The following is a 226700-nucleotide window of genomic DNA, read 5'->3' on the forward strand; positions in this document are numbered from 1 at the left end:
CGGACTCGACGGCCGACTCCTCGACCGCGGTGGCGTCGCCCGTCGTCGCGGCGACGTCGCCGTCGTCCCCGCCGCCGCCGAGCACGTTGACGGCGATGATCAGGACGATCACCCCGCCGATCCCGGTCAGGATCTTGTGCCGGGCGAACCAGGACTTCGTGGCGACCGGTGCGGGGTTCTGCGGGGCGAACGGCGGCTGCTCGGGGGCGGACTGCTTCTGGGTGGGCCCGGTGGGCTCGGTGGGAACGGTCATGATGACTCCTCGGTCGGTGCGTCGTGCAGGACGATTGCGAACACCACCGATCCTGCTCGGCCGGGGTCCACGGCCGCGTCGCCCGACCGGCTCGGACCGGGTAGCCGGACGGTTGACGTTCGGCGGCCCGGCACCAGCCGGACGGTGGACGACGGAGTCGGTGGGCCTGCGTAGGCTCGCGGCCATGCATCCCGATCACTGGGCGCCGCCCGCCAAGGCCCCCACCGCAGCGCAGGGCGCCGAACGGCGCGCGTTGGGCAAGATCGGGACGGGCTTCGCGGTCGCGAGCGTGTGGTTCTGGTCGATGCTGAACGCGGCGTTGGAGCAGCCGGCCGAGGGCGACGTCGAGATCCTGGCCGCGGTCGTCGGCTTCAGCGCGGCGGCCCTCGTCGCGACGTCGATGCTCTGGCGGCGGCGGTACCCGCTCCTCGTGTGCCTCGGGGCGGCCGCCCTGGGTGTCGTCCTGCCGATCGGCTCGCTGGGAGCGCTGATCGCGTTCAGCTGGGTGGTTCGCCGACACCCGGTGCGGCCGATCCTGGTCGCAGGCGGCGCGACGTTGCTCGCCACGGCGGCGTCGCTCCGGCGCGACGGAGGCCGGACCGGCAGCCAGGTGATCTGGTCGGCGACGTCGTCGGACGGCACCTACTCGTCGATGACGTGGATCGGCTACGTCATCCTCGCACTCGTGGCGATTGCCGTCGCCACCGGCGTGGGGCTCCTGCGCCGGTACGCCGCCAACGCCGCGGAGGCCCGCGGACTCGCCGCCGCCGAGGCCACGCGCGCCGACACCCTCACCACCGAGGCCGCGTTCATGCGCACCGAGCTCAGCCGGCAGGAGGAGCGCGACCTGATCGCCCGCGAGATGCACGACACCGTCGCCCACCACCTGTCGGTCCTGTCCCTGCACGCCTCGGCGCTCGAGGTCGGCAGCGACGACGACGCCGTCGGCGAGGCGGCACGGTCCATGCGGACCTCCGCGCGCACCGCCCTCGACGAGATGCACGGCCTCATCCATTCCCTGCGTGCCGGGGCCGAGCACTACGCGGGCACCCCGGCGGCGCTCGCGGACCTGCCGAGGCTTCTCGACGACGCACGGTCGGCCGGGCTGGACGTCTCCGGCACGGTCTTCGTCCAGGAGGCAGAGCAGGCGCCGGACGCCCTGAACCGCGCCGTCTACCGGGTGGTGCAGGAGTCGTTGACGAACGTGGTCAAGCACGCGCCGGGTGCACGCGCGGACGTCGACGTCCGCGCACGGCCCGGGCAGGGCGTCGACGTGGTCGTCCGCAACGCACTGCCCGCGGACGGGACCTCGGCGACGATGCCGGGCGCGGGCGCCGGACTGGTCGGCATGCAGGAGCGGTGCGAGGCGCTTAGCGGCACGTTCTCGGCAGGTGCCCAGGACGGGCGCTTCGTCGTCACCGCGCACCTGCCGTGGGCGGTCGACCCCGCCTGACCGGGGATGTCGCCGGTCACGGATAGGGTCGGCGGGTGATCAGGGTGATGGTCGTCGACGACGACCCGATGGTGCGCAGGTTGCTCGAGACGATCCTCGGTGCCGACGGCACCGTCGAGGTGGTCGCGACGGCGGCCGACGGCGACGAGGTGGTGCCGGGGATCCAGGCCCACCACCCCGACGTCGTCCTGATGGACCTGCACATGGCACGTGTGGACGGGATCGCGGCGACGCGGGCCGTCACCCGCCTCCCGACGCCGCCCGCGGTGCTCGCGATGACCTCCTTCAGCAGCGAGGCCGCCGTCATCGACGCCATCCAGGCCGGTGCCGCCGGGTTCCTGGCCAAGGACGCCGACCCGGGCGAGATCTCGCGCGCGGTGGCGGCGGTCGCGGCCGGCGACGGCACGCTCTCGCCCCGTGCGGCCAAGGCGGTCGTCGCGCGTGTCGCGGCCGACCCGCGCGCTCCGGAGCGGGACCACGCCCAGCGGCAGATGGCCGCGCTGACGGCCCGGGAGCACGAGCTCGCGTGCGCCGTCGCGCAGGGTCTGTCCAACGCGGAGATCGCCGCCACCGCCTACGTCAGCGAGGCCACCGTCAAGACCCACCTGAACCGGGCGATGACCAAGGTGGGCGCGACGAACCGGGTGCAGCTCGCGCTCGTCGTCGACCGTGCGGGATTCGGCCCCGTGACGGCTTGACCTGGCCTGACCCCGCCGGCCCGGCTCAGTCCGCGCGTCGTGACGGCGGTACGTCCTCCAGGAGGCTGTCGGTGAAGTGCTCGACGAGCGCGTCGACCTCGGGCTCGCCCTCCCACTCGGAGACGAGGTGCTCGATGTGGGTGCGCTCGACGGCGCGGATCCGCTCCGCGGCCTCGTGCCCGGCTGCGGTCGCGTCGACCCGGTCGCCGTCCACGCTGACGAGGCCCTGCGCCTCCAGGCCGAGGGCGACGCTGCGGGCCGTCGCCTCCGAGACCTCGGCGCGTTCGGCCATCGTGGCAATCGAGCGGGTGCCCTTGAGCGAGACGCGCGTGACCATCCAGCACTCCTCCGGGTCGAGGTCGACCTCCCCGGTGATCGCGGAGTAGACGCGCAGCGGGTCACGTGCACCGACGCGCTGCCAGAGGATGAGCCGCAGCTCCTCGGACGAGGTCCGGCTCGACGGCAGCGCGAAGGTGTCGCCCGCGGCCTGGCCGGCGTTCTGTGCCTCGTCGCTGTCCTTGGTCGCAGTGCGCAGGGTGACCTCGGGGAGCATCCACGTCAGCAGGAACGCGACGACGGCCACGGGCACCGCCCAGAGGAAGACGGTGTGCAGCGAGTCGGCGTAGGCCTGCGTGAACCAGGTCTGGACGTCGTCCGGGCACTGGGCCAGCCCGGCGGTGCTGGCCGCCAGCACGTCGGGTGCGCACGGACCCTGGGCGCTGTCCGGCGCCCCGCTCAGCAGGTTGCCCTCGAGCCGGTTCGCGAACACGGACCCGAAGACGGCGACCCCCACGGAGGATCCGATCGTGCGGAAGAACGTCGCGCCCGAGGTGGCCGTGCCGAGGTCGCGGTACTCGACCGAGTTCTGCACCGACAGCACGAGCACCTGCGTCACCATTCCGAGCCCGGCGCCGAGCACGAACATGCTCAGGCCCGCCTGGAGCGTCGAGGTCCCGACGCCCATGAGCGAGAGCAGGTACAGCCCGAGGGCTGTGATCGCGGTGCCGAGGATCGGGAAGACCTTGTAGCGGCCGGTGCGGGAGATGATCTGCCCGGACCCGATCGACGTCAGGAGCATCCCGACCATCATCGGGGTCATCTCGAGTCCGGAGGCCGTCGGGCTCGAGCCCTTGACCTGCTGCAGGTAGAGAGGGAGGAACGTGATCGCGCCGAACATCGCGAACCCGATCACGAAGCCGACGACCGCGGCCGTGGAGAAGGTCTTGTTGCGGAACAGGCGCAGGGGGAGCACGGGCTCCGGCGCGCGCTGCTCCACGAGGACGAAGGCGCCGATGGCGGCGACGCCGAAGATCGCCAGGCCCCAGATCTGTGGCGAGTTCCAGTCCCACGTCGTGCCGCCGAGGCTCGTGACCAGCACGAGGGACGTCGCGATCGCGCCGAGCAGGATGATCCCCGCGTAGTCGATGGACGGCTTGGCCCGCGGCGTGATCTTCGGCAGCACCGCCACGACGGCGATGAGCGCGACGATCCCGATCGGGATGTTGATGTAGAACACCCAGCGCCACGACAGGTTGTCCACGAAGAACCCGCCGAGCAGCGGTCCCGCGACCGACGAGACGCCGAAGACCGCACCGAAGAACCCCTGGTACTTGCCGCGCTCCCGGGGGGAGACGACGTCGCCGATGATCGCCTGGGAGAGCACCATCAGCCCGCCGCCGCCTGCGCCCTGCACGGCACGCCAGGCGATGAGCTGGCCCATCGTCTGCGACGTGCCCGAGAGGATCGAGCCGATCAGGAAGATCACGATGCAGATGATGAACAGCCACTTGCGGCCGTAGAGGTCGCCGAGCTTGCCCCACAGCACCGTCGTGGCCGTCGACGCGAGCATGTACGACGTGACCACCCACGACAGATGCTCGGCCCCGCCGAGGTCCGAGACGATCGTCGGCAGCGCGGTGGAGACCACGGTCTGGTCGAGCGCGGCCAGGAGCATCGCGAGCATCAGCCCGCCGAAGATGAGGTAGATCTGACGCTGAGGCAGCTGAGCCGTCTCGGTGCTCTGGGCTGACATGTCGCTCCGGCGGGTAGTAGGGCCTACGACGGCAGATTGCCACGGAAAGCACTCGTCGGCAGGGGGAACCGGTGGGAGAATCTCGGCCATGACCTCACCGGGAACCGTCCTCGCCGTCTGCCGCGTCGCACAGCTCGTCCCCGACCCGGGCAGCGTCGGCGTGACCGCGATCGACAAGCGTCCGGTCGACGGCCCCGTCAAGGTCCGACCGCTCGGGCTCTACGCCGACGTCCAGGCGGACCGCGACCACCACGGCGGACCGGAGCAGGCGGTCTACGCCTACTCGGCCGAGGACGCCGGCTGGTGGTCCGCCGAGCTCGGCTACGACGTCGTCCCCGGGCTGTTCGGGGAGAACCTGCGCACCCACGGGGTCGAGACGTCCGACGCCGTGATCGGCGAACGCTGGCGGGTGGGCACCGCGCTGCTCGAGGTCACGGACGCCCGCACGCCGTGTGCGACGTTCGCGCGGCGGCTCGGTGAGGAGAAGTGGGTGCGGCGCTTCACCGAGGCGAACCGGACGGGCTGCTACCTGCGGGTGCTGACCCCCGGCGTCGTGCAGGCGGGGGACGACGTCGTCGTCGAGCACCGGCCCGAGCACGGCGTGCGGATCTCGGACTGGTTCCGCGCCAGCTCCGGCGGCGGCGACCCGGAGGTGGCGCGTGCGCTCCTCGACGCCCACGCGCAGGGCGCGGTCCGCCTGACCGACGAGATCGAGGAGAAGGCGCAGAAGGCGCTGGCCCGCGCCGCGGCCCGGGAATGACGCACGTCCGCATGCCGTTGTCGTTGCCGTGACAACTATTGATATCTGGTCAGACATCGCCTGCCCCTGGTGCTACGTCGGCAAGCGCCGCCTCGAGACGGCGCTCGCCGACCACGACGGAGACGTCGAGATCACCTACCACTCGTTCGAGCTCGCCCCCGACACGCCCGTCGACTTCGAGGGCACCGCCGCGGACTTCCTCGCCCACCACAAGGGCATGCCGCTGCCCCAGGTCGAGCAGATGCTCGGGCAGATGACCGAGCTGGCCGCCGCCGAAGGGCTCGACTACCACTTCGACGACGTCCACCAGACCAAGACCCTCGCGGCCCACCAGCTCCTGCACCACGCGCTGTCCAAGGGCGTGCAGCTCGAGATGAAGGAGCGGCTGCTCAGCGCCTACTTCGTCGAGGGCCGCCACGTCGGCAAGGTCGACGAGCTCGTGGCGCTCGCGGCCGACGTCGGGCTGGACGCCGACGAGACCCGCGAGGTTCTCGAGGCCGGGACGTACGCGGACGCCGTGCAGGCAGACATCGCCCAGGCGCGGGCCTACGGGATCCAGGGCGTGCCGTTCTTCGTCTTCGACGGCAAGTACGGCGTCTCGGGGGCACAGTCGCCCGAGGTCTTCCGCGACGTGCTCGCCCAGGTCGCCCCGCCGACGCTGCAGACCGTCCCGGGCACCTCGAACGCCGAGGCCTGCGGACCGGACGGCTGCGCGATCTAGCACCGAGCACGACCGCGCCCCCGCCGACCGAGGTCGACGGGGGCGCCTGTCCGTGCGGGGTGACTAGCTCGGGACGTAGTTGAACTCGTCCGGGTTCGGGCCGATCCGCTCGCCCTTGTCGAGGGCCGTGATGTCCGCCCGGTCGGCGTCGGTGAGCTCGAAGTCGAAGAGAGCGAAGTTCTCCTCGATGCGCTTCGGCGTCGCCGACTTGGGGAACACGACGTCGCCGCGCTCGATGTGCCAGCGCAGGACCACCTGGGCAGGGGTGCGCTCCAGGCGCTCGGCGATGCGCACGACCGTCGGGTCGTCCAGCACCTTGCCCTGGGCGATCGGCGACCAGGCCTCGGTCACGATGTCGTGGCCGGCGTTCGCCTCGCGCACGTCGCTCTGAACGAAGTACGGGTGCACCTCGATCTGGTTGACGGCGGGAACCACCGTGCCCGAGTCGAGCAGCTTGTTGAGGTGGTGCGGCTGGAAGTTCGAGACGCCGATCGCGCGGGCCTTGCCCTGGCGGTACATCTCCTCCATCGCGCGCCACGTCTCGGTGAAGTCTCCGACCTCGGGCAGCGGCCAGTGGATCAGGAAGAGGTTGACGTAGTCGAGACCGAGGTCGGCGAGCGTCTGGTCCATCGCGGCCAGCGCGTCGTCGTAGTCGTGGAAGCCGTTGTTGAGCTTGCTCGTGACGAAGACCTCGCTGCGGTCCAGGCCGGAGTTGCGCACGGCCTCGCCGACGCCCGCCTCGTTGCCGTACATCTCGGCGGTGTCGATGTGGCGGTAGCCCGCCTTGAGCGCCGTGGCGACCGCGTCGGCGGTGTCCTCGGGCGGGATCTGGTACGTGCCGAAGCCGAGCTGGGGGATCTGCACACCGTTGTTGAGCGTGATCATGGGGACAGTCATGCGTCGACCTCCAAAGTCGTTGCGGTACGTCCCAACCTGTCAGGCCGACCGCGCGCTCGCCAGCGGTGACGCTACGGGCGAACGGGGGAATAACGACGTCGCGTGGCGGCGAGGTCAGTGGCGCAGGTGCGTCGGGGGTGCGGCCCGCGGACCGCGGCGCGGACGCTCCCCCCGGCCGGACAGGGCGAGGAGCCGCAGCACGCGGAACCGGTGGGGTCGCGAGGGCTCGAGCAGCTCCAGCATCTGCGCGTCTGCCGGTGCGAGCCCCGTGGTCCGGACCCCGGGTCCGGGGCGCGGGACGTGCTCCCCGGTGAAGGCGTGCACCACCCCGTAGGCGACGTGGAAGTCGCCCACCGGCACCACGTCAGCGTCCCCCCAGGCGCGGCACGCCACCTCCGACGCCGTCCAGCGACCCACGCCCGGCAGCGACGTCAGGCGCTCCTGCGCCTCCGCGGCGGGCAGGCTGCCGAGGCGCTCGAGCGAGGCGGCCCGGGCCATCGCCGAGGTGACGGTCCGGGCGCGTCCGGGGTCCACGCCGGCCTGCTGCCACTCCCAGGTGGGGATCCGTGCCCAGTCGGCGGCGGCCGGGGCGACGCGCATCCCGTCCGGCGCGGGGCCCGGGGCCGGCGTGCCGAAGCGGCGGACCAGCCGTCCCCAGGCGCCGAACGCCTCGATGCTCGTCACACGCTGGTCCAGGATCGCGCCGACGAACGCCTGGGCGACCTCGTCCGTCCGCGGGATCCGCAGGCCGGGGTGCTGATGGTGTGCCTCCCGGACCGGGGCCGGGGGCGTGAACGTCGTCGCGTCGTCGAGCTCGCCGAGCAGCGTGGGGACCCGGTGGATCGCCTCCTCGGCGCCCGGACCCCACGCCCGCACGACGGCGGAGCGCGGGCCGTCCGCGACCAGCGCCGTGGTCACGGGGCCGGACGGGAGCAGGGCGGTGCGCCAGACTGTCCCGTCCAGGCGGCGTTGCACGGGGTCGTACGGTCCGCGGGCGAGCAGACCGAGCGTGTCACCGAGGCTCAGCGGGCGGTCGGAGACGTGCCGGACCTCCGCGTCGGGGCTGTGCGTCGAGCTCACCGGTCTGGTCCGTCCGTCGGAGGTCTGCGCGTGAGCGACTCAGTCGAAGAGCGTGCCGTTCGACCAGGCGGGCTCCGCGGGGCGTTCCGTGGCGGCCTTGGTACCGGTGGTCACGGCGACCTCCTCGCGGGCAGAGCTCGGGCGGCGCGACGTCGCGCCCTCGACGAGCGGGGAGGCCTCGCCGAAGACGGCGTCCAGGTCTCCCCGCCCCGACGCCCAGTCCTGGGCAGCGTGCCCCGCGAGCTGGTCGGCGCGCTCGTTGAACGGGTTGCCGACGTGGCCACGCACCCAACGGAACCGCACCGGGCCCTCGCGCTCGGAGATCGCGCGGTCGATCGACTGCACCAGCTCAAGATTCTTGACGGGGCTCCCGCTCGCCGTCTTCCACCCCTTGCGGCGCCAGCCCTCGAGCCACTCGGAGGCGCACTTGATCGCGTACTGCGAGTCCGACTCGATCATCAACGGCTCGGCGCCCGGATGAGCGCGGACGGCCTCGAGCAGAGCCGTCAGCTCCGCGGTCTGGTTGGTCCCGGAGGCTGCACCACCGGCGTCGAACGTCCCGTCGTGGTTGATCCAGGCCCACCCGACCGCGCCACCTGGATTGCGGAGGCACGATCCGTCCGTACTGACAGTGATCACGGTTGACCTCAAGGTTCGGGCTTCGTGGACCGGAGTCCACCTACCACGGTGCATTGTGCCTGATCGCACCCACAGATCACAGAAACGACGACGACGGCGACCCGGGCGGGCCGCCGTCGTGCGCACAGGACGTGTGGACCCGGGCGGCGTCGGACGCCCGGGCGTTGCTCAGCGGGTGCCGAGCAGGTCGATCACGAAGATCAGGGTCTTGCCGGAGAGGCGGTGGCCGGCGCCCGCGGGGCCGTAGGCCAACGACGGCGGGACGACGAGCTTGCGACGCCCGCCCACCTTCATGCCCGGCACCCCGCGCTGCCAGCCCGGGATCAGACGGGCGAGGGGGAACTCGATGGGCTCGCCGCGGCTCCAGGACGAGTCGAACTCCTCGCCGGACTCGTACTCCGCGCCGAGATAGTGGATCGTGACGGTCGCGCCCGGCTGGGCCTCCTCGCCGTCGCCCACGACGACGTCGACGACCTCCAGGTCGGTGGGTGCGGGGCCCTCGGGGGCGTCGATCTCGGGACGGGTCAGGTCAGCAGTCATGGTGCGATCCAACCCCGCCCGCCGTCCGCGGCGCAAGCGTGACAGGCGAGAGGGTGGTTCTCGCCGTCGAAGGGCGGAGCGCAGGTGGTGGACCCGTCGTGATCGACCACGGGTGCTCGACGTCCGTCGTCCGCAAGGACCCAGACCTGCGCATCGTGCGCGAGGATCGAGTCGTCGCGCTCCTCGGTGAAGGTGACGCCGTCGTCGTCGCCGAAGACGAGGACGGTCAGCGGCATACCTTCGATCTCGCGAACCTGGAAAGGTACCTCACCGTCGATGCCGCACACGTGGTGCGCGGCGCTGCGCGCGAGAGCCACGCACGCCTCCACGGACTCCACGCGCCCGTCGGCCCGTGGCACACCGAGAGCTGCTGAGTACCCGAACTCGTCCTCGAGAACCGTGAAGGAAGAGATGTACGCCCCGTCGCCCTCGACCGCGGGCCACACCGCCGCCGTCTCAGGTAGCAGGCGATCGGCGTAGGCGTCGAGAAGAGACGGGGCGGGCCGATCGCACGGATCGTCGGCCATGCATCCCGCGAGCAGGCCCGCGCCGAGCGCCGCTGCCAGCAATGCGCTCGGGAAAGGTCGTTCGAGTCCACCGCTGCGCGCGTCGCGCACACCCTGGGAACGAACCGAACCGAACATCTCGACGCCTCTCAACGTGCCGGACAGAGCGCGGACGACTGACCTCGGGGTCGTGTTCCGGCCCCTCATGAGATCACAAACCAGACAATCATCCGGCGCTGTCCACCGAGGCCCGCGCGACGCGGCGCAGTACGACATCGGCGGGCGGAACCGTCGCTCGTGCGCACCCGTGGGCCGGTAGGTCGATCCGTCGGGCCCGGCGAACCGAAGAGTGTGGACGACCGAACGCACGTCGGGGCCGAAAGTCAGACACTGGAGGGGTGAGCGACGACCGATCCACCGACCCGCGCCTGTCCGGCAACGGCTCCCGCACGCCCGCCGACGTGAAGCGCTGGCGCCGGTACCTCGCCGACGAGCGCGCCGAGGCGGGGGTGTACACGGACCTCGCGTCCCGGCGCACGGGGGAGGAGCGCGACATCCTGCTGGCGCTCGCGGACGCGGAGGGGCGTCACGCCCAGCACTGGATCGACCTGCTGGGCGACGACGTGGGCCGGCCGCAGCGGGGCGACTGGCGCAGCCGCGGTCTCGCGTGGCTCGCGCGGCGGTTCGGCGGGGTCTTCGTCCTGGCCCTGGCACAGCGGGCGGAGGGGCGGTCGGAGTACGCCGCCGACGTCGACGCGACGGACGCGATGGCGGCGGACGAGCAGATCCACGCCGAGGTGGTCCGCGGGCTCGCAACGCGGGGCCGCAACCGCCTCTCCGGCACGTTCCGCGCCGCCGTCTTCGGGGCCAACGACGGACTCGTCTCCAACCTCGCGCTCGTGCTCGGCATCGGCGCGGCGGGTGCCGGGGCCGCGACGGTCCTGATCTCCGGGCTCACGGGCCTGCTCGCCGGCGCGCTGTCGATGGCGGCGGGGGAGTTCGTCTCCGTGCGCTCCCAGCGCGAGCTGCTCGACGCCTCGACGCCCGATCCCGAGGCGAGCGCCGCCGTCGGACGCCTGGACGTCGACGCCAACGAGCTCGCGCTCGTCTACCGGGCGCGCGGCATGGCGCCCGAGGAGGCCGAGGCCCACGCCGCCGAGATGCTCGCGGCGACCGGTCGGCCGATCGTCCCGGCCGGTACGGATGACGACCACGAGACCCACGGCACCGCCTGGGGCGCTGCCTGGTCGAGCTTCTGCTTCTTCGCCTCCGGCGCGCTGATCCCGGTGGTGCCGTACTTGTTCGGCATGACGGGGATCGCTGCGGTGCTGACCGCGACGGGCCTGGTCAGCGTGGCGCTGATCCTCACCGGCGCGACGACGGGGCTGCTCTCGGGCACCTCGCCCGTGACGCGGGCGCTGCGTCAGCTCGCGATCGGGCTGGGGGCCGCCGCCGTCACGTACGGGCTGGGACTCGTGTTCGGCGTGACGGTCGGCTAGTCCGTCGGTGACGACCCGCTGTCCCGGGGCGCGAGCGCGGCGTCGGCCAGCTCGTGCGGTGCCGCCGCGACGTCGAGGCGGATGCCGTCTTCGTCCGGGTCGAGGGGCTCGAGCGTCTCGAGCTGGGAGGCCAGCATCCCGGCGCCCATGAAGTGCCCGGCGCGCGCGCCGATCCGCTCGGCGAGGAGGTCGGGGGAGCCGTCGAGGTGGACGAACCGCACGCGTCCGCGCGCCTCGCGGAGGGTGTCTCGGTAGGGGCGGCGCAGTGCCGAGCACGTGACGACCGTGGACCGGCCGGCGTCCGCCTGCGCCGTCAGCCAGTCGCGCATCGCGGCGAGCCAGGGTGCCCGGTCGGCGTCGTCCAGCGGTGTCCCGGCCTGCATCTTCGCGACGTTTTCCGCCGGGTGGAAGTCGTCCGCCTCGGCGTACGGCCGGCCGGTCCGCTCCGTGAGGATCTCCGCGACGGTGGTCTTGCCCGAGCCTGCGACGCCCATGAGGACGAGGTGTTCGACGGTCATCCTCCCTGGATAGCACGCGTGCGCGGCCGTACCGGACCGATTGCCGCAGGTTGCCTAGAGTGTCCGCAGGATGGGTCCTGAGATTTCTCGACAGCGGGGTGTAACCACGACGCCGGTGCCGGCAACGCAGGGGGAGCAGGGGTACACCGACCGAGAGGGACAGGCGATGGGCGACCGCGAGGAGCGGTTCAGCGAGGCGTTCCGCGCCCACTACGGCGAGCTGACCCGGTTCGTCGCCCGTCGTGCTCCGTCCCGGATCGTCGACGACGTCGTCGCCGACACCTTCGCGACCGCCTGGCGGCGCTTCGACCCCGAGCCCACGCACGTGCGGCCCTGGCTCTTCGCCATCGCCTACAACGTCATGCGCACCCAGCTGCGCGGGCTCGGACGCTGGGAGTCCCTCCAGATCCGCATGGACGCCGAGCCCCCCCTGCCGCCGTCCGACCTCGCCGACGAGGTCGCGCTCCGTACCGACGTCGTGGAGGCGTTCGGTCGCCTGCGCGCCGCCGACCAGGAGGTGCTCTCCCTGGCCGTCTGGGAAGAGCTCGAGACCGCCGAGGCCGCTCAGGTTCTCGGCTGCTCCTCCAGGGCGTACCTCGTCCGGCTGCACCGGGCGCGACGCCGACTCAGCACGATGCTCGCCGCGACGACGCGGCGGGCCGATGTTCAGGGGGCACGATCATGAACGACTCACCCGTCCTGCAGGCACTCGCTGCCAGCGACCCTGCGCGTGACGTGGTCGCCGACCCGGACGCGCTGCCCGCGCGTGCGCTGCTCGCACGGACCGTCGCCCAGCCCGTCCCCGAGCCCCGCCCGGTCCCACGACGTCGTCCGGCCGCCGTGGCCGCGGCCGGTGCGGCCGCCGTCGCACTCGTGTTCGTCGGCGTCGCCGTGCTCGGCCCGTCGGGCACCGTCGCCTACGCGACCTGGGAGGCGACCCCCTCGGCGGCGACGGCGTCGGCGCTCGCGACGGCCGAGACACAGTGCGCGCCCGCCGCGGCCGAGGGCGGGACGGAGCGGGTCCTCGAGCAGCGTGGCTCCTACGTCCTGGCGGTCTATGCCGACGACGGTCGGATCGCCCAGTGCCTGACCGGCAGCGACGTGCCGACCGCGGGGACCTCCACCACGGGGGCGCTTCCGGCTCCCGCCGGGCCGGACGACGTCGAGGTCTACGACGCCGGGGCGCAGGCCTGGGGCGCCGGTGACGGGGAGGTCGTCTCCGTCGTCGGTGCCGTCGGCGACGCCGTGACCGAGGTCAGCGTCGAGAACGAGGCGGGCCTCGTCGTCGAGGCGACCGTGCAGGACGGGTGGTTCACGGCCTGGTGGCCGGGAACCAGTCCCGCTGACAGCATCACCGTGGTGACCGACAGCACCGTCGTCACCGTTCCCGCAGAGCAGACCACGATGGAGTGACATGCGAAAGACACTGACCGCACTGACCGCAGCCGTAGCGCTCGTGCTGACGCCCACGGTCGCGGGGGCGGCCTCCGGGCCCGCGCCCGCCGACGTGGACGGGAGCTCGCCGTCGCAGGGCGAGCCGATCCCGGGCGTGCCGACCGCGGAGTCCGCCGACGCCGAGTGGCGGGCCTGGGCGCAGGCCGTCACCAACGACGCGCGCCTGCGGGCCGACGACCCGTCACCGGGGTGCACGGTGGTCGAGTCGTCGGTCGAGCTCGTCGTGGACGCCGACGCCAACGCGCAGATCGGGGCGCCGGCCGACCTGGCGATGCCCGTCGTCCGGGCCGTGGAGGACTGCGGCGATGAGGCCGCGGAGGCCGCCGCCAAACCCGCCCGCGGGATCGACGCGGCACCGCAGGCCCGGCTCGCCTCCGGCAACCGCTGTGCGTACGTCTCCGGCGGGAAGATCTGCATCTCCGACTCGGGCAGCACGATCCGGGGCACGTACACGGCGTCGAGCTCGACCCGCGGGTTCGTCCGGCTCTACCAGATCTCACCCTCGGCGAGCGGGTGCCCGACCGGGAGCACCCGGGCGACGTCCTCCGAGCGCTCGCTGAGCGCCGGGCAGACGCTGAGCACGTGGTTCTACCAGACCCAGAACAGCGGCTACAACGCGACCTTCTGGCGCGACGTCACGTGGGGCCACACCAAGGCCGGCTCCGTCTGCGCGCTGCTCTGACGCGACGCCCAGGACCGCCCGGACCTGGGGAGATCTGGTGAGAACCACCATGGCGAGGCTCACAAGTTCTCCCCAGGCGAGCGGAATAGCCCCCCGTTAGTGTTCGACGGAGCAGGGGCCGACAAGGCCCACGCACGAACGAGGAGGCGTACGGTGAGCGATTCACCCGGGGGTGTACAGACCACGCGACTGAACAGGCGCGTCGTCGGGATCAGTATCGGAGCCGCGCTCGGCGGGTTCCTCTTTGGGTTCGACTCGTCCGTGATCAACGGTGCCGTCGACGCCCTCCGCGAAGACTTCGGGATGAGCAACGACACCTTCGCGGGCTTCGTCGTCGCCTCGGCCCTCCTCGGTTGCGCCGTTGGCGCCTGGTTCGCAGGCTCGCTGGCCGACAAGTACGGACGCATCCGCGTCATGGTGCTGGCCGCCATCCTCTTCATCGTCTCCGCGCTCGGCTCGGGCCTGGCCGTCGGTGCCTACGACCTGATGCTCTGGCGCATCATCGGCGGTCTGGCCATCGGTGCCGCGTCCGTGATCGCCCCCGCGTACATCGCCGAGGTCTCGCCGTCGAAGTTCCGCGGGCGTCTCGGCTCGCTGCAGCAGATGGCGATCGTGCTCGGCATCTTCGCGGCGCTCCTCTCCGACCAGCTCCTGCAGGGCGTCGCCGGCGGTGCCGGTGAGCAGTTGTGGCTGGGCCAGGAGGCGTGGCGCTGGATGTTCCTCGTCGAGATCGTGCCCGCCACGATCTACGGACTCGCCGCCCTCCGCCTCCCCGAGTCGCCGCGCTACCTCGTCAACAAGGGACGCGACGAGGAGGCGGCCGACGTGCTACGAACCTTCTCGGGCGAGCAGGACGTCGACCACAAGATCGACGAGATCCGCGAGACCCTGCACATCGAGGACAAGCAGTCGCTCGGCGACCTGCGCGGGTCCGCGTTCGGGCTCAAGCCGATCGTCTGGACCGGCATCCTGCTCTCCGTGTTCCAGCAGTTCGTCGGCATCAACGTGATCTTCTACTACTCGACGACGCTCTGGCAGTCCGTCGGGTTCGACTCAGACCAGGCGTTCCTCACCTCGACGATCACGTCGGTGACCAACATCGTCGTCACGATCGTCGCGATCATGCTCGTCGACCGCGTCGGACGCCGACTCATGCTCCTCGTCGGGTCCACCGGCATGGCGATCTCGCTCGGCCTCATGGCGATCGCGTTCTCCCAGGCCACCGGGACCGGCGACGACGTCGCGTTCAGCGGCAACTGGGACACCGTCGCCGTGGTCGGGGCCAACGCCTTCGTCGTCTTCTTCGGTGCCACCTGGGGCCCCATCGTCTGGGTGCTGCTCGGCGAGATGTTCCCCAACCGGATCCGTGCGACGGCGCTCGCGGTCGCCGCCGCGGCCCAGTGGCTCGCGAACTTCGCCATCACGATGACGTTCCCCGCGATGGCGTCCTTCTCGCTGACGTTCGCCTACGGGTTCTACGCGGCGATGGCGGTCCTCTCGCTGGTCTTCGTGTACTTCCGGGTCCCCGAGACCAAGGGGATGGAGCTCGAGGCGATGCGCGACGACGTCCAGGTCAAGCGTGGCAAGTTCGTCGAGTCCACGATGGGGGACGCCGCCGACTCCTGACCCGGCTCTCCTGACGCACGAACGCCGCCGACTCCCGAGGGGGGGTCGGCGGCGTTCTGCTGTGCCGTGCGGGACGGCTACGGGCGCGGGACGTTGCGCAGGTTCGACCGTGCCATCGACACGGCCTCGCCCATGCCTCCGCCGAGCACCTCCTTGGTCAGCGCGGCGGCGAAGCCGCGGACCTGGCCGGCGCTGATCGTCGGGGGGATCGAGAGCGCCCGCGGGTCCGTGACGACGTCCACGAGCGACGGCCCGGGCGTCGCCAGCGCCTTCGAGAGCGCCGACTTCACGGCCTTGGGGTCCGTGACGCGCTGCGCCGGGATGCCCACGCCGTTCGCGATCGCGGCGTAGTCGATCTCCGGGGAGTCGGTGCCGAACGACGGCAGGCCGTCGACCAGCATCTCCAGACGCACCATGCCCAGCGTGGCGTTGTCGAACAGCACGACGGTGATCGGCAGGTCGTACGCCTTGATGGTGATGAGCTCGCCGAGCAGCATCGACAGTCCGCCGTCGCCGGCCATCGCGATGATGTCGCGCTCGTCGCCGGCAGCCCGTGCCGCGAAGGCCGCGCCGATCGCGTGCGGGACGGCGTTCGCCATCGAGCCGTGCTTGAACGAGCCGATCACTCGCCGCCGGCCGTTGGGCGTAAGGTAGCGCGCCGCCCACACGTTGCACATCCCCGTGTCGACGGTGAAGACGGCGTCGTCGCCAGCGAGCTGGTCGAGCTGGTCCGCGACGAACTCGGGGTGGATCGGCACCGCCTTCTCGACGTTCTTGGTGTACGCCCCCACGACGCCGGTCATCGCCTTGCGGTGCGCCTTCACCTTGCCGTCGAGGAACTTGCGCGAGCGGCTCTCCTGGACCTGCGGGAGCAGGAGCCGGAGGGTCTCCGCCACGTCCCCGACGACCGCGAGGTCGAGCCGGGTGCGGCGCCCGAGGTGGGCGGGGTCGGTGTCCACCTGGGCGGTGCGGACGTCGTCGGGCAAGAACTGGTCGTACGGGAAGTCCGTGCCGAGGAGCAGCAGGAGGTCGGCCCCCTCCATCGCGTCCTGGCAGGCCCCGTACCCGAGCAGGCCCGACATCCCGACGTCGTACGGGTTGTCGTACTGGATCCACTCCTTGCCGCGCAGCGAGTGCCCGACGGGAGCGGCGATCTTCTCCGCGAGCGCCAGCACCTCGTCGCGGGCCCCGCGCACGCCGGCTCCGGCGAAGATCGTGACCTTCTCCGCGGCGTCGATCGCCTCGGCGAGCTCGCGGACGGCGTCCGCGTTGGGGATGACGCGCGGCGGGGACGGGGGGAGTGCGACGTCGGAGACGGCTGCGTCCGCGTCGAGGTCGGCGACGTCGCCGGGAATCGTCAGGACGGAGACGCCGGGACCCGCGAACGCGTGGTGGATCGCGGAGTTGATGACCCGCGGGGCCTGCTTGGCGGACGAGATCATCTCCGAGTACACCGAGCACTCGACGAAGAGCCGGTCCGGGTGCGTCTCCTGGAAGAACTCGGTGCCGATCTGGGCGCTCGGGATGTGCGAGGCGATCGCGAGCACCGGGACGTTGTTGCGGTTCGCGTCGTAGAGGCCGTTGATCAGGTGCAGGTTGCCGGGCCCGCACGAGCCCGCGCAGACGGCGAGCCGGCCCGTGATCTCGGCCTCGGCCGCCGCGGCGAACGCGGCAGCCTCCTCGTGGCGGACGTGCACCCACTCGATGCCCGTGCCGTTGGCGTTGGAGCGGCGCACGGCGTCGACGACCGGGTTGAGGCTGTCGCCGACGATGCCGTAGATGTGCCTCACCCCGGCTTCCACGAGCTGCGCGACCAGCAGGTCGGCGACGGTGCGGTTGCGCTTGTCCTGGGGAGCGCGGCCGATTTTCAAGGGCATGGAACGACCTCCGAGAGAGTGGGGTACCTCCCACTGTGCTCCTCGTCGGGTCTCCACGCAGCCGGATCGGCTGTGACGTTGGAGTCAGGCCGTCCGGATCTGCTCCGTCGACCGGTCCTTGCGCAGGCTCCGCACCGAGATCAGGGTGACGATCACGGAGACCGCGCCACCGGCCATGACGACGTGGAACCCGGCGGCAGCGCCACCGACGTCGACCCGCGCACCCGTGAGCGAGGCCCCGATCGAGACCCCGATGCCGAGCGACGTACCCACCCAGGCCAGACCCTCGGTGAGCTGGGACGGGCGCACGAGGTTCTGCACGAGCGCATTGCCGTTGATCAGCGTCGGCGCGATCGCGAACCCGGCGACGAACATGATCGCGGCGAGCGCCGGCAGGGTGTGGGCGAACGAGAACAGCGACGTCCCGACCGCGAGCAGCACCACCCCGATGACGAACCGACGCCACAGCGGAGAGACCCAGTGCTTCGCGCCGTACGCGAGGCCGGACGTCAGCGAGCCGAGCGCGAAGATCGCCAGCACGATCCCCGCCATCCCGGGGACACCCTGCTCCTCCGCGAACGCGATCGTCGCGACGTCGACGCCCCCGAGCACGGTCCCCATCGCGATGAAGACCAGGACGAGCGGGACCATCCCGGACTGCCGCATGGCCGACGTCGTGCGCACGCCCTCGACGGGTGGCACGGGGGGTGGCTCGGTACTGCGCTGCGACAGGAACCACCAGCCGCCGGCGAACGCGGCGACCAGGGGGACGACGAGACCCGCCGGAGGAGCGACCGTCGTCGCGAGGATCGTCACGACCGCGGGCCCGACGACGAAGACGAACTCGTCGAGCGCGGACTCGAGGGAGTAGGCGGTGTGTAGCGTCTTCGGGTCGGTCAGGACGTAGGACCACCGGGCACGGACGAACGACCCGAACGACCCCGACGCGCCGCCCGCGACGGCGGCGGTCAGGTACAGCAGCGGCTCGGGGCCGCGCATGATCCCGGTGACGATCAGACCACCGAGCCCGAGCGCCGCCAGGAAGATCAGCGGGAGCATCACGCGGCGCTGGCCGTGCCGGTCGACGATCCGCGCGACCTGCGGCGAGACGAGGGCCTGGGCCAGGATCAGCGTCGCGGAGACGCGCCCCGCGAGGGCGTACGAGTCGTACAGCGACTCGACCATGAGGACGGTGCCGATGCCGAGCATCGACATCGGCAGGCGCGCGAGGACCGCGGCCGCGGAGAACTTGGCGGCACCCGGGGTGCGCAGGACGGCCGCGTACGGGTTGGTGCGGCGCGGAGGGAGGGACGGTGCGCCGGGGGTGTCGGGCGCGTCGGGCGGATTCTGGACCACCGTCCCAGTATCGCCGGAGTTCGTGACCCTGCCCTGCGAGCGCCGGCCGTGGTGCCGTGGAAGGAATCCGCGCCCCCGGGCGTTGGCCCGGCATGAGCACACTCGAGTACACCGTCGTCGACGCCCCCGAGTCCGGCCAGTACGAGGCACGCACCCCCGCCGGTGAGGTCGTCGGATACTCCGCTTACCGCCGCGACGGCGACACGATCGTCTTCCCACACACCGTCGTGCCGCCCGAGCACGGCGGCCAGGGGATCGCGTCGGCGCTCGCGAAGACGTCGCTCGACGACGCCCGCGCCGCCGGCCTGACGGTCGTCCCGGCTTGCTCGTTCTACGCCACGTACATCGACCGGCACCCGGAGTACGCCGACCTCGTGCGGTGACCTCGTGCGGTGACCTCGTGCGGTGACGTGGTGCGGTGAGGACTACGGCGTCGCGGTGACGTCCGACGTCGTCCCGTCCACCGTCGTCACGGCCCAGACGGTCTCGTCCCCACGCTCCTCCAGCACGACCGAGTCGACCGGCTCGCCGTCGGCGGACGCGACGATCTCCTCGGCCCGCTCGTCGAGCAGGGGAGCCGTGTCCAGCACTGTGCGGACGCGCCCGTTCACCTCGGCGACCTCGTCGCTGACCTCGACGTCCGCGGCCGTCGCGTCGTCGTCCGGAAGGCCCGTGAGTTGCCAGGTCTGACCCGCATGGCTGGACACGATCACGTCCCACGCGTCGCCGTTGCGCTGCGCGGAGATCGCGGCACCGCGTCCGACGGCGTCGACCGCGTCGACGGAGGCCTCGGCGAGCGTGCCGGCCTCGGAGGTCGTCTCACCGGCCGACGTCGCGCTCGTCCCGGCGTCCGGGCCGTCCGACGTCGAGCACCCGGCGAGAAGCACGCATCCTGCCGCGAGCGCGACGAGCGCACGTCGGCGGGTCGTGACGTGTCCGGCCCGCATGCTCAGCCGCCGAGCGCGGCGGAGACGACGTCCTTCGCCTCGGCCTGCACCTGCTCGAGGTGCTCGGCCGAGCGGAACGACTCGGCGTAGATCTTGTAGACGTTCTCCGTCCCCGACGGGCGTGCCGCGAACCACGAGCTCTCCGTGGTGACCTTGAGGCCGCCGATCGGTGCGTCGTTGCCCGGCGCCGACGTCAGCTTCGCGGTGATCTCCTCGCCTGCGAGCGACGTCGCCGAGACCTGCTCGGGCGAGAGCTTGGCGAGCGTGGCCTTCTCGTCCAGCGTGGCCGGTGCGTCGACGCGGGCGTACCAGGACTCTCCGTGCTCCGCGACGAGCTCCGCGTGGTGCTGGGACGGCGTCCTGCCGGTCGAGGCGAGGATCTCGGAGCCGAGCAGTGCCAGAAGGATGCCGTCCTTGTCAGTGGTCCACACGCGACCGTCCGAGCGCAGGAACGAGGCTCCCGCGGACTCCTCGCCACCGAACCCGACGGACCCGTCGAGCAGCCCGGGGACGAACCACTTGAAGCCGACCGGAACCTCGATGACGCGTCGCCCCAGCGAGGCGCCCACGCGGTCGATGAGCGAGGACGAGACGAGCGTCTTGCCGATCGCGGCGCCGTCGCCCCATCCCGGGCGGGCCCCGCCGTAGAGATAGTGGATCGCGACCGCGAGGAAGTGGTTCGGGTTCATCAGGCCGGCGTCGGGCGTGACGATGCCGTGGCGGTCCGCGTCCGCATCGTTGCCCGTCGCGATGTCGAACGGCGCCCCGCCCCCGTGCATCGGACCTGCCCCGCCTCCGCCGGTCGAGCCTGTCGAGACCATCTTGGAGACGAGCGACGCCATCGCCGACGGCGACGAGCAGTCCATCCGGATCTTGCCGTCCCAGTCGAGCGTCATGAACGACCAGCGCGGGTCGACCTCCGGGTTCACCACGGTCAGGTCGATGTCGTAGCGCTCCGCGATCTCGCCCCAGTACTCGACGGCTGCCCCGCCGAGCGGGTCTGCCCCGATCTGTACCCCGGAGGTGCGGATCACGTCCATGTCGATGACGTTCGACAGGTCGTCGACGTAGGACGTCAGGAAGTCGTGCTTGCGCGTCGTCTCGGCGGCGATCGCCTGCTCGAACGGCATGCGCCGGACCTGTCCGACGCCGCTGCGCAGGATCTCGTTGGCGCGGTCCGCGATCCAGCTGGTCGCCTCCGACCCCGCCGGCCCGCCGTGCGGGGGGTTGTACTTGAAGCCGCCGTCGCGGGGCGGGTTGTGGGACGGGGTGACCACGATCCCGTCGGCGAGCCCGGGGCCGTGGGTGCGCACGCCGTCCGACGTCGCGGCGCCGTTGTGCGTGAGGATCGCCAGCGAGACGGCCGGGGTGGGCGTCCACGAGTCGCGCGCGTCGACGTAGGTCTCCACCCCTGCCGCGCCGAGGACCTCGATGGCCGTCCGCCATGCCGGCTCGGACAGGGCATGCGTGTCGCGGCCGATGTAGAGCGGGCCGTCGGTCCCCTGCGAGCGGCGGTACTCCACGATCGCCTGGGTCGTCGCGATGATGTGCGCCTCGTTGAAGGCGTGGTCCAGGCTCGAACCCCGGTGGCCCGAGGTGCCGAAGACCACGCGCTGTGCAGGATCGTCGAGGTCGGGCACGAGGTCGTAGTAGGCACCGACGACGGCGTCGACGTCGATCAGGTCGGACGGCTGGGCGGGGGTACCGGCGCGGGGATCCATATGACTGATCCTGCCACCGAACGGGGCGACGCGGCAGGTCAGACCGACCGCCGGTTGAGCTTGTCGAAACCGGGGTCTCGACGAGCTCGACCGACGGGGTCTCGACGAGCTCGACCGCCGGTGCTGGTTGAGCTTGTCGAAACCGGGGTCTCGACGAGCTCGACCGACGGGGTCTCGACGAGCTCGACCGCCGGTGCTGGACGGGCTCGACCGCCGGTGCTGGAGTCAGCGTCGCCCGGATAGACTCGGGAGCATGGTCAAGCACTCCGCATCGAACTTCGTCCTCCGCCCCTTCGAGGGCCTGCCCGGCGAGACCGACTGGGTCGCGATGCGTGAGGTCGTGCCCGCCGCGACGGCGACGGCGCGGACGACGTCCGAGCACGGTGCCAAGGACATCCAGGTCTGCACAGTCCTGCCCGACGGCGTGACGGCGATCCACCGCACGGACGGCGTGATCCAGATCGCGCTGCAGACGCTGGCGGGTTCCGGCGACACGTCCCGGGACCTCGCGGCCACGATCCTTGCCGCGGCCGACACGGAGCCGGGGACCGCGCTGCCGAGCAGTGGTCTGCCGGGCGAGGGCCCGCGCCTGCAGGACATCCTCGACCTCTCGGTGCCGTTCGAGGTGACGATGCACGAGGACCTCGGTTTCTGGCTCGACCCCGAGGACGAGGTCACCGCTGAGACCCGCGAGGCGATCGCGGAGTCCGCCGAGGGACTGATCCCGACGGTGAAGCTGGCCTCGGTCGAGTCCGCGTACTGGTGCGAGATGAGCCGCGAGTTCCTGCGCTGGGCGTTCCCGTACGACGAGGAGACCCTGATTGACGCGATCGCCCGCCTGCAGGCGCGTCGCGACTCGGGCCTCGGCTCGGGCAAGTTCATCGGCGCGTTCCGCGCCTCGGGCCTGTCGGTCCCCGTCTGGGAGTTCCCGCGGGGGACGCAGGCGGCTGAGCTCGAGGAGCCTGCGGTCGCGTTCCGGGCGAAGCTGGACGAGGTCCTCGCGATCACGGAGCCGCTGGACGCCAACGAGCGCCGCGCCCGTGCCGGCATCGTCGCCCGACAGGTGACGCTGCGCTGACCCGTCCCGGGCCTTTCTCAGAACCTCCACGGACCATCCGCGTGGCATTCGTCGACGCTCTCTTGGCCTGACTAGGATGATTGGTGTGAACGCGCAAAGTTCGGACGGGCCCGTGCCCGGCAGCCCTGACGCCGCCGGGTACGCGACCTCGAGCGTGCCCGACCCCGTGGCGAAGTCCCCGCGACCGCCCGCGGGCCGGCACCGGCAGCGTGTCGCCGCGATCATCCCGGCGAAGGACGAGTCCCGCCGCATCGCGGAGACCGTCCGTGCAGCGCGCGCCATCCCGCACGTCGACCTCGTCCTCGTGGTCGACGACGGCAGCGACGACAACACGCAGGACGTCGCACGTGAGGCCGGGGCCGTCGTCGTCCGTCACTCCCACAACCGGGGCAAGGCCGCGGCGATGGAGACGGGCGCCGCCGTGGTGGGTATGCGCGACGTGGCCGACCGTGCCGCACGCCTGCTGCTCTTCATCGACGGTGACCTCAGCGGGTCGGCGGTCAACACCGCCCCGCTGATCGCCCCGGTCCTCGAGGGGGTCGCGGACATCGCGATCGCCCTGCTGCCTCCGCAGCCCGGTGCCGGCGGTCGGGGCATCGTCGTCGGCGCGGCTCGCCGTGGCATCCACCGGCTCACGGGGTGGACCCCCACCCAGCCGTTGTCGGGCATGCGCTGCATGACGCGCCAGGCCTTCGAGGCCGCGACACCGCTCGCGCGCGGCTGGGGCGTCGAGACCGGCATGACGATCGACCTGCTCCGCCAGGGCTACGTGGCCGTCGAGGTTCCGTGCGACCTGCGCCACCGCGCGTCGGGCACGGACCTCAAGGGGCAGATGCACCGCGCGGCGCAGTACCGCGACGTGCAGATGGCACTGGCAGCACGCCGGACGCGTGCCGCCGTCGGCGCCGTCACCGGCCGCGGCTGACCTCGCCGGGCTCGTCCGTCTCCGCCTGACCCGCGCGGGCCTCGTCCGCGGTGGCGCGGTTGCGCACCACGCGCAGCCAGTTCACGTAGACGGCCACGAGCAGCGGCACGGCGATCGCGATGCCCGTCGCCGGGATCACGACGCCGGAGTCGTTGACCGCGAACCCGATGCCGAGCGCGACCGTCAGGGAGATGAGGCCCGGCCGGAGCATCGGCGCGTCCTGGCCGAGCTGTGTCAGCGGGGTTCCGTTGGACAGCCACTTGTACGCCCCGCCGTCGGGCTGCGTCGCGGCGAGTCGCAGGGGCTTGCCCAGGACGAGCACCACGAGCAGGATCCCGGCGATCGCGACGAGCGTGAGGGCGTTGCCGAAGAGGATCTGCAGGTTCTGCTCGAGCTTGCGGGCGATGACGTCCCACAGGCCGCCGTCGATCACGGTCTGGACGAAGCGTCCGAGGTGGGTGCGGTCGTCCGGCGGGCGCAGCCAGTCGACGACGGCGAACGAGGACACGACGACGACGGCGGCGACGAGGATCCCGAGCACCCGCCGCCACGTGATCCGGACGCCACCGGCGAAGAGGGTGAGCAGCGCGAACGCCGGGACGAGCGCCGGGGGGCCGCCGAAGTCGGCACCGATGCTGGGGAGACCGTCGAGGACGACGGCGACCAGCCCGATCACGGCGACGCACAGCGCCGCGAGACCCCGGCGTCCGCGCAGCACCAACGGGTTGGCGACCGCGACCGCGAAGAGGATCGTCGACGTCGCGAAGAGTGCGAAGGCGGTGTTGTTGAACCCGTAGAACCGCCCGGCGACCATGGGCTGCACGCCCATCAGGGACGAGATCTGCAGACGTGCGCCGGTCGCGACGTCGAGCGCGATCACCGCGGCCGTGAGGGCGGCGACCGCGCCGAGCGGCCCGAGCAGCCACCGCTGCCAGACGGGCGCGATCACGATGACGGTGATGACGGCGACCCACGCGACGACGAGCCCGGTCAGCGCCCAGCCGGCGCCGGACACCCGCCACCACGGGGTCAGGTTGGCGAGATAGGTGGAGACCGGGAGCGCCGCGACGGCGACCGCGGCGGCCTGCATCGCGCGCAGCACGCCGCTGGGGTGGGCGCGCATCCGGCGGGCGAGGCGACCGACGAACGTGTCGTCGCCCGGCTGTGCGTCGCTGGCGGGTGTCTCGCCGACCCGGGACAGCACCCGGCGGCTGAGCCCGACGGTCACGCCGGCGTACAGGAGCAGGTTCACGACGACGAAGATCGCGTAGAACGGCCCGACGAGGGGCCGGATCGCGACGGCGTGCACACCCTGGTCGACCAGCTTGTCCATCCGCGCGGTGCCCGTGTCCGGGCCGTCGGTGGGGGTGACGGGGGAGCCGACCGCGACGCCGTCGGGCAGCGTCAGGTCGAGGAGCCCGCGCAGAGTCGGGAGCAGGTCCGTGGTCTGGGTGTACCCGACCTGGCGCGTCGACTGCGACGTCAGGAGGCTCTCGCCGTAGGAGCCGTCCGCGGCAGGGCCGGAGGCAGCGAGCACCTGCATGCGGGGGGAGCGGGAGGCGTCGGCGACGGAGGCGACGAGGATCGTGGGGTCGAGCCCGTCGGCGCGGGCATCGGCGGCGGCGTCGAGCGCGGCCCCGATCCGGGCGTCGAGCGCGGTGAGGTCGGCGGCGCGGTCGTCGAGGTCGGGCTCGTCCGGGCCCGCCTGCGGCTCGGGGTCGTCGTCCTCGTCGGCGGGGACGTCGTCCTCGCCCCGGGGGATCAGCGGAAAGCCGGGTTCACGGAACGAGCCCGCGTCGGCCACCACGAGGTCCGACGTCGCGAGCGCCTCTCCCACGGCCTCGCCGAACGCCTCGTCCGCGGGCGGGGCAACGACGTGCTCGCCGACCGGGACGCCGTCGTCGTCCATCAGGGCGACGGCGGCCCCCGGCCCGACGGAGGTCGCGGCCAGGCCCTTCGAGGCGACCGCCTCACCGAGGGTCCCCAGCTGCGGGGCGAAGTTCGAGTCGGCGGCGAGCGTCGAGTAGTCGTCCCACCCCGGCACCGGAGCGCCGTCGGCCGGCTCCTCGAGCGTGCGGCAGGACGAGACGTCGGGGTTCTCGGTGTCGCCCGCACGGTTGCCCGCGGAGATCGCGAGCCACCCCTCGGAGGGGCACGTGAAGCTGATGACGCTCCGGACGACCAGGTTCCCCACGGAGGCGTCCTGCCCGAGCGCCCAGAGGTGGGGCGTCGTCTCGGGCCCCACGTCCTCCCACTGCACACCCGTGGTGCCGAGGAGCAGGACCGGTCCGGGGACGCCGTCGTCCGACGTCGCGGCGTGGGCCGGGAGGGCGACGAGACCCAGGAGCGCCCCGAGGATCGCCAGGACCCCCACGCGCAGGCGGGTTGCTCGGGAGCTCGAAGTCGACGACACGCGCCCAGCCTACGGTTTGCCGCGCTCAGGCGGTGCGCACGACCAGCGAGGACGGCTGGACGCGTGCCTTCAGCTCGACGGCCTTGCCGATCAGGTCACCGTCGACCTGGGCCTGCTGCCCCTCCTCGACGCGCACGGTGACGGTCCGGGCGCGGGCGTGCTCGATCTTGCCGATCTTGGCGGGCAGGTCGTTCGAGACGCCGAACCCCTGCATCACCACCTCGCCGAAGAGCTGGGCCCACCCCGCGATCCCGCCGCGGGTGTCGATGGCGGTGACGTCGAGGATGCCGTCGTCGATCACCGCGTCGGGGATCAGGTTGATGCCGCCGGGAAGTCGGCCGCAGTTGCCGATCATGAGACTGCGAAGCCGGGCCTCGACGGGCTCGTGGTCGTCGATCGTGATCTGCGTCCGCATACGTCGCCCGTGCAGGTGGCGGACTCCGGAGAAGAAGTAGGCCATCCACCCCATCCGGGCCTTGAGCTGGTCGTCGGTGTCCGCGACCATCGCGGCGTCGAAGCCGAGGCCGCCGATCACGAGGAAGATGAACTCGGCGTCCGGGTCCTCCGGCTCCTCGCCCTCGGCCCACTCGGTGACCGTCATCCAGCCGACGTCGATCGTCCGGTCGACACCGGCGATCACGCGGCGCAGCGCGCGGATGTGGTCACCCACCGGGACGTCGAGGTTCCGGGCGAGCAGGTTGCCGGTGCCCGAGGGGACGAGCGCCATCGGCGTGCCCGTGTCGACGAGCGCCTCGGCGACCGCGCGGACCGTGCCGTCGCCGCCGACGGCGACGACCAGCTTGGCGCCCTTCTCGAGGGCCTCGCGGGTCTGGCCGATGCCCGGGTCGTCGGGCGTCGTCTCGATCCACAGCGGGTCGGGGAGCGCGGCCTCGCGACACATGGTCCGGGCGATCTCCTCGAAGTCGGCGACGTCCGGCTTCGACGGATTGGCGACGAAGGCGATCAGCTCGCCCTCCGCACCGGCCGTCGGCGGGAGCGCGGCGACCTCGGACAGCGCGCGTGCGGCGGTGCGTGACGTGTACCAGCTCGCGATCGAGAATCCGAGCGCGACCAGGGCGACGGCGAGCGCGGCGAGGGCGAACCAGTGTTCGGGCAGCATGGGGCCACCGTAGTGCCCGGGGCCGCGAAGTCCGCGGTGCCGCGCTCGCCGTCCAGGTGTGTTCGCTAGGCTGCGGGGGTGATCGACCTGAAGATGCTGCGGAGCGACCCCGAGACCATCCGATCGAGCCAGCGCGATCGCCGAGCCGACCCGTCCCTGGTGGACGCCGCCCTCGAGGCCGACACGCGCCGTCGTGCGGCACTGGCCCAGTTCGAGGAGCTGCGCGCCGAGCAGAAGGGCCTGGGCAAGCAGGTTGCGCGCGCCCAGGGGGACGAGAAGCAGGAGCTCCTCGCCCGCACCAAGCAGCTCGCCGCGGACGTCAAGGGCCGCCAGGCGGAGGCCACCGAGGCCGAGGCCGCGCTCACGACCGTGCTCCGGCAGATCCCGAACGTCGTCGAGGGAGCACCCGCCGGGCTCGAGGAGGACTACGTCGTCCTGCGCCACGAGGGCACGCCGCGCGACTTCGCCGCCGAGGGCGTCGAGGTCCGCGACCACCTCGCGATCGGCGAGGGGCTGGCGGCGATCGACACCGAGCGCGGGGCCAAGGTCTCCGGTGCGCGCTTCTACTTCCTCACGGGCATCGGCGCGCGCCTTGAACTCGCGCTGCTCAACGCCGCGATGGACCAGGCCGTCGCCGCCGGCTTCACCCCCATGATCACCCCGACGCTCGTGCGGCCCGAGGTCATGCAGGGGACCGGGTTCCTCGGGGAGCACTCGGACGAGATCTACCGGCTGGAGAAGGACGACCTCTACCTGGTCGGCACCAGCGAGGTCGCACTGGCCGGGTACCACGCCGACGAGATCATCGACCTCTCCGACGGGCCGCGACGGTACGCCGGGTGGTCGGCCTGCTACCGCCGCGAGGCAGGCTCGGCCGGCAAGGACACGCGAGGCATCATCCGCGTCCACCAGTTCCACAAGGTCGAGATGTACTCCTACGCGCGCATCGAGGACGCCGAGGCCGAGCACCAGCGCCTGCTCGCCTGGGAGGAGGAGATGCTGGCCAAGGTCGAGCTGCCGTACCGCGTGATCGACACGGCGGCCGGCGACCTCGGCACGAGCGCCGCGCGCAAGTTCGACTGCGAGGCGTGGCTGCCGTCGCAGCAGCGCTACCTCGAGCTGACGTCGACCTCCAACACCACCCAGTTCCAGGCCCGCCGCCTGAACGTGCGCGAGCGGGGCGAGAGCGGCGACACGCGTCCGGTCGCGACGCTCAACGGGACCCTGGGCACCACCCGCTGGATCGTCGCGATCCTCGAGAACCACCAGCAGGCCGACGGCTCCGTGCGCGTCCCGGAGGGGCTGCGGCCCTACCTCGGCGGGCTCGAGGTGCTCGAACCGGTCGCACGGTGACGTCCGCCCCGGCGACCCCCGCCCGCCCGATGCTCGTCGCCCTCGACATCGACGGCACACTCCTGACGTACGACGAGCACCTGGCCGACGAGACGCGCGACGCCGTCGCCGCGGTCCGGGACGCCGGGCACCACGTGGTGCTGTCCACCGGGCGGTCGCTGGTGGCGGTGCTCGACGTCGCGGCGGCCCTCGGGCTGACCGGGTACGCCGTCTGCTCGAACGGGTCCGTCACCGTGCGCCTCGACCCGGACCTGCCGGGCGGGTGGGAGCTGGACGACGTCGTCACGTTCGACCCGGGCCCCGCGCTGCGCCTGATCGCGGAGCAGCTGCCCGACGCGCTCTACGCCGTCGAGGAGATCGGCGCGGGCTTCCGGCTGAACAAGCCCTTCCCCGGGCACGAGCTCGGCGGGGACCAGACCGTCGTCCCCTTCGAGGAGCTGTGGTCGCAGGAGGTGACCCGCGTCGTCGTGCGCTCGGTGGACCACACGAGCGAGGAGTTCCACGAGCTGGCGTCGCACCTCGGCCTGGGGGACGTCACGTACGCGATCGGCTGGTCGGCGTGGATGGACCTGGCCCCGCAGGGTGTGTCCAAGGCGAGCGCGTTGGAGCGCCTGCGCCGGATCCTGCACGTGCAGCCGGACCGGACGGTCGCCGTCGGGGACGGGCACAACGACATCGAGATGCTCGACTGGGCCGCGCGCGGCGTTGCGATGGGCCATGCCGACGAGTCGGTCAGGGCTGCGGCCGACGAGGTCACCGGCACGGTCGAGGAGCTCGGGGCCGCACGCGTGCTCCGCAGCCTCGTCTGACGGTCCCGTTCCGCCGTCTCGCCCGACGGTCCCGTTCCGCAGTCCGGCGGACGACGAGCCGCGGCCGGCCCCGTCGATCCGCCGCGATCGGGCAGCCGCGGTCGGTCAGCCGCGGTCGGTCAGCACGAGCGGCCCGTTCTCCGTGATGGCGATCGTGTGCTCGGAGTGCGCCCCGCGGGAGCCGTCCGCCGACCGGAGGGTCCAGCCGTCCGGGTCGGTGTAGATCTCGTCGGTCGTCTCGAGGAACCATGGCTCGATCGCGATGACGAGGCCCGGGCGGAGCGGGAAGCCGCGGCCCTTGCGACCGTTGTTGGGCACGTGCGGGTCGCCGTGCATCGTGCGACCCACACCGTGCCCGCCGAAGTCGGTGTTGATCCGGTAGCCGGCGCCGTGACCGACCTCGGCGATCGCCGCGGAGATGTCGCCGATCTTGCCTCCGGGCTGGGCGGCGGCGATGCCGGCCGCCAGGGCCTCCTCGGACGTCGTGATCAGACGCTCGTCCTTGGCGCCGCGCTCGCCCTTCGCGCCACCGACGACGAACGACAGCGCCGAGTCGGACACCCAGCCCTCCACGCCGACCGCGAAGTCGATGGTCAGAAGGTCGCCGTCCTGCAGCGCGTAGTCGTGGGGGAGCCCGTGCAGCACCGCGTCGTTGACCGACGTGCAGATGACCTTGCCGAACGGGCTCGCGCCGAAGGACGGGTGGTAGTCGATGTAGCAGGACTCGGCGCCGCGCTCCCGGATGCGCTGGTGGGCGAGTGCGTCGATCTCGAGCAGGTTGGTGCCGACGCGCGTCGTCTCCCGGATCTCGGTCAGGACCTGCGCGACGAACGCTCCCGCCGGGCGCATCTCTTCGATCTCACGGGGGGTGCGGAGCTCGATCATCGGGGTCCTTCCGGTGGCGGTACGGGTGCGCGAGCACGTGGTTTCGTGGGCCGCGGGCGTCCAGTGGGCGCGACGCGGTCGCACCACCACCCTAGTCGGAGCACAATCAGGCGTCGTGACGGGCATCGAAGAGGTTGCACAGGCCGCGGGCGTATCGACGGCGACGGTCTCGCGCGCGCTGAGGGGTCTGCCGAACGTCTCGACGGCCACGCGCGAGCGGGTGATGCGGGAGGCCGAGCGGCTCGGGTACGTCGCCTCGCCGTCGGCCTCGTCGCTGGCGAGCGGGCGCACACGGACCGTCGGGCTGCTGACCCCGTGGGTGAACCGCTGGTTCTTCGCCAACGTCATCGACGGCGTCGAGCGCACGCTGCGGTCCCTGGGCTACGACGTCCTGCTCTACACGTTCGACGTCGCGGGCGGGGCCCCGAGGCGCCGCGTCGACCCGGCGGTGCTGCGCCGGCGCGTGGACGGGATCCTCGTGGTCGGGCTTCCCCTCGACGACGACGAGGTCGCCTCGCTCGCGGCGCTCGACCACCCGCTCGTCTTCGTCGGATCGGGGCCCGCGGGGCACGTCACGGTGCGCCTGGACGACGACGAGACGGGGGCGCTCGCCACCCAGCACCTGATCGACCTCGGCCACCGCGTCGTCGGGCACATCACCGGCGTGCCCGACCGTGTCTCCTCCTGGTCCCCGCCCATCGGCCGGGAGGCGGGGTACCGCATGGCGCTCGCGGACGCCGGGCTGGAGGTCGACGACTCGCTCGTGGTCAACGGGGACTTCGACGTCGAGGGCGGTCGTTCGTCCGTGAAGGAGCTGGTGCGGAGGCGGCCCGACGTCACGGCGATCGTCGCGTCGTCGGACGAGATGGCGATGGGCGCCGTGCTCGGTGCCCGCGACCAGGGCTGGGACGTGCCGGGAGACCTGTCGATCGTCGGGATCGACGGGCACGAGCTCGGCGAGCTCGTCGGGCTGACGACCATCGCGCAGGACCCCTACCAGCAGGGCGCGGACGCCTCGCTCCTGCTGCTGGACATGCTCGGGGGACAGCGCGCACCGGAGGTCGTCACGTACCCGACAGAGCTCGTCGCCCGGACGTCGGCAGGGCCGCCCCGTCCCGGTGAAGGTCCTGCGTAACTCAATCGTTAGCGAAGAACACGTCGAAAGCGGTTGCACGTCGCTCGTGCAAACGCTTACATACGTAGTGTGAACGTGTGACGGAGGTTGCACCGAGCATCTGAGGGTTCGCCTGAGATGCCGCCACGACGATGTGGAGGGAACTTCGATGACCAGAACGACGACGGCCCGCGGGAAGCGCGGCCTGACTGTGCTCGCGGCAGGCGGGGCAGGGCTCGCGCTCGTGCTCGCCGGGTGTTCGAGCAGCGACGACAGCAGTGACGACACCGCCGACGTGATGGCCGACGTCGACTGTGCCGACTACGAGGTCTACGGCGACCTCGAGGGCACCACGGTGTCCGTCTACTCGAGCATCGTCGACCTCGAGGCCGAGCAGCAGGAGCAGTCCTACGACCCGTTCGAGGAGTGCACCGGCGCGACCGTCGAGTACGAGGGCTCCAAGGAGTTCGAGGCTCAGCTGCCGGTCCGGATCCAGTCCGGCAGCGCGCCGGACATCGCCTTCGTCCCGCAGCCCGGCTTCCTCCGGACGCTCGTCGCGGACTACCCCGACGCGCTCACGCCCGTCGGTGACCAGGCCTCGCAGAACGTCGACGAGTTCTACTCCGAGTCGTGGCGCGACTACGGCACGGTCGACGGGGAGCTGTACGGCACCCCGCTCGGCGCCAACGTGAAGTCGTTCGTCTGGTATTCGCCCTCGATGTTCGCCGACGCCGGGTACGAGGTGCCCGAGACCTGGGAGGACATGATCGCGCTGTCCGACCAGATCGTCGAGGACACCGCCGACGACCCGGACACCAAGCCCTGGTGCGCGGGCATCGGCTCGGGCGACGCGACCGGCTGGCCGGCCACCGACTGGCTCGAGGACGTCATGCTCCGCACGGCCGGGCCCGACGTCTACGACCAGTGGGTCAGCCACGAGATCCCGTTCAACGACCCGCAGGTCCAGGACGCTCTCGCCCAGGTCGGCACCGTCCTCAAGAACGAGGAGTACGTCAACGGCGGTCTCGGCGACGTGACCTCGATCGCGACGACCGAGTTCACCGAGGCCGGTTACCCGATCATCGACCAGCTCTGCTACATGCACCGCCAGGCGTCGTTCTACCAGGCCAACTGGTCCACGCTCGACCCTGACCTGCAGGTGGCCGAGGACGGCGACATCTGGGCCTTCTACCTCCCGGCGCCGTCCGACGCCGAGAAGAAGCCGCTGCTCGGCGGCGGCGAGTTCGTCGTCTCCTTCGACGACCGCCCCGAGGTCCAGGCCTTCCAGGCGTACCTCGCGAGCCCCGAGTGGTCCAACAACAAGGCCACGGCGACCCCCCAGGGCTGGATCAGCGCCAACAACGGGCTGGACACCAGCCTGCTGCAGTCGCCGATCGACCAGCTCTCGGTCGAGCTGCTCACCGACGAGGAGTACGAGTTCCGCTTCGACGGCTCGGACATGATGCCCGGCCAGGTCGGCGCAGGGTCGTTCTGGACGGAGATGACGGAGTGGATCGCGAGCGACAAGTCCGACGAGGACGTGCTCGACGCGATCGAGGCCTCCTGGCCGTCCTCCTGACCTGATCCGCCTGAACCCGGTCGGGGCCCGGCGTCGTACGACGCCGGGCCCCGACCCGCACAAGGGAGTGCTCCATGGACTGGCTGCTGGAAGCCGACGGGGTCGGACAGAAGCTCGGCGTCATGCTCGTCGCGATCCTGCTGTTCGTCGTCGTGATGGGTCTGATCCTCTTCTTCGTCGACCGCCCCAAGAACACGCCGCGATGGGTGGTCGTCACCGCCTTCACGGGCCCGGCGGTGCTGCTGATCGCCTTCGGTCTGCTGTACCCCGGGATCAAGACCATCCGTGACTCGTTCTACAACCGCACGAGCGACGTCTTCGTCGGCTTTGACAACTACGTCACCGCGTTCACGCAGGACGAGTTCCAGATCGTGCTGCGCAACACCGCGATCTGGGTGATCCTCGTGCCGATCGCCGCGACGCTGCTGGGGCTGATCTACGCCGTCGTCGTGGACCGCTCGCGGTTCGAGAAGTTCGCCAAGACCCTGATCTTCATGCCCATGGCGATCTCGATGGTCGGTGCCTCGATCATCTGGAAGTTCATGTACGAGTACAAGCCAGCCTCGCGTCCGCAGATCGGCCTCCTGAACCAGACGCTCGTGTGGCTCGGCCTCGAGCCGCAGAAGTTCCTGCTCGACGCGCCGATGAACACGTTCTGGCTGATCGTCGTGATGATCTGGATCCAGGCCGGGTTCGCGATGACGATCCTGGCGGCCGCGATCCGCGCCATCCCGGACGACGTCGTGGAGGCGGCCCGGCTGGACGGCGTCAACGGCCTCGAGCTCTTCCGCCACATCACCGTGCCGAGCATCCGCCCCGCGCTCGTCGTCGTCCTCACGACCATCGCGATCGGCACGCTGAAGGTCTTCGACATCGTGCGCACCATGACGGGCGGGCGGTTCGAGACATCGGTGATCGCCAACGAGTTCTACACCCAGGCGCTCCGGCAGGGTGACACCGGCCTCGGCAGTGCGCTCGCCGTGATCCTCTTTGTCCTCGTCGTCCCGATCATCATCTACAACGTGCGTCAGCTGCGGAAGACGGAGGAGATCCGATGAGCCAGGCAGTCCCCACGACGCCCGACATCGACGCCCCCGAGGGGAGTCGCGGCGACGACACCAAGGCCCCCCGTCGCACCCGCTCCGACAAGGCCGCCCGGCGGCTGACCTCCAAGCCGGCGTCGATCATCGCGATCTGTCTCGCCGTCCTCTGGACCATCCCGACCTTCGGCCTGTTCGTCACCTCGTTCCGGCCGCCGACGGAGATCCGGTCCAGCGGCTGGTGGACGTCGTTCTTCAGCACGGACTACACGCTCGACAACTACTCCGACGCCCTGTTCAGCGGTTCGACGTCGTTCGCCAGCTACTTCATCAACTCGATCGTGATCACGCTGCCCGCCGTCGTCATGCCGATCACGATCGCGCTGCTCGCGGCCTACGCGTTCGCGTGGATCGACTTCAAGGGCCGCACCTTCCTGTTCGTCGCGGTCTTCGCGCTCCAGGTGGTGCCCATCCAGGTCACCCTCGTGCCGCTGCTGACGCAGTACGTCGACTGGGGGATCGCCGGGTCGTTCTGGCCCATCTGGCTCTCGCACACGATCTTCGCGCTGCCGCTCGCGATCTTCCTGCTCCACAACTTCATGAAGGACATCCCGCGCGAGCTCGTCGAGGCGGCCCGCGTCGACGGCGCCGGGCACGTCAAGATCTTCTTCGTCGTGCTCATGCCGCTCCTGGTCCCGGCGATCGCGGCGTTCGGCATCTTCCAGTTCCTGTGGGTGTGGAACGACCTGCTCGTGGCACTGACGTTCGGGTCGGCCAAGGACGTGGCACCGATGACGGTTCGGCTCGCCGAGCTCTCCGGTTCTCGAGGCGCCAGCTGGCACCTGCTGCCCGCTGGCGCGTTCATCTCGATGATCGTCCCGGTGGCCGTGTTCCTCGGCCTTCAGCGGTACTTCGTCCGCGGCCTGCTCGCCGGCTCGGTCAAGGGCTGACGCGGTGCGGGGCGGGTCGCCGCCCCGCACCCGAGCCGTCTCGTCCCCGGTGGGTCGAGGGCCTAGGCTCGCCTGATGCAGTTTCGACCCGGACGGGCGCTCGACTCCGTCCCCGCGCCCGCCATCTTCGTCACCTCCGGGCTGACGCAGTACGCCGGCGCGGCCATCGCCGTCGGCCTCTTCGCCGTCCTCGGGGCCCCCGAGGTGGCCTGGCTGCGGATCGTGGTGGCGGCGGTCGTCCTCACTCTGTGGCGGCGACCGTGGCGCCGCGAGTGGACGGCCCGTGACCTCGGGTGGGCGTCGGTGTTCGGCATCGCGCTCGCCGCGATGAACGTCGCGTTCTACATCGGGATCCAGTATCTGCCGCTCGGCACCGGGGTCGCCATCGAGTTCCTCGGACCGGTGGCGGTCGCCGCGATCACGGGCCGTGGGTGGCGCGACCGGGTCGCGATCCTGCTCGCAGGGGCCGGCGTCGTGCTCCTGGCGGGTGTCACGCTGGAGGCGGTACCGCGCGACGACGCGGTCATCGGTCTGACGGCGCTGCTCACCGCCGCGGCCTGCTGGGCGGGGTACATCCTCCTCGGCCGGAAGGTCGCCGTGCGTGGAGAGGGCGTCACGTCCCTCGCCGTCGCGATGACGGCCGGCGCGCTGGTCTTCGCCCCGTTCCTCGCGCCGGGCTCCGCACCCGTGCTCCACGACGCCGGACTGTTCGCCGCCGTCGTCGGCGTCGGGGTGCTGTCCTCGGTGATCCCGTACGCCCTGGACCAGGTGGTGCTCCGGCGCGTCAGCACGGCCACCTTCTCGATCCTGCTGGCGCTGCTCCCGGCGTCCGCGACCGTCGTCGGCGCGATCGGTCTCGGCCAGATCCCGACCTGGCCCGAGCTGCTCGGACTTCTGCTGGTCTCGAGCGCCATCGCCCTGACCGGTCGGCAGGGTCGGGGACGACGAGCCGTGGCCGCCACGCCCGAGCCGCCCGCCTGACGATCGCGGCGCCGGGGCGCTACGGCGTGAGGAGGATCTTCCCGAGCACGCCGCCCGCTGCCAGTCTCTCGTGAGCCTGTCGAGCCTCGGAGAACGGGTAGATCGTGTCGACGACCGGTCGGACCCGCCCGTCCGTGATCAGCGGGAGGACGTGCCTCCTGACCCCGTCGACGATGGTCGCCTTCTCGCCCGCGGGCCGCGATCGCAGGGTCGTTCCCGTGACACTTGCGCGTTTTGTCAGGAGTACGCCCAGATCGAGCTCCGCCCGCCGCCCCTTCTGCATGCCGATGACGACGAGGTGCCCGTTCGTGGCGAGGGCACGGACGTTCTCGGCCAGGTAGGCGGCGCCGACGACGTCGAGCACGACGTCGACGCCTCGGCCGCCCGTCACCTCCAGCACGACGTCGACGAAGCTCTCGGAGCGGTGGTCGACGACGACGTCGGCCCCCAGTGCCCGGACCTGCTCGCAGCGCTCCGGGCCCCCGGCCGTCGAGATCACGAAGGCGTTGAGAGCATGCGCGATCTGCACCGCCATGGACCCGACGCCGCCCGAGCCTCCGTGGATCAGGACCGTCATCCCTGCGGTAAGCCCGGCGACGTCGACGAGGTTGCTCCACGCGGTGCACGCCGCCTCGGGGACGGCCGCCGCGTCGCGGAGTTCCAGACCCCCGGGCACGTGGATCACCTGAGCCGCGGGCGCGTTCACCAGCTCGGCGTATGCGCCACCGTCGACCAGTGCGCAGACGCGGTCACCGACGGCCACGTCCGTGACACCAGATCCCACATCGTGGACGATTCCCGAAAGTTCCAGCCCGAGTAGGTCCGACGCCCCGGGCGGCGGTGGGTAGAGGCCGGCCCGCTGCAGCAAATCGGCAGGATTGACACCGGAAGCGACCGTTCTGATCTGCACCTCACCTGCAGAAGGGGGGTTCTCAACCGTCTCGATGAGCGATAGGTTCTCAGGGCCGCCCGGCGCGGTAGTTGTCACAGCTCGCACGTTTTGACCCTACGCCGACCACGTGCGTGTGTCGTGTCAGCGTTCTGAGCGGATTAGGTGAACGCGCAAATACCACCGATAGTTGGTTCGCACGCCGGAGTATCCACCGGCACGACGGGCCATGGGTCACCCTCAGAGCCCTGGAACGGCCACTGACGAGAGAGGTTCGTATGCTCCGCAGATTGAGCGTCCGCGGGAAGATTCTCGCGGCACTTGCGGTGCCGGTCTTCGTGCTGTTCATCGCCGCGACCATCATCTCGGCACAGTCGCTGTCGAGCGCTCGGGTGGCCGCGCAGACGCACGAGCTGGTGGACGCGCTGACGGTCCAGGACGCTGCCGGCAAGGCGTTCGCCGTCGAGCGGGCCCTGTCGATCTACGACTCCGGCGGCCCAGCTGTGCGTGTTGCGATCGGGCGAACGGTCGACGGGGCCGAGGACGCGGAGCCGGAGCAGGCGATCGAGGCCTTCTACGGCTTGGTCGACGGCGCCCGCGCGTCGACGGACGACGTGCTCGACCGACGTGACACGATCTTCAACGACCTGAACCTCTCCGCGCTCGACGACGAGGTCCAGACCGTCGTCGACCGCACGATCGCCGACCGTGAGCAGCTCGAGGACCTGCGCGAGCGGATCGACGCGGACAGCGCGACCGAGTACACGCGAACCAGCGAGTACTCCGAGCTGATCGACCGCGCCGTCGGCGTGCAGCGCACCGTCGCGCTCACGTCGGAGGACCGCGCCCTCGCGCAGTACCTGCAGGCGTACGCGGACGTCGACGACTGGATGGCGGAGATCACCGTCGAGGAGCCGATCGTCCAGTCGCTCCTCATCAAGTCCGCGAGCGGCGAGACCAACCTGGCCCGCGAGGAGAACCGCGCCGCCCAGGTCGTGAACGGCGGCGACGCCATCCTCGAGACGGCCGAGGCCGCGGTCGACGACCTGCCCGGGGGTGAGGAGCTGCCCGCCACCCGTGGCTCGTACGCCAACGTGCGCCAGTCCGTGGGTGACCGCTCGCTGTCCTCGCTCTCGGACCGTGACAAGAGCCGCTGGCTCTCGTTGTCGCGCAGCCAGCTCGACCAGTCGACGGTGCTGCGTGACGACCTGCGGAGCACGTCGGGCGACCTCGCGACCGACACCCAGACGAGCGCGAACACCGCGGCCGGCATCACGATCGCCGCGACCCTCGTCGCGTTCTTCCTCTCGGTCCTCATCGCGACCCTCATCGCCCGGTACATCACGCGACCGCTGAAGCGCCTGACCCAGGCTGCCGGTGACATCCGTGACCAGCTGCCGACGATGGTCGAGCAGGTGTCGGTGCCCGGCCAGGGGCCGAGCATCGACATCGCCCCGATCGCCGTCGAGTCCGGGGACGAGGTCGGCCAGCTCGCGACGGCGTTCAACGAGGTGAACTCGACGACCATCCAGGTGGCACGGGAGCAGGCCGCACTGCGTGGCTCCATCGCCGAGATGTTCGTCAACGTCGCGCGTCGTGACCAGGTACTCCTCAACCGTCAGCTCGCGTTCCTCGACGACCTCGAGCGCTCCGAGGAAGACCCCAACGCGCTGTCGAACCTGTTCCGTCTCGACCACCTCGCGACGCGAATGCGCCGCAACGCGGAGTCTCTCCTCGTGCTCGCGGGCATCGACTCCGGTCGTCGCGTGCGTCAGCCGATGCCGACCTCGGACGTCATCCGTACGGCGTCGTCCGAGATCGAGCTCTACGACCGGATCCGGCTCAACCTCGACGTCGATCCCGTCATGCTCGGCCACAACGCGCTGAACACGGCGCACCTGCTCGCGGAGCTCCTCGAGAACGCGACGAACTTCTCCGAGCCGCACACCCCGGTCGAGGTCTCGATCGAGCGTGACGCCGGCGCCGTCCGCATCCTGATCCGCGACCACGGTCTCGGCATGACCGAGGAGGAGACGACCGAGGCCTCGCGTCGTGTGCGCTCCAGCTCGGCCTCGGACGCCGTCGGCGCACAGCGCCTCGGGCTCTACGTGGTCGGCCGCCTTGCGGACCGCCTTGGCGCGACCGTCCAGTTCCTCCCGGTCCAGGACGGCAACGGGACGCTCGTCATCGTCGGCCTGCCGCTGCCGCTCTTCGTGGCGGAGCAGAACCTGCCGCTCCCGGAGCCGACCGACCCGTTGTCCGCCTCGACGCAGATCGCCGCCGGGTCGTTCGTGGGTGCGGCGGACACCGGCCAGCAGCCGGTGGCTCCGGCCACCGGGAGCCTGCCCGTCCGTGGCGGTGGACCCTCCACGGGTGCCCTGCCCGTCGGCGAGGCACCCGTCGCCGTTCCCGTGGACCTCGAGGCCCTGACGGACGGCACCACCGGCACCGGTATGCCTCGTCGGCGCGCCGCGATGCCGCAGAACGACTCGCGCCCGACCACGGGATCGATCGTCCTGCCCCCGATGGCGGAGCCGACCCTCCCCGACGAGCTCCCGACGTCGGCGGACGACAACTGGATGCCTCCGTCGGAGGTCCAGTCGGCGGCGGCAGCCCTGCCGAGCCGAACGCGGTCGGAGGAGCCCTCCGTCGCGCTCGACACGAACGCCGCCGACCCGGCTGCGCTGCTGCCCGGCGACGGTTCCGTCGAGGAGATCTCCGTCGACGCCGACTCGCGTTCCGCGATGTTCTCCAGCTTCCGCAGCATGGGTGCTCTCGAGGACCGTGTCGCGAGCGGAGACGACCAGGCGCCGGCATCGCCGGCACCCGCACCCGCGGCTGATCGGACGTGGACCCCGGAGGCGGCGCCGGAGCCTGCGCCGGAGCCGGCTCAGCCCGGACCGTTCGGCGACACCCGCCAGTGGACCCCCGAGCCCGCACCGGTCGAGCCTGAGCCCGAGTCGGCTCCTGCCGAGCCCGCTCCGGCCCCGATCGAGTACCGGCACGAGGAGCCCGAGCCCCAGCCTGCTCCGGCCGAGTCTCGGAGCGAGCCGAAGGACGAGGCGTTCCAGACGCTCCCTGCCTTCGAGGACCTGATGGCGGATCTGCCGACGCGCCGCTCGCTCCGCGAGAGCCAGCGCAAGAAGTCGCGCTTCGGGGGAAAGAAGAACCGCGACGACGAGCGTCCGTCTTCGGGTCCCTCCGCTGCCGCACTGGCGTCGATGCCGCTCGCGACACCGCGCCTCACGGAGCAGTCGACGTCGAGCGACCCGTTCGGCACTCGTTCGTCCGCCACCGCGCAGCAGGCGCAGGAGCCCTCGCAGGTCGCCGCGCCGCAGTCGGCACCGGCACCGGCACCCGCACCGGACCCCGTACCGAGCCAGCCGGCTCCGGCACCCCAGGCCGACGCTGTCTGGACCCCGCCCGAGGTCAGCGACGATGCGGCACCGCTCTCCGCGCCGAGCCGTACGTCGTCCGGAGTTGCGCCGACGCAGCCTGCGGCCGAGTCGCAGCAGCCTTCCCGGGTCGCCGGGATGCCGCAGCGCCCGAGTGCTCGTGCCACGACAGAGAGCTCGGGAGCGGGCAAGCCTGTCGCCGCACAGTCCCACGACTCGGTCGAGGCGCGTTCGGAGTGGCTCGCCTCGGCGGTTCTCTACGAGGAGATGACGTCGCTGCTGCGGTCGGGCGGCGAGGACGACCCGTTCCAGCGTGACGCGGAGGAGCAGTACCAGCCGGCCTCCATGTCGTTCGGTGATGGGCTCGCACCCCGGCGTCGCTCCTCGGCACCGCCGGCGAACGACGGCCCGACCGCAACGATCGATCGCGATCCGGAAGAGATGCGGACCCGACTTTCTGCCTTCCAATCGGGAATCTCACGCGGCCGTCAGGCCGTCACCGACGAGGCACCCTCGACAGGAGCCCCTGTCACCCTGAATGATGAGCCCCACTCATCGGCTCCGGCGCGCTGACGGCGCGCACGGACCGATGGGACCTGACGAGGAGGAAGAGTGAACGCGCTCAGTACCGAGGCCACCAACTTTGGTTGGTTGTTGGACAACTTTGTGCGGACCGTGCCCGGCAGCCGCCACACGCTGGTGGTGTCGGCAGACGGTCTGCTGATGGCGATGTCCGACCAGCTGGACCGCACCAGCGGTGACCAGCTGGCGGCGATCGTCTCCGGCATGTCCAGCCTGACCCGTGGCGCAGCACGCCAGCTCAATGGCGGGAACGTGCGCCAGGCGATTGTCGAGATGGACAATGGCTTCCTTTTCTTGATGAACGTGTCGAACGGTTCGGTTCTCGGCGTCGTGGCGGAGTCCAGCTGCGACATCGGTCTGATCGGCTACGAGATGGCGCTTCTCGTCTCTCGGACCGAGGCGACGCTGACGCCGCAGCTCATCTCCGAGATGCGCGGCAGCCTCCCCGTCGACGGGGCAACGCGTACACCAGTGGCATGAGGTCGGATCGATGACGAACGGATCTTTCGGAGGCGGTATGCACAGCGCTGATACATATGAGGCGTCAACGGTTCGGCCGTACGCGGTCACCGGAGGGCGGGTTCGGTCGGCGACGTCCGACCTGCCGCTCGAGGCACTGGTGGAGGTGCTTCCCGGTGCGGTCAGCAGTCAGGGGCTGCCTCCGGAGAAGCGCGCCATCCTCCAGCACGCCGCGCACACCTACGTGTCCGTGGCCGAGCTGTCCGCGCTGCTCCGACTGCCGCTCGGCGTCACCCGCATCCTCGTGGCGGACCTCCAGGAGGAGCGTTACGTCACCGTCCACACCTCGACCCCCGTCAACGTGCACACCGGTCACGGCAGCGCGAGCTCGGGTATGTCCCTGAGTGTTCTGGAGAGTGTTCTCAATGGCATTTCCGCCCTCTAGCGGTCAGCCTGCTCAGCAGGCTGGAGCAGCACCGGCAGCCCAGGGCTCGGCCGCGCCGGCCCGGACCGCCCCGACGGTCGTCAAGATCGTCGTCGCGGGCGGCTTCGCCGTCGGCAAGACGACCTTCATCGGGTCGATCTCGGACATCGAGCCGCTGAACACCGAGGCTGCGATGACGGAGCACTCCGTCGGCGTCGACGATGCCGGTGGTCAGTCCGAGCGCAAGACGTCGACCACGGTCGCCATGGACTTCGGACGCATCGAGCTGCCGGGCTCGCTGTGGCTCTACCTGTTCGGCACCCCGGGTCAGGACCGCTTCCTGTTCATGTGGGACGACCTGGTCCGCGGCGCGATCGGCGCAGTCGTCCTCGTCGACACCGAGCGGCTCGAGCAGTGCTTCCCCGCGATCGACTACTTCGAGTCCCGCAACATCCCGTTCGTCGTCGGTGTGAACTGCTTCGACGGAGTGGCCAAGCACAAGCTCGACGACGTGCGTGAGGCTCTGCAGATCCCCGCGCACGTGCCGATGCTGTACACGGACGCCCGGTCGCGTGCCGCGACCAAGCAGACGCTGATCGCGCTCGTGCAGCTCGCGATGCGGCAGCTGCGCGCCAACGCACGGGCCTGATCTCGGGGCCTCCGGTTCTCAGGTTCGGATCCTCGCCCCACTCTCGGTAGACTCGACAGTGCAGGGCGTTGGTTCTGGGAGGGCTGACAGAGCGGCCTAATGTGACGGTCTTGAAAACCGTTGTTGTGCAAGCAACCGGGGGTTCGAATCCCTCGCCCTCCGCCGCCGGAACGAGCGGGCACCGCGACTCGGTGCCCGCTCGTTCGGTTTGTGGAGCACGCCGGCAAGCCCCGCAGTACGGCGGAATCGTGCGGTTCGGGACGGCGCTTTGCTCCATGCGCCCCCGGCCAGGTAACCTATCGGCGGACGTACATTCGTGTGTGTCTGAGGAGACGTCGCATAGTCCGGCCTAGTGCGCCACCCTGCTAAGGTGGTAACGGGGCAACCCGTTCGAGGGTTCAAATCCCTCCGTCTCCGCTCAGGAAGGTCTCGGCTGCACAAGTCGGGACCTTTTCTGCTGATCCGACGTCGTCCGGCCGTTGCGGTGAGACGTGGTGCGGATCACGGTGGCCCCAGGGCTCATCGGTTTGGGAACAGGCCGGGGAAGCGCTAGGCTCATCTACGGCTCGCCCGATGGGGGAGTCACGGTACGCGCCCGTAGCTCAACGGATAGAGCATCTGACTACGGATCAGAAGGTTGGGGGTTCGAATCCCTCCGGGCGCACAGCAGAAGGGCCCTGATCGGCAAGACGTCGATCAGGGCCCTTCGTCGTTCCCGGCAACGGTGCGCGGGACCTGGTTAACTGGTGTCCTGACCCGTTGGAGTGTCGGCCCGAGGAGGCATAGATGACTCACCTTTCCTGGGACCCGCACGAGGTCGGGGAGCTCGGCGCCGATCACCCTCTTCTGGTAGCGATTCTTGTGCTCGGGCTGATCGCCCTGCTCGTCGTCTCCGTCGCGGCGGTCGTCGCGATCGTGACGGCACCGCGGCGCTCGCCCGAGCCGGTACGGCACGACGACGAGTAGCGCGGCGGTGGTGAGCGGACCATCTTCATGACGTCAGTCGCCGGCCTTCGGGGTCGCAGGAGCTCGGCCATCGCGGCGACCGCAGGTTGAGCGTGGCCGAAGAACGCCCGGTGACCCTCGCAGAGGTGGTTCAGCCCCGGTTCACCGCCCGCGGCCGTGACGAATCGGTCCCTCGGGCATCCTCGGTTGCACGCCAGCGCACGGGGCACTTGCGACACTGCTCGGGGAGGCTCGTGATCTTGCTGAGGCCGAACTCGACCTGCTCTGGCGGTGCCAGCAGGTCCGGGAAGCTCGTCTCCGTGATGTTGCCGAGGCGGTAGTCGGGCTCGACGTAGTGGTCGCACGCGTAGACGTCGCCGTTGTGCTCGACCGCGACGGCCTGCCGCCACTGCGGGGCGTGCACGCACACGCTGGGCCGGCCGAGGTAGTTCCCGAGGGTTCCGTCGAAGTGCTGGACGAACATCTCGCCCACGTCGTGGCGCACCCACTCGTCGAAGACGGTGCTGAGAAAGCGCCCCCAGCCGGCGGGCGAGACGGTGCGTGACGTGACTCCGTCTCCGTCCTGGGTATAGAGGACGCGGTGCCCGTCGTCGTCACGCCAGCTGCGTTCCGCCGTCGGCCCCATCCCTGCAGGTACCCGCTCGACGATCGGGATGAACTGGAGGAACCGGTGGCGTCGGAGGAACACCGCCCATTCGTCGTCGATCAGGGTCCCGTTGGTCTGGATGACGTGCGCGCCGCGCTGGCCCGGGCGCCGGTACCGCTCGGAGAGCTCGACGACGCGGCGGAAGAAGGGCAGACCACGGAGCATGGGCTCGCCTCCCTGCCAGGCGACGGTGACCTCGCCGTCGGGGTGCGCGGCGAACAGCTTACGGTCGTAGGTGCTCAGCGTCTCGGCGGACATCCGTTGGGGCTTCTCGTCGTACGGCAGCACGTGGAGCGATAGACGCAGTACGAGCAGTCGAGGTTGCAGGCCGCGCCCGCGGGCTTCGCCAGCACCGAGTACGGGATCGTTCGACGCTTGGTCCTTTCGTTGCGTATCATTGACCGTGCTCCTTCGATCCGCCGGGGCAAGGCTCGTTTTCCGTCGTGTCTTCGCCAATTCCCGTTCAACGCTACCGATCGGTCTCTTTTCCCGACGGCGATACCCGACTCAGCTCGGGCACGTCCGGGCCTACGATCGCTCCATGCCACGACGCGGGCCGTACGCCAAGGGGATCGCCAGACGCGAGAGGCTGCTCACGGCGGCGCTCGCCGTGATCGCACGCCAGGGGTACCGTGGCGCCTCGCTCAAGGAGATCGCGGACGAGGTAGGGCTGAGCCAGACGGGGCTGCTCCACCACTTCGACTCCAAGGAGGACCTCTTCGTCGAGGTCCTGCGAGCTCGGGACGACGCCGACCGCACGCGTGCGTTGACGGCGTTCGTCGACGGGGGGATCGAGGGTGCCCTCGACACGTTCGTCGAGGTCATGCGTGCGAATGCCGACGTACCGGGTCTGGTCCACCTCTACACCGCGCTCGCGGTGGAGGCTGCCGACCCGGCGCACGCCGCGCACGAGTACTTCGTCAGCCGGCGCGGACTCTTCCGAGCAGTCCTCGCCGGCGCGGTCCGGCAGATGCAGGCCGATGGTCGCATCGAACCGTCCCTGGACGCCGACACGCTCGCGACGGGGTTGCACGCTCTCGCCGACGGGCTGCAGCTCCACTTCCTCTCCGAGCCGGACCTGGACATGGCGGGGGCGGTCGAGACGATGGTCGCAGCCGTCCTCACCCCGGTCCCGACGCGAACAGATCCGTCAGGCGATGTCGGCATACGGTAGATGGATGACCTCCACGATCCCCGGGCTGCTGTTCCGCGACCGCCACATCTCCGTCCCCGTCGACTGGACCGACCCGACGAGGTTCGGCGAGATCACCGTCTATGCGCGGGAGGTCGTCGATCCGGCACGTGACGGCGATGACCTACCCCTGCTCCTCTTCCTTCAGGGCGGCCCTGGCGGCCAGGGGCCTCGCCCGACGGCAGCCGGCGGCTGGTGGTCGAAGGTCCTTGAGACCCACCGGGTCGTCCTCCTCGACCAGCGGGGGACCGGCCGGTCGTCCCGCATCGACGGCGCGCTCCTCGACTCGTTCCCGACCCCAGCCGCTGCGGCCGAGTACGTCGCGTGCTTCCGGGCCGACGCGATCGTCGAGGATGCGGAGCGGCTGCGCCATGCCCTCTACGGCGGACGGCGGTGGACGACGCTCGGTCAGTCGTACGGCGGCTTCATCACCCTGTCCTACCTCTCGCGGTACCCCGAGGCGCTCGACGCCTGCCTGACGACCGGTGGCATCCCGTCCGTCCGTGCCGACGCAGAGACGGTCTACGCCCGGACCTTCCCCCGCCAGCTCGAGCGGAACCGCGCCTTCGAGCGGGAGTTTCCCGACGACGTCGCGACCCTGGGAACGATCGCCGACCTCCTGGGCGCACAGGAGGTCCTCCTGCCCGACGGCGACGTGCTCACTCCGCACCGGCTGCAGGTGCTCGGACAGTCTCTCGGGATGAGTGACGGGGCCGACGGTCTGCACTGGCTCCTCGAGTCCCCGTTCGCCTCTGACGGTGGACTCGACCCTGCGTTCCTCTCTGCGGTCGGCGCCCGGACCGGGTACGTGAGCAACCCGCTGTACATGCTGCTGCAGGAGGTCATCTACCACCAGGGCGAGCGCGAGCCGGGCTGGGCCGCGCACGACGAGTACCTGCGGACACCGGAGTTCTCGACGTCGGTACGTCCTCTGCGACTGACCGGTGAGACGGTCTACCCGTGGATGTTCGACGAGATCCGGGCCCTGCGCCCGTTCCGTGGAGTGGCAGAGGCCCTGGCCTCGCGGGAGTCCTGGCCCCTCTTGTACGACGTCGATCGGCTCGCGTCGAACGAGGTCCCGCTGGCCGCGGTGCAGTACGACGACGACCCGTACGTCGACCTCGGTCTCGCGCGGGAGACGCTCGATGCGACGGGGAGCTCGAGTCTCTGGGTGACCAACGAGTACCTGCACGACGGGCTCCGTGCGGACGGCGCACGGATCGTCCCACGGCTGTTCGACATGGTTCGCGGACGGTGGGCGCCAGCGGCACGCTGAGCAGATTGTGCTCAGGATGTGGACGGTGTGTGAAAGTGTGACCGCCGTCACACAGCATGTTATGGTCGATGATGCAAAGAAGTTCGCCTGACGGACCAACGCTCGATCTCTCTCAGCCCCGTCGTTTCAACGATCGTGAGGGGGGTCACGTCACTCCTGCGAAGTCGGCGTCCAACGCCCGTCGTGCAGAGCGTCCGGGCGCGGCAACTCCATGACTGTGGCGGCCTCGGGGTTGACTCTTCCCAGGGATGGACTGGCAGTGTCTAGGGCTTTGGGCACGCCGTCGGTGTGCCTCAACCAGCAAATGGAGAGGATTCCATCCCCATGAGCGACCAAACGTGGCAGACAATCGCCATCGTGGTCTATCTGCTCGCGATGCTTGCGATCGGCTACACCGCTTACCGCAACACCTCCGACATGGACGACTACATGCTCGGTGGGCGGCGCCTGAAGCCGGCGCAGGCCGCACTCAGCGCCGGAGCCTCCGACATGTCGGGCTGGCTCCTGCTGGGACTCCCCGGAGCGATCTACGCGTCGGGTCTCATCGAGGCCTGGATCGCCGTCGGCCTGACCGTCGGTGCCTGGCTCAACTGGAAGTTCGTGGCGCCAAGGCTGCGCGCGTACACCGAGGTCACGCGCAACTCGATCACGATCCCGAGCTTCTTCGAGAACCGTCTGCGCGACACCTCGCGCTCGCTCCGCGTCACCGCGGGCATCATCGTGCTCGTCTTCTTCACGTTCTACGTGTCCTCCGGCATGGTGGCCGGCGGGAAGTTCTTCGAGAGCTCGTTCGACTCGAACTACTGGGTCGGCATCGCCGTCGTCATCGGCGTGACCCTCGCCTACACGCTGTTCGGTGGCTTCCTGGGCGCGACGTGGACCGACGTCGCCCAGGGCATCTTGATGGTCGCCGCACTCATCGCCGTGCCGATCGTCGCGATCGTCGAGATCGGTGGCTGGGGCTCGGTCGTCGACGGCATCCGCGAGGCCGACGTGACCAACGGGGGCGACGCCCTCTCCTGGACCAAGGGCGCGACCGTCGCGGGCATCGTCTCGTCGCTGGCCTGGGGCCTCGGCTACTTCGGCCAGCCGCACATCATCGTCCGCTTCATGGCGATGCGTAAGCCGAGCGACGCGACCACCGGCCGCCGTGTCGGTATCGCCTGGATGATCATCTCGGCCACGGGTGCTGTGATGACCGGGCTCGTCGGTATCGCCTACTTCCAGCAGACGAACGCCACCCTCGATGACCCGGAGACGGTCTTCCTCGAGCTGTCGCAGATCCTCTTCCACCCTGTGGTCGCGGGCCTCGTGCTCGCCGCCGTGCTTGCCGCGATCATGTCGACGATCTCGTCGCAGCTCATCGTGTCAGCCTCGGCCCTCGTCGAGGACCTCTACATGATCGTGGGCAAGAAGACGACGGCGAAGAAGGGTGTCGTCCTCGGACGTATCGGTGTCCTCGTCGTGACGGTCGTGGCCGCGCTGCTCGCTCTCGACCCCGACTCCTCCGTGCTCGACCTCGTCGGGTTCGCCTGGGCCGGCTTCGGTGCCGCGTTCGGTCCGCTGATCCTCCTCGCGCTGTACTGGAAGGGCCTGACCCGCTGGGGTGCGCTCGCCGGAATGATCAGCGGTGGCGTGACGGCCTTCATCTGGGGCCACACCGAGCTGTCGAGCACGCTCTACGAGATCGTTCCCGGTTTCGTCATCTGCCTCGTCGTCGCCTGGGTGGTCTCGTTGGTCACCAAGCAGGACGACCCGCAGGTCGATGCGGAGTTCAACGCCGCCCGTGTCTACGCGAAGTCGGACGACATCGAGGCCGCACGCAAGGAGGCAGGCGCTACCGCCTGATCGTCCTCGCAACGCACGAAGGGCCCTGCACACCACGCGTGGTGTGCAGGGCCCTTCGCCGTCCGTGGGAGGCAGCGTCAGCCGTCTGCTGCCTGTCCTCGGGCCGGCGGGTCGGTCTGCAAGGCCGCGGTGCTTCGAACGAAGCAGGAATGCACCGGGACGTGCTCGCGCTGTACAACGGGACTCTTCGAGGCTCGCGCGTGCCGGCCACCGGCTGGGCCCGGCGAGCGGGGAGATCGGCTCCAGAGCTGTCGAGGGTGAGCAGCTGCGGGCGACGGACTCCCCCGAGGAAGGGGTGCGATCACGGGGTGGTGGGGGTCACGTCGGGGGGATTTGGTGGTTCGTTGTTCCGGCTGTAATGTTCTGGATGTCAGCCCGACAGGGAGACACGGACAGGAGCTCTTCGGGGCGGATGGCCGGTCCCGGGTGCTGATACCCCTGGTTTCTGAGTCTGGTTGGGTTGTGCCTTGTGTGCGGCTGGCTGGAAGGGGGGCTGGACGCGCGAGATCGGGTCTGGTAGGTTGGAGAGGTTGCCCCGGGTTCGGGTCGCTGAGGTTCGGCGGGTCGGGACGGTGCGTGCTGGTTGTTTGAGAACTCAACAGTGTGCTTGATAGTCAATGCCAAAGTTTTATCTCCTGGCTGGTGACTGTGGCTGCCCGTTCGGGTGGTTTCGGTTGGTGGTTGGGGGTCTTTGGACAACAGTTTTTGAAAACGTTAGTTTTCGAATCTGATTGCCAGATTAATGAGGCCGCGCATCGTTTGGTGTGTGGTGCTTCGTATGGTTGTTTGCTGGCTGGCTCCTTGTGGGTTGGTTGGTTGACGTTGATCATTTACGGAGAGTTTGATCCTGGCTCAGGACGAACGCTGGCGGCGTGCTTAACACATGCAAGTCGAACGGTGAAGCCCAGCTTGCTGGGTGGATCAGTGGCGAACGGGTGAGTAACACGTGAGGAACCTGCCCCTGACTTCGGGATAAGCCTTGGAAACGGGGTCTAATACCGGATATGACACCTTCTCGCATGGGATGGGTGTGGAAAGATTTATCGGTTGGGGATGGTCTCGCGGCCTATCAGCTTGTTGGTGGGGTAATGGCTCACCAAGGCGACGACGGGTAGCCGGCCTGAGAGGGCGACCGGCCACACTGGGACTGAGACACGGCCCAGACTCCTACGGGAGGCAGCAGTGGGGAATATTGCACAATGGGCGCAAGCCTGATGCAGCGACGCCGCGTGAGGGATGAAGGCCTTCGGGTTGTAAACCTCTTTCAGCAGGGAAGAAGCGCAAGTGACGGTACCTGCAGAAGAAGCGCCGGCTAACTACGTGCCAGCAGCCGCGGTAATACGTAGGGCGCAAGCGTTGTCCGGAATTATTGGGCGTAAAGAGCTCGTAGGCGGTTTGTCGCGTCTGGTGTGAAAACTCAAGGCTCAACCTTGGGCGTGCATCGGGTACGGGCAGACTAGAGTGCGGTAGGGGTGACTGGAATTCCTGGTGTAGCGGTGGAATGCGCAGATATCAGGAGGAACACCGATGGCGAAGGCAGGTCACTGGGCCGCAACTGACGCTGAGGAGCGAAAGCATGGGGAGCGAACAGGATTAGATACCCTGGTAGTCCATGCCGTAAACGTTGGGCACTAGGTGTGGGGCTCATTCCACGAGTTCCGTGCCGCAGCAAACGCATTAAGTGCCCCGCCTGGGGAGTACGGCCGCAAGGCTAAAACTCAAAGGAATTGACGGGGGCCCGCACAAGCGGCGGAGCATGCGGATTAATTCGATGCAACGCGAAGAACCTTACCAAGGCTTGACATATACGAGAATCTGCTGGAGACAGCAGCCTCTTTGGACACTCGTATACAGGTGGTGCATGGTTGTCGTCAGCTCGTGTCGTGAGATGTTGGGTTAAGTCCCGCAACGAGCGCAACCCTCGTCCTATGTTGCCAGCACGTGATGGTGGGGACTCATAGGAGACTGCCGGGGTCAACTCGGAGGAAGGTGGGGATGACGTCAAATCATCATGCCCCTTATGTCTTGGGCTTCACGCATGCTACAATGGCCGGTACAAAGGGCTGCGATACCGCAAGGTGGAGCGAATCCCAAAAAGCCGGTCTCAGTTCGGATTGGGGTCTGCAACTCGACCCCATGAAGTCGGAGTCGCTAGTAATCGCAGATCAGCAACGCTGCGGTGAATACGTTCCCGGGCCTTGTACACACCGCCCGTCAAGTCACGAAAGTCGGTAACACCCGAAGCCGGTGGCCTAACCCTTGTGGAGGGAGCCGTCGAAGGTGGGACTGGCGATTGGGACTAAGTCGTAACAAGGTAGCCGTACCGGAAGGTGCGGCTGGATCACCTCCTTTCTAAGGAGCTTTTCTCCCCCCGGTTGGGGGGCAGAGGCCATGGCTCACACCGTTCGCGTGTGGGGGTGGTTGCTCAAGGGTGGAACATTGACGAAGTCGACTAGTTGTCGTGTTGGTGCGAGTACGCCTGGTTGCCGGCCCCTGTTGGGGTTGGTGGTGGGTTGGAAAGTGTTGGTGCGGTGGGTGGTTGGCGTAGAGCACACTGTTGGGTCCCCAGATCATCAGCTCGTTTGGCGGGTTGGTTGTTTGGATACGGGTCACCACGACAGCACACTTTGGTGTGTCGGTAGGGTGGGATCGTCCGTTGCTTGAGAACTGCATAGTGGACGCGAGCATCTTTGAATTAATCGAAGATCTAACGATCTTTGGTTTCTGCAATTTTGTTGTTTTGTTGAAGTTTTTAAGGGCACAGGGTGAATGCCTTGGCACTAGGAGCCGAAGAAGGACGTTGTAGCCTGCGATAAGCCTCGGGGAGTTGGCAAACGAACCGTGATCCGAGGATGTCCGAATGGGGAAACCCCGCCACAGTCATGTGTGGTGACCCGCACCTGAATATATAGGGTGTGTGGAGGGAACGCCGGGAAGTGAAACATCTCAGTACCGGCAGGAAGAGATATTCCGTGAGTAGTGGCGAGCGAAAGCGGATGAGGCCAAACCGTTCGTGTGTGATAGCTGTCAGGCGTTGCACGTTCGGGGTTGTGGGACCTTTCGGATCTGACTGACATCAGGTCAAGGAGTAAGAAAGTCGCGTGATAGTCGAAGGGCATTGAAAGGCCCGGCACAGAGGGTGCAACCCCCGTAGACGAAATCGCGTGGCCTCCTGAAGGGGATCCCAAGTAGCACGGGGCCCGAGAAATCCCGTGTGAATCCGGCAAGACCACTTGCTAAGCCTAAATACTACCTAGTGACCGATAGCGGACAAGTACCGTGAGGGAAAGGTGAAAAGTACCCCGGGAGGGGAGTGAAATAGTACCTGAAACCGTGTGCCTACAATCCGTCGGAGCCTCCCTAGCAGGGGTGACGGCGTGCCTTTTGAAGAATGAGCCTGCGAGTTAGTGCTCAGTGGCGAGGTTAACCCGTGTGGGGAAGCCGTAGCGAAAGCGAGTCCGAATAGGGCGACCATAGTCGCTGGGTCTAGACCCGAAGCGAAGTGATCTAGCCATGGGCAGGTTGAAGCGCGGGTAAGACCGCGTGGAGGACCGAACCCACCAGGGTTGAAAACCTGGGGGATGACCTGTGGTTAGGGGTGAAAGGCCAATCAAACTTCGTGATAGCTGGTTCTCCCCGAAATGCATTTAGGTGCAGCGTCACGTGTTTCTTACCGGAGGTAGAGCTACTGGATGGCTAATGGGCCTCACCAGGTTACTGACGTCAGCCAAACTCCGAATGCCGGTAAGTGAGAGCGTGGCAGTGAGACTGCGGGGGATAAGCTCCGTAGTCGAGAGGGAAACAGCCCAGACCACCAGCTAAGGCCCCTAAGCGTGTGCTAAGTGGGAAAGGATGTGGAGTTGCACAGACAACCAGGAGGTTGGCTTAGAAGCAGCCACCCTTGAAAGAGTGCGTAATAGCTCACTGGTCAAGTGATTCCGCGCCGACAATGTAGCGGGGCTCAAGTACACCGCCGAAGCTGTGGCATTCACACATTCGCCAGGCCTTCGTGGTCCAGGCGTGTGGATGGGTAGGGGAGCGTCGTGTGGGCAGTGAAGTCGCGGAGGAATCCAGCGGTGGAGCCCACACGAGTGAGAATGCAGGCATGAGTAGCGAAAGACGGGTGAGAAACCCGTCCGCCGAATGATCAAGGGTTCCAGGGCCAGGCTAATCCGCCCTGGGTAAGTCGGGACCTAAGGCGAGGCCGACAGGCGTAGTCGATGGACAAGGAGTTGATATTCTCCTACCGGCGAAGAACCGCCCATACCGAACTGAGTGATGCTAACCGCCCAAACCTCCACACCGACCCTTCGGGGTCATCGTGGCGGGGCGCGCGGGACCCGAGCTCGTACTAGGTAAGCGTATTAACAGGGGTGACGCAGGAAGGTAGTTGCGCGTGGCGATGGTTGTCCACGTCTAAGGTCGTAGGGTGTCCGGTAGGCAAATCCGCCGGGCGTGAGCCTGAGAACTGATGGTGAGCACGTATGTGCGAAAGCGATGATCCTATGCTGCCAAGAAAAGCCTCGACGCGAGGTTCTAGCCGCCCGTACCCCAAACCGACTCAGGTGATCAGGTAGAGAATACTAAGGCGATCGAGAGAATCGTGGTTAAGGAACTCGGCAAAATGCCCCCGTAACTTCGGGAGAAGGGGGGCCTGAAACGTCAACCCACTAGCTGGGCGAAGCGTGGAGGGCCGCAGAGACCAGGGAGAAGCGACTGTTTACTAAAAACACAGGTCCGTGCTAAGTCGCAAGACGATGTATACGGACTGACGCCTGCCCGGTGCTGGAAGGTTAAGAGGACGGGTCAGCACTTCGGTGCGAAGCTCAGAATTTAAGCCCCAGTAAACGGCGGTGGTAACTATAACCATCCTAAGGTAGCGAAATTCCTTGTCGGGTAAGTTCCGACCTGCACGAATGGCGTAACGACTTCTCCGCTGTCTCAACCGCGAACTCGGCGAAATTGCACTACGAGTAAAGATGCTCGTTACGCGCAGCAGGACGGAAAGACCCCGGGACCTTTACTATAGCTTGATATTGGTGTTCGGTGCGGCTTGTGTAGGATAGGTGGGAGACTGTGAAACCCGTGCGCCAGCACGGGCGGAGTCAACGTTGAAATACCACTCTGGTCGCTCTGGATTCCTAACCTCGGTCCGTAATCCGGATCAGGGACAGTGTCTGGTGGGTAGTTTAACTGGGGCGGTTGCCTCCCAAAATGTAACGGAGGCGCTCAAAGGTTCCCTCAGCCTGGTTGGCAATCAGGTGTCGAGTGCAAGTGCACAAGGGAGCTTGACTGTGAGACTGACAAGTCGAGCAGGGACGAAAGTCGGAACTAGTGATCCGGCGGTGGCTTGTGGAAGCGCCGTCGCTCAACGGATAAAAGGTACCCCGGGGATAACAGGCTGATCTTGCCCAAGAGTCCATATCGACGGCATGGTTTGGCACCTCGATGTCGGCTCGTCGCATCCTGGGGCTGGAGTAGGTCCCAAGGGTTGGGCTGTTCGCCCATTAAAGCGGTACGCGAGCTGGGTTTAGAACGTCGTGAGACAGTTCGGTCCCTATCCGCTGCGCGCGCAGGAAACTTGAGAAGGGCTGTCCCTAGTACGAGAGGACCGGGACGGACGAACCTCTGGTATGCCAGTTGTCACGCCAGTGGCACGGCTGGTTAGCTACGTTCGGAAGGGATAACCGCTGAAAGCATCTAAGCGGGAAGCCTGCTTCAAGATGAGGTTTCCACACCCCACGGGGTGGAAGGCACCCAGCCAGAACACTGGGTCGATAGGCCGGACGTGGAAGGCAGGACTAAAGACTGCCGCAGCTGACCGGTACTAATCAGCCAACAACTTCACAACCCAACACTTCAATGCTTGCGTCCACTATGCGGTTCCCGAGACACGGGCACCACCAACCCCCACCCGCACACACGCGGACAACCCGGGGGAAGGAAACCCAACATCTCCATAGAGTTACGGCGGTCACAGCGAAGGGGAAACGCCCGGTCCCATTCCGAACCCGGAAGCTAAGCCCTTCAGCGCCGATGGTACTGCCCTGGGAACGGGGTGGGAGAGTAGGACACCGCCGGACAACCATTCACCAAAGGCCCACCCCAACCGGGGTGGGCCTTTGGCATACCCCGTGATCTTCGTCGTCGCCGGCTGAGATACTGCGTGCATGAGGATCTCAGCACGGGCAGACTACGCAATCCGTGCGGGCGCGGAACTAGCCGCCGCGGACAACGCGCGCGCCGTCACGGCAGCGGAGCTCGCCAGTGCGCAGAGCATCCCGCACAAGTTCCTCGAGGGAATTCTCACCGACCTGCGCCGAGACGGCCTCGTGCTCAGCCAACGCGGTGCGGGCGGCGGCTACAGACTCGCCCGCCCCGCCAGCGAGGTCACGTTGGCCGACGTCATCAGGGCCGTCGACGGACCGCTCGTCTTCGTCCGGGGAGAGCGACCGCCCGACCTCGAGCGATACAGCGGTGCGGCGACCGCGCTTCTTGACGTTTGGGTGGCGCTCCGCGCCACCGTGCGTTCAGTGCTCGAGGCCGTGACGCTCGAGCAGCTCGCCAGCGGTGCCCTGCCTGCCGAGGTGCGTGACCTCGTCGCCGACGCGACGGCGTGGGAGAACCCCTGAGCTCCTGAGTTGCGGCGCGTGCGCTCAAGGCGCACGCGGTGCGCCGATGGGATCGGTGGCCCCGAAGGTCTCTGTTCGTTGTGACAAGGTCTCGTCCGCTGGTCATTCCCTAGCACCCTAGTAGGAAGATGGGTAAGTTTGCTGAGCAAGGAGCTCTCGGTCCCTGCGGTGGCCCCGTCCCCTCGTCGATCACGTCCGAAGGAATCCCATGCGTACCCTCGTTCTTCTTGCCCTGGTCGGTCTCGGCGCCCAGCTCGTCGACGGAAGTCTCGGGATGGCGTACGGCGTCACGTCGACGACGCTCCTTCTGGCGGTCGGGACCAACCCGGCAGCGGCGTCGGCGACCGTCCACCTGGCAGAGATCGGCACGACGCTCGCCTCCGGCCTCTCGCACTGGCGGTTCGGCAACGTCGACTGGCGGGTCGTCCTCCGGATCGGGGTCCCTGGGGCGGTCGGTGCCTTCGTCGGGGCGACGTTCCTGTCCTGGTTGGCGACCGACGTCGCGGCTCCCGTCATGGCTCTCGTGCTCCTGACCCTCGGGCTGTACGTCCTGGCGCGGTTCACCTTCACCGGGATCAGTTCCGAGAATCTGGGCAAGCCCCTGCGGAAGCGGTTCCTGGCGCCGCTCGGGCTGGTGGGCGGATTCGTGGACGCGACGGGCGGCGGTGGGTGGGGGCCGGTCGGCACCCCGGCGATCCTCGCGAGCGGTCGGCTCGAACCCCGCAAGGTGATCGGGTCGATCGACACCAGCGAGTTCCTCGTCGCGATCGCGGCCAGTGCAGGGTTCTTGCTCGGGCTCGGCTCCGCGGGGATCAACGGCGCCTGGGCGCTGGCGCTTCTCGCGGGCGGCCTCGTGGCTGCGCCCGTCGCGGCGTGGCTGGTACGGATCCTGCCCCCGCGCGTCCTGGGTTCCGCCGTCGGCGGGCTGATCGTCCTCACGAACGTCCGGACCCTGCTGACCCTCGACGTGGTCGATGCGGAGGGTGCGGTGCGCTGGGGCGTCTACGCCCTGGTGGTCGCGGTGTGGGCCGGCGCGGTCGCGTACTCCGTCCGTGCGCATCTGCGCACCCGTCGCGCGGGGGTACCCCTCGTCGAGGGGGCGGCGGACGCGGAGCAGGGACGGGTCACGGGCGCCGTCGTCTCTGGTCGGCGTGATGCCTGATCTTGGCGGGTCTGCCCCGTTCTTCCCATGATCCTGCGGCTCGTGGAGGCGAAGGTCACACCGGGGTTGCCGTCATAGACCGGGCAGCGGGGCCGTCTCTGTCGTTGAATAGAGCGTAGGGACGCCGTAGTCCACGCACTCGGACGGCAACTCTCAAAGGAACTCGCATGGCAGCAGCATCGGTACACAACAAGAAGCGCGGCTACCTCGGCTGGTGGATCTTCATCGGCGTCGTGTGCCTCGCGCTGATGACGTTCGGGATGATGCTCGGCGCAAAGGCCGGCGACACGACGAACGACGAGATCTTCACGAATCCCCTCTCGATCTTCAGCGAGAGCGCGGGCCAGAGTGGCGAGCCCGTCGAGTAGCTCGTCGCGCCGGGTAGGCCGCGCACCGGCCCCGAAGCCCCGAAGGGCCCTGGACACCGCGGTGTCCAGGGCCCTTCGTCGTGCGTCGTCCGCGTGCGGTTCAGCCCTTCACGGAGCCTGACATCAGACCGCCGACGAAGTACTTGCCGAGGATGATGTAGACGATCAGCGTCGGCAGGGACGCCAGCAGTGCCCCCGCCATCGAGACGCCGTAGTCCTGCAGCAGGGCGCCGTTGGCGAGGTTGTTCAGTGCGAGGGTGACGGGCCCGTTCTGGTTGTTGGAGAAGAACACGGCGAACAGGAAGTCGTTCCACGCGTTGGTGAACTGCCAGATGAGGACGACCACGAAGCTCGGGATCGAGATCGGCAGGATGATCGACCAGTAGGTCCGCAGCATGCCCGCACCGTCGACGCGTCCGGCCTCGACGAGCTCGTGCGGAATGGTCTGGTAGTAGTTGCGGAAGATCAGCGTCGTGATCGGGATCCCGTAGATGACGTGCAGCAGGATCAGGGACGGCACACCGCTGGGGATGCCGGCGTCGAGGAAGATCTGCAGCAGCGGGATCATCACGGCCTGGTAGGGGATGAACATCCCGAACAGGATGAGTGCGAACACGGTGTTCGCCCCGCGGAAGCTCCACCGTGAGAGGACGAACCCGTTCATCGAGCCCAGGAACGCCGCGATGATCGACGCCGGGATGACCATCTGGAAGGTGCGCCACAACGACGGCGACAGGGCCGTCCACGCCTCCTTCCAGTTCTCGAGGGTCCAGATCTGGGGCAGGTTCCAGGCGCGCACCGGCGAGGCGTCGCCCGGGCCCTTGAAGCTCGTCACGAGCAGCACGTAGACGGGGATCAGGACGATGACGATCCCGAAGATGAGCGCGGCGTAGCGGAGCGTACGCCCGACGCCGAACCGTGGGGTCCCCTTGTCGCGTCGGAGCTCGAGGGGTTCGCCTGCCACGTCGGGCGGCGGGACCGGGGTGCTGAGGGTCGCCGACATCACTTCTCCTGACGGTTCGTCTTGATCAGATACGGGACGACGACGATCGCGACGAGCACGAGGAGGATCGTGCCGATGGCGGCGGCGTCCGCGTAGTCGAAGCTCGCCTTGGCGAGATACATGTCGACGGCGGGGACCTTCGTCTGGTAGTTCGCGGGCTTCGAGATCGACATGATGAGGTCGAAGGACTTGAGCGACATGTGGCCGATGATGATCAGGGCGGAGAGCATGATCGGCGTCAGCTGCGGGAAGAGCACGTGGCGGTAGACCTGCCACTCGCTCGCGCCGTCCATCCGGCCCGCCTCGCGCAGCTCGTCGGGGATCCCGCGGAAGCCCGCGAGGAACAGCGCCATGACGTAGCCGGAGAGCTGCCAGATGGCGGGGATGGTGATCGCCAGGATCCCGAAGGTGACGTTGTTCCACCAGTTGTTCTGCAGGAAGTCGAGGCCGATCATCTGGAACAGCCGGTTGAGGCCGCTCGCGTTCTCGCCCTGGTTCGAGTTCAGCAGCCAGCGCCACACCACGCCCGAGGCGATGAAGGAGACCGCCATCGGGAAGAGGTAGATCGAGCGGAAGAAGCCCTCGCCCTTGATGGGCTTGTCGAGCAGCCACGCCCAGACGAACCCGATCGCGAGCGTACCGAGCAGGAAGACGACGGTGTAGAGGAAGAGGTTGATCAACGAGTGTTGGAAGTCCTCGGACCCGAGCAGTCGAGTGTAGTTCTCGAACCAGACGGTGCTGGTCGGTTCCACGCCGGTCGCGGTCGCTGCGGAGTGGTTGTCGGTGATCGACGTGGAGAAGTTCGCCCCGATGAGCCCGTAGACGAACACGGCCATGAGGATGAGGGACGGGGCGAGCAGCAGGATGGGCGGCCCGTACCGCCTGAAGCGATGGTTCATGGGGATGTTCCTCCCGGGATCCGGGGTGCGCGTCGCGGCGCGGTGTGAGGGTGGGCGGCGGACGACGGGGCCCGCCCGGGCAGTGCCGGACGGGCCCCGTCAACCGGGTCAGCCGTTGACGGCCGCGGCGAGCTCGGACTGGTAGCCGGCGAGGTCGCTGGCACCCGTCGTGAACTTGCTCGTCGCGTCGCTGATGTCGTTCAGCGTGGCGACGGGGACGGCGGCACCGTGGGCGAGGGAAGAGACGATCGTGTCCTGGCTGAAGGAGTCGATGGCCGTCTTCTGGTACTCGCTGAAGTCCGAGGTGTCGGACTCGGTGTTGGCCGGGATCGAACCCTTGGCCTTGTTGAACGCGGCCTGGCCGTCGGCCGAGCCGACGGTCTCGAGCCAGTTCTTGGCGCCGTCCGGGTGCGGGGCGCCGACGGGCAGCGTGAAGGAGTCGGCGAGGAAGTCGAAGACGCCGTCCGTCCCGGGGACCGGGAAGTAGGTGTAGTCGGCGGGCGACGACTTGCCGGCCTCGGCGAACGCGGCCTCGGCCCAGTCGCCCATGACGTTGAAGCCGGCCTGGCCGTCGATGACCTGCTGGGTCGCGTCAGGCCAGTCGAGGCCGTCACGGTCGGTGTTGGTGTAGCCCATGAGCTTCTCGAAGTCCTCGAGAGCGCCGGTGACCTCGGCACCCTCCCAGTCGGTCGAGCCGTCCCAGAGGCCGTTGTAGCCCTCGGCACCGAGGTCCGCGAGGAGCACGGTCTCGAGCAGGTTGACCTGCGTCCACGTGGTGGCGACCGACAGGGCGGTCACGCCGGACTCCTCGACGGCGTCGAGCGCCGTGAACCAGTCGTCCATGCTGTCGTAGGTCGCGGCCGGGTCGAGGCCCGCGTCCTCGAGCACCGTCGGGTTGGCCCAGACGACGTTCGCGCGGTGGATGTTGGACGGGATCGAGTAGATCTTGCCGTCCACCGTCAGGCGGTCGACGAGGTCGGCCGGGAAGGCCTCGGTCAGCCCGAACTCGTCGTAGAGGTCGCTGACGTCCTCGATCTGCCCGGCGCTGATGTAGTCCTGGAGCTCGGCACCGGCGTGCGCCTGGAACGTGTCCGGCGGGTCGTTGGTCTGCAGACGCGACTGCAGGAGGTCCTTGGCCGCCGAGCCGGCGCCACCGGCGACGGCGCCGTTGATGAACTCGGTGTCCGGGTGCTGCTCGTTGAAGACGCCGACGAGGGCGTCGAGTCCCGCCTTCTCGGATCCGGCGGCCCACCAGGTGAAGACCTCGACCTCGCCGGCGCTGTCGCCGGAAGACCCGCCGTCTCCGGAGGAGGTGTCGCTGGAGTCGTCGCCGCCGCATGCGGTGAGGCCGAGTGCCAGAACTGCGGCACCTGCTGCCGCTGCAGCAAATCGTGTGTTGACGCGCATCGTGATCCCGTCGCCTTCGTTGCCGTGGGGATCGCACCGTGGTGCGACCGGACGCATCATCACGTCCGTGGTGGCTCGCTCCCCATCAAAGGGCTCCGAATCCTTGGTGTCAAGAAGTGAAGACAAGAATCACCTAACCGTGACCATCGCGTTATAACGTCAACTCAAGGAGTGCTCGCTCTGCCCGATGTATCCTGACTCGGTGCGGACGACGCGGGAGACGCCCGGATCGCAGACTTCACTGCGTGAGGCCAACAGGGCCAGGATCGTCGCTGCCGTGCAACAGCACGGGTCGCTGACCCAGGTCGAGCTCTCGGGGATCACGGGGCTTTCGCCCGCGACGATCTCGAACATCGTCAAGGAGCTCACCGGCACCGGGGTGCTGAGCACGGCGCCGTCGACGCGCTCCGGGCGACGCGCCCAGCTCGTCACCCTGGCACGCAGCCTCGGCCTCGTGGCCGGCGTCGACTTCGGCTCTCGCACCATGCGGGTCGTCCTCGCCGACGCGTCGATGCGCCTGCTCGCGTCCGAGCAGATGCCGCTCGCGCCCGACCACCGTGCCGACATGGGCATGCAGCGCGCCTCGATGCTGATCCAGGAGATGACCGATTCCGTCGAGGCGGGCGTGGGCGAGCTCCTCGCGGTCGGGATCGGCGTCCCCGCGCCCGTCGACACGGCCCGGGGCGTCGTCTCGAGCGCCGGTCTGCTGCGCGGCTGGGACGGTGCCGACGTCGCCGCGAACCTCTCCGCGCAGCTGGGCGTGCCGGTCAGCGTCGACAACGACGCCAACCTCGGAGCGCTCGCGGAGGCACGGTACGGCGCCGCCGTCGGGTACGACCCGGTCGTCTACGTCCGTGCGTCGCACGGGATCGGCGGCGGGATCGTCCTCGGGGGGCGCCTGCTCCACGGCCGGGCCGGGTCCGCGGGCGAGATCGGCCACGTCACCATCGACGAGAACGGGCCGATCTGCCGGTGCGGGAACCGCGGGTGCCTCGAGACGTTCGTCGGGTCGCCGGTCCTGCTCGGCATGCTCGCCGCCAGCCACGGCCACCTGACGCTCGGCGACGTCGTCACCCGCGCCCAGGACGGGGACGCCGGCTGCCGTCGGGTCCTGTCCGACGCCGGGGCCCACCTGGGCGCGGCCGTCGCCAACCTCTGCAACCTCGTCGACCCCGAGGTGGTCGTCGTCGGTGGCCAGCTCGCCGCGGCGGGCGACATCATCCTCGCTCCGCTCCGCTCCGCCGTCGAGCAGCGGACGGTCCCCAGCGCGGAGGGCCCGCCCGTCGTCGTCCCCTCCGAGTTCGGCGAGTGGGCCGAGGCGCGTGGTGCGCTCGCCGTGGCGCTCGACCGGGCGCGGTCCGACGGCGCGCTGGGGGTGAGCGCGTGAGGCGGGCGCTCGCCGGGGTCGCCCTGGCCGCTGTCGCTGCGCTCGGCCTCGGCGCCTGCACCGGGCAGACGGACGCCGAGCAAGAGCGTGCCGGGACGATCGCGCTGCTCCTGCCCGAGGCACAGGCTGCGCGGTACGAGACCAGCGACCGGCCGACGTTCGAGGAGGTCGCGCGTCAACGCTGTCCCGACTGCCAGCTGCTGTACGCGAACGCGGAGCAGGACGCGGCGGCGCAGCAGGAGCAGGCCGAGGCGATGATCGCGCGCGGCACCGACGTGCTCGTCATCGACGCGGTGGACACGACCGCGGCCACGAGCATCGTCGCCGCGGCCGAGCGCAACGACGTCGCGGTCATCGCCTACGACCGCTTCATCGACGACCCCCGCGTCGACTACTACGTCTCGTTCGACTCCCGGATGATCGGCTACGAGCAGGGCAAGGCGATCGTGAGGGCGCTCGCCGACGCCGAGCCGGGGGAGGAGCCGCCCGGCGCACTCCTCGTCCACGGCTCGCCCACCGACCCGAACTCGGCGGCGCTGAAGGCCGGCGTCCATCAGGCGCTCGACGGCGCGGAGGTGACGATCCTGGCCGAGTACGACACCCCGGACTGGAGCCCCACCCGGGCGCAGGAGTGGGTCACTGCCCAGCTCACGCAGTACGCCGGTCGGGTGGACGCCGTCTACGCGGCCAACGACGGAATCGCCGGTGGGTCGATCGCCGCGATGAAGGCCGCGGGCTACGAGCCGATCCCGCCGGTCACCGGTCAGGACGCCGAGCTCTCCGCGGTCCAGCGGATCGTCGACGGCGACCAGCTCATGACCGTGGCGAAGGCCACCGACCAGCAGGCCCGGACCGCCGCCGAGGTCGCCGTCCGGGTGCTGCGCGGCGAGGACCCGGTCGCCTCCACCACGATCGGCGGCGTCCCGAGCTTCCTGCTCGCCCCCACCAGCATCTGGGCGGACGACGTCGAGCGCGTGGTGGTCCAGGGCCGGATCCACGCGGTCGACGAGATCTGCACCGACCCGTATGCCGACGCGTGCGCGCGGCTCGGCCTGACCGACCAAGGAGCATCGTGACCGCAGCGATCACGCTCGACGGAGTCTCCAAGAGCTTCGGCGCAGCCCAGGCCCTCGTCGACGTCGACCTCGAGATCAACACGCACGAGGTCCTCGCGGTCGTCGGGGACAACGGGGCCGGCAAGTCCACACTTGCCGGTCTGCTGTCCGGCGTGCACACCCCCGACCGCGGGCAGGTGCGGATCGACGGCGAGCCCGTGCACCTCACGTCCCCGGCTGCCGCACGGCGCGAAGGGATCGCCGCAGTGTTCCAGGAACTCGCGCTCTGCGACAACCTCGACGTGGTCGAGAACCTCTTCCTCGGGCACGAGGCCGCGGCCGGGATCTTCCTCGACGAGGTGTCGATGGAACGTCAGGCGTGGGAGCTCCTCGACCAGCTCGCCGCGCGCGTCCCCAGCGTCCGCGTCCCGGTCGCGGCGCTCTCCGGCGGCCAGCGCCGCACGATCGCGATCGCGCGGGCGCTCCTCGGCGACCCGCGGGTGATCGTGCTCGACGAACCGACCACCGCCCTGGGCATCCGCCAGACGGCCCAGGTGCTCACCCTGGTGGAACGCCTGCGCGAGCGAGGGCACGCCGTCGTGCTGATCAGCCACTCGATCACCGACGTGCAGGCCGTCGCGGACCGGATCGCCGTGCTGCGGCTGGGCCACCTGATCGGGGAGTTCGACGCCGAGACGACCACCACCGAAGACCTGCTCGGGGCGATCACCGGTGCGGTCGCCCCGCGTGCGGGCGGGAGGGCATCATGACGACGGCACGCACAGCCCCGCGCACGGACGGCGGGCGGATCTCGTCGGCGTGGCAGACGTGGACCGACGGCGACCACCGGCTCGCGCCGATCGCCGGGGCGCTGGTCGTGATCTGGGTGGCGTTCGGCATCGCCAACCCCACGTTCTGGACGCCCGAGAACCTGGTCAACCTCTCGTTGCAGTCCGTCTCGACCGGTGTCATCGCGCTCGGGATCGTCATCGTGCTGCTGGCCGGCCAGATCGACCTCTCGGTGGGGTCCGTGAGCGGTCTCGCGGCCGCGATCGTGGCGGTCGGGGCGGTCGCGGGCGACTGGCCCGTCGCGCTCGGGGTCGTCGTCGCGCTCGTCGCGGGCGCGCTGATCGGGCTCCTCTATGGTGTGCTTGTCGCCCGGTTCGGCCTCCCGGGGTTCGTGATCACGCTCGCCGGTCTGCTCGTCGTCGCAGGTGTCCAGTGGCGGGTGCTCGGCGCCGACGGCTCGGTCAACCTGCCGTTCGACTCGTGGCTCGTGAAGTTCAACCAGGCGTGGTTCGTGCCCGACGGGGTGGCCTGGGTCGGGGCGGCGGTCGTCGTCGCCGGGGTCGCCACGATCGGGATCGTCGAACGACGACGGCGCGTGCTCGCCGAGCTCCCGGCACCCACCGTGCTCGGCGTCCTGATCAGGCCGGCGGTCCTTGCCGTCCTCCTGGCCGTGGTCGTCGGCTATCTGGGCCAGGCGCGAGGCATCGGGTACAGCGTCGTGCTCTTCGTCGTCCTCGTCGCCGTCATCGACGTCCTGCTGCGCCGGACCCGGTGGGGGCGGCACGTGCGCGCGGTCGGGGGCGACCACCGTGCGTCTCTGCTCGCCGGCGTGCCGGTCCGGCGCACTCTCGTCTCCGCGTTCGTCGCCTGCTCGACGTTGGCCGCCCTCGGGGGAGTGCTGGCGGCCGGACGCCTCGCCGCGGCGAACCAGGGCACCGGGGGAGGAGGTCTCTTCCTGACCGCGATCGCGGCCGCCGTCATCGGGGGGACCAGTCTCTTCGGCGGGCGTGGCAGCGCCTGGTCGGCCCTGCTCGGGGTGCTCGTCATCCAGTCGATCGCGAACGGTCTCACCCTGCTCGACCTCGACGCCGCGACCCGGAACATCGTGACCGGGCTCGTCCTCGCCTTCGCCGTCTCGATCGACACGCTCTTGCGACAGCGACAGCGTCAGCTGCGGTCGGTCACCCGTGTGTGACCCGGGTCGCAGTCCGGGGTAGCGTTCTGGATGTGGCAGACCACGCAGGGGTGAGTCCCTCGGCAGACGCACAGCTCGAGCCCGTCAGCGATCCGGGCCGTGCGGCGGTGCGGCGCGCGGCCAGGCTGCGAGCGCTCCTGGACGGGTGTGCCGCCGTCGACGTCGAGCGCATCGGGGTGAGGACGGACGTCGCAGCGCGACTCGCGCACGTCCACTCCCTCGGGCACCTCGTCGGTGCCGAGAACAGCGCGGAGCGCGCCGACGCCGCCCTGGCCAGCCTCCGGACGATGCTCGCCGACCCGGACCACGGCGGCTGGTTCGCCGGTCGGGGCCCAGGCGACGGCGTCGACGGGGCCAAGGACGCCGGGACCCACACTGCCGTCGTCCTCGCGGCCGCCACGGCGGCGCTCGCGGACAGGCCGGGGGCGCGCGTGATGCTCGACGAGGCGCTGGTGGTGCTCGGCCAGCGGTTCTGGGACCCCGAGGCGTCGATGCTGCGCACGGAGTGGGACCGTGCCTGGAACGCACCCGGGCCGTACCGCGGACTCGCCGCCAACATGTACGGGGTGGAGGCGATGCTGGCCGCCTACGAGGCCACCGCCGACCTGCAGTGGCTCGAGAGCTCCGGTGCCGTCGTCGACCGCGTCGTCGGGTGGGCCTCGGCCAACCGCTGGCGGCTGCCCGAGCACTTCACCCCCGACTGGATCCCCGACCGCGACTACAACGTCCACGACCCGCGGGACGCCGAGCGGCCCTACGGCTCGGTCCCCGGGCACGGGTTCGTCTGGGCGCGTCTGCTGCTCTCGCTCGAGGCGGCGCACGGGTCGACCGGGCGACGGACCGACGCCGCGATCTCCCTGTTCGAGCGGGCGCTCGCCGACGCGTGGACGGGCGACGGGTTCGTCGCGACCGTCGACTGGCAGGGCAACGCGCTCGACACCCGCACGCCGGTCGCGGCGCGCTGTGCCGCGATCACCACGGCCTACCAGCTGGCCCGGGTGACCGGGGACGAGCGGTATGCCCGCCGCGCGGAGGACTGGTGGCCCGCCGACCCGGACCCGTGGTGCAGTGGGCCGCAGGACGTTCACGTCGCCGTCCAGGCGCTGCTCGCGCCAGACCTCCCGGTGGGTGCGTCGTTCGGCGGGGCCGTGCGCCAGGGCTTGCGGGCGACGGGACCGACGGCGACGCGCTAGAGCCCGACCACGCGCACCTCGGCGGCCTTCACGACGAACAGCAGCCGCTCGCCGGCCCGCACGTCGAGATCGGCCAGTGCGGCCGGGGTGAGGTCAGCGGCCAGGTGCGTCCCGTCGTCGGACGTGGCGTGGACGCGGACGAGCGCACCGTGCGGCCGGACGCCGGTGACCCTCACGGGAATCGTGTTGCGCGGGCTGCCGCCGGGAGGCGTGCGGTGCACCGCCACCGCCGCGGGGTCGAAGACCGCGACGCCGCCCGCTCCCACCTCTGGTGGCCCGCCGTCGCCGGGGACCCCGCTGATCCGGCCGGTCGGGGTGTCGAGCCCGTCGGCGACGGCGGTTCCGCGCAGAAGGTTGATGCCCGCCAGGCGCGCCGTGAACGTGGTCCGGGGTGCGCCGAGGACGTCGGCGACGGGCCGGTCGTCGACGACGCGGCCGTCCTCCATCACGACGACGCGGTCGGCCAGCAGCAGGAGGTCCAGCGGGTCGTGGGTGACGAGCAGGGTCGAGCAGGCAGTGGCGGCCAGGCGGTCCCGGAGGGCTGTCCGGACCTCGTGCGCGACGGCGGTGTCGAGCGAGGCGAACGGTTCGTCGAGAAGCAGGAGCCGCGGGTCGGCGGCGAGTGCGCGGGCGATCGCGACCCGCTGGGCCTGGCCGCCGGACAGAGCCGTGCTGGGGACCTCCGCGAGGTGATCGGCGTCCAGCAGCCTGAGCTCAGCGTGCGCCCGGCCGTGGGCCACGTCCGGGCGAAGGCCTGCCGCGCGGGGGCCGAACGCGACGTCGTCGAGCGTCCGGCGGGCCACCGCGGTCGGCTGCTGCGGTACCCACCCGACGCGCCGCCGGTGGACCGGGGCGGCCTCGACCGGCCCGTCGTCGACGGCGAGGGTCCCCGGGACGAGGCCCGCGGCAGCCGCGAGCAGAGTCGACTTCCCGGCGCCGTTCGGGCCGACCACGGCGACGACCTCGCCGGCGGCCACCGAGATTGTGGCGTCCACGTCCCGATCCGGGACCCGGGCGGTGACGGTCGCCGCGGCGGGCGCGGGGCGTGCGACGTCGACCGCAGGTCCCGACGGTCCTGGGTCGGCCGGCGCGGTGGTGGTCGGTGCGGCGGTGGTCGGTGCGGCGGTGGTCGGAGGTGGGCCCGACGACGCCGCCGGGTCGGGGGCCCGAGCCGCGCGGGGTCGCTGCGGCGGGCGGTAGACCGCGGTCGTGACGACGAGCGCGACGACGACGAGCAGGAGGGACATCGCGATCGCGCCCTCGGGGTCCGAGGACCGCGTCACGTAGACGTGCAGGGGGAGGGTCTGCGTCACGCCCGGGAGGGAGCCGGCGAACGTGATCGTGGCCCCGAACTCGCCCAGTGCGCGCGCCCAGGCGAGGACCAGCCCGGAGACGAGCCCCGGGGCGACCGCGGGCATCGTCACCCGCGTGAGCACCCGGCTCGGTGCGGCCCCGAGGGTGGCCGCGACGTCCTCGGCGCCCTCGCGACGGCCCCGGAGAGCGCCCTCGAGGGACAGCACCAGGAACGGCAGGGCGACGAACGTCTGCGCGAGCACCACGGCCGCCGTCGTGAAGCCGATCTCGAGGCCGAGCACCGCCAGCGGCTCACCGACGAGCCCGCGTCGGCCGAACGCCTCCAGCAGGGCGACGCCCCCGACGACCGGGGGGAGTGCGAGCGGCAGAAGCACGAGGGCCCTGACCACGCGTTGCCCCGGGAACGACGCGCGTGCCAGGACGAGTGCGTGCGGCACCCCGAGGGCCGCGCAGATCACCGTCGCGAGCACCGACGTCCGCAGGGAGAGCCACAGCGCCTCCACCGCGGACCGGGACGTCAGGAGGGCGGGCAGGTCCGGCCACGGCGTCGCGAGGACAAGTGCGACCACGGGCACGACGACGAGTGCGAGCCCGACGGCGGCGGGCACCAGCACCCACCGTGGCAGGACGGCGCCGCCCCGACCTCGCCAGGTCGTGCCGGCGCCCGCGTCCGCGTCCGCGGTCATGGTGGGCCGAACCCGGCGTCGCGGAGCGCCTGGCGGCCGTGAGAGCTGGTCACCGCGGCGACGAACTCCCCGGCGAGCCCGTGGTCCTGCGCATCCGCGGTCTCGGCGATCGGGTAGCGGTTGACGACGCCCTCGGCCTCGGGCGTGTCGATCACGAGCACGTCGTCGCCCGCAGCCTGAGCGTCGGTCGCGTACACGACACCCGCGTCCGCCTGGCCGGCCGCGACTTTCGCGAGCACGTCCGTCACCGAGCGTTCCTCGGAGACCCGGTGGATCGTGACGCCCGCCCGTTCCTCGAGCTCGCGGGTCGCGGCCCCGCACGGGACCTCGGGCGCGCAGACCACGGCGTCGACGTCGGGATCGGCGAGGTCGGCGAGCGCCCCCACGTCGGCGGGGTTGTCGGACGGCACGACGACCGTCGGGGCGTTGGACGCGAACAGCACCGGGTCGTACGCGACGTCGGCGTCGACGGCGCGCTGCATCGTCGCCTGGTCGGCGGTGGCCAGGACGTCCGCGGGTGCTCCGGCGACGAGCTGGTCGACGAGCGTGTCGGAGCCCGCGTACGAGACCCGGACGTCGACGTCGGGGTGGTCGGCCTCGAACCGTGCGGTGATCTCGTCGAAGGGGGCGGCGAGGGAGGCGGCGGCCAGCACCGTGATCTCTGACGTCCGGGCGACGTCGTCCGGTTGTGTACCCGGGGTCGAGCACGCGCTCAGCACGCCGAGCGCGAGGACCGTGGCGCTCGCCGCGGCCGCTCGTCGGGCCGTGCCGCTCATGCCGCTCATGCCGGGCCTCCGGGCGTCTCGACGACGACGGTCGTCGCCTTGACGACGGCGACGGCGAGGCTTCCCGGCTCCAGGCCGAGCTCGCGCACCGCCTCCGTCGACATCAGGGAGACCACGCGCTGGCCTCGGCACGTCATCTCCACCTGGGACATCACGGTGTCGGACTGCACCCGCGTGACGAGTCCGACGAACCGGTTCCGGGCAGAGCGCGCCACCCCCGACGGGTCGGGCGCCTGGGCCGTCAGCGTCGCCGAGTGCTCGGCGAGGGCCGCTCCGTCGACGACCATGCGACCGACGTCGTCCCGGCGCGAGGGGAGCATCCCCTGGTCGACCCACCGGCGGACGGTGTCGTCGCTGACGCCGAGCAGGTCGGCGGCCTCGCTGATTCGATAGTGCGGCATGAAGGTCACGATAGTGCCGCACCTGCGGATGAGCGTGGTGTTGTGGGACCACGTGGCTCGACGGCACGGCGTGAGCCCGCCCGCTACCGTGGGCGGATGACCACCCCGCGCACCGCCGTCGTCGTCACCGTCTCCGACCGCTGCGCCCGCGGCGAGGCCGAGGACCGCTCCGGGCCCACGCTGGTCGACGGTCTCGAGGCGCTGGGCTTCACGACCACCCTGGTCGTGGTGCCCGACGGCGTCCCCACCGTGCGCTCGGCCGTCGCCGAGGCGATCGGTGCGGGGACCGACGTCGTCCTCACCACCGGGGGCACCGGCGTCGGACCGCGGGACGTCACGCCCGAGGCACTGGCGCCGCTCCTCGCCCAGGAGCTGCCCGGGGTCGCCGACGCCGTCCGTCGGGCGGGGGCCTCCGTCGTCCCCACCGCGGTGCTCTCACGGGGCGTCGCCGGGATCGCGCGGCGCGGCCCCGTGGCTCCGGACGGGACGTGGACGCAGGGTGGCGGGACCGTCGTCGTCGCGCTGCCCGGGTCCGTGGGCGGGGTGCGGGACGGGCTGGCCGTCGTCGGGCCGCTGCTCGGGCACCTCGTCGACCAGCTCGCGGGGGGAGACCACGCGGGTTGAGCCTGCGGGGGTTGAGCGTGTCGAAAACTGGTCTCGACGGGGCTCGACCTGCGGGGGTTGAGCGTGTCGAAACCGGGTCTCGACGGGGCTCGACCTGCTGCGGGGGTTGAGCTTGTCGAAACCTGGTCTCGACGGGGCTCGACCGACGGGGCTCGACCGACGGGGGTTGAGCTTGTCGAAACCTGGTCTCGACGGGGCTCGACCGACGGGGCTCGACCTGCGGGTCAGACGCGGTCCGGGAACAGCTGGTGCGGCCGGTCCTTGCCGCTCCACCCCAGGAGGTTGAACCGCCCCCCGCGGGTCTTCTCCGCCGCGGTCGGCCCGTTCTCCGCACCCGGGCCCGTGCCGCCGGGCCCACCGAGGTCGTCGAGCGAGCACCCGCCCGGCGGCGCGGACCCCGGCTCGGGGGCCGGCGGGATGATGTTGCGGTCCGCGTAGTCGGCGTTCGTGAGGAGCTGGTGCAGCTCGCCGAGGTCGGCGGGGGACAGGTCGACGGCGCGGGCGACCTTCGGGTCGGGGCGCCGGGCCCGCGGTGCCCGTCCGGTCGACCCCTTGGCCCCGGAGCCGGCGGTCAGGGAGCGTACGGCCGCGAGCCGCCGCAGGACCCCCGTCACGACGTCGCGGTCCCCGGCGCTGAACGTCTCGGCCAGGTAGTCGACGGGAAGGTCGAGCTGCTCGAAGGCGGCGACGAGGGTGTCGAAGTCCTCGCCGTCGGCCCCGGTGGACGCGACGACGTCGACGACGGGCGACAGCGGCGGGACGTACCAGATCATCGGCAGTGTCCGGTACTCCGGGTGCAGGGGCAGAGCCACCTGGAAGCGCGAGACCAGCTGGTATATCGGCGAGTACTGCGCCGCCATGATCCAGTCCTCGTCGAACCCCGCCGCTTCCGCAGCGGCGACGACCTCGGGGTCGTGCGGGTCCAGGATGATGTCGCGCTGGGCCTGCAAGAGGTCCTGCGGGTCCTCGACCGACGCCGCCTCCTCGACCCGGTCGCCGTCGTACAGCACGATCCCGGTGTACCGGAGCCTGCCCACGCAGGTCTCCGAGCACAGCGTCGGCTCTCCGACCTCGATCCGCTCGACGCAGAGCGTGCACTTCGCGGCCTTGCCCGTCACCGGGTTGATGTACATCTTCCCGTAGGGGCACGCCGGGACGCAGGAGCGCCAGCCGCGGCACCGGTCCTGGTCGACCAGGACGATCCCGTCCTCGACGCGCTTGCTCAGCGCCCCCGAGGGGCACGCCGCCACACAGGCCGGGTTGATGCAGTGCTCGCAGATGCGTGGAAGGTAGAACGAGAACGTCTGGGCGATCTCCGCGGTGGCGTGCTCCCCGAGGTGGCGGAGCACCGGGTCGGCCGCCCGGTCGGCGGCGGGCGCCGGACGCCACTCGGGCTCAGGGCCACGGGCGCCACCCATCCGCTCCGGCGCGGGTCCGCCCACGCGGGGACGCAGGGCGTCCTCCGCGGGGGCGACGTACTCGTCGATCGTCGGCATCCCCGGCACCGCGAAGAGCCGGAACAGGTGACGGAGGCGGCCTCCGTCGCGCAGCCGCAGCTCGCCGGTGGAGGTGCGCACCCAGCCCGCGACCGAGTCGGGGCCGCCCGGCGCTCGCGGGCCCGACGGGTACGGGCGTCCGGGCCGCGTCTCGACGTCGTTGAACCAGGCGTACTCCAGGCCCTCGGCCGCGGACTGCACCTGCTTGCACGCCACCGAGCACGTGTGGCACCCGATGCACCGGTCGAGGTGCATCACCATCCCCATGTGGGCAAGAACCCTCATGCGAGAACCCTCGTCATGCGTGCGTCGCTCCTTCGGTGGCGATCATGGTCCGACCATAGCGAGCGCGGGCCACCGGGAGGGCGTCCGCCCGGGGTGACCCGCGCCGTCGTGCGTCACGGCCTGCGGGGTGCGCTAGTTCTTGGGCCGCCCGGAGGGGTCCCAGCCAGGACGCGACTCGCGCGACTGCACGGCGGCGTCGCGCGAGCGGTAGACCACGTACGGGCGGAAGACGTACGGCACGGGGGCCGAGAACGCGTGCACGAGCCGCGTGAAGGGCCACAGGATGAAGAGGAGCTCGGCGGCGATGATGTGCAGCTTGAACGCCAGGGGGACACCGGCCATCAGCGCGGGTTCGGGCTGCAGGACGAAGATGCTGCGGAACCACGGCGAGATCGTCTCGCGGTAGTCGTACCCGTGGTCGCCGGCCAGGATCTGCGTCTCCACGGTGGCCCACGAGCCGATGAGGATCGATGCGGCGAGGAAGACGTACATCGTCTTGTCCATGCGGGTGGTCGCGCTGAAGACCGGACCCGTGGTGCGTCGTCGGACGATGAGGATGATGAGGCCGGCGACCACCAGGAGTGCGCCGAACGAACCCATCCACGTCGCGACGAAGTGGTAGGCGGCCTCGGGGATGCCCACGGCCTCCGTCCATGACTTCGGGATCAGCAGGCCCACCAGGTGGCCGAGGATCACGAGGATCAGGCCGAAGTGGAACATCGGTGACCCCCAGCGCAGCAGCCGGTTCTCGTAGAGCTGGCTCGAGCGCGTGGTCCACCCGAACTTGTCGTAGCGGTAGCGCCAGAACAGGCCGATCACGAAGGCCGCGATCGTCACGTAGGGCAGAACGCCCCAGAGCAGGGCGTCCAGGGTGCTGGTCATCGGCGAGCCTCCTCGGCAGAGGCGCCGCCCAGGGCGAACGGCGCGAGGGTCCCGGAGGGACCGGATTCGTGCGGACCCATGGCAGAGAGTCCGACCATCTCCGTCGGCGGGCCGGACGTGACCAGCTCGACGAATCGCTTCTCGGTGGCCCGGTCCAGGGCGGGCAGGGTCAGGCAGACGGCCTCGACGACGCCCGTCCACGGGCTCGTCATGGACGCCAGCGCCGACCGCAGCACCTCGACACCCTCGCGGTGCGACCCGAGCAGACCCGCGGCGATCTGCGCCGCCTCGGGGGAGTCCTCGCCCGCCTTCGCGGAGAGCTCGAGGACGGCGGGCAGGTAGTCGGGGAGCTCGTCGTCGGCGATCTCCCATCCCGCCGCCTTGTAGGCCTCGACGAACCGGACGAGCGCCGTCCCGCGCTTGCGGGTGTCGCCCGTGGCGAAGTACGTCAGGTACATCGAGCACTTGCGCTTGAGGTCGAAGGTCCTGACGTACTCGGCCTCGAGGTCGGCGGGGTCCCGGGTCTCCGTGTAGTCGCAGAACGCCGTGAACCGCGCGGCCACCGGGTCGGGCAGGCCGACGACGGCGCGGCGCACCTCGGCGACGATCTGCGGCGTGCGCAGGCTCGGGTAGCCGAGCAGCAGCGACGCCGCCATGTGGGTGGTGCGACGCTGGGAGGCGGAGGCAGGGACCGGGCTCAGCGGGGCCAGCTGCGGCGTGCGCCGCGTCGGCTTCGGCAGGAACGTAGTCTTCACCGCTCCTCCTTCTGCTGCTCCGGCGAGCCGGGCGGGAAGAGCCCGTCGGTGCTGCCGTTGCCGTCCCAGTTGAGGAGGTTCACGCGCCCGGGGGTCGACGGGCCGGCCGGGTCGTCCGCGTTCTGCCGGTTCTTCAGCGCGCGGAAGTTCTCCACGGCCACCGGTGTCGGTGTCCCGCTCGAGCTGCCGAAGGGTCCTGCGCCGCCCATTCCGGGTCCACCCTCGTAGTCGAGCGAGCAGCTGAGCTCCTCGAGCTCGCGCGCGATCTCCTGGTGAGCGGTGGGGATGACGTAGCGGTCCTCGTACTTGGCGATCGCGAGGAGGCGGTACATCTCCTCGACCTCCCGGCCGGTCATGCCCACGGCGGCGGCAGTCTGCTCGTCCGGCTCGTTGCCGAGGTTGATCTCGCGCATGTACGAGCGCATGGCCGCCAGACGGCGCAGCGTCCGCTCCACGGGGACGGTGTCGCCCGCGGTGAACAGGCCCGCGAGGTACTCCAGCGGGATCCGGAGCTTGGAGATCGCCGCGAAGAGGGTCTTGGGGTCCTCCGCGTCGTTGCCCGACGTGCCGACGATGTCGACGACGGGGGACAGCGGCGGGATGTACCAGACCATCGGCATCGTGCGGTACTCGGGGTGCAGGGGCAGCGCGACCTTGTACTTCTGGATCAGCGACCAGATCGGGGACGCCTGGGCGGCGTCGATCCAGTCCTCCGGGATGCCCTCGGCCCGCGCGGCCTCGACGACGGCAGGGTCGCTCGGGTCGAGAAAGACGCTGCGCTGGGCCTCGAGGAGGTCGTGCTCGTTCTCGACCGACGCCGCCTCGGTGACCTTGTCGGCGTCGTACAGAACCAGGCCGAGGTACCGCAGTCGACCGACGCACGTCTCCGAGCAGACGGTGGGCAGGCCCACCTCGATGCGCGGGTAGCACATCGTGCACTTCTCGGCCTTGCCGGTCTTGTGGTTGAAGTAGACCTTCTTGTACGGGCACCCCGAGACGCACATCCGCCAGCCGCGGCACTGGTCCTGGTCCACGAGGACGATGCCGTCCTCCACGCGCTTGTACATCGCCCCCGAGGGACACGACGCCACGCACGCGGGGTTCAGGCAGTGCTCGCAGATGCGCGGCAGGTAGAACATGAACGTCTGCTCGAGCTCTTCGGTGACGTGCTCGCTCATGTGCTTGAGGACCGGGTCGTCCTGCATGGTCTCCGTCGACCCGCCGAGGTCGTCGTCCCAGTTCGCCGACCACTCGATCGCCATGTCCTCACCGGTGATGAGCGACTTCGGCTTCGCGACGGGCGTGTAGTCCGTCTGCGGGGACGAGAGCAGCATGTCGTACTCGTACGTCCACGGCTCGTAGTAGTCCTTCATGGACGGGAGCTTGGGGTTGGAGAAGATCGTCGCGAGCTTCTTGAACTTTCCACCCGAGCGCAGCTTGAGCTTGCCGCGCTTGGTGCGGACCCACCCACCGCCCCACTTCTCCTGGTCCTGATAGGTGCGGGGGTAGCCGAGCCCGGGGCGCGTCTCGACGTTGTTGAACCAGACGTACTCCGTGCCCGTCCGGTTGGTCCACGCCTGCTTGCACGTGACCGAGCACGTGTGACACCCGATGCACTTGTCGAGGTTCATCACCATCGACATCTGCGCCATGACCTTCACTGGTAACGCACCTCCTGGCTGCGACGGCGGATGGTCGTGACCTCGTCGCGCTGGTTCCCCGTGGGGCCCATGTAGTTGAACGCGAACGACAGCTGCGCGTACCCGCCCGCGAGGTGGCTGGGCTTGAGCAGGATCCTGGTCAGCGAGTTGTGGATACCGCCGCGCAGACCCGAGGTCTCGGCGAGCGGAACGTCGATCGTTCGGTCCGTGGCGTGGTGCATGTAGACCGTGCCCTCGGGCATCCGATGGCTGACGACGGCGCGGGCGACCACGACGCCGTTGCGGTTGTACGCCTCGATCCACTCGTTGTCCCGGACCCCCACCTTCGCGGCGTCCTGCGGCGACATCCAGATGTTGGGGCCGCCACGGGACAGCGAGAGCATGAAGAGGTTGTCCTGGTACTCCGAGTGGATCGACCACTTCGAGTGCGGCGTCAGGTAGCGCACCGAGACCTCGGCGTGCCCGTCGGCCCCGGGGCGACCCGTCGGCGACGTGTCTCCTGGCTCCCGGTCGCCCGTGAACATGCGGTGCATGTCCAGCGGCGGGCGGAACACCGGCATCTGCTCGCCGAGCTCGGTCATCCAGTCGTGGTCGAGGAAGAAGTGCTGGCGCCCCGTGAGGGTGTGCCACGGCTTCAGGCGCTCGACGTTGACCGCGAACGCCGTGTACCGGCGCCCGCCGTGCTCGGAGCCGGACCACTCGGGAGACGTGATCACCGTCGTCGGGCGCGACTGCACGTCCGGGAAGGTCACCCGTTTGCCGGCCTCGTCGCGCGAGAGATCCGCGAGCGCGGTCCCCGTGCGCTTCTCGAGCGTCTCGAACCCCTGCGTCGCGAGCCGGCCGTTCGTGGTGCCGGAGAGCGCCAGGATCATCTCGCAGGCGTGGATGTCCTTGTCGAGACGGGGCCGCCCGGCGGTCGGTCCGTCCTTGACGAGACCGTTCACCTCGCCGAGCCTCTTGACCTCGACATCGGGCCGGAACGTGACGCCCTTCGTCGTCATCCCCGCCTTCTCCGTGAGCGGGCCGAGCGCCTTCATCTGCGCGGCGAGCGCCGGGTAGTCGCGGGTCACCGTGATCAGCTTGGGCATCGTGACGCCCGGGATCAACGGGCGGTCCTTCACTCCCGCCCCCGAGTTCTCGATCGTGCCGTGCGGCACGGCCATCGCGTCGGGCGTGTCGTGCTGCAGCGGCGCTGCGACGACGTCCTCACGGACGCCGAGGTGCTCGACCGCCATCTCGGAGAACCGGTCGGCGATGGCCTGGAACGTCGCGAAGTCCGTCTTCGTCTGCCACGGCGGGTTGATCGCCGGGTTGAACGAGTGGACGAACGGGTGCATGTCCGTCGAGCTCAGGTCGTACTTCTCGTACCACGTGGCGGCAGGGAGGACGACGTCGGAGTAGAGCGTCGTGCTCGTCATCCGGAAGTCGAGCGTCGTCAGCAGGTCGAGCTTGCCCTGCGGGGCCTCCTCGCTCCACTCCATCGACGCCGGGCGTCGTCCGGGGCCGGACTCCTCGGCGAGGATCGCCGAGTCCGCACCCAGCAGGTGCTTGAGGAAGTACTCGTTGCCCTTGCCCGAGGACCCGAGGATGTTCGCGCGCCACACCGTGACGCAGCGGGGAAAGTTCTTGGGGTCGTCCGGTGCCTCGACGGCGAAGCGCAGGCCCCCGGACCTGAGCTCGTCGACGACGTGGTCCGCCGGCTCCTTGCCCGCCGCCCGGGCCTCGTCCACGAGGTCGAGGGGGTTGCGGTCGAAGGTCGGGTAGCTGGGCATCCAGCCGCGCTGGGCCGACTCGACGAGGATGTCGGCGGTGGTGCGGTCCTTGAACATCCCCGTCCCGGTCGTCGCCGACAGGGTGTCGGCCGGTAGCCCGTCGTAGCGCCACTGGTCGGTGGCGATGTACCAGAACGCCGTGCCGATCATGTGCCGGGGCGGACGGACCCAGTCCAGGCCGTTGGCGTACTGGGTGTAGCCCGTGATGGGGCGGACCTTCTCCTGCCCGACGTAGTGGGCCCAGCCGCCGCCGTTGACCCCCTGGCAGCCGGTCATCGTCGTCAGGGCGAGGAAGGCGCGGTAGATGGTGTCGGAGTGGAACCAGTGGTTGGTCCCGGCCCCCATGATGATCATCGAGCGCCCGCCGGAGTCCTCGGCGTTCTGCGCGAACTCGCGACCGATCCGCGCCGCCTGGCCGGCGTCGACGCCGGTGAACTGCTCCTGCCAGGCGGGGGTGCCCGGCGAGTCCGCGTCGTCGTAGCCGGTGGGCCACTCGCCGGGAAGGTCCAGCTCCTCGCGCTCGACGCCGTACTGGGCGAGGAGGAGGTCGTAGACGGTCGTGACGAGGTGGCCCTCGACCTCGCGGACGGGGACGCCGCGGGTGACGGTGCCGGCGCGGCCGGTGTGGGCGCCGGTGTCGTCGTCCACGGTCGGTGAGATGTCGAAGCGCGGCAGGTCGATCGCCACCGTGCGCGGTGCGCCGTCGACGTCGGCCACCGACAGTGCGGGGGTGACGTCGCCGAGGTCGAGGTTCCAGGAGCCTGCGTCGGCGTCGCCGTAGCGGTGACCGAGAGATCCGTTCGGGACGACGAGCGAGCCGTCGGCGTCCAGGAGCGCGGTCTTGAACTGCGCGTTGGGGGTCTCCGCCTGCGACGGCAGATCGGCCGCGGTGAGGAACTTGCCCGCCGTGTACGTGCTCGCCTCGCCCTCGGTACGGGGAAGGAGGCGGACCAGGTACGGCGAGTCCGTGAACCGCTTCATGTAGTCGACGAACCGCTCGGTGCGGCGTCCGACGAGGAACTCCCGCAGGATCACGTGCCCCATGCCGATCGCGAGCGCCCCGTCCGTCCCGGGATGGACGGCGAGCCACTCGTCCGCGAACTTGGTGTTGTCGGCGTAGTCGGGGGAGACGGTGACGACCTTCTGGCCGCGGTAGCGGGCCTCGGTCATGAAGTGCGCGTCCGGGGTCCGTGTCACGGGGATGTTGGAGCCCCACATGATGCAGTAGGTCGAGTTCCACCAGTCGGCCGACTCGGGGACGTCGGTCTGGTCGCCGAACACCTGCGGGGAGGCGATGGGGAGGTCGGCGTACCAGTCGTAGAACGAGAGCATCGTCCCACCGAGCATGGTGATGAACCGCGAGCCCACACCGTGCGAGACCATCGACATCGCGGGGATCGGCGAGAACCCGGCGATGCGGTCGGGGCCGTACTCCTTGACCGAGTGGACGTGGGCGGCGGCGACGATCTCCGCGGCCTCGTCCCACGACGCCCGGACGAGACCGCCCTTGCCGCGAGCCGACTTGTAGCGGCGCGAGACCTCCGGGTCGCCCGTCACCGCGGCCCACGCGAGCACGGGGTCGCCGCCGACCTGCTTCTTGGCAGCGCGATAGGCCTCGAGAAGGACAGCCCGCACGTAGGGGTACCGGACCCGGGTGGGGGAGTAGGTGTACCAGCTGAACGCCGCACCGCGGGGGCATCCGCGGGGCTCGTACTCGGGGGAGTCCGGGCCGACGGACGGGTAGTCCGTCTGCTGGGTCTCCCACGTGATGATCCCGTCCTTGACGTAGACCTTCCAGGAGCAGGACCCGGTGCAGTTCACGCCGTGGGTCGAGCGCACCACCTTGTCGTGCGACCAGCGGTCGCGGTAGAACGCGTCGCCCTCGCGGCCGCCCTGGAGGAAGAGCTGCCGCAGGTCGGACGAGACCTCGCCCTTCCGCAGATGGCTGCCGAGCCGGACGAGGGAGTCCTCGAACCCTCCCGTGCTCTCGGAATCGATCGTCGACTGCGCCATGCTGCCCTCCGAGTTGCGGTGTGACCTGCGTAACTCACTATGTCGTCGATCGGTCGCGACAGCGACCTCTCGGGTCAGATGCTCGGGCTACCCCCCGGCGAACGGCGGGAGGACGTCGACGGTGCTGCCCGGCGAGAGCGGCGTGGCAGGGTCGTGGACCCGGATCCCGTCGGCGAGCACCGAGCATCGGGGCAGGACGTCGGCGAGCGTCGGGTGCGCCGCGACGATCTGCTCGGTGAGCGTCCCGAGCGTTCCCGTGTCGACCGTCTCGGTCTCGGTCCCGGCCGCGTCACGGGCCCCGGCGAAGTAGCGCACGGTGATCATCGAGGCCCTCCGGCGGGCGCGGGGTCGCGGTGCCAGTCGCCCGACTTCCCGCCGCTCTTGGCGAGGAGCCGGATGTCCGTGAGCACGATCGACTTGTCCAGGCCCTTGAGCATGTCGACCGTCGCGAGCCCGGCGACGCTCACCGCGGTGAGGGCTTCCATCTCGACGCCCGTCCGGTCGGCGGTCCGGACGGTCGCCGTGATCTCGACGCCGTCGTCCGTGACGGTGAGGTCGACGGTCGCGCCGTGCACCCCGATGACGTGGGCCAGCGGCAGGAGCTCGGCGGTGCGCTTGGCCCCGGCGATGCCGGCGATCCGCGCGACGGCCAGGACGTCGCCCTTGGGGACGGTCCCGTCGCGCAGGGCGGCGACCACGGGGGGCGGTGCGAGGACTGTGCCGGCGGCCGTCGCGGACCGGACGGTGGGCGTCTTCTCGGTGACGTCGACCATGCGGGCGTGGCCGGCGTTGTCCAGGTGCGTGAATGTCATGGGGTGATCATGCTCGATCGGGCGGTCAGGATGCCCGGCCGCGTGCGGCACGGCGCCTGACCGGGCCGAGCGTGAAGAGCAGCGTCGCCAGCGCGGTGACGGCGAGCAGGATGAAGCCGATGTCGTAGTCGCCCTGGGCGCCGTAGACGGCCCCCATGATCAGCGGCGGGATGAAGCCGCCGAGGCCGCCGGCCGCGCCGACGAGGCCGGTGACACCGCCGACCTTGTCGGGCGGTGCGAGGTCGGAGACCAGGGCGAACGTCGCGCCGGAGGATGCGCCGAGCGCCGCCGCCATGGTGAGGAACGCGATCGTGCCCACCGGAAAAAGGGAGGGCTGGAACGCGATCACGGCGGCGCCGAGGGTCACCAGAGCGAAGCAGACGACGTTGACCGCGACACCACCGAACCGGTCGGAGAGCGTCCCCCCGATCGGGCGCATGATGACGGCGAGGACGACGAACCCGGCCGTGCGGTTGGCGGCGTCGGCCGCCTCGAGCCCGTAGGCGTTCGTCAGGAACGTCGGCAGATAGACGGAGAACGCGACGAACCCGCCGAACCCGATCGCGTAGAGCCACGAGAGCTGCAGCGTCGCGGGGAGCTTGAAGGTGCTCCACGTCCGGGACCAGAATCCGCCCGTGGCGGGCGCGGGGCGGCTGGGCGAGTCGCGCAGCCAGATCCAGGAGACGACCGCGAAGATCGCGAGCACGGTGGCGACCAGGACGAACGGGGCCTCCTCGCCCCACGCGTCGCGGATCGGCACCGTGGTGAACGCCGCGATCGCGGTACCGCCCATGCCGGCGCCGAAGAGCCCGAGCGCCGTCCCGCGCCGTGACGGCGGGAACCAGGCGTTGTTGAACGGAATCCCGATCGCGAACGTCGTGCCGCCGAGTCCCAGGAAGAACCCGCCGACGATCAGGCCCGTCAGGCTGTCGGCGAGGAACCCGAGGTAGAGCACCGGCAGGATCGTCAGCGCGCTGACCAGCGGGAACATGATGCGGGCGCCGAAGCGGTCGGTCAGTGCGCCGACCGGGATCCGCCCGAGCGAGCCGACGATCACCGGGACCGCCACGACCACGGAGGTCTCGACGTCGGACAGGCCCAGTGCCTCCTGGAACGTCCCGCCCAGGGGGCTGAGCAGGGCCCAGGCCCAGAAGTTCAGCGCGAAGCCGACCGTGGAGAGGACCAGCTGGACCGTGGCCCGGCTGCCGTACCCCTCGTCGGGGATCGCCTGCGGGGGTGCCGTCGAACCTGTGGTCATCGTGCTCTCCTCGGCTGGTGCGTGACTTGAACGTAGCGTTCCGGTGGCTCTCCGTCTATTGATCTTGAAAATCTCGTAAAAAAGGGTGTCTACGGCTCGACGTCAGGAACCGCGTGGGGGTTGCCGCCGGTCAGCCGCGCACTCACCTTCGTCGCCTGCCCGGCCGCGAGACGGCGCGCCAGCACGCCGACACCACCGGTGATCGCCGCGAAGGCCATCGCCTCGGGGAGGGAGATGTCGGGATCGTCGGTGTCGGTCGGGGCGTCGTGCCCCGAGGCCTTCTTCCAGATCGTCGAGACCACCTTGGTGGCGATCCACCCGGCCGCGAAGGTCAGGGCCAGGGTCGCGACCTTGGTCGCCATGTCCTGGTCGTCGTTCTTCTTCTGCTTCTTCTTCGACACGTCGTCTCCTCAGCCGCTCCGTTGGACGATTCCCACCGTAGTGCGACCGGGGCGACTCCGCCGGACCACGGACCCACGGGCGTTGCGCGGCGTCGTAGACTGCGGCTGTACGACAGGGGAGCGCCCCAGAGCGCTGAGAGTGCGGCACGCCGCAGACCCTTGAACCTGATCCGGTCAGCACCGGCGGAGGAAGTCGACGTCCGAGGAGGACTCTTGCGCACCACCATCACCACCCGTTCCGTCGCCGCGTCCGGCGCGGTCCTCGCGCTCGCCCTGACGGGCTGCGCGAGCAGCGACACCGGCGACGCCGAGGGCTCGTCGGCCGAGACGGGGAGCAGCACCGTCACCCTGGTCACCCACGACTCGTTCGCCCTCAGCGACGGCCTGCTCGACGAGTTCACCGCGGAGTCGGGGTACGACGTCGAGCTGGTCGCCCCCGGGGACGGCGGCACCCTGGTCAACCAGCTGATCCTCACGAAGGACTCGCCCCTTGGCGACGCCGTCTTCGGGGTCGACAACACCTACGCGAGCCGCGCCGTCGACGAGGGCGTCTTCGACCCGTACCTCTCGTCCGCGCTTCCCGAGTCGGCGGCCGCAGAGGTTCCCGCGGGCGAGAGCCTGACCCCGGTCGACCGGGGGGACGTCTGCATCAACGCCGACCTCGCCTGGTTCGAGGAGAACGACCTCGACGTCCCGACCACGCTCGACGACCTGGCCGACCCCGCGTACCAGGACCTCCTCGTCGTCACGAACCCCGCGACGTCGTCGCCCGGACTCGCGTTCCTGCTCGCGACCGTCGGGGCCAAGGGCGAGCACGGGTGGACCGACTACTGGACGGCGCTCGCGGACAACGGCGTCAAGATCGCCGACGGCTGGGAGGACGCGTACTACGTGGACTTCACGGGTGCCGGCGGAGCCGGTGACCGTCCGCTCGTGCTCTCCTACGCCACCTCGCCGGCGTTCACCGTGACCGAGGACGGCTCGGAGACCACGACCACGGCGCTGCTGGACACCTGCTTCCGCCAGGTCGAGTACGCGGGCGTGCTCGCCGGTGCGGAGAACCCCGACGGCGCCCGGGAGCTCGTGGACTTCCTCGTGAGCCGCACGGTCCAGGAGGACATCCCCGGCCAGATGTACATGTACCCCGTCGACGGCGACGCCGCGCTGCCCGACGAGTGGGCCCGGTTCGCCCCGCTCGCCGACGACCCGTTCGACGTCGACCCGGCCGAGATCTCCGCGCACCGCGGCGACTGGATCGAGACCTGGACCGCCACGGTCCTCGGCTGACCATGCGCCCGGCTCGCGCGCACCGCAGCTGGCCCCCGGTGGCACGCGTCGTGCTCTGGGGGCTGGCGGCGGGCGTGCCGCTCGCCTTCCTCGCGATCTTCTTCGCGTGGCCCGTCCTCGCCCTCGTCGGACGAGGCTTCGTGACCGACGGATCCCTGGACCTGAGCGGGGTCGCCGAGGTGTTCGGCGAGTCGCGCACCTGGCGTCTGCTCGGGATCACGCTGGGCCAGGCGGTGGTCGGGACCGTCGCCTCGCTGGTGCTCGGAGTCCCCGGCGCCTACGTCCTGTACAGATGCCAGTTCCGCGGTCGTACGTTCCTCCGCGGGCTGGTGACGGTGCCCTTCGTCCTGCCCACCGTCGTCGTCGGCGTCGCGTTCCGCGCGCTCCTCGCCCCCGGTGGCCCGCTGGCGTTCCTCGGCATCGACCAGACCTTCACCGCGATCGTGCTCGCGCTCGTCTTCTTCAACTACGCCGTCGTCGTCCGGACGGTTGGCGGCCTCTGGGAACGGCTCGACCCCCGGGCCGAGCAGGCCGCGCGGGCGCTCGGAGCCTCCCCGGCCCGGGCGTTCCGGACGGTCACCCTGCCCGCCCTGACCCCCGCGATCACCTCCGCCGCCTCGCTCGTCTTCCTCTACTGCGCGACGGCGTTCGGCACCGTCCTCGTCCTCGGCCCGCCCGGGTACGGCACCATCGAGACGGAGATCTACGTCCAGACGACGCAGTTCCTCGACCTGCGATCGGCGGCCGTCCTGTCGGTGGTCCAGCTTGTCGTCGTGGCCGGGGCGCTCGTCGCCGCGGACCGCACCCGGGCGCGCCGCGAGAACGCCCTGGGTCTGCTCCCCGAGGCGCACGGCGGGCGGCGGCTGAACCTGCGGGCCGACGCCGTGCCGACCGCCGTGACGGCCGCCGTCGTGATCCTGCTCCTGGCCCTCCCGGTCGCCACCCTGGTCACCCGCTCCCTGCATGCCGCCGACGGCACCTGGACGCTGGACAACTACCGCAACCTCGCGACGACGGGCGGCCCCAACGCGCTGTCCGTCACGGTGTGGGAGGCCGCGGGCAACTCGCTGCGAGCGGCCGCGCTCGCAGCGCTGATCGCGGTCGTCGTCGGCGGTCTGGTGGCCCTCGTGGTCTCGCGCCGACCACGGGCGCGCGTCGGCAGGCGTGCCCTGCGGACCCTCGACTCCGTCTTCATGCTCCCGCTCGGCGTCTCCGCCGTCACCGTCGGCTTCGGATTCCTGATCACGCTCGACCGGCCGCTGGGGCTCGACGTCGACCTGCGCACCTCCGGGCTCCTCGTCCCGATCGCGCAAGCCGTCGTCGCGATCCCGCTGGTGGTCCGTGTGGTGCTGCCCGTGCTGCGGGCCATCGACCCGCGCCTGCGCGAGGCCGCTGCGACGCTCGGCGCCGGACCGGGCCGGGTTCTCGCCACCGTGGACCTGCCCGTCGTGCTCCGACCCCTCGGCCTGGCCGTGGGGTTCGCGTTCGCGACCTCCCTCGGGGAGTTCGGCGCCACGTCGTTCCTCGCCCGCCCCGACACCGCGACCCTCCCGGTCGTGATCTTCCGGCTCATCGGCAAGCCCGGGGCCGAGAACTACGGGATGGCGCTCGCCGCGAGCGTCGTCCTCGCCCTCGTCACCGCGACGGTCATGCTCCTCGCGGAGCGGCTGCGCGGAGAAAGTGCAGGAGAGCTATGAGCCGCGGGCTCGAGGTGCGCGACGCCGTCGTGCGGTACGGGACGACGACGGCGGTCGACGGGGTGAACCTCGACGTCGCCGAGGGCGAGGTGCTCGCCCTGCTCGGTCCGAGCGGCTGCGGCAAGTCCTCGCTGCTGCGCGCGGTCGCCGGTCTCGAGCCGCTGGCGGACGGGTCCGTCGCGTGGCACGGGCGGGACCTGGCGGCCGTGCCGGTGCACCGCCGGGCGTTCGGGCTGCTCTTCCAGGACGGACAGCTGTTCGCGCACGCCGACGTCGCGAGCAACGTCGGGTACGGGCTGCGCGTCGCCGGCGTACGCCGTACGGACCGCGAGGCCCGGGTGGACGAGCTGCTCGGGCTCGTCGGGCTCTCCGGGTACGGGTCCCGGGCGGTCACGGCGCTGTCGGGAGGGGAGAGGCAGCGCGTCGCGCTCGCACGTGCCCTCGCGCCCCGGCCCCGCCTGCTGCTGCTCGACGAGCCGCTCTCCGCGCTCGACCGTGCGCTGCGGGAGCGTCTCGCGGCCGAGCTCCGGGAGATCCTCACCGCCACGGGCACCACCGGGGTCTTCGTCACGCACGACCACGACGAGGCGTTCGCCGTCGCGGACCGCGTCGCCGTGATGGACGCCGGCACGATCCTGCAGGTCGCCCCGCCGGAGGAGCTCTGGGCCGCCCCGGTGTCGTGGCGGGTCGCGGACTTCCTCGGGTACCAGGCGGTCGTCGACGTCGACGACGAGCGGGTCGCCGTCGGCCCGACGGGGCTGGAGACGACGGCGCCCGACGTCGGCCGGTGGGTGGGCGACGTGGTCCGGTCGGTCCGGAGGCGCGGACGCACCGAGGTGACGGTCGACGTGGACCTGGGAGGCGGCGTCGGACGCTACACGGCGGTGCCGGGCGCCGAGTTCACCGACGGCAGCGACATCTCGGTCGGCCTGCGCCTGCGCGCCGACGGGTGCGCGCACCTCCCGGCCCGGTGACCGCGCGCGGCCAGAGCTCGGTCAGCCCCCGCTCGACGCGAGCGGCTTCTCCCACAGCGCGCAGACGCCCGCTCCGCGGAACCCGAGCGCGACGTTGATGTCCAGCATCGGGCCGTTCTCCTCGGCGTTCCACGTGTGGATGCGCGTCATCCCCGGACGGTCGGCCTGCAGCGCGAGCAGGTTCGCCGCCTTCATCAGCATGCCGAGACGGCGCCCCCGGTGCTCGGACAGCACGAGCGTGTCCTCCTGGAACGCGAACTGGTCGGTCGCCGGGCCGACGACGATCGTGAACCCGGCGAGCGTGCCCGACGGGACGTGCTCGGCCACCGCCATGCGGAAGACGTTGCCGCGCGCGTGCTGCTCGTCGATCAGCGACCGGTAGCGCTCCGCGTCCCACGCCTCCTCGGAGACCTCGAGGTCGCCGTGCGGGATGTCGGTGCTCATCCGCTGCTGCAGGTGGGCGACCTGGTCGATCCACTCGTCCGGCACGACGTCGTCCCACACGTGCGTGCGGTACTCGTCACCGGCGTGCTCCGCGGCCTCCGCGTGCAGGCGCCCGAGCAGGCCGGTGTCCACCGGCAGCGTCAGCACCGAGTACCGCTCCACCTGGCGCAGGGTGAACCCGGCGCGGAGCGCGGCACGGACGGTCGGGTCGTCGGCCGGCACGCGGCCGCTGCCGGTCGGTGCCTCGATCGCACCGGGTCCCGGAGGTGGCTCGGGTGCGTGGTCGGTCGCGAGGCCGACCGTCCGGCGCCCGGCCTCCGCCGCGTCGCGCTCCACCGCGGCGAGAAGCGCGTCGTGCACCGCGCCGTCCTTGCGCCCCGGACGGACCGTGAGCGTGGCGTCGAGCAGGTGCGTGTTGTCCGTCAGCGGCATCGCGTAGGACGCGAACCCGACGACGTCGCGCGGTCGCGGAGGGTCGGCGGTGGCCGCGGGGTCGACCGCGACGAGCACGGCGCGCCGGGCGTACCGCTGGTTCCCCTGGATGACCAGGATCTGGTCGGCCGGAAAGACGAGGTCGTCGTGCCCGAACGTCGCGAGCTCGGCCTCGACCTCGACGTCGGCACGCCCCTTGTACGCCCACGCGTCGGGGTGGTCGAGGTGCGGGGGATGCGGGGCGCGGACGACGCGCGGGCCGGAGGTCACCCGTCAATCGTCACCCGGTGGGTCGGCGCCGTCCACACAATTACCGTCCGCGTCACGGCCGACCACGTGGTTCCGTGTACTTCCGTGGGCGGGAAGTGGACACAACCGCGTGGTCGGCAGCGGGCGGGCCGACGACGCGCGGGATCAGCCGCGCAGCGCCTGGTACGTCTCGATCAGGGCCTTGGTCGACGAGTCCTGGGCGGCGAGCGCCTCGGCGTCGCCGGCGACGGCCGGGGCGACCTCGAGCGCGAGCTTCTTGCCCAGCTCGACGCCCCACTGGTCGAACGAGTCGATGCCCCACACGACGCCCTGGACGAACGTGATGTGCTCGTACAGCGCGACGAGCTGACCCAGGACCGCCGGGGTGAGGGCCGGGCCGAGGATCGACGTCGTCGGCCGGTTCCCCGAGAAGACCCGGGCGGGCACGATCGACTCGTCGGTGCCCTCGGCCCGCACCTCGTCCGCCGTCTTGCCGAACGCCAGCGCCTTCGTCTGCGCGAAGAAGTTGGCGAGGAAGAGACCGTGGACGTCCGTGTCCCCGTCCGCGAGCGGGTACGCCGGCTGCGCGAACGCGATGAAGTCGGCGGGGATCAGGCGGGTGCCCTGGTGGATCAGCTGGTAGAACGCGTGCTGCCCGTTGGTGCCGGGCTCGCCCCAGAAGACCTCGCCCGTCTGCGACGTGACGGGTGAGCCGTCCCATCGCACGGACTTGCCGTTGGACTCCATGGTGAGCTGCTGCAGGTATGCCGGGAAGCGGTTGAGCTGCTGCGCGTACGGGAGCACGGCGTGCGTCTCGGCACCGAGGAAGTTCACGTTCCAGATGTTCAGCAGGCCCATGAGCGCGGGGACGTTCTCGCTGATCGGTGCGGTCCGGAAGTGCTCGTCCATCGTGTGGAAGCCGCCGAGGAACTCCTCGAACCCGTCCGGGCCGATCGCGATGGCCAGCGACAGGCCGATGGCGGAGTCGACGGAGTAGCGACCGCCCACCCAGTCCCAGAACCCGAACGCGTTGGCCGGGTCGATCCCGAAGTCCGCGACCTTGTCGAGCGCCGTCGAGACGGCGACGAAGTGCTTGGCGACGGCGTCACGACGGGCGTCGTCGGTGTCGGCCAGCGCCCCGGCCCCGGCCAGCGACGTCCACAGCCACTCGCGGGCCAGGCGCGCGTTGGTCAGGGTCTCGAGCGTGCCGAACGTCTTGGACGCGACGATGAACAGCGTGGTCTCGGGGTCGAGGTCCGCGGTCTTCTGCGCGACGTCGGTCGGGTCGATGTTGGAGACGAACCGCACCTCGAGGCCGTCCTGGACGTAGGGCTCGAGCGCCTCGTACGCCATGACGGGGCCCAGGTCGGAGCCCCCGATGCCGATGTTCACGACCGTCTCGACACGCTTGCCGGTGACGCCGGTCCACTCGCCGGAGCGGACCTTGTCGGCGAAGTCGGCGAGCGCCGCGCGGACCTCGTGCACGTCCTCGTCCACGTCCTGGTCGTCCACGACGAGGTGGGCGTCGCCGTCCTCGGGCAGGGGCCGACGCAGGGCGGTGTGCAGGACGGCGCGGTCCTCGGTGACGTTGATGTGCTCGCCGGTGAACATGGCGTCCAGCCGGCCGGCGAGACCGACCTCGTCCGCGAGACGCGTCAGCAGGGCGACGGTCTCCTCGGTGATCAGGTTCTTCGACAGGTCGACGTAGAGGTCGCCCGCCCGGTGCGTGAAGCGCTCGGCGCGCTGCGGGTCCGCGGCGAACCATCCGCGCAGGTCGCTCGTGAGGTCGGAGTGGTGGGCGGTCAGGTCCGCCCAGGCCGTGGTCGTCGTCGCATCGATGGGTGCCGTGCTCACGCCAGGTGCCTGCCTTCGGTCGCTGTGTCTCGGGGGAGGCGTCGTCGTCGACCGCCACCCACCACCGTATGACGTGCGCGGTGCGCGCGCCGCCGTAGCCGCAGTGCGAGCAGAAGGCAGGGGTGCTCCCGAGACGGCCGGGCTACGGGCGGGGCGGTGCGGTCGACGCGCGCTCGAGGAGCGAGGCATCAGACTGGAGAGGTGCACCGTGCACCCGACCCACGAAGGAGTACTCCGATGACGGACCGGACGGCCTCGGCCGCCGCATCTGACCGTGTCCGGGCGATGGTCGCCCGGATGACGCTCGAGCAGAAGCTCGCCCAGATCGTCGGGTACTGGCTCGACCAGGGTGGTGAGGTCGTGGCCCCGATGCAGGGGGAGATGTCCGGCGTGCCCGAGGACCTCGCCGCCATCACCCGGCACGGCATCGGGCACTTCACCCGCGTGTACGGGACCCGCCCGGTCGACGCGGCCGAGCGCGCCCGGTGGCTCTGGACGGAGCAGCGGAGACTCGTGGCGGAGACCGGGATCCCGGCGCTCGTGCACGAGGAGTGCCTGACCGGGCTGGCCGCGTGGCGTGCCGCCACGTTCCCGACCCCGCTCGCCTGGGGCGCCTCGTTCGACCCCGGGCTGGTCGAGGAGATGGGGTCGGCGATCGGCGGATCCATGCGGGAGCTCGGCATCCACCAGGGGCTCGCCCCGGTGCTGGACGTCGTCCGGGACCCCCGCTGGGGTCGCGTCGACGAGTGCATCGCCGAGGACCCGTACGTCGTGGGCACGCTCGGCACCGCCTACGTCCGCGGACTGCAGGGCGCCGGCGTCCACGCCACCCTCAAGCACTTTGCGGGGTACTCGGCCTCCCGCGCGGGGCGCAACCACGCCCCGGTGTCCGCGGGCCCCCGGGAGATGGCCGACGTGCTGCTGCCGCCGTTCGAGATGGCCGTGCTCGACGGCGGGGTGCGGTCGGTGATGCAGGCGTACGTCGACGTCGACGGCGTCCCAATGGCGTCCAGCGAGGAGTACCTCACCGGCATCTTGCGCGACCGCTGGGGGTTCGACGGGACCGTCGTCGCCGACTACTTCGGGGTCGCCTTCCTCCACGTCATGCACAAGGTCGCCGCCGATCTCGGCGAGGCCGCGGGCCTGGCGCTCGCCGCCGGCGTCGACATCGAGCTCCCCACGGGCGACGCCTACCTCGAGCCGTTGGCGGCGCGCGTCCGGGACGGGCTCGTGGACGAGGCCCTGGTCGACCGTGCCGTGCTCCGGGCCCTGCGTCAGAAGGAGGAGCTCGGCCTGCTCGACGAGACGTTCGACGACGAGCCCCCGGCAGTCGTCGACCTCGACCCGCCGGGCCACCGGGCGATCGCGCGCCGGCTCGCCGAGGAGTCCGTGGTGCTGCTCGCGAACGACGGCGTCCTGCCCCTTGTCGCACCGGGGCGTCCGGCTCCCGCTCGTGTCGCCGTCGTCGGGCCCAACGCGGACCGCGCCGAGGCGCTCATGGGGTGCTACTCGTTCGCCAACCACGTCCTGGCCCACCACCCCGGCACCGAGCTCGGGTTCGAGATCCCGACCGTCGCCGAGGCGTTGCGCTCCGAGCTCCCGGACGCCGAGATCACCGTGTCCGCGGGCTGCGACGTGGACGGGGACGACCGCTCGGGGTTCGCGGCCGCGGTCGAGGACGCCGCCGCGGCCGACGTCGCGGTGCTCGTCCTCGGGGACCAGGCGGGCCTCTTCGGGCGCGGCACCGTCGGCGAGGGCAACGACGCCGAGAGCCTGGAGCTCCCCGGCGTGCAGGCCGACCTCGTCGAGGCCGTCCGCGCGACCGGTACCCCGACCGTCGTCGTGCTCCTGACCGGACGACCGTACGCCGTCGGCCCCGTGCTGGAGGACGGGGCGGTGCTGCAGGCCTTCTTCCCCGGGGAGGAGGGCGGGACGGCGCTCGCGGGCATCATCACCGGGCGGGTCTGCCCGTCGGGCCGCCTGCCGGTCTCCCTCCCGCGCTCTGGCGGCGCCCAGCCGTACTCGTACCTGCACCCGACGCTCGGCGGCCCCAGCGAGGTCACGAGCACGGACTCGACCCCCGCCCGGCCGTTCGGGTTCGGGCTCTCGTACACCAGGTTCGAGCGCACCGGTCTGGTCGCCGACGCCCGGGTGGCGAGCGGTGGGACGTTCGCGGCCTCGGTGCGCGTGACCAACACCGGCGACCGCGCCGGGACCGACGTCGTCCAGCTCTACGCGCACGACGTCGTGGGCTCGATCCCGCGCCCCGTCGCGCTGCTCCTCGGGTACGCGCGTGTCGACCTCGCCGCGGGGGAGTCCGCCGTCGTGCACCTCGAGGTCCCCACGACGAGGTTGGCCTTCACGGATCGCTCGATGGTGCGGGTGGTCGAGCCGGGAGAGGTCGAGCTCTGGGTCGGCCCCGACTGCGCGACCCGGGAGTCCGAGGCCTCGATCGTCGTCGACGGCCCCGCCCACGCGGTCACGGTCGACGACCCGCGGGTCGTGGGAGTCCGGGTGGAGCGCGCCTGAGGCGTGCCAGACTCGGACCATGCGCGTGGACAGCTGGTTGTGGGCCGTGCGGTTGACCAAGAGCCGGTCGATCGCGACGGCGGCGTGCCGGGCCGGTCACGTCCGGATCGACGGGGTGCGGGTCAAGCCCTCGGCCAAGGTCGTGACCGGCAGCCGTGTCTCGTTCCGCGGGGCCGACCACCGGTTCCGGGACGTCGAGGTGGTGCAGCTGCTCGCCAAGCGGGTCGGTGCCTCGGTCGCCGTCGCGGCGTACGTCGACCACTCGCCGCCTCCTCCGCCGCCCGAGGCCGTCGCTCCCGCCGGCGTCCGTGACCGGGGCGCCGGGCGGCCCACCAAGCGCGAGCGCCGGGAGATCGACCGGCTCCGGGGACGCGACTGAGCGCGCGTCGTCGTGCACCCGGTGTCACAGTGGCGGCATGAGCAACCAGTACGGACGGGCCTACCTGTTGCGCCACGGTGAGACCGAGTGGAGCCGCGACGGCCGGCACACGGGCCTGACCGACCTTCCGCTGACCGAGCGGGGTGAGCGGCAGGCACGGGCCGCGGGGCCGATGCTCGCCGACCGCGACATCAGCCACGTCTTCGTCAGCCCCCTGCAGCGTGCACGGCGCACGGCCGAGCTGGCCGGGTTCAGCGACGTGCAGGTCGACGACAACCTCGTCGAGTGGGACTACGGGGTCACCGAGGGGATCTCCACGCTGCAGATCCGCGAGATCGTCGGGTACGACTGGGAGCTGTGGTCCGACGGCGTGCACATCGACCTCCCGAAGAGCGCCCAGGTCGTCGACCCGCCCAGCCCCGGGGAGACCGTCGACGACGTCGCGCGGCGGGCCAGCGCCGTCGTGCGGCGGATCGAGCCGCACCTCCGCGACGGGCAGGACGTGCTGATCGTCGCGCACGGGCACCTGCTCCGGGTCCTGACCGCGATGTGGCTGGAGCTCGCGCCGGTCGACGGGTCGCGGTTCGTGCTCGAGACGGCCACCGTCAGCACGCTCGCGTTCGAGCGCGAGCGCCACGTGATCGCCGGCTGGAACGTGCGGGAGGACTGACCGCGCACGGCTCGCGCACGCGGACGGCCCCGGGGTGCACGGCATCCGTGAGGGCGGACGCCGTGCACCCCGGGGCCGGGTGCGGGTTCAGCGGTTCTCGGTCAGCAGGCCCCGAGGTCCTGCCAGACTCCCCACTGGCTCGGGGCCGGGGTGTCGCCGAGCGTCCACCACTTGGCTCGCCAGAGGTGCCCGTCGTGGCTGACCTGGTTGCCACCGGTGTAGACGGTCGAGCCGGACCAGGCCGCCGCGGAGCAGTCCGGCGGGGTCGTCGTCGGGTCGGTGGTGGGGTCGGTCGTCGGGTCGGTGGTCGGGTCCGTGGTCGGGTCCGGCGTCGGGTCGGTCGGCCCGGTGCCGTTCACGTTGAGGTCGACGCAGTTGTAGAACGCCATCGCGGTGTTCGAGACGTTCCAGCGGGCGAGGACCGTGTGGTTGCCGCTCGGCAGGCCCGTCAGCGTGTGCGAGATGTTGCTCGGCGGCTGCTGGCCGTTCTGGTTGAACGTCTTGAACAGCTTGCCGTCGACGAAGTACTCCCACGTGCTCGTGTTGTGCGCGGCGGTGAGCTTCCACTTGAACGTCACCGACGACCCCGTGGTCGTGCGGGGCCACGGCTTCGAGCTGTCGTCCAGGATGTCGAACCCGCTGCCGCCGGAGCACTGCATCGACCCCTTCGGGGCCTCGACGGACTGGGGCTCGTACTTGATGGCGCCGCAGTCGAACGACGTCGCGCCGTTGGCGCAGTTGTCCTGGCGGCTGGGCGGCGAGGTGATCCAGCCGTGCGCCTCGGCGGACGGCGCGACGAACGCAGGGGCCACGACGGCGCCCGCGAAGGCGAGAGCGAGGACGACGACGGCGGCACGGACGCGGCCTATCGGCGTGGAACGGACTGTTGATCTCAAGGACATGAAGGGCGCTCCTCGGGTCGACGGGATCTCGGACCTCCTCGTCCGAGACGTGGGCGGCGTCGGTGCCGCAACCGTTGTCGACGCTAGGGAGGCCGGGTGCGCCCGGCAATCGTGGAGGTTCCGTACGGGGACACCCGCACGGGCCGCCCCGCAGGGTGCGTACACAGGCCTTTGCGCAGGTGAGCGTGCAGTTCGGGGCGCGGCCCCGTCGAATCGATTCGGGTGGGGCGTAGGGCAATCTGCGGGAACCACGTAGGCGCTCGCGGCCCCCCGAGAGCCGACAGGGGGCAGAGACACGACAGCGGGGTTGCCGACCGTGTCGACAACCCCGCCGCCGGCGCGACGTGAGGGGGAGTTCACGTCATGCCGGGTCTATCGGTGGATCGGCTCAGCAGGCGCCGAGGTCCCGCCACACACCCCAGTCGCTCGCGACCGGGGCCGAGTTGGTGGTCCACCACTTGGCCTGCCAGAAGTGGCCGTCGTGGATCACGACGTCACCGCCGACGTAGACCGCCGAGTCGGACCACGGCTCACCGGAGCACTGGCCCGGGTCGGTCGTGGGATCCGTCGTCGGGTCCGTGGTGGGGTCGGTCGTGGGATCCGTGGTCGGGTCCGTCGTCGGGTCCGTGGTCGGGTCCGTCGTGGGATCCGTGGTCGGGTCCGTCGTGGGATCCGTGGTGGGGTCGGTCGTCGGGTCCGTGCCCGGGTCCGTCCCGTCCGCGGTCACGGTGATGTCGACGCAGTTGTAGAACGCCATCGGCGTGTCGGCGATGTTCCAGCGCGCGAAGATCGTGTGGTCGCCCTCGGGCAGGCCGGTCAGCGTGTGGCTGATGTCCTTCGGCGGCTGCGCGCCACCCTGGCTGCGGGTGTCGAAGAGCTCTCCGTCGACGAAGTACTCCCACGTGCTCGTCGAGTGGTTCGCGGTGAGCTTCCACTGGAACGTCACGTCGCGGCCGGTGACGGTGCTCGGCCACGCGAGCGACTCGTCGTCGAGGATGTCGTATCCGCTGTCCCCGGAGCACTTCATCGAGCCCTTGACGGCCTCGACGGACTGGGGCTCGTACTTGATGCCACCGCAGTCGAACGGCGTCGCGCCGGTCGAGCAGTTGTCCTGGCGGCTCGGTGGCGAGGTGATCCAGCCGTGCGCCTCGGCAGACGGTGCGAGCGCCACCGGGGCGACGATCGCGCCTCCGATCGCAAGCGCCAGCGTCACCACCGCTGTGCGTACGCGCCGTGCGGCGCTACTGGTCATGGTCGTGCTCGTCATCAACACTCCCTGGTCGGGTGAAGTGGCGGCAGGGAGGAGTCCCTCAGGGGCCGACGTCGGCGCCGGCGCTCACCACCCGGGGAACGCTATGGATGGCTGCAGGTGGGCACAATTGTGCGAATTGCGTACGCAGGAGTGCGTAGTCAGGCCCCGGCGGGGCGTTCGGCGCGTGCGCCGGAGCGCTCCGGGAGCGCGGCATTCCGGGCATTCTGCCGTTCGCGCGCCGTGGTCCGGGCGCGGGGGCGGCCGGTTGTCGCGTCGGTGTGGTCCGTGGTGCCGACCGGCCAGATGGCGACGAGTGCGGCTGCAAGTGTCACGACGGCAGCCACGATCACGAGGAATCCGTTCCCGTGCGCCCAGGCGAATCCGGCACCCACGCCACCCAGCAGGGCGGTGACGCCCGCTGCGAGAGTCGTGCGCATCATCGTGGCTCCTGAGGTGCTCGGTGTGGTGGTCGTTCCTGGTTACCTGTTCCATGACACGTCGGATCGGCGCGGGTCGCCACCGCAGCACCCGATCGTCACCGGGTCGTGACCTGATCGATAGAATCGACCACCGGCGGAAGGAGCCACGTGAGCAACCGGCACAAGATCGGCGAGGTCGCCGAGCGGACAGGGCTCTCCCTCCGCACGATCCGCTACTACGAGGAGGTCGGCCTGGTCCGGCCGACAGCCCGGACGGACGGCGGGTTCCGCCTCTTCACGGACGACGACGTCGCCCGGCTCGAGGTGCTGAAGGGCATGAAGCCGCTCGGCTTCTCCCTCGACGAGATGCGCGAGCTCGTCGACGTCCTCGACGGGCACGGGGGCGCGGACGGGCGGTCGAGCGAGGCGACGCTCGCCGAGTTCCACGCCCGGGCGGTCGACCGGTGCGCGTCGCTGCGGCGCAAGCTCGCGAGCGCCGAGGCGCTGACCGAGGACCTCGGTCGACGGTTGGAGGGCGGCAGGGGGTAGAACCCTCCCGCAACGTCAGGGTAGGCTCTGGTCGTCTCCGTCGCGTGCGCCGTCGTCCGTGCGCACCCGGAGGCGTGCGCGTCGACGCGCCCCACCTCTTGCCCTGATCGAGGGATCCCCGTGCGCGGGCGTCCCGCCCGAACGAACGGATCCACATCGTGTCTGCCGCTCCCGTGAGCCCTGCCGTCCCCGAGGCGGACGAGGCGAACTCCGTCCTGGCCGCGCTCAGGTCGCCCCGGCGGCTGCGCACCGAGGTGCTCGCCGGGCTCGTCGTCGCGCTCGCCCTGATCCCCGAGGCGATCAGCTTCTCGATCATCGCGGGCGTCGACCCGCGCATCGGGCTCTTCGCCTCGTTCACCATGGCCGTCTCAATCGCGTTCCTGGGCGGTCGCCCGGCGATGATCTCGGCGGCCACGGGTGCGATCGCCCTCGTCATCGCCCCGGTGATGGCCGAGTACGGGTACGACTACCTGATCGCGACCGTGCTGCTCGGCGGGCTCATCCAGGTGCTCCTGGGCGTGCTCGGCGTCGCCAAGCTGATGCGGTTCATTCCCCGCTCGGTGATGGTCGGCTTCGTCAACGCGCTCGCGATCCTGATCTTCTCCTCCCAGGTCCCGCACCTGCTCGGGGTGCCGTGGCTGGTGTACCCGATGGTCGCCGTCGGCATCGCGATCATGGTCTACCTGCCGCGCGTCACCACCGTGATCCCCGCCCCGCTGATCGCGATCGTGCTGCTCACCGTCGTCACCGTCGTCGGAGCGCTCGCCGTCCCGACCGTCGGCGACGAGGGCGCGCTGCCGGAGTCGCTGCCGGCGCTGTTCTTCCCCGACGTGCCGATGAACCTCGAGACGCTCCAGATCATCCTGCCGTACGCCGTCGGGATGGCCCTCGTGGGCCTGATGGAGTCGCTGATGACGGCGAAGCTCGTCGACGACGTGACCGACACGCACTCGAACAAGACCCGTGAGGCCTGGGGCCAGGGCGCCGCCAACATCATCACCGGCTTCTTCGGCGGCATGGGTGGCTGCGCGATGATCGGGCAGACGATGATCAACACCAAGGTGTCGGGCGCGCGCACCCGGATCTCGACGTTCCTCGCGGGTGTGTTCCTGCTGATCCTCGTCGTCGGGCTGGGCGACGTCGTCGCGATGATCCCGATGGCCGCGCTGGTCGCCGTGATGATCATGGTCTCGGTCGGCACGTTCGACTGGCACTCGATCCGGCCGGGCACACTGCGCCGCATGCCGAAGTCGGAGACGGCGGTCATGGTGACCACGGTCGTCGTCACCGTCGCCACGGACAACCTCGCGATCGGCGTGGTCGTGGGCGTCGTCGTGGCGTCCGTGCTCTTCGCGCAGCGCGTCGCGCACTTCACGACCGTCACCCGCCTGGACGCCTCCGACGACGACGGCCAGCGCGTCTACGCCGTCACCGGCGAGCTGTTCTTCGCCTCGTCGAACGACCTGGTCTACCAGTTCGACTACGTCGGCGACCCCGCAGATGTCGTCATCGACCTGTCGGGCGCGCACGTGTGGGACGCCTCGACCGTCGCCACGCTCGACGCGATCACCCAGAAGTACGCCTCGAAGGGCAAGACCGTCACGATCCGCGGTCTGAACGAGGACTCTGCCGCACGCCACGAGCGGCTCGCGGGGAACCTCGGCGCCGGGCACTGACCGCGGGCGCTGAGGACGGGCACTGACGGCGGGCGCCGCCGTCGCGCCGGTCGCGGCCCGGCCCGTGGCGCTGCTCAGGTCGCGGCGCTGAGCCGCTCGGTCGCCTCGAGGAACGCGATGTCGCGGGCCACGCGCAGGCCGCTGATCAGCGCCCCCTGCAGCACCGACTCCTCGCCGAGCGAGGCCGTCACGAGGTTCGGCCGCATCGGGGTGATCTGCTCCATGCGTGCGGTCAGGGCGGGCAGCAGTGCGTCGAGGTTCTGCCCGACGCCGCCGCCCACGACGATCATCTCGGGGTCCAGGAGCGCGGCGACGCCCGTGACGACGTCGGCGAGCTGGCGTGCCTCGGTCTCGACCGCCGCGACCGCGCGCGGGTCCCCGGCGGCCGCGAGCCGGAACACCTCGGCGGCGGTGACGTCGTCGTCGAGCCCCTCGTCGACGGCGTACCGCACCACCGAGTCGGCGGCCGACCTCCACTCGAGCACGCCACGCCTGCCCTCGGCGGCGTGGTCGTCGATGCGCTCGCCCACGGGCATGAAGGCGATCTCGCCCGCGGCCCCGGTCGCACCCTGATAGGTCTCGCCGTCGACGATGATGCCGAGCCCGATCCCGGTGCCGACGTGGAGGTAGGCCATGTGGCGGGTCCCGACGCCGGCGCCGGTCGCGTGCTCCGCGACGGCCGCCAGGTTCGCGTCGTTCTCGATGGCGAACGACCCGCCGATCCGTGCAGCGAGCGCGCCCGCGAGCCCCGGCCGCTGCCACGCCGGGAGCTGGGCCGCGAACATCAGCGCCTGCTCCTCGGCCTGGAAGACGCCGGGCGCGGCGATCAGCGTGTGGGTGGACGGGCCGGTGATCCCCGCCTGGGCCCGTACCTGCTCGGCGGCCGCGCCGACGGCGTCGACGAGGTCGTCCGGGGCGGCGGTGTTGGGGATGTCGAGGCGCGCGAGCCGGTCACCCGCCAGGTCGGCCACGGCGAGCCGGATCCACCGGCGGCCGATGTCGACGGCGGTCACCGAGCCGGCGGTGGGGTCCGGCTCGTACACGACGGCGGGCCGGCCGGTCGTCGTCTCGGGTCGGCCCGCGGCGCGGACGAGACCGCCGCGCTCGAGGTCGCTGAGTGCGGCGAGCACCGTGGGCTGTGAGAGGCCGGCGCGTCGGGCGAGCTGCGGCCTGCTGAGAGGGCTGGCGTCGTACAGGTGCCCGAGGAGCACCTGGCGGTTGACGGTGCGCATTCCGGCGGGCTCGACGGCGGCGGCGAGCGCTGCGGTGGGTCGGGCGCGCAGGCGGTCCGTCGGGCCGCCTGGGGGAGTCGCGGTCATTGCTTCCTCATTGACAGGTAGGAGACTTTATTAAAGACTCTTCATCATGACAGGTCTCGCGCGCGGCGTGATAGCCATCGACATCGGTGGGACGAAGATCGACGTCGCCCTGGCAGGCCCGGACGGCGCCGTGCACGACCGCCAGCGCCTGCCCACCCGCGCGGGCGACGGTCCCCGCCAGGCTATCGCCCGCATCGGGTCGACGGCGCGGGATCTCGGCGCCGGCGCGAGCCGGTTCGGCCTCACCGTCGCGGGGGCAGCCGCCGTCAGCCCGGGGGTGGTGCACGACGGCGGCCTGCAGCTGGTGCCGACGATGCCCGGCTGGGACGACTACCCCCTCGCGCAGGAGATCGGCGCCGAGCTCGGATTCTCGGACGTCCCCGTCTGGAACGACGTGCACGCCGCCGGCCTCGCCGAGGCACGGAGCGGGGCCCTCGTCGACGCCGACCCGGGGCTCTACGTGAACCTCGGCACCGGCGTCTCCGCCGCGATCGTCGTCGGTGGCACCGTCCTGCGCGGCGCGCACCGTGCCGCGGGCGAGATCGGGTACCTCACGCCGCACGAGTCCGCGCTGACGCCCGTCGGGACGGCACCGCTCGAGGAGATCGTCGGTGGCGGGCTCCTCGGCCCGCGGATCGGGGCGCTGACCGGGCGTGCCCTCACGTCGGCCGACGTGCTCGCGAGCACCGACCCCGTCGTCCAGGGGCTCGTCCACCAGGCCGTCCTCACCCTCGCCCGCGAGATCGCGAACATCGCGGTCACGCTGGACCCCGCCGTGGTCGCGATCGGCGGGGGGATGACCGCCGCGGCCGGCCTGATCCTGCCCGTCGTCGAGGCCGAGGTGCGCCGTCGCGTCCCGTTCCCGCCCGCCGTCGTCCTGGCGTCCTACCGCACCGACGCCGCGTTGCACGGGGCGGTCGCCCTGGCACTCGGTGCCGTCGACCGGATCCCGGCCGCGTCGTAGCGCCGGCACCCCCACCGCTCAAAGGAGAGACCGTGTTCCTCGAGACCGTCCGGCGTCGCAACCCCGGCCTGATCGCCGCCGCCGTCGCCCTGCACCAGGCGGGCAAGATCCCCGCCGGGACGTACGTCTACGACCTGGACGCCGTCGGGCACAACGCCCGGACGCTGGCGGCGGAGGCCGCGCGGCTGGGGCTGACCCCGTACGCGATGCTCAAGCAGGTCGGCCGCAACCCCGACCTCACCCGCACCGTCCGGGCCGCGGGGATCGGCGCCTCGGTCGCGGTCGACACCGCCTGCGCACGGGCCACGACCTCCGCGGGGATGCCGCTCGGGCACGTCGGGCACCTCGTCCAGGTTCCCCGGCACGAGGCGGCGGCCGTCGCGGCGATGCAGCCGGCGCAGTGGACCGTCTTCAGCCACGAGAAGGCGGCCGAGGCCGCACGCGCCGCACGGGAGATCGGCCGCGAGCAGGACCTCCTCGCACGCATCCACGCCGACGGCGACGAGTTCTACGTCGGCCACGAGGGCGGATTCGCCGCCGACGACGTCCTCGCCGTCGCCGACCGCGTCGACGCCCTCGACGGCGCCCGGCTGGCCGGTGTCACCACGTTCCCCGCCCTGCTCTTCGACGCCGAGGCCCGCACCGTCCGGCCCACCCGCAACGCCGCGACCCTGGCCCTGGCCGCCGCGCGACTGCGGGACTCTGGCCGCGACGTCGTCGTCAACGGGCCCGGGACGACGTCGACCCGCACCCTCGCGACACTGGCCGAGCTGGGCGTCACCCACGTCGAGCCCGGGCACGCGCTGACGGGGACCACGCCGTGGCACGCCGTCACCGACGGCGACGACGACCTGCCAGAGATCCCCGCGGCCGTGCACGTCAGCGAGGTCAGCCACCACCACGGCGGGCGCGCGTACTTCTTCGGCGGCGGCCTCTACGTCGACCCCGTGCTCGGGCGCAGCCCCGTCCACGGCCTCGTCGGGTCCGACCCGGACGGACTGACCCGCCTGCCGGCAGAGCTCCCGCCGCGCGAGGCGATCGACTACTACGGTCAGCTCGACCAGGAGCGTGGCAGCGCGGCCGCGGGCGACACCGTGGTGCTCGGCTTCCGCGGGCAGGCGTTCGTCACCCGCGCCTGCACGGCCGGGGTCACAGGGGTCTCGACGGGGGACCCGCAGGTCGCCGGCATCTGGGCGTCCGACGGCAGCGCGGTCGCGTGGCCGGTGTGAGGACCGCCCAGACCGTCCTCGGCCCGGTCCCGACGGCCGAGCTCGGGCGCGTCCTCGTCCACGAGCACCTGCTCGCCCTGACCCCCGGGCCGTGGCTCGCCGGCGCCCGCGGGGACGACGACGCCGCGCACGCCGCCGACCAGGTCGAGCGCGCGGTCGCAGCCCTCGCCGGGGTGCGGGAGGACGGGTTCGGGACGGTCGTCGACCTCAGCCCCTACGGCGTCGTCGGACGCGACGAGGACGGGAAGAACGTCGTATGGCTGCAGGAGATCTCCCGCCGCACCGGGCTGCACGTCGTGACGGGGACAGCGGTGTACCTCGAGGCGTTCAGCCCGCGGTGGGCCGTCGAGGCTAGTCTCGACGACATGACGGCGCGGTTCGTCCGCGATGCCACTGGGGGCGTCGCGGGCACTGGGGTCCGCGCCGGAGTGCTGGGGGAGCAAGCCACCGGTCTCGGCGTCGTCACGCTGCACGAGGAGAAGTGCCTGCGTGCGGCGGCACGCGCGCACGCCGAGACCGGACTTGCCCTGATGACCCACACCACGCACGGGACGATGGCGCTCGAACAGGTGCGGATCCTCCGCTCGGAGGGTGCCGACCTCGACCGTGTCGTCGTCGGGCACATGGACACCCACCCGGAGACCGACTACGTCCGCCGGGTACTCGACACCGGGGTGCGCGTCGCGTTCGACACGGTCGGCAAGCAGCTCTGGGACTTCCGCGTCGAGCCTCTGCCCGCCCGGCTCCCCGACGGCCCGATGGTCAAGGACGCCTATCACCGGGCCGACGCCACCCGGGCCGCACGGATCGCCGCGCTCGTGGCGGACGGCTGGGCCGAGCGGATCGTCCTGGCCCACGACCTCACGGGCGAGGAGGTCTACCTCAACCCGCAGACGCACGGGCGCTGGGGCTACCGCTACCTCGCGGGGCCGTTCTGCGACCTGCTCCGCGCGCACGGCGTGACGGACGAGCAGATCGACCTGATGCTGCGCCGCACACCCCAGGAGATCCTCGGAGTCTGACGTGCTCCGGTGGGCAATCCCCCGCACCGGACGGGTGTTTTGGCACACTAGGGGTGTGAACGACGGCGAAGATACAGCCCATCACACGGACGCCGAGGCGGCAGGGGCCGCACTCGGGACGGTCGACCACGCCGTGCGCGACGCGACCGACGACGACGCAGCCGGCATCGGAGCCGTCTACGAGTACTACGTCCGTGAGTCCACCGCGACGTTCGAGACCGACCCTCCGGACGTCGAGTTCTGGCGCGAACGGATGCACTCCACGCAGTCCGAGGGGTGGCCGTTCGTCGTCGCCGAGGGGCCGGACGGAACCATCCTCGGCTGGGCCTACGTCGGCTGGTGGCGTCCCCGCCCCGCCTACCGGTACACGGTCGAGACGAGCATCTACCTGCTGCCCGGACAGGCGGGCAAGGGCCTCGGGAGCGCGCTCCTGCAGCGCGTCCTCGACGGGTCCCGGGCCGCCGGTGCCCGTGAGGCCGTGGCGATCATCAGCTCCGGGGCCTCGCCCGCCTCGCGCAAGCTCCACGAGAAGCTGGGATTCCACGAGATCGGCCGGCTGACCGACGTCGGGTACAAGCACGGCCAGTGGCTCGACACCGCCATCATGCAGATGCACCTCGGTCCGGGGCCCGAGGAGCCGTAGCCCGCTCAGAGCTGCTGGCGCACACCCGCCTCCCGGGCGATGCCCTCGACCTGCTCCTCCATGTCGTCACGCAGCGGCTTGCGGCCGTCGCCGCGCCGCATCACGGGCAGCTGGGTGCGCGACCCGCCCTCCTCGAGGACGAACCCGAGGGCCGCGTAGAGCGCGAGTGCGGCGAGCGCCAGCCCGAGGGCGCCGGCCGCGACGTCCCACGCGCTCACCGCCGTGACCTGGGCGACGCCGGTCAGCGCGAACCGGACCGCGGAGCCGATCATGATTGCCGCGGCCAGCGGCTTGCCCCGTCCGGCGGAGGCGGGCACGAGCATCGCCACGCCCGCCGTGAGCAGCAGGACGCCCAGCGCCGGGCTCGTGGACCCGGGCGGCGACGTCAGCGTCGTGACCGCGAGCATCGCCCAGACCCCCGACACCATCGCCATGCCGGTGCCGGCGATCGGGTCGCGCGCACCGAAGCCGATGATCGCGGACAACAGCTGGAGCGGAACGGTCAGGACTAGGACGGCGAGCGCCATCGTCGACGCCTCGCCCTCGCCGACGATCCCGAGCTGGAGGGTGCTGAAGCCGACGGTCCCGAGCGCGAGCGCCATGAATCCGAGGGGGAGAGGATTGCCGGTCGGGCGGAGCACGATCCGGGTGAGCTGCAGCTCTTCGCTGCGGGTCCGGTCGGTGTCGGTGGTGTCGTCCATCGCCCCACCGAACACGGTCGCTGGCCTGCCCACAAACGGGCGACGAGCCGGTGGGGGTGCTCCGGGGGGCTCCGGGGCGTTACGTCGGCTCGGAGCGCAGCCTCGGCTCGGTGCGGTTGGCCGGGTTGAGCCCGGCCTTGTCCGCGTAGAACGCGCGGATCGCGTCCATGTCGGCGCGCACGTCGCCGGTGGCACGCAGCGTGACGCCGAGGCCCGTCGTCATGGTCGTGCGGTCGACGTAGCCGAGCGTGATGGGCAGCCCGGAGTCCTGGGCGATCCGGTAGAAGCCGGACTTCCAGTACTCGCCGGCGCTGCGGGTGCCCTCGGGGGTGACCACGAGCGAGAACTTCTCACCCGCACGGAGGCGTTCGAGCACCTCGTCGACCACCCGGCTCGGGTCCCGGCGGTCCACGGGGATGCCGCCGAGCCTCCGCATGATCGGCCCGCGCCAGCCGGTGAACAGGGTGTGCTTGCCGAGCCACCGCATCGGGATCTCCTCCTGCCAGGTGATCGCGAGCATGAGCACGAAGTCCCAGTTGGAGGTGTGGGGTGCGCCGATGAGCAGGCGCGGCTCGGTGACCTTGGGGTCCTGGGGGACGAACGTCCAGCGGCTGAACCGCCAGTAGGCGCTTGCGAGTCTGCGGCGGATCATGTGCTCACGGTACTCGGGGTCGTGGCGCACGGTCGTCGTGCGTGCCGAGCGGCACGTTGGTGTCGTCACGCGACCCGGGTGGCAGCAGCAACGTGCCGCTCGGCGGCCGAGGCCGCGTCAGCCCATCTTGCTGTCCCGCGGGCGCATCGTCACGACGTCGGCCGACCGCCGGTCTCCGGGTCGGTCCATCCCGCTCGTGGTTCCGTACCGCGCGGCGGCGGGGCCGGCGGTCGCGCCGTGCAGGATCACGGAGAGCAGGACCGTCGTCGCGATCGTCCCGACGGCGAACTCGACCTCGGGCCGCTCGGTCAGCTCCTCGAGGGCGAGCAGGGCGAACACCACGGACGCGAGCCCGCGCGGGCCGAACCAGCCGAGGAACGCGACGTCCTGCCAGCTCAGGTGCGTGCCCATCAGGGAGATCGCGACGGGCACCGCGCGGATCAGGGTCAGGCTCAGCAGCGAGTACCCGACCGTCGCGACGGACAGGTGCGTGACCGCGATCGGCACCAGGGCTGCACCGAACAGGAACCAGACCACGAGCGTGAGCAGCTCTCCGCCGAGCTCGCTCAGCTCGGCGAACTGCTCCTGCTCGCACTCCTCCCGGTCGGCCACGATGCCGAAGATCAGACCACCCGCGAACGCGGCCACGAACCCGTTGCCGTCCACAGCGACAGCGGCCGAGAACGCGGCGATCGCGGTGGCGAAGGTGCCGATCCGCAGTGTGCCGACCTCGGCCCACCCGCGCCGCGAGGAGGCGGTCAGCGCCCAGGCGCCGAGCGCACCGATCGCGAGCCCGATCCCGACCCCGAGCCCGAGCTCGAGCAGCGCCTCCGGGATCCCGAGCTCCTGCGCGTCGGCTCCGTCGAGGGACTCGGCAGCCAGCGCGATCGCGAGCGCCACGACCGGGGTCGCGAGCCCGTCGTTGAGCCCGCTCTCGACGTTGAGCGCCGTGCGGAGCTTGGCGGGGACCCGCCGGTCGCTGATCACCTGGGCGCTCAGCGCGGCGTCGGTGGGGGCGAGCGCCGCGGCGACGAAGAACGCGAGTTCCCACGGCAGGTCGGTGAGCATCAGGACGGCGAGCCCGGTGCCGAGCGCGAGGGTCAGCGGCATGCCGATCAGGAGCATGCGCGCGGGCAGCCCTGCCGAGCGGCGCAGGCTCTTGAGGTCGATCCGGACGGCGTCGGAGAAGAGGACGAGCGCCAGGGAGAGCTCGGCGAGGGTGTGCACCGAGCCGGTCTCGACACTGACGGGCAGGATGCCCCACGCGTCGTTGGCGAGCAGGGCGCCCGCGGCCACGAAGATCAGCGGGCCGGTGATGTCCCGCCGGGCGAGCGCCCCGGACAGCGCGGACCATCCGAGGATCAGCAGGGCCAGGGGAGCGAGGAGTGCGACGCTCATCGCTCGACCTCCTCAGCGGATAGGGGAGGCGGCGGGCCGCCGGGTCAACGTCTGGATCCTGACGCTACCCGGCTCCCGCCGGAGCGCTACCTGACCCAGGAAACCGTGACCGGGTACTCCGTGGCCTCGGCGCGCTGGACCTTCTGGTAGTTGATGATCCCGAAGACCACGGAGACGACCCAGACCCCGAACGTGACGAGCGTTCCCAGGAACCCGAGGGGCAGGACCGCGGCGACGACGTAGACGATCAGGGCGAGGAGTTGGAAGTTCAGCGCCTTCTTGCTCTCCTCGGCGACGTAGGCGCTGCGCTCGCGGAAGACGAGCCAGATCACGAGCGGTGCGAGGAACCCGAGGATCCCGCCGAGCAGATGGGAGAGGCCGGCCCACTGCCGCGTGTCGGAGTCGGACAGGGGCTGCGGTGCCGAGGCAGGCGGGGGCGGGGGAGGCGTCTGGGACATGGGTTCTCCTGGTGATCAGGTCGGGCGGATGGGGCCAACCTACCGATCCCGCCTCCCGACCCGGTCCCGGGGCCAACCCGCGGACCTGCGGCTCGGCCGCCGCCCGAGCGCGCGGCCTACGGGGCGACGTCGGCCGCGACGCGGAACCCCATGTTGCCGGTGCTGGAGTCGGGGGTGTTCGAGCTTCGCGAGTCCACGCGATACCGCCAGCAGTAGGAGTCGTGGCACAGGTGCGAGCCGCCGCGGGTGACGCGTGCCTGCCCGTGCTCGGGGCCCGTGGGGGCGTGGCGTGGCGAGCGCGCGTACCAGGTGGGGTCGAACCAGTCGGCGCACCACTCCCACACGTTGCCGGTGACCTCGTAGAGGCCGTTGCCGTTGGGCGGGAACGTGCCGACCGGGCAGGTGCCGCGCCACCCGTCCTCGCCGGTGTCCTCGCGGGGGAAGACTCCTTGGAAGACGTTCATCCGGTGCTCGCCGCCGGGCTCGCGCTCGTCGCCCCACGGGTAGTGGCCGTGCTCGCCGGCGCGTGCCGCGAACTCCCACTCCGCCTCGGTGGGCAGGCGCGTGCCGCTCCAGGCGCAGTACGCCAGCGCGTCGTCGTGGCTGACGTGCACCGCGGGGTGGTCCTCCTGGCCGACGACGTCGTTGCCCGGGCCGTACGGGTGACGCCAGCTCGCGCCGATCACCTCGCGCCACCACGGCACGGCGGCGACGGCGCGCGTCGGCGGGTGGTCCGGCGGCAGGTAGGCCGCGAAGACGAAGGACGAGTTGAACTGCTCGGCCGTCGTGACGTACCCCGTGGCCTCGACGAAGGCGGCGAACTGCTCGACGGTCACCGTGTGGGCCGCGATCGCGAACGACGACACCTCGACCTCGTGGGGCGGCCCCTCGCCGTCCGAGGCGTACCCGCGCGGGTCGTCGGTCCCCATCAGGAACGTGCCTCCCTCGATCGGGACGAGGGTCGGCATCGGGGTGGCCCCCGTCGGCGACCGACGGGCGGCGGGCGGTGCCCCGAGGGTGACGGGCTGCGGTCCGCCCGACGTCGCGTGCTCCCGGTCCGCGGACGGGGCGCAGCAGCTGGGGCGCGCCTCGGTCGAGTGGTCGGTCTCGTCGTGCGGCATGGGTGCTCCTCGTCGTACGGTCCGGGCCACGCCAGTCTAGGGACGGCGTCCGGGTGCGCGACGCGGCAGCACCCGCGACGATGATCCGATGACCGACGCCGAGGCTCCGTCCGACGACGCACCCACGGTCTCGCCGTGGAAGAAGGTGGCCCTCGGAGGCGTCGTGGTCCTCCTCGCCGCTCTGCTCGTCGTCGCGTTCACGCCGCTCTTCGACGACGACCTCTCGGGCGAGCCGGAGGCGATGCTGACCTACGACGAGGCGGTGACGGCGGCGACGGCGCTCGAGGCACGAGACGGGGACGACGTCGCACCCGAGTGTCGCTCGCGGGTGGTCGACCAGGGTGAGCGGACCGCGAAGGCCGTCGTCCTGCTCCACGGGTTCACCAACTGCCCGGCGCAGTTCGAGGTGATCGCCGAGGCGTACGCCGACCAGGGCGTGAGCGTCGTCGTCCCGCGGTTGCCGCACCACGGGCTGAGCGACCGCCTCACCGATGACCTCTCTGAGCTGACGCCGGGGGAGCTCGTCGAGCTGACGGGGGACGCCGTCGACATCGCGGCCGGTCTCGGGGACGAGGTCACCGTCGTGGGGCTCTCCGCCGGTGGCTCCCTTGCCGCGTGGGCCGCGGCCAACCGCGACGACGTCGACGAGGCCGTGCTCATCGCGCCGCTGGTCGCGCCCAAGGTGCTGCCCGTCCCCGTCGTCGAGCCGTTCGCCCGGCTCGCGCGGCTGGGGCCCGACGTGCACCTGTGGTGGGACGGCGACCTGAAGGGCGATCTGGCGACGCCGCCGTACGCCTACCCCCGGTACTCGTTGCGCTCGCTCGGCGCGGTGCTCGCCGTCGGGCGAGCGGCCCACGGGGATATCGGCCGCGACGAACCCCTGGATCGCCTGGTGGTCGTGACGAACGAGAACGACGGCGCGGTGAGCAACGCCGCCGTGGGGATTCTTGCCTCCGCCCTCGTGCAGGTCGCGGACGCGGAGACGATCTACGTGTTCCCCGAGGACCTGGGGCTCGGGCACGACGTCGTCGACCCGGAGGGGGAGGACAAGGACGGCCTGCCCGAGTCGTACGCCGTGCTCGGCGACCTCCTCGACCTGCCGGACCTCGTCGACCGGCTCGACGACCGCGAGGGATAGCAGCGACGTCGTGGCGGCCGGAGCGCGAGCCCCCCCGTGCATGATCAGGACAGTCGATCCGCGTCACGCCGGTACATCGCGGCATGCCCCCGGAGCTCAGGGTTGTCGGTGGCGGCCGGGGTGACGTCGTCGGGCGCGGGTGAGTCCTCGCACCAGCCGCAGATCCGGTAGGCGAGGTACGCGAGGTCCCAGGCGCGGGGGCCGGGCGAGGCCATGTCCACGTCGATGAACCCGACGACGCGCTCGCCGTCGTGGACCAGGTTGTACGGCGCGACGTCGTTGAGGCAGATGACCTCCGCGGGCTCGTGGACGGCAGACCTCCACGTCGCGCCGACCGTCGAGAATCCCGCGGAGACGTCGTGGACCGCACGCAGCATCGCGCCCACCTCGAGGCGGGTCCGCCGTGCCCACACCCAGGCCGCGTGCGGCCCGCTGGCTGTCTCGCCCGGGGTCCAGCTCAGGATCTCTCGCCCGCGGCCGTCGACCCCGAGCGGCGCCGGGACGGTCAGGACACCGTGGGCGCGGACCCACGCGAGCCACGCGTGGACCGTGGGGGTCCAGGGCCCTGCGGACCGGCGCACGGTGTCGCCGGAGCGCACGACCTCGTTGACGTTCCCGCCGCTCAGGGGCTGCTCGTGCTCAGAGTCCGCGTCGAGGTGCATCCGTCGATGCTGCCGTCCGGCGGTCGTCCTGCGCCACCTCATTGCGCCGCGACAGTGCCATGACGATCAGGCCCGCGCACAGCGCCCCCAGGGTGCCGAGCGTGAGGTCGCCGAGCGTGTCCTGGTACGCCACGTCGAGCTCGGTGCCGTGGCGGATGAAGGTGTACCACTCACCGAGCTCCCAGCAGATCGCGAGGATCGCACCGGCACCCGTGATCATCAGCACCTGCGCCCAGTGCGGGCGGATCCGCTGCCCGATCAGCAGGCCGATCCCCGAGAGCAGCAGGAGCCAGTTGAAGAAGTGGTTGGCGTCGTCCCACCAGACGATCGTGTCGTAGAGGTTGAAGCTGTTGCCGGTCACGTCGATCAGGAACGGGAGCATGATCAGCGTGAACGCGCCCCACGGCGGCCGGGCGGAGCTGTCACGACGTCGGACGACGAGCCACCACAGCGCCGGGGCGAGCAGCATCATCACCGGATAGGCGACGAGCCGCGCCCCGAACGCCTTGTCCGCGAACCGCTCGATCCCGGGCCACCACTCGGCGACGGCGAGCTGCCCGACGGTGAGCACGACGACGAGGACGGGCACCCACACGGGGACGGTTCGCCGTTGCATAGACGGATAGTGGCAGCATTCGCGCCCGACGGCGCGTCAGATCTCACGCTCGAGGACGTCCGCCAGGAGGCCGGGGCGGCTCAGCGGCAGGAGGTGCCCGCCCGGCATCTCGACCACGTCGAGGCCGAGGCGCTCGCGGGCGACGCGTCGCTGGAGCTCGGGCGGGAAGAGCCGGTCGTCCCGGCCCTGCACGACGACGGTCCGCGTCCCGGGCCAGCGCGTCGCCGGCCAGGGCTCGGCGAAGGACCGGGCCGAGGGCTCTCTCGGCGCGGCAGCGAGCGCGCGTCGTCGTACCGCGTCGGGGACGTCGTGGAAGAAGCCCTCGACCGGGTCGAACGGCCCCAGTCCCGCAGCCTGTCGTGCGCGCTCGTGCCCGACGGCGTCCCACCACTCACCCGCCGACTCGCCGGGGAGCGGGATCATCGGGTTGAGCAGCACGAGGACCCGCACCGGACAGCGCTCGCACACCAGCGCACCGACGTACGCCCCCATCGACAGCGCGAGGACGACGACGTCGTCGGCGGGGTCGAGAACCTCCACGGCCAGGTCGCACTGGTCGGCCCAGCCGAGGCTCTCGTCCTGCGCCGGGAGGTCGAGGGGGATCGCGCGGTAACCCCGCCGCTCGAGCTCGGGTGCGAGTTCGCTGAAGACGGACGCGTCGCCCCCGGCGCCGGGGATCAGGAGAATCGTCGGGGCCGACCCGTGCTCGACGGGGGTCTGGTTGCGAGGCATCGGTCACGTCCTTCCGGCTCGACCGGCTGGCCGTGTCGAGGGCCGCGGCGCGCGGGTGCGCAGGTCTGCGCCCGTACGAGGCGCTGATCTCTCGATTCTGGCGTGCCTCCGCCGTCGTGCAAGACGGGCCTCTCCGTCGCGCGCCGGTGGATCTGGCAGGGCGGCGGCGCCGGTGTCGGGGACACTAGGAGAGACACTGCTTGACGAGATTGAGGAGTCCTCCGTGCCACAAGGAACTGTCCGCTGGTTCGACGCCGACCGTGGGTTCGGCTTCATCGACCTCGGGACCGAGGCCGACGACCTGTTCGTCCACGCCTCCGAGATCGTCGGCGACGACGGTCCGAAGCAGCTCCGGGAGGGGCAGGCCGTCGAGTTCGAGGTGCGTCAGGGTGACCGTGGTCCGCAGGCGCGCCACGTCGTCGTGACCGGTGAGCGGGCCGCCGACGCGCCGCTCGGCGTGCTCGGCACCGTGTCCTGGTACGAGCCGGCCAAGGGGTACGGCTTCATCACGCCCGACGACGGTCGCGGCGAGATCTTCGCGCACAGTTCCGCCATCGTCGGGGGCGGCGTGATCACCGAGGGGCAGCGCGTGGCGTTCCTGGTGGTCCCGGGTGAGAAGGGGCCGCAGGCGGACCACCTTCTCCCGCTCGGCGCCGAGGCGACGCGCCCGGCCACCGACGGCGCCGACGGCACCGTGACGTGGTTCGACGACACCAAGGGCTTCGGGTTCATCGCGCCCGACGGCGGCGGCGCAGACATCTTCGTGCACGTGAAGGCGCTCGGCGGCGGGCTGACCGAGCTCGACGAGGGTGCGCGCGTGACCTACGACGTCGTCGAGGGCGACAAGGGTCCCAACGCCCGCAATGTGCAGCTCGTCGGTGGCTCCCGTCGCTCGCACGCGGCGCCCGACCGCGGCCGGTCCACCGGTCGGTCCTCCGCCGGAGGTCCCGTGCGCGGCGGCGAGGGCACGGTCTCGCGCTACGACGCGGACCGCGGCTTCGGCTTCATCACCCCCGACAGCGGTGGCGACGACCTGTTCGTGCACGTCTCCGTCGTCCGCGGCGACGAGGTCCTGGAGCAGGGAGACCGGGTCCGGTTCAAGACCCGCCAGAGCGACCGCGGGCCGCAGGCAGACGGTGTCGAGCTGATCTGACCGGGCGTCGTCCGGCACGAATCACGCATGATGCGTTGCGAACCGGGGCCTTCTCCGCTGCCACAGAAGGATCCTGCGGGTAGTCGCGAGAGAGGTCGCGCAGGGGCGGTGTGCTGTGGACCAGGCTGTCGCTGAGGCTCGCCTGACGGGGCGACGTGGGCGGAGATCCGCGCTGCCGTCGTTGCGTCACTCTCGATCTCGACCGGCGACGGTGCTCTCGTCGCTGTTCCCCAACGCGACGAGATTCCTCAGCGTGGCCGGAGCATTCGGCCAGGACGTGCCTGGCTCGCGTCCCGGCGATTGCTTCGGGCACGGCTGTGAGAAACTCCGTGTCCAGTCGACGTGGAATTGAGTCGGCTGGACGTGTCGAGCGGCATCCTCGGAAACCTTGCATCGTGGGCAAGATGCGGTCGCTCCAAGGGCCCAGCCGACGGTGGAATCACTGAAGGCGACACTCGATCGCAAGAGGTGCTGATCACAGGAAACACATTGAAGGGGCGATAGTCGTGGGAACCGTTGGTACACGAACTCTGGTGGTCGGCACTGTGCTCGTTGTTATCGGGGCGTTGTCCGTAATCTATGTTCCTGATATCTACGGCCTGGTGACCAGGCGCAATGCCGGTGGGGTGGTCGAAGTCGGAGACGCCGTGGCGAACTATCGGGGCGCAGAGATTCTCAATATCGTCGTGACAATCGTTCGATCATCGTTCATTGCGATCGGCTCTTCGCTCATCGGGGCCGGGGTGGTTATCAAGGTGTTGAGCCGCTACGTCGATGACAACGCTGCGGAGGATCGTTCGGACAGTTCCGAGCAACGGCCTATCTGAACCTGCACCTCTGCGGTGGTGGTCGACGAGGTCCACTTGCCAGAGCTGCTGGCCGCGGTGCTGCGACGAGGCCGTGGCGTCGCCAGCGCGTCGGGACCCTGCGGCGCCGTGTCGGTATCGAAAAGGATGGGCCAGTGTTGGCCCAGAGATTCGCGTGATTTTCGATCGTGCGAGCCTCGACGCGCCCGGAGAGTTCCTCGACCGGGTGCGTCGTTGACTCACCGCGACTCGCCGCGCAGATCAGCGACCGTGGCGATATGCCGTGACGTTCGGATCTCGTGCGCTCACGCGAGTATGAACTTCCGAAGCGCCGGCGGCACGAGTTGTGGCATGTGATTCCCGGATCTCGATGCCGACCGTGTGCCGACTACCTGCTTGAAGCTCTCAATCCGCTCGACTTCTGTCCCTTCTGACCTGGACTCCGGTGACGACGTCCAGGTGTTTCGGACCTGACCAGGTACCCGGTCTGGATCTATCCGCCGAACCCGACCCCGTCTGCGATATCGCCGTCGAGCACACCCTCGTCGTGTCGGTCTCGAACCATCCTGTTTCCACACGACCGCGACATCTGTGCTCGCAGTGCTCCGCCTGTGACGACGAACCCAAGGGGAAGTCCGTATGGCGGCGGGTGCGCATACCAGGGCTTGTCCGCAGTGGGCTGGCTTCGCGGTCCCGTACCGGGCCGCCGGGCTCCGCATAGCGGTCAGCACAGCTCCCATCTCGTGGCGGAACCGGGCTCGCACGACCCTGTGCACCAGCCAAGGGTGTCACGTCGGCTCGATGATCTGCGGCGCTAGAGAGGCCCGTCGCCTCGACGGGACAGCGCCGCGCTCGATTCGTGGTTGGCCTCCATGTCCGCTGTCCGGCCGTTCGGGTGTCGCAAGGCGGTCTCCTGGGATTCTGAGTGCTATCAAGCTGAATGAGTCGTTCTTTCTGACTAGCCATTGACAGAACCAAGTGGTGTCCGTACGGTTCCTCACATGTCGACGACGACGGGGATCAACGCAGAGGTGCGCCGAGCGAACGAGCAGCGTGTGCTCGCCGCGCTCCGAGTCGAGGGAGCTCTCAGCCGGGCTGCGCTCGCGAGGCGGGTGAGACTGTCCCGGACCACGCTGTCGGAGATCACGGCGGACCTCCTCGGGCGCGGCGCGATCACCAAGGTCGACACGGACGCCGACGTTCGTCGCGGTAGCGGTCGCCCGGCCGAGCGTCTGGCTCTGGACCCGGCCGCCGGTCAGTACCTCGGCGTGGACTTCGGGCATCGACGCGTGCATGTGGCTATCGCCAACGCGTCGCATGAAATTGTCGCCTCCGGTCTCGTCCGCTACGACGACTCGACGCCGTGGGACGATCGGCTAGACCTCGCGTTCGACGCCGTCGAAGCGCTCTCCGTCGAGCACAGCCTGCACCTCAGCGCGCTGCAGGGCGTCGGCATCGGCGTCCCGGGTCCGTACACGGGGACCCGATCGGGCGAGGCAGCTCCAGTTGCCTGGAATCGCAATGCCACGCCGGTGGGCGTCGACAGGGCCTTCGCCGAGCGGTACGACTCCCCGGTGGTGGTCGACAACAACACCCGCCTTGCGGCTCTCGCCGAGGCGATGTCCGGGCCAGACGGCCTCAGCGACCTCACCTATGTCAGGCTGTCCGACGGAGTTGGTGGTGGCTTCGTGGTCGCCGGACGCCTGGTCCGCGGATCACGGGGATTCGCCGGCGAGCTCGGTCACGTGACCTCCGACCCGGGCGGCGTCCTCTGCCGCTGCGGCAAACGGGGGTGTCTCGAGACGGTCGCCTCCGTCCCCGCGATCCTGGCGGCGTGCCGGAGTCGTGGGGCGGACGTCCAGGACCTCGACGACCTCGCCGTCGCGGTCGATCGCGCCGACCCGGTGGTCGACGCCGTCCTGCGCGAGGTCGGTGCCGCGGTCGGCCGCGTGCTCGGGGCGGCCGCCATGACCCTGGACCCCACCGAGGTGGTCATCGGCGGCGAGATCGTGCACGTCGCCCCGGTGATCGTCGAACAAGCCGCCTCGACCCTCCGGTACGAGCTCCACTCGATCCCGACCTCTGACGCGTGCACCGTGCGCGCCGGTCGGCTCCGCGACAGCGACGGCGCCCAGGGCGCCCTCGCCGCGACCTTCCATCAATCCCCACTGCTCGCGGGCTACCCGGAACCCGGGTCGTTCGGCGCGAGCGAGACGCAAAGGAGCGCACAGTGACCACCTCGACCTACAGCGTGGCGCGCAACGGGCCGGAGCCCGGCGGCGACGCCGTCGCCGCCGGGACGGCCGCAGCCGTCCCGGTCAGCACGGACGGGACGTCCGGGGGAACCGACGGACCGCCGTCCCCCCGGCCGACGACGCGTCGGCGCACCATGGACAAGAAGTCCAGGCTCCGTCTGCTCAACGGCTTCTCGATCGTCATGGGTATCGCGACCTGGTGGGTCATGTCGCTGGCGGGGTTCCAGTTCCCGACACCGCCCGAGGTCGTGGCGAAGGCGGGTGAGATGTGGTCGAACGGGATCCTGCAGAAGGACATCCTCGCCAGCCTCGGCCGCGTGCTCACCGGGTTCCTCATCGGCTCGGCGCTCGCGATCCCCGTCGGGTTCCTCATGGGCTGGTACACCGTCGCCCGAGGACTGTTCGAGCCGTGGATCCAGTTCTTCCGCACGATCCCGCCGCTCGCGCTGCTCCCGCTCGTCCTCGTGCTGATGGGGATCGGCGAGCTCCCCAAGGTCTTCGTGATCTTCCTCGCGGCCTTCCTCGCGTGCGTCATCTCGACGTACCAGGGCGTCGTCGGGGTCGACAAGACGCTCATCAACGCGGCACGCGTCCTCGGTGCGAAGGACGGCCGCATCTTCGCCCGCGTCGTGGTCCCGGCATCCACGCCGTTCATCCTCGTGGGCATGCGGGTCGGCCTCGGTTCCGCCTGGGCGACGCTCGTCGCCGCGGAGCTCCTCGCCGCGCAGGCCGGCCTCGGCTACCGGATGCAGCAGGCACAGCTCTACTACGACCTGGCGACGATCTTCGTCGACATCATCGCGATCGGGATCCTCGGTCTCGTGATGGACCGGCTCCTTCTCCTCGCCGAGACCAAGCTCACCGGATGGCAGGAACGACGATGACGACGACGACCCCCGGACAGCGGACCGAGGCCAAGATCTCCGTCCAGGACGTCCGCAAGACCTTCGACCTCAAGAACGAGGAGTTCGTCGCGCTCGAGCGCGTCAACCTCGACATCTCCGACAACGAGTTCGTGACGGTCGTCGGGCCGTCCGGCTGCGGCAAGTCGACCCTGATGAACATCCTCGCGGGCCTCGACGAGACGACCGCCGGGCACGCCCTGGTGGACGGCACGGAGGTGTCGGGACCCGGACCCGAGCGCGGCGTGATCTTCCAGCAGTACGCGCTCTTCCCGTGGCTCACGGTCCGCAAGAACGTGGAGTTCGGCCTGAAGGTCGCCGGATACGCCAAGGCGGAACGCCGAGAGCGTGCCGAGCACTTCATCAAGCTCGTCGGGCTGGAGCAGTTCGCGGACGCGCTCCCGAAGATGCTGTCGGGCGGCATGAAGCAGCGCTGCGCGATCGCCCGCGCCTACGCGGTCGACCCGTCGATCCTGCTCATGGACGAGCCGTTCGGGGCGCTCGACGCGCTGACCCGGGTCCGTCTCCAGGAGCAGCTCCTGGAGACCTGGAGCCGCGAGAAGCGCACCGTCGTGTTCATCACGCACGACGTCGACGAGGCCGTGTTCCTCGCCAACCGTGTCGTGGTCATGGCCGCGCGCCCGGGGCGGATCTACGACGTCATCGACATCGACCTGCCGTACCCCCGCACCGAGGAGGTCCGCCTCAGCCCAGAGTTCGCGGAGCTGCGCAACCGGATCTGGACCTCCGTCTACCACCAGACGCCCGGCACCGCTGCCGACGCGTCGGCCACCGCGCGGGCCTGATCCACCCGCCAGACCGGCCTGTCCGACCTGTTCTGCCCCGTTCACCTGCCTGACCCCCCAAGGAAGAGGACTGTCATGCGCATCACCAAGAAAATCTTCGGCGCCTCGTTGGTCGCCGCGACCCTCGCTCTCAGCGCCGCGGCGTGCTCGTCCGGCGATGACCCCAGCGCGTCAGACGGCGGCAGCTCGGAAGAGACGATTGACGTCAGCTTTGGCTACATCCCGGACTTCAACGGCACGAGCCTGCTGGCCATCGCCGACGATCAGGGTATGTGGGACGAACACAACATCGAGATCAACACCCCGTCATTCACGAACGGTCCGCTCCAGATCCAGGCTCTGGGTACCGGGGACCTCGACTTCGGCTACATCGGCCCGGGCGCGTTCTGGCTACCGGCGTCGGGGCAGGCGAAGATCGTCGCGATGAACACGCTCGGTCAGGCGGACCGCGTCGTCGGCCAGCCGGGCATCGAGTCCATGGACGACCTGCGCGGCAAGAAGGTCGCCGTCCCGGAGGGCACCTCGGGCGACATGATCCTCACCCTCGCCCTCCAGGACGCGGGGATGACGAAGGACGACATCGAGGTCGTGCCGATGGAGCCCGCGGCGATCGTCGCAGCGCTGTCGTCGGGCCAGGTCGACGGTGCCGGCTTCTGGTACCCGGCGCTCGCAACGGTCAAGGAGCAGGTGCCCGACCTTGTGGAGATTGCCTCGAACAAGGACTTCGAGGACTCGGTTTCGTTCCCGACGGCGTTCGTGGCGGGCAACGACCTGGTGGCGAACGACCCGGAAAAGGTCGAGCGAGTGCTCGCGGTGCTGCGCGAGGCGATCGACTACCGCGCGGAAGACATGGAGAGTGCCATCGAGCTCACCGCGGCATTCAACGACCTCGCGGTTGAGGACGTCGCTGGCGATGCGGCGAACGTGCAGGTGCTGGGCCTCGACGAGATCGACACGATGACCGAGGACGGCACTGTCGACGGCTGGCTCACCGGCATGGGCGACTACTTCGTCGGCGCGGGCAAGCTGGACGCCCAGGTCGAGCCGTCCGAGTACTACCTCGGTGACATGTTCCTCGAGGCGGGCAAGTGAGCTCGAACCACCCGGGCGGCGCCACGTCGGGCGGGGGGTCGAACACGTCGGCGCCCCGCCCGGCGCGGAACGTCCTGTTCCTCATGACCGACCAGCACCGGGTCGACACGCTGGGCGCCTACGGGAACGCGCACGCGTCGACCCCGGTGCTCGACGAGCTGGCCCGGACCGGCACCCGGTTCGACCGCTGGTACACGCCGACGGCGATCTGCACGCCGGCGCGCGCCAGCCTCCTGACCGGCCAGGCGCCGTTCCGCCACCGGGTCCTCGCGAACCACGAGCGCAACGTGGGCTACCTGGAGGACCTCGCACCCGGGACGTTCACCTTCGTGGAGGCGCTCCGTGGCGCCGGCTACAACACCGGCCTCGTCGGCAAGTGGCACGCGGGCACCGAGCGGGCCGCTGCGGACTTCGGGTTCGACGGTCCGGACCTGCCCGGGTGGCACAACCCGGTCGACAACGCCGACTACCTTGCGTACCTCGCGGAGAACGACCTTCCGCCCTACGAGATCAGCGACCGGATCCGAGGGACGCTGCCGAACGGCGGGCCGGGGAACCTGCTGGCCGCGCGTCTCCACCAGCCGGTGGAGGCCACGTTCGAGCACTACCTGGCGACGCGGACCATCGAGCTGCTGGAGCGCTACGCGGACGAGTTCCGCAGCGGGGCGCGGCCGTTCTTCCTGGAGCTCAACTTCTTCGGCCCGCACCTGCCGTACATCGTCCCGGACGAGTACTTCGACATGGTGGACCCGGCCGACGTGGAGCTCCCGGCGTCGATCGCCGAGACCTTCGAGGGCAAGCCTCCGGTGCAGGCCAACTACAGCGCGCACTGGACGTTCGACACCATGCCGATCGAGGTGACGCGCAAGCTCATCGCGGTCTACTGGGGGTACGTAGCCCTCATCGACCAGCAGATCGGCCGGGTCATGGACGCTCTCGAGCGGCTTGGCCTCGTCGACGAGACCGCGGTGTTCTTCACGTGCGACCACGGCGAGTTCACGGGGTCGCACCGGCTCCACGACAAGGGCCCCGCGATGTACGAGGACATCTACCGGACGCCGGGGCTCCTGCGGGTGCCCGGTGGTCCCGAGGGCCAGGTGCGGACGGAGTTCGTCAGCCTCCTCGACTGCACCGCGACGATCCTCGACCTCGCCGGGATCGACCCGACACCGGCCGTGGACTCGCGGAGTCTCCTGCCGATGGCCGAGGGGCAGGACGTCCACTGGGACGAGGACATCGTCTGCGAGTTCCACGGGCACCACTTCCCGTACCCGCAGCGGATGCTCCGCGAAGACCGGTACAAGCTGGTCGTGAACCCGGACTCGACCAACGAGCTCTACGACCTCCTCGAGGACCCGGACGAGATGACCAACGTCTACGGCAGGCCCGAGATGGATGACGTCAGGCGCCGGATGATGGGTCGGCTCTACCGGGTCCTGCGCGAGCGAGGCGACAACTTCTACCACTGGATGACCACCATGTACGACGTCGGTGAGGTGGACTACGACCCGACCCAGTCAGGCCTGGACGAAACCACCTACCAGGCGGACCCGGGGGAGAGGGTGGCCCTGTGAGGCGCCCGAACGTCGTCCTGATCCTCACGGACGACCATGCCGCGCACGCGATCGGCGCGTACGGGTCGGTGGTCAACGAGACACCCCGTATCGACGAGGTCGGTGCGGCGGGCCGGCGGCTCGACCGCTGCTACGCGACGAACTCGCTGTGCTCGCCGAGCCGGGCGTCGATCCTCACGGGGACCTACAGCCACGTCAACGGAGTGACCACTTTGTCGACGCCTCTTGACGCGAGCCAGCCCACCTTCGTGTCGCAGCTGCGTAAGGCCGGGTACCGAACGGCCGTCGTCGGGAAGTGGCACATGGGTGACGGCGAGGGGCACGACCCTCAGGGATTTGACTACTGGGACGTGCTCATCGAGCAGGGCGAGTACCACGACCCGACATTCCTGTCCGAGGACGGGCTGCGTACCGAGCCGGGCTACGCGACGGACGTCGTGACCGACCTCGGTCTGCGCTGGGCGGAGTCGCTCGACGGGGACGAGCCGTGGTGCCTGCTGCTGTGGCACAAGGCGCCGCACCGGCCATGGCAGCCGGACGCCGCGCACGCAGACCTCTACACCGACCCGATCCCGGTACCGGAGACGTTCACGGACGACTATGCGACGCGCACGTCGTCGTCACGTCGCGCGGCGATGCGGATCGCCGAGCACCTGAACGCCGAGGACCTGAAGGTCGACCCGCCGCCAGGTCTTGACCACGACGCGCTGGCGTTGTGGAAGTACCAGCGCTACATGGAGGACTACCTGCGCTGCGTCGCCTCGGTGGACGACAACGTAGGCCGTGTCGTCGACTGGTTGCGTGAGCGGGACGACTTCGACGACACGCTGCTCATGTACTCGTCCGACCAGGGTTTCTTCCTGGGCGATCACGGGTGGTTCGACAAGCGCTTCATGTACGAGGAATCGATCCGCATGCCGTTCCTCCTGTCCTATCCGCGCGCCTTGCCGGCCGGGCAGGATCGCGACGAGCAGGCCTATGACGGGATCGTCACCAACGTCGACCTCGCGAAGACGATCCTCGATGCGGCCGGGGTGGAGCCGCACCCGCGCATGCAGGGCCGTAGCTTCTGGGGCGATCTCACGGGGGCGCACGACGGCACGGGGGCGCACGACGGCGGCTCGCGACCTGACGGCTTCTACTACCGGTACTGGGAGCACGACGACGAGTTCCACAAGGCGCCCGCTCACTACGGGTACCGCGACGACCGCTACAAGATCATCTATTTCTACAACGACGGGCTGGGTCTCGCCGGCACCGGGCCGTTCACCTACTCCGGCGAGTGGGAGATGTACGACCTGCTGGACGATCCCGAGGAGCTCCGCAACGTCGCCGAGGATCCTGGGTACGCGGATGTGCGTGCCCGGATGGAGGTCGCGATGTGGAAGGCCCAGGGAGCGGTAGGCGACCAGCCTCACCCTGGCCAGCCTGTCCCGGCGGGAATTGCCGGTGCCCAGGTGGGCCACAGCGGGTCGTGAAGAACGCGAGCCCGACTGGTCCAGACGCGAGCCGCCCGGCGAAGCGAGGAAGGCTTCGATCAACCTCGTGCGGATCGAAGCAGCACCTCCCGCCTGAGGTCCTCACCCTGCTGTACGGAGGAGCGTCCAATCGTCGACGCGAGGGTCGCGACATCCGAGCAGGGTCGCCATGCCGTGACAAACCGCGCGTCAGCGAGCCCGCGGGCGTGTTTGAGTGACGGGCGGCGGCTGCGCGCACGGTTCTTGCGTGTGCGCTCCTAAACACTGCCTGCAGTACTGGCCCGCGCCGTTGTGGCCGCAGCCGCCCGACGCGGTCGCGATGATCATTGTAGGTTCGCGCGATACCTGTCGGGTGCGCGGAGCTGTGACCTGCGGGTTCGCAGTACCGTGTCGTAGCCGGATTCTCACTAAGGTGGCGGATTCCCCCCGCTGACGGGGCGAGAGTGCTGTGCAGGCTCGGATGCAGGGCGGGGCGAGCGACGGCCCGAGGCAACCTCTCGGCGAGGTAACGCTCATCCTGTTGGCGCACCCCGTAGCGTCGGGCGACGACGAGGTCCCCGAGGTGCCGAAGCTCCACCACAACAGGATTGTGGGGACACATCGAGGTGGCCGTTCTGCGACGCCGGGACTTCGACGGGGACACCTCGGTGAGCGCCGGTCGGCTCAGATTGCGTGCAGATCCTCGCCGACCGCCAGCGTATTGTGCCCGGCAGTTTGACCCAGCCATGTCCCGGGCTGGTGCGGCGGGCTACTCCGAGGAATCGCCCATCACTCTTCAAGGTCCCCGGCAGGTTCGGCTGCGTTGAGGTCGTCGACCGCCCGCTGAAGGTACTTGCGCTCTCGCTGGCCAATCATTATGAGCCACGCCAACCGAGCCTGGGCGAGCCGCTGTTCCTTTGCGGCTGCGTGTGGCACCCCGGTGTACTCGCCGAGCGCCTTTGTCGCATGTGCAGCCAAGTACAGGGCGCGGGACGACCCGACGAGCGTCACTGCCATCGGGTTGGCGTCCGTCGCGTCGAGCTCGACCATCTCGTCCAGCAGATTCAGGTACCGGCGGCGGTGACCATGTACTGCCGAGCTCAGCAGTCGGTAGTCTGCGCCGGCGTCCACACCGCCGGCGGCCGCCAATGCGTCGGCTATCCGGCCGGTGTCTGTGGGATCGGCTCCGCGGACCCACCGTTCGTTCCGGCGGGTGGCCAAGTGCAGCCCGGCGTGCTCGGCAAACCCCAGCAGGTGCTCGGTGATCTCCGCGATGTCGTCAGACTCGGTCTCTCGCTCCGCCCACAGACCCATCTCGCGGCGCCGTGCGCGTAGGTCGGTGAGGGTGTGGTTCAGACGGTAGGCCAGCCGGGTCTCGAAGGCTACGTTCGGGTTGGTCAGCAGAATGACCATTGCTGCGGCGTGCAGGACGGTCCGCAGGTGCGGTGGGGCGCCGTACCAGCCGCTAGGCACGCGGGTAAGGTCGGCTAGGACTGTGAGCTCCTTGACAAGCACGTCGTACTGCTGGGCGACCTGGTGCTGTCCGTGGATCACCAGGGCGAGGTCGCTGTCCGCACTACCAGTCAGCAGCAGTTCGGTGAAGCGTTGCGCGTCCTGACCCGCCAAACAACCGTGACCCATCGGGAGCACCTCCCGGACGAGTCGGCGAGGGCCGTCAGAGCCGACGAAGATCGCGCGGTCCCCGACCGCTCGAGCGGCGTCCCGGATCGCCGACAGCGCCTGGTGTAGGTCCTCGTTGGTGTGCTCGCGCTGCCGGTCGAGTCGTGCCGCGCACGCGGGGCACAAGCGATCTGCGTCAGGGGCGCGGCAGATTAGACATCGGGGCATCCGATCATAGTCTCACCGCCGGGTGCGACCCAGCGGGGGCCGACGGCGCGCGCACCCGTGCCGTCGCCAGAGCATCGTCGTGAGGTGGTGCCGAGTCGAAGCAATGTGCGCCCTTGCCCGTACTCTCTCCACATGACGAGTGCTCCCACACGACCTATTCTCATCGTCATTCGAGGAGACTCCGGCTCTGGAAAATCCACCGTCGCCGACGGTGTGCAGTCCCGACTACTACGAGGCCAATGTGCGCTGATATCGCAGGATGTGGTGAGGCGCGAAATTCTTCGCGAGCGCGATTCCCTAGAGGGCTTCACTGCTCCCCTCATCGCACGAATGGCGGAAGCGTGCCTGCAGGCTGGCAAGGTCGTCATTTTAGAGGGGGTCTTGAACAGCACCAGGTACGAAGACACCCTCGAGAGACTAGCAACTACTCCCGGCGTCGCCAGCTATTTCTACGCGTTCGATCTTAGCCGGGAGGAAGTTCTCGCAAGGCATAGCCTTAGAGCGAAATCCGCTCAAATCACCAGAGAAGTCGTAGCCGGATGGTATCGTGGCTGGCAGCCGCTGAGCTTTACGGACGAAGTCAGGATAAGCAAAGACTGGTCAGCCGAGGCTATCATCACGCGGATCGTTTCCGACATCGGAAGTTCGCGGAGTGCCGCTTAGCCAGAGAGGACTTATCTCATGGGAGGTAGGCGAGCGGTTCATGCGCCTCACGGTGGCGTGAAACGTCCGTAGATATCCGAAGCCGACAGTTGTCGTCAATTAGTTGATGCGAAGCCCAACGTGCATCCACGATAGGTGACAATAGTTGCGCCCGAGCCAGGAGGTGCCGCATCTCGCGTTCCGCAATAAACGTATCGCCGAACATGTGCATCGATCGACCCGAAGCATAGATCGCTCCGCGCATACCTAGTTGGGTTGCGGCATCGATGGCCGCTCGAAGCCCTCCGTTTCCGGGACCAACGCCGAAATCGAGCATCGGCAAATGCTGTATCCCAATCGGCGAGCTTACGCGCGAGCAAAGCGAGACCACCGACCGTTCCGGCAATTCCTCAAAGACTGCTCGGTCGAAGCAAAACTCCAATGTGCCAGGTGTGGTCCTAATCGTAACACTTTCAGCCGCTGAGTGTCCAAGTGCATTGAAGATAAGCGCGCGCTGCGTTTCGGCGTCGGTATTTCGTGACTCAGCTAGGACGAACTCCCAGAAACCAAAACCGTGGCGTTCGTGTTCAGCCCGGGCGGATCGTGTAACTGCACGCGCAGCTTCTGATACTGAAGACCCCCGAAACGAGGGGCCGCGCCGGAACGCCTCCAACTCAACTTCGGTTATCTGCCAGGCCTTGAATACGGCTGAAAGCCATACTCCTAGCGGGCCTGGGCGATCCGGACGAACGCTAGGGCTGGGCACAATCTCGCCTTCCAACTATATACGGACCATCGGACCACGTGAAGAGTTTCGACTGGGCGTCCTCCCAAAAACGGGAGGCTGTCTCACGGTATTCCGGATTTACCCGGCGTGCTATGACCAAGGAGCCAGCAACCTCGATGCCCCCGACGTGAAGCGCGGCAGCCGCGCTATTTATTCGAGCGCCAGTCGTATAGACATCGTCGACTATCAGCACGCGTCTACCGCGCGCCTCTCTTATCGGCACGAACCCCGTTGAGCATGGCCGTCGAAATCCTAGCTCGCCGGGCCCCCTCCTTAAGGCTTCCACAATTGGCAATTCGAGCGGGATACTCTCTAAGAGCTCCACAAGTTCGTGCGGCGGCATACGAGCTGTAGATGGTACGACGACGATCCCATCGAAACCGGCGGTAGAGCGGAAAATCTCTGCCCCGTGTTCGAAGAACATCCGCGCTAATATGGCGCGTACTCTAGAACGGCAAGTGTACGGCGTTATGGAGGACTCTGAGCCACGTCCCTTGTAGCCGGTCAGCCAATCCCGAAGTGCTGACGGCTTTCGATAAAGCGTTACCGCAGAGAGTTCGATCGGTGGGCTGCCCAGCGCGTCGCGAACCTCCAGGCAGTTCTCACACTCCGGTTGGTCGGTTTCTTTCCAACTGTGGCAGTACCGGCAAGCCCGGGCATCGTCAACTGTGAAACCGGACAATTCCCCGACTGTCGAGTCCGACTCTTGTCGCGTAGCCCTATCCAGTTGTCGGAGAATCATTGGCGTGCTCTGCTTTCTACGACGGCGACAATATCATCCACGCTACTTACGAAGTTTGCAGTGCCAGACTCTACGAGGTCCCGGGCCCAACTCATCCGCGCCATAACCGGTTCCCAGAGTAGAGCCGCGCGATCGTACGATATTGCGCACTCTAGTTCATGGCGGCTCCCGCTTCGAGCCTCGGCTTCGATAACCAGGCTGGCGGTGCTCAGCCCAGCAATCGTTCTATTGCGACGGAGGAAAGTCGTACTTGTCCCCGGGGACCCCGGTGGGAACTGGGAAACGAGTGCGCCTGATTCAGCAACGTCTCGCGCGAGTGCCAAGTTCTCGGACGGAAGCACCTTGTCTAGGCCGCTCCCGAGCACCGCGGTCGTCCGTCCACCCTGGAGCGCCCCAAGGTGAGCCTGTGTGTCTACTCCTATAGCGAGACCGGACACAATCTCCCAGCCAGCCGTGGCAAGTTCCTGGGCTATCTCGAACGCTGCGGCCTGAGATTGGAAGCTGGCACGGCGACTGCCGACGATGGCGAGGGATCGTGAGTCCTGTCGCGCAAGTGCTCCTTGGCAAAAGAGGAATGGAGGGGCGTCCCAAACCTGCAGCAGCGCCCGAGGGAAGTTGCCACAGTGGGCAGGGAGAAATGACGCCCCCCCGCCCCGAAGGATAGAACCGATACGTTCCCGCCAAAAGCTCTCGCGGCCGCTATCGAGCATGGCGCTGATGTGACGCGCAAGCAGCCCTGTTTCCGGCTTGATCGCCCCTAAAAGTAGCGCGTCGCGGTCAGTCTCACTAAGAAGCATATTGGTTAGATCGGTAGGGTCGGCAGGAAGCACTTCGAGTGCAGCGAGTACCCTTGCGCTGACCTGAGCTTCATCCATACGAGTTACTTTACCGTCGGCCACTGACACGAGCGGGTTCATCTATTGGGTCTCGTACATTGCCTGAGACAGGAGTGCGACTGCGGCGCGCGCCGCGACGTGAGGGTCGTCAGACCCGAGGCGCTCCCAAACCGCTATATCAACCGTCTGGCCCCCGAGTTCCGGGGGATTGTCCCTATTTTCCTGCCAGTATTCCTGCGCCGCTCCACCTGATCCTGCTATGGGTACAACGCCTAGCCCCGCCTCGGCCGCCCATATGATCTCTTCCTTGGTTCGTGTGGCACCTTCAATGACCACCATCGCGCGAGATTCGGCTAGCGTTCCCTTCACCAGGGGTTCACGCGTTAAATCGGAGAACACTGCCGTGCCGACGCGTTCGTCCATCGGAGGGGGCGGCGCTGTTGAGCCTCGAAAGCGCGTGACGATCTGCTCTGGCGAGTATGTGTTCTCGGCCCGACGGATACGAGCGACCTCTCTGGAAACACACCAACCACTTGGGCCTCCTAGAGAGCAGATTTCCCAATCGATCTTGTTGGCGAGAGCGACGCCTAGAGCGCTGCAATACCCGCGGAACTTGGTGTCAGTTGTTTCACCACTCCCTGCTATGAACAGCCTTGTGGGGCGGGTTCTCCGAATCAGTCTTTCCAGAAGCGGTTCAATTTCGGCATGGTCATCGATCTCCAGCACACGAACGCCGCTCAACTCGAGGTCTCTTACTTTCAGGTTATGAAGTCTCCGAGCATCCGAATCCTTGGCTGAGGGGCGGCGAATCACGGTGAGGTGGCGCGTCCCAGCATCGGAGCTGAGGCGACGGGACAGCGAAAGAAGGATTTCGATGTTCGCGTCCGTAAAGCTGAATCCCAGGAATAGAAACGTCTTACTGAGATATGTCGCTCGTAGGAGCGAAGCTGTCCGCGGCCAGTCTCTTTCATAGTTTTCGTAGTCTGATCGAGTGATGACTGGTGGGGATTCCCATTTATGACGCCCATCGTCAGTGCCGATGCTTCCATGCATTTTGACTATGCTTCGGTTCACCGAGCCGAGGACCTGTATTCTGGAGTCGACTTCGACGACTGTCGCGTCGGGAATGCTTTCTTCCAGTAGTGTGTCGTAATTGGTAGTCCAGAATTGATTGACTGGCAACAAGGATAGTGATGAATGTGTCGAGGTTGGTCGGGGTGAGGTGGTTGCTATCTCGGCGAGGATGTGTTGCTCGAGCCGCTCTCGATGGTATGTTCCTTCTGTGATGATGTACTCGGCCTTCAGGGGTAGATCTGACTCGCTTGGGATTTCCGATTCGCGACTTGGGGTTTCGAGCAATTCTTCCCATCCTGGGAGGCCTGCGCCTTGGGAGAGGCCTGCACCCACAAAGATGACGGCGTTACCCTGTTCCACCGCGCGTCCGAAAGCCTCGATCAACGCATATTGGGATGTTGGCATGAATTTGCCTCACTTGTGCCAGTGTAAGGGTGTGCGGACATGCGGTTTATTTGAAGAGTAGCGTACCTGGGAAGGTCTCCATGGTCCTCGTCGGTTCTAGTAGACGACGGGCGTTGGGATTGGTGTGATGTGTGTGAACGAGGTTGCATGGATGTACGGGGTGGTTGCGACGCATCCGGAGATGCGGTACTCGTCGAGGGCGAGGACAGGCAGTCCCTGCATGTTTGGCCCGTCCGTCGTGCTCGCGAAGGATGCTCTCAGTAGCCACCAACAGTGCGAGTCATCATTCACCAGTCGAGCTGCCAGTCGGCAAGCCGAACTCGTCGTCTTGAGGTGTAGACGAGTGGGAGCCGGACTGGGGCTGGTAGTGGACCGGTCGTCCTCTGAACACTGGTGGCGTTCTCGGGCGCAGGAGTGTTTCGGCGGTGTCGAGCAGGTCCGAGACGAGGGCGCGCGGAAGCCGCGGGATGCCGGTTGCCGTGCGCAAAGCTGCGGCAAGTGAGCGGAGACGGGCGTCGTGCGTACGAAGGGGGCTATCGAGGATCCACTGCAGTGTTCTGTCGATCTGCACGGCCGCCGGAGACCGGAACGCTGAGGCCCAGTAGGCAGCCGCCGTGCTGAGGCCCCTTCAAGGTGGGCTCCACGTCAGTGGGCCATCAAGGGGCAGTAGGTGCTGTGGCCATGGCTCCGTGACCAGTGCCGCGTCGAGGAGCGGGGCGCTGCGGGTTGGTTCTCGGAACTGCGACCGTATCCAGGTGGTGCGAGGCTGGCGTCGCCGTTCGTAGAGAGGGCCCACAGCGACCTGGTCAGTCCCGCGAGTGTGAAAGTGGTCCCAGCGGAGGCGCGGAGTCCGGGTATCAGTTGCTTGGCGACGGGGCGGAGGTGCTGGGGTCCCCGGTTGAGTCCCTGATAGTCGATCGGCGGCGGCGTGTCATGCAAGAGATGGAAGAGGTCGTCGAGGCTCTGCAGGTACTCACGCCATCGTCCGAACTGGTGGATTGGGACTGCCCGGGGCAGTCCCGGATGATGGGCGAACCAGATCGTGCGTGATGTCAGCTTGGCAAGACGCGAGCGGTTGCTCCTTGTGTCCCCGCTCCAGCCAGGGCAAGGGCTCATCGAGTGTGGCGCCATGTTCACGACAGACTTAGGCCGCGTCGGCACCTGTCCGCGCAGCCTGCAAGGATGACGACACCTTCGACTTCCGAGAGCGAGATGGCGATCTCCGCGAGCACACGTAAGTCGCTCTTGGCCCATGCGCAGGACGAGTACCCGATTCCGGGGTGTATCCAGACGCTCACGCAGTTGGTGCCCCACCCCGAGTCAGGGGAGAACGGGCCGGTCGTGGTCGGCGAGGAGGCGCACATCCGGGTGCAGCACGTGGGCGGCCCGCGTCACGACCTAGGTGTTCTGGCTCCCATCGCTCCCAGCGGCTCGGGTACTCACGCGCCGCATCCCGAACGGCTTCGGAGAGAGTTCGTCCGTGCGCGGTGGCAAGTGAGCGAACGTGCTAGTCGAGAGCGTGTGGCACGCAGATCGTCCATGTGACCGAGGGCTCTGAGGGTTCGTACATGCGTGATTCCCGCCCTTCTGCCGTGAATCGGAGCAGGTTAGGACGCAAGTAATCTAGGGATTCCTAGCGGGCGGTGCCGCTAGCGAGCGAGGTATCCGGCACGTTGGCTGGCACTGGCGTGAGGGCGTCGAGTTCAACTCCAAGTGAGACTGGATGTCCCGGGAGCGCAGGTGTATACAGGTCGACCTCGTCGTCGACCTGAAGTTCATCGAGCAGGCGAACGAAGCATCGCAGGGCTCCGGTAGTTACTCCGGAGCCAAGAGTTAGTCGAAGTTCGAGGGTTGCTTCGGTTGGGCCTTCAAGCGCCTCAAGAGTCATGCCCTACTAGTAGGGCAGACTTCCGTGTCCCGCAAGTGTGGCATGTGAAGCGTGCCAATGAGTCGAGATTCTGTGGAGCCTGAGGTGCGAGACGCCTGGGAGCATTCCCGAGTCCTTGTGGGCGGGCGGGTCCGCAAGCTCCGACTCGATGCGGGGCTCACACAGGAGGCTTTGGCACTCGAGAGTGGGCTGAGTCGTAACGTCCTGATCGAGTTGGAAAGGGGTCGACGGAGCGTTCTTTTCGAGCGGCTCTACGACCTGGCGCGTGCGCTCGAAGTGCCCATCACGGCACTCGTCGCCACGGAGGAAGGCCCCGACGGCGAATAGTGAGTTGGCCGGACTCAGAGACTGGTGCCCATTCAGTCCGCGTCCCGCCTGAAAGCAGCCTCCACGGCTCGAGGTGCTCCCTCGTTCCCAATCGATGGACTAGGGCAAATCGTGCACGATCCGCGAGTGGGCCCTCAGCGTGGCGGAGTCGGTCTACTGAGGGTGCCCAATGGACAGCCCCAGTGACGGAGCGCAATTTGGCAGTCTGGCGACGAGGTCCGCGAATTCCCGGGGCGCCCACTCGCAGTGCTTCGGCAAGTGACGCTTCCCTGGCAAATACACCCACAGCCTCGTCCTCGACTATCCATCTGGCAAAGGTGTACTCGAGGAGATGGGCATTCTCGCTCAGGGGCCTGATGTGTGGAGCTGGGACGTGGGGCATACCGGTACCAGTTCAAGGCGGTGTCCAGGTCATGGGTTCACCGGCGGTCGCCGATGCGGAATCCTGAATTGGGAGATTGTCGAGGCGCGGGCTATGGATGCTCCCGCGGGTAGCCGTCCATGCGGCATCGCGGTAGGAAGGCGGGGCGAACTCGGTGCTGCCGCCCGTGTACGTAGCCCAGAACTCGACATGGTCGTCGAAGTGAGAAATGCTCGGCCACCCCTTGGCACTCGGACTCTCGCGTGCCATGGACTTCGCGAGAGTGCCGACATGCCATAGCAATGTTCGGCGCCTCTCATAGTCGATGGGCGGTGGCGCCTCGTGGAGTTGGATGAACAACCGATCGATCGCCTGAATGTACGCGGACGTGCGGTCGGCCGCCTCGATCTTCCCCCAGGCGCGGTGGACTCCGCGTCCGGCGGACGCAGGTAGTCCGAGTGACGTAGCAATTGCCCGCCAGCTACGCGTCGTCCCGTAGCGGGCGAGACACATGGAGATGAAGGCCCGACCGTGCGGTGTCTCCAGCCCGAGGGCTGATGCATCGGCGAGTTGCAGGGCGCCGGGCCACGCGGTTTGGGGGATCCAGGAGATTGGTAGAGCCGGGTGCGCGTCGGAGGCTTGGAGGAAGCGGTCATGAGTCTGCCATCCGTCCGGGTACCTCGGCCGGCCTGAACCCATGCGGACTGTCAGTTTGAGGCTGGGTGAGAGTTCATCGTGGATGGTGGCCATCCACATTGCGATGAGTAGTGGGCTTCGAGGGTTCTGGCGGGCCAACTGCTGTGATCCGAGGGTTGCGATCCGGTCGACGTCAGGCAGTACTCCATGAGACTGCGCGACCTCATACGAGGCCTCGAGCGACGAACATCGCACTACGGCGATGGCGGCGTGGAACGCAGCGACTGCCTCCATCGCTTCGGATGGTTGGACCGCGAGCGTAGCCATGCCGCTCCCCGCGCAGATCATCTCGAGGATCGCCTCGAACACGACCTGCGCGCGCACCTGGAGACCCGATGCGAATACCGGAGCTTCGGGTGTGCTAACCGCCCCGCGGGCGAGTTCGAAGATGAACTGCTGGTCTCGTACTTCCATGGGACTAGCAGTTCTCGCCTTAATCTGGTCGAGTCGAATGCCGCAACGGATCCGATACCTACCTTGTAGAACTTTGTCGCCCGTCACGAAGGACGGGCACGTTCGCGGTTCCGCCCGTGTCGTGTTCCAGGAGGTAGTGGAGTAGGGCATGATTCCGCAACGTGGACACTCAGCGAGCAAGTGCACAGAGTGTTTCGTGCAGTACCAGCACATGGGATCCTGCCACTGCTCGTCCCAGTGGCCCGCCTCTAGGCAGTGAGGACACCACCGTGTGCCCGATGAGAATCGTGGCCGTGTCGTCCCGTTGAGGATGGCGTCGTGTGCCTCGCGCGCGCTTCGCAGAGTGGCGAGAGTGCGTCCGGTCTTGGTCAGCGAAGCCGGCTCGAGCCCCAACTTCTGGCCGGCTCGCATTGCGGCATCGTCGTCGAACAACTCGTGGACCTTGAGTCGGCGCTGAGGATCGACATGGATGCCCAGTTCACCGAGCATTGCCCGAGGGTGTAACCCGTATCTGAACGCGGTGCGGTGAAGCCAGGACTCCAGTAGTTCGCCGTCTCGCCGGAGGACGCTGATCGGGAGACGATCGATGTCATAGCCGCCGGGCACCTGGCGAAGCCCCTGTCCCCCGCGGGGGTTGACATTCTCAGGCCGTGGGTTCGCGCTAGAGACGGCGGGCACCGTTCTCCCCGGCGTTGTCGACCCTGACCTTGGCAAGCACGTCATCAGTGATGCGCTCGGTTCCAGACCTGATTGCGAGGTAGCTGGCGCGGTCGAGCATGTTCGTCAACGAGGCGACGCGACCTTGCGTGCGGCGATGAATCTCGTGCGCAAGGGGAACGAGCATCTCACCGTCGCCGTCCGCCAGCTTCAGGTGGGTACCGAACGCTCGCAGGATTGCGATCCAGGCCGTCATTCCAGCGTCGGAGGCAATCGAGAATGGCGCCACCTGGACGCGGGTAGCGCGACGCGCCGTCTGGGCAAGGACTGCTTCCTCGCCGGTGAGGCCTTCATCGAAGAACCGCTTCTGCTCGAGGTCGACGCCAGCGAACACGAACGTGACAGGCAATTCGTTGGCGAGCCACTTGAGATGGTTGGACATCTCTGTGCCGTTGCGATTCCTAAAATCCACGAAATGGATGTCATCGATAATGATCAGTCGGGTCTGACAGCTGCCAACGACGTCGACGAGGTGTACGGCCAGCCGGTCCTTCGTGGCCGTTTTGGCAGCCGGATGGCCATAGAAGTTCAGCAGGCGCTGATTCAGGCCCTTGAGGGTGGTCTGTGCCGCGATCGGTATGAACGCGACAGGCAGAAATTGGTGCCCTTCAGGCGTTTCGGTGCCGTACCTGCGGTGTTGGTCGCGATGAAACGCTCGGCCGTAGCGAGTGGCGATTGTCGTCTTGCCGAGGCCGGGTTCCGCATCGATGACGACTGAACCACGCAACTTATCCCCGTCCCGACGGGCGGAGGCCAGGACCATGTCGATGATGGAGTTCGCATGCGCGAGTTGTGAGGTGCGTACCGTGGGCAGGTTCGCGTTCCACACCATGCGCGCCTCGTTGTAGTCTCTCCGCTCGTCCTTCGACAGTCTCCCCATCTGAGTGCGAGAGAGCGTGGCGAACTCCTCGCGGGGTGCAGAATTGACGAATCGGTCCCAGCCCTGCTTGCGGCTTAGAGTGAAGTGGTCAGTGTCGTAGATGCGCAGCCATTCGGCCCAGTAGTTACTCAATCGTCGATCACCGAGTACCCAAACTCGTCGGGTGGGAACTCTTCGAACACGCTGAGCTCGTCCTCCTCGACCCGCAGTCTCCTTGCTGACCGTTCACCGGCAAGGCTCACAACGCGCGGCAGAGCTGCTACCTTTTCGGACGCGGTCGGCTCGGTAGGCAGGGGTTCTCCGCGCTGTGCGCTCAGACGGATAGCCAGGTTGCGATCGCGCCGGTCGGTCACGGCGTCACGTTCCCACCGCTGTAGAAGGTCGTCGAGCGCCGACTGCGGTTCGACGTGCCGGTCCTCACGGAGAGCGAGACGCTTGACGTATTCCACAGCGTCCTGACTCATCGGTGCCCCAAGTGCGGGTGCGTGTTCCCATCGCAGAGAATGCCAGGCGCCGTCGGCGGGGTCCTTGAAGTGCACCTGCCGCACGTCATGCGCATCGATGTAGAACGGCCACTTGCCTGTGTGCTTGCCGGTGAATTCCGATCGCCGGCCACGATACGCATTCAGCGCCTTGCCGTCGTACCTCAGCCCGCCGATGTCTACTCCGTAGTGCTGGATCGTGCGCCATTGAACGTCGAGAAACTCGTACGCGAGGCCGACGTGGGCGGGCAGCACCATGCCGCCAGTCCGGGCGATCCCGAGGTTGTACGCCTCGATGGGGCTCAGTTCAGCCCGCGGAAGTTCGGGGACGGTCAGTCCTCTGTGCGGGCTCTGGTGGTACACGGTAGTGACCCACTCGCGGATGATCTGCTCGAGTTCGGACACCCACAAAAACGCCTCGCTCTCGACGTCTCTTCCTCGTGAGTACACGTTGGGGCCCTTGTACGCAGGTAGGTGCTGGAGCAGGCCTTCGCGCATCGTGCGGAAGAATCGTTCGATCGTCGGCTTGTCCGTTGGCTTCTTTGGGTTTGCGGGTTGCACCGAGATCCCCAGCCGTGCGCACGCGCTTATGACGTGCGAAGAGATGTACTGCCTACCGCGATCCACAACGATGGATTCTGCGAACACCGCTGGCAGGCCGCCTTGACGAGTCAGAAGTCGGTGATCCGGCACCTCGGTGCCGACTAACACCGCATCAGGCACCCCGTGGTAAGGGAACTTCCCCGTCAGCTCGGCCTCGTCGCCAGGTTGCACACACTGGTAGAGGACGTTCGCCACGTCCACCGCTTTGGTGGAGACCGGGGTCACCGTTAGGCCGACGATGCAACGCGAGTACAGGTCCATCGCCGCAGTCAGTTGAACCTTCACCCAGCGCAGCGTCACCGGTTCCATCGCAAAAACGTCTAGATCGTTTGTGTCCAGCACGACGTATTGCCCCGGCCGATCGGCTCGCAACCTGCCTAGGACGCCTGTCGGACGCTCTGCTGCTGAGCGGCGACCACTTGCACTTCCGAAGGTGTACTGCCCCTTTGATAGCCGATCGAGACGCCGATACGCTGATGCCGGGTGCGGCATTGGCACGACGTCCGGGCCGTAGGTCTCCAGGAGTTCTCGAGCAGTCTGCGCGATTACAGCCGATTTTGTCGGGGTGGATGCGTATGTGTAGTTGTGGAGCACCTTCAAGCACGCTTCATCCCAGCGAGGATCGATCCTCGATGTACGAGTTCCTGTGCGGCGTGAGTCCATGAGTCCAGCCACACCGAACCTGCGGTATGCCGAGACCCGCCTCTCCAGAGAGCGGGTGGATATCCCCAGCTTCTTCGCCGCGCCGCGAATCCGTGGCGCTAGGGGTGCTGGATCGTCGAGGAGCGTGCGGATCGCGGCGGCGAGATTCTCAACATGATCCTGCTGGGCGGACGTAAGCGAGGTGAGTGCAGCGCTGCCCTCCAGAGGTAGATCGGTATGCTCGTTGTCGGTCGCCTCATCGAGTGAGGCTCGCGCAAGGTCTGCAATGGCGACTGACGCCACCTTGTCCCGCGCTCTGAGCTGGACGAAGCCGTCAACGAAGCCCTGCACTCCCCAGTACTCGCCGTGCCACCAAACTCGAGTACCGATCTTCACTTCCACTACCGGTCGGCTAGACACTTGCGGGCTCCAACCATGAGTCGGGGGCAAGCGGGACACGGAGGTCAGCGCTCAGCAATCCGAGCCACAGCGCTCCCAGGATCTCCAAGCGAGGGGACCTGCAGCCCGTGGAGATGAGACGGGACTCAAGGTCAGCGAAGGTGGCTCCGCCGCGGGCCGAGCGGACTGTGCTTCTAGCATCGAGAATCTCCAGCGCCTGCGGACTTCGAGCCGCGGCGATCCAACGAACGTTGCGTAGAACCACGGGGTCTGGCCCGGTCCACACGTCGTACTCCCAGCCACGCGCACTGCACAAATCGGCCATCCAAGCCAGAGAACTGGTCACCTCAGACTTCTTGAGCATCGGCGCAGGTTTCACGTCGACCACGCGCACGGAGCCACTCGAGGTGAGGCACAAGAAGTCGGGGACGCGAGTGCGGAAGCGGTCGCCATCAGGCCCGCGCACGTACATCGGTTGAGCCGCGATGCATGTGATCTCGGGGGCGAAGTCTGCAAGCCAGAGCCACGACTGTTCGAGGAGGCTCTCGTAGACGACGTGGTCGCGCATCGTGGCCGACCAGAAGTACCCGGAGTAGTTCGCCCTGCCCATGTACACAGGGAACTCTCGGACTGGGGAGCCGGCCGCGATCCGTTGGGCATCCACCGCATCGAGGGTTGTGATGACGTCGTCCAGGGTTCGGGTCCGATACCGGACCTCGACGTCGCTGTTGGGCACGAGCAGATCCTCCCGTACCGACACGCAAACGCGAAACTCGCCAACTTGCCGACACCTTAACGCGAAATTCGCCATCTGTAACGCGAAACTACAATCATCAGGCTCTGGATCGCGCGTTCGGCCCGGGAATATGTAGGTCGCGTGCAGAGTTGAGCCAGATAGACTCAAGATTGGACTCCAGCGCTTGCAATGCCGAGCGAGGCAGGCTTACCTTGAGTGCAGCAGACTCAACCAGCCCGTTCGGGGTGTCGCACGGTTCTCCGTGCACGACCGCCCGCGGGCCCTGCACCCGAAGCAAACGGAGGATTGACCATGGCACGTGCAGTAGGAATCGACCTCGGAACCACCAACTCGGTGGTCTCCACCCTCGAGGGTGGCGAGCCCACCGTCATCGCGAACGCCGAAGGCGCCCGCACCACCCCGTCCGTCGTGGCGTTCTCCAAGTCGGGCGAGGTGCTCGTCGGTGAGGTGGCCAAGCGTCAGGCCGTCACCAACGTCGACCGCACCATCTCGTCGGTCAAGCGCCACATGGGCACCGACTGGTCGGTCGAGATCGACGACAAGCAGTACTCGGCGCAGGAGATCTCCGCTCGCATCCTCGGCAAGCTGAAGCGCGACGCCGAGGAGTACCTGGGCGAGGCCGTCACCGACGCCGTCATCACCGTCCCGGCCTACTTCAACGACGCCGAGCGTCAGGCCACCAAGGACGCCGGACAGATCGCAGGCCTCAACGTCACGCGTATCGTCAACGAGCCCACCGCGGCTGCTCTGGCCTACGGCCTTGAGCGCGGCAAGGAGGACGAGCTCATCCTCGTCTTCGACCTCGGTGGCGGAACGTTCGACGTCTCCCTCCTCGAGGTGGGCAAGGACGAGGACGAGTTCTCGACCATCCAGGTCCGCGCGACCTCCGGTGACAACCGCCTCGGTGGTGACGACTGGGACCAGCGCATCGTGGAGCACCTCATCAAGCAGGTGAAGAACAACTCGGGCGTCGACCTGTCCAAGGACAAGATCGCGCTGCAGCGTCTGCGCGAGGCGGCCGAGCAGGCCAAGAAGGAGCTGTCGTCCGCGACCAGCACCAACATCTCGATGCAGTACCTCTCCATGTCGGAGAACGGCCCGATCCACCTGGACGAGAAGCTCACGCGTGCGCAGTTCCAGCAGATGACGCAGGACCTGATCGACCGGACCAAGTCGCCGTTCCACGCCGTCATCCGTGACGCGGGCATCTCGGTCAACGACATCGACCACATCGTGCTCGTCGGTGGTTCGACGCGTATGCCGGCCGTGACCGACGTCGTCAAGGAGCTCACCGGTGGCAAGGAGCCCAACAAGGGCGTCAACCCGGACGAGGTCGTCGCCGTCGGCGCCGCCCTGCAGGCCGGTGTCATCTCCGGTGACCGCAAGGACGTCCTGCTCATCGACGTCACCCCGCTCTCCCTCGGCATCGAGACCAAGGGCGGCGTGATGACCAAGCTCATCGAGCGCAACACGGCGATCCCGACCAAGCGCAGCGAGGTCTTCTCGACCGCCGAGGACAACCAGCCGTCGGTCCTCATCCAGGTCTTCCAGGGTGAGCGCGAGTTCGCCCGCGACAACAAGCCGCTCGGCACGTTCGAGCTCACCGGCATCGCGCCGGCGCCGCGCGGTCTGCCGCAGATCGAGGTCACCTTCGACATCGACGCGAACGGCATCGTGCACGTGTCCGCCAAGGACCGTGGCACCGGCCAGGAGCAGTCGATGACGATCACCGGCGGGTCGGCCCTCCCCAAGGAGGACATCGACCGCATGGTGAAGGAGGCCGAGGAGCACGCCGCCGAGGACAAGGCGCGTCGTGAGGAGGCGGAGACCCGCAACCAGGCCGAGTCGTTCGCGTACTCGACCGAGAAGCTGGTCAACGACAACAAGGAGAAGCTCTCCGACGAGGTCGTGACCGAGGTCGAGGCAGACATCGCCGCCGTGAAGACCGCGCTCGAGGGCGAGGACTTCGAGGCCGTGAAGTCGGCGAACGAGAAGCTCATGACGTCGTCGCAGAAGATCGGCGAGGCGCTCTACGCGCAGGAGCAGGCTGCCGGTGAGCAGACTGCCGCGGGCGACCAGGGCACCGAGACCCCGGAGAACGACGAGGACATCGTCGACGCCGAGGTCGTGGACGACGACACCGAGGGTGACCGCAAGTGACGTCCGCTGACGACACCACCCCCGAGAACGAGCGTCCCGAGGACGAGTCGGCACAGCCCGCGGACGCCGCCGAGCAGGCGGCGTCCGCGGGGGACGCCCCCGAGGGCGACCCCTTGGAGGCACTCGACTTCGAGCCCAGCGAGGAGGCGTCCGAGGACGCCGCCGTGCTGGCCGCGAAGGCTGAGGCCGCGGAGCACCTCGACGCCCTCCAGCGCGAGCGTGCGAGCTTCACGAACTACCGCAATCGTGCGGTGCGTGACAACGCGGCGGCACGGACCCAGGGCGTCCAGGACGTCCTGGCCGGGCTGCTCCCGGTGCTCGACGACATCGAGCGGGCGCGCCAGCACGGCGAGCTCACCGGTCCGTTCGTCGCGATCAGCGACAAGCTGGACGGCGCGCTCGCCAAGTTCGAGATCGAGCGGTTCGGCGCGGTCGGGGACGAGTTCGACCCCAACCTCCACGAGGCACTCATGCACTCGACCGACCCCGAGGCGACGTCCTCGACGGTCAACATCGTGATCGAGCCCGGGTACCGGATCGGGGAGCGTGTGGTCCGCGCGGCCCGCGTGTCCGTCGTCGGGCCCGAGTAGCACCCGCTTCACCGCGCCGAGCATGCGGTCCGCCCCTCGACCCCGGTCCTGAGGGCGGGCCGCCTGCTCGGCCGAGCAGGTGGTGGGCCCGGTCGGGCCCACGGACGAACGTAGAGAGCATGACCGAGGAAAGGAGGCGCCGTGACCGGTCAGGACTGGATCGAGAAAGACTTCTACGCAGCGCTCGGTGTCCCGAAGGACGCCGACGACGCCGCGATCAAGAAGGCCTACCGCAAGCTTGCCCGCACGTATCACCCGGACCACAACCCGGGTGACGACAAGGCGGAGCAGAAGTTCAAGGAGATCGGCGAGGCCTACGCCGTCCTCTCCGACAAGGAGCAGCGCCAGCAGTACGACGGCCTGCGCGCGATGGCCGGTGGCGGTCCTCGCTTCGCAGCAGGCGGCCCGGGCGGCTCCTCGGCCGGGTTCGAGGACATGTTCGGCTCGATGTTCGGCGGCGGGACGCGTCAGCGCTACTCGACGTCGGGTGGCGGCGCGGGTGCCGGTGGGTTCGAGGACATCCTCGGCTCGATGTTCGGCGGCGGCTACGGCGGCGGAGGCCAGGCCGGCTTCCGGCCGAACCCGGCGCAGAAGGGCCGCGACGTCCAGGCGTCGACGACGATCGACTTCCGTCAGGCGGTCGAGGGCACGACGCTCTCGCTGAACGTCAACGGCCGCAAGGTCAACGCGAAGTTCCCCGCCGGGGTCAAGGACGGGCAGAAGATCCGCCTGCGCGGCAAGGGCCAGCCCGGGACGGGCGGCGGTCCCGCCGGAGACCTCGACATCACCGTCTCGGTGACTCCGCACCCGGTCTTCACGATGGAGGGCCGGAACCTGAGGATGACGCTGCCGATCTCCTTCGTCGAGGCGGCGCTCGGCGCCACCGTGCAGGTCCCGACGTTCGACGGCGGCTCCGTCAAGTTGAAGATCCCGCACGGCACCTCGTCCGGCAAGGTGCTGCGCGTCAAGGGCCGTGGGGTCGTGACGCCAAAGGGCACGGGTGACATGCTCGTGACCGTGCAGGTCGCGGTTCCGCAGAAGCTGTCGAAGGACGCCAAGAAGGCGGTCGAGGCGCTCGCGCAGGCGACCGGCGACGAGGATGTCCGTGAAGGCCTGGCCGAGAGGGCCGGCAGCTAGGCACACGGAGGCAGGACAGAGGCGGGCGGAGGCCCGAGGAGGGAGCGACGTCGTGAGGATCGACCCGGACGCACCGTTGCTGGCGATCTCGCAGGCGGCCGAGCTGGCGGGCATGCACGCCCAGACCCTTCGGCAGTACGACCGCCTCGGCCTCGTCTCGCCCCGCCGGACGGTGGGGCGCGGACGCCGGTACTCCTACCGCGACGTCGAGCGTCTGCTTGAGGTGCAGCGGCTGAGCCAGGACGAGGGGATCAACCTCGCCGGCATCAAGCGGATCCTCGAGCTCGAGCGCCGCGTCGAGATCTTGGCCGCGCGGGTCGAGGCCCTGCACGCCCGGGTCGAGACGGGCACCCGCGTCTTCGCGACGGGGTCGAGCGGGGAGACCGTCGCCGTGCCGCGCGGTCGGCGCGGCCGGCGCGAGGTGTCGTCGCGCTCGCTCGTGCTCTGGCGGCCTCCGCAGGAGTAGGGCGCCACCGACGCACGACGGCGAGTCTCCGCTAGCGTCGAAGGTCGTCCAGGAGCGTCTCGGCCTCGGCGAGCGTCGCCGGGAGGGTGATGATGCTGATCCGCGGCGGACGCCGCAGGACGGCACTGAGGTGCAGCCGCTCGGTGGCCGACTCGATCTCGCGGCGCGCCGCCTCGGCGATCGCCGCCGCCTCCGACGCCGGGACGAGGATCGCGTAGACCCCGTCACCGATGGATGCGGCAGGACCGACGGCCGACGCCGCGCGCAGCGCCTCCCCGACCCCCGCCTCGCGGCTGGCGCGCTGCCAGAGCGCGACGTGACCGACGGCGACGTCCACGTGGACGAGGGACGACGTCGTCCCGGCGGCCAGGCCGAGAGCGGCGGCGTGGGCGTACGCCTCTCCGAGACGGACCCGGAGGTACTCCGCGCTGACGAGTCCCGACGCAGGGTCCCGGACGGCGTCGGACGCACCCGGTTCGATGGCACCCTCGGCCCATCCCGTGCCCAGGGCGCGGAGGGTGAGGACGTCCGTCTCGGCGCCGACGGCGCGGTACAGGCACAGCAGGTCGTCGATCGTCTCGCCGATGCTCACTCCCGCGACGCCGCGCGCGGTGCCGAGGCGTTCGGCCGCCGCACTGGTGTCGCGGCCGTCGGCGAGCGCCTCGGCGAGTGCGTCGACGGCAGGGTGGTGCCAGTCCCCGGGGCGCAACCAGACGGTCGAGAGCGACTGCCTGCGCCAGTGCTCCCGCACGCGCTCGGCGTCGCTGATTCGGTGCCCCATCGGGTTCTCCATACTGATGAGACGCACGAGAGTGCCGACTATGACGCGAGAACGCGACGCAATCTGCGCGGTACGCGCGGTTTTCCGCTCCGTCGTGGGGTGGAAGGGTGTTCCTGTCAGTTTCGCGACTGAGTATGGTAGGGGAGCGCCTGCTCCGGCGCGACGAAGACGACAGGTAGGCAGATGACGCAGCTCGACACGACGGCGCCCGCCGACGCAGAGCTGATCGCCAGCACCCGACGTGGCGACCAGGCTGCCTTCGGCGAACTCTATGCCCGCCACAGCGCCGCCGCGCTGGGGGTCGCGCGCCAGTACGTGCCGAACTCCGCCGATGCCGAGGACGTCGTCTCCGAGGCGTTCACCAAGGTGATGCTCGTCCTGCAGAAGGGTGAAGGCCCGGACACGGCGTTCCGGGCCTACCTCTTTACTGTTGTCCGCCGACTCGCCTTCGACGCCAGCAAGGGGCGCGCGCGGACGCGGCCCACGGACGAGATCGAGACGTTCGAGTCCGCGATGGGTCCGCTCGCCTCCACCGAGGAGCCGATGCTCGAGGGGTTCGAGCGGACGACCGTGGCACGCGCGTTCGAGGGGCTGCCCGAGCGGTGGCGGGCCGCACTCTGGTACTCCGAGGTCGAGGCGATGAGCCCGGCGCAGTTCGCCCCGATGCTCGGCCTCAGCGCCAACGGGGCCGCGGCACTGACGTATCGCGCTCGTGAGGGGCTGCGTCAGGCCTACCTCCAGCAGCACCTGAGCGAGCCCCCGGGCGATGCGTGTGCGGCGACGGGGGATCTGCTCGGCGCGTATGCGCGTGGAGGTCTGTCGGCGCGGGAGACCGCCAAGGTCGACGCTCACCTGGAGACGTGCGGCGGCTGTCAGGACCTGGTCGTCGAGCTCGGCGACGTCGCACACGGCATGCGCGGGATCGTCGCACCCCTGGTCCTCGGGCTCGGAGCGCTCGGCCTGGTCGGGGCACCGCTCCCGGTCGGCGGTGCGATCGCAGGAGCCGTCGCGGCTGGTGCTGCCGCCGGTACGGCTGGTGCTGCCGGGTCCACCGGGAGCGGTTCCGCGGGCGGCACGGGCGGTGCCACGGGTGCCGGTGGTGCTGCGGCGGGCGGCGGTGCTGCGGGCGGAGCTGCTACCGGCGCCGGGACCTTCGCGGGTCTCGCGGCGGCGATCAGTGGGGCGCCTCTGGTGGCTGCCGCGATCGGGGTCGGGATCCTCGCGGTCGCGGGTCTCGCCGTCGCGGCAGCCACAGGAAACTTCTTCGGCGGTGGCGACGACACGTTTGTCGCGCAGAGCGACGAGAGCACGGCCGACGCGGACTCCGGCGCCGGTGTCGCGACTGACTCGGACGACCCCGCGACGTCGGACGACGCGACGACCGATCCCGACGACGCGGCGACGGACGCCGCGGACCCCGACCCGACGTCGCCCTCGAACGTCCCCGTGGTCGACGGGGCGGCCGAGCCGCTCGACTCGGACGGTTCGGGCGTCCCGGACCCTGAGGGTCCGTCGGGGTCGTCCGACGCAGCGACTCCTGCGGGCGGCACCGGATCTGGGACGACGCCCGACACCGACGGCGAACCCGACGTCGATCCTGCCCCGGCGCCGGACCCGGACCCGGCGGTCGAGCCCACGACGGACCCGACGACAGAACCCACGACGGACCCGACGACCGATCCCGTCGCACCGGCCAGCCTCGCGGTGTCGTTCACGCCGCCGACCCAGCTCACGGCCCGCACTCCCACCGACATCGTGATCGACACCGTGAACTCCGGGGGCACCGCGGCGAGCGCGGTGATGCTCGAGGTCGGGCTCCCGGACGGGGTCGACCTGCTCGGCGCCACCTCGAGTGCGGGGACCGCTCTCGGCGTCCCGGTCCTCACCGACGCCGACCTGCGCTGCGGCGAGCCCGGCGGGGACGACGGGCGTACCGTCACCTGCCGGATCGGCACGGTGGACGCCCACACGTCGGTGTCGGTGGCACTCCGCATCCAGGCCACGCGCGCCGGGACGTACGAGTTCCGCGCCGCGTACTGGGGCGACGGCCTCGACCGTCGCGACCACCACTTCGACCCGATCTCCGCGGGGTACTGGGGGGCCGAGGTCTCCGGCGCGTTCTCGTCGCCGACCGTGGCGCTGCAGAACCCGGGGACCGTCGGGGTTCCGCTGTCGGTGGAGAGCACGGGCGACCGGCCGGTCGAGTACGTCGCGGTGGACGTCGACGTGCCGGACGGCCTGCGCGTCGTCGGCGGTGACGGCGCCTGGGACTGCGAGTCGGGCACGGAGACCGTCACCTGCACCGCGGGCGGCACCGTCGAACCGGGCGAGAGCCAGCGCGGTGACGTCCTGCTCGCGAGCGTCGCGGGCGGAGCGACGGCGCCCGCCGGGTTCACCCGGATCGCCGGGTCCGTGACCGCCGAGCAGGCCGACGGGTCGCGCAGCGGTGCCGTCGTCACCGATGCGGCCGACGGCGCGTACGTGGAGGTCGAGGAGGCCTGGAGTCGCGTCGACGTCGAGTACGCGACCGCCTGCACCGACGCGGGTGTCAGCCTGGGAGCGACGGTCCGGTCGATACTGTCCGCAGACCTCGCCGCGCATCTGCAGTACGACGTCGAGGGGAGCGACGCCCGGACGAGTCGCCCAGTCACGGTCGAGGGGGGGTCTACGACCGAGCTGACGTTCCAGCCGGACGGCGTGTACGACGGCGGAGCAGTCACCGCCGTGGTCGTGGCCGAGATCGCAGGAAGCTCCGTCGAGCACACGCTCGCCGAGCACTCCGTGTCGGCATGCCCGAGCCCCGAGCCCACGACGGATCCCACGACGGATCCCACGACCGACCCGACGACGGATCCCACGACCGACCCGACGACCGATCCGACGACGGATCCCACGACGGATCCCACGACGGACCCGACGACTGATCCGACCACCGATCCGACGACGGATCCGACCACCGACCCCACGACGGACCCGACGACTGATCCGACGACGGATCCGACCACCGACCCCACCACGGACCCCACGACGGACCCGACCACGGATCCCACGACGGATCCGACGACTGATCCGACCACAGACCCCACCACGGATCCGACCACGGATCCGACCACGGATCCCACCGCCGACGCGGCGCTCGAGGTCCTGGTGGCCGCGCCGTCGGAGATGGCGAACCCCGGGTCGGCAGCCGTCGACCTCAGCCTGGCCAACGTCGGCGAGGTCGCTCTCGACGGTGCAGCCGTGGACGTCACCCTGCCGGCCGGGCTGCGACTCGTCGGAGGTTCGCGCGCCTGGGACTGCACCGCGGACGGAGACGCGGTGACGTGCCAGACCTGGGGTGACCTCGGGCCGGGTGACGCGGTCGAGGGGACGTTCACCGTCGCCTCCGTCGCCGATGCCTCGGGGGCGCCCGTGCTCGGCGCGCGGGTCGTGCAGATCGGCGTCGCGGCATCCGCGCTCGAGGGAACCGTGACGGACGACGACTCGACCGAGCTCTCGATCGCCGAGCCCTGGAGCGGACTTGATCTCGGTGCGGTCGAGGCCCGGTGCACCGACGGAACGGCGTCCCTGATCACGGATCTCGTGTCCACGACGGACGTCGACGGCACGGCCACTCTCGCCTTCACTCCCGCGGATCGCGCCTCGCGCGACGGCGACACCGTCGCGCTCAGCGGCACGGCAGGCGCGGGCTCGGAGGAGGCCGTCCGCCTGACGCTCGACGAAGGGGCCGGGCACCCGGCCGGGGACGTCGCCGTCCGGACCGAGATCGAGGTTGCGGACCAGGTGTTCACCCTGACCTCGCCGGTCGGGTCCGTCGACGCGGCAGACTGCGCCACGGGTGCGCTCGTCGAGGTCGCGGACGTGGCGGCGTCGGAGGATCCCGCGACCGGCCACCTGACGCTCTCGACGGTGGTGACGAACGCCAGCGGGTTCCAGGTCGGCGTCGAGCCGCGCCTGGGCGACGTGGCCCTCGACGGGTTCGTGCTCGAGCCGGGTGAGTCGCGCGACGTCGTCCGTGTGACGGGAAGCTCCGCCGCACCCGGCGCGCTGACGCTCTCGACGTGGTGGGTCGACGCACAGGGCGACACCGGCGAGCTGACGGACGCGGAGTACGCGACCGGCGATCTGGGACTCTCGAACTGGTCGACCACCACGAGCGTGACCGCTCAGTGCGGGCGCGACGGCGTCATCTACGTCGGGGAGCTCCGCAACGACTCGACGCGGACGATGGCGACGCGCATGACCATGCACTACCCGGGTGCCGACTACGTGCAGTCCGCGAACGCCGAGACGCTTCGACCCGGCGAGTCGGGCACGTTCACCATCGAGACGCCGCTGCGCGCGTCGGAGGAACGTTGGGTGTCGTTCCGCCTGAACCGCACTGCCCTCGGAGGCGGCGGGAGCACGGCGTCCGCCGAGGCCCCGGCGATCGAGTGCCGCACGTTCTCCCCGACGGCCGAACTGACGGTCGGCGACCGACCCGCCCCCGAACCGGTCGGTGTCCGCCTCGTCGATGTCTCGGTGACGATCGACAACTCAGCCTCTGTCGGGGAGGCCGGACAGTTCACGATCAGTGGCGGGTCCGCGCGCCCGATGGACGTCACGGTCGCCGCCGGCGAGATCGGGGCCTTCTCGGTCGGAAAGGTCGGAACCGAGGGAACCGTCGTGACCGTCACCGGGACCGACGGGTCGGAGACCTGGGAGTCTGGGGACCTCGTCCTCGAACCGTGGACCCCGCAGTGCGCCGACGCGTGGACGTTCCGCTTTTGGGACGAGTTCGGGTACGAGGAAGGAGACCTGGTGTCTCATCGGGGAGCCAACTACGAACTCCTCACGTCGGGACTGGGCTTCCTCTCCCCGAGTCCCTGGTTGCCCTGGGTGTGGGAGAAGATCGAGACGTGCTCCTGACGGTCGTCGCGGCGTTCGCCAGAGCCGCCGCACGACGCGGGGGAGGAGCGCCGGGCGCGACGGCCGCGCGTCAGCTCGGGTTGGCGATCCGGTAGACCGCGTCGTCGATCCGCACGTCGCCGCCGATGAGCTCCAGGGTCTTGCCCTCGGTCCCGGGGACGTGCAGGATCTCGCCGATGGTCACCGCGACGTCGTCGCGCGTCACGTCACCGCGCTCGACGCTCTCGGCGAGTGTGACCTTCCCCGTCCCGGTCTCGTCGGTGAGTCGACCCGGGCGGAGGATCGTGAGGTCGAGGGTGTCGCGCGCGACGAGGTCGGACTCGGCCGCCGCCTTGGCGCGCAGGTAGGCGACGAAGGTCTCGTCGGCGCCGTCGGGAGTCTTGCCCCCGCGGACCGAGTCGACGCCCATCGAGGAGACGAGCAGGTAGCGCCGGACTCCGGCGATCTCGCAGGCGTCGGCCAGCAGCACGGCACCGGCCCGGTCCACGGTGTCCTTGCGGGCGATCGTGCTGCCCGGCCCGGCACCGGCGGCAAAGACGACGGCGTCGGCGTCCTTCAGCGCGTGGGCGATCTCGGCGGCGTCGTCCTGCTCGAGGTCGAGCATGGCGACGGTGGCGCCGAGGTCGGTGACGTCGAGGATCTGTGAGGCGGAGCGGACGAGGCTGACGACGGCGTCGCCGCGTTCGATCAGTGCTTGTGTGAGGCGGAGGCCGATCTGCCCGTGGCCTCCGGCGATGACGATGCGCATGTGCAGAAACTATCCGCGCAGGCGTGTCCCCGCGCGGTGAGGGATGCCGCCGTGGTGAGCGGCACGTCCGGTCCCTCGAACGACCTGGACGTCGGGCCCGAGCCCGTAGCCGACGCCGCGGACCGTGCGGACGGCGTCGAGGCCGAGCTTGGTGCGGAGTCGGCCGACGTGGACGTCGACCGTCCGGGTGCCGGCGCGGAGCCGCTCGCCGCGCCAGACGGTCGCGAGCAGGTCGTCGCGGCTGGCGACGCGGCCGGGGGCCGCGGACAGGAAGTTGAGCAGGTCGACCTCGCGCTGCGTGAGGGGGTGCTCGACGCCGTCGACGGTCGCGATCCGCTCGTCCACGGAGATGCGGACGAGGGGGATGCCGATCGACGCGAGGCGGTCGAGGAAGTCCTGGTGGCTGATGCGCGGGGTGACAGGGGCAAGCGTGGTCATGATGTCTCCGTTGGGGGTCGCGAGCGCACGGTGGGCTCGGCGGTGCCGACGGCTGGCGTCGGCGGGGTCAGGGCTGGGTCAGGCCTGACAACAGAGACACATACACATCGAGGGCAGCGCGACGGGGCGCGCTGTGCTCCGATGTGTGGTCATGAGGGCAGCATGCCACCACGAGACGGCATCTGCCAAGGGGTGAACGCGAACTCGTCCGAGATTCGAGACTTCTCGCTCGAATGCTTCGGGATGCCCGAAAGGGCGGGCGGGTCAGACGATGCCGTAGAGCCGGTCGCCGGCGTCGCCGAGGCCCGGGACGATGTACGCGTTCTCGTCGAGCTTCTCGTCCACGGCGGCGACGACGAGCTCGACGTCGGCGCGGTCGCCGACGGCGGTGCTCAGCACCTCAATGCCCTCGGGGGCGGCCAGGAGGCAGACGGCGGTGACGTGCCGCGCGCCGCGCTCCAGGAGGTAGTCGATCGCGGCGACGAGGGTCCCGCCCGTGGCGAGCATCGGGTCGACGAGGAAGCAGTGGCGGTCCGTGAGGTCGTCGGGGAGCCGGTTGGCGTACGTGACGGCCTCGAGCGTCTCCTCGTCGCGCTGCATGCCCAGGAACCCGACCTCGGCGGTCGGGAGCAGCCGGGTCAGGCCGTCGAGCATCCCGAGGCCTGCGCGCAGGATCGGGACGACGAGCGGCATCGGCTCGGCGATCCGGACGCCCACGGTCGGGGCGACGGGCGTCTCGATCTCGTGCGGCTCCGTCTTCACGTCCCGGGTCGCCTCGTAGGCGAGGAGCGTCACGAGCTCGTCCACCAGCTGGCGGAAGTTCGGTGACGGGGTGTTGACGTCTCGCAGGACTGTGAGCTTGTGGGCGACGAGGGGGTGGTCGACGACGTGGACGCGCATACCGACGAGCCTACTCGGCCGACGCCCTCGGAGCCGTGTCGGGCACCCGTCAGGGACTCGTTCGGTCGTGCTGTCTCGCGGGAGAGGGCCTGGGGCACCAGAGTCTGAGACTCTGGGGCGGTGAGCGAGAACGAGCCCGACGCGCCGGGCCTCTCCCTGCCCTGGGCCGCCGACACGTTTCCCCCGGTGACGCTCGCCGCGCGCCGCCAGGTCTGGGACGCCCTGATGGGCCTGGCGCTGCACGAGGCGACCCACGCCCTGGCGTCCGACGACGTCCCGGTCGGTGCGCTCGTCGTCGGACCGCAGGGCACGCTGCTGGGGGTGGGGCACAACCGGCGCGAGGAGGGCGGGGACCCGACCGCTCACGCCGAGGTGCTCGCGATCCGCCAGGCGGCCGCCACGCTGGGGAGCTGGCGCCTCGACGGGTGCACGTTGATCGTGACGCTCGAGCCCTGTGCGATGTGCGCGGGTGCGATCACGCTCGCCCGGATCCCCCGGGTGGTGCTCGGGGCCTGGGACCCGAAGGCGGGAGCGACCGGATCCGTGTGGGACCTGGTGCGCGACCGCGCCGTCCTGCACACCGTCGAGGTGATCGGCGGGGTGCGTGAGCAGGAGTGCGGCGACCTCCTGCGCGGGTTCTTCGAGGAACGCCGGTGAGGCGGTACGCACCGCTCCTGGCCGCCGTCGTGTGGGCCGTCTCGGTCCCGCTGGTGTGGTGGTGGGGGCGGTGGCTCCAGGACCAGGACGAGGTGCTGCTGCTCGGCGGAGCACCGCCCTTCGCCGGTCTGCGGATCACCGAGGCCGGGTGGGGAACCCTCGCCGCCGTCGGTGTCGCGGCCCTCGTGCTCTGGCGCGGGCCACGACTGGCGCGGACGCTGCGGTGGGGCGTCCTGCTCGCCGTCGGGTGGGCGACCGCTCTCGCGTGGACGCTGGCGCTGGGCGCCTCCGTGCGGTGGTCGGACCTGACCGAGCCGCTGACGAACGAGAACGACTATCTGCCGGCCGTGCCCGGGGCCTCCGCCGATCCGAGCGGGTTCCTCGCGACCCTGCAGTCCGACCCGATGAGCTACCCCGTGCACGTCCGCGGGCACCCGCCGGGCTTCACCCTGCTGCTCGCCGGGATGGACCGGGTGGGGCTCGGCGGCGCCGGCTGGGCCGCGGCGCTCGTGATCCTCGCCGGGACCTCCGCCGTCGTCGCCGTCGCGCTCACCATCCGGCTGCTCGGCGGTGCCGCGGGGGAGCGGACCGCGCGCGCGGCGATGCCGGCCGTCGTCCTCGCGCCGTCCGCGATCTGGGTCGCGACGTCGGCCGACGCCTTCTACGCGGGCGTCCTCGCCTGGGGCACCGCGCTGCTCGCCGTCGGCACGACGTCGCGCGGACGAGCGCGCTGGGCCGCCGTCGTCGGGGCCGGGCTGCTCCTCGGGTGGGCACCGTTCCTCAGCTACGGCCTGCTGCACATGGGACTCGTCGTGCTGGCCGTCCCGATCGTCACGCGACGGTGGTGGCCCACCGTCGTCGCCGGTCTGCTCGTGGTGGCCACCCTGGTCGCCTGGGGGCTCGCCGGGTTCTGGCTCTGGGACGGCATCGCCGCGACGCACGAGGCGTGGTCGAACGGGAAGGCGTCCGCGCGACCGTACGGGTACTTCCTCGTCGCCGACATCGTCCTGCTCGGCGCGTTGATCGGCCCCGCCGGTGTCGGCGGGACGGCTCGCTGGCGACGGCTCGACCCTGCGACGGCGTGGCTCGCGGCGCTCGCGATCGTCGCGGCGGCCGCCGGCGCGTTCGGCGGGTTCGAGCGCGGTGAGGTCGAGCGCGTCTGGCTGCCGCTCGCGTGCTGGATCGTCCCCGTCGCCGGGGCGCTCGCGCTCGGCACGGGCACCGGCGAGAGGCCGGGCGACGGCCGCACGTGGCGCTGGTGGCTCGGGGCGCAGGCCGCGACGGCGATCGCGATCGAGACGCTGGTGGTGACTCCGTGGTGAGCCGCGGGCGTACGGCCCGCTCGTTCGTCAGGTGACTGTCAGGGCGGCAGCGGAGGTTTGACCGCGCAGCTCCTCCGAGCGCTCCCTACGATCGCGGTATGGCCAAGGTCGAGGACGAGACGCGTCGGAGCCGCTTACCGCGCCTGCCGCGAACGGAGGACTTCGCCTCCGCGATCCACGATCCCCGAGTCGTCGCCCGGGTGGGCGTCCTCCTCGGGTCGGCGTTCCTGCTCGTCTTCCTCACGGGCCTCTACTCCCACGTCCACCAGAACCCCGTGGCGTGGTTTCCGCTCGGCCCTGACCCCGCCTGGCTGTACCGGGTCACGCAGGGGATCCACGTCGGGGCTGGGATCGCGTGTGTCCCGCTGCTGCTGGCCAAGTTGTACGCCGCCTACCCGGCCCTCTTCGAGCAGCCCCCGGTCCGCGGCCCGCTGCACGCGCTCGAGCGGCTCTCGGTCGCGGTGCTCGTCGCGACGGCGACGTTCCAGCTCGTCACGGGTGTGCTCAACACCTTCCAGTGGTACCCGTGGAGCTTCGGGTTCGTCGGGGTCCACTACGCGACGTCGTGGGTGGTGATCGGGTCGCTGCTGATCCACGTGGGCGTCAAGCTCCCGGTGATCGTGCCCGCGCTTCGCGCACGCATCAAGGACGGCGAGATCGTCGACCCGGAGATCGCCGACGAGAGCCCGCTGCCACGCACCCACATCTCCGACGGCGACCTGATGTCGATCCCGGACGGCGACCTCCACCCGGCCGAGGACCGCTCGACCACCGAGGCGACGGCGACGCGGCGCGGGTTCCTCACGGCTGTCGCCGTGACGACGCTCGGCGCCGTCGCCCTGACCGTCGGACAGACCGTCCGCCCCCTCGCGCCGCTCTCCGTCCTCGCCCCCCGCGACCCGCGCGTCGGCAGCCAGGGCGTGCCCGTCAACAAGACCGCCGCCTCCGCGCAGGTGACGAGCGACGTCGTCGGACCGGCGTGGAGGCTCGAGCTCGAGGGGCCCGACGGCGTCGTCCAGCTCTCGCGGGACGACCTCCTGGCGATGGACCAGCACACGGCCGACCTCCCGATCGCGTGCGTCGAGGGGTGGAGCGCCATGGCGACCTGGCAGGGGGTGCGCGTGCGCGACCTCGTCGAGCGGGCCGGCGGCCGGGTCGGGGACGGCGGGCACGACGTCTCCGTCGCGAGCCTGCAGGTCGGCGGCGCGTACAGCCGGTCGGTCCTGCAGGCGTCCTACGTCGCGTCGGACGACACGCTCCTCGCGCTGCGGCTCAACGGCCAGGACCTCAACCTGGACCACGGGTACCCGGCGCGCATCATCGCTCCCAACCGTCCGGGCGTGCTGCAGACCAAGTGGGTCAACCGCCTCGCCGTCGTCGAACCGGTGATCGCATGATCGCGACACGGTGGGCGCTGTGGGCCGCGGGGGCCGCGATGATCGCGTGGGGCCTGTGGACCGCCTGGGTCCGCGTCCCGCCCGACCAGTGGGTCTCCGTGCTGCTGTGGCTCGCCGGCGGGATCGTGGTGCACGACGCCGTCCTGGCGCCGGTGGCGATCCTGCTGGGACTTGTCGTGCTGCCCCGGGTGCCCGAGACGTGGCGGCCCGCCCTGCGTGGTGGCCTCCTGGCGCTGGGCGTCCTCGCTCTGCTGGGCGTCGGTGTCTTCATGGGCGCGGAGGGGCGGCGCAACCCGTCCGTAGTGCCCCAGGACCCGCTCGCCGCGGTACTCGTCGCCCTGGCCGTGGTCGTCGTCGGCGTGGTGATCGGCGGACTCGTGACCACGCGTCGTCGCGCACGGGCGGTCGGCGCGGCCTGACCCGCGGACCTCGGCTCGGCTCAACGCCGGTGCAGCGTCGTCCGCACCGGGCGACGGAGCGCGACGACCGTCCGCCCGTCCAGGTCCCACTCCTCGCTCAGCCGGAGTCCGACGTCGGCCGCGATGCGGAGCAGGGCGCGTGCACCGACGCGGGCCCACGGCATCGGGTGGCTCTCCCGGCCGTCCGGGCCGCGCAGCACCACGGGCGTGGTGTCCCAGACGTCGGGGTCCGGGTCGGTGTCGACCAGGACGAGGCCACCCGGCTCGACGAGCTCGGCGCAGCGCCGCAGGAGCGCCGTCGGGTCGCCCCCGATGCCGACGTTGCCGTCGGCGAGCAGCACCGTCCCCCAGCGGCCCTCGCCGGGCAGAGGACGTTCGACGGCGCGCCGCAGGGCCAGCGCGCCGCGCGACCTCGCCTCGGTCACGGCCCGCGGAGAGACGTCGATGCCGAGGCACGGCACCCCGCGTCGACCGAGTGCTGCCGCCATCCGGCCCGGCCCGCACCCGACGTCGAGCACCGGCCCCTCGCACCGCGCCAGGATCATCTCGTCGACAGCGCTCGTCGGGGCCGCCCACGTCGCCACGTCGAGCAGGCGCGTCTCGGCGGCACCGACCGCGAGGACCGGCACCCCCGAGAGCGCCTGCTCGTACAGGGCCAGCGGATGCACGCGCGCCGAGGCGCGGCGAGCGGTCTCCGCCGTGCCCGCCGGCATCGCGGCATCCGTCGTCGTCATCAGGGAAGCATCTCTCCGGGAGGCGTCGTCAGCGCGCGCTCGCGCAGTCCCGACGGCGAGTCGGCGCCGCTCGCCTCGGCCCACGCTGCCGCGAAGAGCGACCCCGGCGCGGACCGGGCGACGGCGCTCGCGTCGTCCGGGTCGTCGACGTCCCGCAGCGTCGGCAGGATCTGGACGCGCAGCCCGAACTCGCGCATCCGCTCGAGCTGGGCGGCGCCCGTCGTCGGCTCCGACATCGGCACGCCGTGGAAGAGGCTGGTGTAGAAGTCCTTCAGGCCCTTCGGGAGCACGATCGCCCAGAATCCGCCGTCCTCGGCCAGGCCCAGCGCGGCGTCGTGCCGGGCCATGTCGACGTCGAGGTACGGGGCGAGCTGCGGGGTGTCCATCCCGACGAGCAGGATCGGTCCCTCGAACTCGTAGGCCGTCTCGGCGAACGCACCCGCCAGGCGGCGGTCCAGACCCCCCTCGACCTGCGGGATCACGTGGAAGCCCTCGGGGACCCACGGGCCCGCCTCGCCGTCCAGCACCAGGACGCGCGCGACGTCGGGCACCGCGGCCACGGCGTCCAGGGTGTCTTCGAGCGCGGCGCGGGCCAGATCGGCCGCCTGTTCCGGAGTGAACTCGCCGTGCAGACGCGTCTTGACCCGCCCCGGCTCCGGGGCCTTCGCGAGGACGACGATCGTCCGCACGGGCTCGACCGCGCTCATCGGGCCAGCACCTTCGACATGTCCTGCACGGCACGCCACGCTCCCAACGGAGTACCCGTCACCTTCGACCTTCCCTTGCGTTGTACGTATGGAACGTCGACCTCGGTCACGGTCCATCCGGCGTCGGACGCCGACACGACCATTTCTAGCGGATACCCCGAGCGGCGGTCGGTCAGGTCGAGAGCCAGCAGCGCCTCGCGGCGTGCCGCGCGCATCGGACCGAGGTCGTGGAGCACGACGCCGGTGCGGCGGCGGGTGCGTCGCGCCAGCTCGCGGTTGGCGAACCGCAGGTGCCACGGCCACGCCCCACGGGCGGCGTCGCGTCGGCCCAGGACGAGGTCCGCCGTGCCGTCCTCGACCGGACCGACGACCTTCGGAAGATCAGCGGGGTCGAGACTCGCGTCGGCGTCCATGAACGCGACGATGTCGGCAGACGCCGCCTCGAGGCCGGTGTGGGCTGCAGAGCCGAAACCCTTGACGTCGGCCGTCACGACCGTGGCGCCGTGGGCGCGGGCGACGTCCTGCGACCCGTCGGTCGACCCGTTGTCGACGACGATCGCGTGCATCCCCTCCGGCAGTCGCGGCAGCAGCCACGCGAGCCCCTCGGCCTCGTCAAGACAGGGCAGGACGACGTCGGCCCGCACCGCGGGCGGGGCGGGCTGCGCGTGTTGCTCGGGCACGGAGGTCTCGGTCACGATCTCGACGGTAGGCGGCCGCAGGCGTGTTCGCTCGCTGTTCGGGGCTGACGATCGGCTGACGGCCCGAGGTCGGGCTGTGGACAACGCAAAGGTTGACGTCCGGTTCTCCGCTAGCCTGCCTGACGAATCGGACAGTGGGGGCAGAGGGAATCGTGGCGAATCTCGACGTGCACGACGAAGGGCTGGACGGCGCATACCGGCACCTGCGGGCTGCTGCGGAGGCGACGGTGCTCGGGGATGCGACGCCATCCGGTGCTCTCGGCACGCCGAGTGTGGCGGCGGCATTCGAGGATCTGGATGAGTTGTTGCGGGGCGCGGGGACCGAGGTGGCGGAGGTCGTGGCCGGGCTCGCGACCGCGATGTCGGGGATCCAGGCCCGGTTCGCCGAGGAGGACCGCCTGTTGGGACAGGCTGCGGGGTGAGCGTGGCCGGTGGTCTGGACGGTGATCCGGGGGCGGGTGACGTGCTCGGTATCCGTGCGGCGGCGTTGCGGTGGCGCGAGCAGCGTCGGCGGCTGCTGGACCGCCAGGACGATCTCGCACTGGCCGGAGGCCGGCTGGCCACGATGCGCGGGCAGGCGGTGGACGCCGTGGCAGAGGAGACGCTGACGGTCCAGGGGTTGATCGATCCGTTGGTGCAGGCTCTTGCCGACGGTGCCGATCTCGTGGACGTTCATGCCGATGCGTTCGAGGAGTACGCGCGCCGGGCCGGTCTTCTGGTCGAGGCGGAGGCGAGTGCGCGGTCCGAGGCCGTCCATGCCCATGGGCGTGCGGTGGACGAGGCGACGTGGTGCAACCCGCCGGCGGTGCTGCCGGGGGACTGGTGGCAGCGGCCGTGGTCCTACCCGCTCGACCCGCCCGCCTCGTTCTACACCTGGCTCGCGGCGGTCGACACCCTCGAGCAGGTGCACGCCGACTGGGCAGCACTGTGTACGGAGCGCGAGGACTGGGACCACGACGTCGTCTCCCGGTTGGGTGCGGTCGCGGACCCGCCCACGGTCCGGGCTCTCGGTGGCGGGTGGGGCAGCGATCTTGCTCAGGCCGGGCGCCGAGCGGCGGACCTCGCGGTGGCGCTCGAGGCCGGGGAGGCCGCCGCGGCGCTGACCGAGCGGATCGTGTCCGGGACGTTGGGCGTGGAGGAGCGTGCGGCTGCTGTCGCGCAGCTGGAAGTGCTGCTGGCCGGCCAGGGCCAAAACGACGGCTTCGCCGATGCGTTCTTCGCCCGCACCGGCCTGGAGGAGACCGCGAGCCTGTTCGCGGTGATCTCTCCGGTGGGAGTCTCGGCAGCAGGAGCGACCCTGCGCCTTGCCTTCGGGACGTGGGCACAGGGACTGGCCCGGTCTGAGCAGGAGGAACTCGGGCACGCGATGTGGGCGCGTCAGTCGACCTCGCGCGCGCCGGCATCAGAGCTCATCGCACTGATCGGGTCGCCGACCCTTCCTGCCGACGTGCTTCTCGGGGCGGCCCGGGCTCATCACGACTCGGAGTACGCACCCACGGATTCCATTCCGACTGCTGAGGGCGTGCACGCGTTCGCCGTCACGACGCTCGTCGGGCTGACCGAGCATCCCGAGTCTCTTCGGTCCTTCCTCACGCCGGAGAGCGACGCGGAAGCGCAGGAGCGCATCGCCACGTGGTCCACGCTCCCGCATGGCGATCTCGCGTTTGCCACGGCCTACGCCGAAGCCGTCACCACCGCGCAGAGGCCAGCCGAGTACGACGCTGCGACACGCCTCGTCACCCTGGCCACACCGGTCCTCGCCGACACGGGCTTCACGGGCAGCGACGAAGCGGTGGCGCAGCTGACCCGCGCATATCGCCGCGACTTCCTCGTGATCGGCGCCGAAGACAACGTGCGGGACTCGCTCGACGGAAACGAACTCGCGGACCTCGAGATGGTCGACGTGAGTCGGCTCGTCGCGGCGACGTCGAAGACGCCGGAATCGGCGGCGGCCTGGACCGCGCTGAATGCCACGGCGATCGCCGATCACGGCTCCGGGACTGAATCTTGGGACGCGGAGCAGCGTGATGAATCTGCGGCTCAGGTGATGAAGAGCTCCGGAGCTGTCGTTGGAGCGATACAAGGTCGCCTTATCGAAGAAGGCAGGTTTGACGACGAGGTGGCCGCGTATGTAGTGACCGCGGTCGCGGCAGGGATCTCTGTGGCCACACTCCCCGCGGGCGTCGCGTCAGGTGCGATCGCGGCCACGGCTGGCACTGGAATGTCGCTCGGAGTCGGATTTGTCGACAACGAAGGCGAGGCGATTCGAGTGGCGAGAGCAGAGATTGATCAGGCTAGGGATGCCTACGTTCTGGTTGCCGTCAGCGCCTACGAGAGCCGAGACGACGGGCGCGGTGGGGGAAGAGAGCGCCTAGAAGACGCGTTCGACAAGGGTGCAGACGGAGGAGCGAATATATGGCAGACCTACTGAAGGTCCGTCTTCTGGTCGTAGCAGTCGTCGTTTCGCTCCTGATCACCGGGTGCGGCGTGGAGCAGTCGCGTTGGGAGATTCGGTCTGACGATTTGAGTGCAGACCTCGATCCGGTTCCTTTTGAGGACTGGGACGACTATCTGTACCTAGAGCTGACATGTGGCATTGCCGCGGAAGCCTGGGCTTCAGCGAAGATGCGGTGGTCAAGCGAGGCGGAGGTCTCCCAATATCGTGGGCCAGACCTGAGGATTCAGACATTCGTCGTTCCGTATAACGGTGAACTTGGTCAACGCAAGGAGCGGTTTCTCGCCCCTGGAAGCGCCATGGAGTTCCCGCGATCTGCCGCCGAGGACTGCGACCGCGCCGCCGATGAGCCTGGGTACGAGACACCGCTCGGAGTTGTCGCATTTGAGGCGTTCGGAGATCGTTCTGAGGCAGCGATCTCCGCGGATCGGGATCTGTCGACGCTGAGCGAGCCGCTCGGGTGGTCGGAGCATGCTGAGGGGCCGTTCAAGAACCCTGATCTGCTCATCATCGACGGCATGGAGGATCGGTACGCCGAGGGGTACTACGCGATGGTGGGTGACACCTACGTCGGCGTCCATGTGGTCTCGTCGGTCGAGCCTGAGGTCTCGGCCGAGCAGGTGATGGACGTGATGCGGGAGAAGCTCGAGGCCGATCCGCCCGAGGCGCGCTACGCGGGCGGCGAGGTCAGCCGGTAGTCAACCCTGCGGGGTCGGCGCCTGCGCCGCGTAACGTCGCGCGGGCGGCCTCGAGCGCCCGGTCGTACGCCGCGTCGTCGTCGTGCAGCAGGGCCGTGTCGTTCGCGTAGGCGTAGGCGGCCGAGAGCTGGAACGCGAGGAGCTCGGCATCGGCGCCGGCGTCAAGGTCGCCGCGCTCGACGGCGTCCGTCGTCAGCGTCTGGATGTGCTCGGACCAGGAGTCCAGGGCGTCACGGATCGTGTCGCGCAGCGTCCCGGGCCGGGCGTCGTACTCGCTCGCCACGGTGCGGAAGAAGCATCCGCCGCGGAAAACGCGTCGTCGTGAGTGGTCCACCCATGCGCAGTAGGTCGACCAGAGGCGCGGTAGGCCGCGGGGTGCGTCGATGCCGCGCTGGAAGACGTCGACGACGAAGACGTCGCGAGCGCGCGCGACGGTCGCGAGCTGCAGGCTCTCTCGGCTGGCGAAGAGCCCGGCGACGCCGCTCTTGGAGGCTCCGACGGCGTCGGCGAGCCGCCCGAGCGAGAGCGCGTCCAGGCCTTCGACCGACGCGACCTGGACGGCCTCGTCGAGGACGGTTCGGCGTGAACGCTCGCCGCGCAGCCGTCGCCCGTCGGCGGCTGGGGGTCCGCTGCTTGTGGTCACCACCGGATAAGCGTACGGTCGTGCGTATTCTTTTTCCACCAGGCCGAGGTCGGCCCACGTTCACCTGGAGCACCGTGACACTCAGCGAGACGCTCGTCCGGACCGGCCTGCGCGTCGGCGCCCGCGTCGCCCCCGACACGACAGCCCGGGTCATGGCCGAGAAGTTCTTCACCGTCGGGCAGCGCGTCCGGGTCTGGCCGCAGGACGAGCCCGTCATGGCGGCTGCCCGCCGCGAGACCGTCGTGCTGAACGCCCGCCCCGGCGGGACCACCGACGTCGTCACGTACACCTGGGGCGACGGCTCCCGCACGGTGCTCCTCGCGCACGGGTGGCAGTCCCGCACGTCCCGCTTCGGGGCGATCATCACCCGGCTCGTCGACGACGGCGCGACGGTCGTGGGCTTCGACGCGCCCGGCAACGGGGAGACAGACGGGACGACGTCGTCCCTCCTCGATCACCTGGACCTCATCTCGCTTCTCGCGGAGAAGCAAGGGGAGCTCGACGCGATCATCGGGCACTCCTTCGGGGCGCTCGCGGCGAGGATCGCCGTCGAGGAGGGCGTCCCTGCCCGGCGGGTCGTCGCGATCGCCGGTCCCAACACCTTCGACTTCCTCGCCGACACCGCCGCCGTGCGGGCAGGACTCCCGCCCCGGCTCCTGCCGCCGATGATCGACCGCGCGATGCAGCGAGTGCTGCCCGGAACGACCGGGGCGGAGGCAGCCGAGAGGTTCCACGTGCTGCGGCCCACGAGCGTCCCGCTCTTGATCGTCCACGACGACGCAGACCCCGAGGTTCCGCTGGTCGAGGCCGAGGAGCACGCGGCAGCCGCGGGCGAGGGCGCCCACCTGCTCGTGACCCACGGCCACGGGCACAACCGCGTCCTCGTCGCGCAGGAGACGGTGGACGCCGTCGCGAAGTTCTGCGCCGACTCGGCGCCGCAACGCCTAACCTGAGGGCATGCCTGCCAAGATCCTCGTCGTCGACGACGATGACCTCATCGCCGCGTCCGTCGTCGCGCACGTCCGCGCCGCCGGTCACGACGCACGCCAGTCCGCCGACGCCGCCACGGCGGAGCACGAGTGGCGCACGTGGCGACCGGACGTCGTCGTCCTGGACGTCAGGCTTCCGGGCCGGTCGGGCCTCGATCTGCTGCGCCGGCACCGCGAGGACGGCGACGGTACCCCCGTCGTGCTGCTCTCCGGGCTCGGCACCGTGGACGACCGGATCGTCGGGCTCGAGGTCGGGGCCGACGACTACCTGGCGAAGCCGTTCGACGCGCGGGAGCTCGTCCTGCGTGTTGAGGCCCTGCTGCGCCGGGGCGCGGTCGCCGTCGAGCCGACACCCTCACGGATCACCGTGGGGAAGCTCACCGTCGACGCCTCCGACCGCACCGCCGTCGTCGACGGGGACGGCGCTCCACGGCGCGCGGAGCTCGCACCGCGCGAGTTCGCGCTCCTGCAGTTCCTGGCACTGCACCCCGGCCGGTCGTTCAGCCGGCGAGAACTGCTGCGTCGCGTCTGGGGGTGGGACTTCGGCGACGACTCGACCGTGATGGTCCACGTCCGCCGCCTGCGTGCCAAGCTCGAGGCCGACCCGGCCGACCCGCAGATCCTCATCAACGTCCGCGGCGCAGGCTACTGCGTCGCAGCACCCGCACCGAGCGAGGAGCACAGCGCATGACCGACCTTCAGCTCATGGGGGCCATCACCCTGACCTCGGCCGTCCTGATCGGGGCGATCGGTCTGTGCCTCGTGATGTGGGCACGCCGCCAGTCCCTGGTCGCCGCGCTCGTCGTCGCCGCCCTCGTGCCGTTCGGCGCCGTCGTCGCGGCCGTGGCCGTGAACGTCAACGCGATGTTCCTCTCCTCGCACGACGCCGACGTGATCTGGTTCGTCCTCGCCGTCACCTCCGTCCTCGCGGTGGCGCTCGCCGTCATCCTGGGACGCTCCCTCGGCCGCGAGCTGAAGCGCGTCGGCGACGAGGCGCGGCGGCTCGCGGAGGAGGGACCGGACGCGGCCGGGTCGGACGGGGCTGCGTCCGTCGCGCCCGTCACCGCGGAGCTCGCCCACCTCAGTGCCGAGCTCGCCGACACCCGCGAGCGCCTGGCCGTCGCACGCGAGCGCGAGCGTGCTGCCGACGGAGCACGCCGTCAGGTCGTCGCGTTCGTGAGCCACGACCTGCGCAGCCCGCTCGCCGGGATCCAGGCCGCTTCGCAAGGATTGCGCGACGGGGTGTTCGACGACCCGTCGACCGCGCTCGACGGCATCGAGTCGGCCGTGCAGCGCATGGCGCGGATGATCGACGACCTCGCCGAGCTCTCCCGGCCCGGGTCCGACGACGCGCCCGCCAGCGAGCCCGACCACGCCCGGGTGGACCTCGCCGCGGTGGTGCGCGACGTCGTCGCGCACGTCCTGCCCGTCGCCACCGACGCCGGAGTGGTCCTGGACTCGCAGATCGAGGACGGCGTCGTCGTCACCGGTGACGCGGACGACCTGGCACGCCTGCTCGACAACCTCGTCGCCAATGCCGTCCGCTCGAGCGGATCGGGTGGACGGGTGCTCGTCGCCGCGCAGAACGCCGACGGGGGAGTGCGGCTCGTCGTCGAGGACACGTGCGGCGGAATTGCCGAGCACGACCGACGCCGCGTCCTTGAACCCGGCTTCCAGGGCGACGGCGCCGTGGGCGCGAGCGGGCTTGGGCTGGCGATCGTCGACAGTGTCGTCGAGGCCCACGGCGGCAAGGTGGCCGTCGGGTCGACGGGCGAGGGGTGCAGCGTCGAGGTCCGGATTCCGCAGGGCGCGTAGCCGCCGGTCGAGCCCGACGAGACCGCACCGGTCGCGAGGCCCAGGTGAGGGAGCACGCAGCTCTGTGAGCTGCCGTGGGTGTCCCGGCGTGCGATCCGTCGACGTAGCCCGCGCGCGATGTGCGCATCGGAATGCGATCGTATGAAGGTCGAGCGGACGAGTCTGATGCACCCGATCCCGTTGGAGTTCACGAACACCGAGGATGACGAGGCGCGCACCGAAACTCCGGCTGAGCGCATGGCGAAGCTCGAAGCCGAGATCCGGCAGGAGCGCCGTGATCGACAGCGACGGCTTCTTGGCGGTGGCTGGCCCGATCGTGCTCGGTAGGCGGCGCGCTCAGTCGGTGAGCTCGCGCCCCGATGCGTATCGCCAGACCACGTGGTCGAGTGTGCGCGGGCTGACCTCGAGCTTTTCGGCTGCAGCTGAGATCAGATCGACCGCTTCGGTGGTGCTGAGCGAGTCCTCGCGGTCCAGTGCGTCGGCCAGGAATCGGAGCACCATGCGGTCGGGCTTCACCGACGGTTGACCCGCGAGGATGAGCAGGTAGTTGTACGTGACTCCGGAGCGCTGACTGGTCAGCTTCTTCCAGCGCGTGTGCACCCGGTTGTCTTGCGGGCTCTTGCCGACCTCGGCGTCGAGATCCGCAACGGTGTCGATCTCCAGGTCGACCATCAACTGGGCCGCATCACGAATGACATCTGCCTTCAGTGGCGCGCCCGGGCGCGTGTTGGCCGGCTTGACGTTCTGAGCCACCGTTTCGGCCCAGGGGCGCGGTCCGCCCGCCTCCTCGAACGAGCGCAGGAGCGCGCTGGCGCCGTCCTTGCTTCCGCCGGCTTCTCGGTACCTGGCGATCACGTTCGTCACCGAGGTGTAGTGGGAGCCCGTCGAGTAGATCGCGTCGATGATGCACAACGCGAGGCTGTCGGGATATCCCTCCGGGGTGGACCAGATCTCCTGCTCGCCGAGGTTCTTCTTGCAGAAGTCGACCAGGGCGTCGACGTCACGCTGTGCACTCGTCATGCGTTTACTTTTGCATGCTACGAAGGAATCGAGAGGTAGCCGCGCCGACGTGAGGCGGCTCGGACAGTGGCGTTCCGCTGCCGGGCCGGACGATAAGGTGCCCGGCATGGGTTGGTTCACGAAGATTCGACGTAAGTTCTCCGCATCGGCCACGCAGGACGTCGCCCCGGCGCCGGCGGAGGTGGAGTCACCTGTCGTCGCCGACGGTCCCGCCGAGCCGTCGTCCGCGCCGGTCCCTGATGTCGTGCCCGAGTCCGAACCGGCGCCCGATGTCGAGCCTGAGCCCCAGTCCGCGCCCGAACCGGTCGCAGAATCCGTGCCCCAGCCCGTCACGGGCGTCGAGCCGGTCGCGCCCGCCGAGCGCACTGTTCTGGACCTGTCCGGTGTGGACTCCGTGCGGGTGCGCATCGTCGCGACCGACGTGCTTCTGGGCGAAGAGGAGCGGGAGAGCGTCGACCGCACGGAGTACCTCGTGGTGCGCGAGCCTGCAGACGTCGACGCCGTGAGCACGCTCGCCGTGTTCGACGGCGAGCGCAAGATCGGCTACTTGTCGCCCGCGAAGGCCGATCTGCTCGTTCCGCTCCTGGACTCGATGCCCGCCGACGCCTTCCGGATCGCCGGAGACCCGGACGTGGCGAAGCCGGAGCAGTTCTGGGCGTTCATCCCGCGTGTCCCGGCTCTCCGTGCGCACGCGCAGTCGCTTCTCGCGGACTCGGCGGCCCGCTAGCGATCAACCACGGGGCGGAGGCTACGTCCCGTCCGCCACCATCGCCGCCAGCCCGTCGCGCAGGGGGATCTGGGCCGACCATCCCAGCAGCTCCTCGGCACGTTCGCTCGACGCGGTGACGTGCCGGACGTCGCCCGCCCGGTACTGACCGGTGACGACGGGCGCGGGCCCGTCCATCACCTCGGCGAGCACCTGTGCCATCTCCCCGACGGTGGTCACGGTCCCTGACCCGACGTTGAGCGGGGTCACGCCCGGCCCGACGGGGTGCTCGGCCGCGCGCACGACGGCGGCCGCGACGTCGTCGACGTGGACGAAGTCGCGGCGCTGCCCGCCGTCCTCGAACACGCGGGGCGGGCGCACGTGCGCGAGCTCGGACCGGAAGATCGATGCGACGCCCGCGTACGGGGTGTCGCGGGGCATCCCTGGTCCGTAGACGTTGTGGAAGCGGAGCGCGGTGGCGCTCGCGCCGGTCTCGCGGGTCCAGGCGCGCAGCAGGTGCTCGCCGTGCACCTTGGTCGCCGCGTAGACGTTGCGCGGGTCGAGCGGCGCGTCTTCGCCGACCAGTCCGGGGACGAGGACGCTGCCGCACTGCGGGCAGCGCGGGTCGAAGGTGCCGGCGTCGAGGTCGGCGACCTCGCGGGGTGCGGGGGAGACGACGCCGTGCTCGCCCGTCCCGTCGCCGGTGCACTCGTACCGCCCCTCGCCGTACACCACCATCGAGCTCGCGAAGACGAGGTGCCGGGTCCCGGCGCGTGCAGCCGCCTTGAGGATCATGGCGGTGCCGAGGTCGTTGGACGCGACGTAGTCGTCGATGTCGTCGATGTTCACGCCGAGCCCGACCTTTGCCGCGAGGTGCACGACGACGTCGCTCGCCCCGACGGCCGTCGTCACCGCGGCCAGGTCCTGGATGTCGGCGGTGATCAGTTGGACGCCGTCGGGCAGGTCGGGACTCCGGTGGTCGTGGACGTCGACGCGCAGGCTGTCGAGGACGGTCACGTCCTGCCCGGCCCGGACGAATGCCCGGACCGAGGCGGACCCGATGAAGCCGGCGCCGCCGGTGAGGAGAATTCGCATGCCTGCAGCATGGCTGTCCACGCCACCTCCCGCAGGGCCGACCCGCCATTTCGGGACGAACGATCCGCTGACGACTACGCTGCGTGCATGAGCAACGTCGTTGGGTTCGGGATGGTCCTCGTGCTGGTGCTCGGCGCGCTCGCCGTCGTGGTCGCGGCGATCGTGCTGCTGGTGCGCTCCACCCGTATCGGGACCGAGGGGGCTCACCGCAGTGTCGAGGAGCGCCTCGCCGAGCTGGACGCCCTCGTGGAGAGCGGCACCATCAGCGCGCGTGAGCGGGAGAAGGCGCGCGAGCGCATCCTCGACTCCCTCTGACCTCCGCCGCACCGAGTCGCGGAGGCGTCGAACGATCGCCTGACGAGTCGGCGGATCCACGCCGTATCTCGTGCCTGAGCCCTGCTCCGGTGCGAGACTCCCGGCCATGAGCGCATCGCATCCCACCCCGGCCGCAGAGTCCCCGATCGGCATCATCGGCGGCTCCGGCCTCTACTCGCTGCTGGACGACCCGCAGGAGGTGGAGGTCGAGACGCCATTCGGGTTCCCGTCCGAGAACCCCCAGCGCGGGACGTTCGGCGGCAAGGACGTCGTCTTCATCCCCCGTCACGGCGCCGACCACCGCTTCCCGCCGGCACGGATCAACTACCGGGCCAACCTCTGGGCGCTGCGGGCGTTGGGCGTCCGGCGCGTGCTCGCCCCGGCCGCCGTCGGTGGGCTGACGCCGGAGCTCGGGCCGGGCAGCGTCGTCGTCCCGGACCAGCTGATCGATCACACGTGGGGGCGCGCGCACACGGTGTACGACGGCTTGGGCCCGGTCGTGCACGTCGGTTTCGCGGACCCGTACTGCCCCACGGGCCGCGCGACGGCGGTCGCGGCACCGGTGCCGGAGCCGTTGACGATGGTCGACGGCGGCACCATGGTCGTGATCCAGGGGCCGCGGTTCTCGACCCGGGCGGAGTCGCGCCGCAATGCGCGCGAGGGCGGCACGGTCGTCGGGATGACCGGGGCGCCGGAGGCGGGGATCGCCCGGGAGCTGGCGATGTGCTTCACCACGTTGGCACTGGTCACGGACTCGGACGCGGGCGTCGACGCGACGACGGCGGTCTCGCACGCCGGCGTCCTCGAGGCGTTCGCGCAGAACGTCGAGCACCTCGGCACGCTGCTCGCGGACGTCGTCTCCGCGCTGCCGGACACCGACTGCACGTGCCGGCACGCCGTCGACGGGCTGACGCTGCCGTTCGAGCTGCCGTAACGGGCGGCTACAGCTCGTCGGCCAGCGCGGTCAGGGTCTCCGAGACCCCGGCCTGGAGCTTGAGGGTGGCGAGGTCGTCGCCGCGGGTCCACCCGCGGTTGACGATCACCACCGGCTTGTCGTCCTTGACCGCGCGCTTGACGAACCGAAGCCCGCTCATCACCGCGAGCGACGACCCGGCGACGAGTACGGCGTCGGCCTCGTCCACCATCGCGAACGCCCGGTCGACGCGCTCGCGGGGCACGTTCTCGCCGAAGTAGACGATCTCCGGCTTCAGCACCCCGCCGCAGAATTCGCAGGGTGCGGGGACGAAGTGCGACGTCTGCTCGATCACGGCGTCGGCGTCGGGCGCGATCTCGATGTCGGCGACCGCGCCCGAGACGGACTCGACGAACCCGGGGTTGAGGAGGTCGAGCCGCTCGGCGAGGTGCTCGCGGGAGATCACCCGGGAGCACTGCAGGCAGATGACCCGGTCGTAGCGTCCGTGCAGGTCGATCACGTTCCGTGCGCCCGCCTCCTCGTGCAGCAGGTCCACGTTCTGCGTGATGATCCCGGTCAGCAGCCCGCGCTCCTCCAACCGAGCCGCTGCCCGGTGGCCGGCGTTCGGGTGCGTGCGGTTCACGTGCCGCCAGCCGACGTGGTTGCGCGCCCAGTAGTGGCGGCGGAAGTCGGCGTCGTTGACGAACTGCTCGTACGTCATCGGCGTGCGCGGCGGCGAGTCGGGCCCGCGGTAGTCGGGGATCCCGGAGTCGGTGGAGATCCCCGCCCCGGTCAGGAGAGCGAGGCGGCGTCCTCGCAGAAGCCTCACGACGTCGCCGTACGTCGCCGTGCTGTCGTCGATCAGTTCCACACTTCGAGCCTACGCCCGCCGACGACGTCGTACCCCGGCCGGGCCGCGACGTCAGACGGCGCTGTGCCCGGGTTCGTAACACTTACGTTAAGTGTCTAGTGAAATGGCCCACAGTTGGCTAGTGTGCAGGGGACCGAACAAATCTGCCGGGCGGCAGCTCCGGCACGGACGAGAGCAATGAGGCCTTTTCCATGACACGACGTCCAACACGCCGCGGGGCCGCCGTGGCACTCGCGGCCGCCACGGCCCTGGGTGCGAGCGTTCTCACCGCCCCGGCAGCCGGTGCCGCTCCCGCCGACGGCGGAGACCCCGACGGCATCAACGGGTTCCGGTCCGTGGGTTACTTCCAGGCCCACGCACCCAGCAAGGAGGACGGTGGCCGCGACTACCAGGTCGAGGACATCATCACCTCCGGTGCGATCGACGACCTGACGCACCTCAACTACTCCTTCGGGAACGTCACGACCGACCTCGTCTGCGACATCAGCGACGGCGTCGTCCCGGACCACGGTGTGGACCCCGGCGAGGTCGAGGGCGACCCGGAGAACGACTACCTGCGCCTCGTCTCGGCCAAGGACTCGGTCGACGGCGTCGCCGACAGCCCGGACCAGGCGCTCGCCGGGAACTTCAACCAGCTCCGCAAGCTCAAGGAGGAGTACCCGGGGATCAAGATCCTCGTCTCCCTCGGCGGCTGGACCTGGTCGGACAACTTCCCGGCCGCGACGGCGACCCCGGAGGCCCGCGAGAAGCTCGTCGAGTCCTGCCTCGACCTGTACATCGACGGCGACCTCCCGGTCTACGGCGACCAGGGCGGCGAGGGTGTCGCAGCCGGCATCTTCGACGGCATCGACATCGACTGGGAGTGGCCCGCAGCCAACGGCGAGCACGGCCCGGTCTACGGTGACGAGGAGAAGGCGAACTTCCTCGCGATGCTCCAGGAGTTCCGCACCGAGCTCGACGAGCGTGCCGAGGCCAACGACACGGAGTACCTGCTGACCGGGTTCGCACCGGCAGGCTGGGCCCCGCGGACCAACGGCGGCTGGGTCGACCCGATCGCCATCGACTCGTTCGACTACATCAACATCCAGGGCTACGACTACCACGGTGGCTGGGTGGGCAACCGCACCGGGCACCAGGGCAACCTGCACGCCTACGACTGGCCCGTCGACCCCACGCAGCCCGACGGTGAGCAGACCTCCGCCAACTGGGGCCTCGCCGCGGACGGCCTGCTCAACGCCTACAAGGCCGCGGGCTACGACGGCGAGCAGCTCAACCTCGGCATGGCCGTCTACGGCCAGGGCTGGGAGGGCGTGACCGACGGCGAGATCGCCGGCACCGCCGCCACCGCCTCGATCGGCACGCCGACGTACGACGAGCTCAAGAACCTCGGCAAGGCCTACTTCGACCCCGAGGCCGGTGCGTCGTGGCGCTACGACGGGGACCGCTGGTACTCGTACGACGACAAGAAGTCGGTCAACGCGAAGTCCGAGTGGCTCGCCGAGAACGACTTCGGCGGCGCCATGTGGTGGGACATCTCCGGCGACAAGAAGAACGACCTCGTCGGGCAGGCTGCCGACACGTTCCGCACAGCCACCCCCGGGCCGCAGGTCGGCGAGCAGTGCGCCGCCCCGTGGTACGCAGCCGGTGTCTACACCAAGGGCGCCACGGTCTCCCACGACGGCGTCGAGTACGAGGCCAAGTACTGGACGCGCAACCAGGAGCCCGGCTCCTCGAGCGCCTGGACCGAGATCGGCGGCTGCGGCACCGCACCCGCCGTCGAGGTCGAGCAGTGCGGCGACGCCTGGGACTCCGCAGCCACGTACCGCAAGGGCGACGTCGTCACCCGCGCTGGCGTGAACTACACGGCCCAGTGGTGGACCAAGGGTGACCTGCCGGGCGGCTCGGCATGGAGCTCGTGGGACGCAGGCGTTCCCTGCGCCTGACCGCACACCGCACGATCTGAGGTGAGCGAAGGCGGTGCCCCGGACCCGATTTCGGATCCGGGGCACCGACCCGCTATCCTTGTGTCGCTGGTGATTCCAGCGAGGTAGCGTGTCCGAGCGGCCGAAGGTGCAACACTCGAAATGTTGTGTGGTGTCAAAGCCACCGTGGGTTCAAATCCCACCGCTACCGCCGACACGAAGGGCCCCGAACCGGATGGTTCGGGGCCCTTCGTCGTTCGCCGGTCCCCGGTACTCACTGTCGTCCCGAGACGACGAAGGGCGGTCCCGGATCGGTTCCGGGACCGCCCCTTCACGCTCGGAGTGGCTCAGTGCGACGTCAGCTCCTGCATGCCGTGCTGCGGGGCATCCCGCTGAACGGCTGCGATGAGCGCGGCAAGCTCCGGGACCACGCGAGCATTGGCGTCGAGGGCCGTGTCGACCTGGTCGAGCTCGCGAGGGGTGAGCTGGAGGACGCGATCGCGGAGCAGGACCTCGCGGGCATGCTCCATCGCAGCCCCGAGCACGAACGCGGACACGTCCTGCTGCTGGGCGGCAGCGGCCTCGCGGATGGTCTCGAGGGCGTCGGGTGACAGGCGCATGTGTATGCGCTCTGACCGAGCGTTGGCGGTAGGCATGGTGACTCCTCGGGTCCGTGGTGTACGTCTACTGTACGCATGGGGTGCGTACGCCTCAATGTGGTCCTGTTGAAGCGAACGTCGCGCGCAGGTCGTTCGTCGTGAGGAAGAGGCTGAGCTGGTGGTCGAGGAACCGGCGAAAGCCGTGCTTGAGGTAGAAGCAGGCGGCGTCCTCGTGGAGCGCGTGAACGACGATGATCTCAAAGCCGATGTTGTCGGCCGCTGCCAGCAGCCGCTGGAGGGCGTCGACGAGGAGCAGCTTGCCGACGCCACCACCCTGGTAGTCCTTGTCGACAGCGAGCCGTGCAAGGAGCATCGCCGGCGCCGGGTAGCGACGCCTGCGTCCTAGTGCTGACTCGCCGTCGGCCGCTGATAGTTCGAAGGTGCGCATGGAGAAGTAGCCGGCGACGCGCTGCGCCTCCTCGTCGAGCAGCAGAGTGGTTCGGACGTTGTCCTTCTTCTCGCTCTGGCCGGCGTAGCGGGCGAGCCACTCGTTGAGCTCCGGTTCACCGCAGTCGAACGGATGGAGCTTGATGGCTGCCGAGGTGAACGGCCGCGCGATGAGCATCGTCGTTGGTGCCTTTCCGATCGCCAGGACTCGAGCGGTCGCCACCCTACGGTGAGGTGGTGACAGGGATGAGTGGAGGTGGGAGGTGCGGTCGTCGGGTATCGCCGCTTCCGCGCTTTCCACCCACGCGAATCTTCGACCACGCGAGCAGTTACGCGCTCGCCGATGCCTCGGCCCCGATGCTCCGGGACGATGACGAGCTCCTTGACCCAGACGTGGCCGACTCGGTGCTCCCAGCAGACGACGCCGCCTGGCATGTCGTTCCCCATGGCGATGTGGATGCCGCCTGCATCAAAGATGGGCCCAGCCCCGGCGTCTCGTGTGGCGCCGTCTCACACGAACAACTGCTCGATCGTCGAACGACACGACTCGTGGTGTGCTTTGGCGAAGAAGGCGCGGTTCGACTCGGTCGCCGATACCAGGGCAACGTCCGCAGGGTGATCTTGGCCGGGGCCGCACCATCTGCCCTCCGCATTCCGACGGAGTTTCGACCCATCGTGTGCAAGCTCGTCTGACCAGCCCGGTCGTGAAAACACAAGTTAGAGCTGATCTGATGGCCGCCGGAGGGAGCGCGTCGGAAGACGCCGGCGTAGCCCACCGCTACCGCCGACACGAAGGGTCCCGAACCGGATGGTTCGGGGCCCTTCGTCGTTGTGCAGCCGGACTGAGCCCCGGAGTGCGTGTGCCCTCGGCGTGGTAGCTGGTGGCCCGGCGCTAGTTCGACGCCTCCAGCTGCACGTATGCATCGCACGTCGCTGTGTCTTCCGCCGTGATCAGGGTGGAGTCTTTGACCAGGAACTCGCCGTTCGCCGGGATCGCGTTCGGGAAGTCCACCCCGCCGCCCACGATTTCGCCTGCGTCGTTGTGGCAGACGATGGCGATCCGTGGGTCCGTCCAGTCTTTGGAGGTCGTGTTCTGGACAGTGAATCGCAGATCGTCGGCCGTCGCTTCTATGGCTTCGACGACAGGCATGGCCTCTTGGCTACTTCCGTAGTCGCTCACGCTGACGGTCGCGTCGACACGCGAGGCCGTGCTCTCGGCAGGCAACGAGACCTGTGTGCCGATGGGGAACGTGGTTCCTGCCGTTCCGAGTACCTCGACCTGCTCCTCCGAGGCAATCAGCTCGTCGTTCTCGTCGTAGATGTTGAACAGCACCGTGGCGAACTCGCCCGTGAGTCCGTCGTGCTCGATCATCGCCGATACCCATGCGTAGTCACCGTCGACCCCCATGCCGGAGTCGACGACGGAAGCGGTTCCCGCAGCCGCGTCCGACGACGCAGCGTCTGCGGTCTCAGGAACCGTGGTGGAAGTCTGTTCGAGCGTGACGGTGCTCGTCTCGCCGAGGGCACTCACCTCGTAGTTGATCTGACCCTCGGCGTACGAGAACTCTTTGGACTCGTCGCTCGAGGCCAGCAGGGCGGTATCCGTCTGGCCGTGGTCGTTCGCTGACGACCAACTGTACGAACCTGTCGAGGAAGGAGCCTCGAACGACCCGGCCCAGTAGAGCATCGGGTCGCTCGTGTCGTCCGACAGCCAGTTGATGGTGATCGTCGATCCCGAGATCACTGCCTGCTGTTGTGGGCCATCCGCATCGACGGTGTCCCAGACTCCGCTGAGGTCCGGGACCTCCGGCGTCGCTGTCGTGCTCCCACCGTCGGACTCGGCCTTGTCGGCCGAGGCGCTGCATGCACTCAACCCGACCACCAGTGCGAATGCTGTTCCGAGCGCACCGAGGTGCCGCGCCATACCTGCAGTCTTCATCGAACCGTGCTCCCAACTCAAGCCCCGGCTGCCGATCTCCGGCCCCGGACACTTCGTGACTATTTTGTGCAGCCCATCAGATCAGAGCTAGTAGTCCGCGAAGTACCGTTGTGGGCTGATTCGAGGGTGAATTCGGCAGCGGACCGGTGCCTTTGATCACACCGCGAGGCATTTCGCGGAGCCTTGCCCTCTTGACGTGCGACGTGCGGCTCGTCGGGCTGCGCTCAACTGGCGCCCGGAACAGGCAGGTTGACACGGTGTTCGGTGCTGTTGGCTACGATCACCGCATGGAGACCGCCCCCACGACATCTGACGCGGATCGTCCGAGCGTCGCATCGACCGGGCGGCGCTCAAGCCGGACAACTGCTTTCGTCGCACTCGGCACGATGGCGCTGGCGGGTTGCTCCGCGGACGGCCAGGTCAGCCTCGTCAATGACTCTCCCGAGGTGGTGACGGTCGAGCTTGGGTCCGAGCCGAGTACGGAAATCCCGAGCGAAGGAGCAGTGACCCTCCTCGAGTTCGGAGAGTGCGTCGACGGGCCGGTGGTCGTCACGTACGCCTCGGGCTCCGAGGTGGCGGTCGACGGGCCGGTGTGTCCGGGCGAAGAGCTCCGGGTGACCGCGACCGCGGCGACGCTCTCCGAGTAACGGGCTCGCGGTCAGCCGCGCGCGTCCAACTGGAAGAGGTACGCGAACGCCTCGCGCGTGTAGGCGATGCCCTTGCCGGAGGCCCTGATTTGATCGGCGTCGGCGGTGGCCGGCTTCTTCGGCACGAGGTAGGTGTCGAGCTCGTCGGTCGAGAGGGTGTACGTCCCGCCGGTGTGGGCGGTGTCGCTGGCGTGCTGAACGACGCCGGTCAGGGTCAGGCGGGGGTCGAGGGCGGCGATGCTCGCGTCGCCGTGGCTGGCGTTGGAGAGCAGGTATCCGCCCGGAGCGACGTACTGCTGGCAGTGGTCCCAGATCGGCCCCGCGTACAGGGAGATCAGCAGGTCGAACGCGGCGTCCGGCAGCGGGAGCATTGCGGTGTAGTCGCCGGCGACGAACTGCACGTCGGCTCCGGCCCCCGGCTGGGCCCGGCCGTCGAGGTCGGCGGCGACGGCGTCCGGGTCGGCGAAGTACTTCGCGGCCCGGCGGTCCATGTCGAGATACGTGACGGACGGGAGTGCGGTTGACGGCGCGAGGTCCAGGTAGCTGCCGGGGTAGAGCGCCCGCTCGGCTCCGGTCGCGGCGTGGACGGCCGCGAACAGCGACGACCGGTCGCCGATCGACTGCCGGTACCCCGCCCAGGTCGCGGGCTGCTTCATCGGACGGTTCCGTCGTGCCGGTGGGTATCGGTCGTCGTGGGGAGCATGGTGCCCATCATCAGGGCGTTCGCTGGGCCGCGCGATCCGTCGTCGAATCTGCCTCGGTCGGAGTGCCCGGCTCAGCCGGGACCGAGAGGTGGCCGGTGCGGCGCAGCCACCACTCGACCAAAAGGGTGGTGAACGGCGGCACGGCGGCGGCCAGGGCGACGAACGCGCGGCCCCAGCCCCAGCGCAGCTTCACGGCGGCGTAGATCGTGACGAGGCCGTAGACGACGAACGCGGCACCGTGCAGGCGTCCGAACAGCCAGACCCCTGCCTCGGTGGTCTCGGTGACGTACTTGAGGAACATGCCGACGAGAAGTCCGGCCCAGGTGAACGCCTCGACGAAGGCGACGATCGCGTAGACGCGGCCGACGGGCGAGAGCGGGGCGGGCGACGAGTCAGTCATGGGGGTCCTTCCGGGTGGGGCGATGGCGGGCGACAGTATCGCCGATGCACCTGGACACGGTGTCCAGCCAGGCCCGCTACAGACGTCGGCCCCGGTGAATGAGACGGGCCGCCGTCGTCCGGGTGGACGACGGCGGCCCCTGCCGTTCGGTGGCTCAGCGCACCCGGACGGTCAGCTCCTTGCTCTCGGTGTCGCCGAGGTGGTTGCTGAACACGATCTGGTAAGTGTGCTTGCCGGCGGTGCGGCCGGTGAGCGGCACCTCGACGTGCTGGGCGGACGGGGTGCCGTCCGTGAGGTCTCCGGAGGAGACGGGTTCGCCGTCCTCGAGGAGGGTCCACGCGGTGGCGTTGGTGCCCCACCACAGGTCGGCACGGAGGGTGTACTCGCCGTCCTGGTCGTGGTTGTCGTGGCTCAGGCGCGGGGTGGCCGGCGCCGCCTCCGTGACCCGCACGGTGTGGGTGCGGCAGTCGGTGGTGCCGGCGGCGTTCACGAGCTCGCAGCCGTACTCGTACGTCCCGTCGGCGCGGTCGGCGACGTCGAACTCGACGTGCTGGGCGGCGGGGGTCGCGTCCACGAGGTTGCGCGTCGCGACGACGTCCCCGTTCTCGGTCAGCCGCACCTGGGTGGCGTTCTGGCCCCACCACAGGTCGACGGACACCGTGTAGTCGCCGCCACGGACGCCGTCGCGCGCGTTGTCGTCGCTGATTGCGCCACGGGCGGGTGCCTCGACCGCCGCGGGTCCGTCGATCGCGTAGAGCGTGGTCGAGCCGGAGACCTCGTTGCCGACGGCGAGCATCGCCTCCCCGGTCGGGGAGTCCGTCGCGGAGATGAAGGCGAGCCCCTCGGGCCCGAGGTCCCCGGCCGCGCGCACGGCCTCGGCGGGAGTGGCGCCGTCGTCGATCGCGTCCTCCGCCGAGACGGAGAAGTCCCGGTTGTTGAGGTACTGCACGAACGTCGCGTCGGTCGGGTCGGTGATGTCGTACGCCATGATGCCGCCGACACGCTCGAGCCCGACGAACGCGTACGTGCGGTCGCCCACCGTGCCGACGACGACGCTCTCCGGCTCCGGCCCCTTGGCGTCCGAGCGCGACTCGAACGAGGACTCGCCGTGGTCGGAGTTGAAGGTGTCCGGCGCGACGTCGGCCGTGATCTGCTCGAAGTCGTCGCCGGAGTCGAAGACCTGCTCGCCGTCGGCGGTCCAGATCGAGAACGAGCGGGCGCCGAACGCGAACAGCTCCTCGTAGCAGCTGCCGTCCGCGGCGAGGCCCGAGGCGCGCGAGACGTCGAGCCGGCCGAGGTCGTCGTCGGCCGTGCGCCCGGCGGCGGGGGCGTCGTCGCACAGGGGAGCGACCCCGTCCTCGCCGAGGTCCTTGACCCGCACCGGCTCCTCGTAGTCGCCCCACTCCCGGGCGTCGCCCTCGTTGGCGGTCAGCAGGTAGGTCTCGCCGCCCGCCGCGTAGCTCGTGATGCCGTCCGGCATGTAGAGGCCGCGCACGGGCACGGTGCGGATGTCGATCCCGGCATCCTTGTCAGACGGGTCGATGCCCTGGCCCTCGACCGAGAAGTCCTTGGACCCGAGCGACCGGATCTCGGTGACCTCCGCGGCGTCGAGATCCACGACGGCGACGGAGTTGGCCTCCTGCAGGGTCACCCAGGCGGTGGTCCCGTCGTCGGAGACCGTCACGTACTCGGGCTCCAGGTTGCGCGAGACCGGGTGGTCGGAGCCCTCGATCCCCGTGAACACGCGGACCCCCTCGGGCAGCGCACCCTCCGCCTCGAAGGCGTGGAAGTCGGCGATCCGGACCGCGTCCTGCCCGGGTGCCGTCACCGACCCGGGCAGGTCGACGACGGCGACGTCGCCCTCGGGGTCCACCGTGTAGTCGTCGTCGGGCTCACCCTCGTCGGCCACGACGGCGCGCGCCCCGTCCGGCGTGAACGTCACCATGTCCGGCAGGGCCCCGACGCGAACGGCGCCGAGTGCCGTGCCGTCGGTGGCGGCGTCGAAGAAGACCAGCCACCCCGCCTCGGTCTTCGGGTTCGACTCCACAGCCACCGCCACGAGACCGTCCTCGCGGACGGCCACCGAGTTGGCGACAGCCGATGCCGGAACGCTCGACCCGTCCGCGGCCGTCACGTTCGCGGTCTCGAGCGCGAACAGCCGCCGCGGAGCCCCGGGATCCTCGACGTCGAGGACCGTGACCTGCCCCGCATGGGCGTTAACCGAGAAGAGTCGCTGCGTCGCGGGGTGGTGCGCGACGATCTCGGCCGCCGACTGGTCGAACAGCCCGGTCTCGTAGCTGCCGAGAGCGCGCAGCTCGATCGCGGCGTCGGAGGTCGTGACCCCCACCGGGTCGTCGATCACGGCGGCCCGGGCAGCGGGAGCGGCGCTCGCGCTGACGAGTCCGCCGAGTGCGAGGCCGACGGCGGCGACCGCGGACCACCGTGGCAGCGTGAGGAGTCGGGGAGTGGGCACGGGCACAGGTCCTCCAGGAGTTTCGCGACGGCGGGACGAACGCTCCGCACGCTAGGCAGCCGACGTGCACGGGCGGGATGCGGGCGGTGAACCCTGCATGGCTTTCGGGTGTGATGTCGGAGATCGCGGACGGTGGTTGCCCCGCCTCTCCGGGTGGTGCACACTCAGAGTTCGGACACCCGAACTTTTCCCTCAGGAGCGTGTTGATGCCCGACGACGTCGCCGTCAGCCCGGCGCGGCCCGCCCGCCCCCGGCGTCCCGAGCGGGGGCTCTGGAGACTGCTCGGCCCCGCGTTCGTCGCCGCCGTGGCCTACGTCGACCCCGGGAACGTCGCCGCGAACCTCACCGCCGGAGCCCGGTACGGGTACCTGCTGGTCTGGGTGCTGGTGGCGGCCAACGTGATGGCGGTCCTCGTGCAGTATCTCTCCGCCAAGCTCGGCATCGTCACCGGCCGGTCGCTGCCCGAGGTCCTCGGCGAGCGCATGTCACGCCGGACCCGCCTGGCCTACTGGGGGCAGGCCGAGGTCGTCGCCGCGGCGACCGACCTCGCGGAGGTGATCGGCGGCGCCATCGCGCTCAACCTGCTCTTCGGGGTCCCGCTCGTGGTGGGCGGCATCATCACGGGCGTCATCTCCATGCTGGTGCTCTCGATCCAGCAGCGGCGCGGTCAGCGGGCCTTCGAGGCCGTGATCACGTCGATGCTCGCGATCCTGACCGTCGGGTTCTGCGCCGGCCTCTTCTTTGCGCCGCCGTCGCTCGAGGGCGTGCTCGGCGGGCTTGTCCCGCGGTTCGAGGGCGCCGACTCCGTCCTGCTCGCGGCCTCCATGCTCGGCGCCACCGTGATGCCGCACGCGATCTACCTGCACTCCTCGCTCGCCCGCGACCGGCACCGCGCCACCCGCCCCGCACTCCCCGGCAGTGCCGCGTACTCCGGCGAGCAGGCCGAGACCCGGCGGCTGCTCCGCGGGACGCGGCTCGACGTCGTGCTGGCGCTGATCGTCGCGGGCTCGGTGAACATCGCGATGCTGCTGCTCGCGGCGGCCAACCTGCCAGGCCGTGCCGGCACCGACTCCATCGAGGGCGCGCACGCCGCGATCGTCGACGTGCTCGGGCCGGTGGTCGGCGTGCTCTTCGCCGTCGGGCTGCTCGCCTCCGGGCTCGCCTCGACCTCGGTCGGCGCCTACGCCGGTGCCGAGATCATGCAGGGTCTGCTCAAGGTGCGGATTTCCCTGCTGTGGCGGCGTGCCGTCACCCTGATCCCGGCGGTCGTCCTGCTCGCGACGGGCATCTCGCCCACGTGGTTGCTGGTGATGAGCCAGGTGGTGCTCAGCTTCGGCATCCCGTTCGCGATGATCCCGCTGGTCCGTCTGACGCGCGACCGTGCGCTGATGGGGGAGCAGCGCAACGGCACGGTGACCCAGGTGGCCGGCTGGGCGGTGGCGACCGTGATCGTCGCCCTCAACCTCGTGCTGCTCTGGCTCACGTTCGCCGGGTGAGCGGGCCGCGCGTCGGGCCGGGACCTATCGCTCGAGCGCACCGACGATCGCGGACGCCAGGTCGGCGGGTCGCGTGAACATCGGCCAGTGGCCCGTGGGCAGGTCGACGATCTCGTAGTCGTCGAGCCGGGCGAGCTCCGCGACGAACGAGTGGTTCTCCGCCATCAGGCCGCGCAGCGTCTCGGCCGACATCTCCGAGGCGATCACGGTCGAGGGCACCGCGTAGCGGCTCCGGTCGTCGCTCAGCGCGTGCGGCTCCCGCACGGTGCCGGCCGGCTGCGGGACCGCGCGCTCGCGGAAGGCCTGGAGCTGGCTCTCGGTCAGGTCGCGCAACGAGGCGTCGTCCATGCCCTCCCACGGCGGCAGCGGGTACTCGTCGAGCTCGGCGGGGAGATCGGGGTTCAGCGCGTCACCGGAGGCCAGCGGCCCCGAGTCGACGTAGATCACGTGCGCGACGCGGCCCGGCCGGGCGTCCGACGCCGCGTAGACGAGACCGCCCGACGCCGAGTGCCCGGCGAGGGCGACCTCCGCGTCGTCGGGCAGCGCGTCGATCGCCGCGACGACGGCCGCGACGTGGTCGGCGAGCGTGACCTGAGAGCGGTCGGTGTCGCGCGACTCCATCCCCGGGAGCGTGAGTGGGTGCGGCGTGTGGCCGGCCTCCACGAGGTGCGGGACGACGTCGTCCCACGCAGAACCGTCCAACCAGAACCCGGGAACCAGGATGATGTCCATTCTTCGACTGTAGGCACGGCCCCCGACACTCGCTACGCTGCTCCCGCGCAACCCTGCGCGTTCAGCACGAACCACCCGATCCCGGTCGGGCGACGGACGGAGCATTGATGGCACTCGGTTGGACCCTCCACGGCGACGGGAAGACGCTCGGGCCGACCGACGTCGTCGCCCCTGACGAGCGCCTGTCCTGGCCCCGGACCGTCGGGATCGGTATGCAGCACGTCGTCGCGATGTTCGGGGCGACGTTCCTCGTCCCGCTGATCACCGGCTTCTCCCCGGCGACGACGCTGTTCTTCTCCGGCCTGGGGACGATCGCGTTCCTGCTGATCACCCGCAACAGGCTCCCGAGCTACCTCGGGTCCAGCTTCGCGTTCATCGCCCCGATCGGCGCTGCGACGGCCGCGGGAGGACAGAGCGTCGCGGTCGGCGGCATCCTCGTGACCGGCCTCGTCCTGGCTGCCGTCGGCGCCGTCGTCCACTTCGTGGGCGCCGGGTGGATCGACACGCTGATGCCCCCGATCGTCACGGGCACCATCGTCGCGCTGATCGGGCTCAACCTGGCCCCGGCCGCATGGGGCAACTTCGAGCAGTTCCCCGTGACCGCGACCGTCACGCTCGCGACGATCCTCGTCGCGACGGTGCTCTTCCGCGGGATCCTCGGTCGGTTGTCGATCCTCGTCGGCGTGGTCGTCGGGTACGTCGTCGCGGTGATCCGCGGCGAGGTCGACTTCTCGGCCGCCGAGCAGGCGGCCTGGATCGGGTTCCCCGACTTCGTCACGCCGACGTTCGACGTCGCCGTGCTCGGGCTCTTCGTCCCGGTCGTGCTGGTTCTCGTGGCCGAGAACGTCGGTCACGTGAAGTCCGTGGCGGCGATGACCGGACGGGACCTCGACTCGTACATGGGGCGTGCGATCTTCGCGGACGGCGTCGCGACGACGCTCGCCGGGACCGGCGGCGGCTCGGGTACGACGACGTACGCCGAGAACATCGGCGTGATGGCGGCGACGCGGGTCTACTCCACGGCCGCCTACTGGGTGGCGGCGTTCACGGCGCTGGCGCTCTCGATGTCGCCGAAGTTCGGTGCGCTCGTCGCCACGGTCCCGCCGGGGGTGCTCGGCGGTGCGGCGACGATGCTGTACGGGATGATCGGCGTCCTCGGTGCACGGATCTGGGTGCAGAACCGCGTCGACTTCGGCAACCCGGTGAACCTCGCGACGGCGGCCGTGCCGCTGGTGATCGGGATCGCGAACTTTACGTTTGCCGCCGGGGACCTGACGTTCGAGGGCATCGCGCTCGGCACCGGCGCCGCGCTCCTGATCTTCCACGGACAGACCGCGATCGCCCGCTGGCGTGGCACGAGCGCGGAGCCCGCGAGCCCGGCCTCCGTCCCGGGCCCGCGTGACCCTGAGAAGGACGACGCCGCGAGCTGACGCCGTCGGACGGCGTTGCCGTCGGACGTGCCACCGGTGGGGTGCGAGGGAGCGATTCCTCGCACCCCACCGGTGTGTCGTGGGGAGCATTCGTGAACGGATTAGTGAGAACGGGTGTCATTACTGTTATCGTCATGCTGCGCGCACCTCCCGTCCCCACGACCAGGAAGGAGCGGCGCACGGCCCTGCCCGCGCGCCTTTCCGCCATGACACGCACTCTTGCTCCTACCGCCCGCACGACGGCGGCCGCCCTCCTCTCGCTCGGCCTCCTCGCCGGGTGCGCCACGACCGAGTCCGAGGACGAGTCCGCAGCGTCGGGCTCGACCGACGAGGCGACGTCGGACGTCACCGAGGCCGCCGCCCTGACACCGCGACTCGTCGTGACCTACGACGGCGGGGTGCAGGTTCTCGACGCCAACACCCTCGACGTCGTGGGGGACGTGGCGCTCGACGGCTTCCTCCGCGCCAACCCCGCAGGCGACGGTCGGCACGCGGCGCTCTCCACGAGTGAGGGCTTCCAGCTCCTCGACACCGGCACCTGGGCCGAGGCCCACGGCGACCACGCGCACTACTTCACCGCGGACCCCGTGCTCACCGACGTGACCTACGAGGCCGAGACGCCCGGCCACGCCGTCGTGCACGCCGGACGGACCAACTTCTGGGACGACGGCACCGGCGAGATCACGATCGTCGACGCCGAGCACGTAGCTGACGGCCCCGGACAGGACGCGCGGACCTACACGACACCCGCAGCCCACCACGGTGTCGCGGTCGAGCTCACCGACGGCACCCTGGTGCTGACCGACGGGACCGAGGACGAGCGCTCCGGCGTCCGCGTGCTCGACGCCGACGACGCCGAGATCGCGGCGACCGACGAGTGCCCGAGCGTCCACGGCGAGGCGACCGCCCAGGGCGAGGCCGTCGTGCTCGGCTGCGAGGACGGCGTCGTGATCGTGAAGGACGGAGCCGTCACCAAGGTCGACTCGCCCACCAGCCCGGGAGGATTCGGCACGCTGGCGGGCTCGCACTCGTCGTCGGTGGTCCTCGGCGACTACAAGGAGGGCGAAGACCAGGACCCCACCCAGGTCTCGCTGATCGACGCCGAGGCGGGCACGATCCAGCTCGTCGAGCTCCCCGCCTCGTACACGTTCCGCTCGCTCGCACGCGGCGACGACGGTGAGGCGCTGGTGCTCGGCACCGACGGCGCGCTGCACGTCATCGACCCGATCACCGGCGAGCTCACGAACTCCTGGCCTGTCGTCGACGCCTGGACCGTGCCCGAGGACTGGCAGGAGCCGCGCCCGGCGGTCTGGGTGAACGACGGCACCGCCTTCGTCAGCGACCCGGCCACCAGCAGCATCCACGCCGTCGACATCCTGTCCGGCGAGGTCTGGAACACGGCGACGCTCGACGTCGTCCCCAACGAGCTCACTGGCGTCACCGGTGACGGGGTCGAGGAATACGAGGCGCACCACGACGAGGACGAGCACGCGGACCACGACGACCACGAGGACCACGACCACTAGCCACGGTCTCAGTGCGACGCGAGGAATCTCTCGTGGAACGCCCCGGAGATGTCGACCGGGACGGCCGCCGGCAGTCCGTCGTCGAACGCGACCGGGTACACCAGGGTGTGCCCGGTCGTGTCGCGCGCGGCGATACTGACGCCGAACGGACACTGATCCGCGGCGGTGAACCTGTCGTCTACTCCGCCGACCTGGGCTCTCGTGGCGGGGTGCTTGTCCTTCGCCGCTGTGGCGCGAGCTGCCCGGCGAGCATCGCCGCGAGGGCGAGCAGCAGGCCGAGGGACTGGACAGCCGTGAATCGCTCGCCGAGCACGACGGCGCCCAGCCCGGTCGCGACGAGCGGGGAGAGCAGGCCGAGCAAGGCGGTCGCGGTCACGGGCAGGACTCGAATCCCCGCGAACCACACGCTGTAGGCGAGCAGCCCGCCGACGAGCCCGAGCCAGAGGTATCCGGCGACTGCGCCCCCGTCGACTCTCGCCGGCACGCCCTCGAGCACGAGGGTCGGGACGAGGAGGACGAGTCCGCCGGCGGTGAGCTGCCAGCCCGCGAGACCCAGGGCGCTGACCCCCGCGGGCCGCCCCCATCGCTTGGTGAGGACGACCCCGAGCCCCATCGAGAGTGCGCCGCCCACCCCCGCGAGCACGCCGACGACGTCGAGCCCTGCACCCGGTCCGAGCACCACCAGGCCGACGCCGATCACGCCGACGACGCCCCAGGCGAGTCGCCATCGTGAAAGCCGCTCGTGGAGCACGGCCACGACGAGGAACGCGACGAGGATCGGCTGTGTCGCACCGAGGGTGGCGGCGACTCCGCCGGGGAGGCGCTCTGCCGTGACGAACAGCAGGGCGAAGAAGATCCCGATGTTGAGGGTCCCGAGCACGGCTGCCTTCCACCACCAGTCACCGCGGGGCGGAGTGCGCGTGATCAGGATCGCGAGGATTCCCGCGGGCAGTGCGCGCATCAGGGCGGCGAAGAGCGGGTGTCCGGCAGGCAGGAGCTCGGTCGTGACGACGTAGGTGGTGCCCCAGACGGCCGGGGCGAGCGCGGTGAGCGCGGTGCGACGGGCGAGCTGTCGCCCGTGCACGGCGGCTGGGGTCGCCGTCGGGGGCGGGGCGGTGGCGGTCATGTCTTGATCCTGCGGTCGATCGATCAATGAGTCCAACACATGCTTGTCATCTCATCTATCGCCAAAGAAGATAGATGGATGGAACTCCAGCAGCTGAGGTACGTCGTCGCCGTCGCCGAGCTCTCCAGCTTCACCAAGGCCGCGGCGCGCTGCTTCGTCGTGCAGTCGGCGCTGAGCCACCAGGTCAAGGCGCTGGAGAAGGAGCTCGGTGTCACGCTGTTCGCCCGCACCAGCCGACGCGTGGAGCTCACCGCCGCGGGCCGTGCCTTCCTCCCCGGTGCCCGTGCGAGTCTCGACGCGGCAGAGCGGGCCGGAGACGAGGCGGCCGCCGCCGTCGGGGAGGTCCGGGGCAGGCTGACCGTCGGGATGATCCCGACGGTGACCGCGGTCAGCGTCCCAGCCGTGCTCAAGGAGTTCCGCGACGCGCACCCGCACGTACGGGTCGCGCTCCAGGTGGGTGGCAGCGACACGATCGCGGCGGAGATCGCCGCGGGGGAGACAGATGTGGGTCTCCTGGGACTCCCCGCAGGGCGTGAGCCCCGCGGAGTCGACTGGCGGCAGATCGGGTCCGACCGGCTCGTCGCCGTGCTCGCCCGCCAGCACCGCCTTGCCGACCACGAGTCGATCGGGATCGACGATCTTGCACAGGAGGCTTTCGCAGACTTTCCGGTCGGGAGCCCGGGGCGGGCGCAGAGCGACCTCGCGTTCAGCGCAGCCGGGATCTCGCGGGACGTTCCGTTCGAGGCGATGTCCACCGAGATCCTGCTCGACCTCGCCCGGGAGAACCTTGCGGTGACGCTGCTGCCGTCGAGATACGTGCGCGCCGACGACGGCCTCGTCGCGGTACCCGTCGTCGACGGGCCCTCGCGGGTCGAGTACCTCGCATGGAGCGAGTTCAATCTCAGCCCGGCGGCACGAGCGTTCCTCCGGTTGCTCTAGCCGGAGTCGTGGCTAGTCGTGACGACGCCCGGCCGGGGCGCGCGATGTCGTCATCAGCGCCACGGCCCCGAGGGTCGTCGCGGCCGCGACCGGAGCGCCGAACGTCCACAGTCCGAGGTCGACCCAGGGGACGGGCCGGTTCGCGAGGTGCAGCGCGAAGACTGCGGTCGCGGATCCGACGATCCCGCTCGCACAGGCGAGGACGGCGGCCGGCAGTGCCGTCTCGATCGCCGAAGCGCGCGCCAGGGTCCGGGTGGGGATTCCGGTGGCGTGCAGCATGGCGTCTGCCGGCCCGCGATGGGCCTGTGCGGACGCGAAGCCGATGGCAGCTGCGAGCACCGCGGCGACGGCGAGGGCGAGAGCGAGCAGCTTCACGGCCGAGTAGTAGTGGCGCAGCAGCTCGGACAGCCCGTTGAACGAGGTCGTCCGGGTGGACAGGTGTGCCCCGGGGGTGGACTGCTCGACCAGCGTGCGCATCTGCTCGACGTCCGCGCCGGGTCCGTGGGCGACGAAGAGCTGGGTTGCCCGGACCGGGGCGTCGGCGGCGTCGAGGTCGCGCGCGACGATGCCGGACCTCATGTCTACGCCCGCGGGGAAGTCCGCGCGGGCCACCTCGGAGGGAGCCTCGAACCAGGTTTCCTCGGCGGTCGTGCCCGAGATGTCTGTCGTCACGTCGAGAGCAGCTCTCGGCTCGATCATCGGTGGGTCGTCGTCGGGGAGCTGGACGCTCGGGTCGAGCGTCATCGAGCCCGTCACGCACGGGACGTCGAGGTGTCCGGCGGCGGTGATCTCCGCGCAGTCCCCGACCCAGAGCTCCGTCTGCACCGGTCCGACCAGGGTGGCCTCGGCGACCCGGGCGACGCGTTCCACTCCGTCCACTTCGCGCAGGTCGTCGGCGAGCGCGGCGGATTCTGACTTCGTGGCGTTGACGACGTCCGCGACTGCCGTGAGGTCGTTCTGGCCGATGACCACCTCGTCGTCGATCGAGGTCGCGGCCGCGGGGACGAGCGCCGCAAAGAAGGGAGCAAGCAGTGTTGCGATGATCAACGGGGCAAGGGGCCCGGCGTGCGTGCGCGCGTGAGCAGCCAACCGGCGTCCGCCGAGGATCGAGGCTGCGCTGCGCCCGCGCGCGGCCAGGCGCCCGAGCACTTGAACGACGACCGGTGCGACGACGAGGAGCCCGAGAACGGCCGCTCCCATCGACGCTGCGACAACCGGCATCTCGTCCGGCACCCCGAGCAGGGCAAGAGCCGGGGTTGTGATGAGCAGTAGTCCGGCCCATCGCCACGGGCGGGGGCGACGCTCCGGGGAACGGGTCAGCCCGAGCGGGTCGACGTCCAGGTCACGCACGCTTCCGCGGGCACCGACGAGACAGGCTCCCAGAATGAGACCCAGCGAGGTGATCACACCGACCCATCCGGGCCAGAGGTCCGAGGCGTAGAACTGCGCATCCTCGTACCCGATCCGCGCCACCAGTGGACGGACGGCGAGAAATGCACCCAGCCCGCCCAGAGCGCCCGCGACGCCCGGGAGGAGCGCCTCTCCCTCCGCGATCCTCGCGACGGCGCGGGTGTCGGCGCCGAGGAGGACGAGCGTGGCGGTACGACGACGGCGCGTGGTCTCGGTCAGGCGGATCGCGGTCAGCACGAGAACCACGACGACCGCCAGGACGGCACCGACGCCGGTGGCGAAGACCAGGAGCTCGAGCGGCACCAACGGCCGGGCCATGGCGCGCTCGTCGTACCCGGTGACCCGTGTGGTCCACGCCAGATGGGCGTCCGTGGGCGTCACCCCGCGGACGGCGACCAGGTCGTCGGAGTACCGCAGCGCACCGGCATCGACTCGTCCGACGTCCGCTCCGTACCGTTCGGCCTGCCCGACCTCGGCGAGCCGCTCGACCAGTGCCGGGCTGTAGTACGCCTCCCCGGGGGCGGGTATCGCGTCGACGCCGGGTGGCACGGGGGCGTCGAGGCCCGCGTGCCCGAGCTCGACGACCGTGACGGCGTCGTCGCCGACGTAGGATGTGAAGCCGCCCTGTGCGACGGTTCCGTCGGGGGCTTCGACGCGGTCGGGGAACCGGTTGTCGTCGGTGATCGTGACCCACCCGTCGGCGTCGGCCGCCGGGTCGGCCCAGGACCCGAAGTCAGCGGTCGTCCATGCGAAGCGGTCGGCGCGCGTCTCGAGCGCTGGTCCCACGGAGAGCAGCAGGAGGAGACCCGTCGTGCCGAGGACGGCGGCGAGCACCGTCAGTGCCGAGCCCCACCGGGCAGCTCCCTCACCCGCGAGAGCGAGGCGAAGCCCGAGCCGTCTCATCGAACACTCGCCGCGCGCGGCGCACCCGAGGCGCTGCCCTGCGCACCCGCCGGCGAGACGACGCCGTCGAGCATTGCCACGCGCCGGTCGGCGGCGGCCGCGACCTGCTCGTCGTGCGTGACGACCACGAGTGCGCCTCCACGGGCACGGACCGAGGAGACCAGCAGATCCATCACGGCGGTCCCGGTGGCGCGGTCGAGCGCACCGGTCGGCTCGTCCGCGAGCACGACGGACGGCTCGTGGACCAGGGCCCGGGCGATCGCGACGCGTTGCGCCTGGCCGCCCGACATCTTTGTCGGCCGCCGAACCGTCAGCTCGCCCAGTCCCACGGACTCCAGGGCCGCCATCGCGCGCCGTCGTGCCTCGCGTCGCCGTATCCCGTCGACCAGGAGCGGCAGCATGACGTCCTCGACGGCGGGGAGCTCAGGCACCAGCCGGCCGTCCTGGAAGACCATGCCGATCCCGCGGCGTCGTGCGAGCGCGCGGCCGTCGGACGACGAGCCGGACAAGGACCTTCCGCGGAGGTGCACGGTCCCGGCGTCGGGGACGAGGACCCCGGCGAGCAGGTGCAGCAGCGTCGACTTTCCACACCCCGACGGCCCGGTGACCGCGACGACCTCGTCGGGCTCGACGACGAGGTCCACCCCAGCGACGGCGGCTCGCTCGGCCCCCGGGTAGGTCAGGTGAAGTGCGTGCGCCTCGAGCATCGGTGTGCGTCCCTTTCGTCACGTATCGAGGACGCTACGTGACCGGTGGGCCCGACCCGAGAAGTTATCCACAGGCACCTGTAGCCCCTCCACGCGACGACGCCGAGGTATACCCGGGCGCGGATATACCTCGGCGAGGTGCGGTGTGCGGGCTACGCGCGGAAGATCAGTGCGTCACCCTGTCCGCCGCCGCCGCAGAGCGACGCGGCACCGAGGCCGCCACCCCGAGCCGCGAGGCCGAGGGCCACGTGCAGCGCGAGCCGGGCGCCGGAGGCCCCGACCGGGTGCCCGAGGGCGATGGCGCCGCCGTCGGTGTTGACGACGTCCTCGGAGACCCCGAGGTCCTGCACCGACTGGATCGCGACGGCCGCGAAGGCCTCGTTGATCTCGACGAGGTCGAGCTCGTCCGCCTTGGCGCCCTCACGGTCGAGGGCGGCGGCCAGTGCCCGCGCGGGCTGGGAGTGCAGCGAGTTGTCGGGGCCGGCAGTCTGCCCGGCGCTGCCGATCTCGGCGAGCCAGGTCAGGCCGTGCTCGATCGCGAACGCCTTCGACGCCACGACGACCGCGGCGGCGCCGTCGGACAGCGGCGAGGAGGAACCGGCCGTGATGGTCCCGTCCGGGACGAACGCGGGACGGAGCCCGGCGAGCGTCTCGGGGGTGGTTCCGGCGCGGATCCCCTCGTCCTGGGAGACGACGACGGGCTCACCACGACGCTGCGGGATCTCGACCGGGACGATCTCGTCGGCCAGGCGTCCGGCCTCCGACGCGGCGGCCGCGCGCTGGTGCGAGCGGGCCGCGAACGCGTCCTGCTCCTCGCGCCCGATGCCGCGGGTGGTGCACCCACGGTCCGTGGCCTCGCCCATGATCATGCCGTCGAACGGGTCGCGCAGGCCGTCGTGCGTCAGCGAGTCGGCCATCGTCACGTCGCCGAACGCGAAGCCGGCGCGGGAGTGCTGCACCAGGTGCGGGGCGTTGGTCATCGACTCCATGCCGCCGGCGACGACGACGGACGCCTCGCCGGTGCGGACGAGCCGCGCGGCGTCGATGATCGCCGTGAGGCCGGACAGGCAGAGCTTGTTGATCGTCGTCGCGGGGACGTCCCAGCCGATCCCGGCGCCGACGGCGGCCTGGCGGGCGGGACCCTGCCCGGCACCGGCCTGGACGACGTGGCCCATGATGACGGCGTCGACGTCGGCGGGGTCGATCTTCGAGGCGGCCATCGCGCCGCGGATCGCGTGCGCGCCGAGATCGGTCACGCTCAACGAGGCGAGGGCCCCGCGGAACTTGGTGAAGGGGGTGCGTGCCCCGTGGATCAGGACGGGGGTGGTGGCGTCGTCGCTCACAAGAGTCTCCGTATCAGTGGTGGGGGATCAGGCGAACGCGGACATGCCGGTGATGTCGCGGCCTACGATCAGGGCCTGGACGGACTCGGTGCCCTCGTAGGTGTGGAGCGCCTCGATGTCGGCGAAATGCCGGGCGACGCGGTTCTGCAGCAGGATTCCGTTGCCGCCCAGCATGTCGCGTGCGACCGACGCGATCTCGCGGGCGCCGCGGGTGCACGTGTACTTGGTCAGCGACGCCTGCGGGCCCGTGAGGGTCCCGGCGGCGTCCTGCTCCGTCATCGCGACCACCAGCAGCTGCATCTGGGTGAGCGTGCTGAGCATCGAGGTCAGGCGCTCCTGGACCATCTGGCTCTTGGCGAGGGGGCGGCCGAACTGGACACGGCTCTTGGCGTACGCGACCGCGGTCTCGTAGCAGGCGGTGGCGTGCCCGACGGCGGACCACGCCACGGACAGGCGGGTCGCGCCGAGGACGCGCGAGGTGTCCTTGAACGAGCGGGCCTCGGGCAGCAGGTTCTCCGACGGGACGAACACGTCGGTCAGGGTGATGTGCGCCTGGTGGATCGCGCGCAGCGAGACCTTGCCCTCGATGACCTTGGCCTCGTACCCGGGGGAGTCCTGGGGGACGAGGTAGCCGTGGACCTGGCCGTCGTCGCCGCGGGCCCAGACGACGGAGACGTCGCAGTTGGCCCCGTTGCCGATCCACTTCTTGGCACCGTTGATGACGTAGCCGCCCTCGACGGTGGTGGCGGTGGTCTCCAGCGAGACGGAGTCGGAGCCGTGGGTGGGCTCGGTCAGCGCGAACGCGGCCAGCTTCTCGCCGCGTGCGATGGGCTCGCCCCACTCGGCCTTCTGCTCCTCGGAGCCGAGCAGCATGATCGAACGCAGGGCGAGGCCGCCCTGCACGCCGCAGATCGTGGCGACCGATCCGTCGCCGCGCGACATCTCCATCGAGGCGAGGCCGTCGGCGAGCGGGCTGTGCTGCGGGTGGCCGGGGACGTCGACGCTCTCGCGGAGGAGATCGAGCTCGCCGAGGCGCGCGATCAGCTCGCGGGGGACCTCCGCGCGCTCCCAGTACCCGTCGATCACGGGCAGGACGTCGTCCTGGACGAAGGTCCGGACGGTCGCCCAGTGCTCACGGTCGGCCTCGGTGGCACCGGCGAACGCACCGGCGTAGTCGACGTCGAGCGGCTCGAGGAGACCGTAGTCGGGCTCGACGAGCCGCTCTGCGGGCGTTCCGCCGGGGGTGGTGGCGGTGTGCTGGGTGTCGGTGGACGTAGCCATGGGATCTCCCGGTCGCGTGGTGCGGCGACGAGTCATCGCCCGCACCTCTCATCGTGCGCGCGATTGCGTCTCACGTCAAGATACGCAGTATCAGGATTGAGGTCGGCAGCACGCGACCGAGGGCTACCCCGGCCCCTAGGCGAGCGCCTCACGCACCGCGCGCGCGACGTCGTCGGCCGTCCGCCCGGCGGGGACGTCCAGCACGGTCACCACCACGCGGTCGGACGCCCCGCCGTCGGCCGTCTCAGCATGGTGCGCGGGAGCGGCGACGGCGTCGGCGTCGGCTGACCCCGCCGTCGTCTCCGTCTGCGGCGCCCGGGCCGAGGACGCACGCGCCGCGCGCCGGAGGTCTGCGAAGCCCTCCTCGAGGCCGGGGCGCGGGTCGCCGTCGGGGTCACGCAGCCACGCGCGCAGGTACGCGTTGTGGACCGCGACGACGGAGGCCGAGAAGGCGATCGTCGTCGTGGTGGTCTGTCGCTCGGCCGGGAGCGTGGCGCGCAGATAGCGCGTGAAGGCCCTCTCGTAGCGGTGGGTGGTGATGAGCTCGCGATCTCGCAGGCCGGGGACCTGCTGCAGCAGGGCGTGACGCGCGAGCGACGTGTCGGGCTGGCTGATGTGGTGGTCGAAAACGAGCCGCGCGGCCCGGCAGACCTCGACCAGCGGGTCCGTGCTGCGCGGACTCTGACGGGACTCGGCGAGCTGGCCGACCACCTGCTCCAGCAGGACCTCGTGGTCGGCGAACACCACGTCCTCCTTCGAGCCGAAGCGTCGGAAGAACGTCGCCCGGGAGATCCCGGCGGCGTCCGCGATCTCGTCGACGGTCGTGTTCTCGTACCCCTGGCGGGTAAAGAGGTCGATGGCGGCCTCGACGGCCTCGTGATGTGGAGAGCGGCCCATACTCGGACCCTACTCGCGCCCACGGGTGGTGACAGACCGACGCGCGCCCCGGCGCCTACGCGCCCGTGTGGTGCGCGACGACCGCCTCGTACGCGTCCAGGTCTGCGGCGAACGAGGAGTCCGGGATCGGGTGGTGCAGCACGATCTCGTCGATCCCCGCCTCCGCGTAGCGCCCGACGACGTCGTCGAACGCCCCGACCGAGTCGAACAGCCGGTCCGGGGTGAAGCCGGCGAGCAGGACGGTGTGCAGCGTGGCGGGGTCGCGCCCCTCGGCCTCGCACGCCGCGCGGACGGTCGAGACCTGCGACGCGACGGCCGCCGACGAGTCCGCGGGGGTCGCGTCGTCGGGCAGGCTCGCGCCGGTCGTCACCCAACCCTGTCCGTACCGCGCGGCGAGCCTCATCCCGCGCGGGCCGCCGCCCGCGACGACGAACGGAACCCGCGGGTCCTGCACGCACCCGGGGATGGTGCGCGCCTCGTGCGCCGAGTAATACGTGCCGTCGTACGTGACGGCCGGCTCGGTCAGCAGCCGGTCCAACAGCCCGACGAACTCCTCGAACCGCTCCGTGCGCTCCCGCATCGGCCACGGATCGTCGCCGAACACGGTCGCGTCGAAGCCCGACGACGTCCCCGCACCGATCCCGAGCGTCATCCGGCCGGACGAGACGTCGTCCAGCGTCATCAGGTCCTTCGCGAGCGTCACCGGCTCGCGGAAGTTCGGGGAGGTGACGAGCGTGCCCAGCCGGATCCGCGACGTCGTCGCCGCGGCCGCCGCCAGCGTCGGCACCGCACCGAACCAGGGACCGTCGCGGAACGACCGCCACGACAGGTGGTCGTACGTGTACGCCGTGTCGAGGCCGAGCTCCTCCGCGCGGCGCCAGATACCCGCGCCCTCGGCCCAGGGGTAGATCGGCAGGATGCAGGTGGACAGTCGCATCTGCTCACCGTAGGCGTGCCGGCGCCCGTCGTCGCGTGGCAGGCTGGGAGCATGACTGATCTGCGAATCTTCACCGAGCCTCAGCAGGGCGCGACCTACGACGACCTGCTCGCCGTCGCGAAGGCGACCGAGGAGCTCGGGTTCGACGCCTTCTTCCGCTCGGACCACTATCTCGCGATGGGCGGCGACGGACTGCCGGGGCCGACGGACGCCTGGACCACGCTCGCGGGGCTCGCGCGCGAGACCAGCACGATCCGCCTCGGCACGCTCGTCTCCTCGGTCACGTACCGGCACCCGGGAATCCTCGCGATCCAGGCGGCGCAGGTCGACCAGATGTCGGGCGGCCGCGTGGAGCTCGGGCTCGGCACGGGCTGGTTCCAGCGCGAGCACGACGCGTATGGCATCCCGTTCCCCGACAAGCGCTTCGGGATGCTGGAGGAGCAGCTCGAGGTCCTCACCGGGCTGTGGGGGACGGCGCTCGGCGAGACCTTCGACTTCCACGGCGCGCACTACGACCTCACCGAGTCACCCGCGCTGCCCAAGCCGACGCAGCCCACGATCCCCGTGATCGTCGGTGGTGGGGGGAAGCGTCGGACGCCGCAGCTCGCCGCCCGGTTCGCCGCCGAGTACAACCAGGCGTTCCCCGCGCTCGACTCGATCGCCGACCGCTTCCGTGAGGTGCAGGCCGTCGCGGACGAGTCCGGGCGGACGACGCCGCTGACACGGTCCGTCGCGCTCGTGCTGTGCGTCGGGAAGGACGAGGCGGAGTTCACGCGCCGCGCGGCCGCGATCGGTCGAGAGCCCGCCGAGCTGCGTCAGAACGGGATCGCGGGGACCGTGCCCGAGGTCGTCGAGACGCTCAACCGCGTCGTCGCCGACGGTGCAGAGCGGGTCTACCTCCAGGTCCTCGACCTGGCCGACCTCGACCACCTCGACCTCGTCGCCCGCGAGGTCGCGCCGCACGTCGGCTGAGGCTCAGTCGAGGGTGAGGCCGAGCACGGTGCTGCCAGCCGGCAGGGGCTCGAACCCGAGGTGCCGGTAGAACCCGATCGCCGACGTGTTGGTGTCCGAGACCCCGAGGTGGACACCGGGGATCCCGTGGTCACGGAGCGCGTCGAAGAGCTCCTCGAGGAGCCGGCGCCCGTTGCCCCCGCCCTGCGCCTCGGGGAGCAGGTCGACGTGCAGGTGTGCGGGGTAGTCCGCGAGCCAGGGCGCCTCGGTGCGGTGCGGCGCGTGGATCTGACGCACGAGGCCGGCGTCGGGGGAGTCGGGCGAGACGCCGTCGAGCGGGTAGCGCTCGCGCAGCGCGGGCCACCACTCGGAGTCGAGGCGCTCCTCGAACGACGTGGTGTCCGGCACGCCGAGCACGTAGCCGAGGGGTCGGTCGTCCTCGGACGTCACGACGAAGGCGAGCGACGGCTCCAGCGCCAGGTACGCGCCGAGATAGACCTCGCCGAGCAGGCGGGGGTCCTCGAACCGTCCCGTGGCGTCCTGGCCGTCGGCGCCGGTGCGCAGGCAGATGTCGTAGAGCGCGTCGACCTCGGAGGGGTCCGAGGCGCGCGCCGGGCGGATCGTCATCAGCTCGAGGCCTCCGTGCTGTCCGCGCCTTCCTCTGTCGCCTCGGGTTCCGGCTCCGGGGAATGGCGGGGCGTGATGTCCTCGACGTCGGTGCACTGGTCCGGGCTCGTGAGCGGGACGTCGGCCTCGAGCGTGACCTCGTCCTCGGGGATGAGTCCGTCGAAGTTCGCGCCGACCCGGACGTCGACGGTGGGCTCCGGCCGGTCGTCGAGCACGACGGCGGAGTTCGTCAGCTGGGCCGCCACCGTGTACGCGGCGGCGAGGCCGGCGGCGTTGGAGCTGACCAACGTGTACGGGAGCTCCTCGGCGTTGCCGTTCTCGTCCAGCGCGTTGCCCACCTCGGCGACCTGGAACCCGCGGTCGACGAGCATGTCGCCGGTGATGGTCGCGATGCCGGTGCGGCCGCTCGCGTTCAGCACGGTGACCGAGACGGACTTGTACGAGACCGGCATGGTCTCGTCGGGGACACAGGGCTGCTGGAGCGTGTCCTTGCTCTCGCCGATGGTGGTGAACCCGCGGTTGAAGGGAGACTCGACCGCCCCGGTGTAGACGGCGAGGGACCCGACGCCGATCACGGCGAGGATCGCGATCAGGATCCCGAACACGAGGGCCTGGCGCTCGTGCTCGCGTCGCCGTCGACGGTCACGTGCCGTCGGCTGCTGCGGAGTTGTCACGGGGTGCCCACCTGCTCGTCGTCGATCGTCAAGACCCGCGCGTGGAGCACCGGCCGCTGCTGAAGCGCCGCCCGCATCGCCCTGTGCAAGCCGTCCTCAAGGTACAGGACGCCCTCGTACTCGACGACGTGGGCGAAGAGGTCGCCGTAGAACGTGGAGTCCTCGGCCAGCAGGCCGTCGAGGTGGAGGATGCGCTTGGTCGTGACGAGCTCGTCGAGCCGCACCTGGCGTGGCGGGACGTCCGACCAGTCGCTCGGGTTCTCTCGACCGTGCTCGGGGTACGGGCGCCCCTCGCCGACGGACCTGAAGATCATGCGGGCCAGTCTAGGTGAGGGGCGCCCTGACACTGGGAACTTCTCATCCAGTGGTGAGGTCGCGTCGTCGGAACCCGACAAATGCGGCGAGGATCAGCGCTGCCGCAACGGCCGTGAGGATGATGAGCGGCCCTGACGTGGGATCCGTGTCGGCGACGTCGGGCACGGAGTAGAACGGCGAGAGGCGCATCGCCCACTCGGGGAGCTCGAACAGCGGGCCGAACAGCCCGGCCACGAACCCGTAGACCAGGAGGAGCCACCCGACGCCGAGGTCGCGCCCGAACAGGCCGTAGAGCGCCAGGACTGCCCCGACCACGACGGCGACCGCCGGCAGGTACGCGAGCGTCCCCACCGCGACGTCCAGCGCGACGTCGTTCCCTACCCCCGCGACCAGCTCGCCCAAGGCGAGCCCGACGGCCGCCACGACGAGGACCAGGACCGTGCCGACGGCGGTGACCGCGAGCTGGGCACCGAGCCAGCGTGTGCGGGCGACGGGTCCGGCGAACAGCGGCTCGGCACGACCGGACTGCTCCTCGGCGCGCGCACGCAAGATCGACGAGACGGCGAACGCCGTCACCATCAGCCCGAGGTACAGGATCATCACGGAGTTGAAGCCGTCGAGGATCTGGTCGGCGTCGCCGAAGATCGCCGCGGCGGCCTCGTTGCCCTCCACCATCTCGAGGATGTCGTCCATCGAGCTGGCGAACGTCCCGGACAGGAGTGCGAGCAGCCCGATCCCGGCACCCCACGCGACGACCGAGGCGCGCTGAAGTCGCCAGGCGAGAGCGAACGGGGACCGCAGCCCGGGCCGTGCCGTCGCCCGCCCGCTCCGCGGTGCGACGAGCCCGGCCCCGAGGTCGCGCCTCGCGCTGAGCGTCGAGGCGACCGCCAGGAGAACGACGACGAGTGCCAGGGTGAGCGCGAGCGGCCACCACCGCAGGTCGACGAACGGGCGCATCTGCTGCACCCACGCCAGCGGGGAGAACCAGGAGAGCGTCGAGCCGTGCGTCTCCTGGATGTCGCCCGCGGCGCGCACGACGAAGGCCGCGCCGAGGGCGGCCATGGCGAGGCCGCTGGCGGTGCGCGCGTGCTCGGTGACCTGCGCGGTCACCAGGGCCACGGCGCCGAAGGCCATCCCGGTCAGGGCCATGCCGGAGGTCAGTGCGAGGGTGTCGACGACGGTGATCGCCGACCCGTCGATTCCGGCACCGGAGGCGAGGATCAGCACGGTGCTCAGTGTCGCGACCGCCAGGTTCGCCACGGTGACGACGACGAACGCGGAGACCCCCTGCGCGCTGCGCCCGACGACGCCGGCCCGGACGAGCTCGGTGCGCCCCGTCTCCTCCTCCGCGCGGGTGTGCCGGACGGCCAGCAGGATCGACATGATGCAGATCGCGACGACGACGAACGGCGTGAACTCGTTGGCCGTCATCGCGCCGAGCGTGTAGTCCTCCATGCCGTAGCCCGGGCCGGTCATGATCGTGGCGGCCGGGGTCGAGACGAGGTCGGCTCGCACCTGCCGGTCGGCGGCGGTCGGGTAGATCGCATCGAGCGCGAGGATCCCGTACGGGAACATCAGCGAGGCCGCGACCGCCCAGATCGCGATCCGGAGCCGGTCCCGACGCAGGCCGTGCCGGACGAGGGTCCAGGTGCCGGTCATCCCTGGACCGTCCGGGAGCCGGTGACGTCGTCGCCGTAGTGGCGCAGGAACATCTCCTCGAGCGACGGCGGTGCGGTGACCAGGCGCCGCAGGCCCAGGCCGGAGAGCGCGGCGACCACCTCATCGGTGCGGTCGTTGTCCGCCGAGAACGAGACGGTGACGGCCCGGCCGTCGCCGACCGGGCTCACCGTGAGGTCGTGGACGGCGTCGAGTGCTGTGAGCTCCTCGGGGTCGCCGGTGACGTCGGCGGTGTACGTCGAGCGGGTCAGGTGCCGCAGGTCGTCGAGCGTGCCGGACTGGACGTCCTTGCCGGCGCGGATGATCGTGACCGTGTCGCAGAGCTTCTCCACCTCGCCGAGGATGTGGCTCGACAGCAGCACCGACGCGCCCCGGTCGGTGGCCTCGCGGACGCAGTCGGTGAAGACGGACTCCATCAGCGGGTCCAGCCCTGAGGTCGGCTCGTCGAGGATCAGGAGCTCGGTGTCGGCGGCGAGCGCCGCGACGAGCGCGACCTTCTGCCGGTTGCCCTTGGAGTAGGTGCGAGCCTTCTTCGACGGGTCGAGCTCGAAGCGTTCGAGGAGGTCGGCGCGGCGGCCCGGGTCGACGGGGCCGCGCAGCCGGGTCAGCAGGTCGATGGCCTCGCCGCCCGAGAGATTGGGCCAGAGGTTGACGTCGCCGGGCACGTAGGCGAGGCGCCGGTGCAGGTCGACGGCGTCGGCCCACGGGTCGCCGCCGAGCAGGCGGGCGCTCCCGCCGTCGGCCTTGATCAGGCCGAGCAGGACGCGGATCGTGGTGGACTTGCCGGCGCCGTTGGGGCCGAGGAACCCGGCGACCTCGCCGCGGCGAACGGTCATGCTGAATCCGTCGAGGGCCCGGACCGTGCCGAACGTCTTGACGAGGTCGTGGATCTCGACGGGGGTGTCGGTGGTGGACATGCTTCTCCAGGGTGGGGGAGTGGCTCAGGGGTGTGGGGGCGCGTCCGACGGCGGCGGGTCGCTGCTGTAGGCGAGGTACCCGTCGAGGATCTCGCCCGAGGTGAAGAACCCGTCCGTGTAGAGCTCGAGGGCGGGGAGCGCGATGCTGTCGCTCCACGCGCGCATGGTCGCGGCGGGCCGTGCGGCGATGTCGGGCTCGTCGAGCGCGACGTGCAGCAGGAGCGCCCCGAGCGAGGCCAGTGTCATGAACCGGGCGCGGGCGTGCTCGTCCCGGGAGGGCCTGATGGTGCCGGCGGCGACCCCGGCCCGCACGTACCCCGCGGCGTCGTCGATCATCCGCTCGACGAACGCGCGGGCGGCCGGGCCGCCGGCCTGGAGCGTGCGCACGACGTAGGCGAGGAGCGGGGCGTACTCGTCCATCGATGCCAGCTGGGCGAGGGGGTCGCCCGTGCCGCCGACCGACTCGGTCTTGCTGGTCCGGACGATCTCGAAGACGTGCTCGTCGCACGCGGCCCGCAGCCCGTCCTTGGACCCGAAGTGGTGGATGACGAGCCCGGCGCTGACACCGGCGTCGGCGGCGACCGCGCGCAGACCCGTGCCGAACCCGTCGGTGCCCCAGCGCACGATCGCGGCGTCGCGGATCCTCGCCCGGGCGGTGAGGTCCTCGGGCGGAGGGGTCGAGCTGCCTGCTGAACGCATGTTCAACAGGCTATACGCCTGTTCAGGCGCTGTCGAGGCGCGCGTTGACCATCTGCACGGTCGCGTCCACGGACGCCAGCGTCGAGGAGTCGTGCGAGACCAGCACGGTGGCAGCCCCGGTGGACCGGGCCAGGCCGGTGATCAGCTCGACCACCTGGACACCGCGCTCGTGGTCCAGCGCGGAGGTCGGCTCGTCGACGAGCAGCACGTCGGGCTCACCCACCAGTGCCCGGGCGATCGCGACCCGCTGACGCTGGCCGCCCGAGAGCTGGGCGGGCCGCTTCGCCGCGTGGTCGACGACGCCCACCGCGTCGAGGAGCTCGAGCGAGCGGTCGCGCAGGCTCGCCGGCTTCTCGCCGCGCAGGTGGGCGTGGAGCTCCAGCTGCTCCAGCGCGGTCAGCGACCCGAGGAACTGCGGCGCCTGGAACACCATCCCGATGCGGTCGCGTCGCACGCGCGTGGCGTCCGCGACCGACGTCGTCGGCTCGAAGACCACGCTCTCGCCGATCCGGACCTGCCCCCGGGACGGGGCCGTCAGCCCCGCCGCGACGGCCAGAAGGCTCGACTTGCCGGCGCCCGACGGCCCGAGCAGCGCCGTCGTGGTCCCGGCCGGGACGGTGAGGCTGACGTCGTCGACGGCGGTGAGGGTGCTCTCCCCGTCGGGGTAGACGAGGGTGACGTGCTCCAGGTGCAGATCCACCGGGTTCTCCTTCGGTCGGTACGTGGTGGGGCGGGTGCCGGGCAGGTCAGTGCGCGGCGAGGGCGGCGTGCGGGTCGACCCGGGTGATCCGGGCGACGGAGACCGCCGCGCCCACGAGCCCGAGGACGACGAGGGCGACCGCCGGGACGAGGGTCGTGGACCAGGACACCGAGACCGGGACCGCGGCGGGGAGCACTGCGGCCCCCAGGACGGTCAGGCCCGTGCCCACGGCGACACCGCCGGTCAGGACGAGCGCCGCCTGGCCGAGTGCGTCCTTGAGCAGATACCGGGTCGAGGCCCCGAGCGCCTTGAGGACCGCGATGTCCGCGGACCGGCTGATCGTCCAGACGGTGAAGAACGCACCCACGACGAGCGCGGAGATCACGAGCAGGAACAGCTGCATCGTCGTCAGGGAGAGGTTCTCGCCGGCGAACGACGGGACCGCCGAGCGGGCGTCGGACGTCGTGACCGTCGTGGTGCCGAGATCGGCGTCCGCCGCCGCGAACGCGTCGGCGTCAGAGCTCGACAGGGCGACCACCGAGGCGACCGGACCGTCCGTCTCGCCCGTCGCGCCGCGGGCGCCGATCGCCTGCCAGTCGTCGAGCGTCGTCCACACGACGGGGGAGTGCGAGAACGACTCGTCCGCGTCGACGACGGCCGCCACCGTGAGGTCGCTGCCCCCCATCGTGACGGCGTCGCCGACCTCGGCGTCGAGGTCGGCGGCCGCACCCGGGGTGAGCACGACCTCCCCGGACGCGACGTCGCCGCCCGGGACCAGGCCCGACCCGGGCTCCACGCCGAGCGCTGTGACCCCCGCGGTGGTGCTCGCGGACTCGGCCCGCGTCGTCGCCACGCCCAGGGGGTCGGCCGACTCGACGCCGGCGACGTCCTCCCAGCCGGTCCACTGGTCCGCGGTCACGCGGGAGGCCGTGAACTCGGGGCTGTCGTCGGAGCTCGGCATCGAGAACGCCAGATGGTCGGACGGCAGGTCCGTGACGGCCGACGTCGACTCCCGGGCGAGCCCGGCGGTCAACGAGGAGAGAAAGGTGACGAGGAACGTGATCAGGATGATCACGACGGACATCAGGACGAATCGACCGCGGGCGTTCTTCAGGTCACGTAGGGCGACGAACACGGAAACCTCCGGGTGGTGGGACTGGTTCCAGCCTCCGTCGCGCGTACCCCGGGGGTCATCGGGCACGAGAGTGACTCTGCCGCGCCGAAGGTCGACGCCGCGGTCAACCTTTCGGACGATGCGCGGTTCCAGCACGCGACTACCGTGGCTCAGGTGAACCGGCACCCGAGGCCACCCGTGGCGCGCGGCCTCTTCGTGGGGCTCGACGTGCTGATGGGCGCGCTCGTCGTCGTCGCGGTCGTGACGGCCCCCGCCGGGTCTCGGGCACCCGCGGCGCTCGCGGCCGTCGTGCTCCTCGGGGTCTACGTGTGGGGACGGCTCGCCGTCCGCGTCCAGCAGCGTCCCATCTCCGCACCCCGCGGTGCCTGGTGGCCCGACACGACGTGGATCCTCGCGCTGCTCCTCCCGTGGGCCGTCCTGCTCTGGTTGACGCCCGGGGCGCTCTGGATCGCCTTCCCGCTGATGTTCCTGCAGATGCACGTCCTCGGCCCGCACCGGGGGCCGTTGATGGTCCTCGCGACCGCCGCCCTGGCGGTCGCCGAGGGGCTGCTCGTGCAGGTGAGCCCGGGCGACTCCTGGACCGGGTTCATCCTCGGCCCGCTCTTCGGGGCAGCCGTGGCGATCGGGGTGGTGCTGGGGCTCGAGGCTCTCGTCCGGGAGTCGGAGGCCCGTCAGCGCACGGTCGAGGAGCTCACCGCCGCGCGCCTGCACCTCGCGGCCGCGGACCGTGAGAACGCCGTCGCCGCCGAGCGGGAACGGGTCGCCCGCGACATCCACGACACCGTCGCGCAGTCGCTCACCGCGATCGAGCTGCTGCTGCGCACCGCCGAACCCGCGATCGGCGCCGACGACGCCCGAGCCCGTCGCCTCGTCGACCAGGCCCGCACCGCGGCCCAGGACAGCCTCGCGGACGCGCGCCGGCTCGTCGAGGACCTCACGCCGGCCGACCTGCACCGCACGACGCTCGTCGGAGCGCTCCGCCGCGTCGCCGGACGGAGCGCCACCGCGTCCTCCGACGGCGCGACGCCCCTGACCGTCGACGTCGAGACCTGCGGGGAGCCGCGCGCGCTGCCCGTCCCGGTGGAGACGGCCGTCCTGCGGATCGCGCAGTCCGCGCTCGCGAACGTCAGCCGGCACGCCGACGCCGCCCACGCGCGCCTCACCCTCACCTACGAGCCCGAGCAGGTGACCCTCGACGTCGTCGACGACGGGCACGGGTTCGACCCCGCCGTCTCCCCGACGCGAGGTTCCGGGGGCGGCGGCTTCGGCCTTCCCGCGATCCGCTCGCGCGTCCACGAGCTCGCCGGGGCGGTCGTCCTCGAGTCGGCACCCGGGGGAGGGACGGCGCTCGCGGTCGCGCTCCCCGTCCACGAGGCCGGGCCGCCGCCCGGGGCGACCGTGCCCGACCCGGAGATGACCGCATGATCGACGTCGTCCTGGCCGACGACCACCCCGTCGTCCGCGCCGGCCTGCGCGCCGTCGTCGACTCCCATGACGACATGCAGGTGGTGCACGAGTCGGCGACCGCCGAGGCGCTGCTCGACTGGCTGCGCGACGGCGATACCGCGGACGTCATCCTGATGGACCTGCGCTTCGGGACGACCGCGATGGGCGGTGTCGAGGCGACCGGCGCCATCGTCGAGACCTACGCCGTGCCCGTGCTCGTCGTGACCATGTACGGGTCGGACGCCGACATCCTCGCCGCCATCGAGTCCGGAGCCACCGGGTACGTCCTGAAGGACGCGCCGACGGAGGAGCTGGCCCGCGCCATCCGCTCGGCCGCCGCGGGAGAGATGTCGTTCGGAGCGGCGGTGCAGCAGCGGATCTTCGGCCGGATGCGCGCCCCCGAGCAGAACCTCAGCGCCCGGGAGCTCGAGGTGCTCGGCCTCGTCGCGGCCGGACGCTCGAACGACGCGATCGCCCGCGAGCTCTTCCTGTCCGTCGCGACCGTGAAGTCGCACCTGGCCCACATCAACACCAAGCTGGGCACGCAGTCACGCACCGGGGCAGTCGCCGTCGCGCGCGACCGAGGGATGCTCTGAGACCAGGCCTGGCCCTACGTCCAGACGGGGACGACGGTCGCGACGACCGTGAGGACGGCACCGGCCGCAAGCCCGAGCAGAGCGCCGCGAGCCCGACCGGCCTCCCCGCGGACCCGGTGGACCACGAGCCGGACCGTCTGCGCCACCACTACGGCGAGGCCGAGAACCTGGACGGCGACCACGGTCTCCTCGTTCGCCCAGACGAGCCCGACGGCGGCCATGAGGAGCCAGACGAGGGTGACGCGACGACGAGTGAGGTTCAGCCCCCGAGCGGTCGCGCTCACCGGTGCGACTTCACTCGTCCGCACGCGCGGCAGATCTCGAAACGAGGGTCCGTCGTCACACCGCACCGTGGGCACCAGAACACCGTGCGCGCCGTGAGGTGGCGATGAATCCGGAACCCGGCCCAGACGAATCCGCCTGCGAAGACCGCGAAGATGCTCAGGTACATCATGGCCACGTCGACCGTCTCGGGAGTGGTCGTCAGCCTCCACACCCAGAGGATCAGGCTGCCGAGCAATCCTGACGCAATGGGTGCGAGGGAGATCGCCGCCAGAACGATGAGGACTGTGGCGAAACAACCGGGCTGGCGCCAGGTCGTACCGCGAATTCCGTACATGTGTTGAGTAGCCCCCCGGTCCTCTGTCGCTCGACGGCACAGCATCGTGTCGTCGGTCGTTCAGCCCCGGATCCTTCCACAGACCGTGTCGGCAGAGAGGGGAGGACCAGGGAGTGAACTCGAGGGCGTGCGCCGGTTGTCGAGCGGTCTCGGACAGACGGGTCGGTGACGTGGAGACGACCCGGGGATTCCGCGGAACTCAGGGCATCGAGTCCGTCAACGACAGCGGCCCGCTGCACGTGCGTGCAACGGGCCGCTGTCTCTGCGGAGGATGGGGGATTCGAACCCCCGAGGGCTTTCACACCCAACACGCTTTCCAAGCGTGCGCCATAGGCCGCTAGGCGAATCCTCCTGGTACTGACCCACGTCCCGACGGACGTACGGCAGCCATCCGAGGGTACCGGACAGATGCCGTGGGAACCGAATCCGCGTCGTCGTGCAGTTGGTCACGAGGCGGGGCCGGGCCGGTTTTCGATCCGGGCGCATCAGCCGCTAGGCTAGGGGCAGACCCCTCGTACGGCGTTACCTCACTGAACTCCCCCAGGGCCGGAAGGCAGCAAGGGCAGGTGGGCTCTGGCGGGTGTACGGGGGGTCCTTTGCGTCTCCGCCCGGGCCCGAGATGCGAGTTGCCCGAAGGTTGGCAGAGTCCGTGGCTGCACTCGAGAGCCTGCTCTCGAGTGTCCTGCTGTCGGACAACCTTGGGTGGATATGCGTCTTCACGTGCTTGACGGGCTCCGGTTCGTCGCGGCGTTCGCCGTCGTCCTGTTCCACTTCACGGCCCGCGACCACTCGCGGTGGGCCGAGGGGCTTCCGGTGGAGGTCTTCCCGGTGCTCTCCGAGCTCACGCGCTACGGGTACGTCGGCGTCCACCTGTTCTTCGTCATCAGCGGGTTCGTGATCCTGATGTCGGCGTGGGGCCGGTCGATCCCGGACTTCATCGGCTCCCGCGCGGGCCGGCTGTTCCCCGTGTTCTGGACCGCGGTGCTCATGACGGCGGCGCTGCGGCTGTGGTGGCCGACGTTCACCCCGCGCTCCGCGTCCGACGTCGTGGTGAACCTGACGATGCTGAGCGAACCCCTCGGGGTGCCCGCCGTCGACGGCGTCTACTGGACGCTCTGGGTCGAGCTGCAGTTCTACGTCCTCGTCGGGCTCCTGCTCGCCGCCGGGATCACCGAGCGGCGGCTCGTCGTCGGCTCCACGCTGGCCTCGACCGGGTTCACGGTGGCGTACCTCGTCGACCCGAGTCTCGGTGCGACGTTCACGATCGTCGGCTGGATGCCGCTGTTCGCGGCCGGGATGATGCTCTTTCTGCTGCACCGGTTCGGGCTCAGCCGGGCCCGGGTCGGGGCGCTCGCCCTCAACGTCATGCTCGCGGCGTGGCTCGCCGGCGCGCACCAGACGGGCTCCGTCGACGCGATCGTCTCCGGGGGTGGGGTGAACGCCTGGGCGATGGCCGGGCTCGTCGTCGTCGCGATCGGGCTGGTGGGCCTGGCCGTCCTCGTGCGGCCCGTGCAGCGGGTGAACTGGGGATTCCTGGGCACGCTCGGCGCACTGACGTACCCGCTCTACCTGCTGCACGAGTACTTCGGGTGGGCCGTGATCGAGGTCCTCGACGTCCGGGCCGGCCGCTGGGTGGCGCTCGCCGGCGCTCTGCTGGTCTCCGTCGTGATCTCGGTGATCGTCCTGCACCTCGTCGACCGTCGATGGGGCCGCCCGCTGCGCCGGACCGTCACGGGACACCTCGAGGCTCCGCCGTGGCTCCCTTCCCGCGCTCCGCGTGAGATGGCCGGGGACGTCGTCGCGGGCGTCCGGTTCTAGTGGAAGGATCGGCGCATGTCGTCGTCGAGGACTGCAGGGGGCAGCGTACTGAGGGTCGTCGGAATCGGTCTGGGGGCGCTCCTCGTCCTCGCCGTGGTCCTGGTCGGCTGGCTGTTCTACGAGGTCTCCGTCCCGGACGACGGGGACCGCGTGGCCGAGCAGCAGGCCGAGGCGACTGCTGAGCAGATCGCCGAGGATCTCGAGCCCCGGTACGCCGACCCCCTCGGCGCGGAGAACCTGGCGGCGCAGGTCGTCGCCGACGGCCCGGACGGCGTCACCGTGCTCGGCTGGGACGGAGACTCCGGGAGCGACGAGGGCGCCGCGGTGGAGGTGGCGATCCGGGCGGAGGTCCGGGGATCGTCCGGAGAGTTCTTCGACCCCGGGGTCTCGGCGGGAACGTCGCTGACCTGCTGGCGGTTCACCGTGCACGCCTACGAGCACGACGCCGAGGCGACCCGCGACGAGATCGACTGCCCCGACGACCTGGGCGGGGCGCCCGCCCCCGAGCCGACGCCGCTGCCGTCCCTGGACCCAAACGCCGAGGCGACCGTCCTGGCGGCACTCGACGCGCTCCCCGACGACGCGACACCCGCCACGGCGGAGGCCGCACTGCGCGAGGCGTTCCCGGAGTTCGTGGACGTGCGGGCCGACCAGGGCTCCGACGTGCTGGTCGCCACCGTCGGGGTGCTGCGGGCCCGCGACTGCATCGTCGGGGTGCGACACGTCGGCGAGTCCGCGTGGCGGTTCTCCGGCTTCGACCGCATCCAGCTCGAGCCGGGCGAGGGCGGCTGCGACCCCGGCCTGTACCTGGCACCGATCACGACGCACTGACCGGGGCCGACGGCGAGATCCCTGCGGGATGTTCGTGTCGGTCTCGACGTCTAGAGTGACCGGGGTGAGCACCGCCCTGTACCGCCGCTACCGCCCCGACACGTTCGCGGACGTGATCGGGCAGGACCATGTGACCGGGCCGATCGGGCAGGCGCTCCGGTCCGACCGCATCACGCACGCCTACCTGTTCTCCGGCCCACGCGGCTGCGGCAAGACGACGTCGGCCCGGATCCTGGCACGGTGCCTCAACTGCGCGCAGGGCCCCACGCCGACCCCGTGCGGGGAGTGCGACTCGTGCCGTGAGCTCGGCCACGGCGGGTCGGGGAGCCTGGACGTCGTCGAGATCGACGCGGCCTCGCACGGTGGTGTCGACGACGCGCGCGACCTGCGTGAACGCGCCTCGTTCGCCCCCACCCGGGACCGGTTCAAGATCTTCATCATCGACGAGGCGCACATGGTCTCGCCGGCCGGGTTCAACGCCCTCCTCAAGATCGTCGAGGAGCCGCCCGCGCACGTGAAGTTCATCTTCGCGACGACGGAGCCCGACAAGGTCATCGGCACGATCCGTTCGCGCACGCACCACTACCCGTTCCGCCTGATCCCGCCGGACGTCCTCGGCCCCTACATCGAGCACCTCTGCGACCTCGAGGGCATGCGGATCGGCGCCGGCGTCATCCCGCTCGTCGTGCGCGCCGGCGGCGGCTCGGCCCGCGACTCGCTCTCGGTGATGGACCAGCTGCTCGCCGGTGCCGAGGACGGCGAGGTCGACTACGAGCGCGCCGTCGCGCTCCTCGGGTTCACGCACGCCACGCTGCTCGACGACGTCGTCGACGCGATGGCGAACGCCGACGGGGCCGCGATGTTCCGCGTGGTCGACACCGTGATCGCCAGCGGGCACGACCCGCGACGGTTCGTCGAGGACCTCCTCGAACGCCTCCGTGACCTCGTGATCATCGCCGTCTCGGGCGACGCCGCCGCGGCCGTCCTGCGCGACGTCCCGGCCGACCAGATGGCCCGCATGCAGAACCAGGCGGAGCGGCTCGGCCTGGCCGAGCTCTCCCGGGCCGCGGACCTTGTCAACGCGACGCTGACCGAGATGACCGGTGCGACGTCACCGCGTCTGCACCTCGAACTCCTCTGTGCACGCCTGCTCGTGCCCGCCGGCGACGGTGCGGCGCAGGCGCTCGCAGCACGCGTCGAGCGGTTGGAGCGCGGCGTCGGGGGAGGCGTCGGTGCTGCACCGGCCACGGTCGGTCGTGCGGAGGAGAGTCGCGCTGGAGCCGGCTCGGCGCCCTCCCGGCCGAACCCGGCCTCCACGGCGCGCGGGGCCGACGCGGTCCGCGCGGCACTGGGGAAGTCGAAGCCGGCGGCCGAGGCCGCCCCGGTGGTGCCGGTCGCACCGACGCCCGAACCCGAACCGACCCCCGAGCCGGAACCGGCGCCTGAGCCTGAGCCGACGCCTGAGCCGGAGCCGACGCCTGCACCCGAACCGACGCCTGAGCCGGAGCCGACGCCTGCACCCGAACCGACCCCTGAGCTGGAGTCGACACCCGAGCCGGAAGCGGGACCGGGGGCTGACGTCGAACCGGAAGCCGAGCCCGCGCCGGAGAGCGAGCCCGAGCCCGAGGCGAGCGAGCCGTCCGGCCCGGAGCCCGCGACGTCGGACGGTCCTGTCCTGGCAGCTGATGCGCTGAAGTCCGTGCTGCGACAGGGATGGTCCCGGCTCATGGAGGCGGTCGGTGAGGCCAACGGTCTGCTGCCCGCCATCATGCGCGGCAACGCACAGTACGAGTTCGGCGACGACCTGCTGACCCTCCGTTTCCGCGACCAGGGCTCGTTCGCTCGGTTCCGCGACCTCGGCGGGCCGGATGCCGTGCCGCCGGCGGTCTCGGCCGTCGCCGGTTCGCCCGTCCGGGTCGAGTTCGCCGTCGACGACGCGTCGGGTGGAGACGGCGGCGGCGGGTCGCGGACCCCTGACCCGGGGGTCGGGGACGGGCCTGCCGCGTCGTCGTCGGTCACGAGCTCGTCGGCACACCCGGCCTCGGGGTCGGACGCGCAGGCTTCGCCGGCACCGGTCGCCCAGCAGCCCTCGTCGGCGACGGACGACGCCGCCGACGCCGCCTGGCTGGCCGGTACGCCCCGCAACCGTGTCTCGGCGCCGTCGGTCGTGAGCGACGAGACCGCGGACGACCCGGAACCGGACCCGGAACCCGCTGCCCCGGAATCCTCGGCACCCGCCCCGTCGAGCGCACCGCGACCACCCGCCGCCCCGACGGCGGCGGAGCGCGCGATCGCCAACGCCCGGCTGAACGCCGGAGCAGCGCGTCCGGCCCCGCGCCAGACCGCGAAGCCCTCCTACGACTCCGGCGAGGAGGACACGTCTGCCGACGACCCGGACCTCGCGTCCACCGGCCTGGTCGGTGTCCCGCTCGTGAAGTCGATGCTGGGCGGCGTCGTGATCGAGGAGATTACCGAGGGCCAGTAGTCGGTGCGATGCGCACGGGTGTGCGGCGCCGGACTGTCGCCGGTACGCCGTAGGCTGACGGGGTGTATGAAGGAGCGGTCCAAGACCTGATCGACGAGCTCGGCCGGCTTCCCGGCGTCGGGCCCAAGAGTGCGCAGCGGATCGCTTTCCATCTGCTGGCGGCCGACACCTCCGACGTGCGCCGGCTCGCCGACGCACTCACCGAGGTGAAGGCGCGCGTGCAGTTCTGCGAGACGTGCGGCAACGTCGCCGAGTCCGCGACCTGCCGGATCTGTGCGGATCCGCGTCGTTCCCCGGCGACCATCTGCGTCGTCGAGGAGGCCAAGGACGTCGTCGCCGTCGAGCGGACGCGTGAGTACCGCGGCAAGTACCACGTGCTCGGCGGCGCCATCAATCCGATCGAGAACGTCGGGCCGGACGACCTGCGCATGAGCCAGCTCATGACGCGGTTGGCCGACGGCGTGGTCGAGGAGATCATCATCGCCACCGACCCGAACGTCGAGGGCGAGGCCACGGCGACGTACCTGTCGCGACTGCTCGCCCCGATGGGTCTGCGCGTGACTCGACTCGCGTCGGGGCTGCCCGTCGGTGGAGACTTGGAGTACGCCGACGAGGTGACTCTCGGTCGGGCGTTCGAGGGAAGGCGGTTGGTCGGTGGGTGAGTCCCGGACGAATCTCGGCGAGGTCGCCGACGCCTTCGCCGAGCAGGCACGCACGTTCCTGACGACGGCGGTCGAGGTCGGCTCCGGTGCAACGTCCGGGGCGGTGATCCCGGTGCTGCTGCTCGCCGTGTCCGACGTGGTCGCCGCCGGTGCGCGCCTCGGTGCGATGGTCGACGTCGTGCCGCCGGAGCGCTTCGAGCCGGACGCGGGCGACGAGGCCGACCTCGGCCCGCTGCGGGAGTCCCTGGCCCTGCAGTTCGACTCGCTCGACGAGTACGCGGAGGTCGTCGACCCCGTGCTGGGCGCCGAGGTGGCGCGTGCGGCGGTGTCCGACGACGTCGCGACGGTCGCGGAGGCGCTCGCCAAGGGTCTGCAGCACTATGACGCGGGCCGGCGCGCCGAGGCGCTGTGGTGGTGGCAGTTCTCCTACCTGTCGTCCTGGGGGGAGCGGGCGTCGGGCGTGGCTCGCGTGCTCGTGATGGTCCTCGCGCACCTGCGCCTCGACGTGGACGACGACGTCGCGGCGGAAGCCGAGTACGACGCCCTGCAGGCGTGACGGTCCTCGAGTCGGGCGGGCTCGAGATCGACCTGCTGACGATCGTCCTGCTGATCGTCGCAGGCTTCGTGGCAGGCTGGATCGACGCCGTCGTGGGCGGTGGCGGGCTCGTCCAGCTGCCCGCGCTGCTCCTCGTCCCGGGCATCAGCCCCGTCCAGGCGCTGGCGACCAACAAGCTCGCCTCGATCATGGGCACCTCGGTCTCGGCGACGACGTACTACCGGCGCGTCGGCCCCGACATGCGGACGGCCATGCCGATGGCGGCGTTTGCTCTGGTCGGGGCGATCGGCGGCGCGGCGCTCGCCTCCCGCATCCCGGAGGAGCTCTTCACACCGATCATCCTGGTCGTGCTGGTCGCGGTCGCCGTCTACACGATCGCCAAGCCGCAGCTCGGGCGCACGAGCGACCTGCGCTGGGAGGGCAACGGCCACCGCTGGATCGCCGCAGGCCTCGGCCTCGTCATCGGCTTCTACGACGGGCTGCTCGGCCCGGGCACCGGGACGTTCCTCGTCATCTCGCTCGTCAGCGTGCTCGGGTACGCGTTCCTGCCGGCGTCCGCGCTCGCGAAGATCGTCAACTTCGCGACCAACCTCGGTGCGCTGATCTTCTTCATCCCGTACGGCGCGGTGCTCTGGGCGCTGGGTCTCGTCGTCGGTGTCGCGAACCTCTGCGGCGGGTACGTGGGGGCCCGGATGGCCGTCGCCCGGGGGAGCGGGTTCGTCCGGGTCGTGTTCGTCGTCGTCGTGGGTGCGCTGATCTGCACGCTCGGGTACGACGTCGTCGCGGGCTGACCGCTCGAGCCGTCCGGTCGGGGAAGTCCCGGCATACGGACGAATCGCGGTCCGCCGACCGGGACGCGCCTACGATGTCGTGAACCATCAAGCACCCGGCGGGCCGTTGAGAGAGACGGAGGCCGGCGACAGACGGAGCACACCATGGCACTGATTGTGCAGAAGTTCGGCGGGTCATCGGTTGGTGACGCCGAGAGCATCAAGCGCGTGGCGAAGCGCATCGCCGAGGCGAAACGGGCAGGGAACGACGTCGTCGTCGTGGTCTCCGCGATGGGGGACACGACGGACGAGCTGATCGACCTGGCCCGGGAGATCACCCCGCTGCCCCCGCAGCGAGAGATGGACATCCTTCTCACGGCGGGCGAGCGCATCTCGATGTCGCTGCTCGCGATGGCGATCACGAACCTCGGGATCCGCGCCAAGTCCTTCACCGGTCAGCAGGCCGGCCTCATCACGGACGCCGTCCACGGCCGCGCGCGGATCGTCGACGTCGTCCCGAGCCGCATCCGCGAAACGGTCGAGAAGGGCCACGTCGCGATCGTCGCGGGCTTCCAGGGCGTCAATCCGGAGGCGGGCGACGTGACGACGCTCGGGCGCGGCGGGTCGGACACGACGGCGGTCGCGCTGGCCGCCGGGCTCGGCGCCGACGTCTGCGAGATCTACACGGACGTCGACGGCGTGTTCACCGCGGACCCCCGAATCGTCCCCTCCGCGCGCAAGATCGACCGCATCTCGTTCGAGGAGATGCTGGAGATGGCGGCGTCGGGCGCCAAGGTCCTCGTCCTGCGCTGCGTCGAGTACGCGCGGCGGTACAACGTCCCCATCCACGTCCGCTCGTCGTACGCGGCCCATCCCGGCACGCTCGTCATCAACCCCGATGCCGACGTACCCGACGCGCCCGGACTCTCGGACGCACTCTTCGCGAGCCTCTCGCAGCCCCGATCCCACGAGTCCGAGCAGGAGTCGAGCATGGAAGCCCCGATCATCTCCGGCGTCGCCCACGACCGCAGCGAAGCCAAGATCACCGTCGTCGGTGTCCCCGACGTCCCCGGCACGGCCGCCCGCATCTTCGAGAACGTCGCGTCCGCGGGCGTGAACATCGACATGATCGTCCAGAACGTCTCGGCCGCCGCGACCGGGAAGACGGACATCTCGTTCACCCTCCCGGCCGACCAGGTCGTCGAGGCCACGACGGCGCTCGACGCGCTGCGTGACGACGTCACCTTCGAGTCGCTGCAGATCGACGACCAGATCGGCAAGCTGTCGCTGATCGGTGCGGGCATGAAGTCGCACCCCGGCGTCTCCGCGAAGTTCTTCGCGGCGCTGAGCGACGCCAACGTCAACATCGAGATGATCTCCACCTCGGAGATCCGGATCTCGGTGGTGACCCGCGCCGACTCGCTCGACGACGCGGTCCGCGCCGTGCACACGGCGTTCGACCTCGACACCGAGGCCGAGGCCGTCGTCTACGCCGGCACCGGCCGCTGAGAGGGGTGGCAGTGATGACCACGATCCCTGCTGAGATCGCCCCCGAGGGCGTCGCCGTCGCCGTCGTCGGTGCCACGGGGCAGGTCGGTGCCGTGATGCGCCGTCTGCTCGAGGAGCGCGACTACCCGGTCTCGACGATCCGGTTCTTCGCGTCGGCCCGGTCGGCCGGGACGACGCTCCCGTTCCGCGGGTACGACGTCGTCGTCGAGGACGTCGCGGCCACCGCGACGGACGACCTCGCCGGCATCGACGTCGCGCTGTTCTCCGCCGGCGGTGGCACCTCGCGCGAGCACGCCCCGCGGTTCGCGGAGGCCGGCGCGCTGGTGATCGACAACTCGTCGGCCTGGCGCCTGGACCCCGACGTCCCGCTCGTCGTCTCCGAGGTCAACCCGGACGCGATCTCCGAGGCGTCCAAGGGCATCGTCGCCAACCCGAACTGCACCACGATGGCGGCGATGCCGGTGCTCAAGCCGCTCGCCGACGTCGCTGGCCTGGAGCGCCTGGTCGTCGCCACGTACCAGGCCGTCTCGGGGTCCGGCCTCGCCGGGGCGGAAGAGCTCGACACCCAGGTACGCTCCGCCGTCGGGCAGGACACGCTCGGGCTGGTGCACGACGGCGCGTCGGTCGCCTTCCCGGACCCGGTCAAGTACGTGGCGCCCATCGCGTTCAACGTGCTGCCGATGGCCGGGTCCGTGGTGGACGACGGGTCGGGGGAGACCGACGAGGAGCAGAAGCTCCGCAACGAGTCGCGCAAGATCCTCGCCCTGCCGGAGCTCGCCGTCGCGGGGACGTGCGTGCGGGTGCCGGTGTTCTCCGGGCACGCGCTCGCGATCCACGCCGAGTTCGCAGAGCCGATCACGCCGGAGCGTGCGCGTGAGCTGCTGGCCGACGCCCCGGGTGTCGCCCTGGCCGACGTCCCGACGCCGCTGCTCGCCGCGGGGGCCGACCCGTCGTTCGTCGGGCGCATCCGGCAGGACCAGAGCGTGCCCGGCGGTCGTGGCCTGGTCCTGTTCGTCGCGAACGACAACCTGCGCAAGGGCGCCGCGCTGAACGCCGTGCAGATCGCCGAGCTCGTCGCTGCCGACCTCGCCGAGCTGCAGACCCTCGACGCCGTGGACGCCGCCGCCCTCGGCGACTGACGTTCGAGATCCCGGACGGGAGGCGGTGGGGCGGATGCCCCGCCGCCTCCCGTCGTTCGTCTGTCCGAAGGTCCGTCCTCACCGCGGAGGCGCGGGCCCCCGAGATCTGCGCCGTCGGGTGACGAGGAGATTGAACGCGACGACCGACGCGACGAAGAAGACGGCGGAAGCGATGCGCAGCACCGTCGAGGCCGTGCCGGTGACCTCGAACGCCGCGAAGTACGAGCCGATCATCAGGACGACGAGGCCGGGGACGATCAGGCGCCTCGTCATCGGGCGCATCTTGCGGGTGCTCGGCCGGAGGGAAGCATCGGACGAGCGTACCCAGTGTGGCTCTGCGCACGCAGACCCTCGGTGAGTCTCCTCTTGCGCCACTCACGCGTTCTGTGGTTCATTAGTTAAGTAACGAACCAACGAGGATGAAAGGAGAGGGCATGTTCGACGGGCCAGAGCCGATCTACGTGCAGATCGCCGACCATCTCCGCGCACAGGTGCTCTCCGGCGAGCTCCGGGAGGAGGAGCAGGTCATGTCCACCACACAGTTCGCGACGACGTTCCGCATCAATCCCGCGACCGCAGCCAAGGCCTTCAACGGCCTGGTGGACGAGGGGGTGCTCTACAAGCGCCGTGGCGTCGGCATGTTCGTCGCCCCGGGCGCCCACGAGACGCTGCTCGCCGCCAACCGTGCGGCGTACGTCGCCGAGGTGCTCGACCCGGCGCTCGACCGCGCAGAGGTGCTCGGCATCCCGCTGAGCACGGTGCTCGACCACGTCCGGCGACGCGCCTCGGCCGCTCGGCCTGCCGCCGCGCAGACCTCCGCCCCCGCACAGGATCCCCGGCCCGACGAGGTGACCTCATGACCGCGAAGCCCGAGTCCGCCGAGACCGTGGCGCCCTTCGCTGCCGAGCTGCGGGACGTCGTCGTGCGCTACGACCGCGACGGCGAGCCCGCCCTCGACCGCACCGACCTGTCCATCCCCGCCGGGACCATCACGGGGCTGCTCGGCCGCAACGGAGCCGGCAAGTCGACGCTGCTCTCCCTCCTCGCAGGGTTCCGTCGCCCGACCTCGGGCGAGGTGCTGGTCGGCGAGCCGGGAAGCCTCGAGGCTGCGTACGAGAACCCTTGGGCGAGCATGAACGTCCAGCTCGTCCGCGAGTCCGGCGACGTCTGGGGCGACGAGCGCGTCTCGGAGTCGCTCTCGCACTACGAGCTGCTGCGTCCCGCCTGGGACGCCGATCTCGCCGGTCTGGTGCTCGACACCCTCGAGGTCGACCGGTGCACCAAGTACGAGGCGCTGTCCCGGGGCAAGAAGTCCGCCGTCGCGGCGGCCGTGGGCCTGGCCTCCCGCGCACCGCTGACGATCTTCGACGAGGTCTACCTCGGCATGGACGCACCCAGCCGGTACGCGTTCTACGACCTGCTCCTCGCCGACTACGCCGAGCATCCCCGCACGATCGTCCTGTCCAGCCATCTGATCGAGGAGATCGAGCGGCTCTTCGAGCACGTCGCGATCCTCGACCACGGACGCACGCTGCTCAGCGAGCCCGCCGAGGACCTCCGGGGGCGCGGCACGAGCCTCACCGGCCCCGCCGACGTCGTGGCGCGGCACGTCGGGGACCGGCGGGTCCTGTCCGAGCAGCGGCTCGGGCGCACGGCCCAGGTCGCCGTCCTCGGGTCCTTCGACGCAGCACAGCGAGCCGCCGCCGTCTCCGACGGTCTCGAGCTCGACGGAGTCACGCTGCAGGACCTCTTCGTCCACCTCACCGCCACGGACGTCGCCCCGGCCGAGCCGAACTCCGGCGCCCCCGTCGCACAGCCGCAGGAGGAGCGATGACCACCACCCTCGACGCACGCCGCGAGGCCGTCGCCGACCACGAACGCCGTGCCACGCGCGCGGTCACCCGGTACGCCGTCGGCGGGACCTGGTACATCGGGATCTGGTACTTCGTGGTCTCCGTCGTCGCAGCGGTCGTCGTCATCACGATCGAGGTCCGCAACGGAGGCGTCGGCATCAACCCGGCAGCAGGGCCGGCCGGTTCCGCGCGCTTCTTCCTCTTCGTGATGGCGATCCTGCTGCCCCTGATGATCACCCCGGTGCATCTCGCCGCGGGAGGCACGCGCAGGACCCTGACGCGCGGGTTCCTGCGCGGCGGGGCGGCCGTCGGCCTCATGTTCGCGGCGGTCTCGACGCTGCTCGTCGTCGTCCAGCCGGTGGTGCTCGGGTGGCTCGACGTGCCCGTCGTCGGCGACCCGTTCCCGATCCTCACGTACCTCGGCACGCAGGTCGCGCTGTGCATCGTCTATGTCTTCACCGGCAACGCGATCGCGATCAGCTACTACCGGTTCGGCGGGTGGGTCGGGACGGCGGTCCTCCTCCTGCTCCTCCTGCCGCCGGCGCTCGCGGAGTACGCGACGACGGTGGGACTCGTCACCGGGCTGCCGCTGCCGTCGCCCGCCGTGGTGGTCGTCGGGTGCGCTGTCGCGCTCGCGGCGTCCGCGACCGCGCTGTGGTTCATGTTCCGCGATCTCCAGGTGCGCCCGCGCGTCGGCTGACGGCGCACGGTCTGCGGCCCGCGGCCCTGGACGGGCGTGCGGGCCGCAGCGCACCTAGGCTCCCGGACATGAAGCCGTTCCTGCTCCTGGCGACGCGCGCCGAGGACGTCGCCGCCGACGGGGAGTACGCGGCGTTCCGCCGGTTCGGCGGGCTCGAGGAGCATCAGCTGCACCGCGTGCGGATGGAGCAGGGGCCGATGCCCGCGGTCGACCTGGATGACTACTCGGGCGTCGTCCTCGGCGGCGGGCCGTTCAACTCCTCCGACGACGCCGCGACCAAGAGCCCCACCCAGCGGCGGGTCGAGGCCGAGCTCACCCCGCTGCTGGACGAGATCCTGGACCGCCGGTTCCCGTTCCTCGGGGCCTGCTACGGCGTCGGGACCCTCGGGCTCCACGGCGGCGGCGTCGTCGACACCACGTACGGCGAGGAGGTCGGGCCCGTGACCGTCCAGCTCACGCCCGAGGGCCGCGCCGACCCGCTGTGCGCCGACCTGCCGGACGAGTTCGCCGCCTACGTCGGGCACAAGGAGGCGTGCCGCGTGCTGCCGCGGGGCGCCGTGCTGCTCGCCCGCTCGGCGAACTGCCCCGTGCAGATGTTCCGGGTGGGCCCCAACGCCTACGCCACCCAGTTCCACCCCGAGCTGGACGTCGACGGGATCGTCGAGCGGATCGGCGTCTACCGCGAGTACGGGTACTTCCCGGCGGACGAGGCGCAGGCGGTGGCGGACCGCGCCCGGTCACGCGACGTCCGTGCGCCGGGCCGGATCATGCGGGCGTTCGTCGAGCGGTACGCCCGCGACTGAGGTGGTTCAGACGAACCGGGTCGGTCCCGGCTCCCGCGCGAAGTCGAGGGCCTCGGCGATCCTCGACGAGACGGACGGTGGGACGTCGGGAAGGTCGTCGACCGAGAACCACCCGATCGCCAGCGACTCGTCGTCGTTGACCTGCGCGCGCTCGGCGGCCTCGTCGGAGACCGCCCGGGCCAGGAAGAACGCGTCGAGGTACTGGGTGCGGTCCCCGTTCGGGTAGACGATGACGGGCGTCGTCGTGAGCGAGACCAGGCCGACGACCTCGACGACGACCGCCGACTCCTCGAGCACCTCCCGTGCGAACCCGCGGGCCGGCTCCTCACCCGGGTCGAGGATCCCGCTCAGGAGGGCCCAGCGTCCTGAGTCGGCGCGCCGGCCCAGCAGGAGTCGCCCGTCGTCGCGCAGGACGACGCCGGTGACACCAGGCATCCACAGGAGATCGGTGCCGACGCGGGAGCGGAGGTGGGCGACGTGCTCGGGAATGGCCATGGGTCGACGCTAGACGTGCCGCCTGCAGATTTCCTCTCACCGTGACGGACCGCATCGTGGACACCTGTCGGCGTCCGCCCGACGGCGCGTGCTACGTTCTGCTCGTGGACATCCGTTGGTATTGGCGCTTTACGCTGGCTCCTGGTGGGGCCGAGCGGGCGCACGCCTGACCAACCACACCCACCGGAGCCAGAACAGGGCCAGGACGCAACCCGCGTCCGGGCCCTTCGTCATTCAGACGGGCCGCTCCGGACACAGGATGCGGTGAGCCGGCTCCGCCTGAGCAGATCAGAAACCAGGAGCCCCTCGCATGACCTCGACCTCGCTCGACCTCGATCCCACGCTCGTCCCGGCAGCACGAACGGTGGACACCTCCGCGCCGGAGGGTGCCGCAGGTGTCACGATGGACGACGTGACCACGACACCCGACTACGCCCCGCGCACCGGTACGAGCGATCTCCGCGTCCGCGCCCTCGACCCGTTGCCCGCTCCGGCGGAGATGCTCGCGGACCTCCCGCTGGGTGACGCACGATCGGACCTCGTGACGTCGTCGCGCCGTGCCGTGCGCGACGTGCTCGACGGGACGGACGACCGGCTCGTCGTCATCGTCGGGCCGTGCTCGGTCCACGACCCGGAGGCTGCGCTCGACTACGCGCGGCGCCTGGCCGCCGTCGCGCGGGAGACGGAGCAGGACCTGGTCGTCGTCATGCGCGTGTACTTCGAGAAGCCCCGGACCACCGTCGGGTGGAAGGGCCTGATCAACGACCCCGATCTCGACGGCACCCACGACGTCAACCGTGGCCTGCGCCTGGCCCGGGAGGTGCTCCTCGGCGTCCTCGACGCAGGAGTCCCGGCGGCGTGCGAGTTCCTCGAGCCGACCAGCCCGCAGTACATCGCGGACGCCGTGAGCTGGGGCGCGATCGGCGCCCGCAACGCCGAGTCGCAGGTGCACCGCCAGCTCGCCAGCGGCCTGTCGATGCCGGTGGGCTTCAAGAACGCCACGGACGGCGACATCCGCATCGCCGTCGACGGCTGCATCACCGCCGCGAGCGAGCACACCTTCTTCGGCATGGACTCCGTGGGACGTGCCGCGGCCGTCGAGACCGCCGGCAACCCGGACTGCCACGTGATCCTCCGAGGCGGCCGGGGCGGGCCCAACTACTCGTCCGACGACGTCGCCGCAGCCCTCGACGTCGCACGCACCTCGGGCCTGGGCGGCGCCGTCGAGCACGGTCTCGTCGTCGACGCCTCGCACGGCAACTCGGGCAAGGACCACGTGCGTCAGGCGGAGGTCGTGCGCGAGATCGCCGAGCGTCTGGCGTCCGGCGAGGCCGGCATCACGGGCCTGATGATGGAGTCGTTCCTCGTCGCCGGCGCCCAGGCACCGGCGCCCAGTGGCCTGGAGTACGGCAAGTCCGTGACGGACAAGTGCATGGACTGGGACACGACCGCCGACCTCCTGCGCGAGCTCGCGGCGGCGGTGCGCGCCCGGCGCGCCTGACCGCTTGCGCCCCCAGGGGGCGCGCGTGCGCCGGACGGGTCACGATGGCGGGGTGGACCACGCCGACACCCCGCCATCCTGCCCGCACTGCGGGCACGCGCTGAGCATGTTCGCCGAGGCTCCGATGGGGGCCGCAGAGCGGGCCGCGTCGAGGGTCGCCGCCGTCGTCGCGTCCTGGTGGTTCTCGCTGGCGCTCGCGACGGCGATGGTCGTCTGGATCGCGGTGAACGTCGTCTGGCGGCCGTTCGAGCCCTATCCGATGATCATGGTCGCGGGGCTCGCGGGCGGGCTCGGCGTGATCTCGGCGTTCTACGGCCCGCTGATCCTGCTCACGCAGCGTCGTGCCGCGATGCGCGACCGTGCACGCGACCGAGAGACCTATCTCGTGGCGGCGCGGACGGAGGACGACCTGCACGCGCTGTCCGCGCAGGTCACGCGCCTGGCCCGCCCGCTCGCGACCGAGCACGCCGACGACGACGGAAGGACGGACCGATGACGACCGACGCCACCGCGACGATCACCGGGCACGAGGCCCGCGGCAGGGCGGTCCTGGAGCGCGAGGCCGACGGCTCCGCCGTCGTGCGGCTGACGGACTTCTGGGTCGCCCCGGGCGCCCCCGACGTCCGGCTCTACGTGACGGCCCGCGAGGACGGGCGCGTGGACCGCTCGGCGGTCCAGCTGGGCCGGGTGCCCGACCGGACTCCCGAGCTGTCCTTCCCCGTGCCCGACGGCGTCGACGTGGCGGAGCTGCGGCACGTCGTCGTGCACTGCACGGTGTACTCGGTGTATTTCGGTGCGGGGGAGTGGCTTCGCGTCGACCGGTAGGTGGACGTGGCTCGTCCGCTCCGCGGGCACCGGTGCAGCATTGTGAAAATAGGCACAAAGTATGGACGTGCTGACCCTCCCCGAGACCGTGACCGAGCAGAGCCACGCCGCCAAGGTCAAGGTGTCGACGGCGCGGCAGCACCCGTTCCGCTACGCCGTCTCCGCGATGCTCGCCGGGATGTACATCGGTGTCGGCGTCGTGTTCATGCTGGCGACGGCGGGCCCGTTCCTCGCCGCCGGGGACCCGGCGTACCAGCTCGTCTCGGGCGTCGTCTTCGCGGCGGCCCTGACCCTCGTCGTCTTCGCCGGGTCCGAGCTCGCCACCTCCGCGATGATGATCCTCAGCCAGGGCGTGGCGACCCGCGCAGTGCGGTTCACGACGGCGGTCGGGACCCTCGCCCTGTGCCTGGTGGGCAATCTCCTGGGTTCCATGGCGTTCGCGTGGATGGTCGTGCAGTCTAAGGTGCTCGAGTCGAACCCCGCGGCGCACGAGATGCTGGCGTCGATGCTCGACCACAAGGCCCATGAGACCGCCGGGGAGATGTTCTTCCGCGGGGTCCTCTGCAACATCCTCGTCTGCGCGGCCATCTGGGCCTGCGGTCGGCTGAAGACCGAGGTCGGCAAGGCGATCGTGATCTTCTGGGCCGTCTTCGCGTTCATCGCCTCCGGGTTCGAGCACGTCGTCGCCAACATGACGACCTTCAGCCTCGGCCTGTTCACCGGAGACATGACGACGTGGGCGACGTTCGGCGAGAACGTCGTCTGGGTCGGGCTCGGCAACCTCGTGGGCGGTGCCGTCGTCGTCGGGCTCGGCTACGTCGTCGTCGCCGGGAGAATCACCCCCGCCTCGACGGGCGGTGCCCCGGACGGCTCACTAGGGTCAGGGCATGGGGGAGCAGCCGAGCCGTCCACCGCCGTCGATGTCGACATCGACGCCGCCCCCGGGCGCTCCGGCGCCGACACCCTCACCTGACGCCGCGCGTCACGAGCTCGCCCACCGGCACCACCTGCACATGCTGGTCGCCGTCACGCTGATCGTGGCGATCGTCGTCGTCGTGATCTGGCAGGTCGCGGCCCGGCAGGGCCCACGGTTCGTCCAGACGCCCGCAGCAGCAGCCACGACCGTCGCCACCGGCACCACCGAGGTGGCGGCCGGGACGACGCCCGACTCGGCGCCCCACTGCGAGACGGCGGGCGGGACGCGGGCCGTCGTCGCCGTCGACGGACCCGCGGCACGGGTCGAGCTCGTCAACGACGGCAGCGTCGCAGCGACACTCTCCGGGGCGCACGACGGCGTCCTGGTCGTCTTTGAGAGTGACGGGAGCCCGGGGGAGAGCAGCAGCCGTGTGGGCCCCGGGGAGAGCGTCACGGCATGGGTGGTGCCCGACCCGCCCGAGGGCGACGCGCGGACGGGGACGCGGGTGCAGCATCTTGCGCTCGCCGTCTCGACCCTCGGCGTCGACACCGTGCAGACCGTCCGGCTCTCGCCGACGGTCGTCTCCGGCGACCCGCAGGTGCTCTGCGAGACCGAGGAGTAGCGGCGCGCGACGGGCGCGGCCCGGGTGAAGGCGCGCCGGAAGGCCCGAGAACGACGAAGGCCTGAGATCCACTGGATCTCAGGCCTTCGTGCTGGTCGGGGTGACAGGATTTGAACCTGCGACCTCGTCGTCCCGAACGACGCGCGCTACCAAGCTGCGCCACACCCCGGTGCTCCACTGCGTAGCGAAGCCTGCTCAGAATAGCCGACACATGCCCGTTCGACGAAACCGGCGCTACGGAGCGGCTGTCAGGGTCAGCAACGTGGCCTCCGGGCGGCACGCGAATCGCACCGGCGCGTACGGCGACGTCCCGGCCCCGGCCGAGACGTGCATCATCGTGGAGCCCTCACCACCCGGCCTGTCCGGGCGTTCGCCGGGCCACCCGTGGACGCCGGAGACACGGCGGCGGTCCAGGTCGCAGTTGGTCACAAGAGCGCCGTAGAACGGCACGCAGAGCTGCCCGCCGTGGGTGTGGCCGGCCAGGATCAGGTCGGAGTCGTCGTCGTGCATCGCGTTCAGCACGCGCCGGTACGGGGCGTGCGCGACACCGAGCCGGAACGCCCCGGGGGAGCGCGGCGACGGCGTCGGGAACACGTCCAGGTCGAGATGCGGGTCGTCGACCCCGGCGAGCTCGATGCGACGACCTCCCACCTCGAGCACGTCGCGCCGGTTGGTGAGGTCCTTCCACCCCGCGGACCGGAGCTCGCGCGCGAGCTCCTCGGCCGGGAGATCGCGCTCCGGGTTGCGGCGCGGGACCCGTGCGTCGGGGAGCAGGTACCGGGCGGGGTTCTTGGCGTGCGGGGCGTAGTAGTCGTTCGAGCCCATCACGAACGTCCCCGCGGAGGACGCCAGGAGCGGCTCCAAGGCGTGCAGCAGCGGTGCGAGCGCCTGCCGGTGCGCCATGTTGTCGCCGGTGTCGACGACGACGTCCGGTCGCAGCTCGGCGAGCGAGCGGACCCAGTCGATCTTGCGCTGCTGCGTGGGCGTCAGGTGCAGGTCGGAGATGTGCAGGACACGGAGGTCGGCCATCCCCGCCGGGAGGACCGGCAGCGTGGCGTCACGGACCGTGAAGAGCTTGGTCTCCACGTGCGCGTAGGCGACGCCCGCGAGCCCGAGCCCGGCCGTCCAGGCGACAGTCCGCGCTGCCGTGCGTCGCGCGCTCAGTCCTCGCTCCCGGAGTCGTCTCCGCCGTTGCCGTTGCCGTTGCCGTTCCCACCGCTGTTGCCGTTGCCGCCGCCGTCGGAGTCACCACCGTCGCCGCCGTCCGAGTCGCCGGAGTCGGAGTCGGAGTCATCCGAGTCGTCGGACGTCGGCGCGGGCGCGGGCGGCGGGGCAGGAGTGCCGATCATGCTGGCGCTCGGCGCCCCGAAGTCCTCGACGGGCATCCCGGCGACGGCGTCGTCCATGAAGTCCGTCCAGATCGGCCCGGCGACGTCGCCACCGTAGAGCGGGGTGTACCAGACGCCGTTCACCTCGAACTGGAGGTGGTCGTCCTCGGACTCGGCGTTGCCCACCCAGACGCTCGTCGAGATCTGCGGGGTGTAGCCGTTGAACCACGTCTGGCTGCTGAGGTTCGTCGTTCCCGTCTTCGCGGCGGCGGGTCGACCGTCGGCAAGGCCGTCGTTCGAGGCCGTGCCGCCGGGGGTGAACGCCTGCGTCATCGCGTACGCGACGGTGTTGGCGATGTCGGGGTCGATCGCCTCCTCGGTGCAGGTCGACTCCGGCTCGACGATCGTGTTGCCGTCCGTGTCGGTGACCTTCGTAATCGCCAGCGGCTCGCAGTAGGTACCGCCGGAGGCGAAGGTGCCGTACGCGGAGGCCTGGAGCAGCGGCGCGGAGGCCTGGGTACCGATGATCATCGGTGCGAAGACGTTGACGTCCTCCTCGGTCGGTGCATTGAGCTTGTCGCCCTTGGCGTGGGTGTCCGTGGCGATCGCGGTGGTGGTGGGGCGGTAGCCGATGTCCCACGCGGTCTCGGCGAGGTCGCAGAGGTTGAGCTGCTTGCCCATGGCCACGTACGCCGAGTTCACGGACTTCTTGGTGGCCTCGAGCGCGGAGATGTTGCCGGACGCGACACCCTCGGCGTTGGCCGGGCTCCATGGCTGACTCGAGAGGCGGGTGCAGGGCGAGGTGTCGAACTGGTTGACGACGTACGTCTGCTTCGCCGCAGGGACCTCGTCGTACAGCGTGTGGCCCGAGCGCAGCCACTCGGCGAGCACGAACGGCTTGAACGTCGAGCCCACCTGGAACCCGCCGGAGTTGCCGTGCGCCGGGTCGGCCGAGTAGTTGATCGCCGTCGTGAACGGCTCGGGTTCCGTGGTCGCGTCGTACGGACGGTTCTGCGCCATCGCGAGGATCTTGCCCGTACCGGGCTCGATCGAGGCGAGCGCACTCTCGAGGCCCGAGTCGTCGTCGGCCGGCACGCCGGCGGCGACGGACTTCTGGGCCTCCTTCTGCATGTCCGGGTCGATCGTCGTCGTGATGGTCAGCCCGCCGCGGTAGAGCAGCTCCTGACGCTCCTCCGCGGTCTCGCCGTAGAGCTCGTTGTCGACGATCTCCTTGGTCACGTAGTCGCAGAACCACGCGTACGTCTGGTTGGCCTGGCAGCCCGCCTCGGTGGGGTGCACGTCGAGGGTGTCCTCGATGCTGCTCGAGCGCGCCGTGTCGTACTCGTCCTTGGTGATGTACCCCTGCTCGTACATCAGCTTGAGGACGATGTTGCGGCGGCTCTCGGTGTCCTCGGGGTTGCGGGTCGGGTCGTACGCCGTCGGGGACTTGGTGATCCCGGCGATCGTGGCCGACTCGGTGACGTTGAGGTCGGCGGCGTTCTTGCCGAAGTAGTAGCGGGCGGCCGTCTCGACGCCGTAGATGCCCACACCGAACTGCGCGATGTTGAGGTAGGCCTCGAGGATCTCGTCCTTGGTCATCTGCTTCTCGAGGGAGATCGCGAGCTTGGCCTCCTTGGCCTTGCGCTCCAGCGTGCTCTCCTGCGCCGCCTCGATCGCGAGCGGGTCGTCGTCGCGGACGGCCTTCTCGATCAGCACGTTCTTGACGTACTGCTGGGTCAGCGTCGACGCACCCTGCTGGTCGCCGCCCGCGAAGTTGTTGACGGCGGCACGGGCGGTGCCCTCGACGTCGACGCCCCCGTGCTCGTAGAACCGCTTGTCCTCGGTCGCGACCACGGCGTTCTGCATGTTGTCCGAGACCTCGTCCTGCGGGACGACGATGCGGTTCTCGGTCCAGTAGCGGGCGATGACGGTCTTGCCGTCGTTGGCCACGATCACCGACTGCTCCGACAGAGGCCCGGGCTCCAGCTCGTCGGGCAGGTCGTCGAAGACCTGCACGGCGGTGTCGGTCACGGTCTTCGCCCCGGCGGCCAGCGGCACCAGCAGGCCGCCGGCGAGGATCCCGCCGACGCCGGCGAGGAGGACCAGGGCAAGGATCAGCGCGAGCAGCTGCACCACGTTGACGTGGCGTCCGTGAGACCGATTGACCATGGCCCTAGCCTACGGGAGGGGCCTGCCGGAGCGGGGGACGGGCGTGGCCAAGGTGTGATGATCGTGTGGGGATCGCGACGGACGCGTCGACGAGATGTGAGGCCCCGTCGTCCGGCTAGGCTCGGCACATGGCTACCACCTGGGAATACGCGACCATTCCGCTCATCATTCACAACACCAAGGCTGTGCTCGACACATGGGGCTCCGACGGCTGGGAGCTCGTCCAGGTCGTCCCCGGACCTGACGGCAACGGGCTCGTCGCCTACCTCAAGCGTCCGACGGGCGAGGCGTGACGGCCTCCGCACCCGGCACGATTGCGCGGCGTCTCGCCGAGCTCGGCCTCGAGCTTCCCCCGGTCGCGGCACCGCTTGCCTCGTACGTGCCCGCCGTGCGGTCGGGTCGGTACGTCTACACCGCCGGGCAGCTGCCGCTGGTCGACGGGACGCTGCCCGTGACGGGCAAGGTCGGTGCCGACGTGACGCCCGAGGCCGCCGCCGAGCAGGCACGGGTGTGCGTGCTCAACGCCCTGGCCGCGATCCACGACGTCGCGGGCTCGCTCGACCGGGTGGCGCGCGTCGTCAAGGTGGTCGGCTACGTGGCGAGCGACCCCTCGTTCACCGCGCAGCCCGCCGTCGTGAACGGGGCGAGCACGCTGATCGGCGAGCTCTTCGGGGACGCGGGCGTGCACGCCCGCTCCGCGGTGGGGGTCGCCGTGCTCCCGCTCGACGCCCCCGTCGAGGTCGAGCTCGTCGTCGAGCTCGAGGAGTAGGGCTGCGGTGCCCCGTGCGAGTCCGCGGGGTCCGACGACGTAGGCCGCCCGATCGACGATCGGGCGGCCTACGTGCGTGCGGGGTGTTTCAGCGCGCGCGGCGCTCCAGGCGGTCGACGTCCAGGAGGACGATGGCACGTCCCTCGCGGCGGACCCAGTTGCGGGCGGCGAAGTCGGCCAGAGCCTTGTTCACGGTCTCGCGCGAGGCGCCGACGAGCTGCGCGAGCTCCTCCTGCGTGAGGTCGTGGGCGACGCGCAGACCCTCGTCGGTCTGCTCGCCGAACCGGTTCGACAGGTCGAGGAGCGCCTTGGCGACGCGGCCGGGCACGTCGGAGAACACGAGGTCCGCCAGCGTCTCGTTGGTGCGGCGCAGACGACGCGCGAGCGCGTGCAGCAGGTGCGTCGCGACACCCGGGTGCGCCTCGATCCAGGACACGAGCGACTGGTGGGCCAGCTCGTGGACCGTGGCCTCGGAGACGGCGGAGGCCGTCGCGGTGCGGGGGCCCGGGTCGAACAGGGAGAGCTCGCCGAACATCTCGCCGGGGCCGAGGATGGACAGCAGGTTCTCGCGGCCGTCCGTGGAGCGGCGGCCGAGCTTGATCTTGCCGCTGCCGATCACATAGAGCCGGTCGCCGGGCTCGCCCTCGCGGAACAGCACCTCGCCGCGAGAAAGGTCGATCTCGGTCATCGACTCAAAGAGTCGCCGGGTCTCTTCGCGTTCCATGGTGGCGAAGAGAGGGGCCGAGAGCACAACGTCGTCGTCCACGCGTAATGTCCTTCGTCGTCCGTCCGACCGTCCGTACGGGATCACCCGCGGACGTCGATCCCGTCGGGATCCGTCACCACCAAGTTTGCACCATCGGTGCAAATGCGCCGACTTTGTGAAGGCCGCGGAGGTCAGGGCGGGTCCTGCGCGTCGTCGGTAGGCTGCGGACGTGACGACCGAGAGCCGACTCGCACTGGTCCGCCGGGCGCGACGCACCAACCGCGAGCTTGCCGTGATCCACCCGGACGCGCACTGCGAGCTCGACTTCCGTTCACCGCTGGAGCTGCTGGTCGCCACGGTGCTCTCCGCCCAGACGACGGACAAGCGCGTCAACGCGACTACCCCGGAGCTCTTCGCCCGGTTCCCTGACGCGGCGGCGCTCGCCGGGGCCGACCGCGAGGAGCTCGAGGAGATCCTGCGGCCCACCGGGTTCTTCCGGGCCAAGGCGCGGTCCGTCGTCGGGATCGGTCAGGCGTTGGTCGAGCGGTACGACGGCGAGGTCCCCGCCGACCGGGACGCGCTCGTCTCTCTGCCGGGCGTCGGGCGCAAGACCGCGAACGTCGTGCTGGGTGACGCGTTCGGCGTTCCCGGGCTGACCGTCGACACGCACGTCGGGCGGCTCGTGCGCCGGTGGGGGTGGACCACCGAGGAGGATCCGGTCAAGGTCGAGACCGCCGTCGCGGGGCTGATCGAGAAGCGCGAGTGGACGATCTTCTCGCACCGCACGATCTTCCACGGGCGCCGGGTCTGCCACGCCCGCACGCCGGCGTGCGGGGCGTGCGCCCTCGCGCACCTGTGCCCGTCCTCGGGGGTCGGGGAGCAGGACCCGGTCCGAGCCGAACGGCTCGTCAAGACGTCGTAGACCGGCGCTCCTGGGTCTCGTCGAGCCAGTCGACGAGCAGCGAGCTCACGCGCTCCGGTGCCTCCTCGGGCACGAGGTGGCCGACGCCGTCGAGCGACTCGAACCGGAGATGGCGCGCGATCGCCGCGGCGTCAGTGTCGACGGTCGACCGCCGCAGGTACGGGTCGCGCTCGCCGTGCACCTGCAGAGCAGGGACCGTCACCGGACGACGCAGCGCGGCGAGGTACCGGCGACCGCTCGGACGTCCCGCGGAGCGCACGGTCCACCGCACGGCCTCCATCGTGCTGTGGGCGGTGAACGGGATGCGCAGCGCGGCCTGGTAGGCCGTGACGACGTCGTGTGCCAGCGGGACGACGGAGGCCTCGGCGAGGTACTCGTCGACGAGCTCGCCGCTCACCAGCCCCCGCTCGGGCAGCGTCGGCACCTGGGCGAAGGCCAGACGGCGCAGAGCGACGGGTGTCAGGGCCTTGCGCAGCGGGACGTTGAGCCGGGCGGGGTGCGGGCTGGCCACGCACCCGACGCCGGCCACGACGGCGGGCTGGAGCGCGGCCGTGCCCCACGCGAGCGCACCGCCGGAGCCGTGACCGATCACGACGGCGCGGTCGGCGCCGAGCGCGCGGACCACGCCGGCGACGTCGCGGGTCCGGGCCGGCGCGTCGTAGCCGAGCGGTGGCTTGTCCGATCCGCCGGTACCGCGCAGGTCCATCGCGGCGACCCGGTACCCGGCCTCGCAGAGCGCGGGGATCTGGTGGCGCCATGCCCACCACGTCTGGGCGAACCCGTGCAGCAGGAGCACCAGCGGGGAGTCGTTCCGCGTCCGTGCGACGCCCGCCGGGCACGGAGGGTCGGCGAGGGCGACATGGAACCGCGACCCGTTGGCCGGGACCATCTCGTGCCGCCACGGGCCCGGCTGGAGCGCGACCGTGTAGTCCGCGATCACGAGAGGCTGCCGTCGTCGACCACGGTCACCTCGGGGCCGTTCTCCTTCGGCGCGTTGAACAGGTAGCCGACGTTGCGGACCGTGCCGATCAGCTGGTCGTGCTCGGCGCCGAGCTTGGCTCGCAGTCGTCGGATGTGGACGTCGACCGTGCGCGTGCCCCCGTAGTAGTCGTAGCCCCAGACCTCCTGGAGAAGCTGTGCGCGGGTGAAGACGCGCCCCGGGTGCTGCACGAGGTGCTTGAGGAGCTCGAACTCCTTGTACGTGAGGTCGAGTGGCTGCCCGCGGAGCCGTGCCGAGTAGCCGCTGATGTCGATCGCCAGCTCCCCGGCGGCGATCTCCTCGTGCTCGTCGGTCGCGCGGCTCGGCGACGCCTCGCGCACGAGTCGGAGCCGCGCCTCGACCTCCGCGGGCCCGGCGGAGTCCAGGATGATCTCGTCGGCCCCCCACTCCGCGTTGACGACGGTGAACCCTCCCTCGGTCATCACGAGGACGAGCGGGACGTCCATCCCTGTCGCGCGGAGCATGCGGGACGTGGTGCGCGCGGCGACCAGGTCGCGGCGCGCGTCGAGCAGGACCACGTCCGCGTCGGGGGCGTCCACGAGCGCCGACGGTTCCATCGGAAGGACGCGGATCCGGTGGTTCATCAGCCCCAACGAGGGCAGCACGTCCGCGGACCCGCCGTTGGACGGCGTGAGAATTAAGAGGACGGCCACCGGCATACCTCCTACAGTGCAGACCACTCGAACGGTGGCCCAGGTTACCGTGCCCGGAGCCCGTGGCCGCGCGGTCCGCGGCCGACGTCGCCTCTCGGGCGCGTCGTCTGCGAGAATCTGACGCGTGTCCACCCGACCCGAGACCTGCTGATGCGCACCGAGAACCGCTCGGTCGCGACCGCCTGCCTCGCCGCCCTCGTCGCCGTCGCCGCGTACTTCGGCCCCACGGTGCTTGCCGGCGCGGCCACGCTGCTGGTCCTGCTCGTCGTGATCGGGTGGCCCGCGCTCCTGGATCTCCCTGCCGCCGGAGGCACGCGCTTCGTCATCGCGCTGGCCGGGTTCGGTGCCGTCGCGACCGTCTACCTGACCGAGGGCGAGCAGGCCCTGCGCAACCTTCCGCTGGTCCTCGCGATGGCACTCCTGCTCGCGTTCGTCAACGAGTTCCTCCGACGTGACGGGCGCGAACGCCTGGTCGACTCGGTGACTGGAACCGTCTCCGGGGTGGTCGTGGCGGTCGCCGCGGCCGGCTGGCTCGCCTCGGCACGGGGGGACTCCGGCGTGCCGCTCGTCGTGGCCTGCGCCGTCGGGCTGGCGATCGCCGCCGCGTTCGCGGCGCTCCCGCTCCGTGGCTGGTGGAGCGAGGTCGCGACCGTCGGCGTCGCCGTCGCCGCCGCCGGGCTGGTCGGCTGGCTCACGCCCGACCTCGGACTGGCGCGCGGACTCTGGGCCGGGGTCGTCGCCGGTGTGGTCGTGGCGTCCAACCACCTTCTCTTCGACCGGGTGCCCGTGGTCCGTGACAGCCGGGCGGCCGGCGTCGCCGCCATCTGCGTGCCTGTCGCGGTGACGGGGGCGATCGTCTACGTCGTGGGGCGGGTGCTGGCCGGATGACCGACAACCTCTGGATGCTCCTGGCCGTCCTCGCCCTGAGCGTCGTCGTCGGCGTGTGGTGGCGCTCGCGTCAGGGTGTGGTCCGTACGAGCGACACGGGGCCCGCGCAGCGGGCAGGTGCCGCACCGTGGGCCCACCTCGGGCTCCCGCACGACCGGATCGTGCTGATGCAGATGTCCGCCGAGATCTGCAGCGCCTGCCGGCAGACGGCCCGCGTGCTGTCCGAGGTCGCCGCCGCGGACGAGGGCGTCGTCCACGTCGAGCTCGACGTCGCCGAGCACCGGGACCTGGCCGCGGCGCTGCGCGTCCTGCGCACACCGACCGTCGTGGTCGTCGGCACCGACGGCACCGAGGTCGTGCGCGCGTCGGGCGCGATGACGCCCACACAGGCACGCGAGGCGGTCGCCCGCGCCCGCGCCGAGATCTCGACCCCCGCGCAGAACACCGGAGCAGAACGATGACACCTCAGGGAATCGACCCGCGCGGACCCCGCGTCGGCGCCGGGATCACGGCCTTCCTCCTCGCGATCGTCGTCCTCCTCGGGGCGACCCCCGAGGCGTGGGGCCTGCTCGTGCTGGTCACGGTCGGGTTCGGCATCGGCGCGGTCTGGGGGCCGGGCGCGACGTGGCAGGGGCGGCTGTACCGACGATGGATCGCCCCGCGGCTCGACCCGCCGACGGAGCGCGAGGACCCGCGACCGCCGCGCTTCGCGCAGCAGGTGGGCTTCGTGATCTGCCTGACGGGCGTGGTGCTCGGCCTCACCTGGTCGGCCGGCGCGGTCCCCGTGGCGGCGGCGATCGCACTCATGGCGGCGCTGCTCAACGCGGCGTTCGGGCTGTGCCTGGGCTGCGAGCTGTACATGTTCGGGCAGCGGCTCCGGGCGCGGCAGAGCACGTCCGGCGGCCGGTAGACCCGTCCGCGGGTCAGTAGACGAGAGCCTGCACCGTCGGGTCGAGGATCTCCTCGACGAACAGCGACGACCCGGCGATCCTCGTGCCGGGCAGCACCGAGGCCTCGGTGATCCCGCGCCGTGCGGCGCACTGCGTGCACACCGTCAGCGTCCCCGCCTCGAGCACCGCGGCGACGAGGTCGGCCAACGGAGCCGCGTGCTCCAGCGCGACGTCGTCGGCGCGGCCCGGCACGGCCATCCACGCCGCCTCGCCGGTGAGCCACACACCGACCTCCGTGCCGGCGGCGAGTGCGGCGGTGGCGACGGTGAAGACCTGGTTGATCGTCTCTGGCCGGTCGGCGCCGCTCGTGGCCTTGAGGACGAGCCTGCGCGGCATAGGTGCGTTCACAGCCGCCAGCGTAGACGCCGCCGGTGCCGACTCCCCAGGCTCCGGCGCGGCGGGTAGGATCGCTCGCATGTCGACACATGCCCTCGAACTCATCTTCCTCGGCCTGCTGATCGCGGCGACCGTCACGATCACCTGGTTCGCGTTCTACGTCGTGTACAAGCTCTACAAGGGTCAGAACTGAGGTTTTCATGCCGTTCGAGATTTCCGACGACCTCTCCCCGGAGGTCTACCCGCTCGCGTGGTTGGTCGGGAGCTGGCGCGGCCAGGGTGTCGTCAACTACCCCGGCGTCGACGAGGCGGTCTTCGTCAACGACGTGACGTTCGACCACGACGGCGGCCCGTACCTGCGCTACGAGTCGACGATCCGGATCCTCGACGAGCAGCCCACGCCGGCCGACCCGGCCGTCGGCCTGTGGCCCGACGCCGAGGCGAGCGTGGACGACGACGTCCCGTCCACGGTCTGGTCGACGGAGACCGGCTACTGGCGGGTGTCGAGCGAGCGGCCCGAGGGGCTGCCCGAGAACCGCTTCCCGGTCGAGGTGATCGTCGCGGACGCCGCCGGGCGGGCCAGCCTGTTCCTCGGGACGGTGGGTCAGGGCCGCATCGAGCTGGCGACCGACTTCGTCGCACGGACGACGACCGCCACGGAGGTCACCGCCTCGCAGCGGATGTACGGGTTCGTCGAGGGTGACCTGCTGTGGCACGAGGAGCTCGCGGCCTTCGGCAACGAGCTCCAGCCGTACGCGTCCGCGCGTCTGGCACAGAAGTGACGGGCCTCGTCAGCCCCCTGCTCGACCGTCCGGGCGCCGTCCCCGCGGCCGGCCCTGACACAGGGGTCGCCTGGCACTACGGCGACCCGACCGCCGAGCAGCGTGCGCTCGAGCGCGGCGGGGCCGTCGTCGACCAGTCCCACCTCGGCGTCGTGCGCGTGGCCGGTCCGGACCGGCTGTCGTGGCTGCACTCGATCACCTCGCAGCACCTGCAGGACCTCGCCCCGCGAACCTCGACGGAGCTGCTCGTGCTCAGCCCGCAGGGTCGGGTCGAGCACGCCGCAGGCGTCGTCGACGACGGTGAGGCGACCTGGTTGGTCACCGAGGGTTCGCACGCCGCGGACCTTGCGGCGTGGCTCGACCGGATGAAGTTCATGATGCGGGTCGAGATCACGGACCTCTCGGCAGAGCTCGCCGTGATCGGCGAGCCCGTCGACGCCGAGGGGATCGACGGCGAACCGGTGACGTGGCGTGACCCCTGGCCCGCCGTCGCCGTAGGCGGCACGCGCTACGGGCCTCCCGCCGACGAGCACCCGGGAGCGGAGCGCGCCTGGCGCCTCGTCCTGGTCCCGCGCGCCGAGCTCGTCGACGCCGTCGCCGCCCGTGAGGCCGCCGGGTGGCAGCTCGCGGGCACGTGGGCGTCGGAGGCCGAGCGCGTGGTCGCCTGGCGGCCACGCCTCGGGGTCGACGTCGACGACCGCACGATCCCGCACGAGCTCGACTGGCTGCGGACCGCCGTGCACCTGCAGAAGGGCTGCTACCGCGGGCAGGAGAGCGTGGCGCGCGTCCACAACCTCGGGCGACCGCCCCGTCGGCTCACGATGCTGCACCTGGACGGGTCCGGGCACCTGCTGCCGGAGCCCGGCGCGGAGATCCGCGCCGACGAGGGCGGCCGTGCCCTCGGCGCGGTCACGTCCGTCGCCCGCCACCACGAGCTGGGACCGGTCGCGCTCGCCGTCCTGAAGAGGTCCGCGCCCTCGGACGCCGAGCTGCTGGTCGACTGCGACGGCGGTGCCGTCAGCGCCGCCCAGGAGCAGGTGGTCCCCGGCGACGGCGTGTCCGTCGACCGCCCGGCCGCACGCCGGCCCGTCGCCCGGGGCGTCACTCCCCGCCGCGACGGTCCCGCCAGCATGATCTGAAGGTGCCGAGCCTGACACGAGACGGCACGCTGTCCTCATGAGCGGGGACGTGTCGGACTCTGCGCGGACGGATCGCCCCCGCGTCGTCGTGCACGCGCGCGTCCGCCAGGGCCTCAACCGCGTGCGGGCGGCGTTCTGGCCGATCATGCTCGCCTCGGCGGCGGCGTCCGGGGCCTGGGCGTTCGCGCACTACGTCGTCGGCCACGAGTTTCCCTTCTTCGCGCCCGTCGCGGCGTGGGTCTGCCTCGGCTTCAGCGCGGACCGGGAGGTCCGCAAGGTCGTGGAGCTGGGGGTCGGCGTCGCGATCGGCGTCCTCTTCGGTGAGCTCGTCGTGCTCGGCATCGGTGGCGGGTGGTGGCAGGTGGGGCTCGTCCTCGCCGTCGCGACCCTCCTGGCACGGTTCATCGACCGCGGGCCGATGCTCACCATGCAGGCCGGGACGCAGGCGATCGTCATCAGCAGCATCCAGCCAGGGACCGGCGTCACCCCGTTCGACCGGTGGACCGACGCCCTCGTCGGGGCCGCCGTCGCGCTCGCCGTGGCCGTGATGCTCCCCGGTGACCCGCGCGCCCGCCCCCGCCGTGCGGCGTCGGACGCGGTCTTCGAGTTCGCGTCCGGACTCTCACGCCTGGCCGACGCACTGCGCGACGCCGATGCCGACGACCTGGAGACGGCACTCGTGCGCCTGCGGGCCTCCGAGCCGTCGTTGCAGGAGTGGCAGTCGGTCGCGACCAACTCGGCCGACGTCGCCCGGGTCAACGCGGTGCAGCGACGTCACCTGCCGGAGATCCGGCGGCTCCAGGACGCCTCGGTCCGTACCGACCGCGCGGTGCGGTCGGTGCGGGTGCTGACCCGGCGTGCGCTCGGCACCCCGTTGGCCGAGCACGACGTCTCGGCGATCGCCGACGTCGTCGAGCGGTTCGGGTCGGGCTGCCGGGTGCTCGCGTCGGCCCTGTCCGGGGGGATCGACCCGTTCGTCGCGCGCGAGATCCTCGAGGAGGTCGCGACCGAGCTCGATCCCCACGAGCTCGGGCAGGGGGACTGGCACGTCCAGTCGTTGGTGCTGCTCCTCCGGTCGCCCGTGGTCGACATGCTCGAGGCCGCCGGTGAGGACCCTGCCCGGGCGCGGGCTCTGCTCCCGGAGCTGTAGGAGCCGCCGGAGAATCTCTCGCGGATTCCTGGTGCACCGAGCGGGG

General features: G+C 70.4%; 208 protein-coding genes, 6 tRNA genes, 3 rRNA genes, 1 other RNA gene, 2 pseudogenes and 1 riboswitch (1 of these 221 cut by a window edge). Of the genes and pseudogenes, 120 read left to right on the plus strand and 100 right to left on the minus strand.

Going from position 1 to position 226700, the window contains the following annotated elements; translation table 11 throughout:
- A protein-coding gene (locus BLU20_RS03285) for a DUF4352 domain-containing protein (RefSeq protein ID WP_083371586.1) crosses the window boundary here: on the minus strand, positions 1–253 show its 5' portion. The gene continues 482 nt to the left of window position 1, outside the view; only the first 253 of its 735 coding nucleotides appear in the window; its start codon is at positions 251–253; its stop codon lies beyond the left edge, outside the window.
- A 184-nt stretch (positions 254–437) separates the two neighbouring features.
- On the opposite strand from BLU20_RS03285, the gene BLU20_RS03290 reads away from it, so the two are divergent.
- Complete coding sequence (locus tag BLU20_RS03290) at positions 438–1706, plus strand: sensor histidine kinase (protein WP_083371587.1); 1269 nt, start codon at positions 438–440, stop codon at positions 1704–1706.
- Positions 1707–1741: 35 nt separating this feature from the next.
- Positions 1742–2404, plus strand: a complete 663-nt coding sequence (locus BLU20_RS03295) for a response regulator transcription factor (protein WP_197675411.1) — start codon at positions 1742–1744, stop codon at positions 2402–2404.
- Between the two features lie 25 nt (positions 2405–2429).
- Here BLU20_RS03295 and BLU20_RS03300 read toward each other — a convergent pair whose 3' ends face one another.
- Positions 2430–4436: an MDR family MFS transporter gene (locus BLU20_RS03300; RefSeq protein WP_083371588.1), complete on the minus strand. Its 2007-nt coding sequence runs from the start codon at positions 4434–4436 to the stop codon at positions 2430–2432.
- A gap of 88 nt (positions 4437–4524) precedes the next feature.
- On the opposite strand from BLU20_RS03300, the gene BLU20_RS03305 reads away from it, so the two are divergent.
- Complete coding sequence (locus BLU20_RS03305; RefSeq protein ID WP_083371589.1) at positions 4525–5196, plus strand: MOSC domain-containing protein; 672 nt, start codon at positions 4525–4527, stop codon at positions 5194–5196.
- A 28-nt stretch (positions 5197–5224) separates the two neighbouring features.
- Positions 5225–5917 carry a DsbA family oxidoreductase gene (locus BLU20_RS03310; RefSeq protein WP_083371590.1) on the plus strand — a complete coding sequence of 231 codons (693 nt, stop codon included), beginning with the start codon at positions 5225–5227 and terminating at the stop codon, positions 5915–5917.
- A gap of 63 nt (positions 5918–5980) precedes the next feature.
- Here the strand turns inward: BLU20_RS03310 and BLU20_RS03315 are convergent, their stop codons facing one another.
- The 5 genes from BLU20_RS03315 to BLU20_RS03335 all read right to left on the minus strand — a co-directional run bounded on the left by BLU20_RS03315 (position 5981) and on the right by BLU20_RS03335 (position 9600).
- Positions 5981–6814 carry an aldo/keto reductase gene (locus tag BLU20_RS03315; RefSeq protein ID WP_083371591.1) on the minus strand — a complete coding sequence of 278 codons (834 nt, stop codon included), beginning with the start codon at positions 6812–6814 and terminating at the stop codon, positions 5981–5983.
- Positions 6815–6928: 114 nt separating this feature from the next.
- Positions 6929–7894, minus strand: coding sequence for a DNA-3-methyladenine glycosylase family protein (locus BLU20_RS03320; RefSeq protein WP_157270283.1), 966 nt, complete (start codon positions 7892–7894; stop codon positions 6929–6931).
- 39 nt (positions 7895–7933) lie between these two features.
- Positions 7934–8533: a ribonuclease H family protein gene (locus BLU20_RS03325; RefSeq protein ID WP_083371592.1), complete on the minus strand. Its 600-nt coding sequence runs from the start codon at positions 8531–8533 to the stop codon at positions 7934–7936.
- A 168-nt stretch (positions 8534–8701) separates the two neighbouring features.
- A complete protein-coding gene (locus BLU20_RS03330; RefSeq protein ID WP_029254084.1) occupies positions 8702–9073 on the minus strand; it encodes an FKBP-type peptidyl-prolyl cis-trans isomerase in 372 nt (123 codons plus the stop codon).
- Positions 9070–9600, minus strand: coding sequence for a hypothetical protein (locus BLU20_RS03335; protein WP_157270285.1), 531 nt, complete (start codon positions 9598–9600; stop codon positions 9070–9072). Before BLU20_RS03335 ends, BLU20_RS03330 begins: the two co-directional genes overlap by 4 nt.
- A 377-nt stretch (positions 9601–9977) precedes the next feature.
- Here BLU20_RS03335 and BLU20_RS03340 point away from each other — a divergent pair, with 377 nt between their 5' ends.
- Entirely contained in the window at positions 9978–11078 is a 1101-nt protein-coding gene (locus BLU20_RS03340; RefSeq protein ID WP_231959274.1) for a VIT1/CCC1 transporter family protein, read from the plus strand.
- Here the strand turns inward: BLU20_RS03340 and BLU20_RS03345 are convergent.
- A complete protein-coding gene (locus BLU20_RS03345) occupies positions 11075–11596 on the minus strand; it encodes a gluconokinase (protein ID WP_172828996.1) in 522 nt (173 codons plus the stop codon). The two genes, BLU20_RS03340 and BLU20_RS03345, sit on opposite strands and share 4 nt — an antisense overlap.
- A 166-nt stretch (positions 11597–11762) precedes the next feature.
- On the opposite strand from BLU20_RS03345, the gene BLU20_RS03350 reads away from it, so the two are divergent.
- The 4 genes from BLU20_RS03350 to BLU20_RS03365 all read left to right on the plus strand — a co-directional run bounded on the left by BLU20_RS03350 (position 11763) and on the right by BLU20_RS03365 (position 15359).
- On the plus strand, positions 11763–12281 hold the full coding sequence (locus tag BLU20_RS03350; protein ID WP_172828997.1) for an RNA polymerase sigma factor: 519 nt from the start codon (positions 11763–11765) through the stop codon (positions 12279–12281).
- Positions 12278–13009, plus strand: coding sequence for a hypothetical protein (locus BLU20_RS03355; protein WP_083371595.1), 732 nt, complete (start codon positions 12278–12280; stop codon positions 13007–13009). The genes BLU20_RS03350 and BLU20_RS03355 overlap by 4 nt, the downstream gene beginning before the upstream one ends.
- A gap of 1 nt (position 13010) precedes the next feature.
- A complete protein-coding gene (locus BLU20_RS03360) occupies positions 13011–13733 on the plus strand; it encodes a hypothetical protein (protein ID WP_083371596.1) in 723 nt (240 codons plus the stop codon).
- A 153-nt stretch (positions 13734–13886) separates the two neighbouring features.
- A complete protein-coding gene (locus BLU20_RS03365) occupies positions 13887–15359 on the plus strand; it encodes a sugar porter family MFS transporter (protein WP_083371597.1) in 1473 nt (490 codons plus the stop codon).
- A gap of 77 nt (positions 15360–15436) precedes the next feature.
- Here the strand turns inward: BLU20_RS03365 and BLU20_RS03370 are convergent, their stop codons facing one another.
- Both BLU20_RS03370 and BLU20_RS03375 read right to left on the minus strand, forming a co-directional pair.
- On the minus strand, positions 15437–17236 hold the full coding sequence (locus BLU20_RS03370) for a pyruvate dehydrogenase (protein ID WP_083371598.1): 1800 nt from the start codon (positions 17234–17236) through the stop codon (positions 15437–15439).
- A gap of 84 nt (positions 17237–17320) precedes the next feature.
- Positions 17321–18592: an MFS transporter gene (locus BLU20_RS03375; RefSeq protein WP_083371599.1), complete on the minus strand. Its 1272-nt coding sequence runs from the start codon at positions 18590–18592 to the stop codon at positions 17321–17323.
- Positions 18593–18684: 92 nt separating this feature from the next.
- Between BLU20_RS03375 and BLU20_RS03380 the strand changes: the two genes are divergently transcribed.
- On the plus strand, positions 18685–18975 hold the full coding sequence (locus BLU20_RS03380) for a GNAT family N-acetyltransferase (RefSeq protein WP_029254075.1): 291 nt from the start codon (positions 18685–18687) through the stop codon (positions 18973–18975).
- A gap of 42 nt (positions 18976–19017) precedes the next feature.
- Here the strand turns inward: BLU20_RS03380 and BLU20_RS03385 are convergent, their stop codons facing one another.
- Together BLU20_RS03385 and pgm are read right to left on the minus strand one after the other, a co-directional pair.
- Positions 19018–19539 carry a hypothetical protein gene (locus BLU20_RS03385; RefSeq protein ID WP_083371600.1) on the minus strand — a complete coding sequence of 174 codons (522 nt, stop codon included), beginning with the start codon at positions 19537–19539 and terminating at the stop codon, positions 19018–19020.
- Positions 19540–19541: 2 nt separating this feature from the next.
- Positions 19542–21260 carry a phosphoglucomutase (alpha-D-glucose-1,6-bisphosphate-dependent) gene (pgm, locus tag BLU20_RS03390; protein ID WP_083371601.1) on the minus strand — a complete coding sequence of 573 codons (1719 nt, stop codon included), beginning with the start codon at positions 21258–21260 and terminating at the stop codon, positions 19542–19544.
- A gap of 253 nt (positions 21261–21513) precedes the next feature.
- On the opposite strand from pgm, the gene BLU20_RS03395 reads away from it, so the two are divergent.
- A complete protein-coding gene (locus BLU20_RS03395; RefSeq protein ID WP_083371602.1) occupies positions 21514–22338 on the plus strand; it encodes a DUF5926 family protein in 825 nt (274 codons plus the stop codon).
- 154 nt (positions 22339–22492) lie between these two features.
- Positions 22493–23263, plus strand: a complete 771-nt coding sequence (locus BLU20_RS03400) for a glycosyltransferase family 2 protein (protein ID WP_052367265.1) — start codon at positions 22493–22495, stop codon at positions 23261–23263.
- Here the strand turns inward: BLU20_RS03400 and BLU20_RS03405 are convergent.
- Complete coding sequence (locus tag BLU20_RS03405; protein WP_157270287.1) at positions 23247–25676, minus strand: hypothetical protein; 2430 nt, start codon at positions 25674–25676, stop codon at positions 23247–23249. The two genes, BLU20_RS03400 and BLU20_RS03405, sit on opposite strands and share 17 nt — an antisense overlap.
- A 25-nt stretch (positions 25677–25701) precedes the next feature.
- Positions 25702–26796, minus strand: a complete 1095-nt coding sequence (locus BLU20_RS03410; RefSeq protein WP_083371604.1) for a diacylglycerol/lipid kinase family protein — start codon at positions 26794–26796, stop codon at positions 25702–25704.
- A gap of 78 nt (positions 26797–26874) precedes the next feature.
- Between BLU20_RS03410 and serS the strand changes: the two genes are divergently transcribed.
- Both serS and BLU20_RS03420 read left to right on the plus strand, forming a co-directional pair.
- Positions 26875–28149, plus strand: a complete 1275-nt coding sequence (gene serS / locus BLU20_RS03415; protein ID WP_083371605.1) for a serine--tRNA ligase — start codon at positions 26875–26877, stop codon at positions 28147–28149.
- On the plus strand, positions 28146–28958 hold the full coding sequence (locus BLU20_RS03420) for an HAD family hydrolase (RefSeq protein ID WP_331713070.1): 813 nt from the start codon (positions 28146–28148) through the stop codon (positions 28956–28958). Before serS ends, BLU20_RS03420 begins: the two co-directional genes overlap by 4 nt.
- 105 nt (positions 28959–29063) lie before the next feature.
- Here BLU20_RS03420 and map read toward each other — a convergent pair whose 3' ends face one another.
- The gene (gene map / locus BLU20_RS03425) at positions 29064–29843 is read right to left on the minus strand and encodes a type I methionyl aminopeptidase (RefSeq protein ID WP_083371606.1); all 780 of its coding nucleotides are present in this window, start codon (positions 29841–29843) and stop codon (positions 29064–29066) included.
- Between the two features lie 115 nt (positions 29844–29958).
- Here map and BLU20_RS03430 point away from each other — a divergent pair, with 115 nt between their 5' ends.
- The 5 genes from BLU20_RS03430 (at position 29959) to BLU20_RS03450 (ending at position 35507) form a co-directional block, all read left to right on the plus strand.
- Positions 29959–30978, plus strand: coding sequence for a LacI family DNA-binding transcriptional regulator (locus tag BLU20_RS03430; protein ID WP_029254065.1), 1020 nt, complete (start codon positions 29959–29961; stop codon positions 30976–30978).
- 148 nt (positions 30979–31126) lie between these two features.
- Positions 31127–32536 carry an ABC transporter substrate-binding protein gene (locus BLU20_RS03435; protein ID WP_083371607.1) on the plus strand — a complete coding sequence of 470 codons (1410 nt, stop codon included), beginning with the start codon at positions 31127–31129 and terminating at the stop codon, positions 32534–32536.
- A gap of 74 nt (positions 32537–32610) precedes the next feature.
- A complete protein-coding gene (locus BLU20_RS03440; RefSeq protein WP_029254063.1) occupies positions 32611–33594 on the plus strand; it encodes a carbohydrate ABC transporter permease in 984 nt (327 codons plus the stop codon).
- On the plus strand, positions 33591–34526 hold the full coding sequence (locus tag BLU20_RS03445) for a carbohydrate ABC transporter permease (RefSeq protein WP_029254062.1): 936 nt from the start codon (positions 33591–33593) through the stop codon (positions 34524–34526). Before BLU20_RS03440 ends, BLU20_RS03445 begins: the two co-directional genes overlap by 4 nt.
- Before the next feature lie 75 nt (positions 34527–34601).
- Positions 34602–35507 carry an EamA family transporter gene (locus BLU20_RS03450; protein ID WP_052367253.1) on the plus strand — a complete coding sequence of 302 codons (906 nt, stop codon included), beginning with the start codon at positions 34602–34604 and terminating at the stop codon, positions 35505–35507.
- A 19-nt stretch (positions 35508–35526) separates the two neighbouring features.
- On the opposite strand, the gene BLU20_RS03455 is transcribed toward BLU20_RS03450, so the two are convergent.
- Positions 35527–36504, minus strand: coding sequence for an NAD(P)H-quinone oxidoreductase (locus BLU20_RS03455; RefSeq protein WP_083371608.1), 978 nt, complete (start codon positions 36502–36504; stop codon positions 35527–35529).
- Positions 36505–36686: 182 nt separating this feature from the next.
- On the opposite strand from BLU20_RS03455, the gene BLU20_RS03460 reads away from it, so the two are divergent.
- From BLU20_RS03460 to BLU20_RS14020, 8 genes are all read left to right on the plus strand, one after another.
- On the plus strand, positions 36687–40364 hold the full coding sequence (locus BLU20_RS03460; RefSeq protein WP_172828998.1) for an ATP-binding protein: 3678 nt from the start codon (positions 36687–36689) through the stop codon (positions 40362–40364).
- A 39-nt stretch (positions 40365–40403) separates the two neighbouring features.
- Positions 40404–40853, plus strand: coding sequence for a roadblock/LC7 domain-containing protein (locus BLU20_RS03465; protein WP_029254058.1), 450 nt, complete (start codon positions 40404–40406; stop codon positions 40851–40853).
- 10 nt (positions 40854–40863) lie between these two features.
- Positions 40864–41277 carry a DUF742 domain-containing protein gene (locus tag BLU20_RS03470; protein WP_172828999.1) on the plus strand — a complete coding sequence of 138 codons (414 nt, stop codon included), beginning with the start codon at positions 40864–40866 and terminating at the stop codon, positions 41275–41277.
- Positions 41258–41905 carry a GTP-binding protein gene (locus tag BLU20_RS03475; protein ID WP_029254056.1) on the plus strand — a complete coding sequence of 216 codons (648 nt, stop codon included), beginning with the start codon at positions 41258–41260 and terminating at the stop codon, positions 41903–41905. The genes BLU20_RS03470 and BLU20_RS03475 overlap by 20 nt, the downstream gene beginning before the upstream one ends.
- Positions 41906–41982: 77 nt before the next feature.
- Positions 41983–42067, plus strand: a tRNA-Ser gene (locus tag BLU20_RS03480).
- Positions 42068–42233: 166 nt separating this feature from the next.
- Positions 42234–42322: transfer RNA gene (locus tag BLU20_RS03485), tRNA-Ser, on the plus strand.
- A gap of 174 nt (positions 42323–42496) precedes the next feature.
- Positions 42497–42569, plus strand: a tRNA-Arg gene (locus tag BLU20_RS03490).
- A 122-nt stretch (positions 42570–42691) separates the two neighbouring features.
- Positions 42692–42871, plus strand: coding sequence for a hypothetical protein (locus BLU20_RS14020; RefSeq protein WP_197675412.1), 180 nt, complete (start codon positions 42692–42694; stop codon positions 42869–42871).
- 130 nt (positions 42872–43001) lie between these two features.
- On the opposite strand, the gene BLU20_RS03495 is transcribed toward BLU20_RS14020, so the two are convergent.
- Entirely contained in the window at positions 43002–43775 is a 774-nt protein-coding gene (locus BLU20_RS03495) for an SPASM domain-containing protein (protein ID WP_197675413.1), read from the minus strand.
- 283 nt (positions 43776–44058) lie between these two features.
- On the opposite strand from BLU20_RS03495, the gene BLU20_RS03500 reads away from it, so the two are divergent.
- The 9 genes from BLU20_RS03500 (at position 44059) to BLU20_RS03540 (ending at position 55995) form a co-directional block, all read left to right on the plus strand.
- Positions 44059–44691 carry a TetR/AcrR family transcriptional regulator gene (locus BLU20_RS03500; RefSeq protein ID WP_083371610.1) on the plus strand — a complete coding sequence of 211 codons (633 nt, stop codon included), beginning with the start codon at positions 44059–44061 and terminating at the stop codon, positions 44689–44691.
- 4 nt (positions 44692–44695) lie between these two features.
- Entirely contained in the window at positions 44696–45985 is a 1290-nt protein-coding gene (locus BLU20_RS03505; protein WP_083371611.1) for an alpha/beta fold hydrolase, read from the plus strand.
- Positions 45986–46309: 324 nt separating this feature from the next.
- Positions 46310–47833, plus strand: coding sequence for a sodium/proline symporter PutP (putP, locus tag BLU20_RS03510; RefSeq protein ID WP_083371612.1), 1524 nt, complete (start codon positions 46310–46312; stop codon positions 47831–47833).
- 829 nt (positions 47834–48662) lie between these two features.
- Positions 48663–50185 (plus strand): 16S ribosomal RNA (locus BLU20_RS03515).
- 389 nt (positions 50186–50574) lie between these two features.
- Positions 50575–53684: ribosomal RNA gene (locus BLU20_RS03520) — 23S ribosomal RNA — on the plus strand.
- 115 nt (positions 53685–53799) lie between these two features.
- A 5S ribosomal RNA gene (gene rrf / locus BLU20_RS03525) occupies positions 53800–53916 on the plus strand.
- Together the 16S, 23S and 5S rRNA genes form the textbook arrangement of a ribosomal RNA operon.
- An 87-nt stretch (positions 53917–54003) precedes the next feature.
- Complete coding sequence (locus BLU20_RS03530; protein WP_083371613.1) at positions 54004–54465, plus strand: RrF2 family transcriptional regulator; 462 nt, start codon at positions 54004–54006, stop codon at positions 54463–54465.
- A gap of 208 nt (positions 54466–54673) precedes the next feature.
- On the plus strand, positions 54674–55627 hold the full coding sequence (locus BLU20_RS03535; RefSeq protein ID WP_083371614.1) for a sulfite exporter TauE/SafE family protein: 954 nt from the start codon (positions 54674–54676) through the stop codon (positions 55625–55627).
- Positions 55628–55794: 167 nt separating this feature from the next.
- Positions 55795–55995 carry a hypothetical protein gene (locus BLU20_RS03540; RefSeq protein ID WP_029252706.1) on the plus strand — a complete coding sequence of 67 codons (201 nt, stop codon included), beginning with the start codon at positions 55795–55797 and terminating at the stop codon, positions 55993–55995.
- A 100-nt stretch (positions 55996–56095) separates the two neighbouring features.
- Here BLU20_RS03540 and BLU20_RS03545 read toward each other — a convergent pair whose 3' ends face one another.
- The 3 genes from BLU20_RS03545 to BLU20_RS03555 form a co-directional block, all read right to left on the minus strand.
- Positions 56096–56998: a carbohydrate ABC transporter permease gene (locus BLU20_RS03545; RefSeq protein ID WP_081829668.1), complete on the minus strand. Its 903-nt coding sequence runs from the start codon at positions 56996–56998 to the stop codon at positions 56096–56098.
- Positions 56998–57897 (minus strand): carbohydrate ABC transporter permease, encoded by a 900-nt coding sequence (locus BLU20_RS03550; protein WP_029252708.1) that lies wholly within the window; start codon positions 57895–57897, stop codon positions 56998–57000. The genes BLU20_RS03545 and BLU20_RS03550 overlap by 1 nt, the downstream gene beginning before the upstream one ends.
- Positions 57898–58005: 108 nt before the next feature.
- Complete coding sequence (locus tag BLU20_RS03555) at positions 58006–59304, minus strand: ABC transporter substrate-binding protein (protein WP_083372889.1); 1299 nt, start codon at positions 59302–59304, stop codon at positions 58006–58008.
- A 187-nt stretch (positions 59305–59491) separates the two neighbouring features.
- Between BLU20_RS03555 and BLU20_RS03560 the strand changes: the two genes are divergently transcribed.
- From BLU20_RS03560 to BLU20_RS03580, 5 genes are read left to right on the plus strand one after another with little or no spacing between them, the layout of a single operon-like run.
- The gene (locus tag BLU20_RS03560; RefSeq protein WP_172829000.1) at positions 59492–60691 is read left to right on the plus strand and encodes an ROK family transcriptional regulator; all 1200 of its coding nucleotides are present in this window, start codon (positions 59492–59494) and stop codon (positions 60689–60691) included.
- On the plus strand, positions 60688–61767 hold the full coding sequence (locus BLU20_RS03565; protein ID WP_083371615.1) for a substrate-binding domain-containing protein: 1080 nt from the start codon (positions 60688–60690) through the stop codon (positions 61765–61767). The genes BLU20_RS03560 and BLU20_RS03565 overlap by 4 nt, the downstream gene beginning before the upstream one ends.
- Positions 61764–62516, plus strand: coding sequence for an ATP-binding cassette domain-containing protein (locus BLU20_RS03570; protein WP_231959276.1), 753 nt, complete (start codon positions 61764–61766; stop codon positions 62514–62516). Before BLU20_RS03565 ends, BLU20_RS03570 begins: the two co-directional genes overlap by 4 nt.
- Entirely contained in the window at positions 62513–63730 is a 1218-nt protein-coding gene (locus BLU20_RS03575) for a sugar ABC transporter permease (RefSeq protein WP_083371616.1), read from the plus strand. Before BLU20_RS03570 ends, BLU20_RS03575 begins: the two co-directional genes overlap by 4 nt.
- A 32-nt stretch (positions 63731–63762) precedes the next feature.
- Entirely contained in the window at positions 63763–64923 is a 1161-nt protein-coding gene (locus BLU20_RS03580; protein ID WP_172829001.1) for an AGE family epimerase/isomerase, read from the plus strand.
- Here the strand turns inward: BLU20_RS03580 and BLU20_RS14265 are convergent.
- Genes BLU20_RS14265 through BLU20_RS03595 form a run of 3 tightly spaced genes read right to left on the minus strand, consistent with a single transcriptional unit; the run spans position 64920 to position 68109 of the window.
- Positions 64920–66923, minus strand: coding sequence for an ABC transporter permease (locus tag BLU20_RS14265; protein WP_083371618.1), 2004 nt, complete (start codon positions 66921–66923; stop codon positions 64920–64922). The two genes, BLU20_RS03580 and BLU20_RS14265, sit on opposite strands and share 4 nt — an antisense overlap.
- Positions 66920–67708: a molybdate ABC transporter substrate-binding protein gene (gene modA / locus BLU20_RS03590; protein ID WP_231959277.1), complete on the minus strand. Its 789-nt coding sequence runs from the start codon at positions 67706–67708 to the stop codon at positions 66920–66922. Before modA ends, BLU20_RS14265 begins: the two co-directional genes overlap by 4 nt.
- On the minus strand, positions 67705–68109 hold the full coding sequence (locus BLU20_RS03595) for a TOBE domain-containing protein (protein WP_029252717.1): 405 nt from the start codon (positions 68107–68109) through the stop codon (positions 67705–67707). Before BLU20_RS03595 ends, modA begins: the two co-directional genes overlap by 4 nt.
- A gap of 96 nt (positions 68110–68205) precedes the next feature.
- Here BLU20_RS03595 and BLU20_RS03600 point away from each other — a divergent pair, with 96 nt between their 5' ends.
- Positions 68206–68733 (plus strand): MogA/MoaB family molybdenum cofactor biosynthesis protein, encoded by a 528-nt coding sequence (locus BLU20_RS03600; protein ID WP_083371619.1) that lies wholly within the window; start codon positions 68206–68208, stop codon positions 68731–68733.
- A gap of 224 nt (positions 68734–68957) precedes the next feature.
- On the opposite strand, the gene BLU20_RS14270 is transcribed toward BLU20_RS03600, so the two are convergent.
- The 9 genes from BLU20_RS14270 to BLU20_RS03645 form a co-directional block, all read right to left on the minus strand.
- Positions 68958–70514: a 4Fe-4S dicluster domain-containing protein gene (locus BLU20_RS14270; RefSeq protein WP_083371620.1), complete on the minus strand. Its 1557-nt coding sequence runs from the start codon at positions 70512–70514 to the stop codon at positions 68958–68960.
- 132 nt (positions 70515–70646) lie between these two features.
- The gene (gene narI / locus BLU20_RS03610; protein ID WP_029252720.1) at positions 70647–71396 is read right to left on the minus strand and encodes a respiratory nitrate reductase subunit gamma; all 750 of its coding nucleotides are present in this window, start codon (positions 71394–71396) and stop codon (positions 70647–70649) included.
- The gene (gene narJ, locus BLU20_RS03615) at positions 71393–72151 is read right to left on the minus strand and encodes a nitrate reductase molybdenum cofactor assembly chaperone (RefSeq protein ID WP_231959278.1); all 759 of its coding nucleotides are present in this window, start codon (positions 72149–72151) and stop codon (positions 71393–71395) included. Before narJ ends, narI begins: the two co-directional genes overlap by 4 nt.
- On the minus strand, positions 72148–73812 hold the full coding sequence (gene narH, locus BLU20_RS03620; protein ID WP_083371621.1) for a nitrate reductase subunit beta: 1665 nt from the start codon (positions 73810–73812) through the stop codon (positions 72148–72150). Before narH ends, narJ begins: the two co-directional genes overlap by 4 nt.
- Positions 73809–77597 carry a nitrate reductase subunit alpha gene (locus BLU20_RS03625; RefSeq protein ID WP_083371622.1) on the minus strand — a complete coding sequence of 1263 codons (3789 nt, stop codon included), beginning with the start codon at positions 77595–77597 and terminating at the stop codon, positions 73809–73811. The genes narH and BLU20_RS03625 overlap by 4 nt, the downstream gene beginning before the upstream one ends.
- Before the next feature lie 87 nt (positions 77598–77684).
- A complete protein-coding gene (locus tag BLU20_RS03630; protein WP_083371623.1) occupies positions 77685–77921 on the minus strand; it encodes a MoaD/ThiS family protein in 237 nt (78 codons plus the stop codon).
- Positions 77918–78409 (minus strand): cyclic pyranopterin monophosphate synthase MoaC, encoded by a 492-nt coding sequence (moaC, locus tag BLU20_RS03635; RefSeq protein ID WP_083371624.1) that lies wholly within the window; start codon positions 78407–78409, stop codon positions 77918–77920. Before moaC ends, BLU20_RS03630 begins: the two co-directional genes overlap by 4 nt.
- A 25-nt stretch (positions 78410–78434) precedes the next feature.
- Positions 78435–79667 (minus strand): MFS transporter, encoded by a 1233-nt coding sequence (locus BLU20_RS03640; protein ID WP_083371625.1) that lies wholly within the window; start codon positions 79665–79667, stop codon positions 78435–78437.
- 89 nt (positions 79668–79756) lie between these two features.
- A complete protein-coding gene (locus BLU20_RS03645) occupies positions 79757–80068 on the minus strand; it encodes a DUF4235 domain-containing protein (RefSeq protein ID WP_231959279.1) in 312 nt (103 codons plus the stop codon).
- Between the two features lie 104 nt (positions 80069–80172).
- Positions 80173–80277: riboswitch (TPP riboswitch) on the plus strand.
- Between the two features lie 4 nt (positions 80278–80281).
- On the opposite strand from BLU20_RS03645, the gene BLU20_RS03650 reads away from it, so the two are divergent.
- The 3 genes from BLU20_RS03650 to BLU20_RS03660 are packed head-to-tail and all read left to right on the plus strand — an operon-like array spanning position 80282 to position 84026.
- Complete coding sequence (locus tag BLU20_RS03650; protein WP_083371626.1) at positions 80282–81355, plus strand: thiamine ABC transporter substrate-binding protein; 1074 nt, start codon at positions 80282–80284, stop codon at positions 81353–81355.
- A 2-nt stretch (positions 81356–81357) separates the two neighbouring features.
- A complete protein-coding gene (locus tag BLU20_RS03655) occupies positions 81358–83052 on the plus strand; it encodes an ABC transporter permease (RefSeq protein WP_083371627.1) in 1695 nt (564 codons plus the stop codon).
- Positions 83049–84026 (plus strand): ABC transporter ATP-binding protein, encoded by a 978-nt coding sequence (locus BLU20_RS03660; RefSeq protein ID WP_083371628.1) that lies wholly within the window; start codon positions 83049–83051, stop codon positions 84024–84026. Before BLU20_RS03655 ends, BLU20_RS03660 begins: the two co-directional genes overlap by 4 nt.
- A gap of 21 nt (positions 84027–84047) precedes the next feature.
- On the opposite strand, the gene BLU20_RS03665 is transcribed toward BLU20_RS03660, so the two are convergent.
- Both BLU20_RS03665 and pgi read right to left on the minus strand, forming a co-directional pair.
- Positions 84048–85172 (minus strand): hypothetical protein, encoded by a 1125-nt coding sequence (locus BLU20_RS03665; RefSeq protein WP_083371629.1) that lies wholly within the window; start codon positions 85170–85172, stop codon positions 84048–84050.
- 144 nt (positions 85173–85316) lie between these two features.
- On the minus strand, positions 85317–87005 hold the full coding sequence (gene pgi / locus BLU20_RS03670; RefSeq protein WP_083371630.1) for a glucose-6-phosphate isomerase: 1689 nt from the start codon (positions 87003–87005) through the stop codon (positions 85317–85319).
- A 237-nt stretch (positions 87006–87242) separates the two neighbouring features.
- Between pgi and BLU20_RS03675 the strand changes: the two genes are divergently transcribed.
- Genes BLU20_RS03675 through BLU20_RS03685 form a run of 3 tightly spaced genes read left to right on the plus strand, consistent with a single transcriptional unit; the run spans position 87243 to position 90583 of the window.
- Positions 87243–89534: a beta-xylosidase/alpha-l-arabinosidase gene (locus tag BLU20_RS03675; RefSeq protein WP_083371631.1), complete on the plus strand. Its 2292-nt coding sequence runs from the start codon at positions 87243–87245 to the stop codon at positions 89532–89534.
- Between the two features lie 19 nt (positions 89535–89553).
- Positions 89554–89913 carry an RNA-binding S4 domain-containing protein gene (locus BLU20_RS03680; protein ID WP_083371632.1) on the plus strand — a complete coding sequence of 120 codons (360 nt, stop codon included), beginning with the start codon at positions 89554–89556 and terminating at the stop codon, positions 89911–89913.
- A gap of 37 nt (positions 89914–89950) precedes the next feature.
- A complete protein-coding gene (locus tag BLU20_RS03685; protein ID WP_083371633.1) occupies positions 89951–90583 on the plus strand; it encodes a histidine phosphatase family protein in 633 nt (210 codons plus the stop codon).
- A 101-nt stretch (positions 90584–90684) separates the two neighbouring features.
- On the opposite strand, the gene BLU20_RS03690 is transcribed toward BLU20_RS03685, so the two are convergent.
- The 3 genes from BLU20_RS03690 to BLU20_RS03700 form a co-directional block, all read right to left on the minus strand.
- Positions 90685–91485 carry a lytic polysaccharide monooxygenase gene (locus BLU20_RS03690; protein WP_083371634.1) on the minus strand — a complete coding sequence of 267 codons (801 nt, stop codon included), beginning with the start codon at positions 91483–91485 and terminating at the stop codon, positions 90685–90687.
- Positions 91486–91873: 388 nt separating this feature from the next.
- On the minus strand, positions 91874–92752 hold the full coding sequence (locus tag BLU20_RS14440) for a lytic polysaccharide monooxygenase (RefSeq protein WP_083371635.1): 879 nt from the start codon (positions 92750–92752) through the stop codon (positions 91874–91876).
- A 143-nt stretch (positions 92753–92895) separates the two neighbouring features.
- A complete protein-coding gene (locus tag BLU20_RS03700) occupies positions 92896–93177 on the minus strand; it encodes a hypothetical protein (RefSeq protein WP_083371636.1) in 282 nt (93 codons plus the stop codon).
- Between the two features lie 147 nt (positions 93178–93324).
- Here BLU20_RS03700 and BLU20_RS03705 point away from each other — a divergent pair, with 147 nt between their 5' ends.
- On the plus strand, positions 93325–93705 hold the full coding sequence (locus tag BLU20_RS03705; protein WP_083371637.1) for a MerR family transcriptional regulator: 381 nt from the start codon (positions 93325–93327) through the stop codon (positions 93703–93705).
- A 158-nt stretch (positions 93706–93863) separates the two neighbouring features.
- The gene (locus BLU20_RS03710) at positions 93864–95381 is read left to right on the plus strand and encodes a SulP family inorganic anion transporter (RefSeq protein ID WP_407946468.1); all 1518 of its coding nucleotides are present in this window, start codon (positions 93864–93866) and stop codon (positions 95379–95381) included.
- Positions 95382–95455: 74 nt separating this feature from the next.
- On the opposite strand, the gene BLU20_RS03715 is transcribed toward BLU20_RS03710, so the two are convergent.
- Positions 95456–96700 carry an ROK family transcriptional regulator gene (locus tag BLU20_RS03715; protein ID WP_083371638.1) on the minus strand — a complete coding sequence of 415 codons (1245 nt, stop codon included), beginning with the start codon at positions 96698–96700 and terminating at the stop codon, positions 95456–95458.
- 46 nt (positions 96701–96746) lie between these two features.
- Between BLU20_RS03715 and BLU20_RS03720 the strand changes: the two genes are divergently transcribed.
- The 4 genes from BLU20_RS03720 to BLU20_RS03735 are packed head-to-tail and all read left to right on the plus strand — an operon-like array spanning position 96747 to position 100558.
- On the plus strand, positions 96747–97664 hold the full coding sequence (locus BLU20_RS03720) for an ROK family protein (RefSeq protein ID WP_083371639.1): 918 nt from the start codon (positions 96747–96749) through the stop codon (positions 97662–97664).
- Positions 97665–97696: 32 nt separating this feature from the next.
- Positions 97697–98893: an alanine racemase gene (locus BLU20_RS03725; protein ID WP_083371640.1), complete on the plus strand. Its 1197-nt coding sequence runs from the start codon at positions 97697–97699 to the stop codon at positions 98891–98893.
- Positions 98890–99915 (plus strand): phosphotriesterase family protein, encoded by a 1026-nt coding sequence (locus BLU20_RS03730; RefSeq protein WP_083372894.1) that lies wholly within the window; start codon positions 98890–98892, stop codon positions 99913–99915. The genes BLU20_RS03725 and BLU20_RS03730 overlap by 4 nt, the downstream gene beginning before the upstream one ends.
- 55 nt (positions 99916–99970) lie before the next feature.
- Positions 99971–100558 carry a GNAT family N-acetyltransferase gene (locus tag BLU20_RS03735; protein ID WP_172829002.1) on the plus strand — a complete coding sequence of 196 codons (588 nt, stop codon included), beginning with the start codon at positions 99971–99973 and terminating at the stop codon, positions 100556–100558.
- Between the two features lie 5 nt (positions 100559–100563).
- Here the strand turns inward: BLU20_RS03735 and BLU20_RS03740 are convergent, their stop codons facing one another.
- The 5 genes from BLU20_RS03740 to BLU20_RS03760 all read right to left on the minus strand — a co-directional run bounded on the left by BLU20_RS03740 (position 100564) and on the right by BLU20_RS03760 (position 104888).
- Positions 100564–101259, minus strand: coding sequence for an acetate uptake transporter family protein (locus BLU20_RS03740; protein ID WP_157270291.1), 696 nt, complete (start codon positions 101257–101259; stop codon positions 100564–100566).
- Between the two features lie 79 nt (positions 101260–101338).
- Entirely contained in the window at positions 101339–101911 is a 573-nt protein-coding gene (locus BLU20_RS03745) for a 1-acyl-sn-glycerol-3-phosphate acyltransferase (RefSeq protein ID WP_083372895.1), read from the minus strand.
- 117 nt (positions 101912–102028) lie between these two features.
- Entirely contained in the window at positions 102029–103309 is a 1281-nt protein-coding gene (locus BLU20_RS03750; protein WP_083371642.1) for a cation:proton antiporter, read from the minus strand.
- A gap of 86 nt (positions 103310–103395) precedes the next feature.
- Positions 103396–103767 (minus strand): DUF4870 domain-containing protein, encoded by a 372-nt coding sequence (locus tag BLU20_RS03755; RefSeq protein WP_083371643.1) that lies wholly within the window; start codon positions 103765–103767, stop codon positions 103396–103398.
- Between the two features lie 116 nt (positions 103768–103883).
- Positions 103884–104888 (minus strand): formylglycine-generating enzyme family protein, encoded by a 1005-nt coding sequence (locus BLU20_RS03760; protein WP_083371644.1) that lies wholly within the window; start codon positions 104886–104888, stop codon positions 103884–103886.
- An 88-nt stretch (positions 104889–104976) separates the two neighbouring features.
- Between BLU20_RS03760 and BLU20_RS03765 the strand changes: the two genes are divergently transcribed.
- Positions 104977–106026, plus strand: a complete 1050-nt coding sequence (locus tag BLU20_RS03765; RefSeq protein WP_083371645.1) for an alpha/beta hydrolase — start codon at positions 104977–104979, stop codon at positions 106024–106026.
- A 44-nt stretch (positions 106027–106070) separates the two neighbouring features.
- Here BLU20_RS03765 and BLU20_RS03770 read toward each other — a convergent pair whose 3' ends face one another.
- Genes BLU20_RS03770 through BLU20_RS03780 form a run of 3 tightly spaced genes read right to left on the minus strand, consistent with a single transcriptional unit; the run spans position 106071 to position 108036 of the window.
- Complete coding sequence (locus tag BLU20_RS03770; protein WP_083371646.1) at positions 106071–106688, minus strand: aminoglycoside phosphotransferase family protein; 618 nt, start codon at positions 106686–106688, stop codon at positions 106071–106073.
- Positions 106666–107304: a hypothetical protein gene (locus tag BLU20_RS03775; protein ID WP_083371647.1), complete on the minus strand. Its 639-nt coding sequence runs from the start codon at positions 107302–107304 to the stop codon at positions 106666–106668. The genes BLU20_RS03770 and BLU20_RS03775 overlap by 23 nt, the downstream gene beginning before the upstream one ends.
- Before the next feature lie 36 nt (positions 107305–107340).
- The gene (locus BLU20_RS03780; protein ID WP_083371648.1) at positions 107341–108036 is read right to left on the minus strand and encodes an alpha/beta fold hydrolase; all 696 of its coding nucleotides are present in this window, start codon (positions 108034–108036) and stop codon (positions 107341–107343) included.
- 223 nt (positions 108037–108259) lie between these two features.
- On the opposite strand from BLU20_RS03780, the gene BLU20_RS14275 reads away from it, so the two are divergent.
- The 8 genes from BLU20_RS14275 (at position 108260) to BLU20_RS03820 (ending at position 118102) form a co-directional block, all read left to right on the plus strand.
- Positions 108260–109189 (plus strand): cold-shock protein, encoded by a 930-nt coding sequence (locus BLU20_RS14275; RefSeq protein ID WP_083371649.1) that lies wholly within the window; start codon positions 108260–108262, stop codon positions 109187–109189.
- Between the two features lie 533 nt (positions 109190–109722).
- Entirely contained in the window at positions 109723–110016 is a 294-nt protein-coding gene (locus BLU20_RS03790; protein WP_083371650.1) for a hypothetical protein, read from the plus strand.
- Positions 110017–110996: 980 nt separating this feature from the next.
- Positions 110997–112229 (plus strand): ROK family transcriptional regulator, encoded by a 1233-nt coding sequence (locus BLU20_RS03795; protein WP_083371651.1) that lies wholly within the window; start codon positions 110997–110999, stop codon positions 112227–112229.
- A complete protein-coding gene (locus tag BLU20_RS03800; protein ID WP_231959280.1) occupies positions 112226–113134 on the plus strand; it encodes an ABC transporter permease in 909 nt (302 codons plus the stop codon). The genes BLU20_RS03795 and BLU20_RS03800 overlap by 4 nt, the downstream gene beginning before the upstream one ends.
- A complete protein-coding gene (locus BLU20_RS03805) occupies positions 113116–113958 on the plus strand; it encodes an ABC transporter ATP-binding protein (RefSeq protein ID WP_172829003.1) in 843 nt (280 codons plus the stop codon). The genes BLU20_RS03800 and BLU20_RS03805 overlap by 19 nt, the downstream gene beginning before the upstream one ends.
- 75 nt (positions 113959–114033) lie before the next feature.
- The gene (locus BLU20_RS03810; RefSeq protein ID WP_083371653.1) at positions 114034–115050 is read left to right on the plus strand and encodes an aliphatic sulfonate ABC transporter substrate-binding protein; all 1017 of its coding nucleotides are present in this window, start codon (positions 114034–114036) and stop codon (positions 115048–115050) included.
- Entirely contained in the window at positions 115047–116624 is a 1578-nt protein-coding gene (locus BLU20_RS03815; protein WP_231959281.1) for a sulfatase-like hydrolase/transferase, read from the plus strand. The genes BLU20_RS03810 and BLU20_RS03815 overlap by 4 nt, the downstream gene beginning before the upstream one ends.
- Positions 116621–118102 carry a sulfatase family protein gene (locus BLU20_RS03820; protein WP_083371654.1) on the plus strand — a complete coding sequence of 494 codons (1482 nt, stop codon included), beginning with the start codon at positions 116621–116623 and terminating at the stop codon, positions 118100–118102. Before BLU20_RS03815 ends, BLU20_RS03820 begins: the two co-directional genes overlap by 4 nt.
- Before the next feature lie 768 nt (positions 118103–118870).
- On the opposite strand, the gene BLU20_RS03825 is transcribed toward BLU20_RS03820, so the two are convergent.
- Positions 118871–119887, minus strand: coding sequence for a hypothetical protein (locus tag BLU20_RS03825; protein WP_083371655.1), 1017 nt, complete (start codon positions 119885–119887; stop codon positions 118871–118873).
- Between the two features lie 174 nt (positions 119888–120061).
- On the opposite strand from BLU20_RS03825, the gene BLU20_RS03830 reads away from it, so the two are divergent.
- Positions 120062–120592: an AAA family ATPase gene (locus tag BLU20_RS03830; RefSeq protein ID WP_083371656.1), complete on the plus strand. Its 531-nt coding sequence runs from the start codon at positions 120062–120064 to the stop codon at positions 120590–120592.
- Between the two features lie 16 nt (positions 120593–120608).
- Here the strand turns inward: BLU20_RS03830 and BLU20_RS14445 are convergent, their stop codons facing one another.
- The 3 genes from BLU20_RS14445 to BLU20_RS03840 all read right to left on the minus strand — a co-directional run bounded on the left by BLU20_RS14445 (position 120609) and on the right by BLU20_RS03840 (position 124370).
- Positions 120609–121337, minus strand: coding sequence for a primase 1D-like protein (locus tag BLU20_RS14445; RefSeq protein WP_456291051.1), 729 nt, complete (start codon positions 121335–121337; stop codon positions 120609–120611).
- A gap of 759 nt (positions 121338–122096) precedes the next feature.
- Complete coding sequence (locus BLU20_RS14355; RefSeq protein ID WP_083371657.1) at positions 122097–123017, minus strand: DNA-processing protein DprA; 921 nt, start codon at positions 123015–123017, stop codon at positions 122097–122099.
- Positions 123018–124370, minus strand: a complete 1353-nt coding sequence (locus tag BLU20_RS03840; protein WP_231959282.1) for an SIR2 family protein — start codon at positions 124368–124370, stop codon at positions 123018–123020.
- Positions 124371–126360: 1990 nt separating this feature from the next.
- Between BLU20_RS03840 and BLU20_RS14360 the strand changes: the two genes are divergently transcribed.
- A complete protein-coding gene (locus BLU20_RS14360; RefSeq protein WP_083371660.1) occupies positions 126361–126630 on the plus strand; it encodes a helix-turn-helix domain-containing protein in 270 nt (89 codons plus the stop codon).
- 394 nt (positions 126631–127024) lie between these two features.
- Here the strand turns inward: BLU20_RS14360 and BLU20_RS14155 are convergent, their stop codons facing one another.
- The 5 genes and pseudogenes from BLU20_RS14155 to BLU20_RS03870 all read right to left on the minus strand — a co-directional run bounded on the left by BLU20_RS14155 (position 127025) and on the right by BLU20_RS03870 (position 132560).
- A complete protein-coding gene (locus tag BLU20_RS14155; RefSeq protein ID WP_231959283.1) occupies positions 127025–128101 on the minus strand; it encodes a hypothetical protein in 1077 nt (358 codons plus the stop codon).
- Positions 128102–128290: 189 nt separating this feature from the next.
- Positions 128291–128824 (minus strand): annotated as a pseudogene (locus BLU20_RS14365) (TniQ family protein); the annotation flags it as partial.
- A complete protein-coding gene (locus BLU20_RS03860) occupies positions 128763–129830 on the minus strand; it encodes an ATP-binding protein (protein WP_083371662.1) in 1068 nt (355 codons plus the stop codon). The pseudogene BLU20_RS14365 and the gene BLU20_RS03860, both read right to left, overlap by 62 nt.
- On the minus strand, positions 129827–131827 hold the full coding sequence (locus tag BLU20_RS03865; protein ID WP_231959284.1) for an integrase: 2001 nt from the start codon (positions 131825–131827) through the stop codon (positions 129827–129829). The genes BLU20_RS03860 and BLU20_RS03865 overlap by 4 nt, the downstream gene beginning before the upstream one ends.
- 10 nt (positions 131828–131837) lie before the next feature.
- Entirely contained in the window at positions 131838–132560 is a 723-nt protein-coding gene (locus BLU20_RS03870) for a TnsA-like heteromeric transposase endonuclease subunit (RefSeq protein ID WP_172829007.1), read from the minus strand.
- A gap of 312 nt (positions 132561–132872) precedes the next feature.
- On the opposite strand from BLU20_RS03870, the gene dnaK reads away from it, so the two are divergent.
- From dnaK to BLU20_RS03890, 4 genes are all read left to right on the plus strand, one after another.
- Positions 132873–134741 carry a molecular chaperone DnaK gene (gene dnaK, locus BLU20_RS03875; protein WP_083371665.1) on the plus strand — a complete coding sequence of 623 codons (1869 nt, stop codon included), beginning with the start codon at positions 132873–132875 and terminating at the stop codon, positions 134739–134741.
- Positions 134738–135331, plus strand: coding sequence for a nucleotide exchange factor GrpE (grpE, locus tag BLU20_RS03880; protein WP_052366957.1), 594 nt, complete (start codon positions 134738–134740; stop codon positions 135329–135331). Before dnaK ends, grpE begins: the two co-directional genes overlap by 4 nt.
- 141 nt (positions 135332–135472) lie before the next feature.
- Entirely contained in the window at positions 135473–136468 is a 996-nt protein-coding gene (locus BLU20_RS03885) for a DnaJ C-terminal domain-containing protein (protein ID WP_083371666.1), read from the plus strand.
- Positions 136469–136526: 58 nt separating this feature from the next.
- Complete coding sequence (locus BLU20_RS03890; protein WP_269457235.1) at positions 136527–136934, plus strand: heat shock protein transcriptional repressor HspR; 408 nt, start codon at positions 136527–136529, stop codon at positions 136932–136934.
- Positions 136935–136965: 31 nt separating this feature from the next.
- Here BLU20_RS03890 and BLU20_RS03895 read toward each other — a convergent pair whose 3' ends face one another.
- Positions 136966–137715, minus strand: coding sequence for a hypothetical protein (locus BLU20_RS03895; protein ID WP_231959285.1), 750 nt, complete (start codon positions 137713–137715; stop codon positions 136966–136968).
- Between the two features lie 183 nt (positions 137716–137898).
- Here BLU20_RS03895 and BLU20_RS03900 point away from each other — a divergent pair, with 183 nt between their 5' ends.
- Positions 137899–142623 (plus strand): sigma-70 family RNA polymerase sigma factor, encoded by a 4725-nt coding sequence (locus BLU20_RS03900; RefSeq protein WP_083371669.1) that lies wholly within the window; start codon positions 137899–137901, stop codon positions 142621–142623.
- Between the two features lie 70 nt (positions 142624–142693).
- Here the strand turns inward: BLU20_RS03900 and BLU20_RS03905 are convergent, their stop codons facing one another.
- The 3 genes from BLU20_RS03905 to upp all read right to left on the minus strand — a co-directional run bounded on the left by BLU20_RS03905 (position 142694) and on the right by upp (position 144709).
- Entirely contained in the window at positions 142694–143371 is a 678-nt protein-coding gene (locus BLU20_RS03905) for an SDR family oxidoreductase (protein WP_083371670.1), read from the minus strand.
- Positions 143372–143380: 9 nt separating this feature from the next.
- The gene (locus BLU20_RS03910; RefSeq protein WP_083371671.1) at positions 143381–143809 is read right to left on the minus strand and encodes a winged helix-turn-helix domain-containing protein; all 429 of its coding nucleotides are present in this window, start codon (positions 143807–143809) and stop codon (positions 143381–143383) included.
- Positions 143810–144073: 264 nt separating this feature from the next.
- Positions 144074–144709, minus strand: a complete 636-nt coding sequence (upp, locus tag BLU20_RS03915; RefSeq protein WP_083371672.1) for a uracil phosphoribosyltransferase — start codon at positions 144707–144709, stop codon at positions 144074–144076.
- 225 nt (positions 144710–144934) lie between these two features.
- On the opposite strand from upp, the gene BLU20_RS03920 reads away from it, so the two are divergent.
- The 4 genes from BLU20_RS03920 (at position 144935) to BLU20_RS03935 (ending at position 148504) form a co-directional block, all read left to right on the plus strand.
- Positions 144935–145366, plus strand: a complete 432-nt coding sequence (locus BLU20_RS03920; RefSeq protein ID WP_083372898.1) for a nucleoside deaminase — start codon at positions 144935–144937, stop codon at positions 145364–145366.
- Entirely contained in the window at positions 145363–146688 is a 1326-nt protein-coding gene (locus BLU20_RS03925; protein WP_083371673.1) for a hypothetical protein, read from the plus strand. Before BLU20_RS03920 ends, BLU20_RS03925 begins: the two co-directional genes overlap by 4 nt.
- A 98-nt stretch (positions 146689–146786) precedes the next feature.
- Positions 146787–148085 carry a molybdopterin-dependent oxidoreductase gene (locus tag BLU20_RS03930; protein WP_029252778.1) on the plus strand — a complete coding sequence of 433 codons (1299 nt, stop codon included), beginning with the start codon at positions 146787–146789 and terminating at the stop codon, positions 148083–148085.
- Positions 148082–148504, plus strand: a complete 423-nt coding sequence (locus tag BLU20_RS03935) for a hypothetical protein (RefSeq protein WP_083371674.1) — start codon at positions 148082–148084, stop codon at positions 148502–148504. Before BLU20_RS03930 ends, BLU20_RS03935 begins: the two co-directional genes overlap by 4 nt.
- A gap of 20 nt (positions 148505–148524) precedes the next feature.
- Here BLU20_RS03935 and BLU20_RS03940 read toward each other — a convergent pair whose 3' ends face one another.
- The 3 genes from BLU20_RS03940 to BLU20_RS03950 are packed head-to-tail and all read right to left on the minus strand — an operon-like array spanning position 148525 to position 150640.
- On the minus strand, positions 148525–149238 hold the full coding sequence (locus tag BLU20_RS03940; protein WP_083371675.1) for a methyltransferase domain-containing protein: 714 nt from the start codon (positions 149236–149238) through the stop codon (positions 148525–148527).
- Positions 149238–149945, minus strand: coding sequence for a TIGR04282 family arsenosugar biosynthesis glycosyltransferase (locus BLU20_RS03945; protein WP_197675415.1), 708 nt, complete (start codon positions 149943–149945; stop codon positions 149238–149240). Before BLU20_RS03945 ends, BLU20_RS03940 begins: the two co-directional genes overlap by 1 nt.
- A complete protein-coding gene (locus BLU20_RS03950; RefSeq protein WP_231959286.1) occupies positions 149942–150640 on the minus strand; it encodes a glycosyltransferase family 2 protein in 699 nt (232 codons plus the stop codon). The genes BLU20_RS03945 and BLU20_RS03950 overlap by 4 nt, the downstream gene beginning before the upstream one ends.
- 155 nt (positions 150641–150795) lie before the next feature.
- Here BLU20_RS03950 and BLU20_RS13665 point away from each other — a divergent pair, with 155 nt between their 5' ends.
- Genes BLU20_RS13665 through BLU20_RS13670 form a run of 3 tightly spaced genes read left to right on the plus strand, consistent with a single transcriptional unit; the run spans position 150796 to position 153796 of the window.
- Entirely contained in the window at positions 150796–151065 is a 270-nt protein-coding gene (locus BLU20_RS13665) for a hypothetical protein (RefSeq protein ID WP_157270294.1), read from the plus strand.
- On the plus strand, positions 151062–153074 hold the full coding sequence (locus BLU20_RS03955) for a hypothetical protein (protein ID WP_083371677.1): 2013 nt from the start codon (positions 151062–151064) through the stop codon (positions 153072–153074). The genes BLU20_RS13665 and BLU20_RS03955 overlap by 4 nt, the downstream gene beginning before the upstream one ends.
- Complete coding sequence (locus BLU20_RS13670) at positions 153059–153796, plus strand: hypothetical protein (RefSeq protein ID WP_157270296.1); 738 nt, start codon at positions 153059–153061, stop codon at positions 153794–153796. The genes BLU20_RS03955 and BLU20_RS13670 overlap by 16 nt, the downstream gene beginning before the upstream one ends.
- Here BLU20_RS13670 and BLU20_RS03965 read toward each other — a convergent pair.
- A complete protein-coding gene (locus tag BLU20_RS03965) occupies positions 153786–154442 on the minus strand; it encodes a TetR family transcriptional regulator C-terminal domain-containing protein (RefSeq protein WP_231959287.1) in 657 nt (218 codons plus the stop codon). The two genes, BLU20_RS13670 and BLU20_RS03965, sit on opposite strands and share 11 nt — an antisense overlap.
- A gap of 71 nt (positions 154443–154513) precedes the next feature.
- Between BLU20_RS03965 and BLU20_RS03970 the strand changes: the two genes are divergently transcribed.
- Genes BLU20_RS03970 through BLU20_RS03980 form a run of 3 tightly spaced genes read left to right on the plus strand, consistent with a single transcriptional unit; the run spans position 154514 to position 157243 of the window.
- The gene (locus tag BLU20_RS03970; protein ID WP_083371679.1) at positions 154514–155392 is read left to right on the plus strand and encodes an alpha/beta hydrolase; all 879 of its coding nucleotides are present in this window, start codon (positions 154514–154516) and stop codon (positions 155390–155392) included.
- 4 nt (positions 155393–155396) lie between these two features.
- On the plus strand, positions 155397–156119 hold the full coding sequence (locus BLU20_RS03975; RefSeq protein ID WP_083371680.1) for a response regulator transcription factor: 723 nt from the start codon (positions 155397–155399) through the stop codon (positions 156117–156119).
- Complete coding sequence (locus BLU20_RS03980) at positions 156116–157243, plus strand: sensor histidine kinase (RefSeq protein ID WP_029252788.1); 1128 nt, start codon at positions 156116–156118, stop codon at positions 157241–157243. The genes BLU20_RS03975 and BLU20_RS03980 overlap by 4 nt, the downstream gene beginning before the upstream one ends.
- A gap of 336 nt (positions 157244–157579) precedes the next feature.
- Here BLU20_RS03980 and BLU20_RS03990 read toward each other — a convergent pair whose 3' ends face one another.
- Positions 157580–158263: a hypothetical protein gene (locus BLU20_RS03990; RefSeq protein WP_083371682.1), complete on the minus strand. Its 684-nt coding sequence runs from the start codon at positions 158261–158263 to the stop codon at positions 157580–157582.
- A gap of 106 nt (positions 158264–158369) precedes the next feature.
- Here BLU20_RS03990 and BLU20_RS03995 point away from each other — a divergent pair, with 106 nt between their 5' ends.
- Positions 158370–158990: a hypothetical protein gene (locus tag BLU20_RS03995; RefSeq protein WP_083371683.1), complete on the plus strand. Its 621-nt coding sequence runs from the start codon at positions 158370–158372 to the stop codon at positions 158988–158990.
- A 21-nt stretch (positions 158991–159011) separates the two neighbouring features.
- On the opposite strand, the gene BLU20_RS04000 is transcribed toward BLU20_RS03995, so the two are convergent.
- Positions 159012–160064: an NAD-dependent epimerase/dehydratase family protein gene (locus BLU20_RS04000; protein WP_083371684.1), complete on the minus strand. Its 1053-nt coding sequence runs from the start codon at positions 160062–160064 to the stop codon at positions 159012–159014.
- An 87-nt stretch (positions 160065–160151) separates the two neighbouring features.
- On the opposite strand from BLU20_RS04000, the gene BLU20_RS04005 reads away from it, so the two are divergent.
- On the plus strand, positions 160152–160379 hold the full coding sequence (locus BLU20_RS04005; RefSeq protein WP_029252792.1) for a hypothetical protein: 228 nt from the start codon (positions 160152–160154) through the stop codon (positions 160377–160379).
- A gap of 106 nt (positions 160380–160485) precedes the next feature.
- Entirely contained in the window at positions 160486–161313 is an 828-nt protein-coding gene (locus BLU20_RS04010) for an S-methyl-5'-thioadenosine phosphorylase (RefSeq protein ID WP_083371685.1), read from the plus strand.
- A gap of 7 nt (positions 161314–161320) precedes the next feature.
- Here the strand turns inward: BLU20_RS04010 and BLU20_RS04015 are convergent, their stop codons facing one another.
- Positions 161321–162163 (minus strand): Sir2 family NAD-dependent protein deacetylase, encoded by an 843-nt coding sequence (locus BLU20_RS04015; RefSeq protein ID WP_052366963.1) that lies wholly within the window; start codon positions 162161–162163, stop codon positions 161321–161323.
- A 191-nt stretch (positions 162164–162354) separates the two neighbouring features.
- Here BLU20_RS04015 and BLU20_RS04020 point away from each other — a divergent pair, with 191 nt between their 5' ends.
- Positions 162355–164106 carry a glycosyl hydrolase family 18 protein gene (locus tag BLU20_RS04020; protein WP_083371686.1) on the plus strand — a complete coding sequence of 584 codons (1752 nt, stop codon included), beginning with the start codon at positions 162355–162357 and terminating at the stop codon, positions 164104–164106.
- Between the two features lie 103 nt (positions 164107–164209).
- A tRNA-Ser gene (locus BLU20_RS04025) sits at positions 164210–164296 on the plus strand.
- Positions 164297–164432: 136 nt separating this feature from the next.
- On the opposite strand, the gene BLU20_RS04030 is transcribed toward BLU20_RS04025, so the two are convergent.
- The 4 genes and pseudogenes from BLU20_RS04030 to BLU20_RS04040 form a co-directional block, all read right to left on the minus strand.
- Positions 164433–164705: a type II toxin-antitoxin system TacA family antitoxin gene (locus tag BLU20_RS04030; protein WP_172829008.1), complete on the minus strand. Its 273-nt coding sequence runs from the start codon at positions 164703–164705 to the stop codon at positions 164433–164435.
- 91 nt (positions 164706–164796) lie between these two features.
- Positions 164797–165309 carry a GNAT family N-acetyltransferase gene (locus BLU20_RS04035; RefSeq protein WP_083371688.1) on the minus strand — a complete coding sequence of 171 codons (513 nt, stop codon included), beginning with the start codon at positions 165307–165309 and terminating at the stop codon, positions 164797–164799.
- Between the two features lie 122 nt (positions 165310–165431).
- Positions 165432–165578, minus strand: a pseudogene (locus BLU20_RS14370) (GNAT family N-acetyltransferase); the annotation flags it as partial.
- Positions 165579–166023: 445 nt separating this feature from the next.
- Positions 166024–167070, minus strand: a complete 1047-nt coding sequence (locus BLU20_RS04040; RefSeq protein ID WP_157270298.1) for a hypothetical protein — start codon at positions 167068–167070, stop codon at positions 166024–166026.
- A gap of 503 nt (positions 167071–167573) precedes the next feature.
- Between BLU20_RS04040 and BLU20_RS13675 the strand changes: the two genes are divergently transcribed.
- Positions 167574–167717, plus strand: coding sequence for a hypothetical protein (locus BLU20_RS13675; protein ID WP_157270300.1), 144 nt, complete (start codon positions 167574–167576; stop codon positions 167715–167717).
- Positions 167718–167728: 11 nt separating this feature from the next.
- On the opposite strand, the gene BLU20_RS04045 is transcribed toward BLU20_RS13675, so the two are convergent.
- The 3 genes from BLU20_RS04045 to BLU20_RS04055 form a co-directional block, all read right to left on the minus strand.
- A complete protein-coding gene (locus BLU20_RS04045) occupies positions 167729–168373 on the minus strand; it encodes a class I SAM-dependent methyltransferase (RefSeq protein WP_083371690.1) in 645 nt (214 codons plus the stop codon).
- 58 nt (positions 168374–168431) lie between these two features.
- Positions 168432–168821 carry a DUF3817 domain-containing protein gene (locus BLU20_RS04050; protein WP_083371691.1) on the minus strand — a complete coding sequence of 130 codons (390 nt, stop codon included), beginning with the start codon at positions 168819–168821 and terminating at the stop codon, positions 168432–168434.
- Positions 168822–168975: 154 nt separating this feature from the next.
- Positions 168976–171294: a choice-of-anchor I family protein gene (locus tag BLU20_RS04055; protein WP_197675416.1), complete on the minus strand. Its 2319-nt coding sequence runs from the start codon at positions 171292–171294 to the stop codon at positions 168976–168978.
- Between the two features lie 206 nt (positions 171295–171500).
- Here BLU20_RS04055 and BLU20_RS04060 point away from each other — a divergent pair, with 206 nt between their 5' ends.
- Positions 171501–172790 (plus strand): Nramp family divalent metal transporter, encoded by a 1290-nt coding sequence (locus tag BLU20_RS04060; protein ID WP_083371692.1) that lies wholly within the window; start codon positions 171501–171503, stop codon positions 172788–172790.
- Positions 172791–172814: 24 nt separating this feature from the next.
- Here BLU20_RS04060 and BLU20_RS04065 read toward each other — a convergent pair whose 3' ends face one another.
- Positions 172815–173522, minus strand: coding sequence for an alpha/beta fold hydrolase (locus BLU20_RS04065; RefSeq protein WP_083371693.1), 708 nt, complete (start codon positions 173520–173522; stop codon positions 172815–172817).
- A gap of 107 nt (positions 173523–173629) precedes the next feature.
- Between BLU20_RS04065 and BLU20_RS04070 the strand changes: the two genes are divergently transcribed.
- On the plus strand, positions 173630–174952 hold the full coding sequence (locus tag BLU20_RS04070; protein ID WP_083371694.1) for a uracil-xanthine permease family protein: 1323 nt from the start codon (positions 173630–173632) through the stop codon (positions 174950–174952).
- Positions 174953–175086: 134 nt separating this feature from the next.
- Entirely contained in the window at positions 175087–176478 is a 1392-nt protein-coding gene (aztD, locus tag BLU20_RS04075) for a zinc metallochaperone AztD (protein WP_197675417.1), read from the plus strand.
- Between the two features lie 178 nt (positions 176479–176656).
- On the opposite strand, the gene BLU20_RS04080 is transcribed toward aztD, so the two are convergent.
- Positions 176657–177604 (minus strand): EamA family transporter, encoded by a 948-nt coding sequence (locus BLU20_RS04080; RefSeq protein ID WP_083371696.1) that lies wholly within the window; start codon positions 177602–177604, stop codon positions 176657–176659.
- Positions 177605–177682: 78 nt separating this feature from the next.
- Between BLU20_RS04080 and BLU20_RS04085 the strand changes: the two genes are divergently transcribed.
- Positions 177683–178543, plus strand: a complete 861-nt coding sequence (locus BLU20_RS04085) for a LysR substrate-binding domain-containing protein (protein WP_083371697.1) — start codon at positions 177683–177685, stop codon at positions 178541–178543.
- Between the two features lie 12 nt (positions 178544–178555).
- Here BLU20_RS04085 and BLU20_RS04090 read toward each other — a convergent pair whose 3' ends face one another.
- The 6 genes from BLU20_RS04090 to BLU20_RS04115 form a co-directional block, all read right to left on the minus strand.
- Positions 178556–180856: an FtsX-like permease family protein gene (locus BLU20_RS04090; RefSeq protein WP_083371698.1), complete on the minus strand. Its 2301-nt coding sequence runs from the start codon at positions 180854–180856 to the stop codon at positions 178556–178558.
- Complete coding sequence (locus BLU20_RS04095) at positions 180853–181563, minus strand: ABC transporter ATP-binding protein (RefSeq protein ID WP_083371699.1); 711 nt, start codon at positions 181561–181563, stop codon at positions 180853–180855. The genes BLU20_RS04090 and BLU20_RS04095 overlap by 4 nt, the downstream gene beginning before the upstream one ends.
- A 152-nt stretch (positions 181564–181715) precedes the next feature.
- Positions 181716–182906, minus strand: a complete 1191-nt coding sequence (locus BLU20_RS04100; protein WP_083371700.1) for an acetyl-CoA C-acyltransferase — start codon at positions 182904–182906, stop codon at positions 181716–181718.
- A 27-nt stretch (positions 182907–182933) separates the two neighbouring features.
- Positions 182934–184187, minus strand: coding sequence for an acyl-CoA dehydrogenase family protein (locus tag BLU20_RS04105; protein ID WP_083371701.1), 1254 nt, complete (start codon positions 184185–184187; stop codon positions 182934–182936).
- A gap of 135 nt (positions 184188–184322) precedes the next feature.
- Positions 184323–185084: a TetR/AcrR family transcriptional regulator gene (locus BLU20_RS04110; protein WP_083371702.1), complete on the minus strand. Its 762-nt coding sequence runs from the start codon at positions 185082–185084 to the stop codon at positions 184323–184325.
- A 55-nt stretch (positions 185085–185139) separates the two neighbouring features.
- Complete coding sequence (locus tag BLU20_RS04115; protein ID WP_083371703.1) at positions 185140–186021, minus strand: LLM class flavin-dependent oxidoreductase; 882 nt, start codon at positions 186019–186021, stop codon at positions 185140–185142.
- Positions 186022–186072: 51 nt separating this feature from the next.
- On the opposite strand from BLU20_RS04115, the gene BLU20_RS04120 reads away from it, so the two are divergent.
- On the plus strand, positions 186073–186993 hold the full coding sequence (locus BLU20_RS04120) for an LLM class F420-dependent oxidoreductase (RefSeq protein WP_083372901.1): 921 nt from the start codon (positions 186073–186075) through the stop codon (positions 186991–186993).
- A 3-nt stretch (positions 186994–186996) separates the two neighbouring features.
- Here BLU20_RS04120 and BLU20_RS04125 read toward each other — a convergent pair whose 3' ends face one another.
- The 8 genes from BLU20_RS04125 to BLU20_RS04160 are packed head-to-tail and all read right to left on the minus strand — an operon-like array spanning position 186997 to position 193782.
- Complete coding sequence (locus BLU20_RS04125) at positions 186997–187599, minus strand: GNAT family N-acetyltransferase (protein WP_083371704.1); 603 nt, start codon at positions 187597–187599, stop codon at positions 186997–186999.
- The gene (locus BLU20_RS04130; RefSeq protein ID WP_083371705.1) at positions 187599–188273 is read right to left on the minus strand and encodes a LytR C-terminal domain-containing protein; all 675 of its coding nucleotides are present in this window, start codon (positions 188271–188273) and stop codon (positions 187599–187601) included. The genes BLU20_RS04125 and BLU20_RS04130 overlap by 1 nt, the downstream gene beginning before the upstream one ends.
- On the minus strand, positions 188270–188587 hold the full coding sequence (locus BLU20_RS04135; protein WP_083371706.1) for a type II toxin-antitoxin system VapB family antitoxin: 318 nt from the start codon (positions 188585–188587) through the stop codon (positions 188270–188272). Before BLU20_RS04135 ends, BLU20_RS04130 begins: the two co-directional genes overlap by 4 nt.
- Before the next feature lie 43 nt (positions 188588–188630).
- On the minus strand, positions 188631–190247 hold the full coding sequence (locus BLU20_RS04140; protein WP_083371707.1) for an ABC transporter permease: 1617 nt from the start codon (positions 190245–190247) through the stop codon (positions 188631–188633).
- Positions 190244–191182 carry an ABC transporter ATP-binding protein gene (locus BLU20_RS04145; protein ID WP_083371708.1) on the minus strand — a complete coding sequence of 313 codons (939 nt, stop codon included), beginning with the start codon at positions 191180–191182 and terminating at the stop codon, positions 190244–190246. Before BLU20_RS04145 ends, BLU20_RS04140 begins: the two co-directional genes overlap by 4 nt.
- 24 nt (positions 191183–191206) lie before the next feature.
- On the minus strand, positions 191207–191881 hold the full coding sequence (locus BLU20_RS04150; RefSeq protein ID WP_029252820.1) for a TetR/AcrR family transcriptional regulator: 675 nt from the start codon (positions 191879–191881) through the stop codon (positions 191207–191209).
- Between the two features lie 22 nt (positions 191882–191903).
- On the minus strand, positions 191904–192581 hold the full coding sequence (locus BLU20_RS04155; protein WP_083371709.1) for an ABC transporter ATP-binding protein: 678 nt from the start codon (positions 192579–192581) through the stop codon (positions 191904–191906).
- A 46-nt stretch (positions 192582–192627) separates the two neighbouring features.
- Positions 192628–193782, minus strand: coding sequence for an ABC transporter permease (locus BLU20_RS04160; RefSeq protein WP_231959288.1), 1155 nt, complete (start codon positions 193780–193782; stop codon positions 192628–192630).
- A gap of 87 nt (positions 193783–193869) precedes the next feature.
- Between BLU20_RS04160 and BLU20_RS04165 the strand changes: the two genes are divergently transcribed.
- A complete protein-coding gene (locus tag BLU20_RS04165; RefSeq protein WP_231959289.1) occupies positions 193870–195141 on the plus strand; it encodes a sensor histidine kinase in 1272 nt (423 codons plus the stop codon).
- Positions 195138–195758: a response regulator transcription factor gene (locus BLU20_RS04170; protein ID WP_083371711.1), complete on the plus strand. Its 621-nt coding sequence runs from the start codon at positions 195138–195140 to the stop codon at positions 195756–195758. The genes BLU20_RS04165 and BLU20_RS04170 overlap by 4 nt, the downstream gene beginning before the upstream one ends.
- A 14-nt stretch (positions 195759–195772) precedes the next feature.
- Here BLU20_RS04170 and BLU20_RS04175 read toward each other — a convergent pair whose 3' ends face one another.
- Both BLU20_RS04175 and BLU20_RS04185 read right to left on the minus strand, forming a co-directional pair.
- The gene (locus tag BLU20_RS04175) at positions 195773–196042 is read right to left on the minus strand and encodes a hypothetical protein (RefSeq protein ID WP_083371712.1); all 270 of its coding nucleotides are present in this window, start codon (positions 196040–196042) and stop codon (positions 195773–195775) included.
- 600 nt (positions 196043–196642) lie between these two features.
- Positions 196643–196729 (minus strand) — tRNA-Ser (locus tag BLU20_RS04185).
- Positions 196730–196880: 151 nt separating this feature from the next.
- Here BLU20_RS04185 and ffs point away from each other — a divergent pair.
- The 9 genes from ffs (at position 196881) to BLU20_RS04230 (ending at position 206147) form a co-directional block, all read left to right on the plus strand.
- Positions 196881–196977, plus strand: an RNA gene (gene ffs / locus BLU20_RS04190) — signal recognition particle sRNA small type.
- Positions 196978–197097: 120 nt separating this feature from the next.
- Positions 197098–198195 (plus strand): acyltransferase family protein, encoded by a 1098-nt coding sequence (locus BLU20_RS04195; protein WP_172829010.1) that lies wholly within the window; start codon positions 197098–197100, stop codon positions 198193–198195.
- 15 nt (positions 198196–198210) lie between these two features.
- On the plus strand, positions 198211–199026 hold the full coding sequence (locus tag BLU20_RS04200) for a hypothetical protein (protein WP_083371715.1): 816 nt from the start codon (positions 198211–198213) through the stop codon (positions 199024–199026).
- Between the two features lie 64 nt (positions 199027–199090).
- Positions 199091–201511 (plus strand): DNA polymerase III subunit gamma and tau, encoded by a 2421-nt coding sequence (locus tag BLU20_RS04205; protein WP_083372903.1) that lies wholly within the window; start codon positions 199091–199093, stop codon positions 201509–201511.
- A gap of 62 nt (positions 201512–201573) precedes the next feature.
- A complete protein-coding gene (gene recR, locus BLU20_RS04210; protein ID WP_029252830.1) occupies positions 201574–202173 on the plus strand; it encodes a recombination mediator RecR in 600 nt (199 codons plus the stop codon).
- Positions 202166–202729, plus strand: a complete 564-nt coding sequence (locus BLU20_RS04215; protein WP_083371716.1) for a DUF5063 domain-containing protein — start codon at positions 202166–202168, stop codon at positions 202727–202729. The genes recR and BLU20_RS04215 overlap by 8 nt, the downstream gene beginning before the upstream one ends.
- Complete coding sequence (locus tag BLU20_RS04220; RefSeq protein ID WP_172829011.1) at positions 202726–203520, plus strand: sulfite exporter TauE/SafE family protein; 795 nt, start codon at positions 202726–202728, stop codon at positions 203518–203520. The genes BLU20_RS04215 and BLU20_RS04220 overlap by 4 nt, the downstream gene beginning before the upstream one ends.
- Before the next feature lie 144 nt (positions 203521–203664).
- Complete coding sequence (locus tag BLU20_RS04225; RefSeq protein WP_029252833.1) at positions 203665–205008, plus strand: aspartate kinase; 1344 nt, start codon at positions 203665–203667, stop codon at positions 205006–205008.
- 14 nt (positions 205009–205022) lie between these two features.
- On the plus strand, positions 205023–206147 hold the full coding sequence (locus tag BLU20_RS04230) for an aspartate-semialdehyde dehydrogenase (RefSeq protein ID WP_043109863.1): 1125 nt from the start codon (positions 205023–205025) through the stop codon (positions 206145–206147).
- 78 nt (positions 206148–206225) lie between these two features.
- Here the strand turns inward: BLU20_RS04230 and BLU20_RS04235 are convergent, their stop codons facing one another.
- Complete coding sequence (locus BLU20_RS04235) at positions 206226–206420, minus strand: hypothetical protein (RefSeq protein ID WP_157270304.1); 195 nt, start codon at positions 206418–206420, stop codon at positions 206226–206228.
- A gap of 161 nt (positions 206421–206581) precedes the next feature.
- Between BLU20_RS04235 and BLU20_RS04240 the strand changes: the two genes are divergently transcribed.
- From BLU20_RS04240 to BLU20_RS04255, 4 genes are all read left to right on the plus strand, one after another.
- Complete coding sequence (locus BLU20_RS04240; RefSeq protein ID WP_029252836.1) at positions 206582–207007, plus strand: GntR family transcriptional regulator; 426 nt, start codon at positions 206582–206584, stop codon at positions 207005–207007.
- Entirely contained in the window at positions 207004–207981 is a 978-nt protein-coding gene (locus BLU20_RS04245) for an ATP-binding cassette domain-containing protein (RefSeq protein WP_083371718.1), read from the plus strand. The genes BLU20_RS04240 and BLU20_RS04245 overlap by 4 nt, the downstream gene beginning before the upstream one ends.
- A complete protein-coding gene (locus BLU20_RS04250; RefSeq protein WP_083371719.1) occupies positions 207978–208700 on the plus strand; it encodes a hypothetical protein in 723 nt (240 codons plus the stop codon). The genes BLU20_RS04245 and BLU20_RS04250 overlap by 4 nt, the downstream gene beginning before the upstream one ends.
- A 68-nt stretch (positions 208701–208768) precedes the next feature.
- Positions 208769–209503: a glutamine amidotransferase gene (locus BLU20_RS04255; protein ID WP_083371720.1), complete on the plus strand. Its 735-nt coding sequence runs from the start codon at positions 208769–208771 to the stop codon at positions 209501–209503.
- Positions 209504–209509: 6 nt separating this feature from the next.
- Here the strand turns inward: BLU20_RS04255 and BLU20_RS04260 are convergent, their stop codons facing one another.
- A complete protein-coding gene (locus BLU20_RS04260) occupies positions 209510–209998 on the minus strand; it encodes an NUDIX domain-containing protein (RefSeq protein ID WP_029252840.1) in 489 nt (162 codons plus the stop codon).
- 403 nt (positions 209999–210401) lie between these two features.
- Here BLU20_RS04260 and BLU20_RS04265 point away from each other — a divergent pair, with 403 nt between their 5' ends.
- The 5 genes from BLU20_RS04265 to BLU20_RS04285 all read left to right on the plus strand — a co-directional run bounded on the left by BLU20_RS04265 (position 210402) and on the right by BLU20_RS04285 (position 213862).
- Entirely contained in the window at positions 210402–211499 is a 1098-nt protein-coding gene (locus BLU20_RS04265) for a 3-deoxy-7-phosphoheptulonate synthase (protein ID WP_157270553.1), read from the plus strand.
- A 52-nt stretch (positions 211500–211551) separates the two neighbouring features.
- Positions 211552–211995 carry a DUF1003 domain-containing protein gene (locus BLU20_RS04270; RefSeq protein ID WP_083371722.1) on the plus strand — a complete coding sequence of 148 codons (444 nt, stop codon included), beginning with the start codon at positions 211552–211554 and terminating at the stop codon, positions 211993–211995.
- Entirely contained in the window at positions 211992–212324 is a 333-nt protein-coding gene (locus BLU20_RS04275) for a DM13 domain-containing protein (protein ID WP_083371723.1), read from the plus strand. The genes BLU20_RS04270 and BLU20_RS04275 overlap by 4 nt, the downstream gene beginning before the upstream one ends.
- Positions 212325–212385: 61 nt before the next feature.
- Positions 212386–213297 (plus strand): formate/nitrite transporter family protein, encoded by a 912-nt coding sequence (locus tag BLU20_RS04280; RefSeq protein ID WP_231959290.1) that lies wholly within the window; start codon positions 212386–212388, stop codon positions 213295–213297.
- Between the two features lie 40 nt (positions 213298–213337).
- Positions 213338–213862: a hypothetical protein gene (locus BLU20_RS04285; protein ID WP_029252845.1), complete on the plus strand. Its 525-nt coding sequence runs from the start codon at positions 213338–213340 to the stop codon at positions 213860–213862.
- A 92-nt stretch (positions 213863–213954) separates the two neighbouring features.
- Here the strand turns inward: BLU20_RS04285 and BLU20_RS04290 are convergent.
- The 3 genes from BLU20_RS04290 to BLU20_RS04300 all read right to left on the minus strand — a co-directional run bounded on the left by BLU20_RS04290 (position 213955) and on the right by BLU20_RS04300 (position 217359).
- A tRNA-Pro gene (locus BLU20_RS04290) sits at positions 213955–214031 on the minus strand.
- 65 nt (positions 214032–214096) lie between these two features.
- A complete protein-coding gene (locus BLU20_RS04295; protein ID WP_231959291.1) occupies positions 214097–214948 on the minus strand; it encodes a metallophosphoesterase in 852 nt (283 codons plus the stop codon).
- A gap of 74 nt (positions 214949–215022) precedes the next feature.
- Positions 215023–217359, minus strand: a complete 2337-nt coding sequence (locus BLU20_RS04300) for a transglycosylase domain-containing protein (protein WP_083371725.1) — start codon at positions 217357–217359, stop codon at positions 215023–215025.
- 128 nt (positions 217360–217487) lie between these two features.
- Here BLU20_RS04300 and BLU20_RS13900 point away from each other — a divergent pair, with 128 nt between their 5' ends.
- Positions 217488–217652 carry a hypothetical protein gene (locus BLU20_RS13900; RefSeq protein WP_169738964.1) on the plus strand — a complete coding sequence of 55 codons (165 nt, stop codon included), beginning with the start codon at positions 217488–217490 and terminating at the stop codon, positions 217650–217652.
- A complete protein-coding gene (locus tag BLU20_RS04305; RefSeq protein ID WP_029252848.1) occupies positions 217649–218128 on the plus strand; it encodes a RidA family protein in 480 nt (159 codons plus the stop codon). The genes BLU20_RS13900 and BLU20_RS04305 overlap by 4 nt, the downstream gene beginning before the upstream one ends.
- Positions 218129–218216: 88 nt before the next feature.
- Here BLU20_RS04305 and BLU20_RS04310 read toward each other — a convergent pair whose 3' ends face one another.
- Complete coding sequence (locus BLU20_RS04310; protein ID WP_029252849.1) at positions 218217–218894, minus strand: Crp/Fnr family transcriptional regulator; 678 nt, start codon at positions 218892–218894, stop codon at positions 218217–218219.
- A 169-nt stretch (positions 218895–219063) separates the two neighbouring features.
- Between BLU20_RS04310 and nth the strand changes: the two genes are divergently transcribed.
- On the plus strand, positions 219064–219756 hold the full coding sequence (gene nth / locus BLU20_RS04315; RefSeq protein WP_083371726.1) for an endonuclease III: 693 nt from the start codon (positions 219064–219066) through the stop codon (positions 219754–219756).
- On the opposite strand, the gene BLU20_RS04320 is transcribed toward nth, so the two are convergent.
- Together BLU20_RS04320 and BLU20_RS04325 are read right to left on the minus strand one after the other, a co-directional pair.
- Positions 219743–220696 carry an alpha/beta fold hydrolase gene (locus BLU20_RS04320; RefSeq protein ID WP_231959292.1) on the minus strand — a complete coding sequence of 318 codons (954 nt, stop codon included), beginning with the start codon at positions 220694–220696 and terminating at the stop codon, positions 219743–219745. The two genes, nth and BLU20_RS04320, sit on opposite strands and share 14 nt — an antisense overlap.
- A complete protein-coding gene (locus BLU20_RS04325; protein WP_052367046.1) occupies positions 220693–221409 on the minus strand; it encodes a winged helix-turn-helix transcriptional regulator in 717 nt (238 codons plus the stop codon). Before BLU20_RS04325 ends, BLU20_RS04320 begins: the two co-directional genes overlap by 4 nt.
- A 150-nt stretch (positions 221410–221559) precedes the next feature.
- Between BLU20_RS04325 and BLU20_RS04330 the strand changes: the two genes are divergently transcribed.
- Genes BLU20_RS04330 through BLU20_RS04340 form a run of 3 tightly spaced genes read left to right on the plus strand, consistent with a single transcriptional unit; the run spans position 221560 to position 223207 of the window.
- Positions 221560–222297 carry a hypothetical protein gene (locus tag BLU20_RS04330; RefSeq protein WP_083371727.1) on the plus strand — a complete coding sequence of 246 codons (738 nt, stop codon included), beginning with the start codon at positions 221560–221562 and terminating at the stop codon, positions 222295–222297.
- Complete coding sequence (locus BLU20_RS04335; protein WP_083371728.1) at positions 222294–222758, plus strand: thioredoxin family protein; 465 nt, start codon at positions 222294–222296, stop codon at positions 222756–222758. The genes BLU20_RS04330 and BLU20_RS04335 overlap by 4 nt, the downstream gene beginning before the upstream one ends.
- Entirely contained in the window at positions 222755–223207 is a 453-nt protein-coding gene (locus tag BLU20_RS04340) for a DUF4395 domain-containing protein (RefSeq protein ID WP_083371729.1), read from the plus strand. Before BLU20_RS04335 ends, BLU20_RS04340 begins: the two co-directional genes overlap by 4 nt.
- A 13-nt stretch (positions 223208–223220) precedes the next feature.
- Here the strand turns inward: BLU20_RS04340 and BLU20_RS04345 are convergent, their stop codons facing one another.
- Positions 223221–223595 (minus strand): DsrE family protein, encoded by a 375-nt coding sequence (locus BLU20_RS04345; RefSeq protein ID WP_231959293.1) that lies wholly within the window; start codon positions 223593–223595, stop codon positions 223221–223223.
- Between the two features lie 188 nt (positions 223596–223783).
- Here BLU20_RS04345 and BLU20_RS04350 point away from each other — a divergent pair, with 188 nt between their 5' ends.
- Genes BLU20_RS04350 through BLU20_RS04360 form a run of 3 tightly spaced genes read left to right on the plus strand, consistent with a single transcriptional unit; the run spans position 223784 to position 226654 of the window.
- Entirely contained in the window at positions 223784–224365 is a 582-nt protein-coding gene (locus tag BLU20_RS04350; protein ID WP_029252857.1) for an FABP family protein, read from the plus strand.
- Positions 224362–225504: a CAF17-like 4Fe-4S cluster assembly/insertion protein YgfZ gene (gene ygfZ, locus BLU20_RS04355; protein ID WP_083371730.1), complete on the plus strand. Its 1143-nt coding sequence runs from the start codon at positions 224362–224364 to the stop codon at positions 225502–225504. Before BLU20_RS04350 ends, ygfZ begins: the two co-directional genes overlap by 4 nt.
- Before the next feature lie 37 nt (positions 225505–225541).
- Positions 225542–226654, plus strand: coding sequence for an FUSC family protein (locus BLU20_RS04360; protein WP_083371731.1), 1113 nt, complete (start codon positions 225542–225544; stop codon positions 226652–226654).
- Positions 226655–226700 lie beyond the last annotated feature (46 nt).

This window comes from Paraoerskovia marina, assembly GCF_900105445.1.
Classification (GTDB): Bacteria; Actinomycetota; Actinomycetes; order Actinomycetales; family Cellulomonadaceae; genus Paraoerskovia; species Paraoerskovia marina.

Excerpts from the sequence above, each read along its gene's own strand:
- BLU20_RS03470 (WP_172828999.1), top strand. The coding sequence starts at position 40,864 with ATGACGAACGGATCTTTCGGAGGCGGTATGCACAGCGCTGATACATAT.
- BLU20_RS03905 (WP_083371670.1), bottom strand. The coding sequence starts at position 143,371 with ATGCGCATCGTCATCGCCGGAGGCCACGGGCAGATCGGCCTCCGCCTC.
- BLU20_RS13900 (WP_169738964.1), top strand. The coding sequence starts at position 217,488 with ATGGCTACCACCTGGGAATACGCGACCATTCCGCTCATCATTCACAAC.
- BLU20_RS03445 (WP_029254062.1), top strand. The coding sequence starts at position 33,591 with ATGAGCCAGGCAGTCCCCACGACGCCCGACATCGACGCCCCCGAGGGG.
- BLU20_RS04150 (WP_029252820.1), bottom strand. The coding sequence starts at position 191,881 with ATGCGTTCAGCAGGCAGCTCGACCCCTCCGCCCGAGGACCTCACCGCC.
- BLU20_RS03910 (WP_083371671.1), bottom strand. The coding sequence starts at position 143,809 with ATGACCACGCTTGCCCCTGTCACCCCGCGCATCAGCCACCAGGACTTC.
- BLU20_RS03370 (WP_083371598.1), bottom strand. The coding sequence starts at position 17,236 with ATGCCCTTGAAAATCGGCCGCGCTCCCCAGGACAAGCGCAACCGCACC.
- BLU20_RS04095 (WP_083371699.1), bottom strand. The coding sequence starts at position 181,563 with ATGCTCGAGGCGCACGCACTTCACCTGACCTACCCGGGGGCCGAGCGA.
- BLU20_RS03740 (WP_157270291.1), bottom strand. The coding sequence starts at position 101,259 with ATGGACGACACCACCGACACCGACCGGACCCGCAGCGAAGAGCTGCAG.
- BLU20_RS03770 (WP_083371646.1), bottom strand. The coding sequence starts at position 106,688 with ATGCACCTCGACGCGGACTCTGAGCACGAGCAGCCCCTGAGCGGCGGG.
- BLU20_RS04285 (WP_029252845.1), top strand. The coding sequence starts at position 213,338 with ATGCTGGTCGCCGTCACGCTGATCGTGGCGATCGTCGTCGTCGTGATC.
- BLU20_RS03755 (WP_083371643.1), bottom strand. The coding sequence starts at position 103,767 with ATGTCCCAGACGCCTCCCCCGCCCCCGCCTGCCTCGGCACCGCAGCCC.
- BLU20_RS03535 (WP_083371614.1), top strand. The coding sequence starts at position 54,674 with ATGCGTACCCTCGTTCTTCTTGCCCTGGTCGGTCTCGGCGCCCAGCTC.
- BLU20_RS04105 (WP_083371701.1), bottom strand. The coding sequence starts at position 184,187 with ATGGCTACGTCCACCGACACCCAGCACACCGCCACCACCCCCGGCGGA.
- BLU20_RS04280 (WP_231959290.1), top strand. The coding sequence starts at position 212,386 with ATGGACGTGCTGACCCTCCCCGAGACCGTGACCGAGCAGAGCCACGCC.
- BLU20_RS03660 (WP_083371628.1), top strand. The coding sequence starts at position 83,049 with ATGAGCCGCGGGCTCGAGGTGCGCGACGCCGTCGTGCGGTACGGGACG.
- aztD (WP_197675417.1), top strand. The coding sequence starts at position 175,087 with ATGCTGCGCGCACCTCCCGTCCCCACGACCAGGAAGGAGCGGCGCACG.
- BLU20_RS04265 (WP_157270553.1), top strand. The coding sequence starts at position 210,402 with ATGGACGACGTGACCACGACACCCGACTACGCCCCGCGCACCGGTACG.
- BLU20_RS03335 (WP_157270285.1), bottom strand. The coding sequence starts at position 9,600 with ATGGCCGACGATCCGTGCGATCGGCCCGCCCCGTCTCTTCTCGACGCC.
- BLU20_RS04060 (WP_083371692.1), top strand. The coding sequence starts at position 171,501 with ATGCCCGACGACGTCGCCGTCAGCCCGGCGCGGCCCGCCCGCCCCCGG.
- BLU20_RS14440 (WP_083371635.1), bottom strand. The coding sequence starts at position 92,752 with ATGACGAGCACGACCATGACCAGTAGCGCCGCACGGCGCGTACGCACA.
- BLU20_RS03440 (WP_029254063.1), top strand. The coding sequence starts at position 32,611 with ATGGACTGGCTGCTGGAAGCCGACGGGGTCGGACAGAAGCTCGGCGTC.
- BLU20_RS03550 (WP_029252708.1), bottom strand. The coding sequence starts at position 57,897 with ATGAACCATCGCTTCAGGCGGTACGGGCCGCCCATCCTGCTGCTCGCC.
- BLU20_RS04050 (WP_083371691.1), bottom strand. The coding sequence starts at position 168,821 with ATGACTGACTCGTCGCCCGCCCCGCTCTCGCCCGTCGGCCGCGTCTAC.
- BLU20_RS03505 (WP_083371611.1), top strand. The coding sequence starts at position 44,696 with ATGACCTCCACGATCCCCGGGCTGCTGTTCCGCGACCGCCACATCTCC.
- BLU20_RS03680 (WP_083371632.1), top strand. The coding sequence starts at position 89,554 with ATGCGCGTGGACAGCTGGTTGTGGGCCGTGCGGTTGACCAAGAGCCGG.
- BLU20_RS04140 (WP_083371707.1), bottom strand. The coding sequence starts at position 190,247 with ATGACCGGCACCTGGACCCTCGTCCGGCACGGCCTGCGTCGGGACCGG.
- BLU20_RS04125 (WP_083371704.1), bottom strand. The coding sequence starts at position 187,599 with ATGACGATCCGCCCGGCGCGCGCCTCGGACCCCTCCGAGGTCGACGCG.
- BLU20_RS14155 (WP_231959283.1), bottom strand. The coding sequence starts at position 128,101 with ATGGAAGTACGAGACCAGCAGTTCATCTTCGAACTCGCCCGCGGGGCG.
- BLU20_RS04350 (WP_029252857.1), top strand. The coding sequence starts at position 223,784 with ATGCCGTTCGAGATTTCCGACGACCTCTCCCCGGAGGTCTACCCGCTC.
- BLU20_RS03655 (WP_083371627.1), top strand. The coding sequence starts at position 81,358 with ATGCGCCCGGCTCGCGCGCACCGCAGCTGGCCCCCGGTGGCACGCGTC.
- BLU20_RS04045 (WP_083371690.1), bottom strand. The coding sequence starts at position 168,373 with ATGAAGCAGCCCGCGACCTGGGCGGGGTACCGGCAGTCGATCGGCGAC.
- BLU20_RS04000 (WP_083371684.1), bottom strand. The coding sequence starts at position 160,064 with ATGCGAATTCTCCTCACCGGCGGCGCCGGCTTCATCGGGTCCGCCTCG.
- BLU20_RS04360 (WP_083371731.1), top strand. The coding sequence starts at position 225,542 with ATGAGCGGGGACGTGTCGGACTCTGCGCGGACGGATCGCCCCCGCGTC.
- BLU20_RS03630 (WP_083371623.1), bottom strand. The coding sequence starts at position 77,921 with ATGATCACCGTGCGCTACTTCGCCGGGGCCCGTGACGCGGCCGGGACC.
- BLU20_RS03305 (WP_083371589.1), top strand. The coding sequence starts at position 4,525 with ATGACCTCACCGGGAACCGTCCTCGCCGTCTGCCGCGTCGCACAGCTC.
- BLU20_RS03795 (WP_083371651.1), top strand. The coding sequence starts at position 110,997 with ATGTCGACGACGACGGGGATCAACGCAGAGGTGCGCCGAGCGAACGAG.
- BLU20_RS04335 (WP_083371728.1), top strand. The coding sequence starts at position 222,294 with ATGACCGACAACCTCTGGATGCTCCTGGCCGTCCTCGCCCTGAGCGTC.
- BLU20_RS03990 (WP_083371682.1), bottom strand. The coding sequence starts at position 158,263 with ATGACGAGTGCACAGCGTGACGTCGACGCCCTGGTCGACTTCTGCAAG.
- BLU20_RS14360 (WP_083371660.1), top strand. The coding sequence starts at position 126,361 with ATGAGTCGAGATTCTGTGGAGCCTGAGGTGCGAGACGCCTGGGAGCAT.
- BLU20_RS04255 (WP_083371720.1), top strand. The coding sequence starts at position 208,769 with ATGAAGCCGTTCCTGCTCCTGGCGACGCGCGCCGAGGACGTCGCCGCC.
- BLU20_RS03385 (WP_083371600.1), bottom strand. The coding sequence starts at position 19,539 with ATGCGGGCCGGACACGTCACGACCCGCCGACGTGCGCTCGTCGCGCTC.
- map (WP_083371606.1), bottom strand. The coding sequence starts at position 29,843 with ATGATCGAGCTCCGCACCCCCCGTGAGATCGAAGAGATGCGCCCGGCG.
- BLU20_RS03360 (WP_083371596.1), top strand. The coding sequence starts at position 13,011 with ATGCGAAAGACACTGACCGCACTGACCGCAGCCGTAGCGCTCGTGCTG.
- BLU20_RS03530 (WP_083371613.1), top strand. The coding sequence starts at position 54,004 with ATGAGGATCTCAGCACGGGCAGACTACGCAATCCGTGCGGGCGCGGAA.
- BLU20_RS03435 (WP_083371607.1), top strand. The coding sequence starts at position 31,127 with ATGACCAGAACGACGACGGCCCGCGGGAAGCGCGGCCTGACTGTGCTC.
- BLU20_RS04330 (WP_083371727.1), top strand. The coding sequence starts at position 221,560 with ATGCGCACCGAGAACCGCTCGGTCGCGACCGCCTGCCTCGCCGCCCTC.
- BLU20_RS14265 (WP_083371618.1), bottom strand. The coding sequence starts at position 66,923 with ATGACCGCGGACGCGGACGCGGGCGCCGGCACGACCTGGCGAGGTCGG.
- modA (WP_231959277.1), bottom strand. The coding sequence starts at position 67,708 with ATGAGCGGCATGAGCGGCACGGCCCGACGAGCGGCCGCGGCGAGCGCC.
- BLU20_RS03745 (WP_083372895.1), bottom strand. The coding sequence starts at position 101,911 with ATGATCCGCCGCAGACTCGCAAGCGCCTACTGGCGGTTCAGCCGCTGG.
- BLU20_RS03410 (WP_083371604.1), bottom strand. The coding sequence starts at position 26,796 with ATGCTGCCCGAACACTGGTTCGCCCTCGCCGCGCTCGCCGTCGCCCTG.
- BLU20_RS04240 (WP_029252836.1), top strand. The coding sequence starts at position 206,582 with ATGTTCGACGGGCCAGAGCCGATCTACGTGCAGATCGCCGACCATCTC.
- BLU20_RS03495 (WP_197675413.1), bottom strand. The coding sequence starts at position 43,775 with ATGTCCGCCGAGACGCTGAGCACCTACGACCGTAAGCTGTTCGCCGCG.
- BLU20_RS03300 (WP_083371588.1), bottom strand. The coding sequence starts at position 4,436 with ATGTCAGCCCAGAGCACCGAGACGGCTCAGCTGCCTCAGCGTCAGATC.
- BLU20_RS03780 (WP_083371648.1), bottom strand. The coding sequence starts at position 108,036 with ATGCCTCGCAACCAGACCCCCGTCGAGCACGGGTCGGCCCCGACGATT.
- BLU20_RS04235 (WP_157270304.1), bottom strand. The coding sequence starts at position 206,420 with ATGACGAGGCGCCTGATCGTCCCCGGCCTCGTCGTCCTGATGATCGGC.
- BLU20_RS03920 (WP_083372898.1), top strand. The coding sequence starts at position 144,935 with ATGGGCCTGGCGCTGCACGAGGCGACCCACGCCCTGGCGTCCGACGAC.
- BLU20_RS03600 (WP_083371619.1), top strand. The coding sequence starts at position 68,206 with ATGACCACCCCGCGCACCGCCGTCGTCGTCACCGTCTCCGACCGCTGC.
- BLU20_RS04035 (WP_083371688.1), bottom strand. The coding sequence starts at position 165,309 with ATGCTCATCGCGCGGCCGTTCACCTCGGCAGCCATCAAGCTCCATCCG.
- BLU20_RS04065 (WP_083371693.1), bottom strand. The coding sequence starts at position 173,522 with ATGGACATCATCCTGGTTCCCGGGTTCTGGTTGGACGGTTCTGCGTGG.
- BLU20_RS04040 (WP_157270298.1), bottom strand. The coding sequence starts at position 167,070 with ATGAAGACTGCAGGTATGGCGCGGCACCTCGGTGCGCTCGGAACAGCA.
- BLU20_RS03805 (WP_172829003.1), top strand. The coding sequence starts at position 113,116 with ATGGCAGGAACGACGATGACGACGACGACCCCCGGACAGCGGACCGAG.
- BLU20_RS04275 (WP_083371723.1), top strand. The coding sequence starts at position 211,992 with ATGACGACCGACGCCACCGCGACGATCACCGGGCACGAGGCCCGCGGC.
- BLU20_RS03560 (WP_172829000.1), top strand. The coding sequence starts at position 59,492 with ATGTATCCTGACTCGGTGCGGACGACGCGGGAGACGCCCGGATCGCAG.
- BLU20_RS04245 (WP_083371718.1), top strand. The coding sequence starts at position 207,004 with ATGACCGCGAAGCCCGAGTCCGCCGAGACCGTGGCGCCCTTCGCTGCC.
- BLU20_RS03900 (WP_083371669.1), top strand. The coding sequence starts at position 137,899 with ATGACGCAGCTCGACACGACGGCGCCCGCCGACGCAGAGCTGATCGCC.
- BLU20_RS03715 (WP_083371638.1), bottom strand. The coding sequence starts at position 96,700 with ATGACCGCGACTCCCCCAGGCGGCCCGACGGACCGCCTGCGCGCCCGA.
- BLU20_RS04145 (WP_083371708.1), bottom strand. The coding sequence starts at position 191,182 with ATGTCCACCACCGACACCCCCGTCGAGATCCACGACCTCGTCAAGACG.
- BLU20_RS14270 (WP_083371620.1), bottom strand. The coding sequence starts at position 70,514 with ATGAGGGTTCTTGCCCACATGGGGATGGTGATGCACCTCGACCGGTGC.
- BLU20_RS03830 (WP_083371656.1), top strand. The coding sequence starts at position 120,062 with ATGACGAGTGCTCCCACACGACCTATTCTCATCGTCATTCGAGGAGAC.
- BLU20_RS03775 (WP_083371647.1), bottom strand. The coding sequence starts at position 107,304 with ATGCAACGGCGAACCGTCCCCGTGTGGGTGCCCGTCCTCGTCGTCGTG.
- BLU20_RS03500 (WP_083371610.1), top strand. The coding sequence starts at position 44,059 with ATGCCACGACGCGGGCCGTACGCCAAGGGGATCGCCAGACGCGAGAGG.
- BLU20_RS03750 (WP_083371642.1), bottom strand. The coding sequence starts at position 103,309 with ATGAGCGTCGCACTCCTCGCTCCCCTGGCCCTGCTGATCCTCGGATGG.
- BLU20_RS14355 (WP_083371657.1), bottom strand. The coding sequence starts at position 123,017 with ATGAACCCGCTCGTGTCAGTGGCCGACGGTAAAGTAACTCGTATGGAT.
- BLU20_RS03575 (WP_083371616.1), top strand. The coding sequence starts at position 62,513 with ATGACGACGGCACGCACAGCCCCGCGCACGGACGGCGGGCGGATCTCG.
- BLU20_RS04340 (WP_083371729.1), top strand. The coding sequence starts at position 222,755 with ATGACACCTCAGGGAATCGACCCGCGCGGACCCCGCGTCGGCGCCGGG.
- BLU20_RS03700 (WP_083371636.1), bottom strand. The coding sequence starts at position 93,177 with ATGATGCGCACGACTCTCGCAGCGGGCGTCACCGCCCTGCTGGGTGGC.
- BLU20_RS03675 (WP_083371631.1), top strand. The coding sequence starts at position 87,243 with ATGACGGACCGGACGGCCTCGGCCGCCGCATCTGACCGTGTCCGGGCG.
- BLU20_RS03760 (WP_083371644.1), bottom strand. The coding sequence starts at position 104,888 with ATGCCGCACGACGAGACCGACCACTCGACCGAGGCGCGCCCCAGCTGC.
- BLU20_RS03395 (WP_083371602.1), top strand. The coding sequence starts at position 21,514 with ATGGTCAAGCACTCCGCATCGAACTTCGTCCTCCGCCCCTTCGAGGGC.
- BLU20_RS03765 (WP_083371645.1), top strand. The coding sequence starts at position 104,977 with ATGACCGACGCCGAGGCTCCGTCCGACGACGCACCCACGGTCTCGCCG.
- BLU20_RS03345 (WP_172828996.1), bottom strand. The coding sequence starts at position 11,596 with ATGACCGTCGAACACCTCGTCCTCATGGGCGTCGCAGGCTCGGGCAAG.
- BLU20_RS03380 (WP_029254075.1), top strand. The coding sequence starts at position 18,685 with ATGAGCACACTCGAGTACACCGTCGTCGACGCCCCCGAGTCCGGCCAG.
- BLU20_RS03720 (WP_083371639.1), top strand. The coding sequence starts at position 96,747 with ATGACAGGTCTCGCGCGCGGCGTGATAGCCATCGACATCGGTGGGACG.
- BLU20_RS03595 (WP_029252717.1), bottom strand. The coding sequence starts at position 68,109 with ATGCCGCACTATCGAATCAGCGAGGCCGCCGACCTGCTCGGCGTCAGC.
- BLU20_RS04230 (WP_043109863.1), top strand. The coding sequence starts at position 205,023 with ATGACCACGATCCCTGCTGAGATCGCCCCCGAGGGCGTCGCCGTCGCC.
- dnaK (WP_083371665.1), top strand. The coding sequence starts at position 132,873 with ATGGCACGTGCAGTAGGAATCGACCTCGGAACCACCAACTCGGTGGTC.
- moaC (WP_083371624.1), bottom strand. The coding sequence starts at position 78,409 with ATGACATTCACGCACCTGGACAACGCCGGCCACGCCCGCATGGTCGAC.
- BLU20_RS03625 (WP_083371622.1), bottom strand. The coding sequence starts at position 77,597 with ATGGCGCAGTCGACGATCGATTCCGAGAGCACGGGAGGGTTCGAGGAC.
- BLU20_RS03975 (WP_083371680.1), top strand. The coding sequence starts at position 155,397 with ATGCCTGCCAAGATCCTCGTCGTCGACGACGATGACCTCATCGCCGCG.
- BLU20_RS03895 (WP_231959285.1), bottom strand. The coding sequence starts at position 137,715 with ATGGGGCACCGAATCAGCGACGCCGAGCGCGTGCGGGAGCACTGGCGC.
- BLU20_RS13670 (WP_157270296.1), top strand. The coding sequence starts at position 153,059 with ATGGCAGACCTACTGAAGGTCCGTCTTCTGGTCGTAGCAGTCGTCGTT.
- BLU20_RS03980 (WP_029252788.1), top strand. The coding sequence starts at position 156,116 with ATGACCGACCTTCAGCTCATGGGGGCCATCACCCTGACCTCGGCCGTC.
- BLU20_RS04090 (WP_083371698.1), bottom strand. The coding sequence starts at position 180,856 with ATGAGACGGCTCGGGCTTCGCCTCGCTCTCGCGGGTGAGGGAGCTGCC.
- BLU20_RS03640 (WP_083371625.1), bottom strand. The coding sequence starts at position 79,667 with ATGACCACAGGTTCGACGGCACCCCCGCAGGCGATCCCCGACGAGGGG.
- BLU20_RS04070 (WP_083371694.1), top strand. The coding sequence starts at position 173,630 with ATGGCACTCGGTTGGACCCTCCACGGCGACGGGAAGACGCTCGGGCCG.
- BLU20_RS04300 (WP_083371725.1), bottom strand. The coding sequence starts at position 217,359 with ATGGTCAATCGGTCTCACGGACGCCACGTCAACGTGGTGCAGCTGCTC.
- BLU20_RS04120 (WP_083372901.1), top strand. The coding sequence starts at position 186,073 with ATGACTGATCTGCGAATCTTCACCGAGCCTCAGCAGGGCGCGACCTAC.
- BLU20_RS03355 (WP_083371595.1), top strand. The coding sequence starts at position 12,278 with ATGAACGACTCACCCGTCCTGCAGGCACTCGCTGCCAGCGACCCTGCG.
- BLU20_RS03330 (WP_029254084.1), bottom strand. The coding sequence starts at position 9,073 with ATGACTGCTGACCTGACCCGTCCCGAGATCGACGCCCCCGAGGGCCCC.
- upp (WP_083371672.1), bottom strand. The coding sequence starts at position 144,709 with ATGCGCGTCCACGTCGTCGACCACCCCCTCGTCGCCCACAAGCTCACA.
- BLU20_RS04085 (WP_083371697.1), top strand. The coding sequence starts at position 177,683 with ATGGAACTCCAGCAGCTGAGGTACGTCGTCGCCGTCGCCGAGCTCTCC.
- BLU20_RS04200 (WP_083371715.1), top strand. The coding sequence starts at position 198,211 with ATGTCGTCGTCGAGGACTGCAGGGGGCAGCGTACTGAGGGTCGTCGGA.
- BLU20_RS03315 (WP_083371591.1), bottom strand. The coding sequence starts at position 6,814 with ATGACTGTCCCCATGATCACGCTCAACAACGGTGTGCAGATCCCCCAG.
- BLU20_RS03545 (WP_081829668.1), bottom strand. The coding sequence starts at position 56,998 with ATGTCGGCGACCCTCAGCACCCCGGTCCCGCCGCCCGACGTGGCAGGC.
- BLU20_RS04110 (WP_083371702.1), bottom strand. The coding sequence starts at position 185,084 with ATGGGCCGCTCTCCACATCACGAGGCCGTCGAGGCCGCCATCGACCTC.
- BLU20_RS04010 (WP_083371685.1), top strand. The coding sequence starts at position 160,486 with ATGAGCGCATCGCATCCCACCCCGGCCGCAGAGTCCCCGATCGGCATC.
- BLU20_RS03555 (WP_083372889.1), bottom strand. The coding sequence starts at position 59,304 with ATGCGCGTCAACACACGATTTGCTGCAGCGGCAGCAGGTGCCGCAGTT.
- pgm (WP_083371601.1), bottom strand. The coding sequence starts at position 21,260 with ATGGATCCCCGCGCCGGTACCCCCGCCCAGCCGTCCGACCTGATCGAC.
- BLU20_RS03935 (WP_083371674.1), top strand. The coding sequence starts at position 148,082 with ATGATCGCGACACGGTGGGCGCTGTGGGCCGCGGGGGCCGCGATGATC.
- BLU20_RS14020 (WP_197675412.1), top strand. The coding sequence starts at position 42,692 with ATGACTCACCTTTCCTGGGACCCGCACGAGGTCGGGGAGCTCGGCGCC.
- narI (WP_029252720.1), bottom strand. The coding sequence starts at position 71,396 with ATGACCAGCACCCTGGACGCCCTGCTCTGGGGCGTTCTGCCCTACGTG.
- BLU20_RS04020 (WP_083371686.1), top strand. The coding sequence starts at position 162,355 with ATGACACGACGTCCAACACGCCGCGGGGCCGCCGTGGCACTCGCGGCC.
- BLU20_RS03540 (WP_029252706.1), top strand. The coding sequence starts at position 55,795 with ATGGCAGCAGCATCGGTACACAACAAGAAGCGCGGCTACCTCGGCTGG.
- BLU20_RS03945 (WP_197675415.1), bottom strand. The coding sequence starts at position 149,945 with ATGAGCGCGGTCGAGCCCGTGCGGACGATCGTCGTCCTCGCGAAGGCC.
- BLU20_RS03930 (WP_029252778.1), top strand. The coding sequence starts at position 146,787 with ATGGCCAAGGTCGAGGACGAGACGCGTCGGAGCCGCTTACCGCGCCTG.
- BLU20_RS03290 (WP_083371587.1), top strand. The coding sequence starts at position 438 with ATGCATCCCGATCACTGGGCGCCGCCCGCCAAGGCCCCCACCGCAGCG.
- BLU20_RS04260 (WP_029252840.1), bottom strand. The coding sequence starts at position 209,998 with ATGGCCATTCCCGAGCACGTCGCCCACCTCCGCTCCCGCGTCGGCACC.
- BLU20_RS03475 (WP_029254056.1), top strand. The coding sequence starts at position 41,258 with ATGGCATTTCCGCCCTCTAGCGGTCAGCCTGCTCAGCAGGCTGGAGCA.
- BLU20_RS03350 (WP_172828997.1), top strand. The coding sequence starts at position 11,763 with ATGGGCGACCGCGAGGAGCGGTTCAGCGAGGCGTTCCGCGCCCACTAC.
- BLU20_RS03940 (WP_083371675.1), bottom strand. The coding sequence starts at position 149,238 with ATGACGACGACGGATGCCGCGATGCCGGCGGGCACGGCGGAGACCGCT.
- BLU20_RS03685 (WP_083371633.1), top strand. The coding sequence starts at position 89,951 with ATGAGCAACCAGTACGGACGGGCCTACCTGTTGCGCCACGGTGAGACC.
- BLU20_RS04170 (WP_083371711.1), top strand. The coding sequence starts at position 195,138 with ATGATCGACGTCGTCCTGGCCGACGACCACCCCGTCGTCCGCGCCGGC.
- BLU20_RS04225 (WP_029252833.1), top strand. The coding sequence starts at position 203,665 with ATGGCACTGATTGTGCAGAAGTTCGGCGGGTCATCGGTTGGTGACGCC.
- BLU20_RS04135 (WP_083371706.1), bottom strand. The coding sequence starts at position 188,587 with ATGATCTTCAGGTCCGTCGGCGAGGGGCGCCCGTACCCCGAGCACGGT.
- BLU20_RS04005 (WP_029252792.1), top strand. The coding sequence starts at position 160,152 with ATGAGCAACGTCGTTGGGTTCGGGATGGTCCTCGTGCTGGTGCTCGGC.
- putP (WP_083371612.1), top strand. The coding sequence starts at position 46,310 with ATGAGCGACCAAACGTGGCAGACAATCGCCATCGTGGTCTATCTGCTC.
- BLU20_RS03450 (WP_052367253.1), top strand. The coding sequence starts at position 34,602 with ATGCAGTTTCGACCCGGACGGGCGCTCGACTCCGTCCCCGCGCCCGCC.
- BLU20_RS04030 (WP_172829008.1), bottom strand. The coding sequence starts at position 164,705 with ATGCGCCTGTCACCCGACGCCCTCGAGACCATCCGCGAGGCCGCTGCC.
- BLU20_RS04250 (WP_083371719.1), top strand. The coding sequence starts at position 207,978 with ATGACCACCACCCTCGACGCACGCCGCGAGGCCGTCGCCGACCACGAA.
- BLU20_RS03995 (WP_083371683.1), top strand. The coding sequence starts at position 158,370 with ATGGGTTGGTTCACGAAGATTCGACGTAAGTTCTCCGCATCGGCCACG.
- BLU20_RS03690 (WP_083371634.1), bottom strand. The coding sequence starts at position 91,485 with ATGTCCTTGAGATCAACAGTCCGTTCCACGCCGATAGGCCGCGTCCGT.
- BLU20_RS04115 (WP_083371703.1), bottom strand. The coding sequence starts at position 186,021 with ATGCGACTGTCCACCTGCATCCTGCCGATCTACCCCTGGGCCGAGGGC.
- BLU20_RS03810 (WP_083371653.1), top strand. The coding sequence starts at position 114,034 with ATGCGCATCACCAAGAAAATCTTCGGCGCCTCGTTGGTCGCCGCGACC.
- BLU20_RS04080 (WP_083371696.1), bottom strand. The coding sequence starts at position 177,604 with ATGACCGCCACCGCCCCGCCCCCGACGGCGACCCCAGCCGCCGTGCAC.